Source organism: Massilia agri (assembly GCF_024753255.1).
Lineage (GTDB): Bacteria > Pseudomonadota > Gammaproteobacteria > Burkholderiales > Burkholderiaceae_D > Telluria > Telluria agri.
In genome coordinates this window covers 56,012-281,884 of record NZ_JANUHA010000006.1, presented here as the reverse complement: position 1 = coordinate 281,884, position 225,873 = coordinate 56,012, and the positions used below count along the sequence as shown (strand labels likewise).

Sequence of the window (225,873 nt, the reverse complement as noted above, 5' to 3'; positions counted from 1 at the left end):
CAGCGGGAGGTCGAGCGCGTCCCAGAACACCCCCGAGAACAGCGGCGAATACACGCTGCGCCCGTCGACCAGCACCAGCAGCTTGTTCGCCAGCTGCGAGGAGAATCCGCGCGCGCTGATCGCGTAGTCGCGTCCGCCGGCGAGCGCCACCTGCAGGTTGGGCGCCAGGCGCAGGGCTTCGGGGAGGGAGGTGGCGCCCGAACGGGCGATGTCGGCGCCGCTGATCACATAGAGCGCGGCCGGGGCGCTGGCCAGCCTGCCCGGCTGGCGCGACACCGAGGTGACCACGATGCTGGACAGCTGCTCCAGGGAATAGTCCGCCAGGGGCAATGCCTCCTGGGCGGCAGCCTGCCCGCTCGCCGCGTGCGACAGAACCAGGGCCGCACAAGCGCAGGCGAACAGGGAAGGTTTTAACATAGTTGCCATCCTAGAACATTTTCTATCTTGCACCAAGCGTGCGCAGGTGGAGCGCGTGCCCCGTCGCGCCGATGCGACGACCCGCTTGACAAATGAAACTTATCAATATTCCTGATGGCGGTCATTACAAATATAAATTGGACGAATTTACTGCGGTGCAGCATCATGCTTCCTGTCTCCTCTATTCTCCTCCAAGGAAATAGATTCAGCCCGCTTCTCCGGAAGCGGGCTTTTTTTTTGCCCCGGCGGCAAGCGGCGAGCCGCCCTCCCGCGCACGGGAGCGAAAAGGCAACACTGTGGCATTTGGTGTACGATGGCCGCCATGTTTTCGTTCCTACAACACTCCGCCCATGCCTGAGAACGTCCTGTCCCCGCGCGTCGCCGCCTCCTATGACTGGTCCACCAGCGTCCTGGGCGAGCCCGCGCGCTGGCCCGCCCCCTTGCGCGTGGCCGCCGATCTCTTGCTGAACTCTCCCCTGCCCGGCCTGCTGGTCTGGGGCCGTGAAACCGTGCTGGTCTTCAACGAAGCCTATTCCGCCCTGGCCGGCATCGGCTGCGGCCGCGTGCCCGGCGGCGCGGTGCCCTCGGTGCTGCCGCCTCCGCTCTCGAGCGCCGGCGCCGCCCTGCAGCAGGCCTGGTCCGGCCAGGCGGCCATGGTCGCCGGCGCCGCCCCGGCCTTCCGCCATGCGGACGGCATGCGCGAGCACCGCTGCGACATGTGGCTGACCCCGGTCCACGACGGCGCCCAGGTTGCCGGCGTCATGATCGTCCTGGCCCCGCCCGCCCCGGCGGCGAGCGCGCCCGAGTCGCCTCCGGAAGACGCCAGCCTGCGCATCCTGGTGGTCGAGGACAACCTCGATTCCCAGTACCTGGTGTGCGAGATGCTCAAGGCCTTCGGCCACGAGGCGGACGGCGTGGCGCATCCGAACGACGCCCTCGACCTGCTCGGCAGCCGGCGCTACGACGTGCTGTTCTCGGACGTCAGCCTGCCCGGCATGTCGGGGGTCGACCTGGCGCGCCAGGCCGTCGGCAACCAGCCGACGCTGAAGGTGATCTTCGCCTCGGGCTACGGCGACACCCTGCTGCGCCACCTCGACTTCCCCTACCTGTCGCTGCAGAAGCCCTACGAGCTGGACCAGCTCCAGGATGCCCTGGCCAAGGTCGCGCGCCTGCCGGCGCACGGCGGATAAGAGGCGCGGGCCCGGTCTTGCCTTTTGTGAATGCGCCCCAAGCCGGCCTGGCTGGGCTACAATGGCCCGGCCCGGATTCCCGTTTGCCGCCGCCGGCCCGGCGCGGCGCACCGCATTCCCAGCCCAGCCAGCGATGATGATCCCGACCGAAGCCATCGGCAGCATCCCCCGCCCGCCCGAACTGGTCGCCGCCGTGCGCGCCGGCCTCGACGCGCGCGCGCTTGCGCCGCTGCTCGACGAAGCGGTGCGCGCCACCGTGGCCGCCCTGGAAGCGACCGGTGCGCCGGTGGTCTGCGACGGCGAGCAGGGCAAGCTGGAGAACTTCTGGAGCTACCCGGTCCACGGCGCCCCGAATGCGGCGCCGGACGGCTTTCGCATCCCGGCGAAACTGTCCTCGGACGACGCCGCCCGCCACCGCATGCCGCGCCTCACAGCCGGGCCTTTCCGCTACCAGTGCTATGCGGACAGCTTCCTGGTCGCCGCACGCCGCCACGCCACCAGGCCGCTCAAGCAGGCCGTGATCTCCCCGTCGGCCCTGTCCCTGATGTATCCGCCCGACGGCATCCCCGGCTACCCGCGCGAGCAGTTCCTGGAAGACCTCGTGCGCGAGCACGAGACCGAGATCCGGCGCTGCCTGGCCGCCGGCGCGCACAAGGTGCAGGTCGATTTCGCCGAAGGTCCGCTGGCGATGCGGCTCGACCCCAGCGGTGCCCTGCTGGCCAGCTTCGTCCACCTGAACAACCTGGCCCTGCGGCGCTTTTCCGGCGCCGATCGGGCCCGGATCGGCCTGCACGTCTCGCCGCTGGGCATCCAGCCGCCCGGCGGCATCGATGACGCGCAGGAGGGCGAGGTCGACTACGCCGAACTGCTGCCGGCCCTGTTCGAGATCCGCGCCGGCAGCGTCTACATCGCCATGGCCGGCCAGCCCGACCCCGAGCGCGTGCTGCGCATCGCGCGCGACTACGCGCGGCCCGAGCAGCGGGTGTTCGTCGGCGTGACCAACCCGGCCGAGCCGCGGGTCGAAAGCGCGCGCCAGGTGGCCGACCGCCTGCTGCTGGCGGCCGAATACCTGGGCATCGGGCGCCTCGGCAGCACCGACGACAGCGGCTTCGCGCCCTTCTACGACGACACCCGCATCTCGCGCGACACCGCCTTCGCCAAGATCCGGGCGCGGGTCGAGGGCACGGTCCTCGCGCGCAGCATCCTGGAGCAGGCCGCATGAGCGACGAACACGAGCTCGAGATGATGCGCTCCGCCGCACTGCGCAATGCCCAGAGCGTGCTGGCCGCGCGCCAGCGCGCCGAGGAAGAGCTGATCGCCGCCCAGGACGCGCTGCGCCGCGCCAGCGAGCGCATGGAGAACATGCTCGAGAGCCTGTCCGACGGCTTCTGCGCGGTCGACCGCGACTGGCGCATCACCTATATCAACGGGCGCGCCCTGCAGATGATCGCCCCGCTCGACAAGAGCCGCGCGGGCCTGGTCGGGCGTAATCTGTGGGACGAGTTCGAGGACCTGCACGGCACCTCGGTGGCACAGGACTGCCTGCGTGCGATGCAGCAGCGCGAGACCGTGGTGCGCGACTTCTACTACCGGCGCCTCGGCTGCTGGCTGGAGATGCGCCTGCATCCCTCGCCCGACGGCCTGACCCTCTACTTCCAGGACATCACTCAGAGGAAGCTCGACCAGCAGGCCCTGGTCGAGAACAACAACCGCCTGCAGGTGGCGCTGGCGGCCGGGCGCCTGGGCGACTGGCGCTGGGACGCCGCCACCGACCGGGTGCTGCTGGGGCCGCGCGCGGCCGGCATCCTCGGCCTGCCGGCCGACACCCCGCTGCCCTGGCCGCAGCTGCGCGCCCGCCTGCACCCCGAGCACCGCCTGCAGGTACGCCGCGCCGTGTTGAAGGCCTTCAAGGCGCGGGCCGACCTGAACATCGAGTGCCGTCTCTCGCCCGATGCGCCCGGCCAGCAGGAAGCGCGCTGGGTGGCCCTGGTGGGCCGCCCCGACTATGCCGGCGCCCAGGATCTGCTGGCCGGCATGACCGGCGTGGTGCAGGACATCAGCGGGAGGAAAAGCGCCGAGGACACCCTGCGCCAGAGCGAGGAACTGCTGCGCGCCCTGGCCAATACCATCCCGCAGCTGGCCTGGATGGCGGGCGCCGACGGCGCCATCGTCTGGTTCAACGACCGCTGGTATGCCTATACGGGGCGCACGCCCGAGCAGAGCGTGGGCTGGGGTTGGCAGGACGCGGTGGCGCCCGACGCGCTGGCCCGGCTCGACCAGCGCTGGCGCGAGACCGTCCGGCGCGGCGAACCCTTCGAGATGGAATACCCCCTGCGCGGCGCCGACGGCCAGTACCGCTGGTACCTGACCCGGGTGAGCGCGGTGCGCGACCGCCATGGCCGGGTCCAGCGCTGGTTCGGCACCAATACCGACGTCGACGACGTCAAGCGCACCGAGCAGGCGCTGCGCGACGAATCCCACGTGCTCGAACTGCTCAACAGCACCGGCAGCATCCTGGCGTCGACCCGCGACCTGCGCTCGCTGCTGCGCGCCGCCACCGAGGCGGCCCTCGGCATCAGCGGGGCGCGCTTCGGGGCCTTCTACCACGTCGCCGAGGAAGGCGAAGGCACCCTGTTCTCGACCACGGCGCCCGGCGGCGAGGCCATGGCCCGGTTCACCCAACTGCCGCTGGCCGAGGCCCTCGCGCGCTTCGGCCCGGCCCTGCAGGCGCGGCGCACGCTGCGCGCGGCCGACCTTGCCCTGGCGCCGGCGCTGGCGGGACCCGGACTGCCCTTCTGGCCGGTCGCCAGTTTCATGGCGGTGCCCGTGCTGGCGCCGTCCGGCGAGCTGCTCGGCGCCATGCTCTTCGGCCACCCGGACGCGGACGTGTTCAGCGAACGCAGCGAGCGCATCGTCACCGGCATTGCGGCCCAGGCCGCGATCGCGGTCGACAATGCCCGCCTCTACGAGGCCACCGCGCGCGCCGCCGAGGAGCGCAAGGTGCTGCTCGAGAACGAGCGCGAGGCGCGCGCCGAGGCCGAGCGCAGCAGCCAGATGAAGGACGAGTTCCTGGCCACCCTCTCGCACGAGCTGCGCACCCCGCTCTCGGCCATCCTCGGCTGGTCGCAGGTGCTGCGGCGCGGCAGCCGCGACGGCGCCGACCTGCAGCGCGGCCTCTCGACCATCGAGCGCAATGCGCGCGCCCAGGCCCAGCTGATCGAGGACCTGCTCGACATGAGCCGCATCACCTCGGGCAAGGTGCTGCTCGACATGCAGACCATCAACCCCGCCGCCTTCATCGACGCCGCCATCGAGACGGTGCGGCCGGCGGCCGACGCCAAGCACATCGTGCTCGAGAAGCGCTACGACCCGCAGGCCGGCGGCCTGCTGGTGGCCGGCGACAGCGGCCGCCTCCAGCAGGTGATCTGGAACCTGCTGTCGAACGCGATCAAGTTCACGCCGCGCGAGGGGATGGTGGCGGTCGAGATCGCGCTGCGCGAGCTCGAGGGCGCCGACACGGTCGCGATCACGGTGCGCGACAACGGCGCCGGCATCCGGCCCGAATTCATCACCCACGTGTTCGAGCGCTTCCGCCAGGAAGACGCGTCCATGACGCGCCGCCATGGCGGCCTGGGCCTTGGCCTGTCGATCGTCAAGCACCTGGTCGAACAGCATGGCGGCACGGTCCATGCGGAGAGTCCGGGCGAGGGCCAGGGGTCGAGCTTCACGATCGAGCTGCCGCGCGCACGGGCGCCGGCGGGACGCGCCGAGCGTACCCTTCCCGCGCCCGCGCAGGCCGAGCCGGAGCCCCAGGAAGCGGCGCCGCACGACCTCGCCGGCCTCACGGTGCTGGTGGTCGACGATGCGCGCGACGGCCGCGAGCTGATTGCGCGTATCCTGACGGATTGTCACGCCCGGGTGCGGGTGGCGGCTAGCGCGCGCGAAGCCTTCGACGCCTTGCGCGCCCACCGGCCCGACGTATTGATCAGCGACCTGGGCATGCCGGAATTCGACGGATTCGAGCTGATCGGCTGGGTGCGGGCGCTGCCGCGCGAAGCCGGCGGCCAGCTGCCGGCCATCGCCCTGACGGCTTTTGCCCGCCCGGAAGACCGCCTCAAGGCGCTGGAAGCGGGTTTTTCGACCCATATTTCGAAGCCGGTCGAGCCGGGCGAACTGATTGCGGCGGTGGCGTCGGTGGCCGGGCCGACGGTGCGCCGGGCCGCCGGGAATACGCGCGCACACGGTCCTTGACGCTCCTACCCGGACACGCGGCGCTGTCCTACAAGAAATTTTGTAGGGTTTGCTAGACTATGAAGAGATGGGATGCGCCTATTCCGATGGGAAATGCGGCGATCCCCCCAGAGTAGAAGAGACGAGCATGCCGAGCAGACAAGACATTTTGAACGCGAAGATCCTGGTGGTGGACGACTCGCCCGACAATATCGAGCTGATGGAAGAGATATTGCGCGAGGAAGGCTACACCTGTGTCAGTTCGACGATGCTGCCGGAGCAGGTCTGTCCCTTGCACCGGGAGCACAACTACGACCTGATCCTGCTCGACCTGCAGATGCCCGGCCTGAACGGCTTCCAGGTCATGAAGGGCCTGAAGGAAATCGAACAGGGCGGCTACCTGCCGGTCCTGGCCCTGACCGCCCAGCCCAGCTTCAAGATCGCCGCCCTGGAAGCGGGCGCGCGCGACTTCATCAGCAAGCCCTTCGACCTGCTGGAGGTGCACAAGCGCATCCACAACATGCTGGAAGTGCGCCTGCTCTACAAGGAACTGGCCCAGTATTCCAAGGCCCAGCAGGAACTGGCCCTGCACGACGCCCTCACCGGCCTGCCCAACCGCCGCCTGCTGGAAGACCGCATCGAAACCGCCCTCCAGCACGCCAACCGCAGCCATGCCAAGGCCGCGGTGATGTACCTCGACCTGGACGGCTTCAAGGCGATCAACGACACCTATGGCCACGCCTACGGCGACGACATCCTCAAGATGGTGTCCCAGCGCCTGCTGTCGAGCTCGCGCAAGGAAGACACGGTGGCGCGCCTCGGCGGCGATGAATTCATGGTCGTGCTGGGCGACATCCACACCCTGGCCGACGCCCAGGGCCCGGCCGCCAAGCTGGTCGAAGCCCTGTCGGAACCGTATTTCATCAACGACCTGACCCTGCGCCTGTCGACCTCGATCGGCATCAGCATCTACCCGGACGACGCCGACACGGTGGACGCCCTGATCAATATCGCCGACTACGCCCTGTACGAGGCCAAGCGCGCCGGCAAGAACCGCTTCTGCTCGCCGGCGGCGAACCGCCAGGGCGCGTCCAAGATGCCGGCCGCCCAGGCCGCCACGCCGGCCGTGGAGATGGCGGCGCCGCACCGCTGAGCCATCCTGCCTGCCACGCCCTGCTGTTGCGGGGTGTCCGGCTTCACCCCTGAACATGTGTTGCCCGCGGCCTTGACGCCGCACGCTCTACGGAAAACGGGCCACCGGCAGCTTGCGCCACCGGTGGCCCGTTTTCTTGAAACCGGAAACCCGAGGCTCAGCGGTTGCCGCCTTCGCCCTTCTGCAGGTAGCCGGTACGAATCGCCGCCGTGCCCAGCGCCTCCTCGTTGTGCGCCTCGATGGCCTTGGCGTGCTGGTGGTCGGTGCTGGCGTCGACCTTGTCCGGCGCCACCTCGATGCGCGTGATGCCGGCGTCGACCGAGATCGGGTCGCTGGCCGGGAAGGTCATCTCGACGGCGTCGTCGAGCAGGCCCTCTTCCGCCTGCTGCTTCGAAGACATGCCTTCGCAGCCGGACAAGGCCTTGATGGCGATGGCATAGTTCACCACCTGCAGGTTGGCCAGATCGCCGACCGTGTGCACGCCGATGCCGGCGAAGGCCTGTGCCTGTTGTTCGTTGACACCGCACAGTGCGGTCAAGGGTGCATTGACCAGCTCGCTAAACGATTTGCCGTGGAATTGTTGATTTACGATAGAGTCGATATTCATAGGATGTCCTTTCATGTAGGCAGCCCCGTCCTTCGTGAATACGGTTGAACTGGACGATTCCACTATCGCACAAGCCCCGTGTGGCGTATGTGCGGCACCGTACATCGTCCCGTGCGCACGATTGAGTTTTTTGCTTAAGTGCACTGATTTGGGCGTGATATCATCCTTTGTTATTACGACCAATTTCTTAAACGAAACAATCTTTGCTCTGATATTCTTTGCTGAAGGCACGACCCTTTTGGCGAAAGCATCGCAACCATCGTGGCACACACCGATAAACCGAAGATCTTGGTCGTCAACGACGACGCCGCCAGCCTCCTTGCGCTGACCAGCCTGCTCGACCAGTGGGCCGACGAGAGCAATTACGCCGTCCATTCCGCCCGTTCCGGCCAGGAAGCCCTGCGCCAGGTGCTGCTGCACGATTTCGCCGTGATCCTGCTCGACGTGAACATGCCCGGCATGGACGGCTTCGAGACCGCCGAGGCGATCCACCAGCGCGCCCGCTCGGCCGACATCCCGATCATTTTCGTCACCGCCTTCCTGGCCGACGAGATCGATCGCCTGAAAGCCTACCAGCGCGGGGCCGCGGACTTCCTGTTTACCCCGGTGATCCCCCAGGTCCTGCACGCCAAGGTCTCGGTGTTCGTGGCCCTGGCCATGAAGAACGAGCAGCTCAAGCGGCAGGCCGAGAAGCTGTCCCAGCGCACCACCGAGCTGACCGCGACCAACCGCCGCCTGGTGCGCGAGATGGAAGAACGCCGCGATGCGGAACGCAAGAGCCACGCCAAGGACGAATTCCTGGCCATGCTCGGCCACGAATTGAGGAATCCCCTGTCGGCGATCAGCAGCGCATCGAGCCTCATCGGCCTGCCGGGCGCGAACAGCGAGACCGTCGGCCGCGCCAAGCAGATCATCCAGCGCCAGAGCCAGCACCTGTCGCGCATCGTCGACGACCTGCTCGACCTGTCGCGCGCGATGTCGGGCAAGATCCTCCTGGCGCGCAAACCCACCGACCTGGCCAACCTGGTCGCCGGCTGCATGGAAACCTTCCGCGCCACCGGCCGCACCGCCGGCTACCGCTTCAGCGTCGACCTCAGCCCCGGCTGGGTCGACGGCGACCCGACCCGCCTCGAGCAGATCACCTCGAACCTGCTCGACAATGCGCTCAAGTACACGCCGAGCGGCGGCAACATCGACATCCAGCTGGTCCAGGAAGGCGGGGACGTGGTCCTGAACGTGCGCGACAACGGCGTCGGCATCCCGGCCGAGCTGCTGCCCCAGGTCTTCGACGTCTTCGTGCAGGGCGCGATCTCGATCGACCGCTCCCAGGGCGGCCTGGGCATCGGCCTGTCCCTGGTGCGCCGCCTGGTGGAACTGCATGGCGGCAGCGTCAGCGCACACAGCGAAGGCAGCGGCCACGGCAGCACCTTCACGATCCGCCTGCCGCGCACCGAGCCGGCGCTCGCGACGCAGGCGCCGCAGACGACGCATGGCGACAACAGCGGCAAGCCCTCGGTCCTGCTCATCGAAGACAATGAAGACGGCCGCGAGATGATGGCGACCATGCTGGCCGCCCACGGCTTCCCGGTCGACCAGGCGGCCGACGGCCTGCAGGGCGTGGCCGCAGCAATGGCCAAGCTGCCGGCCGCGGCGCTGGTGGACATCGGCCTGCCCGGCATCGACGGCTATGAAGTGGCGCGCCGGCTGCGCATGGACCCGGCCACGCGCGGCATCCGCCTGATCGCCCTCACCGGCTACGGCCTGGCGGAAGACCAGCGGCGCGTGCTGGAAGCCGGCTTCGACCAGCACCTGGTGAAGCCGGTCAGCATGGAGCAGTTGCTGGAAGCATTGGCGCCGGCCAGCGTGCAGGCGCACGCGGCGTAAAAACCACCGCCGTACCGTAGGGTGGGCCTGGGCGGCCCCGCGAGTCCCCCGCCCACGCGTTCAAGCAGCCGGTGCACAGCCGCGCCGCGTCCCTTGAAACGGGAGTTGAACGCGCGGTCGGCAGAGCCGACCACCCTACGCAACTCCTTACTGCAGTTCAGCGGCGCGCGCCGCCATTTCTTCGCCCAGGGCCTTGAGGTCCAGCTTCAGTTCCTTCATCTTCGGGAACATTTCCTTCTCTTCTTCCTCGACGTGGTGGTCGACCAGCTCGCCCAGCACCTTCACCTTGGCGTCGTACAGGTCGTCGCCCGGGTCCATCTCCTGGATCTGGGCGATCAGGTCCTTGGCCGACGCGTGTTCGACCACGGCCTCGTCCACCATGTCCTCGGTTTCCTCGGTCGCCTCGCGCACGGCCGGATACAGGATTTCCTCTTCGATCGTGGTGTGCATGGTCAAGGCCTGGCAGATCTCGTCGGCCAGCTTCTTCTTGCTGACCTTGGCGCGGTCGGTCATGTTCTCGAACTTCTCGAACATCTCGTGCACTTCGCGGTGCTGCGCCGTGAGCAGCGTGATGGCATCCTGCGCTTTGTTTGCGGTCGTCATGGTAATACCCCCATTGTTGTTGAGTAGCGTGGCTGGCGTGCAACCAGCCCACGCCTCCAGCTTCGCCCGAAACTGCTGTGTACACCGTTCGGCAACGCACGCTGGTCCCGGCACATGGGAGATCCGCTTTGCGCGCCGCCCCATCGCCAACTGTTGTATTATTTTGGGAAACATTTAACCCGAGCCTACGATGACCGAACCGGCACATCCGCAGCCCGCACCTGGCGCGGACCGCACCGCTGACCTCGCCGAAATGCTGGGCTATCTCGCCGCCTGCTGGGACGAGGAACGCCGCCTGCTGGCGCGCCAGCTGCACGACAGCCTCGGCTCGTCGATGACGGCACTGACGATGCACCTGGCGCTCCTGACGCAGCACATCCCGGCCGATAACAAGGCGATGAGCGACCGCAGCGCGCAGATGAAGACGCTGCTTGCGAACATCATCGAGACCAACCGCAAGATGCAGCTCGAGCTGTGGAACGACAAGCTCGAGTTCCTCGGCCTCAAGGCCGCGCTGGCCGAGCTGGTGCCCGCCTGGGGCGCCGCCAACGGCGTCCAGGCCCGCGCCAGCCTGCCGGACGAGGACGGCAGCTATACGCGCACCCAGGGCGTGGTGCTGCTGCGCTGCGCCGAGGAAGGCCTGCGCAACGTGGCCGCCCACGCGCAGGCGACCGAGGTCGAGGTGGTGCTGGACGACGACGGAGACCAGGTCATGCTCACCGTGCGCGACAACGGCCGCGGCCTGCCGAAGCACGACAAGGCCCTCGAATCGAACAGCTGCCACGGCCTGCGCCTGCTGCGCGAGCGCGCCCGTTTCCTTGGTGGGACGCTCGAACTCGGCTCGGGCGAAAGCGGCGGCGCCGTGCTGCGCATGACGCTGCCGAAGACCGCCCCCGCCTGAGCCGGCCGGCCCAGGCAATCAGTGCAGCTTGACCAGCGGCGTCGCGCGCCGCACCAGGAAGCGCGCCAGCGCCAGCACGCCGGTACGCATCGTGCCCAGCACCGCGCGGTGGTGCATCAGGTGCAGGCTCGTGTACATCATGCGCGCCATCGTGCCCTGCACGAACCAGCTGGCGCCGCGCAGTGAGCCCATCAGGCTGCCCACGCTCGTGTCGCGGCCGACCGACACCAGCGAGCCGTAGTCGCGGTACTCGTAAGGCGCCGATTGCGGCGGCTCGCCCTTGGCCTTGCGCAGGAAAGTCGTGACCAGGTAGTCGGCCTGCTGGTGCGCGGCCTGGGCACGCGGCGGCACCGCATTGCCCTTGCCGTCCACGCAGGCGGCGCAGTCGCCCAGCGCATACACGTCCGGCACGCCCTTCACCGCCAGGTGGGCATCGACTTCGACCTGGCCGCCCTTGGCCGTCGGCAGGCCCAGGGTGGCCAGGAGGTCCGGCGCGCGGATCCCCGCCGCCCACACGCACAAGTTTGCCGGATAGACGTTGCCGTCCTTGTCGATCACGCGGTCCTTGTCGATCTGGGTCACGCGGCAATTGGCGACCACGCGGATGCCGCGCTTGGCGAGCAGCTCGGTCGCGGCGGCGGACACCTTTTCCGGCAACGGCGCCAGCACCCGCGGCGCGCCTTCCAGGATGGTGATGCGCACGTCGCGCCTGACGTCCAGCTGGTCGAAGCCATAGGTGACGTAGGCGCCCGAGGCTTCGCGCAGTTCGGCCGCCAGCTCCACGCCGGTGGCGCCGCCGCCGATGATGACGACGTCGAGGCCACTGCCCTTGCCTTCTTCATGATCCTGTTCGGCCGCCAGCATCAGGCGCAGCATGCGCAGGCGGAAACGCTCGGCGTCCTCGGTGGCATTGAGGGAGATCGTGTGTTCCTGCGCGCCGGGCACGCCGAAATAATTGGAGACGCTGCCGATGCCCAGCACCAGCGAGCCATACGTCAGGCGGCGCTCGGGCAGCACTTCGTCGTTCTCAAGAGCGGCGACGATGGCGCCCACGGTGATGCTGCGGTTTTGCGTGTCGAGCGCCGTCATCGGGCCGAACACGAAATTGAAGCCATTGTCGTGCGCCAGCATCTGGTAAGACAGGCCTTCCTGGTGGATGTCCAGGGTCCCGGCCGCCACCTCGTGCAGCGAAGGCTTCCAGATATGGTAGAGCCGGCTGTCCACCAGCGTCACTTTGGAAGGGCCGAGCTTGCGCCCCAGTTTGCAGGCAAGTTCCAGTCCCCCGGCCCCGCCTCCCACGATCACGATATCGCTACGCAAGCTTCACCTCCGTCATGGCGCCCGTCCGGCAATGCCAGCACATGGGCGATGTGGCAATTTTAATACGTAATCACAAGTCACGTTGCGCGGCAGCCTGTTTCGGCCTGCGCGCCGCCATTCCTCCCCGCGCGCTAGCATGCGCTGGACATGTTCAAGGAAGGAAAGGAATCCACGTGACACAGCGCTACCAACCGATCACGCGACTGGGGCTGGGCGGCACCGGTCTCGGCGACATGTACCACAAGACGAGCGAACAATCCGCGAAGGAGACGGTCGACGCGGCCTGGGAAGCGGGCATCCGCTACTTCGACACCGCGCCGCATTACGGCACGGGTCTTTCCGAGCACCGCTTCGGCCAGGCCCTGCGGCAGCGGCCGCGCAGTGAATACACCCTGTCGACCAAGGTCGGGCGCATCCTCATTCCCGACCTGGACGGCAATATCGAGCCGCCCTTCGTCTCCTCGATGCCCTACCGCCGCGTCTACGACTACAGCGCCGATGGCGCCCGCCGCTCGGTCGAGGACAGCCTGCAGCGCATGGGCCTGGGCGCCATCGACATCGTCTACGTGCACGATCTCTCGCCCGACCATTTCGGCGACCGGTTCGATCACTACTACCGGATCGCGGCCGGCCCGGGCGGCGCCTTCGAGGGCCTGGTACGGATGCGCGAGGAAGGCCTGATCAAGGCCTGGGGCCTGGGCGTGAACACGGTCGAACCCTGCCTGCGCGCCCTGCGCGATTCAAACCCGGACATCTTCCTGCTGGCGGGGCGCTACACCCTGATGGAGACCACGCCACTCGACGAACTCTTCCCCCTGGCCGAGAAAAGCGGCGCGCGCTTCGTGCTGGGCGGGCCCTTCAACTCGGGCTTCCTGGCGGGCGGCGACCACTATGACTACCAGCCGGCCAGGCCCGAACACCATGTGAGGCGCGAGCGCCTGCGCGCGGTGGCGGGACGCCACGGCGTCGACCTGGCGGCGGCCGCGCTGCAGTTCGGCGCCGCGCATCCGCTGGTCGCGGCGACGATCCCGGGTGCCAGCAGCACGCGGCACCTGGAGCGCAACGCGGCGCTGATGGATCTGCGGATACCGAAGGATTTCTGGGAGGAGCTGCGCGCCGAAGGGCTGCTGGATGCGCGCGCTCCCTTCCCGGCCTGACTACTGGCCGGGCGGCGGTTGCCAGAGCTCGACCTTGTTGCCTTCCGGGTCGAGCACCCAGCCGAACTTGCCGTATTCGGAATCCTGCACCTCGCCGACCACATTGCAGCCTTCTTCGCGCAAGACCTTGACCAGGCCCTCGACGTCGGCGACGCGGTAGTTGATCGTGAACGGTGCGCTGCTGGCCGGCGGCGGGTCTTCGCCGGGACCGGAGATGCTCCAGATCGTGGTGCCGCCGGTCGGCTTGCCCGCGTCGTCGGTCCAGCTGAAGGCGGCCCCGCCCCAGGGCTGGACATCGATGCCGAGGTGGGTCTTGTACCAGGCGCGCATGCGATCCGCGTCCTGGGCCTTGAAGAAGATGCCGCCGATACCTGTGACGCGTTTCATCCCTGCCCCCTTGTCTTGTTTTGGAGGGGCAAGTCTACACCCGGGCGCACCGGGTGTGTTGCCTTATCGACAGTCTCAGTCGTGGCCGCGGCCGTGGCCCCTGCCGTGGCCATTGCCGTGGCCGCGGTCATGGTCGCGGCCATGCCCACGGTCGTCGTGACGGTCGCGGCGGTCGTGGCGGTCATGACGGTCGTAGCCGCCATGGCGCTCGCGGTAGCGCGGCGCGTAGACGTCCGAATACCAGCGGTCCTGCACGAAGAGCACCGGCTGGCCGCAGGCGCCGTATTTGCGGCAATGCTTGCGCCAGTTCTTGCGGTGGCCCGGCGGCACGCGCAGGTAGACCGGCTGGGCGCGCGCATGGTAGTGGCGCTCGATGATGACCGGCTCGCGCACGTAGACCGGCGGCGGGCCGTAGTAGCCGTCGCCGATGTCGATGCGTCCGTAGAAGCCGGGCTGGCCGACGCTGATGCTGACATTGGTCTGGGCCAGGGCCGGAACCGATGCCGCGGCCAGGGCTGCGCAGAGGAAGAGTGCTTTCATGATGGGTCTCCGTGTGTCGTTGGCAGGACTTTACCACTGGAAACTGCCAGATTCGGTTCGCCAGGGCACACTCTTACACTCTGTGCATGGTTTCACATCTGCTTACATATTCTTGAACAAGGTCATGAAGGGCTGGCTGACCGCCAGGGTTTCCGGCCGGTTCTTCAGGCGCAGGGTGCCGCGCCCGCTCTCGTCGCGGGTCACCCCGGCGACGCAGCGCAGGTTGACGATCGTCGAGCGGTGGATCTGCTTGAACATGGCCGGGTCCAGCACCTCGAGCAGGTCGCGGATCGGCTTTCTCAGCAGCGCCTCGCCGTCCGCCGTCATCACCACCGTGTACTTGCTGTCGGACTGGAAGTAGGCCACGTCGTCGACCATGATCAGGCGCGTCTCCTGGCCGCGGCTGGCGGTCAGCCAGACCAGGGGCGGCGTCTTCGGCTGCGGCGCCGCCACGGACTGCAGCTGTTGCAGCAGGCTTTGCAGCTGGCGGATGTCCTGGCCGCCGCGCGCCAGGCGCTCGCGCAGCCGCCCCACCGTCCCCGCCAGGCGCTCGCGCGCCACGGGTTTCAGCAGGTAGTCCACGGCGCCGCGCTCGAAGGCGTCGATCGCGTACTGGTCGTAGGCGGTCACGAACACGACCTCGGTCTTCATTCCCGCGTCCAGCATGCTCGACGCCACTTCCAGGCCGGACAGGCCCGGCATGCGGATGTCGAGGAAGGCCACTTCAGGCTGGCAAGCCGCGATGGCCTCCAGCGCGCTGCCGCCGTCCTCGCAGGCGGCGACGATCTCGAGTTCCGGCCACACCTGGCCCAGCAGCTGGACCAGCGATTCGCGCAGCAGCGCTTCGTCTTCGGCGATCACACATTTAGGCATGATGGACTCCTGCTTGCACGGTGTTCGGGACGGTGATGGTGGCCGCCACCCCGCTCGGGAAGTTGGCCACGATCGAGAAGCTGGCCGCGCTGCCGTAGGCCAGGCGCAGGCGTTCGCGGACGTTGCGCAGGCCGACCCCGGTACCGCCGCCCTCGGCGGTGAAACCGCGGCCGTCGTCGGCCACCGTCACGGCCACCGCCGAATGTTCCAACTGAGCCACCTGGCGCGCCAGGATCCACACGGTGCCGCCGCCGGGTTTCGGTTCGAGGCCGTGCTTGATCGCGTTCTCGACCAGGGTCTGCAGCATCATGGTCGGGAACAGCACGCCGCGCAGGGCATCGGGAATGTCGACCTGCAGCTGCAGGCGCGGGCCCATGCGGATCTTGAGGATGTCGAGGTAGGCCTGGGCGCGCTCGAGTTCCTCGCCGATGGTCGAGGGGGCGTCCTCGGTGCGCGGCAGCGAATGGCGCAGGTACTGGATCAGGTTGCCCAGCATCTCGTCGGCGCGCGCCGGGTCGCTGCGGGTCAGCACCTGGGCGCTGGCCAGGGTGTTGTAGAGGAAGTGGGGCTCGACCTGGGCGTGCAGCAGGTTCAGCTTGGCCACCGTGAGTTCCTTCTCGGTGGCGGTCTGGCGTACCTTGGCCGCCTCGCCGCGGCGGCGCTCGGCCACGCGGCGGGTGATGGCGCGAGCGATGGCTTCGGCGTTCTCGAGGTTGGTGCCGTGGTCGACCAGGAACAGGTCGGTCCAGGCCGCGCCTTCGGGCTCGCAGATCAGGGTCACGCTGCCGGCGTCGTCGCCGTTGGGCGTGACGGTGGCCAGGATCTGGTTGCGGCGGGCACCAAAATGATCGAGCGCCCAGTGCGAGGACTGGCTGCGCCCGCCGTAGGGGTCGATGCGGGTGACCTTGGCGCGCACCTGCAGGCTGTCGCGGGCCGAGTCGACGATCTCGGCGCCCGGCAGTTCACGGATGGCGGCATCGATCAGGTCGAAGGCTTCGCCGGCCTCGAAGGGGATTTCGATCTGGCGGCGCTGGCGGTTCGACAGCGTGGTGCTGTTGAGGGCGCCGGCGATCAGGCGCACACGGCGGATGTGCGAGAACACGCCGGAGGCGATCCAGGTGCCGAGCAGCAGGGCCACGAAGGCGAAGTAGCCGCCGGGGTCACGATCGAGCGGCTCGAAAATGGTCTCGTTGATGAGGATGCACAGGAACAGGTAGCTCAGCAGCCATGCGGCGAGCAGCCGGATAAGGTGGAACAGGCTTGCAATCATGATCGTCTCTCAAGGGTCAGGGCAGCGCCAGATTAGTCCTGGTCTTCATTGCCGGGTGACATTATGCGACGGAGCCGGGATAGTGGCGACGAAACCGGGGGCAAGGAGGACAGAAAAACCGTTGCGCCCGCCCCTCACATTCGAGAGAGCCGCTCGCCCGGGGGAGCCGGCAGCCGCTACAATCGCAGGTTGACCGCAACCAGAAAAGGTTTTATCCAGCATGGCAAGCAAGCACATCGTATTCTCATTCGCCGCATTCGCAGCGTTCGCGGCAGCTTCCGCCGCCCAGGCCCAGGTCGGCGCCGCCGTCACCGCGGACATCGGCACCACCGGCCTCGGCCTGCACCTCGTGGTCCCGATGGAGACCACCCTGAACGGCCGCTTCGGCATCAACTACTTCAAGCACGACTTCGACAAGCGCTCGGGCCAGGTCGACTACAAGCTGGACGGCAAGCTGATGACCTTCGACGCCCTGTTCGACTGGTACCTGATTTCGAACAGCAACTTCCGCCTGACGGGCGGCCTGATGTACAACGGCAGCCGCTTCGACGCGCTCGGCAAGCCGGCCGCCGACGGCAAGTTCACCTTCAACGGCAAGACCTATACCGCGGCCGACGTCGGCACCCTGCGCGGCGAAGTGCGCTTCCGCCGCGCCGCGCCTTACCTGGGCATCGGCTGGGGCAATGCCCTGACGCCCAACAAGCGCTGGAACTTCCAGACCGACCTCGGCGTCTACCACCAGGGCAAGGCGCAGGTGAAACTCGGTTCCTGGGGCTGCACCACCTCCGCCACCGTGTGCAACGCCCTCGTGCGCGACCTCGACGTCGAGGAAGTGCGCCTCACCGACGAGGTCTCCGACTACAAGCTCTACCCGGTGCTGCGCGCCAGCGTCTCGTACAGCTTCTGATAGCGTTTTTATATGCATTCGGGCGCGCTACTGGCGTATGATGGAGGCTCATCTCGAGGAGCCATCATGCACCCGCGCCGCGCCCTGATTCCCATGCTCGTCCTTGCCGTGCTGGCACTCAGCGGCTGCAAGGACCAGCGCGAACCCGTCAAGCCGATCGTCGACCTGTCCATCGTTTTGGCGAACTGAAGATTCGCCATGCCGGCGTTGGCTGGTAAACTGCGGCCTGTTCATTTATCCGCCGCAGCTACTCCATGACCTTTGCCTCCCTGGGACTGATCGACCCGATCGTCCAGACCCTCGTTTCGCTCGACTACACCACCCCGACCGCCGTCCAGGAACAGGCGATCCCCGCCGTGCTCGCCGGCAAGGACGTGATGGCCGCCGCCCAGACCGGCACCGGCAAGACCGCCGGCTTTGCCCTGCCCCTCCTGCAACGCCTCGTCAAGAAGACCTCGAAGGTCAGCCCGAACTCGGCGCGCGCGCTGGTGCTGGTGCCGACCCGCGAGCTGGCCGAGCAGGTGCACGAGAGCTTCAAGGCCTACGGCGCCGGGCTGCTGCTCCGCACCATGGTGGCCTACGGCGGCGTCAGCATCAATCCGCAGATGATGAACCTGCGCAAAGGGGTGGACGTGCTGGTCGCCACGCCGGGACGCCTGCTCGACCTGCACCGCCAGAACGCGGTGACCTTCGGCGAGGTGCAGACCCTGGTGCTCGACGAGGCCGACCGCATGCTCGACCTCGGCTTCTCGAAGGAGCTCGACCAGGTCTTCGCGGCCCTGCCGAAGAAGCGCCAGACCCTGCTGTTCTCGGCCACCTTCTCCGACCAGATCCGCGCCATGGCGAATCGCCTGCTGCGCGAGCCGGTGCGCATCGAGGCGACGCCGCGCAACACCACGGCCACGGCGATCAAGCAGTGGCTGGTCCCGGTCGACAAGAAGCGCAAGTCCGAACTCTTCCTGTACCTGCTCAAGAAGCACGCCTGGCCCCAGGTGCTGGCCTTCGCCAAGACCCGCAAGGGTGTCGACGAGCTGGTCGGCCTGCTCGAGGCCAAGCGCATCAGCGCCGACGCCATCCACGGCGACAAGCCGCAGCCCGCGCGCCTGCGCGCGCTGGAGCGCTTCAAGGCGGGCGAAGTGAAGGTGCTGGTGGCAACCGACGTCGCCGCACGGGGCCTTGACATCAGCGACCTGCCGGTGGTGGTCAACGTCGACCTGCCGATCGTCGCCGAGGACTATGTGCACCGCAGCGGCCGCACCGGGCGCGCCGGCGCCTCGGGCGAAGCGGTATCGCTGGTGTGCGCGGATGAGGTCGAGCAACTGGCCGCCATCGAGGCCTTGACGCGCCAGACGCTCGAGCGCGTGGAAGAGCCGGGCTTCGAGCCGGACCACCGCGTGCCGGTGACGGAAGCGGGCGGGAAGATCGTCAAGAAGCCGAAGAAGCCCAAGAAGCCGAAGGGCGACGCGAAAGTGGTGCAGGAAGACGTGCGCTTCCGACGCTGAAATATTCTTTCATCCCGGCGCCTGTGGTGAAAGAATATTTCATCTGAGGACGAGGCGCATCTCGCGCATGCCCTCCTCGTCCTTCGTCCTCACCGTGAACCCGAGCTTCCTGACCATGCCGGTGATGCGCGAATTCTGCGGCAGCGCCTCGCCCACGATCTCGCGGGTGCCGCGCGAACGGCAGTAGTCGATCAGCTTTTGCATCATGATCTTCCCGAGTCCCATACCCTTCAGGTCCGAACGCACCGTCACCGCGAATTCGGCCGTGATGTTGTCCGGGTCCGCCACCACGCGGCCCACCGCCAGGGTCTCGGCCACGCCCGCGCTGTTCTTCCGGGTGGCGATGAAGGCCATCTCGCGGTCGTAGTCGATCTGGGTGAAGCGCGCCAGCTGCGAAGGCTGCAATTCACGAATGCGCACGAACATCCGGTAGCGCACGTCGTCGGGCGTGAGCGCATCGAAGAAGGCCAGGTGGGCCGGGCCGTCCTCGGGCCGGATCGGGCGCAGCAGCAAGGGCCCGCCGTTCCAGTCGATGGTCTCTTCCAGTTCGCGCGGATAGGGGCGGATGGCGAGGCGGTCCAGGGTGCTGCCCGAGCGGTCGGCCAGGGCCAGGCGCATGCGCGCGTCCAGCACCACCGCACCGCGGCTGTCGGCCAGCAGCGGGTTCAGGTCCAGTTCCACGATCTCCGGAATGTCCGAGACCATGCGCGAGACCTGCACCAGCGAGGCGAGCAGCGCGTCCATGTTCACCGCCGGCCGTCCGCGGTAGCCCGCCAGCAGCCTGGCGACCCGCGTGCGGTCCACCAGGTCGCGCGCCAGCACCAGGTTCAGCGGCGGCAGGCCGACCGAATGGTCGTCCGTGACTTCCACCGCCACCCCGCCCTGGCCGAACACGATCACCGGGCCGAACACGGGGTCGAGGGCGGCGCCGACGATTAGCTCGTGGGCGTGGGTGCTGCGCGCCATGGCCTGCACCGAATAGCCCTCGAACTTCGCCTGCGGGAACAGCTCCTCCAGGCGCCGGCGCATGCGCTGGGCCGCCGCGCGCACGGCCTCAGGACTGTCCAGGTCGAGGGTCACGCCGCCGAAGTCCGACTTGTGCATCACGTCGGGCGTAAGGATCTTGACCGCCACCGGGTAGCCGATGCGCTCGCTGGCCGCCACCGCCTCGTCGATGGTGGATGCGCTGCGCGTCTCGACCACCGCCAGCCCGTAGGTGCGCAGGATGGACTTGGTTTCGGGGTCCGAGAGCAGGTAGCGTTTGGCGGCGATCGCTTCGCGCACCAGGGCGCGCGCCGCCGCGCGGTCCGGCGCCACCGTGCCGGCCATCGAAGGCGGCACTTCCATCAGGAGGTTCTGGTTGCGGCGGTACTGCACCAGTTGCAGGAAGCCCGCCACCGCGTCTTCCGGCGTGCGGAAGGCCGGCAGGCGGGCACCCGATGCGATCGCCCGCGCCTCGCGCACCGCTTCCCCGCCCAGCCAGCACGAGAGCAGGGTCTTGGAGGCCGTCTTGACCAGCGGCGCGATGGCGTCGGCCACGTCGCGGCTGGCGACCGTGGCGGTGGGCGACTGGATCGCCAGCACCGCGTCGACGCCCGGATCCTGCAGCAGCAGCTCGAGGGTCTGACGGTACAGCTCGGGCGAGGCGGCGTTGCGCAGGTTCACCACGTTCCCGCGCCGCCAGCCAGGCGCCAGCAGCGCATCGAGCTTCTCGTTGGTGGCGGCGGAAAACGCGGCCTCGACCCCTTTGCCGTAGGCCAGCGCGTCGCGCGCCAGTACGCCCGGCCCCGCGCCATTGCTGACGATGGCCAGGCGCTCGCCGTGCAGCGGACGCGCATAGGCCAGGGTCTCGGCCGCCGAGAACAGCTGCTCGGTGGTGGTCACGCGCAGCATGCCGGCGCGCCGGATCGCGGCGTCGAACACGTCGTCGCTGCCGGCCAGGGCTCCGCTCTCGCTGGCGGCGGCGGGCGTTCCATCTTCCTCGCGTCCGGCCTTGAGCACCAGCACCGGTTTGCTGCGCGCCGCCGCCCGCGCCGCCGACATGAACTTGCGTGCATAGCGCAAGTCCTGCACATAGAGCAGGATGGCGGAGGTGCCGCCGTCGCTGGCCAGGTAGTCGAGCACGTCGCCCAGGTCCACGTCCGCCGAGTCGCCCAGCGCGATGAAGTGCGAGAAGCCGATGCCGCGCATGCGCGCCCAGTCCAGCACCCCGGACATCAGGGCGCCCGACTGCGACACGAAGGCGATCCGCCCCGGCAGCGCGCTGCTCGCCGCCACGCTCGCGTTCAGGCCGCGGCCGGGCGTGAGCAGGCCCGCGCTGTTCGGTCCCAGCAGGCGCAGGAGATAGGGGTGCGCCGCATCCAGCATCTGCTGGCGCAGGCTGCGGCCACGCCCGCTCCGCGCATCCACGCCGCTGCTGAGGACAACGGCCGCCCGGGTGCCGGCCTCGCCCAGCTGGCGCACGATGGCGGGGATGGTCGCGGGCGGCGTGCAGATCACGGCCAGGTCCGGCGCCCCGGGCAGCTCGGCCACGCCGGCGTAACAGGTCCTGCCCGCCAGGGTCTCGTACTTGGGATTCACCGGCCAGACCTGGCCCTGGTATCCGCCCGCCAGCAGGTTGTGCAGCAGGGTCGCCCCGAGGCTGCCCGGACGCTCCGACGCCCCGATCAGGGCCACCGACTTCGGCGCGAACAGGTGCTCGAGGTTGCGGACGCTCATGGTGGCCTTTCCTTGGGCTTGGGGGATGCAGGGAAGGATAGCGCCCCTTGGCAAGGCGGCGCGCACGCACCGCTCAGCAGGCGGCGTCCTCGCTATTGCGCCGGGTCGGCAGGGCACGCAGGGCGGGCGCGCGTTCGCGCAGGGCGCGCATCAGTTCGTCCACCATGCCGGGGACGTGGCGGTCGAGGGCGGCGTCGAAGCCGTGGCAGGCCACGGCATCCCGGAAGCGGCAGGCCGCGGGCAAGTCGCGCACCGCCACCTTCGCCTGGAAGATCGGCGAATCGATCGGCGGCACGGCATAGAACACGACGCGAAAGCGCCGGTCCAGCAGCATGCTGCCGTCCAGGAAACGGTCGACGCCGACGTCGTACAGCACCTGCACGACGACTTCGGCGGCGCGGCCGGCGACGTCGTCCTGGGTTTTCCTGCGCCGCGGCCCGAACAGGCGTAACAGAAGCGCCATCGTTATGCTCCTCACATGGACGAAGCATACTAACAGTCGGTCATCTCATTAGCAATTTAATAAGCATCGACCGTTGTAAAAAAGGCGCTGTCACCATCAAGTGTGGAAATTGAACTGTTGAGCTGAGCGGATGTCCAAGCTGGACCGTCAGGAGGGATCATGCGCTCGCCAGGCTTTGTCCGCTTGCTTCGGCAAGTGCCTATGCTCAACAGGCAGCAACGTTCACAGTTGCTGGCAGCGCTGCGGCCGGCCATCGGACTGGACAGCGTATGCGAGACGATCGAGCATGCGAGGCCGGCGCCGTTGTCTTGTCCGGGCTGTGGCGGCAGCCGCCACTACCGGCATGGCGCGAGTCGCGGCTTGCAGCGCTACCGCTGCCGGGCCTGCAACCGCACCTTCAACGCCTTGAGCGGCACCCCGCTGGCGCGCCTGCGTTTTCGGGAAAAGTGGCTCGACTTTTCTAAAGAGATGCTCGACTCGCGTAGCGTGCGCGCGGCCGCGAAAGCGGTGGAAATACACCGCAATACGAGCTTTCACTGGCGCCACCGCTTTCTCGGCGGCGTCCGGCATCTGCGACCGGTGCTCGACCCGAACGTGCTCCTGGTGACGGGCGGGCACCGGGCCTACCAGACTTTCGCCAGGCAAGCGCGGATAGCGCACGCCTTCGTCAACCTGCGCCTGGGCGAGCGTGTGCGCGGGGCGATCCACGTGCAAAACGTGAATGCCTACCACCAGCGTTTGCGCAGCTGGCTGGCGCGCTTTCACGGCGTGGCCTCGCGCTACCTGCCGAACTACCTCGGCTGGCGCTGGGCGCTGGACGGTGAAAGGATTGCGTCACCCGAGCGTCTCCTGAGAGCGGCGGTCGGGATTTTCCACACATGATGGTGACAGCGCCGTAAAAAAACTAGTCGGCCGCCTGCCATTTCCTCAGCAGCTCGATCAGCTCCTGCGGCGCCACCGGCTTGGTGAAATGCGCGTCGAAGCCGGCCGCCAGCGAGGCGGCGCGGTCTTCCTGCCGTCCCCTTCCCGTCACCGCCACCAGGCAGGGCTTCGGTGTACGCCGCGCCAGGACGGAAGCCACCTCGAGGCCGTCCATCTCGGGCATGCCCAGGTCCAGCACCACGATCTCGGCCGGGCGCTCGTTGAACAGCCTGAGCGCCGCCGCCCCGTCATGCGCCACCTCCACCGTCGCGCCCTCGGTGCACAGCAGCCAGGCCAGCGACTCGGCCGCGTCGACATTGTCGTCGGCCACCAGGATGCGCTTGCGCAGGCTCGCCACCGCGTCCGCCCCTGCGGCCGCCCCCGGCGCCGGCCGCGGCGCCGGGATGGCCGGCAGCCACACGGTGAACGCCGATCCGTGCCCCGGCCCGTCGCTGTGCGCCGCGATCCGGCCGCCATGCAGCTCCACCAGGCCCCTGGCCAGCGACAGGCCGATCCCCAGCCCTCCCTGGGCCAGGTGGCTCGCGCTGCTCACCTGCACGAAGGCGTCGAATACCCGGTCCACCATCTCCGGCTCGATGCCGATGCCGTTATCGCTGACGCGCACCAGCGCTTCGCCGCCCTCCTCCTTCAGGAGGATCGCGATACGCCCGCCGGGCGGCGTGTACTTCGCCGCGTTGTTGATCAGGTTGGCCAGCACCTGGGTCAGGCGCAGGGCGTCGGCCTCGACCCAGACCGGTTCGTCGCACAGATCGAGTTCGGTCGCGTGCCGCCCCGCTTCGATCAGGGGCATGCTGGCCTGCAGGGTGTCGCGCAGCAGGCGCCCGAGTTCGAGCGGCGCGCGGCGCAGCTCGATCTTGCCGCGGCTGATGCGGGTGACGTCGAGCAGGTCGTCCAGCAGGCGCGACATCTGCGCCACCTGGCGCCCGACCATGGCAGCGATCCACTCGATCCGCTCCTGGGCCAGGCCGCGCCCGCGCAGCAGGGAGGCGGCATTGGCGATCGGCGCCAGCGGGTTGCGCAGCTCGTGCGCCAGGGTGGCGATGTAGATGTCCTTGCGGCGGTCGGCTTCCTTGAGCTGCTCCATGGCCGCCTCGCGCTCGCTGACGTCGAGCACCAGCGAGAACACCCGGTCGATGGCGCCGGATTCGTCGTGCAGCACCGAGTTGTACCACTCGCAGCAGAGGGTGCGCCCGTCCCGGGTGCGGTTGCGGTTGGTCGACTTGACGTAGCGGGTTGCCGAATCGAGCAGGCGGCCGATGGCCCCTGCCACCTTGCCGGTATCCTCCTCGTGCACCACCGGCAGCGCGTCGATGCGCCGGCCCACGGCTTCCTCCGCGCTCCAGCCGAACAGCTCCTCGGCGCGCCGGTTCCACAGGCGGATGATGAAGTCGCGGTCCCACTCGATCACGGCCAGCGGCGTGTTCTCGATCAGGTAGCGGGTCTGGTCGAGGGCGCGCGCCAGCGCCGCGCTGGCCTCGGTGCGCTCGGTGATGTCGTCGAGGACGATCACGGCCGCCGCCAGCTCGGCCGCGCCGTCGCGCAGCGGCGCCCCGCTCACCGTGTAGACGCGCCGGCCATCATGCGCCACGCTCTCGAGCACTGCGTCGCGAAACGGCTTGCCCCCGATCGCGCGCGCGACCGGCTCCCTGAGCAGCGCCAGCATCGCCGCCGGGCCCGGCGTGCCGTCGAGCGCGGCATGTTCGAAGCGCGCCGCCATGTGCCCGGCCTGGTCGTTGGCCATCACGCAGCGGCCCTCGCGGTCGACGATCAGGACGCCGTCGGGCAGCTGGCGCAGCACCGAGCCGAGCAGGCTTTGCCACTGGGCGCGGGCGCGCGTCTCGATCATCTCCTCGAAGGTCTGGCGCAGGCGCGCATGCAGGGCGATGTTGTCGATCGCGACCGCGCCCAGCACCAGCAGCGAGGCCGCCAGGCCGTACAGGCGGCCGGCATAGAAGCCGAGGTCGTAGCGCCCGCTGTTGAGAAGGCAGGACAGCATCAGCTCGGCTACCCAGGCCGTCATTGCCACCATCAGCCAGACATCGAGCAAGGCGCGCGGGCGCTTGCAGGTGATGCGCCAGAGCGCGAACAGCGACAGGGCCAGCACGGCCAGCCCCAAAGCACGATAGGAAGGCAGGAAGCGATGCTGGTCGGCCAGCGCCGGCAGGTAGGGCGCGCCGGTAGTGCAGACCAGCACCAGCAGCGCAACGAACAGCGTGGTGAGCAGGGTGCCGGCCCGCAGGAAGTGGTCGGGCAAGGGCCGGCGGTAGCTGCGCGCATAGCCCAGCACGAAGAGCGGGAACAGCGCGTGCCAGACCATGAACAGCCAGGGCGTGGTCTGGCCGTTCCCGATCAGCACGCCATGGCTGGCGAACAGGCCCGGGAAGGTCAGCATGTGGGCCAGTGCGATCAGCGCGGTAAACAGGTAGCCCAGGGTGAGAATGCCGAGCGACCAGGAACGGTTGGTCCGCACATGGCCGAGCAGCAGGATCCCGGTCAGCAGGTTGCTGCCGATGAGGGCCGACTGGTGCATCGGCACGAACTCCGGCGCCGCCGGCAGCGCCATGCCGGCCAGCGGCGCCAGCAGGACGAACACGAGGCCCAGGACGGCGAGCACGATGAGCACATTGCGCATCTGATTGCTCGACGGCGGGTGGGTCGCCAGATCCGCCGGTTCCGCTAACACGCCATATCGCATCATGGATTCCATTGGATTGCCGACCGCCTGGTCGAGCCGCGCCCCGTACCGCCGGCACCGGGCCTGTGTTTTGTGTTTATTTAATGTCCACTAAAATATATCTCAAAAGTAGATATCGAGGAGTGCCGTTTGGTTCAAGGCGTTCTCAACGCCCCGCCGCGCCGGAATCCAGCACTGGATAGCCGGCCGCATCGATGGCTGCCGCGATGCTCGCCAGCTCGGCCTTGCTGTCCACGCTCACCTTGCGCGTGGGCAGGTCGATGGTGACCCTGGCCGCCTCGTCCACGCCTTGTACCGCCTTGGTCACGCGGCCCACGCAGTGTCCGCAGCTCATTCCGTCCACAAGTAGTTCGTACATCGTCTTTTCTCCAGGTTGATGGGGCGCCACGGCCCCGTTGATGTCGGTATCGATGTGCATTGATGCTTCCTGTGCCGGCTGCCAGCGCCGCAGCAGCAGCGCATTCGCCACCACGCTCACCGAGCTGAGCGCCATCGCCGCGCCGGCCAGCACCGGGCTGAGCAGCCCGAAGGCGGCCAGCGGAATGCCGACCACGTTGTAGACGAAGGCCCAGCCGAGGTTCTGGCGGATCTTCGCATAGGTGCGCTGCGAGACGGATACCGCATCCGCGACCAGGCCCGGGTCGCCCCGCATCAGGGTGATGCCGGCGGCCTGCATGGCGACGTCCGTGCCGCTGGCCATGGCGATGCCGACGTCGGCGGCGGCCAGGGCCGGCGCATCGTTGATGCCGTCGCCGACCATGGCGACGATCCGTCCCCCCTCCTTGAGTTCCGCCACCACGCCTGCCTTGTCGCCCGGCAGCACGCCGGCATGCCAGCGGGCGATCCCGAGCTGCTGCGCCACCAGGCGCGCCGCCCCTTCGTTGTCGCCGGTCAGCATCACGGTCTCGATGCCCAGCCGGCGCAGGCGCGCCACCGCCTGCGCCGCTCCCGGCTTGAGGGCGTCGCCGAAAGCCAGCAGGCCGAGCACCTCGGGCTTGTCTCCTTCGCGCCGCGCCAGCCAGGACACGGTGCGCCCGGCCGCCTCGTGCGCTGAAGCCGCGGCGGCGAAACGTCCGGTGTCAAGCTGCAGTTCCGCCATCAGGCGCGCATTGCCGAGCCAGACGGTGGCGCCGCCGACCTCGGCCTTCACCCCGCGTCCCGGCAGCGCTTCGGCCTCCCCGGCCGGCGCCAGCGCCAGGCCGCGGCTGCGCGCCGCGTCCAGCACGGCGCCCGCCAACGGATGGGCGCTGGTCCGCTGGACGGCGCCGGCCAGCAGCAGCACCCCGTCCGCATCGCCCTCCACGGCCGCCAGCACCGGCTTGCCCTCGGTCAGGGTGCCGGTCTTGTCGAAGACGACCACGTCCAGCGCATGCGCCGTTTCCAGCGCCTGGGCATCCTTGATCAGGATGCCGTGGCGGGCCGCCGCGCCGGTGCCGACCATGATCGCCGTCGGCGTCGCCAGGCCCAGCGCGCAGGGACAGGCGATCACCTGCACCGCCACCGCGTTCAGCAGCGCCGCTTCCCAGTCTCCGGTCGCCAGGCCCCAGCCCAGCAGGGTCGCCAGGGAAATCAGGAGCACCACCGGCACGAACACGCTGCTCACCCGGTCGACCAGGCGCTGGATCGGCGCCTTGGCCGCCTGCGCATCCTCGACCAGCCGGATGATCTGCGACAGTATGGTCTCGCTGCCGACCTTGGTCGCCCGCACCAGCAGGAGCCCCTCGGCATTAACCGCGCCGCCGGCCGCCCGGCTGCCGGGTCCCTTGGCCACCGGCAGGCTCTCGCCGGTGAGCAGGGATTCGTCCAGGTGGCTGCGGCCCTCTTCCACGACGCCGTCAGCCGGGACCCGCTCGCCGGGGCGCACCACCATCAGGTCGCCCACCCTCAGATCGTCGAGCCCGATGCGCACGTCCCCACCCTCGCGCCGCACCAGGGCATCGACGCTCTTCAAGGCTTCCAGCGCCCGGATCGCCGCCACGGTGCGGCCCTTGGCGCGCGCTTCCAACCATTTGCCGAGCAGGACCAGGGTGATCACGACGGCGGAGGATTCGAAATACAGGTGGGGCATGCCGTGTCCATGCTCCCGCAGCAGCAAATAGACCGACAGCCCGTAGGCGGCGCTGGTGCCGATCGCCACCAGCACGTCCATATTGCCGCTGCCGGCGCGCAGGGCCTTCCAGCCGGCCCGGTAGAAGCGCGCGCCCAGCCAGAACTGCACCGGGGTCGCGAGCAGCAGCTGCAGCCAGCCGGGCAGCATCCAGTCGGCGCCGAAAGGCTGGGCCAGCATCGGCGCCAGGAGGGGCAGGCTGAGGAGCGCGCTGGCGGCCACCGGCCACCAGCCGGGCAGCGCGCCGTTCCGCCCGGTGGCGTGCGGCGCGGGCGCCTGGTCCGCGGGCGCGCTCTCGTAGCCGGCCGCGCGCACCGCGGCCGCAAGCCGGTCCGGGTCGCCGCCGTGCACGGTCGCCTTTTCCGTCGCCAGGTTGACGCTGGCGTCGATCACGCCGGGCACCGCCCGCAGCGCCTTCTCGACCCGTCCCACGCACGAGGCGCAGGTCATGCCTTCGATGCGCAGCACCGTGGGCGTCGTTGTCATGTCCATTGGTCCTCCTGTTTCCATACCTGAAGGATATTCCTTCCCACGGTGGGAAGGTCAAGCGTCTCATTTTCGTGCGAATACGTCTTCGCTTGAGCCCATCGGTGGCGCGTGCCGGGAGGGCGAACTAAAAGAACAGTCCGGCCGTCGAATCCGGAACACTCAACCATTCACATCGAGGGAGCGTCCATGCACCTGCACCCGTCCATGCCCATGCATCTCGAGCTACGCCGCGCCGCCTGCCTGCTGTGCGCCTTCGCCCTTGCCCTCATCCTGTCCGCCTGCAGTGGGCGCGACAAGGACGAAGACGAGGACGGGCGCCAAGAGACCCAGGCCGAGCTGGCCAGGATCGGCGAGGTGCGCCAGGCGCCCGGCATCACGGTCTTCGTCTCCCATCTCAGCTTCAACCTCGCCAACTACGGCGACCTGGCCAGCGTCGCCTATACGGTCGTGCCCCGCCCCGGCACCGCCTCCGGCGCGCTCGCGGTCAGCTTCGAACGCAGCTGGCTCGACCGGCGCAGGGCCTGGGACCCCAACGGCCGGCGCCTCGAACTGCCGGTCTTCGGCCTGTATGCCGCGCACACCAACCTGGTCGACCTGACGGCGCGCTTTCGCGACGGCTCGAAGCACGCATGGCGGGTCGAGGTGCCGACCGGCGCCTATCGCGGGCCGGCCGACATCTATGCGCAGCCGGACATCAACGTGGCGCGCAGCGCCACGCGCGTGCCCGGCTTCGACTTCATCCTCGTCAAGAACGGCCGGACCGCGCCGGTCGTCCTCGACACCGACGGCAATATGCGCTGGACCGGGGCCGTACTGGCCGATTCCTTCTCCTCGATGTTCGGGCCGGACGCCTTCTATGTCGGCAGCCTGAACACCCCGACCCTGTACCGGATGGACGTCGGCGGCGCCTACAGCGGCGTCCAGCTCGGCCCCTCGCCCGGCGGGTCGACCTTGACCAACTTCCACCACGACCTGACGCCCGGCAAGGTCGGCATGCTGGCCGAGCTCGACGCCCTGCAGAACGGCGTCAGCATCCTGGAGTCCGTGCTGGCCGAGATCGATACCGAGGGCAAGGTGCTGCGCGAATGGGACCTCGGCCGCATCTTCCGCGACCACATGCGGGCCAAGGGCGACGATCCGTCCAACTTCGTGCGCGACGGCCAGGACTGGTTCCACATGAACTCCGCCATCTACAACGCGGCGGACAATTCCCTGCTGCTGTCCAGCCGCGAGAACTTCGTCGTCAAGATCGACTACGATACCGGTGCGATCCGCTGGCTGTTCGGCGACACCAGCAAGCACTGGTACAAGAACTACCCCTCGCTGCGCGCCCTTGCCCTGCGCCTGGTGGAAGGCAAGGCGCCGATCGGCCAGCACACGCTGTCGATCACGCCGAACGGCGAACTGCTGCTCTTCAACAATGGCCTGGGCAGCCTGAACCATCCACCCGGGACCTCGCCCGGCGCCACCCGCACCTTCAGCACGCCATCACGCTACGCCATCGACGAGAAGGCGGGCACCGCGCGCGAGGTCTGGACCTATGAAGGCGAACGCAAGCTCCTCTCGGACATCTGTTCCAGTGTCTACGAGGGCAGCCCGGGCAACTACCTGGTCGCCTATTCGGTACTGAATGCGCGCACCAAGGCGCGCCTGCTGGGGCTCGACAGCCAGGGCAAGGTGGCCTTCGACTTCGCCTACCCGACCGAGGCCTGCAGCACGGTCTTCATCGCCCAGCCGCTGGGCTGGACCGACCTGAAGCTGCGCTGAGGCCTGCAGGAAAGCCTGACTGCGCGCCGGCGCGCCTCAGCAGGGTTGCCTGGCCGAGCACACCCGGCCGCGGCCGGCCTTCTTGGCCTGGTACATGAAGTGGTCGGCCTCTTTCAGCAGTTCCTCGGCCTGGCGCGCGCCGCCCGGTGCGTCGAGCGCGATGCCGATGCTGGCACGTACCCGCACCGCGCGGCCCGGCAGCTCGACCGGTTCGGCGATGCTCCTGATGAGCTTTTCGGCCACCCTATGGGCGTCGTCGACGGTATCGGCCATGTCTTCCAGCAGCACGGTGAACTCGTCGCCGGCCAGGCGGTAGACGCTGTCGGTGCGGCGCACCCCGGCGCGCAGGCGCTCGGCGACCACGCCCAGCAGGATGTCGCCGGCCTCGTGACCCTGGGAATCGTTGACGGCCTTGAAGCCGTCCAGGTCGATGAAGAGCATGCCCACCGTCTTGCCATTGCGGCTGGCCCGCGCCTGCGCCAGCGGCAGCGCCTCCATCAGGGCGCGCCGGTTCAGCAGGCCGGTGAGTACATCGTGGCGGCTCTCGTACTCGCGCCGCGCCTGTTCCTGCTTGCGCTCGGTGATATCGTGCAGGAAGGCGCTGAACACCTTTCCGCCTTCGAGTTCGAGCAAGCGGATGCGCAGCTCGACCGTCAGGGTGGAGCCGTCGCGGCGCACCGCCGGCAGCTCGTGGCGCTGGTCGGGCAGGCCGCCCTGGCCCGCCTCCAGGTAGCGCCGCATCTCCTTGCGGTGGCGCTCGACGAGCTCGGGCGGAACGATCAGTTCCTCCAGCCTGCGTCCCAGCGCTTCCTCGCGCGGCCAGCCGAAGGTTTGCTCCGCCTGGCGGTTCCAGGCCGTGACGGCCCCGCCCTCGTCCAGGCTGATGTAGGCGTCGCTGGCGTTCTCGATCACGCTGGCCAGGCGCGCTTCGCTGGCGCCCAGGGCCGCGGTGCGCTCGGCGACGCGGCGTTCGAGTTCGGCATTCAGCTCGGCCACCTCCCGCTGCGCGCGCTTTTCCGCATCGATGTCCTTGATCACCGACACGTAATACTCGATCTCGCCCAGCCTGTTGCGCTTGGGCGCGACGTTCAGGTTGATCCAGACTTCGCGCCCGTCCTTGCGGATGTAGCGCTTCTCCAGCTGGTACTGGCTGCGCGTCCCGCGCTGCAGCTCCTCGAGCAGTCCCACGTCCAGCACGATGTCGTCCGGGTGGGTGATCTGCTGGAAGGTCAGGCCCCACAGCTCTTCCTCGCTGTAGCCGACGATCCCGCACAGCGCCCCGTTGACGCTGATCCAGCCCCCGTCCGGCGCCACCAGGGCGATGCCGACGCTGGCGACGTCGAAGATGGAGCGAAACCGCGCCTCGCTGGCGCCCAGCACGGCGCTGGACTGCTCCAGCTGCTCGCGCGCCAGCGCCAGGCGTTCGCGGTAATGCACCTCCTTGGTGAGGATGGTCGCCAGGTCGTTCAGCACCTCCGCCTCCTCGGGGCTCAGATCGCGCGGCTTCGTGTCGAGGGCGCACAGGGTGCCGATCGCCAGCCCGGCCGCGGTGCGGATCGGCACCCCGGCGTAGAAGCGGATGTTCGGCGGCCCGTTGACCAGCGGGTTGTCGCTGAAGCGCTGGTCCCGGGTCGCGTCGTTCACCACCAACGGCCGCGTCATGCCGATCGCATGCGCGCAGAAGGCGTATTCGCGCGGAGTCTGGTCCGTCTCCAGCCCGACGCGCGACTTGAACCACTGGCGGTCGGCGTCCACCAGCGAGAACAGGGCCATCGGCACGTTCAGCAGGCGGCTTGCCAGCCGGGTGATGCGGTCGAACACCGGTTCCGGCGGGGTGTCCATCAAGGCGAGCGCGTCGAGCAGCGACAGGCGGTCCAGTTCGTCGGGAGGCAGTGGGGCGGCGGGCATAGATCTCGTTCGGTCGGAAGGTACGGCATTGCCGGCAGGGTGCGCGGTCCAGACAGAACTGTAACAGATATACAATTACCTACACAAAATTACAGTGTCTGAATTACCAACAATGTTTCTCATCCGAGATAATATGTGACATTTCAGCGAGCGCTGCAATCCTATAATCGCTCCAGCACTTCACCAGGAACCACCATGCGCGCCACGACCATTCTTGCGCTTTGCCTCGTCTGCCTGGCACCTCCCGCCCTGGGCTCGCAGGCCGCACTCGAGCCGGCTGCGCGTTCGCAGGGAGGCGCAGCCCAGGGCCAGGCCGCGGCCGGCGTGCGCGAAGCGGAGCGCCTGCGCGCCCAGGCCCTGATCCAGCGCGACATCGATACGCTGCGCCGCCTCATCAGCGGTGACTACTACCACGTCGAAAGCAATGGCCGGGTGCGCACCAAGACCGAGTTCCTGCAGGCACTGGCGCGCGACGAATACCGCATCCGCAACTACGGCGTCGAGGAGATGGAGATCCGCCTCGTCGACGACGGCGGCACCGCCATCGTCACCGGCACCTACCGCAGCGTCCCGATGGACCAGCCGGCCACCACGCTGCGCGGCCGCTATGTGCGCATCTGGACCCGCTACCCGGAGGGCTGGCGCGTCGCCCTGCACCAGGGCACCCAGATCCGCCCGGTGGGCACGAACGCGCCCGAAGCGCGGACCCAGGCCATGCAGTAGGCCAGCGGCCCTGCGATGTGAAGAGGCCCAGGTGTGGCGCCCATGGCGGGCAGGAGCCGTCTTCCTGTCGCTAGCCGTTCTCCTTCGCGTGATTGAGCGAATAGCGCGGGATCTCGACGCTCAAGTCGGCCTCGGCGACGATCGCCTGGCATGACAGGCGCGAATGCCGTTCGACGCCCCAGGCACGGTCGAGCATGTCTTCTTCGGCGTCGCCTGCTTCATCCAGTGACCCGAAGCCTTCGCGGACGATGACGTGGCAGGTCGTGCAGGCGCCCACCTTGCCGCAGGCGTGCTCGATCTCCACCCCATGCTCGAGCAAGGCGTCACAGATACTGGTGCCGGGACTGGCTTCGATGAGCACCCCGGCAGGCGCGCACTCCGGATGCGGAAGGACGGTCAGCTTAGGCATTGGATGTTTCCTTTCGCTCCGCTTGGGCGCGCCGGTATCGGCAGAACAGGCATTGCCTGGCTGGCGCCCTCGTGTCGCCGGCCTGGCCGCTACCGGGGGAAGGCTGGCGTGCAGTCCCGGAGGGCTCGGTCAATCGCTTGCGTGCGTGCATGATGAAACTCCGAAAAAATTAACTCGACCTACTCTAAACCTTCCAATTGTGGAAAGGTCAAGCGTCGTCGATGGCGCGCTGGATTCGGCCATGCATGCGTGCTCGCACAATGACTTCGCCGAACCTTTTCCCCCTTTTCAGGCGAAAATGCCGTGCTATACTCCCCTCGCCCATGAACCTCACCGTCAAGACATTCCTCGTTTGGATACTGATGCTGATGCTGCCGCTCCATGCGGTCGCCGCCAGCGTCGGGATGTCTTGCGCGCCGGTCCGCCAGCACGCGTCGAGCGGCATCAGCATGCCGCATCACCAGCCGGCCGCGGATGCGGATGCGCACCATGGCGGCGATCACGCGGCGCACCACGCGGCCGCGGCAGCCGACGACGATGCGCCGGTACCGGACCTCACGAAAAAAGCGCACTCCTCGTGCAGCGCCTGTTCGGCACTGTGCGCCGGCGCCGTGGCGCCGCCATCGGTTTTCCTTCCCCTTCCCAGCTTCGACGGCTCCGACGCAGTCAATGCCTCGCCGTCCATCTTCAATTCCGGCTTCATCCCGGATGGTCCGCAGCGACCTCCCCGGCATCCATCCGCTTAATCGATTCGGAAGCTGATCCCGGCTGGTGCTGCCGCACCACCGCGCCTGCTTCGCAAGCGGCCGTGCGTCCAGCGCACGTTCCCTCACCGATTATGAGGATTCACGATGAAACCAATGCAATTGGCGACTGCCCTCGCCGTCCTGATGGCCGTGCTGCCCGCGCATGCCCAGCAATCTTCCAGCCTGCCCGACCCGCTCGACCCCGGCGTGGCGGTGCCGCAGCCCGTGTACGAGTCCGCGATCGTGGGCTATTCAAGCCTGCCGCAGGACAGCCACGCAACGCCGGATAAAAACTGGCGCCAGCTAAATGATGTCGTCGCAAACGGAGCGGGCCATGCGGCGCACGGCTCCCCACAGGCGCCGGCCTCCGCACACCAGCAGGCCCCGGCTCCCGCACCGTCGACGCCGGCGCCGGCGACAACCGGGCATCAACACCACTGAACCATCCGAGGCAAGACGATGACTATACAGACTTCGCCACCCCTGCTCCGCGCCATTACGGCCGGCGTGCTCGCGCTTGTATTGGGCGGCTGCGCCACCTTCTCCCGGGACGGTGGTCTCGATGCGGTATCGACCATGGCCTCGGCACGCAGCGGCCAGGACGTCCGCCTGCCGAAGGCAAGCGACGACGGCGACACGGCCCGGGCGGAACTCGACCGGCTCCTGCAGGCGCCCCTCACCGCAGACGGCGCCGTGCGCGTGGCCCTGCTCAACAACCGCGGCCTGCGCGCTTCGCTCGCCGGCCTCGGCGTGGCGGAAGCCGATCTCGTCCAGGCGGGACGCATGCGCAATCCGGCTTTCAGCTTCAGCCGCATGTCGGGCGGCGGCGAGACGGAGATCGAGCGCGGCGTCATGTTCGACCTGGTCGGCCTGCTCACCATGCCGATTCGCCGCGATATCGAAGCGCGCCGCTTCCGGGGCGCGCAGCTGGTCGCCGCGACGGACGCGGTGCGCCTCGCCGCCGACACGCGCAAGGCCTGGTTCAACGCCGTAGCCGCGGCCCAGTCGGCGCGCTATGCGGAGCAGGTGCGTGACGCCGCCCAGGCCAGCGCCGAACTGGCCCAGCGCATGGCCAGGGCCGGCAACCTGAGCGCCCTCGACCAGGCCAGGGAACAGGTGTTCTCGGCCGAAACCACCGCCCAGCTCGCGCGTGCGCGGCACAGGGCGACGGCCGCGCGCGAGCAGCTCGCCCGCCTGCTGGGGGTATGGGGTACGCAGACCGCGTTCACCCTCCCCGACAGGCTTCCCGATCTTCCGGCAGCGGCGCGCGAAGCGGGCAACGTGGAAGCGCAGGCGATGCGGCAGCGGCTCGACGTCCAGCTCGCGACACTGGATGCCGAATCCACTGCCCGCGCGCTCGGTCTCACCAGGGCGACCGGCGTGATCAACGTGCTCGACGCCGGTTATGCGAACACAAGCAAGTCGGGTGCGCCGCGCGAGAACGGCTACGAAATCGAGCTGGCCCTGCCGATCTTCGACTGGGGCGGCGCCCGCGTGGCGAAAGCCGAGGCGCTCTACATGCAGTCGGTGCACCGCGCCGCCCACACCGCCGTCACCGCACGCTCGCAGGTGCGCGAAGCGTACTCCGCCTACCGGACGACCTATGACGTCGCCAGGCATTACCGCGACGAAGTCGTGCCTCAGCAGAAGAGAATTTCTGAAGAAACCCTGCTTCGCTACAACGGGATGCTCATGAGCGTCTTCGAGCTGCTGGCCGATGCACGCGCCCAGATCACCGGGGTGAACACCGCGATCGAAGCGCAGCGCGATTTCTGGATCGCGGAAACCGAGCTGCAGGCCGCCATCAACGGCAGCGGCGGATCGACGGTGGCACTGACGGCCTCCGCGTCTGCGCAAGCACCCGAACACTGACAAGGAATAGAACATGTCTACTCGTCGAGATTTCTTTACCGGCGCCGCAGCGCTGGTCGGCGCCGGACTGGTCAGCCGCGCCGGCGCGGCCACCCTGCCCGAAGCGCCCATCATGAACAGCGCGGCGACCCAGCCGCCGCCACCGCCGCCGAATGGCCGCCCCTACCATCCGGTAGTCACCCTGAACGGCTGGTCCCTTCCCTGGCGCATGAACAATGGCGTCAAGGAGTTCCACCTGATCGCCGAACCGGTCGTGCGCGAGATCGCGCCCGGCATGAAGGCCAATCTGTGGGGCTACAACGGCCAGAGCCCGGGGCCGACCATCGAGGTGGTCGAGGGCGACCGCGTGCGCATCTTTGTGACGAACAAGCTGCCCGAGCACACCAGCATCCACTGGCACGGCCAGCGCCTGCCAAACGGGATGGACGGCGTGACGGGCCTGACCCAGCCGGGCATCCAGCCAGGCAAGACCTTCGTCTACGAGTTCGTCGCCCGGCGCCCGGGCACCTTCATGTACCACCCGCACGCGGACGAGATGGTCCAGATGGCGATGGGGATGATGGGTTTCTGGGTCACGCATCCGAAGAACCCGGCCCAGCACAGGGTCGACCGCGATTTCGTTTTCCTGCTGAACGCCTACGACATCGAGCCGGGCAGCTACACGCCACGCGTCAACGAAATGCTGGACTTTAATATCTGGACCTTCAACAGCCGTGCGTTCCCGGGTATCGACACGATGAACGTGCGCCAGAACGACCGTGTACGCATCCGCGTGGGCAACCTGACAATGACCAACCACCCGATCCACCTGCACGGACACGAGTTCGAGGTCACCGGCACGGACGGCGGCTGGACCCGGCCGGAGTCGCGCTGGCCGGAGGTCACGACCGATGTCGCCGTGGGCCAGATGCGCGCCATCGAGTTCGTGGCAAGCGAACCCGGCGACTGGGCCTTCCACTGCCACAAGTCGCACCACACCATGAACGCCATGGGCCACGACGTCCCGAACCTGATCGGCGTGGACCACCGCGGCGTCGCCGAGAAGATCACGAAACTGGTGCCGGACTACATGGTCATGGGCGAGAAAGGTGGCTCGATGGGCGACATGGAGATGCCGCTGCCGGACAACACCTTGCCGATGATGACGGGCCAGGGCCCCTTTGGTGGCGTGGAGATGGGCGGCATGTTCACCGTGCTGAAGGTGCGCAAGGACCAGAAAGCCGGCGACTACAGGGATCCCGGCTGGTACAAGCACCCGGCCGGTACCGTGGCATATGAATGGAAGGGCGAAGCGCCGGCGGCGGTGCGCCAGCAGGATGCAGGCGGACAATCCATGCCTGCGGCAAAAACGCCCGAGGTCGAAGTCACGGTGCGCAAACCCAGGGGCCACCAGGGCCATCATTGATTTTCAGGCATGACAACTGAAACAACCCGACAAGGAGACACCATGAACGCTTTCTCGAAACTGACCCTGGCTCTCGTAATGACTGCAGCAAGCGCCATCGCATGTGCACAAGACTCCCATGCAGGGCATGGCGCGGCAGCTGCGGGCCAGGAAGCGCCCGCAGCGGCAGATCTGACCGACGGCGAAGTGAAGAAGATCGACAAGGAAGCCGGCAAGATCACCCTGCGCCACGGAGAAATCAAAAACCTCAACATGGCCGGGATGACCATGGTCCTGCGCGTGAAGGATGCGGCGATGCTGGACCAGGTTCAGGTCGGCGACAGGATCCGCTTCGCGGCCGAACGGGTGAACGGTGCGGTGACCGTCGTGCAGTGGGAGAAGGCGCAGTAAGCGTCGATGGTGTCGACCGCTGGCCGCCGCCGGTCACGTGCATTCGCAGGGAACGCCCGCAGGCATTCCCAGTGTCTCGGCTGTCACGATCGTCATCGATACCGGCAGGCCGAACGAAAGCGGCACCAGCGACACCAGGTTCTGATACCCGACCGGATCACAATCATCGGCACTGGCGGTCTGGCACACGCGCACGCGCACCAGCCGTATGCAACCTTCGCTGTAGGGGTCGCCCAGGCAGTTCGCGAAGTTGGCTGCCGGGCTTGCCGGCAGGGATGCCGCCGGGATCGGCACCATCGTCATCGTGTCCCCTGCACGCCGTATCCACATGTAGTCGATGACGATGTGCGTGTCCGCGACCGGCTGTGCAAACAGCAGCACGCCTGGCGAGTCGCGGAAGATGGCGCGCTGGCGTACCTCCTGCATCGCTGCCGCATTGCTGAAATCGGTGTTCGTCGCAAGCGCGGCTGCGCGACGCGTTACCTCCTGCAGCGTATTGATGATGTACATCGCGCGCGACACTTCAACGATGCCGAAGAAGATCAGAAAGAAGACAATGGCCACGAACGAGAACTCCACAGCAGCGACGCCCTGCTGTTTCGTTCGGACCGTTCGCCTGTAGGCTTGGCAGAAAGGTGTTCTCATGGATAGAGCCTCACTCGGGTGCGAAGCGTCTGCTCTTCTGCCAGGCCGGCAAACTCGGCGTACAAATGGGTATCGTCGGCTTTCACGGTCATGAAGAATCTGCCGATTCCAAGCACGGTCGCGCTGTTTCCCGCAACCGGGCAAGACAGCAAGGGAATATTCAGCACCCGCCTGTCACGCACGCCGGTGTGGGTGGGTGTCCGACCATATGTCGTTCCGCCAGTCAGATAAGGCGACGAGGACGGATAACTGGATTTGGCGGTGGGCTCGCCCGGCGTGTACAGGTCTTTCCAGCTCGATGTGGCGAACGCGACATAGCCTCCTACTGGCGCCGGGTCGGCATATCGGACCGCCTTGGCATAGGTCCACAGCGGGCCGTACTGTTCGCCGCTGGTCCCGGGCGGTGACGGGTAGGGACCTGCAACGGTCCAGCGCTTCTGATTGGCGCTGTCTTGATAGACGACCGATGCCTGGGCCCCGGGCGCCGTCGTCATCCACGACACGCTGCCATCGTCGAACTTGTAGGGCTTGATGTTCCTGTCGGGGGGCGCGGTATCGGGTGTGCATGGCGCGGTATAGGAATCGAAGCGCGAGTTGAACTGTTCGTAGTAGTCACCGAGGGGGAATGGCGACACGACCGAGACCCTCCCTCCCGTGATCCGCGACATCCCCATCATCCCGGTACAGACGGAAGGCGCGACGGTATTGAAGTTGCTTGGCGCCGTCGAGGCGGCGCCTGGGCCGGCAAAAGGATGGATCAGGAAGGTCTGTCCCGCGCCCGTGGACTCGGAATTGAGCTGCATGAGGTCATAGCTCACGCCACGCCTGAACCCGTACTCCTCCAGCTCGCCACCACGGTTGCGCTTTTCGTCGTCGTCCATCGCACATATTCCGAATGGCATGACGCCAAGCGCAGTCGGGCCAGCCACGGCGCGCGCAGCTGTCGAGGTGAGTGCCCCTCCCGTGGAAACAACGGGCAGGAACACGGTCTGCACTTGTCCGTACGCCGGATCCAGCCCCCCGGTATCGATGCGGGCATACAGGAGACCATTGGGAACGCTTCTCGAAGCGGCCTCGCCACTCGACAGCCATGGGCCATCAGGTGAGGCGGCGAATCTGATGGCGTCATCCGACCAGTCCATCGATTCTGCAACGTATCCGTAACTGGGACCGCCGTACACCACAGGGATTGCAAACAGTGAGGCTGCCTTCTGCGCCGCCCTGGTGAGTCCGGCCCTCGTTCCGTCGAGCTCGATTGCGGCGCTCACTGCGGCGGCGTCCGCCACGCTCTGCAGTTCCATCTTCCGGTTATAAACACGAGAAAGGTCCAGCGCCAGGCTGCAGAACCCGCACAGGATAATAATGGCCCCGACGGCCATGATTCCGATGGCGCCGTGTTGACGATCCGGACGCCTGAATGCGACATGAATGTCATGCCGCATGCGGGGCGTGCCCCTGTTCATGCCCATGCTGCCTCCTTCGGAAACACCACGCCTTCCGAACACCTATCAGCAAGTCTAGTGAGCCCTTAGCTTCAATCAATTGACATCACGCAATCTGACTTGGATATCGCTCGGGCTCCGACACTGTTTCCCACATGGGAATGGCGGGAGACGTCGGGTCGGTCTTCTCGGGCCGACAGCGATCGATCTGCAAATGAGCTAAAGCAAGGGTGACGAACAAAATCTTGTCAATCTTTGTTGCTGGAAAGCCTTTGATCTTGAGGAGGACGCAGCATGAGAGAGCAACACGAACGGGATCTTCAGATATGCAATATTGGCTTCAGCGCCTTGGTGTGCATCTCCTTCGGCATGATTTTACTGATCGGCATCCTGTTCATTGCAGAGTCCAACCCTTTCTCTTCCCTCACATGCGCAGCAGTCGGCGCGACCGCCATCGTGCTGATGTACCGCCGGATTGCCGTCCACTGGCGAGTGGTTTCCGCTCACGAGCGCGCGATCCTGGTAGAGGTCATTGGAAAATCCGGCTATCCACCTCATTTGCGCGCTTCATTATTCCTGGCAGGTCTTGGCTACCTTGGCGCCATAGCCGCGGGAAGTGGATGGATCACGGTATTCATCCCGTATGTCCTGCTTACCTTCCTCTTCCCCTGGTCCCGCATTGCGCTCTGCCGGCGGAGCCTCGTCGCACCCGTATCGCTACTTTGCGCAGGAATGACTGTCGGGCTCGCGGTGACTGACCGGCTGCCGCATCCCCTCGTTCTAGGAGCCATTGTGTGGATGCTCTGGACATCAGCCGTATTCGCCTGGTTCCGGCTTGTTCTCCTCGATCGATACGAGCCCGGCCCTACCCAGGCCATCCGACGGCATGCGGCGGAGCAGAAAATCGGGAATGAAGCAGACATGCTGCACAACACGTAGGCTGTGGCGCCATTGAACGCAGCCAGGCGCGGGTGGCGATTAGCGGGGAGGCAGGCTCCAGTCCGCTCCCTGAAGCGTGGTTGAACTGCGCAAGATCAACTGACCGGTTGAATCGACGCCTAGACTGGGCAAGGGCGCGCTGATCAATAGACCTCATGCATCAAGGCGAGATCCATGAAGACACTTTTTTCTCGACGACACCGGCAGGCCGAGCGGGGCAGTGTTGCCATCGAGGCAGCGATCATCCTGCCGGTGTTGATCCTGTTCCTCGCCGTGCCGCTCTTCCTGGCCCGGATCTTCTGGTATTACAGCGTGGCCGAAAAAGCGGCGCATGATGGCGCCCGCTTTCTCTCCCAGGCTTCCAGGATGGAAATTCAAGGATCGACAGGCGGTTTGGAACCGGGCGTGGCGGCCATTGCTCGAGCTATCGCAAACGCCGAACTGGATGAAATCCGGCCCGGCTTGATAGGGGCCTCTCCTACTGCCCAGTGCGATGGAATTACCTGTAACGGCTTGAGCGTTCCGACGTATGTCCGCATGAACGTTCAGATACGTGTGCGCGATCAGATTTTCGGATTCATCACCGACCCGCTCTTTGGAGACGAGGGGCTGCTGCTCACTGCGGATGTGACGATGCGCTACGCAGGGCATTGACCAGCGCACCCGGTAAAACAGCGGCGCCGTGGCGCGACCTCAAGGAAAAAAGAAAAAGCCACCTTGCGGTGGCTTCTTCTTTAAAACTTGGCGGAGACGGTGGGATTCGAACCCACGATACGGGTATAAGCCGTATGCTTCCTTAGCAGGGAAGTGCCTTCGGCCACTCGGCCACGTCTCCAATCAGTACCGACTTGTTTGTCAGTCAGCGCTGAGTGCACGCATCTTAAGGGCTGGTGCACGTTGCGTCAAGGACGCACGCCCGAAAATTTTGAAAATTGTTAAGCTTGCTCGAGGTTAAAAGCCTTGTGCAGGGCACGGACGGCCAGTTCCATGTATTTCTCGTCGATGAGGACGGAAATCTTGATCTCCGAGGTCGAGATCATCATGATATTGATGCCCTCTTCCGACAGGGTGCGGAACATCTGCGAGGCCACGCCCACGTGGCTGCGCATGCCGACGCCGACGGCCGACACTTTCGACACCTTCGCATCGCCCAGCACCTTGGCGGCGCCCAGGGACTCGCGCTGGGCTTCCAGCACGCTCATCGCCTTGGCGTAGTCGTTGCGCGAGACGGTGAAGGTGAAATCGGTCTTGCCGTCCACCGACTGGTTCTGGATGATCATGTCGACTTCGACGTTCGCGTCGGCGATCGGGCCCAGGATGTGGAAGGCGACGCCCGGCTTGTCCGGTACGCCCAGGATGGTGATCTTGGCTTCATCGCGATGAAAGGCGATACCGGAGATGACGGCTTGTTCCATATTGCTTTCTTCCTCAAACGAAATCAGTGTGCCGGACTTCGCTTCCTCGTCCAGCGGCATCAGGGGATCGGTCAGCGACGACAGCACGCGCGTCGGGACCTGGTAGTTACCTGCGAATTCGACCGAGCGGGTCTGCAGCACCTTCGAACCCAGCGAGGCCAGCTCCAGCATTTCCTCGAAAGTGATCTTGGACAGGCGTCGCGCCTCGTGCACCACGCGCGGGTCGGTCGTGTAGACGCCGTCGACGTCGGTGTAGATCAGGCACTCGTCGGCCTTCAGCGCGGCGGCGATCGCCACGGCCGAGGTGTCCGAACCGCCGCGGCCCAGGGTCGAGATGTTGCCATCTTCGTCCATGCCCTGGAAGCCCGTGATGATCACGATCTTGCCCTGGTTCAGGTCATTGCGCACGCGGGTGTCGTCGATCGACTGGATGCGCGCCTTGGTGAACGAGGAGTCGGTGCGGATGCCCGCCTGCCAGCCGGTGTAGGAGACCGCGTCCTTGCCGATCGCCAGCAGCGCCATCGCCAAGAGGCCCACCGACACCTGCTCGCCGGTGGAGGCGATCATGTCCAGTTCGCGCGGGTCCGGTTGCGGCATGATTTCCTTGGCCAGGCCGATCAGGCGGTTGGTCTCGCCGGACATCGCCGACGGCACCACAACGATCTGGTGGCCGGCGTCATGCCACTTCGCCACTCGGGCCGCGACATTCTTGATACGGTCCGTCGAGCCCATCGACGTACCGCCATACTTGTGGACAATTAAAGCCATATCAGGAAGGGTTCCAGCTTGTTGAAAGATCAAAAGGGGATGCTTACTTTAGCATGCTGCAGCGCAGTATCACAAGGCTCGGGGGAGAAAAAGCTATACGAAAAGAAAATAAAGTAATACCTTTTTCGTATAGAAACTATGGGCCACTATTCCGCCTGCGGCGCCCAGCGCAGGGCGATGCGATCCCCCTGCCCCGCCCCCAGAAACTGGCAATCCATGCCGATCCCGGCGGCGAACAGCAGGGAACGATCGGTGCTCACGACCGGCGCCCGCTCGCGCTCCCAGCTCGGCACGCCCAGCGCCTGGTAATGCTGCTTGAGCGAGCGCGTCGGACGGTTGGCTGCCGGCTTCAGGCGCTCGCCGCCCTTGCGGAAGTCGATGATCAACTCCTGGTTACGCAACCAGGCAGGGTCGAATCCGGTGTCGGCGGCATGAAAATGCAGCACGCCGCCATAGGCCGGGAACGCGATGCTCGGCTCACCCTTCCAGCGGAAGGATTGACCGGGCTTATCCAGCACACCGGCGTCGTCCGGATCGCGCATGCCTGCGAGATCCGGCAGGCGCGGCGTAATGTAAAGCTTGCCGCGATGGCGGCGGATGTGGCAGGCAGGATGGGTGACCTTCAGCTGCGCGTCTTCGCGCGCCGAGAACAGCTGGGCCACCATCTCGCCCAGCCAGGCGGTCGACGGCATGGCCAGGCCGCGTTCGGCAAACAGGTGGCGCAGCAGATTGTCGGCGCGCTCGCGGCTGAGCAGCTGCAGGCGGGCCAGGTCGACCGCGTCGCCGTCGAGGCAGGCGGCGAGGTCCTGGGCGGCCAGCTCGTCCAGCAGGCACTGGCTCGAGGCGGCATGGACGGCGCTGCGGGCGATGCGCTGCTGGAAACCGGGAAAGCTGCTTGCGAGCGCCGGCATGACGGTGTGGCGCAGCGCATTGCGGGCATGGCGCGGATCCTGGTTCGACTCGTCCTCGACCCAGCCGATGCCCTGCTCCCGCGCATAGGCTTCCAGCTCCTGCCGCGCTACGCCGAGCAGGGGCCGCGCCATGACGAGGTCCGGGTCACCCAGCAGGCCGGGCGCGCGGTTGGCGGCGTCCATGCCGGACAGGCCGGCCGGCCCGGCGCCACGCAGCAGCTGCAACAGGACGGTTTCGGCCTGGTCGTCGAGATGGTGAGCCGTCAGCAGCAGGTTCGCGCCATGGGCGCGGCACATCTCGCCCAGCGCCGCATAGCGCAGCTTGCGGGCCGCCGCCTCGATGCCCGACTTGCCCTTTTTTACCGCCACGCGGCGATGGTCAAAGGCAATGCCGAGGGAAGCAGAGGCAGCGGCGCAATGCGCCAGCCAGGCATCCGCGTTCCCGCTCAGGCCGTGGTGGACGTGGAAGGCGTAAAGGGCGACGCCCTGCTCCGCCGCCCAGTCGCGGGCGAGGCGCAGCAGCGCCATCGAATCGAGACCGCCGCTGAGGGCGACGGCAATGGAGGTGGGGGAATACGCGGCGCGCAGGCCAAGCATGGCCTGCGCGAAAGTGGAAAGCTTCAAGCTGCGCGACTCACTCTTCGCGCGGCAGGGTTTCCTTGAACTTGCCATAGGCCATCAGCTTGGCGTGACGGGCGTCCAGCAGTTCCTTGGTCTTCATGCCCTGGAACTGGCGCAGGGTGTCGGCCAGTGCGCGCTTGAGGAGCTGGGCCATCTGCTTCGGATCGCGGTGGGCGCCGCCCAGCGGCTCGTTGACGATCTTGTCGATCAGGCCGATGGCTTTCAGGCGGTGGGCGGTCAGGCCCAGGGCGTCGGCCGCGTCGGCGGCGCGCTCGGAGGTCTTCCACAGGATCGAGGCGCAGCCTTCGGGCGAGATCACCGAGTAGGTCGCGTATTGCAGCATCAGCACCGCGTCGCCGACGGCGATGGCGAGTGCGCCGCCCGAGCCGCCTTCGCCGATGATGGTGGCGATCAGCGGCACTTTCAGCTCGGCCATGACGTAGAGGTTATGGCCGATCGCTTCGGACTGGCCGCGCTCCTCCGCGTCGATGCCCGGGAACGCTCCAGGGGTATCCACAAAAGTGAAGATCGGCAGGCCGAATTTTTCCGCCAGCTTCATCAGGCGCATGGCCTTGCGGTAGCCTTCGGGCTTGGGCATGCCGAAGTTGCGCATCGCGCGCTCTTTGGTGTCGCGGCCCTTCTGGTGGCCGATGACCATGCAAGGCTGACCGTTGAAACGGGCCAGGCCACCGATGATCGACTGGTCGTCGGCGAAGGTGCGGTCGCCATGGAGCTCGTGGAAGTCGGTGAAGATCGCGTTCACGTAGTCCATCGTGTAGGGACGCTGGGGGTGACGTGCGATCTGCGACACTTGCCACGGGGTCAGCTTGGCGTAGATGTCCTTGGTCAGTTGCTGGCTCTTCTTGGCCAGGCGGTCGATCTCTTCGGAGATGTCGACGGCGGAATCGTCCTGCACGAAGCGCAGCTCTTCAATCTTGGACTCGAGCTCGGCGACCGGCTGCTCAAAATTGAGGAAAGTTGTTTTAGTCATTGTACCTCCGGATTATTTCGTGGCCGCAACGTTCCGTTCGCGCGGCAGTGGACTGATTTTGGGGCGTATTCTACCGTACCCTTGGCGGGTCGGGACGCCGACATGGGGCTTATCTACTGGTTTATACTGGGTCGAGGCTGCGCCACAGGTACCAGGTTGCCACCGTACGCCAGGGTTCCCAGTTGGCCGCCACCTCGCGCGCATCGCTGCGGGAAACAGGTTCCCCCGAGAAATAATTCTGGCTGATGCCCTGGATCAGGCCGGGGTCGTCGAGCGGCAGCACGTTCGGCCGGAGCAGATTAAATATCAAAAACATCTCCGCTGTCCAGCGGCTGATGCCGCGGATCTGGACCAGTTCGGCGATGACGGCCTCGTCGTCCATCTGCGACCACAGGTCGGCATGGACACGTTTTGCCTTGAAATGGTCGGCGAGATCCAGGATGTATTCGGTCTTGCGCTTGGACAGGCCGCAACCGGCCAGCTCGCCTGCGCCGGCTTTCATCACTTGTGCGGGCGACAGCTTCGGGCAGATTGCCAGAAGCTTGGCCCAGGCCGCGTCGGCGGCCTTCGGGGTCACCTGCTGGCCCACGATCGAGCGCGCCAGGGTCGTGAAAGGATCAGGTTGGCCGCGCAGGTGCAGGTCGCCGATCTGCGGGATGAGCTTGTTCATGATGCGGTCGCGCTCCATCAGCGCGGCCTTCGCCTCCGCCCAGTAGGCGGGGACGGTCAGCTCCGGCACGGCGGCCGTGTCCCTGTCCTTGTGCGCGGCCATTATGCGCGGCGCCAGGTCGTCGTTCCGTCCGGCTTGTCTTCCAGGATGATCCCGGCGGCAGTCAGTTCGGCGCGGATGGCGTCCGCTTCGGCAAAGTTACGGGCCTTCTTGGCAGCGGCGCGGCGCGCGATGGCGTCGTCAATACTGGCGTCGCCGCCTTCGCTACCGCCCTGCAGATAGGCTTGCGGCGCGCGTTCGAGCAGGCCCAGCACGCCGGCCAGCGCTTTCAGCTGGCGGGCTGCATCGAGCGATTTGCTGCGATTCACCTCGCTAGCCAGGTCGAACAGCTCGGCCACGGCCAGCGGCGTATTGAAATCGTCGTCCATCGCTTCGCGGAAGCGCAGGGCGTGTTCCTCGTCCCAGTCGACCGCTGGCGTCTCGGCGTCGATGTCGACGGTCGCCAGCGCCGTGTACAGGCGGGTCAAAGCGCCCTTGGCGTCGTCGATGTGGGCGTCCGAATAATTCAGCGGGCTGCGGTAGTGGGCGCGCAGGATGAAGAAGCGGATGACTTCGGCGTCGTACTTCTTGAGCACGTCGCGGATGGTGAAGAAGTTGCCCAGGGACTTGGACATCTTCTCGTTGTCCACGCGCACGAAGCCGTTGTGGATCCAGTAGTTCACCATATTGCCGCCGAAGGCGCCTTCGGACTGGGCGATCTCGTTCTCGTGGTGCGGGAACTGGAGATCCGCACCCCCGCCGTGGATGTCGAAATGTTCGCCGAGGGTGGCGCAGGACATGGCCGAGCACTCGATGTGCCAGCCCGGACGGCCCTTGCCCCACTTCGAATCCCACTTCGCCTCGACCGGCTCGGACTCCTTGGCGGCCTTCCACAGCACGAAGTCGAGCGGATCGCGCTTGCCGCTGCTCACATCCACGCGCTCGCCGGCGCGCAGGTCGTCCAGCGACTTGCCGGAGAGCTTGCCGTAGCCTTCGAAGCCGCGCACGGCGTAGTTGACGTCACCATCCTCGCTCCTGTAGGCAAGGCCCTTCGACTCGAGCTGCTCGATGATCGACAGCATCTGCGGCACGTGCTCGGTCGCGCGCGGCTCCAGGGTCGGAGGCAGCATGTTCAGCGCGGCGATGTCTTCGTTCTGGTACTTGAGGTTGCGCTCCACCAGCTGGCCGATGGTCTCGCCGTTTTCCACGGCGCGGCGGATGATCTTGTCATCGATGTCAGTGATGTTGCGGACGTACTTCACCTCGTAGCCCGAGGCCATGAGCCAGCGATAGATGACGTCGAAGGCCATCATCATCCGCGCGTGCCCGACGTGCACGAAGTCGTAGACGGTCATGCCGCACACATACATGCCGACCTTGCCGGCTTCCATCGGGACAAATACCTGCTTATCACGCGCGAGCGTGTTATAGATCTTCAGTTGGCTCATGGGTAGGTTCTGGTGAGGGTGAGGACAGGGACGCGCCAGCGTCGGGATCGTCTGAACCCTCGGGTGTTGTTCTTCTTTGATAGAATGGGACGTTCTGCGCAAAGTATAGCATTGTTAAAATCCCGGCTGGCCGCATATGGTTCAGCTTTATTTTTCGGGAAAAGACTTGACACCGCCTTGACCGGGGTCCATCAGAGGAGAGCATCCAGAATGACCATTTCCTTCCGCCGTACACTGATCAAGGGCCTGACCCTGGGCGCAGGCGCCCTGCTGCTGTCCGGCGCCGCCCTGGCGCAGCAGGCCGAGCCGCAGGCCGCACCCACCCTTGACGCAGCCCCGGCCGCGCCCGTCGTCAAGGGTCCGCAGGTGTCGATGAAGACCACCATGGGCGAGATCGTCCTCCAGCTCGACGAGGAGCGCGCGCCCAGGACGGTTGCCAACTTCATGCAGTACGTCAAGCAGGGCTTTTACAAGGGCACGATTTTCCACCGCGTGATCGACGGCTTCATGATCCAGGCCGGCGGCATGAACGAGAAGTTCGAGGGCCGCAAGACCAACAAGCCGGTCAAGAACGAATCCAACAACGGCCTGTCGAACCAGCCATACACGATCTCGATGGCGCGCGAAGACCACCCGGACTCGGCCACCTCGCAATTCTTCATCAACGTGGCCGACAACTCGGGCATCGACTATCCGAACTACCAGGGTTCCGGCTACACCGTGTTCGGCAAGGTCGTGAAGGGCCAGGAAGTCGTGGACAAGATCAAGGGTGTGGTGGTGGACGACGTGCGCGGCATGCAGAACGTGCCGGTGGTGCCGATCTTCATTAAGTCCGTTACCGTGCTCAAGGGCGACAAGCTTGTAAAATAGCGGATGTGCAATCTTGCATCCTTCAATAACACCTTAGAACAGGACACCAGATGACCAGCGTACGCATGACCACCAATATGGGCAACATCACCGTCGAACTGGACGCCGACAAGGCGCCGAAGACCGTTGCCAACTTTATCGACTACGTCAACAAGGGTCACTTCAGCAACACCATCTTCCACCGCGTGATCAAGGACTTCATGATCCAGGGCGGCGGCTTCGAACCGGGCATGAAGCAAAAGCCGACCGACGCGACCGTCGAGAACGAAGCCAAGAACGGCCTGAAGAACGACAAGTACACCATCGCCATGGCCCGCACCTCGGCGCCGCACTCGGCGTCGGCACAGTTCTTCATCAACACCAAGGACAACGCCTTCCTGAACTATCCGGGCCAGGACGGCTGGGGCTATGCCGTGTTCGGCAAGGTCACCGAAGGCCAGGACATCGTCGACCAGATCAACGGCGTGAAGACCACCCGCAGCGGCATGCACTCGGACGTGCCGGTCGACCCGGTCGTCATCGAGAAGGTCGAAGTCATCTGATGAAGTCGGTGCGCGTGGGGCGGCTGTACCCTTCGATTCAATGAGCACGCCCGCGCGCACCTACGCGCTGTTCATCTCGGACCTGCACCTGCAGGCCTCGCATCCGCGTACGGCCGAAGCGTTCTTCCGCTTCCTGGCCGAGCATGCGGCCAAGGCCGAGCGGCTCTACCTGCTCGGTGACATCTTCGAATACTGGGCCGGCGACGACGATCTCGCCGAGCCTTTCCATCAGCAAGTGATAAACGCCATTCGCGCCGTCAGCGCTGCGGGTACGCGCGTGTACTGGCTGGCCGGCAACCGCGACTTTCTCGTGGGGCCGGGCTTTGCCGAAGCAGCAGGCTTGAGCCTGCTGGAAGAACCGCATCTCATCGAAACGGCCGGCCGCCGCATCGCCCTCGTGCACGGCGACGCCCAGTGCACGGCCGACCTCAAGTACATGGCCTTCCGCGCCCAGGTGCGCGATCGTGCCTGGCAGCAGCAGTTCCTCGGCATGTCCCTGGCGCAGCGCAAGGCCATCATTGCCGGGCTGCGCGAAGGCAGCCGCGAAGCGCAGGCGGGCAAATCCTACGAGATCATGGATGTGACGCCTGATGCGGTCGAGGCCGTGTTTGCGCAGACCGGGGCGGATGTCATCGTCCATGGACATACGCACCGGCCGGCGGTGCATGAGGTGGGCGGCAAGCTGCGTTATGTGTTGCCGGATTGGGAGCTGGACGCCGAGCCGCAACGCGGTGGATGGATCGAGCTGGCCAGCGATGGCACCCTGACCTGCCATTGTCTTACGTAGGGTGGTCGGCTCTGCCGACCGCGCGTTCAGCTCCCTTGTGAAATGACGCCACGGCTGTTCTTGAGCTGTTTGGACGCGCGGTCGGCGAAGCCGACCATCCTACCGAACCGCATCCAGTAGCTCCGGGTGTTTGCCCAGGAGCCGCAGAAGCTTGACCAGCGCCACCGGCGCATGCGCCTCCCCCGCCTCGTAACGCGCGAAATCCCCCGCCTCGTCCCCCAGCAATTCATCGGCCTTCTGCCGCGTCAGCCCCAATGCTTTCCGCATCGCCCGGATCGTCTTGAGCTCCTCCGCATCCACCTGCTTGCGGAAGGCCTTGATCAGCTCCCCGTAATGCTCGTCCTCGCCGCGGGCAAACATCACTTCCTTGCAGCCGGCGCAGTGCTCGACCACGACGTCGGCGATGGTCGTGCTCTGCCCCTTGTAGCTGTACTGCATTTCCCTGATCGCATGCGTCAGCGGCGAAACGCCGCAGTTCGGGCATGTCAGCATCGCGTCCTCCTCCTGGTTCGGCACCCATCCTAGCAAAACGCGCCTGGAGGCCGCGCCCGGGAAATTTGTTCAATATGTATATTGACACTCACCAAACCGCTGTTATACTTCACTACAACACCACTTCAACCAAGCACCAACACGGAGACGAATATGCAACACGAACCAATACCGCAGAGGAGGACTGGACATGACAGTCGGCTGGAATGACAACACCCCCATTTACCGCCAGCTCAAGGAGCGGGTGGTCGGCATGATGCTCGACGGCGTTCTCAAAGCCGGCGACGCCCTGCCCTCGGTCCGCCAGATCGCGGCCGAATATCAACTCAATCCGATCACCGTATCGAAGGCTTACCAGGAACTGGTCGACGAGAACTTAGTGGAAAAGCGAAGGGGAATTGGCATGTACGTTACCGAAGGAGCAAGCGAGAAACTGTTGACCACCGAGCGGGAACGCTTCATCCGCGAGGAATGGCCCGCCATGGTCGAACGCATCCGCCGCCTCGGCCTGAACGTCGAGCAGCTGCTCAAGGCCTCGGGCAACAACGCCCCGGGAGGTTCAGCATGAGTGCCGTCATCTCAGCGCGCGGCCTGAGCAAGCACTACGGCAAGCGTACCGCCGTCGACGGCATCGATTTCGACATCGCGCCAGGACGCATCGTCGGCCTGATCGGCCCCAACGGCTCGGGCAAGACCACCACGCTCAAGGCGGCCCTCGGCCTGATCCCTTTCGAAGGCCAGCTGTCGGTGCTCGGTTTCGACCCGCGCACCCAGCGCGACGATCTGATGAAGGAAGTCTGCTTCATCGCCGACGTCGCCATCCTGCCGCGCTGGCTGCGCGTGAAGGATGCGATCGACTTCGTGGAGGGCGTGCACCCGCGCTTCGACCGCAAGAAGGCGGAGCGCTACGTGGCCAACACCAAGCTCAAGCCCGAAATGAAGGTCAAGGAAATGTCGAAGGGCATGATCGTCCAGCTGCACCTGGCGCTGGTGATGGCCATCGACGCGAAACTGCTGGTGCTGGACGAGCCGACCCTGGGCCTCGACATCATCTACCGCAAGCAGTTCTACCAGAATCTGCTGGAAGACTATTTCGACGAGCAGAAGACCATCGTCATCACCACCCACCAGGTGGAAGAGGTCGAGCACATCCTGACCGACCTGATGTTCATCCGCGAAGGCAGGATCGTGCTGGCCGCCTCGATGGAGGAAATCGGCGAGCGCTATACCGAAGTGATGGTCCCGGCCGACAAGGTCGGCGCCGCCAACGCGCTGGCGCCGATCGACCAGCGCACCGTGTTCGGCAAGTCCGTGATGCTGTTCGATGGCGTGTGCCGCAAACAGCTCTCGCAGCTCGGCGAAACCCGCAATCCCAGCGTTGCCGACCTGTTCGTGGCAACCATGAAAGGAACCTACGCATGAAAACGATGAAATGGCTGCTCCGGCGCGAGCTGTGGGAACACAAGGGCGCCTTCTTCTGGGCGCCGCTGGTGATCGCCGCGGCCATGGTGATCCTGATGGGCGGCGGCTTCGCCTACAGCATGGCCTTTGGTGATGCCACGAACTTCCAGTGGCAAGGCCAGAACGTGGTGTCGATCCAGGGCTTCCCGCAAGACCTGCGCTACAAGATCGCCCACGTCGCCGCCACCGGCTACCTCGGCGTCGCCGCCCCGCTGTTCATGGTGCTGGCCGTCGTGGTGTTCTTCTACTGCCTGGCCGCCCTGCACGACGACCGGCGCGACCGCAGCATCCTGTTCTGGAAGTCGCTGCCGCTGTCGGACCGCGATACCGTGCTCTCGAAAGTGATCACCGCCCTGTGCGTGGCGCCCTTGATCACGATCGCGATCGGCGTGGCGACCTCGCTGGTGCTGCTCCTGATCGGCATGATCGCCGCCGCCGGCAAGGGCCTGAACCTGTTCGCGCCGGTGCTGATGGAACCGAGCCTGTATCTCAGCCCGCTGTACCTGCTGGCCTTCCTGCCGCTCTACATCCTGTGGGCGCTGCCGACCGTGGGCTGGCTGCTGCTGGTGTCGAGCTGGGCGAAATCCAAGGTCTTCCTGTGGGCAGTCGGCATTCCGCTGGTCTCGCTGCTGCTGCTGTTCTGGCTGAACTTCATGATCAGCCCGGTGGCGCCGATGCAGTTCGATATCGACTTCATCGGCGAGCAGATCGTCGCCCGCATGCTCGGCGGCCTGATGCCCGGCGTGTGGCTGAGCGAGGTCGACGGATCGAGTTTCTCGCACATGAAGAACGGACTGGACGCCATGCTGGTGCTCGGCGAATCCTACCGGACCCTGGCCAAGCCCGGCGTGTGGCTCGGCGCCCTGGCCGGCGCGGGCATGATCTACGCGGCGATGCGCCTGCGCCGCTGGCGCGACGAGGGCTGAGCGAATGCGCGCCCTCCCCGCCCTGCTGTTCGGGAGCGTGCTCTTCTACGGCGCCGGCACGGCCGGCGCCGCGGATGAGCCGGTCCGCGAACTCGATCCCGTGCATGTGAACGCCATGCGCAATCCCGAGGTCCGCAAGTACGAGCACATCCTCGCAGGCCTCGACGCCTTCGACAAGTACCACGCGCTGGCGCCCCAGGTCGACAGGCTGCGCTTCGTGGCCGAGCCCAAGGACCATCGGGCGCCGCCGGCCGTGCTCAAGGTGCGCCTGGTCGGCGACGATGACTTCACGCTGCCGATTGCGCTGGATGCCAACGGCCGCTTCGAGGTGCCGCGCAGCGAGGCGGCCGAGGATGCCGAGAGCGAGCTGGAACTGAACCAGAAGCGCGGCCTGTACCGCATCGGGGTCGAGGTCAGGACGCCCGGCCTGCCGGAGAACCGGCGCCGGCTCGGCGACCTGCGCCTCGAGTGCAAGGTGCAGATCGCGATCGCGAAGTCGGAGATCCCCTTCATCTGGGTAGGCGTGATCAACGGCCTGCTGCTGCGGACCGACTGGTGCAGCTTCTTCGGCGACGAGAAGTCGACCGCCTACAAGGGCGCCGCAAAGAACGCGCATTTCGGCTATCGCGCCGGAAAGCCGGTCAAGGAGGCGATCCTGGTCGAGGGCAATCGTTCCGCCCTCCTGCAGTCAAAAGGGAACTCCTACCAGGTACCGATCGGGAATTCGACCTGGAGCGACGAGGCGATGATCGAACTGACCTTCGCCGACGAGGCCCCGGTGATTGCGGCCGCTACTGGAACTGCTGGCGAAACGCCTCGAACTGCGCCTTGAGGCTTTCCAGTTCTCCGCGCAGGGCGGCGACTTCGGCCTCAAGCTGGCCGATGCGGCTGGCGCCGCCGCCACCCAGGCCGGCGCCGGCGCTCGGCGCCTCGTAGGTGGCGCTGATCTCGCCGCCCAGCAGGTGGCCGTAGCGCGGCTCCTTGGTGCCGGGGGCGCGCTCCAGGCGCGCCACCAGCGGCGGGTATTTATCGATCAGGAACTGCAGCACGGTCTCGACGTCCTGCACGCTCTTGAATTCGAACAGGCGGCCGGTGCGGGTGCGGATCTCGCCGGCGGTCTGCAGGCCGCGCAGCATCAGGATGCTGAGGACGGCCACCTTGTCCTGCTCCAGCGTCCATTTGATGCGCATGCGGTGCTCGTACTTCACCACGCGCGCGCCGGCCTGCGAAATGGCGTTCACCAGCTTCTTCTCGATCAGGCGCTGCAGGGTGTCCTGCGCCACCTCGTCGGTGAGCTGCATGATGGGGTCGCGGCTCGACACCTGGTTGCAGCCGTTGACGATCGCGTTCAGCGACATCGGGTAGTTATCGGGGGTCAGTGCCTCTTTTTCGGCGAGCACCGCGAGCACGCGGATTTCATGCGGATCAAGTACAGCAGCATTCGTGGCGGCGCCGTTCTCCGGCGCGCCCGTCACGTCATTCGTCATGCGATTCCTCAGTCGACCAGTCGGTTCAGTTGTTCGGAATCGAGTTTATCACCCTCGGTGAGCTTGGGACAGCACAGGCCGGCCTCCCGCATGGTGTTGGTGAGCCGTTCGATCTGCTCGTCCTGGCGCGCCACGTGGTCGATGAGACCGCGCAGGGCTTTCGAGAGCGGGTCGTCGCCGTTCGGCGTGACCCCGTAGGCCGCGAACAGCTGGGCGCTGCGCGACTGCTCTTCCTTGCGGATGATGTGGGCCGGATTGCCCACCGCCGTCGCGCCGCCCGGCACCGGCTTGATGACGACGGCGTTCGAGCCGATCTTGGCGTACTCGCCCACCGTGAAGGCGCCCAGCACCTGGGCGCCGGCGCCGACGATCACGCCGCGCTCGAGCGTCGGGTGGCGCTTGGTGCCGGCCACCAGGGTCGTGCCGCCGAGCGTCACGCCCTGGTAGATGGTGCAGTCGTCGCCGACCACGGCGGTCTCGCCGATGACCACGCCGAAGCCGTGGTCGATGAAGACCCGGCGGCCGATGGTGGCGCCCGGATGGATCTCGATGCCCGTCAGGACGCGGGCGAGATAGGAAATGAAGCGGCCGACCCACTTGAGCCCGAGCTTCCAGCAGGCGTGCGCCCAGCGGTGCATGATCACGGCATGCAGGCCGGGGTAGCACGTCAGGACTTCCCAGCCGTTGCGGGCGGCGGGGTCGCGCTGGATGATGCTATGGATATCGTCGCGTAAGTTAGAAAACATAATAAGCATGATCGCAAACCAACGATGATGGTAGCGTATGTTGCAGCGGTTTGCTTGGGAGGACTGCGGAGGATGCCCCGGGCGGGGCCGCGGGCTCCCGCTCGTTGCGGGAACCCGTGCTTCAGAAGGCTCAGCCTTCGCGCGCGATGCGCTGGCGGCGCGCTTCGTACAGGCAGACGCCCGAGGCGACCGAGACGTTCAGGCTCTCGACCGAACCGAACATGGGGATGCTGACCAGGAGGTCGCAGGTTTCGCGGGTCAGGCGGCGCATGCCCTCGCCTTCCGAGCCCATGACGATGGCGGCGGGGCCGCTGAAGTCGGCTTCGTACAGGCCCTTGTCGGCGTCGTCCGAGGTGCCGATCAGCCAGATGCCGCGGTCCTTCAGCTCGCGCATGGTGCGCGCCAGGTTGGTGACGGTGATGTAGGGAACGCTCTCGGCGGCGCCGCTGGCGACCTTGGCGGCGGTGGCGTTCAGGCCGACCGCGCGGTCCTTCGGCACGATCACCGCATGCGCGCCGGCGCCGTCGGCCACGCGCAGGCAGGCGCCGAGGTTGTGCGGGTCGGTGATGCCGTCCAGGATCAGCAGCAAGGGCGGACCCTCGATGGCGTCGAGCAGCTCGTCGAGGTTGCGCGCCAGCGCCAGCTGGCTGGCGAAGGCGATCACGCCCTGGTGGCGGCGGGTGCCGGTGATCTTGTCGAGACGCGCGGCCTCGACCGGCATGACGCGCACGCCGGCCTCTTTCGCGTTGGCGATCAGGGCCTTCATGCGGGCGTCATTGCGCTCGGCATCGACGAAGATCTCTTCCACCGATTGGGCCTCGTGGCGCAAGCGCGAGGTCACCGCGTGGAAACCGAAAAGCATTTTGTTTTTCATGTATTACTTCTTCTTCCTGCTGGTTTTGGCTGCGGGGGTCTTGGCCACCGCCTTGGTTTTCGGTGCGCTCGCGGTTTTCACCCCGGCCGCACTCTTGGCTGGCGTCTTGGACGCCGTGGTCTTGCGCGCGCGCGGCGCACGGGTCGGCGGAACGAAGACGACGTCTTCTTCGACCGGCTCCGGCTGCACTAGCTGGTCGGCCGGGCCACCCTTGGCCTTGCGCTTCTTCGGCGGCTTCGGCTCGAGCGCCTCGATGGCGGCCTGGCGCGCACGCTCGAGCGGCGCCGGAACGGCTTCCTGCGATTCGGCCAGCACCAGGTCGATCTTGCGCGACTCGAGGTCCACGCGCGCGACCTTGACGGCCACCTTGTCGGTCAGCTTGTAGACCTGGCCGCCGCGCTCGCCGCGCAGCTCGTGGCGCGCCTCGTCGTACTGGAAGTAGTCGGTGCCCAGGGCGCTGATGTGCACCAGGCCTTCCACGTACAGCTGGTCGAGGGTCACGAAAATGCCGAACGGCGTCACGCCGGACACGGTGCCGGTGAAGTCCTCGCCCAGCTTGTCCTGCATGAAGTAGCACTTCAGCCAGTTCTCGACGTCGCGCGAAGCCTCGTCGGCGCGGCGCTCATTGGCCGAGCAGTGCACGCCGAGCGCGTCCCAGATCGTCAGGTCCTTCTCGTTCTTTGCCGTGCCCGCGGCCTTGTCCTTGGCTTGCTGCTTGCGGGCCGAATTCGACAGCGTCGTGTTCAGCTTGCCCAGCTCGATGCCCTTCGGCTCGTACTTCTTCCCTTGCAGGATGGCCTTGATGGCGCGGTGGGTCAGCAGGTCCGGGTAGCGGCGGATCGGGCTGGTGAAGTGGGCGTATGCCTCATAGGCCAGGCCGAAGTGGCCGACGTTGTCCGGGCTGTAGACGGCCTGCTGCATCGAACGCAGCAGCATGGTCTGCAGCAGGGCCGCGTCCGGGCGCTCCTTGATCTTCTGCATCACTTCGGCGTAGTCGCGCGCGGTCGGCTTGGTGCCGCCGCCCAGGTTCAGGCCGACCAGCTTCAGGAAGGTACGCAGCTGGTTCAGCTTCTCTTCGGTCGGCACCGCGTGGATACGGAAGGTGCCCGGATGCTTGTGGCGGATCAGCAGGTCGGCCGCGCACACGTTGGCGGCCAGCATGCACTCCTCGATCAGGCGGTGCGCATCGTTGCGGGTGCGCGGGATGATCTTCTCGATCTTGCCGACGGCATTGCAGACGATGTAGGTCTCGGTGGTCTCGAAATCGATCGCCCCGCGTTCCTGGCGGGCCTTCAGGAGCGCGCGGAACACCTCGTTCAGGTTCAGCAGGTGCGGCACGATGCCCGGACGGCGCTGCGCTTCGGGACCGTTCGTGTTGCCGAGGATCTCGGCCACTTCGTTATAGGTCAGGCGCGCGGCCGAGTGCATCACGGCCGGGTAGAACTGGTAGGCCTTCACCTCGCCGTCCTGGCTCACGACCATGTCGCACACCAGGGTGCAACGGTCTACCGCCGGGTTCAGCGAACACAGGCCGTTGGACAGCTTCTCCGGCAGCATGGGGATCACACGGCGCGGGAAGTAGACCGAGGTGCTGCGCTCGATCGCATCGACGTCCAGCGCGTCGTTGGGCTTGACGTAGTGGCTGACGTCGGCGATTGCTACCAGCAGGCGGTAGCCCTTGGTGCGGCCGATCTTGACCGGCTCGCAATAGACCGCGTCGTCGAAGTCGCGTGCGTCCTCGCCGTCGATGGTTACCAGGGGCACGTCGCGCAGGTCGACGCGGTCCGCCAGGTCGGCATCGACCACTTCGTTCGGCAGGCGGTTGGCCTGCTTCAGGGCGGCGGGCGAGAACACGTGCGGCACGCCGAACTTGCGCACGGCGATCTCGATTTCCATGCCGGGGTCGTCCAGCTCGCCCAGCACTTCGGCGATGCGGCCGGTCGGCTGCTGGAAGCGCGAAGGCTGCTCGATCAGCTCGACGCTGACCACCTGGCCGGCCTTGGCCTTGCCCGGGCCGCCCGACACCAGCACGTCCTGGCTGATGCGGTTGTCTTCGGGCGAGACGATCCAGACGCCGCCCTCGTTCATCAGGCGGCCGATGATGTGGGTGTTGGCGCGCTCGACCACCTCGACGATGGTGCCCTCCAGTCGGCCCCGGCGGTCGGTGCCGGTGACTTTCGCGCGCACGCGGTCGCCGTTCAGCACCTTGTTCATTTCCTTGTCGTTCAGGAACAGGTCGTCGCCGCCCTCGTCCGGAATGACGAAGCCATAGCCGTCGCGGTGCGCGCTGACCTTGCCGGTGATGAAACCGGACTGGTCGGCCAGCACATAAGTGCCGCTGCGGTCGGCGCGGATCTGGCCGTCGCGCTCCATCGCGTTCAGGCGGCGGCCCAGCACTTCCTGTGCCGCGGGCTTGACCTTCAGTAGACGCGCCAGGTCGGCCGCTTCCAGCGGACCCTTGGCACTGCGGAAGACGGCGAGGATTTCCTCGCGGCTAGGAATGGTATGAGTAGGTTGCTTCAAATCGTTTTCTTATTTCTCTTAATAATGGGCGCCGCCAATGCGGCATTTGATTAACACCTTGGCAGGCGTAGTGTAAGGGATTGCCATCCGATTCGCCTAACATATGCGGCGAAGCGTGCTCGCGGAAACTGGTGCGCAAGAAGCGAAAGACCTCGCTGCGGGGTCTTTGACTTTTGAAATCCTTCCGCTATAATCTCGGTCTCTTCAGCAACGCTTGCAAGCCGAAGCGGGAGAGAAAGCAGTAGCAGGAAGAGCGTCTTACGCTGGAATCGAACGAAAGTTGATCTAGCGAAAAATGACAAAGCCTGATATTGTAGCAGAGTTAGCAGTTCAGTGCCCACGTGGCGGAATTGGTAGACGCGCATGGTTCAGGTCCATGTGCCGCGAGGTGTGGGGGTTCGAGTCCCTCCGTGGGCACCACTCTACCGGTAGTACACCGCAGCAGTATGCAGTATCGTAGGCCTGGCGGGTTTCCCGCCGGAGCGGAAGGCAGCACAGTAGTAGCAGCAATCGAAGTAAATATGCCCACGTGGCGGAATTGGTAGACGCGCATGGTTCAGGTCCATGTGCCGCGAGGTGTGGGGGTTCGAGTCCCTCCGTGGGCACCATCTACCGGATGACTATCCGCAAGTTGTAAAATGTTTTTGCTGTAGCAGTATCAGTGCCCACGTGGCGGAATTGGTAGACGCGCATGGTTCAGGTCCATGTGCCGCGAGGTGTGGGGGTTCGAGTCCCTCCGTGGGCACCAAACTCTACCTTGGATCGATCAAGATCCCGCAAAACGCCGTAAGCTTTGAAAAAGGCTTACGGCGTTTTGCGTTTATGCCCTTCGTTTGGACAGGCGCGGCAATTCCTCATAGACTGCGCCCCATGTCCCTCTTCGATTTCTTCCGCCGGCCGCCGACGCCAGCCAAATACGCCCAGCTGCTCATCAAGAAACTGGCCATCCACCAGCCGGGCGAGCCGGTCCGCTACGACGAAGCGGGCTTTCGCCTGCTGGTCGGCGCCAGCGGCGGCCACGTCATCAACCTGCACAACCTGTACAGCGAATATTGCGCTGCCAGCAAGGCCGATCGTGTGCTGCAGCTCGAACGGACGGTGGCCTCGATGCAGCCGTCCGGGATACCGGCCAGCTTCGCCGAGGCGCGCGCCCACCTGATGCCGGCCCTGCGCGGCCGCGGCATGATGGAATACCTGCGCCTGATGGAGCCTGGCCGCGATCCCGGCACGCCGTCCGGCTTCCTGGTCCTGCCGTTCAGCCGCGACGCGGCGCTGATGCTGGTCTACGATGGCGACGATGCGATGCAATCCTTCGGGCCGGACCAGCTGAAGCAGTGGGGCGTGAGCCTGGAGGAGGCGCTGGCCGCCGCGATGGACAATCTGCGCGACGCGACGGTCGACCGCTTCACCCGGGTCGCACCCGGCGTCTACGCCGGCGACTGGGGCGACGCCTACGATTCCTCGCGCCTGCTGCTGCCGGACCTGGCCCACCGCATCGCCGGCGCCAATCCGCTGGCGATGATCCCGAACCGCGGCACCTTGCTGCTCGCCTCGGGCAACGACGTCGAAGGCGTGCGCGCCATGGCCGCGCTGGCCCAGCGCATCGCCGACGAGGACACGCGGCCGGTGTCGGCCCTGCTCTACCGCTTTGTGGACGGCCGCCCGGTCGAGCACCTGCCCGAGGACGGGGAAGTCCGCGCGGCGCTGGCGCGCCTCGACCGCCAGTACCGCCATGGCGACTATGCGGCGCAGAAGGAGACGATGGACGAGCTCCACGAAAAGGACGGCAGCGACATCTTCGTGGCCACCTACAAGGTGATGCGCATCGAAGAGAGCGGCGAGGAATACAGCCTGGCCAGCTGGACCAAGGGGGTCGACACCCTGCTGCCGCGCACCGACCGGGTCGCGCTGTTCGTGCCGGCCGACGGCGACGAGCAGAAGGAACTGCTGGTTCTGCCGTGGGACGCGCTGTACGCCGGCTGCGGCCACCTGATGCAGCCCGTGCCGCACGCCTTCCCGGAACGTTACCGCGTCACGGCCTTCCCCGAGCTGGCGCCGCTGCGAGCGCTGGCCCTGAACCTGGGCTAGCTGGCCGCCAGGTCGTCGAGGATCGGGCAATCCGAGCGCGCATCGCCGTGGCAGGAGGCGGCCAACGATTCCAGCGTGCGGCGCATGGCCTGCATCTCGGCGATCTTGCGGTCCAGCTCCGTGATGTGGCTGCGCGCCAGGGCGCGCACGTCGGCGCTGGCGCGGCTCTTGTCCTGCCAGAGGCTCAGCAGGACCCCGATCTGCTCGAGCGAGAAGCCGAGCTCGCGGGCACGGTGCACGAAGCGCAGCACGTGCACGTCCTGGTCGGAATACAGGCGGTAGCCGCTGTCGGTACGCCGCGCCGCGTCGATCAGGCCGATCGATTCGTAGTGGCGGATCATCTTGGCGGACACGCCGGACGCCTTGGCGGCCTCGCCGATGGTCAGGGCGGCTTGCTGCATCGTCATCTCCTGTTGTTTTCCAGGGCAGCATACACCTTCCCACCGCGGGAAGGTCAAGCCCGCGCTTGACTTGGGGCGCCAGCGCGTTAAGCTCGGCAGGGTATGAAACGAATCGTCCTCCCTCTCCTCGCCCTCTTCCTCGCCGCCTCGGCCCTGGCCGGTCCGGCGCCCTGGTTCCAGTGGCGCAGCAAGCTCAACGGCGCCCTCACCTGCTCGCAGACACCGCTGGGGCCGGGCTGGGAAAAAACTGCTGGTCCGTATCGGGACGCGCGTTGCGAAAAACTCATTGTTGCTAAATAATGGGGAAGCAAGGCTCATCCGATCCCATATTAAGGAGACAAGCAATGTTCACGAGTCCGGAGCAGTTTGCCAACGCCACCAAGACCCTGTTCGACCTGCAGATGCAGACCTTCGAAGCCCTCGCCAACAAGACCGTCAAGGGCGTGGAACAGGTGGTGGCGCTGAACATGAACGCGGCCAAGAGCTCGATGGAAGGTTCGCTGGCCGCCGGCCAGGAAATGGCGCGTGCGGGTGACCCGAAGGCCGCGATCGCCGCACTGCATGCGCGCATGCAGCCGGGCGTGCAAGGGGCTGCCGAATACCGCGAGCAATTGAAGACCATCATCGACGAGATGCACAACGAATTCCGCCAGGCCGCCGACACCCACGTGGCCGAAGCCAAGAGCACCCTGTCGGCCCTGATCTACGACGTGACGCAGAACGTCAAGCCGGGCTCGGAGAATGCGGTCGAGATCATCAAGACCGCGATCGACAACGCCTTCAAGGGCTATGAACAGGTGACCCAGGCCACGCGCCAGGCGGTGCAGACGGTCGAGGCGCAGATCGCCAAGGCCAGCTCGATGGTGCAGCCGGCGCAGTAGGGTGGACGGGTTCCCCGTCCGCGCGTTCAAACCGAGCAAGCGCAGACGTAGCATCTGTTCCTGAGCTGGTTGAACGCGCGGACAGCGGAGCCGTCCACCCTACGAAATAAAATTTCATCTCGAACGCTTGGGTGAAATTTTCTTTCAACTCCCTTCCGCTTCCACTCCCAGCAATTCTTCCAGTTTCGCCAGCGAGGCATCGTCCTTGATCACCGAGCGCAGCCAGGCGTGCAGCGGCTGCTCGCCCCAGCGCGCCGCCCGTTCGGCCAGGTAGGCGACCGGGCTGTGCGGCTCGGTGCGGCGGAAGAACTTGGCGACGGCGCGCAGCTGGGCAATCGCCTGCTCGCGGCTTTGCAGCGGTCCCTCGGGCAGCATCACGCGTGGCGCCGCATGGGCGACCGTCGCCACCGCACCCGGCACCGCCACCACGGCATCGACCTTCGCCGGCACCATGGGCGCCGCCATGTCCTCGAAGTTCTCGAGGGCCGCCCGCGCCGCGCCGAAGCTCGGCCCGTCGACGCCCAGGCGCGCGTCGACCACTTTTTCCAGCTCGGCCAGCGCCGCCAGGCAGTCGTGCGCCGCTTCCGCCAGCGCCTGCCGTGCGCTTGGTGCGGCCCTGGCGCGCGCCGCCTCCAGCTCGGCCAGGGCCTCCGGCCCACGGGTACGCGCCGCTTCCCACGCGCCCATGGTGACCCCGTCGGCCAGCGGCAGCTCCTTGACCAGCGGGGCGATGCGCGCCGCGGCCCAGGACAGGTTGCCGATGCGGCGCTCGAAGCCGTCCTCGTCGGGCAGCGGGTGCAAGTCATCCCAGTAGCGCTGGCACAGGCCGCCGAGCAGGCGCAGGCTGCCGGCCATGCCCGCCATCCCGCCCGTCTTGGTGGCCGCTTCCAGCAGCCAGACCGCGAGCTGCAGGTGCTTGCTGCGCGTCTCCAGCAGTTCCGTGCAGCGTTTGGTGACGAACTTCCAGTCCGCCTCCTTCAGCGCCGTCACCCAGGCGCCCTGTTCGATCGAAGGATCGTCGGCCTGGCGCGCGCGGTTGATGGCGTCGACGTCGGGCGAGAACGCGAGGTCCTCGCCGCAGGGCCGGTCCATGCTGATCGGGACCAGCAACTTATCGAGATTCAGCATCGCCCGCTCCTCATTCGATCGCGTACTTGAACTTGCCGGCCTTGGTCGCGCCCACCTTCACCCGCGAGATGGCCCCTCCCTCGGCCATGCGCGCCAGCACGCTGTCCGCGATTTCGGGCAGCAGGGTGCCATTGAGGATGTTGTCGACGTTGCGCGCGCCGGAATCGACCTCGGTGCAGCGGCTCAGGACCGCCGACACCAGCGCGTCGTCGTACTCGAAGCGGGCGCGGTGGTTGTCCAGCACGCGCGCCTTGATGCGCTCCAGCTTCAGGCGGATGATGTTGCTCAGCACCTCGTCGCGGATCGGATAGAAAGGCACCACCGACAGGCGTCCCAGGAAAGCCGGCTTGAAGTGCTTCATGAGCTGGGGGCGGATCAGTTCCGCCAGCTGCTCCGGCGTGGGCAGCTCACTGGGCGGCTTGTTCAGGCAGGCCTGCATCATCTGGCTCGAGCCCACGTTCGAGGTCAGGATGATGACGGTGTTGCGGAAGTCGATCTGGCGTCCTTCCGCATCGTCCAGCACGCCCTTGTCGAAGACCTGGAAAATCAGCATCGCTACCTCCAAGATTGTTTCTAATCAGAATTGGGAGAACCAATCTTAGGAGTAATGCCGTGCGGCCTACAGACGAAAATCAAGCAGAGTCCATGCGCCCGAACCTGATCTCGCCCAAGCGTGCAAGGACGAGCGGCGAGGACAGCATCCTGGCCATGCTCGAGCGCGACCCGGCGCGCAAGCGCGGCGCGGGCGCAGGCATGTCGGGGCCGCGGCTGGCCTGGTATGGCGCAAGCGCCGTCGTGGCCGTCGCCCTGACCGGCACCCTGGTCTGGCTGGCCGCCGGCAACGATGGCCTGCGCCCGGACGTGGAGCGCAGCATGATGGCCGACGCGAACAGCGCCGCGCGGCCAGCCACGGCAGCCGAGCGCCCTGCGCCCGCCCTCGTCCAGGTCGCCCTCGCCGAGGCCGCGCCGGCCGCACGGTCCGGCAGCGCGGCGGTAATCGTCGACCAGAAGCCCCAGGACGACGTGCCGCCGCTGCGCCTGCTCAAGCCGGCGCCGGGAACGCCCGCGAAGGCGCCGGCGCCGCCGGTCGTGGCCCCCGCAAAGCCGACGCCAAAGGCCGTCGTGGCCGCGCCCCCTACGGCGACTGCGCCCTTGGCGCGCACGCCGGCGCCGGGCGCCGCAGCAGCCCCACGTCCGCGCCCGGCTTCGGTGGCCCGCAACGCCGCACGGCCGGCGCAAGCAAAGGCGCAGCGGCACGCCGCCCCCGTGCGGGTTGCGGAAGCGCCGGTCGATCCGGACGTCGCCCTGATCTCCGCCGTCATCGTCCATGCCAACGGCCATGCCCCGGAAGGATCCCAGATGACCGAACTGCTGTGTCCGAACGATTCCTGCCAGCCCCGCCCGAATCGCCAGTAACGTGGCGAAAAGCCACCATCGGCGCCGAAAAACGCCGATACGGCTGGGTTCTTGCCACGAAGTGGCGTTATACTGTACATAAGCACAGTACGACGTCACACCATGATCAGGGTTCTGGAAAACGAGTTTTATTATCTGGACAATTTCCAGCGCGTCCTTGATTGGATCGGCGAGCGGTATCGCGACCTGCTCGAGGAAGAGGAACTCGCCTTCCTCGCCGCCTTCCCCACCCTGCCGCAGAATGCCCGCGCCCTGTTCGTGCGCATGGTCATGCGCAAGGGCGAGCTGTTCCGCGCCAGCAAACTGGTGTATGCGGAGATCGGCTGCCCGATCGAGGCCGCCCAGCACCTGCTCGGCACCGGCTGGGTCGAGCGCGATCCCTGCGTCGATCTGGACGAACTGTTCGAACTGCTCCTGAAGGCCGAGATTGCCGCCGCCTTCGGCCCCCATCTGCCATCGAAAAGCGCGCGCAAGAGCGAGCAGCTGGAAGCGCTGCGCGCGCTGTTTCCCGACAGCCGCCCCTTCTCGGCCTGGCACGGCGACTGCGAGGACGTGGTCCTGCGCATCGTCATGAAACCGCTGTGCGATCGGCTGCGCCTGATCTTCTTCGGCAACCTGCACCAGGACTGGACCGAGTTCGTGCTGTCGGACCTCGGCATGTTCCGCTTCGAGCAGGTCGAGATCTCGCAGGCTTCGCGGGGATTCCGCTCGCGCGCCGACGTCGAGCACTACCTGCGCCTGCACGACTGCAAGCAGCGTTTCTACGCCGGCGAAGCCCTGGACGAGATCGTACGCGACCTGCCCGAGCACGACTTCGACAACGACTGGCTGGTGGGACGGCGCGAGAAGCTGCTGTTCCAGGTGGCCCAGGGTTTCGAGAAGCTCAAGGACTGGGACAATGCCTACGCCCTGTACGCGCGCTGCCGCTTTCCGGGCGCGCGCGGCCGCGCGATCCGCGTGCTGGAAAAGCACGAGCGCTTCGATGAAGCCTACGCCCTGCTCCAGCAGGCCCAGGCGGCCCCCGAGAACGAGGCGGAGCGCCAGCACCTGCTGCGCATCGCCCCGCGCCTGGCGCGCCGCCTGGGCCACGCCAAGCTGCCGGCGCGCCGCGCCGCCTCCCCGCACCGGATCGACCTGTGCCTGCCCATGCCCGCTGGCGACTGGTGGGTCGAAGGCGTGGTGCGCGAGCACCTGGCAAGTAGAGAAGCTCCCGTCTTCTATGTCGAGAACGCGCTTGCCAATTCCCTCTTCGGCCTGCTGTGCTGGCGCGCCGTGTACGCCGCCGTTCCCGGCGCTTTCTTCCACCCCTTCCAGCGCGGACCGGCCGACCTGCACAGCCCGGACTTCGCCCAGCGCCGCGCCTCCGACTTCGCAGCCTGCCTGGCCGGGCTCGAAGACGGCAGCTACCGCGACACCATCCGCCGCAATTATGCGGAGAAGGCCGGCATCGCCTCGCCCTTCGTCTACTGGGGCGCGCTGAGCGAGGAGCTGCTCGAGCTGGCCCTCGCCTGCATCCCGCCGGCCGACCTGCGCAAGTGGTGCGAACGCATCCTGCTCGACGTGAAGGAGAACCACACGGGCTTCCCGGACCTGATCCAGTTCTGGCCGAAAGAAGGCCGTTACACGATGATCGAGGTAAAAGGCCCGGGCGACCGCCTGCAGGACAACCAGCTGCGCTGGATCGACTATTGCGCCGCCCACGACATGCCGGTGTCGGTGTGCTACCTGCAGTGGGAGCAGGCTGCTTGACCGACGTTGACAAGTACAGCGTCGCGGTGCGGGCGCTATGCGAGTTCACCGCCAAGCAGGGCGACCTCGACATCCGCTTCACGCCCTCGCCCACCGCCCAGGAAGGCATTGCCGGCCATGCGGTGGTCACTAGCCGGCGCGGCCCCAACTACCGCACCGAAGTCTCCCTGTCAGGCGACTGGGGCATGCTCCACGTGCGCGGCCGCGCCGACGGCTACGACCCGGACCAGAACCTGATCGAAGAGATCAAGACCCACCGCGGCAAGTTCGCGAACATCCCCGACAACCACCGCCACCTGCACTGGGCCCAAGTGCGTGTCTACGGCCACCTGCTGTGCCGCCAGCTCGGCCTGGAGTCCGTCAACCTGGCCCTGGTCTACTATGACATCGGCACGGGGCTCGAGACCGTGCTGCGCGAGACCCGCGCGGCGCTGGAGCTGGCGGCGCTGTTCGAGGACCTGTGCGCGCGTTTCGCGTCCTGGGCAGCAAGCGAAGCCGCCCACCGCGGCAGCCGCGACGCCGCCCTTGCCACCCTCGCCTTCCCGCATGCGAATTTCCGCCCCGGACAGCGCGAACTCGCCGAAAACGTCTACCGGGCCAACGCCAGCGGACGCTGCCTGCTGGCCCAGGCGCCCACCGGCATCGGCAAGACCGTGGGCAGCCTCTTCCCGGTCCTGAAGGCGATGCCGCAGGAGAAGCTGGACAAGGTCTTCTTCCTGGCCGCGAAGACGCCGGGGCGGCGCCTGGCGCTCGACGCCGCCGCCAGCCTCGGCGCGGGGTCGGGCCTGCCGCTGCGCGTGCTCGAGCTGACGGCGCGCGACAAGGCCTGCGAGCACCCGGACAAGGCCTGCCAGGGCGACGCCTGCCCGCTCGCGAAAGGCTTCTATGACCGCCTGCCTGGAGCACGCGAGGCGGCGGCGGCAGTCTCGATCCTCGACCGCGAGGCCTTGCGCGAGGTCGCGCTCGCGCACGACATCTGCCCCTATTACCTGGGCAGCGAGATGGCGCGCTGGGCCGATATGGCGGTGGGCGACTACAACTATTATTTCGACGGCGGCGCCATGCTCTACGCCCTCGCCCAGAACAATGGCTGGCGCGCCAGCGTGCTGGTCGACGAGGCCCACAATATGGTGTCGCGCGCACGCTCGATGTACAGCGCGGAGCTGGACCGCACGAACCTGCGCGCGGCCCGCGCCAATGCGCCCGAGCTGGTGAAGAAGGCGCTCGAGCGTGTCGGACGCGCCTGGCTGGGGGTCGACAAGGAGGCCCCCGCGCCCTACCAGGTGCTCCCGGCCCTGCCCGACAAGCTGCTCGACGCCCTGCAGAACGCCACCAGCACCGTCAACGACTTCCTCGCTGAATTCCCGGGGCCACTCGACCCCGAACTGCAGCGCTTCCATTTCGATGCCCTGGGCTTCATCCGCCTGGCCGAATCCTTCGGCGAGCATTCGCTGTGCGACCTCACGCGCGCGGGCGTGCGCGATTCCGTGATCAGCATCCGCAACGTCGTGCCCGCGCCCTTTCTCGCGCCACGCTTCGCCCAGGCCCATTCGGCGACCCTGTTCTCGGCCACGCTCAGCCCCTGGCATTATTTCTGCGACCTGCTCGGCATGCCCCAGGACACGGCCTGGGCCGACGTCGCCTCGCCTTTCACGAGCAGCCAGCTCGAGGTCCGCATCGCCGCCGACATCTCCACCCGCTACCAGCACCGCGCAGCCTCGCTCGGCCCGATCGCCGACCTGATCGCGCGCCAGTATCTTGCGCAGCCCGGCAACTACCTGGCTTTCTTCAGCAGCTTCGACTACCTGGAGCAGGTCCTCGAGCGCCTGGCCCAGGAACATCCCGAGGTGCCGGCCTGGCGCCAGGAGCGCCGCATGAGCGAGCCGGAACGCGCGGCCTTCCTCGAGCGCTTCACGTTGGAGAGCCGCGGGGTCGGCTTCGCGGTGCTGGGCGGGTCTTTCGGCGAAGGCATCGACCTGCCGGGCGAGCGGCTGATCGGCGCCTTCGTCGCCACCCTCGGCCTGCCCCAGGTGAATCCGGTCAACGAGCAGCTGCGCGAACGGATGCAGGCCATGTTCGGCGCCGGCTACGACTACACCTACCTGTATCCCGGCATGCAGAAGGTGGTGCAGGCGGCCGGCCGCGTGATCCGCACCGAGCAGGACCGCGGCGTGGTGTGGCTGATCGACGACCGCTTCGGCCGTCCCGAGGTGCGCGCGCTGCTGCCCGCCTGGTGGAGCGTGGATCAGCGCATCAGCTCGCGCACCCGCGCATAGCCGCTGCGGCTGATCGGCAGCTTGACGCCATCCTTCAGCACGGCGCAGTAGTTGTCCTTGCTGGCCGGTTCGATGCGCGCGATCGCACCGAGGTTGACGATGTAGGAGCGGTGGATGCGCACGAAGACCTGCGGATCGAGCTGGGTTTCCAGCTCGGACAGGCGCTGGTGCTTGAGCCAGCCCTTGCCCGCCGCGTTCACCTGCACGTAGTCGTCCTGCGCCTCGATATAGTCGACCGTGGCGGCCTGGACCACGTGCACGCGAACACCATCCTTGATCAGGATGCGTTCCAGGTGGCCGTGGCGGCGGACAGCCTCCTGCACGACGGCATCGAGCGCCTGGGCCTGTCCGGCTTGCGGCTGGCGGCTGCGCGCGTGCGCCAAGGCCTGGGCGAGCCGTTCGCGGCTGAATGGCTTGAGCAGGTAGTCGATGGCATGCACCTCGAAGGCGCGCAGCGCGAACTGGTCGTAGGCCGTCGCGAAGACATAATGCGGCTTGCTTCCCGCCAGTTCCACCACCTCGAAGCCGTCCAGTTTCGGCATCTGGATATCGAGGAAGACCAGTTCCGGGTCCAGCTCGCCGATGGCCTTGACGGCCTCGAAGCCGTTGGCGCACTCGCCCACGATCTCGACATCGGGATGGTCCGCCAGGTATTCGCGCAGCAGCACGCGCGCCAGGTGTTCGTCGTCGACGATCAGCACTCGCATGTCTATTCCCCTCCAGTTTCCGCGGGCAGCATCATGTCCACCCTGAATGTATTCTTATCGCGCGTCCAGTGCACGCTGGCCTCGACCCCATAGGCCGCGGCCAGGCGCTGGCGCACGTTTTCCAGCCCGATCCCGCTGCCGCTCCGGGGCCTGCCGTCGGGGTCGATGTCGTTCTCGACGCGGATGCGCAGCAGCGACGCGGCGCGCTCCGCCACGAGCACGACGGCGCCTCCCTCCAGGCGCTGTCCGATTCCGTGCTTCACCGCGTTCTCGACCAGCGGCTGCAGGATCATCGGCGGCAGCAGGCAATCCTCCGTCCCCTCCCCCAGCTTCTGTTCGAAAGCCAGGCGCGGACCGAAACGCACCTGCTCGATCGCGACGAAGCGCGCCAGCAGCGCTACTTCCTCGCGAAGCGCCACCTTGCGGTTCGCCTCCAGTCCCAGCGTCTGGCGGAAGAAGCCGGCCAGCTGCAGCGTCATGTCGCGCGCCCGGCCCGCATCGATGCTGGTGAGCGCACTGATCGAATTCAGGCTGTTGAACAGGAAATGCGGATCGATCTGGGTGCGCAGCATGCGCAGCTCGGCGTCCTGGGCCAGCAGGCGCGCTCCCAGCGCCTGGGTCTCGGCGCGCCGCGCCCGGTCGAATTCCAGCGCCAGGTAGTGCGCCACCGCCGTCATCCAGTACAGCAGCACCCCGATCGCGAACATCAGCGCGGCAAAGGGACGCGTCACTTCCACCACCGCCTCGCCGGGCAGCAGCCAGGCGCACAGGGCCGCCCAGGCGCTGCCCAGCGCGCACCACAGCAGGGCCGCGCTCGATGCACTGAACAGGAACACCGACAGTACCGCGCGCAGCCTCTGCTCCGCCAGCGGATAGGCGCGGCACAGGTAGTAGGCGGAGAAGCCGCAGGCGCAGGCATAGCACAGCATCAGGGGCACGGCGAACAGCAGGCTGGGACCGAGGCCGGCGTCCAGCGTCGCCACCAGGAGGCCGGCGATCAGGAGGCCCAGCATCAGCCAGGCCAGCAGGTAGAGCGCGACGCTGCGCCGCGCCCAGAAGCTCCCGCTCATCGCGCCACCGGTGCCATCAGTTGCGCACCTCGACGCCGCCCATGATCGCGTAGCCCTGCACGATCAGGCGCTTGCTGTTGTCGGGCGGGCGCGCCGTCTTTTCCTCGAAGCCGCCCATGATCGGCGTGCCGTTCAGGACGACGGTCCAGTCGGGCGGCACCTTCATCGTCACGCCGCCCCAGAAAGCGAACACGTTTACCACCGCCTCGCCCTCGATCGAGGAATTGCGCAGGTCGAGGGCGCAGCCGCCCATGATGGCGGTGATCTCGCCCCCGCGGAAAGCCGGTGTATAGACGCGCCGCTCGAAGCCGCCCAGCACCGCCATGATGTCCACCACGCCCTCGCCTTTCAGGTCCTGCTCGCCCTTGACGCCGTCGATCTGGATCAGGCGCCGCCCTGTCCTGGCCCGGTAGATCGTGTAGATGCCGAAGCCGATGAAGAACAGCGGCCACATGGTGCGCACGTTGAAGTCGATGATGTCCATCCGATCCAGGATGATCAGGACGCCGAGGCCCACCAGGCAGGCGCCCAGCAGCTGTCCGCCGCGGCTCTGGGTGTCGTAGAGCTTGACCACGCCGGCGATGATGAAGACCATCGGCCAGAACGAGATCGCGCGGTGCATGTCGAGGATGTCGAGGTTATCGAGCAGGAACAGCAGGCCCATCACGATGACGAGCACGCCGAGCACGATCTGGCTCTTCACGCCCCTGGACTGGATATCACTTTTCATGACGCTTCTCCGGATTGTCGATAAAGCCCTGCTGCTGCGACTGCGCCTGCTGGAAGCGGCGCGCCACCAGCGGCTGGAACACCAGCTTCACGCCCCAGGCCAGGATGAACAGCGGCCAGCTGTTGCGGAAGGTAAGGCCGAACAGGTGTTCGAAGCAGGCGAACAGCCACAGGCCGATGAAGATGGTCCACACGCCGTTGCCGAATTCGCGCGGGCTCGGGTAGCCGATGGTCTGGTTGATCCCGACCACCACCAGCAGCAGCGGCCAGTAGTGCCAGTAGTCGCCGGCGTCGATATAGTACATGCGGTCGAGCAGGACGATGACGCCGATGGCGATCATCAAGAGACCCAGGACCACCTGTTTGCGCCAGCGGTACGCGTCTTCGCTATCCATGATGCGTGACTCCTCGTATGTGATTGGTATGGACACACGATACCAAGGGGGCACGGCCGGGCGAAAGGGCATTTCGGCGAACGGCGGCGGCAAGGCGGTGAATGGCGAAGTTTTCGGCGGGCGGCGGGTGGCAGCCGGAAACGGCGGCGAACGGCGGCGGATCGGAGGCGGAAATAAAAAAAGCCCGCCGGTGGCGGGCCAGATGGGCAATGCTGAGGGCCTCAGGCCGTGGCGCTTGCCTGCTCCTGCGGGCGGCCCTTGACCTGGTTGCGGTACTTGGCGCGGGCCTCGGCCATCTTGACGGCCTCGCGGGCGATGTTCGTGCGGCGGATCTCCTGGCGTTCCTTCTTGCCGCGGTGCTGTGCTTCGTGTTTGCTGCCGATCTTGCGGGTCATGGCTGTCTCCTTGGATGGGACGCCGCGCCAATGGGCGCGGCCGGGATCAGGAGCGGTTCGTGCCCATCTTGAGGTCGGAGGGCATCAGCATGCCCCAACCGAGCTGGCGCCGGATTTCCTCCGGCGTCGGCGGCGGCGCCGTGTCGCGCGCGCGGCGCTCGAGGTATTCACGGACCACGTGCTTGGGTGGATGCTTGATCTCGGACATTGGCAACCTCCGCTCCCGTTGTGGGGCCGTCGTTCGTCTTGGCGGACGCCGGCCCGGATCTGGTGCCGGTCCTCGAGGCGACCGGCTAACCTGTTGAGCTGTTGGCACCCTCTGCATCGATTGCAGCGCAGCGCCTCACTCACACGGCTCCATCATATCGATGCCCCCAAGGGGCGACCGTTAGCTGCCGCACATTTTTCGATAGGCCGCCTCCTACAAGGTCGCGGGCGCAAGCGGAAAGCCCCCCCGTCCAAATAAAAAAAGGGGAGCCGAAGCTCCCCCCATACGGACCTGCAAGGCGATCAGAACTTGTACTTCAGGTTCACGTAGTACTGGCGGCCGCTGACGTCCAGCTTCTGCTGCTCTTCCTCGCTGTAGCGATAGTAGGCGCGCTTGGCGTTGGTCAGGTTGGTCGCATCGAGCGACAGGATCAGGTTCGGCGTCAGGTTGTAGCTCGCATTGAAGGCCAGCGTGGTCACCGGCGCGGCGTAGGTCGGCGCCACCGGCATCGTGACGCCGTTGATGACGGCCTTGCCCTGGCTGGCCGCGTTCGGCGCCGGCGCGGTGCTGGAGTTCACGTACTCGCTGCGGTAGTTCGCCACCAGGCGCGCCGAGATCTTGTCGTTCTCGAAGTAGCCGCCCAGGTTGCCCGCCCATTCCGAAGCGCCGACCATCGGCAGGCCGTCATCGACCTTCGTCTTGGCGCGGCTGACGTTCGAGGTGAAGCCGAAGCCGGTATTGCCGATCGGCTGCTCGTAGGAGATCTCGATGCCGCGGATGCGGGCGCCCTGCTGCGACGAGGTCAGGACGAAGAAGTCCTTCAGCTGGCTGTCGCGCGGGTCGACGAACTGGATCGTGGCGGCGCCGGCCACGCCGGTCTTCGGATAACCCTTGATGCGCGAGTTGTACACGTTCACGCCGACCTGGGCGCGCGGCGCGAAGTACCAGTTCCAGGCGAGGTCCAGGTTGTTGGAGGTCTGTGGCGACAGGTTCGGGTTCGGACCGATGATGGTGCAACCGGCTTCGCCGCAGGTCGGACCGCTGTAGCCCACCGCGAACAGGTTGTAGTTCTGGCGGCCCAGGGTCTTGCTGGCGCCGAAGCGCAGCAGCATGTCCTTGTCCAGCTCATAGCGCAGGTTCAGGCTCGGCAGCACGTTGGTGTAGACGTGCTTGTTGGCCTTCTTGTAGAAGAAGTTGCCGGCCTTCGGATTGAAGTTCGCGTCCTGGAAGGAGCCGCTGCCTTCGTGGTACCAGGTGATGGCATCCGGATAGCCCGGGCACGGGACGATCGGCTCGCCCGGACGGGAACGGGTGCACAGGCCCGCCGGGACCAGGTTCGGGATCATCGAGTCGACCTGGGTGCGCACATAGCGCACGCCGACGTTACCGGACAGGCGGTCCGCTTCGAAGTTCGCCATCATGTAGGCGGCGCTCTGGCGTTCGCGCATATCGATCTCGAGGCCGGCGCGGCGTTCCCAGTCGTCGCTGGTGACGGTGCGGTTGGCTTCGAAATAGGCTTTCAGCGCTTCCGGCGACATGGTCCAGCTCACGTTGTCCCAGCCGCCCGGGCCGTCTAGGCCGTCGCCGAAGTCCGAGGGCCAGGGCTTGAAGCCGCTGGTCGGCGCGTTCGGCGCCAGGGCCGCATAGCGCAGCTGCGGCCAGCGGCGCACCAGGTCGCGCTTGTGCTGCGAGTAGCGCACGCCGGTCTCCATCGACTTCAGCCAGCCGCGGTCGAGCTTGTACTCGGCGTCGAGGTTCAGGCTATGCTCCTTGTCGACGGTCTTGGCGCCCGAGGCGTTGCGGCCGGTGAGGACGAAGCCGGTGCCGTCCGCGCCCTGCGGCTTGTAGCTGTTCGGGCCGCTGCCGTGGTACTGGACGTAGGGGGCGTCGTACAGGCTGCCCAGCGCATAGGACACGCCGGTACCGAAACGGGTATAGGTCAGGCCCTGGTCGAGCTCGGTCTGACCGACGCCGCGGGTCACCGACAGCAGGCCCTTGACCGTCAGGTCCTGGTTGACGCGGTACTTGGCGTCCAGGTCGAGGAAGGAGCTGGTCGCCTTGGCGCCATCGCGATACGCCCCTTCGGTTTCGCCGATGTACTGGGGCGGCGTACCGTCCGCATAGACGATGTCGGCGCTCTTGAGCACTTTCAGTTCGTGGCCGAACACGGTCTTTTCGGTGACGATGACCGGGTTCCTGATCTGGGCGAAGACCTGCTGTCCATTCACCGAGGTCGCCGCACCGCCATACGGGCCCTGGCCGCTCTGGCGGCCCAGCAGCATGCTCATGATGGCGCCGGCGTTCAGGCGGCCGTAGTTCGGCGCCTTCAGTTGGGAATGGAAGCCCGTCAAGTTCACGTCGAGGTCCTGGTTCGGCTTGAACTGGACCGCGAACATGCCGCCCTTGCGGTCGCGCTCGCCCTCGACGAATTCCATGCTCATCGAACCCGGGATGCGCACGCCGTTCAGGTCGGCGGCCTTGTAGCCGGTGCCGGCCAGCGACTCGTCGGTGATGCCCTTCATGGTCGTGGTGTTGATCACGTCCCAGCCGCTGTTCGGCGGATAGGCGAAGCGCGAGACGGAGTCGCGGCGGATCATGCGCTTCTGGGCGAAGCCCTGCACGATGAAGCCGAAGGTGCCGGCCTCGTTCTTCCAGTTCATCGAGGCATCGATGTCGTGGGTGGTCTTGCCCGGCAGGTCGGCATACACCGCGCCCACGTTGACCACGCCCGACAGGCGTTCCTTCTGGGCGAGCGGCTTGCGGGTGGTGACGTTGATGGTGCCGGCCAGGCCGCCGTCGACCAGGTTGGCCTGCGAGGTCTTGTAGACCTGGGCCTGGTTCAGCACCGAGGACGGCATCAGCGACAGGCTGGTCGAGCGGCTGCTCGAGAGCTGGTCGGAGATGTACCAGTCGCCGCCGGAGACGGCGTGGCCGTTGAAGATGATCAGGGTGTGGTCCGGATTGGTGCCGCGCATGGCGACCTTCTCCGCTTCGTCGTAGTCGGTACGCACTGCCACGCCCGACAGGCGCTGCAACGAGTCCGCCAGGTTCCGGTCCGGCATCTTGCCCACGTCTTCGGCGGTGATCACCTCGACGTTCGCCGTCGCGTCGCGCTTGACGGCCAGGGACTTGGCCATGGAGGCGCGGATACCGGTCACTTCGACGGTCTGCATCGGGACGGCGGGTGCGTCCTGGGCCAGCGCCGGCAGGGCTGCCAGGCTCCATACCGCCATCGATACGGCCGCGGCGAGCGGCTTCTGCTTGAACATTGTGTATCTCCTATTGTTTTCGCTATTGGTCTGCACGGCAGGCGCCACCGCCGCCATTTTCGGAGTATTGATGAAGGGTGCCCTTGCTGAATAATCACTTGTTTTATAGTCTATATAACCCGGAGGAATGTACATATTCAAGCCCCTCTGTTTGGACAAATCTTTGCCGCATGCCGGGTTATGGCGTGTGCATGAAAATTCATTTTCCAGCGCCCGCGCAGGCGATTAGCGTGGCGATATCACAACACTTTGACCGATCCGATCATGCGCCTCGCCTGCCTGCTGCTTGCCGGCGCCGCCCTCGCCGGCTGCGCCTCCGCTCCGCCCAAGCTCCCCGCCACGCCGCCCCCGGACACGCCCCTGGGCGAGGTCCTGCAAAAGCAGCTTTACCAGATGACGCCGCGCGAGGCGGGCCGCTACATCGCCCACATGCAGGCATCGGAACCCGACCTGCGCAAGCGCATCGCCGCGATCGGACGCAAGAACCTGGGCCAGCCCTATTCCCTGCACCTGCTGGGCGAGTTCCCCTACGAGATCCATGACGAGCTGCCGCTCTTCAGCCTGAAGGAGAGCGACTGCGTGGTGTTCGCCGAGCACACTTATGCGATGGCGCTGTCGCAGTCCTGGGAAGAATTCTTCTGGATGCTGCAGCGGATCCGCTACCGCGACGGCGTGATCGGCGTGGCCACCCGCAACCACTACACGGAGATGGACTGGAACGTGGCCAACCGCTGGCTGGTGCGCGACGTCAGCGCTGAACTGGCCGGCCCTGCGGGACCGACGTACCGGATGACGGTGGACCGCGCGGCGTTCCTGCGCACCCGCCACCACACCGTGGCCGACATCCCGGTCGAGAGCAGCAGCCAGGCCTATGTCCCGAAAGACCAGGTGGCGGCCATCGCTTCGCAGCTGCGCGAGGGGGACTTCGTCAACGTGATCTCGACCCGCGACGGCGACTACTGGGCCTCGCACGTCGGCCTGGTGGTGCTGGGACCGAAGGGCGAGCGCCACTTCCTGCATTCCCAGGCCCCGAAGGTGCGCGAAGAGACCTTCGACGCCTTCATCGCGCGCGCCCTCGAGCGCGAGGCGAAGAATGCGCGCGAGGGCAAGCGCGGCCAGGTGCTGGCCGGCTTCAAGTTCCTGCGCCTGAACGAGGAAATCGTTGTGCCGCCGATGGCGCCGCAGCCACGCCCCGGCCGCCCGGCCGGCGCCTGAACCGGAAGGCGGCCGCCCGGCCGCCTCTTTCACTGCCCGCGTCACGGCGCGGGTTTCCACATCCCACGTCGTACTGGCCCGTTGGCCGGCCGTGCCGCTCATGGTGGCCCTCCATCCCCCACATCGTTCCGCGCCCGCGCAATCGTGCCCCGGCCTTCGCACACCGCGTAGGCCATCTTTCTTCGCAGGCGCTTTCCCGGCCTTGCTCCTCAATCGGTGCAATGCTCATCAATTAAGTTATCTATGGAAATGAATTAGGCGATTTATTTCCTAATTTCATTTCCCCACCTAAATTCCAGGCACTTTCGTTTTAATTCACTTTCCGCCGTTGAGTCAGGTCAAACACCCCTCGTTGTGGTCGCAAGATAATAAATTTACAAAACATATGACCCTCAAATGAGCTTATCCCCAAGCATTAAATACTAAGCTATTTTTCATTAAAGCCCCTATTCCGCATACCAGGCCAGCGCCATATTTCTTCTTCTCTAACCAGCAGCGGATCGCCATGTCGAAATTCAGTTCCGATCTTATCAGCCAGCTTCGCGCACGGATGGTGTCGATGAATCGCACCAGCAAAATCGCCCTGATGGTCGTGGCGGACCTGCTGGCCCTCCCGGTCTGTTTTTTGATCGCCATGATATTGCGCGGGGGCGATTTACAACTCGCAAAAAATTACGGACCCGCCTCCTATGTATTAGTGGCCGTGGTCACGATCGCCGCATTTTCCATGTCCGACCTGTACCGGGCGGTGATCCGCTTTATCGACCAGCGGCTCCTGAGTTTCACCGGCGCCGCATTGGCGTTCGCCATATTATGCGTGTACGTCGTATTAATCATCATGAATGAACCGCGCTTTCCGCGCAGCGCATTGGCGATTTACTGGTTTGTCGTATTTTCCTACGTGGTTATTTCCCGCATTGGCTTGCGAAACCTTTTGCGCGGCCATGGCGGCCAGCGGACCGGCAGTCCCGACGCGGTTGCCGTCTATGGCGCCGGCGAGGCCGGGGCGCGCCTGGTGCAGGCCATGCGCCACAGCGACGAGTACCGTCCGGTCTGCATCTTCGACGACAAGCGCGCCATGGGCGACCGCACCATCGCCGGCCTGCGGGTCTTCAACACCGCGCGCCTGGCCGAACTGGTGGCAAGCCAGGGCATCCGCACCATCGTCATCGCCCTGCCATCGGCGCCGCCGGAACGCTTGCGCGACATCATGCAGCGCCTCGGCCAGGCCGGCGTCCCGGTCAAGATCCTGAGTCGCCTCGTCGACCTGGCCGACGACCGTCCGCCGGCGCGCGGCTCGATCCGTGAACTGAAATTCGAAGACCTGCTGGGGCGCCCGCCGGTGCCGCCGCGGCTCGACCTGTTCGCCCGCTGCGTGCGCGGCAAGAGCGTGCTGGTAACGGGCGCCGGCGGCTCCATCGGCAGCGAACTGTGCCGCCAGATCGTCACCCTGACCCCGAGCGAGCTGCACCTGCTCGACCACTCCGAATATGCGCTCTACACGGTGCGCCAGGAGCTCAGCACGCGCTTTCCCTCCCTGAGCATCCATGCCCACCTGGGCTCGGTCTGCAACAACGACCTGGTCGAGCGTATCCTGCGCGAGGGCAAGGTCGCCACCATCTACCACGCCGCCGCCTACAAGCACGTGCCGCTGGTGGAAGCCAACATCGTCGAAGGCCTGCGCAACAACGTGGTCGGGGCCCAGGTGGTGGCCAGCGCCGCGGCCAGGCACAAGGTCGAGACCTGCGTGCTGATCTCGAGCGACAAGGCGGTGCGCCCGACCAACATCATGGGGGCCAGCAAGCGCATCGCGGAGCTGATCTTCCAGGCCGCGGCCGTGCGCCACGGCGCCCACACCACCTTCTGCATGGTCCGCTTCGGCAATGTGCTCGGCTCCTCCGGCTCGGTGATTCCCCTGTTCCAGCGCCAGATCGCGCGCGGCGGCCCGGTCACCATCACCCACCCGGACGTGTCGCGCTATTTCATGCTGATCCCCGAGGCGGCGCAACTGGTCATCCAGGCCGGCGCCATGGCCAAGGGCGGCGACGTGTTCGTGCTCGACATGGGCGAGCCGGTGAAGATCGTCGACCTGGCGCGCACCATGATCGCCATGTCGGGCCTCACCGAACGCACTCCGCAGAACCCGCGCGGCGACATCGAGATCCAGTTCGTCGGCCTGTTCCCGGGCGAAAAACTGCACGAGGAGCTGCTCACCGACGGCACCGTCTTCCCCAGCGAGCACCCACGCATCATGCGCATGAAGGAAAGCGCCCTGCGTCCGAGCGTGCTGGAGACCTGCATCACCTGCCTGATGATGGCTTGCGAGACCCACGAACGCGGCACGATCGAATCGATGGTCAAGGCCATCGTCGCCGAATACGTGCCGCACGCGCCTTCGAGCGCGCCGCCGCTGGTGGCCGACGCCCCGCGTCCGAGCCTGATCAAGCGCTTCGTACCCTTCCGTATCTAGTCCTGCCCCATCGCCCCCACCGCACACCACCGACGAGGAAACACATGCGCGACGAGAATACCTCCCCTCACCTGGAGCAGCTGCTCGACAAGCTGCAGAACCGCAGCGCCGTCATCGGCATTGTCGGCCTCGGCTACAGCGTATTCAGGTAGCCTTTGAAGTCGACGCTCGGCTCTTCGGCCAGCGGCTCGCTCGGCCGCGGATCGAAGGGCACCGACAGGACGGGAGGGGTGCTGAGTACATGGCTCAGCGAATGGGGATGGGGATCGTGGGGCGTGGTCATCGACTCTTCTCCTGCGCTCTTGCTCAGGGCCTGGTGGTAACGCCGACGGCCTGGGTCAGGGCGCCCGGGAACAGCAGGCTCAGGTGGCGGTTCCAGTTCGCCAGCGGCGAGGCGGCAACGTACACGACGTCCTTCGGCCGCAGCTCGAAGGTTTCGGCCATGGCCAGCGCCCCGCTGGCGCGCGCGTCGAGGCGGAACACGCGTGTGCGCTCCGGCGTCTTGCGCACCACGTAGACCTGGCGCGCATCGCCGCTCAGGGGGCTGATGCCGCCGGTCTCGCCCAGCGCTTCATTGAGCGTGAGGCGGCCGTTGTGCATGGTCAGGGCCCTGGGGGTGATCACCTCGCCAGAGACGAAGACCTTGCTTTCCTCGCGCGAGTGGACGCGCACCACGTCGCCGTGCGCCAGCAGGATGGTGCCGGGATTGACGCCCTTCTGGATCAGCTCGCGCAGGTTCACGGTATAGCGCGCGTCGCCGCGCTCGACGACGATGCGGCTCTGGTCGGCGCCCTGCGTCATGCCGCCTGCCCGGTTGAGCGCTTCGACGAGGGTCATGGGAATGTCGTCGATGGCCTGCAGGCCCGGCGTGCGCACCTCGCCGTCGACGTAGACGCGCCGGCTGCGGTAAGACTGGACCCGCAGCGTGACGTTGGGATGGGCGATGTAGCGGGCGAGCTTCCTGGTGAGCAGTTCGCGCGCCTGCTCGGCCGTCTGGCCCTCCAGGGTGAGCAGGCCGATCAGCGGGAACTGGATGCGCCCCATGTGGTCGACGGCGAAGCCGGGTGCGGCCGTGTTGGGTGGCGCGCCGCTGTCGGCCAGGGCCGTGGCGGAGTTCATGCCCCCTGCGGCCAGCTCGGGATGGTCCCAGACCACGATGGAGAGGATGTCGCCGCGGCCGATGGTGTAGGGCGGCGGCGAGGCCACGAACAGCGGGCTGAGGTCTTGTTGCGCGGCGCTGTCGGACGCCAGGCGCTCGGCGGCGATCAGCTTGTCGGTGATGAGTTCGGTGGCTGGGGCCGCGCCGCCGTCCGCTGCGCCCGCAGAGGAGTCGAAGCCAAGGCCGGTGGCGCAGCCCCCGAGCGCCAGGCCCAGCGCCGCCGCCGCACAGCAACTCTTTATTGCACCTGAACAAAACAAGGCCATGATTGTTGCCTATCAAAAAGTACACGGCTTCGGTGAGCCGTTCAGCTCAGCGTACGGTGTCCATCAGGCCAGGCTTTGCACCGGATCAAAGGTCGAGCCGGGGAACGGAAGGGGTGCGGGAAATGAAGGGACTCAGCGCAGCTCTTCGAGGAGCTTGAGGCCTTCGGCAAAGGCCCAGACCCGGCGGATCTCGATGACATCGAAGCGCGCCGCCACGTTCGGCGGGAAGGCCGCGTAGCGCGCGTTCAGGTGCACGAAGCGGCGCACCGCTTCGTCCATGTCGGGCCGGCCGCTCGAGCGCACGATGGTCACGTCGTCGATGCTGCCGTCGCTGCGCAGCGAGACACTGACCAGCGGATCGGCGCGGACCTCGCCGCGTCCGAAACGCGCCCCGCCGAGGATGGCGTTGCGCTCGAGCTTCTGGCGCACGCTGTCCACGTAGAGGCGCAGCGGCGCATCGCGTTCGGCGCCATCGGCCAGCGCCCGGCGCGAACGCGGCTGCATGAAGGCCGGGCGGGCCGGCGGCGGGTCCACGTTCGGGATGTTCAGGCCACGCAGCATCTCGCGTGCGCGCGAGGCCATTGCGCTGCCGGGCACGCCGCCCGCCGTCCCGGCGCCCGCGCCTGGTCGTGCGCCCGCGCCCGCTTCGGCGTCGCCGCCCATGCCTGGCGTTGTCGCGCCGCCATCCGCGGGCAGCGCCTGGGCCTGCAGGCGCTCGGCGGCGGCGCGACGGGCAGCCTCGTCCGCCTGCCGCCGGGCCAGGCGCTCGGCCTGGGCGCGTTCTTCCGCCAGGCGGCGCGCCTGTTCTTCCTGCGCCTGGCGCTGCGCCGCCTCTTCGAGGCGCCGGCGGTCCGCCTCCTGCGCGAGGCGGCGCTCGGCGTCGCGGGCGGCCAGCTGCTGCGCGGCGATCCGCTGCTCTTCCTCGCGCACCAGCGCCTCCTCGCGCTCGCGCAGCTGCGCGAGGCGCTGCTGTTCGGCCATGGCTTCGGCTTCGCGACGGCGGCGCTCTTCGAACGCCTGCCGGGCCAGGCGGTCCCGCTCGGCTTCCTGCTGTTCGGCCTGCTGGCGCGCGAGCTCGGCGGCCTGCTGCTCAATGCGGCGGCGCTCGTCTTCCTGCCGGGCCGCGAGCTGCGTGCGTTCGGCTTCCTGCTCTGCCTCCTGCCGCGCCAGTTCCTGCTCCCGCAGCGCGGCCGCATCGCGCTCGGCCGCCAGGCGCAGCGCTTCCTCGCGCTCGCGGCGCAGGCGCTGCGCTTCTTCTTCCTGGCGCCGGCTCTCCTCGGCCGCGGCCAGGCGCGCGGCTTCTTCGTCGCGCAGGCGCTGCTCGTCGCGCTCAGCGGCCATGGCCTCGTCCGGCGCGGCTTCCTTTTCCTCCACCGGCGGTTCCAGCGCCGGGCCCGGCTCGAAGTCCGGCAGGCTGGGCGCCACCGTGAAAGGATTGTCGGCCGCGGTCGATGCAATCAAGGGCGGCGCCACCGACGGCCGGCGCTTGGCCAGCTTCGGGCGGGCAGGCTTGCGCGCGACAAGCTTCGGCGGCGGCGCAGGAACGGGCTCGACAGGCTTGGGCAGCGGATCCACCGCGCGCAAGCCCTGAACCGGCGCAGGCGGCAAGGCAGCCGGGGGCAGCGGCGGCTCGGGAAGCGCGGTGGCGGGCGGTGCGGGCGGCAAGGCAGGCTGTTCGGGCAGCGCGGCCGGCGGCGGCGCCAGCGTCACACGGATCGGTCCGCCGGAGCCGGCATCGAGACCCGGAATGCCGAACTGCAGGGACAGCAGCAGGCCATGCAGCAGCACCGAGACGGCGATCCCCGTGACGAGCCGCCGGTCGCTCTGGACCGCGAAGACGTGGGAACTGCCGTGCTGCGTTCGATGCATGCCGTGGCCCGGAGGAGAAACGCGATATTGTCAGGCTGGCATCTTAGCGTTTACTCGGCAGTATGGCGAGGCGCGCACGATTGAATCCGGGCGGCAACGGCCCTGCCCGCCTGCCGTGGTCAGCGCTGCACGCGGCGGAAGGCGTAGGTCTCGCCGTGGGCCAGGTAAACCACGTCGCGCTCCAGCCCGGCCGCCTTGACTTCGCGCGCGAAGTCCTCGAGCGGGGACTTGAAGACGTCATAGTCGTTGTAGTGGATCGGCACGGTTTTCTTCGGACGAATGACCTGCATCATGCGCACGCCATCCTTGCCGTCCATGGTGACCTTGAGCACGCCGAGGATGCGGGTGCCGCCCAGGTGCAGCAGGGCCAGGTCGATGTTGGGGAAACGTTGCGGAATGGCGTGGATGTCGTCGTACACCAGGGTGTCGCCGCTGATGTACATGCGGTAGTCGGGCACGTCCGGATTGGCACCGAAGTCGAGCACCGAGCCCATGGTCTTGGGCAGCAGCACGGCGACACCGGCCGGGCCGTGCCGGCCGGGGGTGGCGGTGACGCGCATGCGCGCGCCGCCCTTGCTGACTTCGAGGCGGTCCCAGGTGGAGAGGCCGAAGGTGCGGGTGAAACCCAGGCGCTTGAGGCGCTCGCCCGCCTCCTTGGTGCTGACGATGGGCGTGGCGCGATTGAGCTTTTCCTGCACCAGTTTGTCGAAGTGGTCGTCATGGAAGTGCGACAGCACCACCAGGTCGATCGGCGGCAGGTCTTCGAAATTGATGGCGGGATTGGTCTTGCGCTCGGAAGTCAGGCCATAGCCCAGGTGCACGTGGCCGCCCTTGTGCAGGAAGTTCGGATCAGTGAGGATGGTGAAGCCCTGGTAGCGGATGATGACGGTGGCCGTGCCGATGAACTGCACCGTGCCGGACTCGGCGCCCACGGCCGCGCCCGTCGCCGCAAGCTGCAGGCTGAAGGTCTCGCCCTGGGCCGGCGTTGCGGTGGCATCGGCCTGGGCAAGGCCGGCAGCACCACACATGGCGGCGAACAGCAGGCAGGTCTGTAGCAGTCGTGCGAAGCGCATGGCAAGTCTCCGGGCCTGGCGCACCCAGGGCGGATACGCGCTGCTGGAACGTTAACACGGCAGCGTCGAAAGCGCCGTTCGCTTGCCTGTACGACCGTGCTTCGAATCGCTAGCGGAGCGTGGTCAGCTGCTGGCGCGCCTTCAGCCATGCGCTGCCGGCCAGCGCGGCCGTACACTGCTCGCACGCTTCGAAAGGATTGCAGTCGTGCTCCAAAGCGATGTAGTTCGCGCCGACCACGGTCTTGCCCTGGTAGCTGTCCACCCTGCCGCCTTTCGCGTCGGCGGGCGCTTCGCCATCCTTGCCCGTCCATTTGGCGAAGGCGGCCGGCGAGACGCCGTCGGGCACGTACCAACGGCGTTTGGTCGGATTCCAGCGGGCGCCGAGCGCCTTGGCTTCGTCCTTTTCGGCGTAGGGAACTGTCAGGAAGAGCATGTTTGGACAAGATCTGGTCTTGGAAATGGCCTGCCCAGCTGGGTTCGAACCAGCGACCCTCAGCTTAGAAGGCTGATGCTCTATCCAACTGAGCTATGGGCAGATGATGGCGCCGCGTGCGGAGCCGCAAATGAAACGGGCTGTCGATCGACAGCCCGCGGAGGAAGCCTTGGTCGGAGTACAAGGATTCGAACCTTGGACCCCCTGGTCCCAAACCAGGTGCGCTACCGGGCTGCGCTACACTCCGATGTAAGGCCGATGATACTCGCTGGGGAATGGCGCGTCAAATCAGGCGGCAAGCTTGTCGGCGATGCGGCGGGCCATGCTTTCCGCCTGCGCCGCTTCCTTCGCCTCGACCATGACGCGGATCAGGGGTTCGGTGCCGGAGGCGCGGATCAGCACGCGGCCATTGTCGCCCAGCTCGCGCTCGACGGCTTCCTTCTCGGCCACCATGGCCTTGTCCTGGGTCCAGTCGAAGCCCGGCGTGACCTTCTTGTTGATCAGGGTCTGGGGATACAGCTTCAGTTCGCTGCAGCACTCTGCCAGCGACTTGTTGCTGCGGCGCAGGGCCGACAGCACCTGCAGGGCCGAGACGATGCCGTCGCCGGTGGTGTGCTTGTCCAGGGCCAGCAGGTGGCCCGAGCTTTCGCCGCCGAACAGCCAGCCGCGCTCCTGCATCACTTCCAGCACGTAGCGGTCGCCGACCTTGGCGCGCGCGAAGCCCACGCCCATTTCCTTGAAGGCGACCTCGAGCGCCATATTCGTCATGAGGGTGCCGACGGCGCCCGCCACCGGGCCGGTCGACATGCGGTCGCGCACCATCAGGTAGAGCAGTTCGTCGCCGTTGTAGACGCGGCCGGTGGCGTCGACCATGATCAGGCGGTCGGCATCGCCGTCCAGTGCGATGCCGAGGTCGGCCCTGTTGGCCACCACGGCTTCCGACAGCGCTTTCGGCGCAGTCGCGCCGACGCCGGCATTGATGTTGAAGCCGTCCGGCGAGGCGCCGATCGAGACGACCTCGGCGCCGAGTTCATGGAAGACATGCGGAGCGATGTTGTAGGCGGCGCCGTGGGCGCTGTCGACCACGATCTTCAGGCCGCGCAGGTCCAGTTCGTTCGGGAAGGTGCTCTTGCAGAATTCGATGTAGCGGCCCTGGGCATCGCGCAGGCGTGTCGCGCGGCCCAGCTTGTCCGAGGGGACGCAGCCCATTGGCTCATCCAGGGCTTCCTCGATTTCCAGTTCGACCGCGTCCGGCAGCTTGGTGCCATGTTGCGAGAAGAACTTGATGCCATTGTCCTGGAAAGGATTGTGCGAAGCGGAGATGACGACGCCGGCCTGCAGGCGCAGCGCGCGGGTGAGGTAGGCGATCGCCGGGGTCGGCATCGGGCCGGCCAGCATGGAGTCGACGCCGGCGGCGGAAAAGCCCGCTTCCAGTGCGGCTTCGAGCATATAACCCGAGATGCGGGTGTCCTTGCCGATCAGGACCACCGGGCGCCCGCTGCTCGACTTGGCGCCGCGCGCCAGCACCTTGCCGGCCGCGTAGCCGAGGCGCATCACGAAATCAGGCGTAATCGGCGCCTCGCCTACCAGACCACGAACACCATCCGTACCGAAATATTTGCGTGCCATTTTCTTCTCTTTCTTTCCGTGATTAAACGCCTTGCGTATTTTATCTGTAGTAATTATTTCACGTCGTCACGATTCATTCGTGCGCGGCATGCCATACCTTCAGCGCGTCGACGGTCTCTGCGACATCGTGCACCCGTACAATTTTAGCGCCATGCGCTACCGCAGCCAATGCTCCGCCCACGCTGCCGGCGACGCGCTGCTCGACCGGACGCCCCGTGATGGCGCCGATCATGGATTTGCGCGACAGGCCGGCCAGCACCGGCAGGCCGACTTCATCGCGAATGCGCTTCAATTCGCGCAGCAAGGCGTAGTTGTGCTCGACCGTCTTGCCGAAGCCGAAGCCGGGGTCGATGCAGATGCGTTCGCGCGCGATGCCCTCCCCCACCATCACCGCGACGCGCGCCTTCAGGAAGTCGATCACTTCCTGCACCACGTCCGTATAGCTGGGCTCCTGCTGCATGGTTTGCGGCGTGGCTTGCATGTGCATCAGGCACAGGCCGCAATCGCTGTCGCGCACCGCATCGATGGCGCCCGGCGCACGAAAGCCATTGATGTCGTTGATCATGTCGGCGCCGGCGATGATGGCTTCCCGCATGACCTCGGGCTTGCAGGTGTCGACCGAGAGCGCGACGTCCAGCGTGCGCAGCGCGTACAGGGTCGGCATGACGCGCGCCAGCTCCTCGGCCACCGGGACGCTGGGCGAACCCGGGCGGGTCGACTCGCCGCCGATGTCGATCATGGTGGCGCCGTCGCGCATCATCTCCTCGGCGTGGGACAAGGCGAACTCGAGGCCCTGGTAGCGGCCGCCGTCGGAGAAGGAATCGGGGGTGACGTTCAGGATGCCCATCACGACAGGATGGGCGGAGGACGGGCCGTCCAGCGCGAAGCTGTACTGGCCGCATTGCAATTGCTTGGGCATAGGGATAGTGAAAAGCGTTAACGAACAAAAGGCATCCTGGTGGATGCCTTTTGCTTTACTGGATCAGGCGATCAGGCCGGCGCCGTTGCGTTCGGAGCCACACCGCCGCCGCTGTCGCCCGGCGGGTTACGCTTGGTGAGCAGGCCGGTCTTCGGCTGGCGCGGCTCGCGGCCGGCCATGATGTCGTTGATCTGCTCGGCGTCGATGGTTTCCCAGTCGAGCAGCGCCTTGGTCATCATTTCGACCTTGTCGCGGTTCTCTTCCAGCAGGCGGCGCGCCAGCGCGTACTGCGTGTCGAGGATGGCGCGGATCTCGGCGTCGACCTTCTGCTGCGTCGCTTCCGAGATGGTCTTGGTGGCGCCGCCGAAGAAGCCTTCGTTCTCGCTGTCTTCGTACACCATCACGCCCATGCTCTCGGACATGCCGAAGCGGGTCACCATCGAACGGGCCAGCTTGGTAGCGCGGGCGAAATCGTTCGAGGCGCCGGTCGACATCTGGCCGACAAAAATTTCCTCAGCGATGCGGCCGCCGAACAGGATCGAGATCTCTTCCAGCATCTTGTCCTTGTAGCCCGACAGGTTGTCGTGCTCGGGCAGCTGCCAGGTCAGGCCGAGGGCATAGCCGCGCGGCATGATCGTGACCTTGTGGACCGGGTCGGCTTTCGGCAGCAGCTTGGCGACCACCGCGTGGCCCGACTCGTGGTAGGCCGTGTTGCGGCGCTCTTCCTCGCGCATGACCATGGACTTGCGCTCGGGACCCATGTAGATCTTGTCCTTGGCGTCTTCGAAGTCGATCATCTCGACCAGGCGCTTGCTGCGGCGCGCGGCGAACAGCGCGGCCTCGTTGACCAGGTTGGCCAGGTCGGCGCCCGAGAAGCCCGGGGTGCCGCGCGCCAGGATGTCGGCCTTGACGTCGGTACCGATCGGCACCTTGCGCATATGCACGTTCAGGATCTGCTCGCGGCCGCGGATGTCCGGCAGGCCGACCATCACCTGGCGGTCGAAACGGCCCGGACGCAGCAGCGCCTTGTCCAGCACGTCGGCGCGGTTGGTCGCGGCGATGACGATGACGCCCGAGGAGGCTTCGAAGCCGTCCATCTCGACCAGCAGCTGGTTCAGGGTCTGTTCGCGTTCGTCGTTGCCGCCGCCCATGCCGGCGCCACGATGGCGGCCGACGGCGTCGATCTCGTCGATGAAGATGATGCAGGGCGAGTGCTTCTTGGCGTTCTCGAACATGTCGCGGACACGGCTTGCACCGACACCGACGAACATCTCGACGAAGTCGGAACCCGAGATCGAGAAGAACGGCACCTTCGCCTCGCCGGCGATGGCGCGCGCCAGCAGGGTCTTGCCGGTACCCGGCGGGCCCACCATCAGCACGCCACGCGGGATACGGCCGCCCAGCTTCTGGAACTTGGTCGGATCTTTCAGGAAGTCGACGATCTCTGAGACTTCCTCTTTCGCCTCGTCGCAGCCTGCGACGTCGGCGAAAGTGACGGTATTGTTGGTTTCATCGAGCATGCGCGCCTTCGACTTGCCGAAAGAGAAAGCGCCGCCCTTGCCGCCACCCTGCATCTGGCGCATGAAGAAGACCCACACGCCGATGAGCAGGAGCATCGGGAACCAGGAAATGAAGACCTGCTGCAGGAAGCCGGGTTCTTCCGGCGGACGCACGTCGAAGCGCACACCGTTGTCGCGCAGGTCGCCGATCAGGCCACGGTCGAGGATGGTCGCGGTGGCGCGGACCTTGGTGTCGTCGGTCCTGGTCGCGGTAATGTTCTGGCCTTCGATCAGGACATCCTTGATGCGACGTGCCTTCACCTCATCGAGCAGCTCGGAATAAGCGATGGTCTTGCTGCCGCCGGCGACGCTGTGGTTGTCGAACTGCTTGAACAGCATGAACAACAGCAGCGCAACGACCACCCAGATGGCGGATTTGGAAAACATATTATTCACGAAAACTCCTCCGATGCGGATTGCATCTCTACCGATTTCAGTATGACGATTTTAACCGCAATAAGCCGACGCTGCCACGCAACGTACGGCAATAGTGCCGAAAAGCCATTTTTACACGCTGGACGGGCAAGGCAACCGTTTGCGCTGCCAGCCTTACGCGGCTGATGTGCGGTTGCAACGCCGAATATCAAGGGCGGGCAAGACCGAAACACCGAAAAAGCAAGGAATTCAGGCCGCCGGATTCTTCAGACCGCGTCCGAGCAGGAAAATTTCCGACGATTTGTCCCGGCTCGCCTTGGGTTTGACCTGTTTGACGGTTTTGAATTCGTCGCGGAATTTTTCCAGGATTTGGGTGAAGCCCATGTCCTTGAAACACTTCACTAGCAATGCCCCACTTGGCTTCATATGGTTTTGCGAAAACTCAATAGCCAGGTCGATCAGGTGTTCCATCCGCGCTGCATCGGCGGTCGGGATGCCGGACAGGTTGGGCGCCATATCGGACAGCACGAGATCGGCCTTGCGCCCCTGGAGCAGCTCGTCGAGCTGGCCGAGCACCTCTTCCTCGCGGAAGTCGCCCTGGATGTATTGGACGTCGGCAATCGGCTCCATCGGCAGCATGTCGAGCCCGATGATGGTGCCGTGGATGCCGCCACCGTCGGCGCCGGCCAGCTTGCGGCGGGTGTACTGGGCCCAGCTGCCCGGGGTGCAGCCGAGGTCGACGATCACCTGGCCCGGCTTGATCAGCTTCTCGCTTTCGTCGATTTCCTTGAGCTTGTAGGCGGCGCGGGCGCGGAAGCCCTCTTTCTGGGCCAGTTTGACGTAAGGGTCGTTAATATGGTCGTGCAACCAGTTTTTGTTTAATTTGTTCTTGGCCATTCGCGTAGAATACTGCTTTTAAAGGTACATCCCAAAAATTATTATGCTTAAACTCACTCCGGCCGAGCGCAGCGCACTGCGTGCCGAAGCCCACGGACTCAACCCGGTCGTCATGATCGGCGAATCGGGCCTGACCGAATCGGTCATGAAGGAAATCGCTTCCAGCCTCGACGCCCATGGCCTGATCAAGGTCCGCGTGTTCGGCGACGACCGCGAAGCCCGCATCGCCATGTACGAACAGATCTGCGCCGAACTCGACGCGGCTCCGGTCCAGCACATCGGCAAGCTCCTGGTGCTCTACCGTCCGAAAAAGGAAGCCGTCAAGGAACGCAGCAGCAAGGCCGGCAAGGGCATGCGCGAAGTCACCATTGTCAAGGCCAGCGCCAGCGGCACCAAGAAGCCGAGCGTCACCAAGGTCATGCTGAAGGGGAACGAACGCGTTACCGCGGGCGGCAACATCAAGCGCGCCAAGCCGCGCCAGGCTTCGACCAAGAAGAATGCACTGAATAAGTGATGAAAACCGGGGTCACCCGGTTTTTTTTCGCTGTCGTTGTACGTAGGGTGGGCGATCCCTCGCCCACGCGTTCAAGCGGCCGGTGCGTACTCGGGCAATCGTTTCGTCCGTGCTCGCCGGAGTTGAACGCGTGGGCGGAGGACCGCCCACCCTACCAATCAGCGGCTCTTGAGCACCAGGATGGCCGCCAGCACGCTCTCGATCACGTGGAAGAGCTGCGACACGCCATGCATGACGGCGAACTGCGTCCAGTATGGCGACGCCCTCACCCCGTTCGGGCCGGCCAGCTCGCGCATCTGCGCCATGGCCGGCTGCAATCCCGCCCACATCACCAGCGCGCAGGCCAGCATGGCCAGCACCAGCAGGTTCAGGAAGCGTTGTCGTCCCGGCGCCAGGTCCGGCGAGACGCGCACCAGCACCAGCATCAGCGCCGCGCAGGCGATCGACACCCAGCCCAGGCGCGTCAGGAGCTGCGCCACGACGTCTCCCGCGACAAGGCTGGGCATCGCCGCAAAGACCGCCGGCGCCGCGATATAGCCGAGCGCCCACAGGGCGCCCGCCCACAGCACCGCCACCAGCAGGCGCGCGCCGGCGATGCGGGAAGCGGAAGGCGGGAGCGCCTGGCCCATCAGACGTAGCGGACTTCGAGGATTTCGTATTCGCGCGGGCCCGACGGGGCCTGCACTTCGACCACGTCGCCGGCGTACTTGCCGATCAGGGCGCGGGCGATCGGCGAGGTGACCGAGACCTTGTTCAGCTTGATGTCGGCTTCGTCGATGCCGACGATCTGGTAGCTGACCTTCTGGCCGCTTTCCAGGTCTTCCAGGTCCACGGTCGAGGCGAACACGACGCGGCCTTCCGCATCCAGCGTGGCCGGGTCGATGATCTGGGCGGCGCTCAGCTTGCCCTCGAGTTCCGCGATGCGGCCTTCGATGAAGGCCTGGCGCTCTTTCGCCGCATCGTACTCGGCATTTTCGGACAGGTCGCCGTGCGAACGCGCTTCGGCGATCGCATCGATCACATTACGGCGCTCCTTGGTCTTGAGCTGGTGCAGCTCTTCCTTCAGGAGTTCGGCGCCGTATTTGGTCAGTGGTACGGTAGTGTTCATGTCGCTCTATGCTGTTCGTGATTGGACGTACCAAGTGAAAACCACAGAGGGCGCGCGACGCTTATGCCGCGCGAGCTCTGTGGTTCTTGGTACTACGTGCTGCTTAGTTTAAGGTTTTATGCAGACCTTGTAAATCGTAGACGCGCAGTTCGTCCAGGTGGCGCATGCCCTCGATCGCGGCTTCCGCGCCGGCGATGGTCGTGTAGGTGACCACGCGCGACTGCAGGGCCGAGGTACGGATGGTGCGCGAGTCGTTGATCGCCGAACGCTTCTCTTCCACGGTGTTGATCACCATGACGATCTCGCGGTTCTTGATCATGTCGACCACGTGCGGACGGCCTTCGAGCACCTTGTTCACCTGGCGCACCGGCAGGCCGGCCGCTTCGATGACGGCCGCGGTGCCCTTGGTGGCCACCAGCGAGAAGCCCAGCGACACGAGTTCGCGCGCCACGTTGACCGCGCGCGGCTTGTCCGTGCCCTTCACCGACAGGAAGACGGTGCCCTTGGCCGGCAGGTTGATGCCCGCGGCCAGCTGCGACTTGACGAAGGCTTCGCCGAAGGTCTCGCCCACGCCCATGACTTCGCCGGTCGACTTCATCTCCGGTCCGAGGATGGTGTCGACGCCCGGGAACTTCACGAAGGGGAACACGACTTCCTTGACGCTGTAGAACGGCGGCGTCACTTCCCTGGTGACGCCCTGCTGCGCCAGGGTCTGGCCGACCATGCAGCGCGCCGCTATTTTTGCAAGCTGCAGCCCCGTCGCCTTCGACACGAACGGCACGGTACGCGAAGCACGCGGGTTCACTTCCAGTACGAACACGGTGTCGACCGTCTTGCCGTCGACTTCCGACTGCTGGATGGCGAACTGCACGTTCATCAGGCCGACCACGTTCAGGGCCTTGGCCATCAGGGACGTCTGGTGCTTGAGTTCAGCGATGGTCTCTTCCGACAGCGAGTACGGCGGCAGCGAGCAGGCCGAGTCGCCCGAGTGCACGCCGGCCTGTTCAATGTGTTCCATCACGCCGCCGATGAAGGTGGCTTCGCCGTCCGAGATGCAGTCGACGTCGACTTCGATGGCGTCGTTCAGGAAGCGGTCCAGCAGCACCGGCGAATCGTTCGAGACCTTGACCGCTTCGCGCATGTAGCGCTCGAGGTCGCGCTGCTCGTGGACGATTTCCATCGCGCGGCCGCCCAGCACGTAGGACGGACGCACCACCAGCGGGTAACCGATTTCGTCGGCCAGCGCCAGGGCGTCGGCTTCGGTGCGCGCGGTGCGGTTCGGCGGCTGGCGCAGGCCGAGCTTCTGCAGCAGCTGCTGGAAGCGTTCGCGGTCTTCGGCCGCGTCGATCATGTCCGGCGAGGTGCCGATGATGGGCACGCCGTTGGCTTCGAGGTCGAGGGCCAGCTTCAGCGGCGTCTGGCCGCCGTACTGAACGATCACGCCCACAGGCTTTTCCAGGTCGACGATTTCCAGCACGTCTTCCAGGGTCAGCGATTCGAAGTACAGGCGGTCCGAGGTGTCGTAGTCGGTGGAGACGGTCTCCGGGTTGCAGTTGACCATGATGGTTTCAAAGCCGTCTTCGCGCATGGCGAGGGCCGCGTGGACGCAGCAGTAGTCGAACTCGATGCCCTGGCCGATGCGGTTCGGGCCACCGCCCAGCACCATGATCTTCTTCTTGTCGGTCGGGTTGGACTCGCACTCCTCGTCATAGGTCGAGTACATGTAGGCGGTGTTGGTCGAGAACTCGGCCGCGCAGGTGTCGACGCGCTTGTACACCGGGCGGATGCCCATGGCGTGGCGGCGTTCGCGCACGGCCTGCGGGGTGGTCTGCATCAGGAAGGCCAGGCGGCGGTCCGAGAAGCCCTTCTGCTTGAGCTTGTACAGGGTCGGCTTGTCCAGGCTGTCGAGCTTCTGGTGGTCGAGCCACAGCTCGATGTCGACGATTTCCTTGATCTGGATGAGGAACCACGGATCGATCTTGGTGAGGTTGTGCACCTCTTCCAGGGTGAAGCCCTGGGCAAAGGCGTCACCCACGTACCAGATGCGGTCCGGGCCCGGCTCGCCCAGCTCTTCCTCGATCTTCTCGCGGTCGCGGGTCTTCTCGTTCAGGCCGTCGACGCCGACTTCCAGGCCGCGTAGCGCCTTCTGGAAGGATTCCTGGAAGGTGCGGCCCATGGCCATGACTTCACCCACCGATTTCATCTGGGTGGTCAGGTGCTTGTCCGCGGCCGGGAATTTTTCGAAGGTGAAGCGCGGGATCTTGGTGACGACGTAGTCGATCGACGGTTCGAAGGACGCCGGGGTGGCGCCGCCGGTGATCTCGTTGCGCAGCTCGTCGAGCGTGAAGCCGACGGCCAGCTTGGCCGCGACTTTCGCGATCGGGAAGCCGGTCGCCTTCGAGGCCAGCGCCGAGGAACGCGAGACGCGCGGGTTCATCTCGATGACGATCATGCGGCCGTCCTTCGGATTGATCGCGAACTGCACGTTCGAGCCGCCGGTGTCGACGCCGATCTCGCGCAGCACGTTGATCGACGCGTTGCGCATGATCTGGTATTCCTTGTCCGTCAGGGTCTGCGCCGGCGCGACGGTGATCGAGTCGCCGGTGTGCACGCCCATCGGGTCGAGGTTTTCGATCGAGCAGATGATGATGCAGTTGTCCTTCTTGTCGCGGACAACTTCCATCTCGTACTCTTTCCAGCCGAGCAGCGATTCTTCGATCAGCAGCTCGTTGGTCGGCGAGGCTTCCAGGCCGCGCTTGCAGATCTGTTCGAACTCTTCCTCGTTGTAGGCGATGCCGCCGCCGCTGCCGCCCATGGTGAAGGACGGACGGATGATGGTCGGGAAGCCCAGCTCGCGCTGCACCGCCCACGACTCTTCCATTGAGTGCGCCACGCCCGAGCGCGCCGAACCGAGGCCGATCTTGGTCATCGCGTCCTTGAACTTGGCGCGGTCTTCGGCCTTGTCGATCGCTTCCGGGGTCGCGCCGATCAGCTCGACCTTGTATTTGTCCAGCACGCCGTTGCGGTGCAGGTCGAGCGCGCAGTTCAGCGCGGTCTGGCCGCCCATGGTCGGCAGGATCGCGTCAGGACGTTCCTTGTCGATGATGCGCTCGACGACCTTCCAGGTGATCGGCTCGATGTAGGTGACGTCCGCGGTTTCCGGGTCGGTCATGATGGTCGCCGGGTTCGAATTGACCAGGATGACCTTGTAGCCTTCTTCACGCAGAGCCTTGCAGGCCTGGGCGCCCGAGTAATCGAATTCGACCGCCTGGCCGATGACGATCGGACCGGCGCCGATGATCAGGATGCTTTTGATATCACTACGTTTTGGCATATTAGTTCTTCTCCGCGGCTTGCATCAGGCTGATGAAGCGGTCAAACAGGTAGGCGACGTCGGTCGGGCCGGGCGAGGCTTCCGGGTGGCCCTGGAAGCAGAAAGCGGGTTTGTCGGTGCGCTCGAAGCCCTGCAGCGAGCCATCGAACAGCGAGACGTGGGTGACGCGGCAGTTGGCCGGCAGGGTTTCCGGGTCGACCGCGAAACCGTGGTTCTGCGAGGTGATCAGGACTTTCTTCGAATCGAGGTCCTGCACCGGATGGTTGGCGCCGTGGTGGCCGAACTTCATCTTCATGGTCTTGGCCCCGGATGCCAGCGCCATGATCTGGTGGCCCAGGCAGATGCCGAAGGTCGGGATGCCCTTCTCGATCAGCTCGCGGCTGGCCTTGATGGCGTAGTCGCAGGGCTCCGGGTCGCCGGGACCGTTGGCCAGGAAGATACCGTCCGGGTTGAGCTTGAGCGCGTCTTCCGCGGTGGCTTCCGCCGGCAGCACGGTGACCTTGCAGCCGCGCTCGGCCAGCATGCGCAGGATGTTGCGCTTGACGCCGTAGTCGAAGGCGACCACGTGGTACTGGGGATTTTCCTGCTTTCCGAAGCCCTGGCCGAGCTTCCACTCGGTCTCGGTGAAGACATACGGCTCTTTCACCGACACGACCTTGGCCAGGTCCATGCCTGCCAGGCCCGGGAAGGAACGGGCCAGCTCCAGTGCCTGGGCTTCTTGAGGCTCCTTGCCCTGCACGCCGGTGACGATGGCGCCGGCCTGGGCGCCCTTCTCGCGCAGGATGCGGGTGAGTTTGCGGGTGTCGATGCCGGCGATGGCCACCACATTTTCTTGCTTCAGGTAGTCCGACAGCGATTGCGTGGAACGGAAATTCGATGCCAGCAGCGGCAGGTCACGGATGATCAGGCCGGCGGCGTGGACCTTGGAGGCCTCGACGTCGGCCGGGTTGACGCCGTAGTTGCCGATGTGCGGGTACGTCAGGGTGACGATCTGACGCGAGTAGCTGGGGTCGGTGAGGATTTCCTGGTAGCCGGTAATCGCGGTGTTGAACACCACTTCACCGGTCGTGTGACCGGCGGCGCCAATGGAATATCCTTTGAAAATCGTTCCGTCTGCGAGGGCCAGGATGGCCGGGACGGCTGGGCCAGAAAAAAATGGCGGCAAGGGTAACTCCCAATAAAGTTACCGTAGCTGCGCCACGTCAGACCGACATCCAAAATGCCCGGGCGGTATGCTGCCTGCCGGGAGATGGACATCTAGTTGAATGAGGGATGGTGGGTAGGCGCTACGGCTGATGTGTGAATGGTTAAACTTCCAAATTATAGCGTGGATTGGCCCTATTCGGCAATGCAGCAATTTTAAAAAATCGGCGCAATTTCTGCCTTTTCACACCGGAAACGTGTGCGCTTCGCCCTTTATTGCTGATTTCGCGAAAAACAAAAAAGGCGCCCGCAGGCGCCTTCCGTGACAGGCCGCTTACGCGTTCAGCCCTGGATCAGGGCCGCGATGCCGGCCTTGGCGATCTGCGCATCCTCGTTCGACTTCACGCCCGACACGCCGACGGCGCCGATCACGTGGCCGTCGACGATCACCGGCACGCCGCCCTCCAGCATGCCCTCGATTTCCGGCGCGGACAGGAAGGACACGCGGCCGTTGTTGATCACGTCCTCGTACACCTTCGATTCGCGGCGGCCGAGCGCGGCGGTCTTGGCCTTGGCCGGTGCGATATAGGACGAGGTCGGCGCAGCGCCATCCAGGCGCTGGAACCACAGCAGGTGGCCGCCGTCGTCGACGATGGCGAAGGACACCGCCCAGTGATTGCGCAGCGCTTCGGCTTCCGCGCCGGCGGCGATCTTCTTGATGTCTTCGAGGGTGAGGTAAGGTTTCGATTGCATATTGGGTCCTGTTATTGGGGTTGCTGCTTGGCCTTGAGCTTGGCCTTGATCTGCGGCATGGCCTGCGCGGCCGCCTGCTCGCCGGCGAGGATGGCCAGGTTACGGTTGGTGAAGTCGGCGCTGCCCATATTGCCGAGGGCCGGGGTGATGACGATGTCGGCTTCCTTCAGCTCGAAATGGTTCAGGCGCTGGCCCATGATGCTGAAGGTCTGCATCAGGACGTCGAGCGAGCTGGCGGTGGCTGCGCCTTCGGTTGCGCTCGAAATATTCACCGCGATAATGAAGTCCGCACCCATGTCCTTGGTGAACTTGACCGGCACCGGAGCCACCAGGCCGCCGTCGACATAGGTGTTCGCGCCAATCTTCACCGGCTGGAACACGCTCGGCACCGACGAGGAGGCACGCACGGCCATGCCGGTGTTACCCCTATTAAAAAGAATGGGCTTGCCGGTCTTGAGGTCGGTGGCGACGGCGCCGAAGCGGATCTTCAGGCGCTCCATCGGCACGTTGTTCACAGCCTTGTTCACGTAGTTCTGCAGCGCCTCCCCTTTCAGCACGCCGGTCGACTTGCCGAACAGCGGCAGCGCCCAGTCCGAGATCGTCGCCTCGTCCATGCCCATGGCCGTCTTCTGCAAGGTAAAGCCGTTCATGCCCGAAGCGTAGAGGGCGCCGACCACCGAGCCGGCGCTGGTGCCGACCACGATCTCGGGCACGATGCCCTGGGCTTCGAGGGCCTTGATGACGCCGATGTGGGCGAAGCCACGCGCGGCGCCGCCGCCCAGCGCCAGGCCGATACGGACTTTGCGCGGGGGAGCGGGGGGAGTGACTTGCTGGGCGACCGGGGAGGCCGGGGGTGGAGTCGGGGTGCTGCCGCAGGCAGTCAGGAGCAGCGCGGCGCAGGCGATCAGGGAGCTACGGCGAAAGAACATATGCGGAGGAAATGAGAACGAGGCACGATTGTACCTCGACTCTCTACCCCAACGCTCAGGACGCCTGGCCCGGGCCGACGCACTTCGAAAAGCCGAACCGTATGTGCTCCCCACCGGCCTTGGCGGCCGCTTTTTTTGCACTGTGTTCGCTCACGTTGGTTAGTTACAAATTGCGAGAACTCATTAGGGTCAGAGTCGAATTACCGGGCAAGGTTTTCAAGTTGCCGGCAATTCGACTCCGACCCTAATTGTCGAGGAGTAACGGTACCGAAACGCAATGAGGGTCAGAGTTCAATTATTCGGAAATTTAACAATCTTTCCCAATAATTTGACTCTGACCCTCATTATGCTCTGACCCTCATTATGGATGTGGACGGGCTTCAGCCCGGCAAGGAGGTATTCGGCAACGACGCGGTAAAGGTACTCCCCTGCCCCGGCACCGAACTGATGCTCAAGCGCCCGCCATGCCGGATCAGCACGTGCTTGACGATCGCCAGCCCCAGCCCGGTACCCTGCGTCTCGCGCGAGCGACTCTTGTCGACCCGGTAGAAGCGCTCGGTGAGCCTGGAAATGTGGATCGGTTCGATCCCGATCCCGCAATCCGTCACCGAGAACCGCAGATCGTTCGCCCCACGCGTCCACTTCAGGCGGATCGTGCCGCCGTTCGGCGAATAGCGCACCGCATTCGAGGCCAGGTTGGCGAAGGCGCTGCGCAGCTCTTCCAGGCTGCCCATCACGTCGGGGCCGTCGACATCGACCGCGATCTCGTGGCGCCCGCCGGACAGCGCGCGCGCTTCCGCCGCGACCGAATCGACCATCGCGCGCATATCGACCCGCTCGCGCTTGAGCGGGAACTCGTCCGACTCCAGGCGCGACAGGGTCAGCATGTCGCCGATCAGGCGCTGCATGCGGTGTGCCTGTTCCGTCATCAGTTCCAGGTGGGCGGTGCGGGTGGCCACGTCCAGGCCGGGATCCGACATCGCGATCTCGAGGAAGCCGACGATCACGGTCAGCGGCGTGCGCAGCTCGTGCGAGGCGTTGGCGATGAAGTCGCGGCGCATGGCTTCGATGCGCTCGGTATCGGTGGCGTCGTGCGTCACCAGGATCTGGCGCCGGTTCTCGAATGGGATGATGCGGCATTCGAGCTTGCGGCCACGGAAGGACAGCGTCAGCGGCTGCTCGTAGCGCCCCAGGATCACGTAGTCGATGAATTCAGGATGGCGCACCAGGTTGGTCACGCGCAGGCCCTTGTCACGCGCCATGGTCAGGCCGAGATGGCGCTCGGCCGCCTCGTTGCACCATTCCAGGAACAGGACGTCGTCCATGATGGCCACGCCTTCCGGCAGCAGCTGCATCGCCTCGCGGAAGCGCGCCAGCCATTCGGCCATCTCGGCCTGGTGGCGCTCGTCCTCGCGCCGCAGCCTGTACAGGCGCGCGAACACGTCGGTCCATGCGCCCCAGCCGTCCGGCAGGCGGCTCGAGTGCGGGTCGACCAGCCACTCGCCCAGCTCGTGCAGGTAGCGCAGCTGGACGAACAGGGCCACGACGACCGCGCCCAGTGCGAACACCAGTCCCGCCACCAGTCCGCCCATCCACCAGACGACGCCCGCCGCCACGAACAGCAGCGCCAGGCGCAGGACGGCCGGCACCCAGAACAGTACCTTCGAACTCATCGATCTCATCGTGGCGCGCGCACTCGTCTATTTTTCGGACAGCATGTAGCCGACGCTGCGTACGGTGCGGATCAGGCCATCTGCGCTCTTCAGGGCCTTGCGCAGGCGCAGCACGTGCACGTCCACCGTGCGCTCCTCGATCACGGCGTGGTCGCCCCATACCTTGTCGAGCAGCTGGGCGCGCGAGAACACGCGCTCGCGGTGCGCCATCAGGAACTTGAGCAGCTTGTACTCGGCATTGCCGATGTCGATCTGCTGGTTCTCGACGCTGACGGTGCAGCTATTCGGGTCCAGCACCACGCTTCCCGCGCGCAGCGGCGCCTCGGCCAGGTGCGGGCTTTTGCGGCGCAGCAGCGCGCGCGAGCGTGCCAGCAGCTCGCGCGGCGAGAAGGGCTTGGTGACGTAGTCGTCGGCGCCCGTGTTCAGGCCCGCGATCTTGTCTTCTTCCATGCTCTTCGCGGTCAGCATGATGACCGGGATGTCCTGGAAATCGCGGTCGCCGCGCAGGCGCGAGAGCAGGCGCAGGCCGCTCTGGTCCGGGAGCATCCAGTCAAGCAGGACCAGGTCGGGCTTGCCATGGGTGATGCTGTCCCAGGCGCCGGCGACGGTATCGGCGGTGCGGATGTCCCAGCCGGCCTCGCGCAGCGAGTACTTCACCAGTTCGACGATGGCGGGTTCGTCTTCGACGACCAGAACGCGTGTGCTGTCGACCATCGTCAGACTGCCGGCTCGCTGGCCACAGGTTTGCTGTGGCGGATGTCGCGGCCTTCGACCACGTAGATCACATACTCGGCGATGTTCTTCGCATGGTCGCCGATACGCTCGATGGCCTTGGCCACCCACAGGGTGTCCAGCGCCGAGGAGATCGTGCGCGGGTCTTCCATCATGAAGGTGATCAGGTTGCGCAGGATGGTGCGGAACTCGTGGTCGATGACTTCGTCGGCCGCGATCAGCTCCAGCGCCTGCTTGCCGTCCAGGCGGGCAAAAGCGTCCAGGGCGTTGTGCAGCAGGTCGCAAGTGCCCTTGGCGATGGTGCGCACCATGTCGTAGTGGGCGAAGGACACGCCGCCGCGCTCGTGCAGGCTCTTGGCGGTGCGGGCGATCTTCGAGGCCTCGTCGCCGATGCGTTCCAGGTCGGTGATGACCTTGATGGTCGCCATCACGGTGCGCAGGTCGTTCGCGGTCGGCTGGCGGCGCACGATCAGGTGGCTGCAGGCGTCGTCGAGCTGCACTTCCAGCTGGTTGACGGCCTGGTCGTCAAGGATCACGCGCTCGGCGCGCGCGGCGTCGCCAACGCGGAAAGCTTCGAGCGCCTCGTCGAATGCGGTTTCCACCATGCCGCCCATGAGCAGCACCTTCGAGCGGATCGCTTCCAGCTCGTGGTCGTACTGTTTGGATGAATGCTCGCCCGTCATATTCTTCTCCGTGTTCTTGTGTCGCTATTTTACCGATTACCGATCAGCCGAAGCGGCCGGTGATGTAGTCCTGCGTCTCTTTACGCGCCGGGTTCATGAAGATCTGGTCGGTCTCGCCGAACTCGACGAGTTCGCCCAGGTACATATACGCGGTGTAGTCGGAACAGCGGGCTGCCTGCTGCATATTGTGGGTCACGATGGTGATCGTGTAGTCCTGTTTTAGCTCGCTGATCAGCTCTTCGATCTTGGCCGTCGAGATCGGGTCGAGCGCGGAAGTCGGTTCATCGAGCAGCAGGACGTCCGGCTTCACCGCCACGCCGCGTGCGATGCACAGGCGCTGCTGCTGGCCGCCCGACAGCGACAGGCCGCTTTTATTCAGCTTGTCCTTGGCCTCTTCCCACAGGGCCGCCTTCTTCAGCGCCCACTCCACGCGCTCGTCCATCTCGCCCTTCGACAGGTTCTCGTAGAGGCGCACGCCGAAGGCGATGTTGTCGTAGATGGACATCGGGAACGGGGTCGGCTTCTGGAACACCATGCCGACCTTCGCACGCAGCATGTTCACGTCCACGCCCGGCTCCAGGATGTTACGGCCCCGGTACATGATCGACCCTTCCGCGCGCTGGCCCGGGTACAGGTCATACATGCGGTTCAGGGTGCGCAGCAGGGTCGACTTGCCGCAGCCCGAGGGGCCGATGAAGGCCGTCACCTGCTTGTCGTGGATGTCGAGCGAGACGTTCTTCAGGCTCTGGGTCTTCCCGTAGAAGAAATTCAGGCCCTCGATCTCGATCGTCTTGGCTTTGGCAGCGGTCGGCGCCGGTGCGGGTTTGGCTTGGGTCATCACGTTGTTTATTCCAATGAGGTCGTTATCGATCAGCGCGGGGTCTTCTGCGTGAACAGGGTGCGCGACAGGATGTTCAGGGCCAGCACGGTGAAGGTCACCAGCAGTGCGCCGCCCCAGGCCAGCGAACGCCAGTCGTCGTAGGGGCTCATTGCGTAGGTGTAGATCACCACCGGCAGGTTGGCCATCGGCGCATTCATGTCGGTGCTGAAGAACTGGTTGTTCAGGGCGGTGAACAGCAGCGGCGCGGTTTCACCCGAGACTCTAGCCACGGCCAGCAGCACACCGGTGATCACGCCGGCCTTGACTGCCCGCAGGCGCACCGTCATCGCCACCTTCCAGTGCGGGGCGCCAAGGGCGTAGGCCGCTTCCAGCAGGCTGTTCGGCACCAGGCGCAGCATATTGTCGGTGGTGCGCACCACGACCGGGATCGAGATCAGGGACAGCGCGATCGAGCCCGCATAGCCGGCGAAGTTGCCGACCTTCGAGACGTAGAGGGCGTAGACGAAGACGCCGATCACGATCGAAGGGGCCGACAGCATGATGTCGGTGACAAATCGCGTCACCTGGGCGAACTTGTTGTTCTCGCCGTATTCGGCCAGGTAAATGCCGGCCAGGATGCCGATCGGGGTGCTCACCAGGGTCGACAGGCCGACCATCATCAGGCTGCCGACGATGGCGTTGCGCAGGCCGCCCGGGCTGCCGGGGGCCGGCGTGTCCATGGTGAACAGGGTCATCGACAGGCCGCTGAAGCCTTCCTTCACCAGGGTCGCCAGGATCCACAACAGGACCGCGAGGCCGACGCCCATGGCGCAGACAGAGAGGAAGATGCCGACGCGGTGCGCCAGCAGGCGCTTGCGGTAGACGGGGTTTTTCGCTGCTGCGTGCATTATTTCGTTCCTTCTTTGCGGGACATGCCGATCAACATCAGCTTGGCGGCCGACAGCACGATAAAGGTGATGGCGAACAGGATCAGGCCCAGTGCGTACAGCGAGGACAGGTGCATCGCCGACGTCGCTTCGTTGAATTCATTGGCCAGGGTCGAGGAAATCGAGTTACCCGCCGAGAACAGCGACCAGGACAGGTCGTGGGCGTTGCCGATGACGAAGGTGACGGCCATGGTCTCGCCCAGCGCGCGGCCCAGGCCCAGCATCACGCCGCCGACCACGCCGTTGCGGGTGTAAGGCAGCACCACCTTGCGCACCACTTCCCACTTGGTGCAGCCAAGGCCATACGCGGATTCCTTGAGGACGGTCGGGACGATCTCGAACACGTCGCGCATCACCGAGGCGATGAAGGGGATGATCATGATCGCCAGGATCAGGCCGGCGGTCAGGATGCCGATGCCCATGACCGGGCCCTGGAACAGCTGGCCGATCACCGGCAGCTGGCCGATGGTGTTCTTCAGCAGCGGCTGCACGTGGTCGGCGAACAGCGGCGCGAACACGAAGAAGCCCCACATGCCGTAGATGATCGAGGGCACGCCCGCGAGCAGCTCGACCGCGGTGCCCAGCGGGCGGCGCAGCCAGGCCGGGCAGATCTCGGTCAGGAACAGGGCGATGCCGAAGCTGATCGGGAAGGCCACGGCGAGCGCGATGATCGAGGTGGCGAGCGTGCCCCAGATCGCGATCATGGCGCCGAACTGGTCGCCCACCGGGTCCCACTCCACGCGGGTGATGAAGGCGGCGCCGAATTCCTTCAGGGCCGGCGCCGCGCCGAGCGCGAGGGACACGATGATCCCGACCAGCACCAGCAGCACCGAGGCCGCGAACAGCAGCGTGAGCTTGTGGAAGAAGAAGTCCTGGATGCGCTGCTTGCGCATGGTGTTGCGCAGGGCCGCGGCCTGGCGGGCTTCGGATTCGGACGCGGCCTGGCCGGTCAGGTCGTCCAGCGCGACGGAGGGTTGTACGCTCATGGCTTTTTTGTCAATCTTCTAGGCAAACGGAAGGGCCGCAAGGTGTCACCCGGCAGCCCTGTTCAAGTTGAATTACCAGACCGCCTTGCCCGAAGCGTCTTTCACATTGGCGCGCCAGGCGTCCTGCACCAGCTTGGTCACGCTGTCCGGCATCGGCACGTAGTCCAGCTCGACCGCGGCGGCATCGCCGTTCTTGTAGGCCCAGTCGAAGAACTTCAGGACTTCCTTGCCGCGGTTGCCGTCAGCCTGGCTCTTGTGCACCAGGATGTAGGACACGCCGGTGATCGGCCAGCTGGCCTTGCCAGGCTGGTTGGTCAGCACCACGGCGTAGCCCGGGGTGCCGGTCCAGTTGGCGCCGGCGGCTGCCGCCTTGAAGGCCTCGTCGTCCGGCTGCAGGAAGGCGCCGTCCCTGTTCTGCAGCTGGGTGTGCTGCATCTTGTTGCGCTTGGCGTAGGCCCACTCGACGTAGCCGATCGAGCCCTTGATGCGCTGCACGTTGGCGGCCACGCCCTCGTTGCCCTTGCCGCCCACGCCGACCGCCCACTTGACGGTGGTGCCGGCGCCGATCCTGCTCTTGAACTCGGGGCTGACTTGCGACAGGTAGTCGGTCCACAGGAAGGAGGTACCCGAGCTGTCGGCGCGGCGCACCACGGTGATGTCGTCCGCCGGGAGCTTGACGCCCGGGTTCAGGGCGGCGATCTGCGGCGCGTTCCACTTGGTGATCTTGCCCAGGTAGATGTCGGCCAGGACGGCGCCGGTGAGCTTCAGCTGGCCCGCGGCGAGACCGGGCACGTTCACGACCGGCACCACGCCGCCCATGATGGCCGGGAACTGGAACAGGCCCGATGCGTTCAGCTCGGCCGCCGGCAGCGGCATGTCCGAGGCGCCGAAGTCGACGGTCCTGGCCTTGATCTGCTTGATGCCGGCGCCGGAACCCACCGATTGGTAGTTCAGGCCGTTGCCCGAGCTTTTCTTGTACATCTCCGCCCACTTGGCGTAGATCGGATAGGGGAAGGTTGCGCCGGCGCCGGTGATGTCGGCGGCCTGGGCGCCGGCTGCGATGGCGGCGATGGCGAGGGAGGCGAACAGGTGCTTCATGCGCATGATGGATCCTTTCGGAGGCTGGGACGGGTCCCGGTTCATTGACGCTGCGAAGTCTACTGGCCGAATATGACAAGTTGATGACAGATGTAATAATTCGGCGGAGCGCCGCCATCATGCGCCGCTTTCCCGGGCGGACGCACACGGTTGTATCACGCCCGCGGAGCCCGGCGGTGGCGGGCTCGGGTGATGCAAAAATATTCACGGAACGGCCTTCCGGCGGCCTTGTAAATACGCCGCGCTCTGCTAAGCTGAAAGCGTGTTCTTCATAGGGAGGGGATGCTGAAAGGCGTTGATGTTTATGTTCGATATTGCAGTGTTTGGCATACTTGCAGGCCTGGCCGGGCTGGTTGCTTACGAGATCTACCAAGAGACTCGCAGCGGCTCGGAAACCTGGCACGATCACTATCACGAATAGTGCCGGCCCGCTTGTCCGGGCCATGTCATAAAGCGACAAAGCGGCGAGGCCCAGAGGGCGCTCGCCGCTTTGCTTTTGTAACAGCGCACGCGCGGAGCGCGCGGATGGTGACTCCTCAGCGCAGGTAGCGCGCGATCGCCGTCATCGCATTCAGTTCCAGGTTCAGGAACTGGAATCCCACCTTGAATTCGCCACCGCTGAAGATGCAGTACAGGGCCTTGGCGCGGGCGCTGATGGGGACCGCCTTGCCGTCGACCAGCAGTTCGAAGGCGACGACGCCGGCCTGGCCGACCAGCAGGGGGTCCGGCAGGTTGATGCTGACGCCGTTGGCGCCGATGTCGCTGGTGCGCCCGGTGACGGGGGCCTCGCCTTCCATGGCGACTTTCGCCCGCGTGCGCAATACCTTGCGTTCGGTTTTCCTTTGTTCTGTAAACACGTTAAGCTTGACGAGTGAAAATGGATCGAGGCTGCATTATAAAAGCTCAGTCGAGTTCGCGCAGCTTGGTGAAGGCCTGGTCGATGCGCTCCACCGAGATAATGGTCATGCCCTCGATTTTCTGTTTCGGCGCATTCCCCTTCGGGATCACGGCGATCGAGAAGCCGAGCTTGGCCGCCTCGCGCAGGCGCTCCTGGCCCCGCGGCGCCGGACGGATCTCGCCCGCCAGCCCGACTTCGCCGAACACCACAAGTCCCCGCGGCAGCGGCTTGTTGCGCATCGAGGAGTTGATCGCCAGCAGGACGGCAAGGTCGGCCGCCGGCTCGGTGATCTTGACCCCGCCCACCGCGTTGATGAACACGTCCTGGTCGAAAGCGGCGATGCCGGCGTGGCGGTGCAGGACCGCCAGCAGCATGGCCAGGCGGTTCTGTTCCAGGCCGACAGACAGGCGGCGCGCGTTCGGCAGGTGGCTGGCGTCGACCAGGGCCTGGATCTCGACCAGCAGCGGGCGCGTGCCCTCCTGCGTCACCATCACGCAGGAACCCGGCACCTGGCTGTCGTGTTGGGACAGGAACAGGGCCGAGGGATTCGACACGCCCTTCAGGCCCTTCTCCGTCATGGCGAACACGCCCAGTTCGTTGACGGCGCCGAAGCGGTTCTTGATCGCCCGCACCAGGCGGAAGCTCGACTGCGTATCGCCTTCGAAATACAGCACGGTGTCGACGATGTGCTCGAGCACGCGCGGGCCGGCCAGGGCGCCCTCTTTCGTGACGTGGCCGACCAGGATGATGGTGACGCCGGTCTGCTTCGCCACGCGGGTGAGCTGGGCCGCGCATTCGCGCACCTGGGCCACCGAGCCCGGGGCCGAGGTCAGCGCGTCCGAATACAGGGTCTGGATCGAGTCGATCACCGCCACTTCGGGTTTCAGGTCCGCCAGCGTGCCGAGGATTTTCTCGAGCTGGATCTCGGCCTGGAGTTTCAGCTCGGCCGAGTCGACCGACAGGCGGCGCGCGCGCAGCGCGATCTGGGCGCCGGATTCCTCGCCGCTGACATACAGGGTGTTGCGGGTGGCGGCCAGGTTGCTGAGTGCCTGCAGCAGCAGGGTCGACTTGCCGATGCCGGGGTCGCCGCCGATCAGCACCACGCCGCCCGCGACCAGGCCGCCGCCCAGCACGCGGTCGAATTCCTCGATGCCGGTGCCGAAGCGCGGCACGTCGAGCGCCTCGATGTCCTTCAGGGACAGCACCGGCGCGGTCTGCGCCAGCGCCTTGTGCGCCGTCTGCGACATGCGGTTCACGCCCTGCGGCTCGACGACGGTTTCCACCATCGTATTCCAGGCCTTGCAGTCCGGGCACTGGCCGGACCAGCGCGCGGAGGTCGCGCCGCACTCGCTGCAGGTATAGGCGGTTCTTGATTTAGCCATCTGTTCCCATTCTTCCTTCGGTAACGCGCACCCGCCCGGCGAGTGCGCACATCAATTCGTAGCCGATCGTGCCGGCGCTGGAGGCCACCTCGTCGATCGGCAGGCCGTCGCCCCACAGCAGCACCTTGCTGCCGATGCGCGGATTGCGGACCGGCGTCAGGTCGACCGTCATCATGTCCATCGAGACCCGGCCCACGAGCGTCGTGCGCACGCCGTCGACGATCACTGGCGTGCCGTGCGGCGCGTGGCGCGGGTAGCCGTCGGCATAGCCGCAGGCCACCACGCCCACCGTCATGGGACCGTCCGCCACGAAGCGGCTGCCGTAGCCGACGGTGTCGCCCGCCTGCAGTTCCTGGATGCCGATGACCTCCGAGCGCAGCGTCATGGTCGGGCGCAGGCCGTAGTCCGCCGCCGCGCGTCCGCCCGGCGTGCCGCCGTAGAGCATGATGCCGGGGCGGACCCAGTCGTTCGACAGCGCATCGCCCAGGTCCGGCTGGTGCAGCACCCCGCCGGAGTTCGACAGGCTGCGCTCGCCCGGCAGCTCGCCGGCGCCGAAGCGGAAGCGCCGCACCTGCTCGGCGATGGTCAGGCGCGGGTGCTCCAGTTCGTCCGCATTGGCGAAGTGGGTCATGTGGGTGATATTGCGCACGCCCGGGATCGCGCGCAGGCGTTTGTACGCCGCCGCATACTCGTCCGGACGAAAGCCGAGGCGGTTCATCCCGGTATTCATTTTCAGGTGCACGTCGATCGGACGGTAGAGCTGGGTATATTCCAGCATCTTGACCTGCTCGATATTGTGGACCGCGCTATTGATATTGTGTTCGGCCAGCAGGGGGATGTCGGAGGCATCGAAGAAGCCCTCCAGCAGCAGGATCGGCTTGATCCAGCCGCTGGTGCGCAGCTGCAGGGCGCCTTCGGTCTCGACCAGGGCCAGGCCGTCGGCCGTCGCGAAGCCGCGCATGGCCCGCTCCAGGCCATGGCCGTAGGCATTGGCCTTGACCACGGCCCAGACCCTGGACATCGGCGCGTAGCTGCGCGCCTGGGCCAGGTTGTACTGCATGGAGTCGAGGTGGATGGTGGCGAAAATCGGGCGGGGCATCGTCGAAACCGGCCGTTTTGGGGCGGCCCGGATGGTTGACTGGGAAGCCCTCCATTCTACCGGAGAGGCGAAGAGCCTGCTGCTGACAAGACTCCTTTTCTTTTTGCGCGGGGACCATTCATGGTATAAAGCAACTCGGACCAGTTTTTACTCTTTTCGAATGAACCGTGGTTTTTATACCATCATGGCGGCGCAGTTCTTCTCGTCGCTGGCAGACAATGCGCTCCTGTTTGTTGCGATCAGTCTGCTGACGTCGATGAACGCCCCGGCTTCGCTGACACCCCTGCTGAAGCTGTCATTCGTGCTCTTCTATGTGCTGCTGGCCGCCTTCGTCGGCGCCTTCGCGGACTCGCTGCCCAAGGGCCGCGTGATGTTCATCGCGAACCTGATCAAGATTTCCGGCTGCGCGCTGATGTTCCTGACCGTGCATCCGCTGCTGGCCTATGCCGTCGTGGGTTTTGGCGCGGCCGTGTATTCGCCCGCCAAGTACGGCATCCTGACCGAACTCCTCCCGCCCGAAAAACTCGTTCCCGCCAATGGCTGGATCGAGGGCCTGACCGTCATGTCGATCATCCTCGGCACCGTCGCCGGCGGCACCTTGGTAAGCGAGCGCGGATCCAGTTTCCTCCTCGGCCTGGGCATGCCCGGCATCGAGACCGGCGCGGAAGCCGCGATGGCGGTGGTGGTCGGCGTCTACATCCTGGCCGCCCTCTTCAACCTGCGCATCCCCGACACCGGCGCGCGCTACGAGCACCAGGAGCGCAACCCGGCCAAGCTGATCGCCGATTTCGCCAACTGCTCGGCCACCCTGTGGCGCGACAAGCTGGGCCAGATCTCGCTGGCCGTCACCACCCTGTTCTGGGGCGCCGGCGCAACCTTGCAGTTCATCGTGCTGAAGTGGGCCGAGCGCTCGCTGCACATGCCGCTCGACAAGGCGACCAACCTGATCGGCGTGGTCGCCATCGGCGTGGCGCTGGGCGCGGCCATGGCGGCGCGCATGATCCCGCTGCGCAAGTCGCTGACCGTGATCCCGCTCGGGATCATCATGGGCCTCGTGGTCTGCAGCATGGTCTTCGTGACCTCGGTGAACCTGGCCTACCCGCTGCTGGCCCTGATCGGCTTCCTGTCGGGCTTCTTCGTGGTGCCGATGAATGCGCTGCTGCAGCACCGCGGCCACGTCCTGATGAGCGCCGGCCACTCGATCGCGGTGCAGAACTTCAACGAGAACCTGTCGATCCTGACCATGCTGGCGCTGTACGCCATCATGATCACCCTGAACCTGGACCTGGACATCATCATCGTCCTGTTCGGCATGTCGGTGGCGGGCATCATGTTCTTCATCGGCCGCCGCCACGCCGCCAACCAGCGCGAGCACGACTCGCTGGCGCTGATTGGCGAGCACAAGCATTGATACGTTTTACGTATCACAGGACCGGAAATTTAATATTTTCTATATCGTAGGGTGGTCGGCTTCGCCGACCGCGCGTTCAAATCACGCCCGCATCTACGCATCGGCATTTTGAACGCGCGGGCGGGAAACCCGCCCACCCTACGAAACCGCCTTCACCATCCTTCTTGCCGCGGCGCGTTCGCGCCAGTCGTTCGGCACGATGAAGCCGCGCTCGATCTCCTCGATCTTCCCGGGCTGGTAGCGCACGCTCGACACCAGCACCGGCGTCGACGAAGTCTCGAATTGCGCGGACAATTCCGCATGCAGCTGGGCGCGGCTCATCATCCAGGTCGCCGACTGCGCCTTGAAGGGCGCGAGCCACTGCAGGCGCGGCAGCATCAGGAATTCATCCCCGGCCAGCGTGTCGATCTCGTCGAGCGCGCACCAGAAGCCGCGGCAATGGCCGGCGGCGATGCCGCGCATCCCGGGCCAGCTGCCCGATGGGTAGAACAGCCAGCCTTTCACCAGCGCCTTCGCCTTCGAGACGGGGCGCGGCAGGAGGGCCTGGGCGGCCGGATGCCCGCCCAGCGAGAGCTGGCGCTCGAAGACCTTGCGCATCTTGATGCCGAGGCTGTCGGCCAGGTTCGGGCCGACCAGTGCATCGAACTGCTGCCCGCCCTCCCCGTCCAGCAGATAGAACTTGGTCGCGAACTCGACGTGCTCGACCGCATCCGGCCCATCCTCCAGCAGGAAGTCGAATTCGCCGACGGTGTCGTTGGGGCTGGCGCGCACTTGCAGGCCATGGGCCACCAGGCGGCCCTGCTGCGCGAAATAGAAGGCCATCAGCTTTTCGGCATACAGGCCGAGGCGCGTGTGGACCTTGGCGCCGAGCGCTTCGTCGAGCGGCGCGGGATCGGCGTCGAGGCGATTCAGCCATGCTGCCGTTTCCGGCGTCACCGGTCCCAGGGTGGCGATGCGCCCGGCCCAGACGGGATCGCTCGCGTCCAGCAGGTCCGGCGCATCGAGCAGCCAGGCCAGCGCCCGTACCCGGGCGCGCCGCAGGTGGCCCCAGCGGCGGTGGAAGCGTTGCTGGTAGCTCTCAGCCGGCGCTTCCATCGGCTGTCTTTGCCCGGCACAGGTCGGCCCATGCCAGCGCCTTGTCGCCGGGGCGGCGCAGCAGCTCGCCCGGATGCAGGGTGGCGACCATCGGCACCTCGTTCAAGGCATGCACGGCCCCGCGCGAACCGGCGAGCGGCTCGGACAACGGCTTGCCGAGCAGGCCGTTGGCGGCCACCTGGCCCAGGGTCAGCACCAGGCCGGCGCCAGTGAGCTCGCGTTCGCGTTCCAGGAAGGGACGGCAGGCCGCCGCTTCTTCCGGGGTGGGCGCGCGGTCGCCGCCGCTCGCGTTCGCGGGACGGCATTTCACCAGGCTGGTCACGTACACATCGCGCTCGCGCGAGAGGCCGACCGCGGCCAGCATATTGTCGAGCAGCTTGCCGGGATCGCCCGTCATCGGCTGACCGGCCTTCTCATCGATCGCGCTGGCGGTGCCGGCGGCGACCAGCCAGCGGGCCTGGCGCGCGCCGGCGCCGAGCACCGGCTTGCGGCCCGCGCTGCAGGCGCTGCAATGCCGGCAAGCGGCGACGGCCTGGCGCAGGCCGGCCCAGTCCAGGGTCGAGACGTCGACCCGCTCCGGTTCGGCCTCCACGCCCCAGGCGCTGTCCTCCTGCACGGGAGGCGTCCAGGCGGGCTTCGCGGCCGGCTCGGCCACCTGGCGCGGCATCGGCGGCGGCGCCAAGGAAGGCGCGGGCGCTGCCGGCTCGGCCGGCACAACCGGCTCCTCTACCACCTCGGGTTCGGCCTGCGGCGCCGCACGCAGCTGCCACAGGGGCCCGATTCCCATCTCGGCCAGGAAGGCCGCGTCGCGGTCGCTCAGGCGGTTCACAGATCGATCCTCATCACGATGGCATCCTCGCGCTGCCCGGCGTGCGCCGGATAATAACCCTTGCGGCGGCCGATTTCCCGGTAGCCGTAGCGGCGGTAGACCGCCAGCGCGCGTTCGTTCGAGGGGCGCACTTCCAGCAGCACCGACAGCATGCCCTGCCCGCGGGCGCGCGCGCCGATGCAGTCGAGCAGATGGCGTCCCAGGCCCTGGCGCTGGCGGGCGGCGCACACCGCCACGTCCAGCAGGTGCGCCTCGTCCACCGCGTACATCAGGAGATAGTAGCCGGCCAAGGCGCCGTCGGCATCGCGCACGGTCCAGGCGTCGTAGCCGCTGGCCAGCGATTCCGTGAAGTTCGCGCGGCTCCAGGGGTGGGGAAACACGCTGCACTCGAGCGCATACACCTCGTCCACGTCGGACGCCTGCATGGGCGCGAAGCGCAGCCCTGTCGCCGACTCCAGCACCGTCATGTCCCGGCCTTCGCAGCGTTGATCGCCTGGCGCTCGGCGCTGGTGTAGGCCACCTTGTTGCGCAGGTAGAGCGGCTGGGCCTGGGCCGCGGGTACGGCCTTCCCCAGCGCGAAGGCGGGAGCGGCCAGCACCGCCATCTCGCGCGCATGCGGCAGGATGTCGTCCAGCGCCCCCTGAGCGAAGTCCTTGCCCGCGAAGGCCTCGGGATAGGCGGAGAAGCCGTTGCCGCAGGCCGCCAGGCCCTCGCGCGCCACCGGCGCCACGGCGTCGGGCGCGGCCAGGGTCGGGGCGACGACCTCGCTCCAGGCGCCGGCGGCCGCGTCATAGCGGTACTGCGCCCAGTAGACCTCGTTCATGCGCGCGTCCAGCACCGTCACTACCTCCACGGCGCCGGTGCGGGCGCGGCAACTTTCCGCCATCGCCGCCAGGGTCACCAGCGGCAGCACCGGCAGTTTGGCGCCGAAGGCCAGGCCCTGGGCCACGCCGCAGGCCGTGCGCACGCCGGTGAAGGAACCGGGGCCGGCGCCGAAGGCGATCGCGTCGCAGTCGGAAAGTAGCATGCCGGCCTCGCCCAGCAGTTCCTGCACCATCGGCAGGATCGATTGCGAATGGGTGCGCACGCCGGATGTGGAACGCTGGAAGACGGTGTCCCCGGCCAGCAGCGCGCAGGAGGCGAGCTCGGACGAGGTTTCAATGGCAAGAATCTTAGGCATGCGACTATTTTACCCGCTCGGCCAGCGGGCGGCCACGGCGGCGCGGTGCCGCACACGGGCCCAACACGCGGTAGAATTCGCCTCATGCAAAGCCTGACCCTGGATTCCAGCACCCGCGAAGCCATTTTGGCCGCCATTTCCGGCGACGCCCTGACGGTGGCCTGCCTGTGCGCCGCCTGGTGCGGCACCTGCTCGTCCTACCGCGCCACCTTCGAGGAACTGGCCACGCGCCACCCGGACAAGACCTTCGTGTGGATCGACATCGAAGACCAGGCCGACCTGGTCGGCGACCTCGACGTCGAGAATTTCCCCACCTTGCTGGTCCAGCGCGGCGACACGGTCGCCTTCTTCGGCACCATGGTGCCGGACGGCGGCGTGGCCGACCGCCTGGTGCAGGCCCAGGCCGAGCAGTCGCCCGAGGAACTGGCGCGCCTGGCCGCGTCCAGCGAGGAGCGACGCGGCTGGCAGCGCGACTGCAACCTGCGCGAATTACTGGCTGCTTGAGCTCAGCCGCAGTGGCAGGCTGCGCAGCCGCTGCCCGGTGAGTCTGAACACCGCCGCCGCCACCGCCGGCGCGACCGGCGGCACGGCCGGTTCGCCCACGCCTTCCGGATGTGCGCTGCTCGGCATGATGATAGTCTCGACTTCGGGTGCCTCGCTCATGCGCAGCACCGAATAGTCGCCGAAGTTCGACTGCTCGACCTTCCCGTCCTTGAGCGTGATTTCGCCATGCAGCGCGGCCGACAAGCCATAGACCACGCCCGACTCCACCTGCTGGGCCACGATGTTCGGGTTCACCACCAGGCCGCAATCGATCGCACACACCACGCGGTGCACGCGAATGGTCCCCTCCCGCACCGAGACCTCGGCCACCTGGGCCACCGTGGTCCCGAAGGAGCGGTGCAGCGCCACGCCATGCGCGCGCCCCTCTTCCGGCTGGCCGGCGCGCGCCACCGCCGCGTCCAGCACGGCCAGCGCGCGTGGATGCTCCTGCAGCAGGGAGCGCCGGAATTCGACGCTGTCGCGCCCGGCCGCATGGGCCAGCTCTTCCACGAAGGTCTCCTTGAAGAAGGCATTGTGCGAATGCCCGACCGAGCGCCAGTAGCCGAGCGGCACCGGGCTGTCCACGATCACGTGGGCGATGCACTGGTTCGCGATCCCGTACTGCATGTCGTAGGCGCCTTCGGCCGTGGTCTTGTCCGGCCCCAGGCCCGGCAGGCCGAGGTTGCGCGGGAAGTACTGGTGGCCGATGGCGCCGCCGGCCGAGCGCGCGTCCCAGGCCAGGATATTCCCCTTCGCATCGAGATGGGCCTTGTAGCGCGCCAGCGCGGCGGGTCGGTAGACGTCGTGGGTGGTGTCGTCTTCGCGGCTCCAGATCAGCTGCACCGGCTTGCCCTGCAGGCTTATTGCGACCGTGACGGCCTGCGCCACCATGTCCGCCTCCAGGCGCCGGCCGAAGCCGCCGCCCAGCAGCATCACCTCGATGGCCACGTCCTCGCGCGCCACGCCCGCCACGCGCGCGGCCACGTCCACCGCCACGCTCGGCACCTGGGTCGAGACCCACAGGCGCACCTTGCCGTCCACGACCTGGGCGGTGCAGTTGATCGGCTCCATGGCCGCGTGCGCGAGATAGGGCGCACGGTACTCGGCCGACACGGTCACCGCGGCGCCAGTCACATCCTGGCTGCCGGCCTCATGGTAGGCAAAGCCGCCCTCCTCGTCGAGCGCCCGCGCGAACGACTCGAACAGGGTTTCGGTGGACAGGCGCGCATGTGCGCCCTCGTTCCACGTGACGGGCAAGGCATTCGCCGCCTGGCGCGCCTGCCACCAGCTGCCGGCCACGACCGCCACGCCGGCGCCCGCGCCGGTGAGGTCCCCGGGCGTGCCCGGCACCGGCACCACCGCCTGCACGCCCGCCATCCGGCGCACCGCGCTCGCATCGAAAGCAGCCAGCGTGGCGCCCACCATCGGCGCCATCTTGACCGCCGCATAGACCATGCCGGGAGGACGCGCATCGATGCCGAAACGCGCGGCGCCAGTGGACTTGACGTGGCTGTCCACGCGTCGCAGCGGCTTGCCGATCAGGCGGAAGTCGCGCGGCTCCTTCAGGCGCACATCCGTGCCGTCGATTCCCTCGCCCACCCGTGCGGCGTCAAGCGCCAGCGCGCCATAGCCGAGCCGGCGGCCGTCCGGATGCAGCACGAAGCCGTCCTCGGTGCGCAGCTTCGCCACCGGCGCCTTCCACTGTTCGGCCGCGGCCTTGAGCAGCATGGCGCGCGCGACCGCGCCCGCTTCGCGCATCGGCGTCCAGGCATCCTTGACGCTGGTCGAGCCGCCCGTGAACATGATGCCCAGTTCCCGTCCCAGCTTGGCCATCATCCACTGCGCGCCCTGGCGCAGCTGTCCGGTGTCGTCGGGGTGGAACGGCAGGTTCTCGCGCAGCACGGTCAGGTTGGCGAAGATCGGGTCGATCGGCGCCTGCGCCACGCGCACGGACTCGAGGGCCACGTCGAGTTCCTCGGCCACCAGGGTCAGGAGGGCCGTGTGCACGCCCTGCCCCATTTCGCTGCGCGGCACGACCACCGAGACGGTGCCGTCCTGCTTGACGGCGACCCAGCCGTTCAGCGCGACCGTGCCCTTCGCGACCGGCAGCGGTTCGCCCGTGTGCAGGCGCTGGCGCGGCGGCTGCACGCCCCAGCCGACCAGCAGGGCGGCGCCGCCCAGCAGGCCGCCTACCAGGTACTTGCGGCGCGTGCGTCCCTTGAGGCCGAGGCCTTCCTCAGGCTTCGCTTGCTGCGTCTCGTTCGGTGCTGCACGCTTCATCCGCTTCTCGTCTCCATCGTGTCAGTATGTCGTCCGGCCCCACGGGGCGGCTGTACAGGTAGCCCTGGGCGTGCCGGCAGCCGTGGCGCAGCAGGAAGGCGGCCTGCTCCTCGTTCTCGACGCCTTCCGCGATCACCGACAGGTTCAGGCTCTTGCCGAGCTGGATGATCGCCACCGCGATCGCTTCGTCGTTCGCATCGGTCGAGATGTCCTTGATGAAGCTGCGGTCGATCTTGAGGGTCTGCACCGGCAGCTGCTTCAGGTAGGCCAGCGACGAGTAACCCGTGCCGAAGTCGTCGATCGCCAGGCCCACGCCGATGGCATCGAGGTCGTTCACCAGCTGCAGGGCGTCGCCGGCATGCATGATGACCGACTCGGTCACTTCCAGCTGCAGCCTGCCCGGCCCCAGTCCGGCCTCGCGCAGGACGCCGGATACCTGTTCCGCGATGCTGCCGCGCTCGAACTGGCGCACCGAGAGGTTCACCGCGATCTTGGGCACGGCGAGCCCGGCCTTGTCCCAGCTTACCATCTGGCGGCAGGCCTCGGCCAGCACCCATTGGCCCAGCGGCTTGATGAAGCCCATGTCCTCGGCCACGGGAATGAAGCGGCTCGGGGCCACCAGGCCCAGTTCCGGATTCTGCCAGCGCACCAGGGCTTCGACGCCGACCAGGCGGCCGGTATCGATCTCCACCTGCGGCTGATAATGGAGAAAGATCTCCTGCTTCTCGACCGCGCGCCGCAGGAGGGCTTCCAGGCGCAGGCGCTCCAGCCCCTCGCCGCTCATCGAGGGAGAATAGAACTGGTAGCCGTTGCGGCCGCGCGCCTTGGCCTGGTACATCGCCACGTCGGCGTTACGCACCACCATGTGCACGTCCTCGGCGTCCTGCGGGAACAGGCTGATGCCGACGCTGGCGGTGACGAACAGCTCGTAGCCCGAGACGGTGAAAGGTTGTTCGAACAGGTTCACCAGCTTGCCGGCGACGTGGCCCGCGCCAAAGGCGCCGTCGACGTCTTCCAGCAGCACGATGAATTCGTCGCCGCCCAGGCGCGCCAGGGTGTCGCCCTCGCGCAGGCAGCCGCCCAATGCGCCCGCCACCTGCTTGAGCAGTTCGTCGCCGACATGGTGGCCGAGGGTGTCGTTGACGTTCTTGAAGCGGTCCAGGTCGATGAAGAGCACGGCCAGCTGTTCCTGCTCGCGCGCCGCGCGCACCATGGCGTGCTGCAGGCGGTCGTGGAACAGCAGGCGGTTGGGCAGCGCGGTGAGCGGGTCGTGGTGGGCCAGGTGGTCGAGCTTGTCCTGCGATTCCTTGACCTTGGTGATGTCGCTGAACACGCAGACATAGTGGGTGACCTGGTCCTCGTCGTCGCGCACCGTCGAGACGGTGAGCCATTCGAGATACACCTCGCCGTTCTTGCGGGTGTTGCGGATCTCGCCGCGCCAGAAGCCGGTGTCGGCAAGATCCGTCCACAGCTGCTGGTAGAACAGGTCGTCGTGGTGCCGCGCGCCGCCCGTTACGCGCGTCAGGCTGGAATGCCGGCCCAGCGCCTCGTTCTCGGTATAGCCGGTGATCTGGGTGAAGGCCGGGTTGGTCGCGATGATGCGCCCGTAGGCGTCCAGCACCATGACGCCGTCCGCGATGTGTTCCAGCACCGTGGCCGCCAGGCGCAGCTTTTCCTCGGCCTGCTTGCGCTCGGTGATGTCGGCGAACACCCAGATGCTGCCCTCGTTCGGCCTGGCAGGGTCGAGCGCGCAGCCGCTCACCAGCAGCCAGAAGATGGAACCGTCACGGCGCCGGAACTGCAGTTCCTCGCCGGTGTCCGGGCCGTGCGCGATGCGCGGGTATTTTTCCAGCCACAGGCGCTCGAATTCGGCGCGGCCCGGGAACAGGATCTCGGTCGACTTGCCGACCATCTCGCCCTCCCCGTAACCGAACAGGGCCTCGCCGCGGCGGTTCGCCGAGACGATGCGGCGCTGGCGCACGAACAGCACGCCGAACATCACGTTGTCCAGGATCGCGCCCTGCTCGGTGAGCAGGGCCTCGATGCGCATCTCGTCGTGCTTGCGCTCGCTGATGTCGTAGATGATGCCGTCGATGCGGAAGTTGTCCTCGCCCCACAGGCCCTGCGGCTGACCGCTCTCGAGCACCCAGCGCTCGATGCCGCCGGCGTCGACGATGCGGTATTCGACCTCGTAGGGACTGCCGGCCATCAGGGCCTCGCGCGTGACGCGGCGCTGCATGCGCCGGTCTTCCGGGTGGATGATGTTGGCCCAGTCGTCGGTGGTGGCCAGCATGAAGCGTTCGGCCGGATAGCCGGAGATGCCCTCGATGGCGTCGCTGACGAAGTCGATCGGTCCCCCGGGGCGGGCCCGGAACACGGCGCCCGGCACCTGGGTGACGATGGTGCGGAACTGTTCCTCGCGCCGCCCGATGTCGGCGAACAGCTGGCCGATCGCCATGCGCATGCGCTCCATCTGGCCGCCAAGGCGCCCCAGCTCATCGCCGCCGGCGAGGTGCAAGGGGGTGTCGAAGTCGCCGCGCGCCAGGCGGTCGGAAAAGCCGGTGAGCGTCAGCAGCGGCGACAGCAGGCGGCGCTTGAGCAGCAGCGCGATCAGCAGCAGCGAGACCGCCAGCTGGATCGCCAGCACCAGGGCGTAGTTGCGGCGTTTCGTTGCCAGCTCCTGCTGGGCAAGGTGGTCGGCCATCTCGATGGCCACGCGGCCGATCCTCTGGCCGCGCATGAGGACGTCACGCTCGGCGCGGTAGACCCTGGCGCCCAGCGGAACGGCCACACGCTGCTTGATCAGCTCGGCATTCTCCAGGCCGCGCACCTCGACGTGCACGATGGCCGGGTCGCGGACAAACGACTCGACCAGGGAACGGGCGGCCTCCGGATTCATGTCCCATAATGGCTGCTGCATGCCGAGCGCGAGGATGTCGGCATTGCGGCGCAGCGCATCGTGCAGGGCGCGCTCCGTCGCCTCGCGTTCCTGGACTCCGATCAGGAAGAAGCCGCCGAGCAAGGCAGGCGCCGCCAATCCGCCGAACACGACCAGCAGCAAGGCGCCATAAATCGAGCGCCCGTACAGCTTGCGCAGTCTGGACGGGAATCCGCGAAAGTGGGAACGTGACAGCGACATCGGCAATCGGTTGCGCCCCTCGTCGGGGCAAGCGCCTTCATTTATTTATAGCAAGGAATTTGTCCGATTATGCATGTTAGATTGCCACGCGTCATCAAATTGAACGCCGCACTGCGTATGCACGCCTGAGAGTGTCGGCGGCACGCGACAAGACTTGCTATGATTTAATTTATTTTTGAGGAGACACGATGAGCCTGTCCATGTATTCCGCCTCGGTGCCGGTGTTCCGCCAGATGCTGGGCGCACTCGCCGACGTGCTGGAAAAAGCCGAAGCCCACGCCCAGGCCAGCAAGTACGATGCTGGCGCCCTGCTGCAGGCGCGCCTGTTCCCGGACATGTTCCCCTTGATTAAACAGGTGCAGATCGCCACCGACTTCGCCAAGGGCGCCAGCGCCCGCCTGGCCGCCGTCGAGGTGCCGCGCTATGAGGACAACGAGCAGACCTTTGCCGAACTCCAGCAGCGCATCAGCAAGACCCTAGGCTTCATCGAGTCGCTGCCGCAGGACGTGTTCGAGGGCGCGCAAGAGCGCGCGATCACCCACGGCGCCGGCGAACGGGCGCGCCGTTTCGACAGCGGCGAGCCCTACCTCACCGGCTTCGTGCTGCCGAATTTCTTCTTCCACGTGACGACCGCATACGCGATCCTGCGCCATAACGGCGTGCCGATTGGCAAGCGGGACTTCCTGGGCCTTTGAGTTTCGTAGGGTGGACGGCTTCGCCGTCCGCGCGTTCAACTATATGGTGAATTGACGCACATCGTCCATTCTCAAGCTGGTTGAACGCGCGGACGTTCGTAATTCCGTGCATTGCCCGGAATTACCCCGTCCACCCTACCAAACCCGAGGCGCGACGTCAGGTATTCCGGCGCGGATAGCCCTGCGCCAGAATCCGCACCCACACCTTCTCTTTTTCCTCGGCGCTCATTGCCACCCAGTTGGCCACCTCGACATAGGTGCGCCCGCAGCCGCGGCAGACCTCGTCGAAGGTGGTCGAGCAGACGGCGACACAGGGCGTGTCGGGGCGCTGCGGGAGCGCCTCGTCAGGGCGCTCCACCGGCGCGCCGGCCTGGTCAGCGTGCGGGGCCGACATCGAGCTTGTCCCAGCCTTCATGGCCGAGCTTTTCCATGGTGTCGATATTCTTCTCGAAGATCTCTTCCGCTTCCGGGAAGGCCTCGACCGCGCGGTCGATGCTGTCCTCGCGCAGCAGGTGCAGGATCGGATACGGCGCGCGGTTGGTGTAGTTCGAGATGTCGTTCGGGTCGGTATCGGCGAACTGGTAGTCCGGGTGGAAACTCGCCACCTGCAGTTCGCCGTCCAGCTGCATGTCCTCGACCGCCGCGTCGGCGACGTCGAGGAACTCGTTGTAGTCTTCGAAATCCTGCAGCACGAAGGGGTGGATCAGCAGGGTCGTGTCGGTCTGTTCGGCCGGGGTGTCCGACAGGTGCTGCAGCTCGTCCATGAGCTGCTCGAGCAGGGCTTCGGGCGTCGTCGCGGACGACACGACATAGCGCACCTGCTCCTTCACGTAGACCGATTTGGCAAAGGGGCAGAGGTTCAGGCCGATGACGACCTTTTCCAGCCAGCGGCGGGTCGCGGCGACGATGGCCTCGTCGTCGGCGTTCGGGTTTGCGGTGCGCATGTTGAAACCTACAGAAGCAAGAAAGACAGGAGCCGGATTGTACGCACACTTTGCGTCGCCTCATAGATTTACAGCCAGCCGGGACTAGTTTACGCATGAGACCGAGCTGTCGGGCGCCAGGGTTTCCACTGCCGAGCCTGAGCAATATCTTCACCGATCTTGCAGCCATCTGGCGTCATCTCGTGTTTTCATGATGTCAATTTACGCAAATGAAGCTCGACAGGAAATTTGTAACGTTGGGGACATATTTCTTGACTGACTCAAGCATGTCTACGTACACTGGGCCCCTTGACCAGTACGTTCGTTCCTGAACGCAACAACGGAAAGCGATGCACGACATGATCCGAAGCACCCTCGCGACTGCCGCGCTGGCCCTCCTGGCCACCTCCCCCCTGGCGCAAGCCATGGACAATCCGGCCTCCCTCGCCGCCGCACCGATCACCCGTTCCGCCCTGCCCCTGGCGGCGAACGCGATCAAGGTGGACGAGTACAAGGAAACCGATGTGTGGGGTCGTATCCGCAGCGGCTACGCTATTCCGGACGTCAACAACAATCTGGTCAGCCGTCATACCCAGGCCTACAGCGCCCGTCCCGACAGCCTGAAGCGCATCTCGGGCCGCGCCTCGCCCTACCTCTTCCACATCGTGCAGGAACTGGAAAAGCGCGGCATGCCGACCGAACTGGCCCTGCTGCCGGTGATCGAATCGGCCTTCAACCCGCAAGCCCTGTCCACCGCCAACGCGGCCGGCCTCTGGCAGTTCGTGCCGGGCACCGGCAAGGACTACGACCTCAAGCAGAACATGTTCAAGGACGAGCGCCGCGGCGTGCTGGCCTCGACCGATGCGGCCCTGTCCTACCTGCAGCGCCTGTACACGATGTTCGGCGACTGGCAGCTGGCCCTGGCGGCGTACAACTGGGGTGAAGGCAATGTCCAGCGCATCATCAAGAAGAACCAGGCGCTGGGCAAGGGCACCGATTTCGAGAGCCTGGCCGAGCTGATGCCTGCCGAGACCCGCAACTACGTGCCGAAGCTGCAGGCCGTCAAGAACATCGTCGCCAACCCGCAGCAGTACAACGTGATCCTGCCGGCGATCGACAACCAGCCCTACTTCACCGCGATCGACAAGACCAGCGACATCGACGTCGCCGTCGCCGCCCAGCTGGCCGAGATGCCGCTCGACGAATTCAAGGCCCTGAACCCGCAGTTCAAGAAGCCGGTCATCACCGGCGGCGGGAAGACCAAGATCCTGCTGCCGAAGGAAAACGCCGAGAAGTTCCACCTGAACCTGGCCCAGTGGGGCCGCGAACTGTCGACCTGGACCACCCACAAGATCACCGGCGCGCGCGTCTCGATCGCGGCCCTGGCCTCGAAGTTCGGCACCACCCCGGAAGTGATTCGCCAGGCCAACAACATCCCGGCCAAGTCGACCGTCAAGGCCGGTTCGACCATCCTGGTGCCGAAGGTCTCCGCCTCGAACGCCGGCGACATCGCCGAAAACATCATCGAGAACGCGGTGGTGGCGTTCGAAGCCGAACGCAGCGCCAAGAAGGTCAAGGCCTCCAGCGGTTCGCGCTACAAGGCCAAGGCCCGCACCGGCGCCAAAAACCGCATCGCGCGCAATACTTCCTCCAAGCGCAAGCAGCGTTAATCTTCCCGCAAGCCGCCTCAGTTTCACCTTACGCCCGGCTTAAGCACCTTACTGACGCGTCCGCACGCCCGTGCAGACGCGTGCAGACTTTTCTGAACTGATGTATGATGTCGTTTGTGCGCTGCAAAAGAGCGTCCAAACAGACCGGACGCAGCAGTTCAACAGGTAGTACCGAGCAGTACAACAGCAGCATCGCAAGCCTTGGCGACAATCGATCGCCCTTCATTAAAAAGCCCTCCCGCCCTGCGTGTCAGCATCAAGACACCGTCCCGGCGCAAAGCTTTTGTGCCGAAATTTCTTTCATTACTGAGTCATTTCGTAGTCGTTGGTTCGCGTTGCTATTCTGCGCCCGTCATGTGACGACGCGCGATCATGATTTATTCCGAAAGTAAAAGTACACATGAGTTTTGAAGCACTAGGTTTACACGCGTCGCTCGTCAAGGCAGTCGCCACCGCCGGCTACACCAAGCCGACCCCGGTGCAGGAGCAGGCCATCCCTGCCGGCATCGCTGGCCGCGACCTGCTGGTGTCGTCGCAGACCGGTTCGGGCAAGACCGCGGCATTCATGCTGCCGGCCCTGCACAAGCTGGCCAATATGGAGCCAAGCCCGCAAGCCGCCCGTACGCCCGCACAGCAGGCGCAGTCGGCGCGCGCCCGTGGCGAACGCGTCCGCTTTACCCCGGCCCAGCCGAAGATGCTGGTCCTGACCCCGACCCGCGAGCTGGCCCTGCAGGTCACCACCGCGACCGAACAATACACTTCTGACATGCGCCGCATCCGCGCCGTGTCGATCCTGGGCGGCATGCCCTATCCGAAGCAGATGCAGCTGCTGTCGAAGAATCCGGAAATCCTGGTGGCGACCCCGGGCCGCCTGATCGACCACATGGAGTCGGGCAAGATCAATTTCTCGCAGCTCGAGATCCTGGTGCTGGACGAAGCCGACCGCATGCTCGACATGGGTTTCATCGAAGACATCGAGAAGATCGTCGAAGCGACCCCGGACACCCGCCAGACTATGCTGTTCTCGGCAACGCTCGACGGCGTGGTCGGCAATATGGCGCGCCGCATCACCAAGGATCCGATGGTGATCCAGATCGCCAGCGCCACCAACCGCCACGAGAATATCGTGCAGAAGGTGCACTTTGTCGACGACCTGTCGCACAAGAACCGCCTGCTCGACCACCTGCTGCGTGACGAGAGCCTCGACCAGGCCGTGGTGTTCACCGCGACCAAGCGCGACGCCGACATGATCGCCGACCGCCTGAACATCGCCGGCTTCGCGGCCGCCGCCCTGCACGGCGACATGCACCAGGGCGCGCGCAACCGCACCCTGGACAGCCTGCGCCGCGGCCAGGTGCGCGTGCTGGTGGCGACCGACGTCGCCGCCCGCGGCATCGACGTGCCGAACATCACCCACGTGGTGAACTACGACCTGCCGAAGTTCCCGGAGGACTACGTGCACCGTATCGGCCGTACCGGCCGCGCCGGCCGCAACGGCATCGCGATCTCGCTGGTGAACCACGCCGAGAACATGAACGTGCGCCGCATCGAACGCTTCACCAAACAGTCGATCCCGGTCGGCGTGGTGGAAGGTTTCGAGCCGAAGCGCGCCGCCCCGGCCCGCTCGGCCTCGCGTCCGGGCTGGAAGCCGGGCGACGGCCGCAGTGCCGGCAAGCCAGGTCAGCGCAGCTTCGCCAAGCCGTCCTACGGCGATCGTGCCCCGCGTGAAGGCGGCTATGCGCGTCCGCAAAGCGAAAGCCGTTACGCCGACCGTGGTCCGGATAGCCGGACCTCGCGCGAAGGCAGCAGCTTCGGCGATCGCCCGCAGCGCGAAGGTGGCTTCCGCCGGGACGCCGGACCGCGTGAAGGTGGCTATGGCGACCGTCCGCAGCGCGAAGGCGGCTACCGCCGTGACGCTGCGCCGCAAGGCGCGCCGGGCAGCGCTCCGCGTGAAGGCGGCTACCGCGGCAATCGCCCAGAAGGCGCCCGCCGTGAAGGTGGCTACAGCAAGCCGGCGCACCCGCGCTCGGCGGATAGTACCCGCCGCAGCTTTGGCGATTTCTGATCGCTGAGCGCTGAATGAAGAATGGCTGCCTCTGGCAGCCATTTTTGTTTGCGCTCGACGCGACCGCCCATCAGTCGCCGTCGCAGCCGTCCAGGCCGGGGTCATCGCCTACGCCGTCTGTCTCGCGGCGCGGCCAGAGCCGCCAGGGCCGCGGCCCGCCCAATTCGTCGTATGCGAGATCCACGCACTCGCGCTCGCGTTTTCGCCAATGGACGAGGCCCAGTCCCAGGGTCATGAGGGCGGCCGCGCACACCCCAAGGAGCAAGTCGCGTAGGCTATAGGCCAGCATTCCCGACACCACGCCGGCCGCGAACAGGAGCAGTCCCAGGCAGTCCCTCAGCGTCATCGTCACTTCTCCGTGTTTTTTTAAGGAATGACGATATCACGACCCGGCATATAATTGTGGTCCACGTTGACCCAGGTTCCAAGAGTGCGCAGGCGTATCCTCATCATCAGCCCCGCCGCTGCGCGGGATAATAACGGCAACTGGCAGACCGCGAGCCGTTGGGCGCGCTTCCTGCGCGGGCACTGCCAGGTCGAGGTCGCACGCGATTGGTCCGAGCAAGACCCTGCGCCCGACCTGCTGGTCGCCCTGCATGCGCGGCGCTCGGCCGCGGCACTGGCTGCCTTCACGGCGCGTCATCCGGATCGCCCGTCCGTGCTGGTGCTGACCGGGACCGACCTGTATCGCGACATCGCGATTGACGCGAACGCCCGGGCCTCCCTGCATCGCGCCCACGCCCTCGTGCTGCTGCAGCCTGCCGGCCTGGCCCTGCTGCCGAACGATCTGCGGTCCAGGGCGCACGTGATCTACCAGTCCGCGCCCAGCCTGCGTCCTCACGCACGCAGCCCAAATGCACGCCATCGCGACATCTGCATGGTCGGCCACCTGCGCGAGGAAAAAGATCCGCTGACCTTCATCCGCGCAGCCGGTCTGGTGACGGCGCCCGGCGCACGCCTCCTGCACATCGGCGGCGCGCTCGACCCGGCCCTGGGCGAGGCGGCGGCGCAGGCCGAAAGTCCGCGCTACCACTGGCTCGGCGCCCTGCCCCACGCGGCCGCGCGCCAGCGCCTGAAGCGCTGCCATGCGATGGCGATCACCTCGAAAATGGAAGGCGGCGCCAACGTCATCATCGAGGCGGTGACCAGCGGCGTGCCGGTGCTCGCATCCGATATCGACGGCAACCGCGGCATGCTGGGCGAGGACTACGCCGGCTACTTCCCTGCAGGCGACGCGGCCGCGCTGGCGCGCCTGATCGACCGCAGCATCACGGACCCGCATTTCGACACCCTCCTGCGCGGCCAGTGCGCGGCCCGCGCACTTCTCTTCGCCCCAGCCGCGGAGCAAGCGGCGGTATGCAAGTTGGTGGATAATCTCCTCTTTGCCGCGCCCGGCGCGCCCAACCAATACGATAGATCGCTAGGAGCACCATGAGCACCCTGCCAGACCAACCCATCAAACTGACCTCCTTCTCGCACGGCGGCGGCTGCGGCTGCAAGATCGCGCCGGGCGTGCTGGCCGAGATCCTCAATAAATCGACCGGCTTCCCGGTGCCGAAGGAGCTCATGGTCGGCATCGAGACCGCCGACGACGCCGCCGTCTACAAGCTCAACGACGAGCAGGCCCTGATCGCCACCACCGACTTCTTCATGCCGATCGTCGACGATCCCTTCGACTTCGGCCGCATCGCCGCGACCAATGCGATCTCGGACGTGTACGCGATGGGCGGCACGCCGATCATGGCGCTGGCCCTGGTCGGCATGCCGGTGAATAAGCTGCCGCTGGAGACCATCGGCCAGATCATCCGTGGCGGCGAATCGGTCTGCGCCGAAGCCGGCATCCCGATCGCCGGCGGCCACACCATCGACTCGGTCGAGCCGATCTACGGCCTGGTGGTGATGGGCCTGGTGCATCCGTCCAAGGTCAAGCGCAATGCGGACGCAAAGGCGGGCGACGTGCTGGTGCTGGGCAAACCGCTGGGCGTCGGCGTGCTGTCGGCGGCGCTGAAGAAGGATGCGCTCGGCCCCGAGGGCTACGCGGCGATGATCGCCAATACCACGAAGCTCAACAAGCCGGGCCGCCTGCTGGCCGACATGCCGGGCGTGCATGCGCTGACCGACGTGACCGGCTTCGGCCTGCTCGGCCACCTGCTGGAACTGGCGCGCGGCGCGCGACTGTCGGCGCAGCTCGACATGGACATGGTCCCGCTGCTGCCCGGCGTGCTGCAACTGGCGCAGGATGGCTTCTTCACCGGCGCATCAAGCCGCAACTGGGACGCCTACGGCAAGGACGTGGAACTGGGTGACGCCATCACCCCGGCCCAGCGCGCCCTGCTGACCGACCCGCAGACCTCGGGCGGCCTGCTGGTCTCCTGCGATCCGGCCAGCGTCGACGAGGTGCTGGCCCTGTTCGCGCGCGAAGGTTTCCTTGATGCCGCCGTCATCGGCCGTATGGCTGACGGCGCGCCGCGCGTCAGCGTCGCCTGACCATCTCTTCGAAGCGGTCCGCCAGCGCCTCGGCCCGGCGCGCCGCGTCGAAGCCGGCATGGCGCCGCGCAAAGGCGCCTGCCGCGTCGCGGTAGCCGGGCGCCTGCAGAAGATCGCGCACGAAGCCATCCCAATCCTGCGGCCCCGATGCATTGATCCCCGCCCCAATCTCCGCCACCCGGCGCGCCATCAGGTAGCTCTCCGCCGACACCGGCAGCATCAGCAAGGGCCGTCCCGCCAGCAGGGCCTGCGCCGTGGTCGCCTCGCCGGCATGGCAGACCACCAGCTCGCACGTGGCCAGGGCCGCCGGCATCGAGACAGGCGCCCGCGCGAAGCGCAGCAGCGGATTCGTGATCGGCGCTTGCGCCCCGCTGGCGACTTCCGGCATGTAGCACAGCACCCGGCAACCCCGGCGCAGCAGCGCCGCCAATGCCTCGCGCGAACCCGCTTGCGAAGCGCGCAGATAGGCGAACACGCGGGGACCGCTACCGTCGGGCCACGCCACCTCGCCGCCTGCTGGCGGCGCCGGGTTGGGGCCGAGTCAGGGTCCGCCATCTTCGCGGCCGTAGTGGTCGAGCTCCGGCCAGGTGCACAGCAGCGCTTCGTCGCCGCGCAGCAGTTCGCAGGCATGCGCCAGCGGCGGCGCGCCATGCATGGCCAGCACCCGGTTGGCGCTCTCCAGCACGCGCGCTTCGGTCGTGCGCAGGCGTGAGGCGGACGGCGGCTCCACTTCACCCAGCAACAGGGGCGGCAGCGGCTGTGCGGGCGGCGGCAGCTGGAAGCCCGTACCGACGGCGGCGCTCCGCACACCCAGGCTGCGCGCCGCGAGCAGCGCGGTAGGTGCATAGTCGGCGATCACGAGGTCGGGCCGGCCCTGCCGGAACAGCCCGCGCCAGCCCTCGCACAGCCCGGCCAGCGCATCGGCATCGAGATAGCCGACCGCGAGCAGGATCTCGGCCAGGCTGGCCTGGACCTGCGGCAGCCCTGCGGTCCGGTGCAGCCAGACCGGCGCCTGCAGCATGTCGCCGCCGCACCCTTGCAGCAAGCGGCGCGGCTGCACCAGGTCGCGCAGGACGAAGCTGACGCGGTGCCCACGCGCCCGCAGGGGCAGCGCGATCGACTTCAGGCGGGCGGCATGACCGAAGCCCGCGCCGAGTTCCCAGCAAAGGTAGAAATGAGCCATGCCCGGCAGTGTAGCCGAAGCCCCGGCTCCGCCCCCCAATCGGCTAGTCGTCGCCCTCCCCCACTTCCTTCGGTGTCAGGTCTGACATTTAGACACGAGCTCTGCTGTTATGACCACGTACAGACGAGGTCGTGTCCGAATGTCAGACCTGACACCGAGGTGTATGGGTTCCGGCTAGGAGCGGGGGCGCGTCCGTTCCGCGGAATCCCGCCGGACCGGCGCGCGCAACGGCGCGGGTGTGCGCAGCGACAGCGCCACCGCCGCGAGCGCAAACAGCACCACCAGGAACACGGCCAGCGCGATGGCGACCGGCAGGGGCAGGAAGAAGGCGAGCGTCTGGCTCATGGCATCTCCTTGAATGATGGATATGCGCACACTTTTAATCTGGCGCAAGTCGCTACTCTGCCACTCCTAGATTTGGGGAAATTGACCAAGCGCAATGCTCAGGTCGGCGGCCCGGTCCGCAAAGGCGCCGGGGCCGTGTCTTCCTGGCCCTGGCCCACCCGTTCGTACTCGGCGATCACCTGGGCGCCGAGCAGCAGCAAGGTGGCGGCGATTTCCAGGCTGAACATGACGACGATGGCGGTGGTCATCGAGCCGTACACGACGTTCACCTGCGACAGGGTCGAGAAGTACCAGACCAGCACGTGGCGCGCGATCTCCCACAGCAGCGCCGCCGTCACCCCGCCGATCGTGGCGTGCCACAAGGAGAGCCGGCCGACCGGCATCACGAGATAGATCGAGGTCAGCACCAGGATTTCGCCGAGCAGGCCGAGCAGGTAGAGCAGCACGCCCGACACGCCATTCAGCGACCACTGGTAGCCGAACAGCCAGACGCTCTCCTCGCCCATTACTTCCAGCGTGCCCGCCACCAGGGTCACGATCATGACGCCGAAGCCCAGCGCCAGGATGTAGCAGTAAGGGAGCACGGCCGACACGAGGAAATGGCGGCGCCGGATCTCGACGCGGTGCTTGAAGATCACGCTCATCGCGTTCTCCAGCACGGTGAAGGCGAAGGAACTGAAGAACAGCATGGTCACGCCCAGCACCCAGGTGATCAGTTCGCGGTTCTCGAGGAAGTGGGCGACCTCGGCGACGATGGGCCGCGACTGGCCCGGCACCAGCAGGCCCAGGTAGCGCTCCAGGGTTTCGAGCAGCTCGGCCTGGTCGAGGAAATGCGACAGCGCCACCACGACCAGCATCAGGAAGGGCACGATCGAGAGCAGCGCGTAGTAGGCGACGGCGCCGGCCAGCAGCAGGCCCTGGTTGGCGCGGAAGCCCTTCACCACGCGCAGCAGGAAGGCCAGCGGGTGCGAGAGGATCCAGACGTTGGCGCGCTGATCCATGAGTCGTTCGCGCCAGCTGCGGCGCCGGTTCATCGCGCCAGCCTGATCCCGGTGAACTGCCAGCGCGCCCCGGCCGGGAAGAAGTTGCGATAACTGGCGCGCGCATGGCCTTCGGGCGTGGCGCAGGAGGAGCCGCGCAGCACGTACTGGTTGACCATGAACTTGCCGTTGTATTCGCCGATCGCCCCGGCGGCCGGCGCATAGCCGGGGTACGGCGCATAGGAGCTGGAAGTCCACTGCCAGCAGGCGCCGAACATCTGCTGCAGGCCCTCGCCGCTGGCCGCTTCGGGGTGCAGGGCGCCATTGGAGAGCAGCGACTGCCGTGCGGCGAACTCCCACTCCGCCTCGGTCGGCAGGCGCGCGCCGCGCCAGCGCGCATAGGCGTCGGCTTCGTACAGCGAAAGATGGGTCACGGGCCGGGCCGGGTCGAGCGCCTGCAGGCCGTGCAGCGTGAATTCCCGCCAGCCCTCGTCGCCTCCATCGACCCAGTACAGCGGGTGCGCGATCTCGCCGGCGCAGACCTTGTCCCAGCCCTCGGCCAGCCACAGCGACGGGTCGCGGTAGCCCCCGGCCTCGATGAAGTCGCGGTACTCGCCGTTGGTGACGAGGCGCGAGGCCAGCGCAAATGGCGCGACATAGGTGCGGTGGCGCGGCAGCTCATTGTCGAAGCAGAAGCCGCGGCCGCCATGGCCGATCTCGGCCAGCCCGCCGTCGAAATCGATCCAGTCGATCGGGCCGGGCGGCGCACCAATCGGCATCGCCTGCGGCGCATAGGCCGGATACAGGGGATTCTGCGCCAGCAGGTGCTTGAGGTCGGTGAGCATCAGCTCCTGGTGCTGCTGCTCGTGCTGCAGGCCCAGCTCGACCACTGCGGCGACGCCAGGGTCCTTGGGACTGGAGAGCAGCCGCGCCATGCGGCGGTCGACATCCAGGCGGTAGGCCCGCACTTCGGCGAGCGAGGGCCGCGTGAGCAGGCCGCGCTGCGGACGCGGATGCTTGGCGCCCACGCCGTTGTAGTAGGAGTTGAACAGCACCCGGAAGGCCGGATGGAAGGGCGCGAAGCCCTCTTCGTGCGGCTCCAGGATGAAGGTCTCGAAGAACCAGGTCGTGTGCGCCAGGTGCCACTTGACGGGGCTGGCGTCCGGCATCGACTGCGCCAGGCAGTCCTCGGGCGACAGCGGCTCGGCGATCGCGAGCGACCGCGCGCGCACCCTCTGGTAGGCGTGGATGAGGTCTTCGCGCTGCCCGACGCCCATCATGCAATCGCTTGAGCGTGGATCACCGCGAACCAGCGTTGCGGATCGGTCCACACGCGGGTCGCCTCGAAGCCGGAACGCTCCAGCAGCGCGATCGCGTCGGCCTGCTGGTACTTGTAGCTGTTCTCGGTATGGATGCAGTCGCCCGCTTCGAACACGCGCGCGCCGCCCTTCCAGCGGACTTCCTGCCGGCGCACCGCCTCGAGGTGCATCTCGACCCGGCCGCGCGCGGCATGATAGAAGCCGTGGTGGCGCCAGGCGCGGATGTCGAAGTCGGCGCCGACCAGGTGGTTCACATGGCGCAGCACGTTGAGGTTGAAGGCGGCGGTGACGCCGAGGGCGTCGTCATAGGCGGCGTCGAGCGTGGCCTTGTCCTTGGCGAGATCGATGCCGATCAGGACGCCGCCGTCCGGCCCGCATTGCAGGCGAAGGCGGCGCAGGAAACCCTGGGCTTCCTCGGGCGTGAAGTTGCCGATCGAGGAACCCGGATAGAAGAACAGGCGGCGTTCGGCGCGTACCTGCGGCGGCAGCTCGAAGCGGTTCGAGAAATCCATCCCCAGCCCTTCCATCGCGATGTTCGGGAAGCGCTGGCGCAGGCGCACCAGGGCGTCGCACAGGAACTCTGCCGAGATATCGACCGCCACGTACTGGGCGGGCTGGAGCAGCGGGAACAGCGAGGCGGCCTTGGCGCAGTTGCCGGCGCCGAGGTCGACCAGGGTGGTCCCAAGCCCGGCCGACCGGGCGATCTCGGCGCCATGGCGCGCGAAGATGGCCGCCTCGGTGCGGGTCGGATAGTACTCAGGCAGTTCGCAGATGGCTTCGAAGAGTTTCGAACCGAGCGCATCGTAGAGGAACTTGGGCGAGATCCAGGCCTCGGGGGCCGCCAGGCCCGCGTGCAGCTCGTCCGCCACGTGGGCATTGGCGGCGCGGGGGCGTTCTTGCGTGCAGGAGATGTCCATAAGCGTTATCATTCGTGCCGCCATGCCGCACCATGCGCCATGGCATAAGGTTAGTCGAAAATCGAAGTTGCAGTTTTTGCCATGATAGCGGATTCGCTGCCGCGCTGTTCCCTGCTGCCGTGCGCACGTGACGATGCCGGTTCAACCTATTTCCAGCACCCAATAAGAAAGCAATAACAATGACCTTCTTCTCGCCTTCGCGTGTCCTGAAATCCCTGTTTGCCGCGACCGCCACGGCCGGCCTGATGTTCGCCGCCGGCGGCGCCCATGCCCAGAACACCCCGGGCGTATTGCGCGTCTCCGCCATCCCCGACGAAGCACCGACCGAGCTTCAGCGCAAGTTCAAGCCGCTGGGCGACTACCTGGCCAAGGCCACCGGCCTGAAGGTCGAGTTCACTCCGGTCACCGATTACGCGGCCTCGGTCGAAGGCCTGATCAACCGCAAGATCGACATGGTCTGGTTCGGCGGCTTCACCTTCGTGCAGGCGAACGTGCGCAGCAAGGGCATGGTGACCCCGCTGGTGCAGCGTCTTGAGGACGAGAAATTCCGCTCGGTGTTCGTGACCACCAACCCGGCCATTAATAAACTGGAAGATCTCAAAGGGAAAACCCTGTCCTTCGGCTCGGAATCGTCGACCTCGGGCCACCTGATGCCGCGCTCCTTCCTGCTGGGCGCGAAGATCAACCCGGACACCGACCTCAAGCGCGTCGCCTTCTCGGGCGCGCACGACGCCACCGTCGCGGCCGTCGCGGGCGGCAAGGTCGATGCGGGCGCGCTCAACATCTCGGTGTGGGAAAAGCTGGTCGAAGCCAGGAAGGTCGATCCGAAGGTCGTGCGCGTGTTCTACACCACCCCGGGCTACTACGACTACAACTGGACCGTGCGCAGCGACATGAATCCGGCCCTGCAAAAGAAGATCACCGACGCCTTCCTGGCCCTGAACGACGCGACGCCTGAAGGCAAGCTGATCCTCGACCTGCAGCGCGCCAGCAAGTTCGTCCCGACCAAAACGGCGAACTATGCGGCGATCGAAGCCGCCGCGCGCAACGCGGGCCTGCTGAAGTAATTGCGGCGTAGCGGCAAGCGATGACCTTCCACCTCGAGAACCTGACGGTCCGCCATCTGGCGGCGAAGCGCGATGCCGCGCCTGCCCTGCATGGACTCGACCTGGTCGTCGCCCCCGGCGAGCAGCTGGCCCTGATCGGCCCTTCGGGCGCCGGCAAGACCACCCTGCTCGCCACCCTCGCCTGCGCCCACCGCCCGGACACGGGCAGCTTCACCGTCTTCGGGCAGGACCCCTGGTCGCTGTCGCAGGCCGCGCGCCACCGCCTGCGCGCACGCCTCTTCCTGGCGCCCCAGGCCCCGCCGCTGCCGCCGCGCCAGCGCGTGGTCACCAGCGTGCTGGCGGCGCGCCTGCCGCACATGAACCTGTGGCAGGCCTTCGCTTCCCTGGTCAAGCCGGGCGATCCCGACGCCGCCCACGCGGCGCTGTCTCGCTTCGGCCTGGGCGACAAGCTGTATGCGCGGGTCGACCGCCTCTCTGGCGGCGAGCGCCAGCGCTGCGCCCTGGCGCGCCTGCTGCTCTCCACCAGCGAAGCCTTCCTGGTCGACGAGCCGATCTCCGCCCTCGATCCGGCCCTGGCCCGGCACACCCTGGGTACCCTGCAGCAGGAGGCCGCGAGCCGCAACGCATCGCTCGTCTGCAGCCTGCACCAGGTCGAGATGGCGCGCGCCCACTTCCCGCGCCTGGTCGGCCTGCGCGCGGGCCGCATCATGTTCGACGCGCCGCGCGAACAGGTCACGGACGCCATGATCGCCGCGCTCTACGAGAACGAGAACGTCCAGCCGCATCCCGGCCACCCGCACGAATCGCCCGACCGGATCGCGGTCGGCGCCTGCTTCTGATGACGGCGGTGCGGCACCCGGACCCGGCCTGGCGCGGCCGGGTGAGCGCTACCATCGTCTGCCTGCTCCTGCTGTGGCCGATGCTGGCCGCCAGCGAATTCAAGCCCTGGCTGCTGTTCGACCCGCAAAGCCTGGCGGCCGCGGGCGGTTTCTTGAGCGACTTCCTGCGTCCGGCGCACGGCGCCGAGTTCCTGGCCATGGTCCTGCGGGACACCTGGCAGACCGTGGCCATCGCCACCGCCGGCCTCACCCTGGCGCTGCTGGGCGCCATCCCCGCCACCCTCGTCATCACCGAACGCCTGTCGCTGTCGATGCTCGGCACGGGCCGCATGCGCCCCGTCGCGCGCGGCGTGCGCCAGCTGCTGCGCTGGGTGCTGGTGCTGCTGCGCAGCGTGCCGGAACTCGTGTGGGCCCTGCTCTTCGTGCGCATCGTCGGCCTGGGCCCGACCGCCGGCGTGCTGGCCATCGCCCTGGCGTATTCCGGCATGCTGGCCAAGGTGTATGCCGAGATCCTCGAATCGGGCGACGCCCATGCCCTCGACAGCCTGCTGGCCAACGGCAGCGGACGCCTGCCGGCGCTGCTGTATGGCGCCCTGCCCGAATCGAGCGCCGAACTGGTGTCCTATACCGTCTACCGCTGGGAGTGCGCGATCCGCGGCTCGGCGGTGATGGGCTTCGTCGGCGCGGGGGGGCTCGGCCAGCGCATGGACGAGAGCACCAGGATGATGGCGGGCGGTGAAGTCTCGGCCATGCTGATCGTGTTCGTGCTGCTGGTGGCCCTGGCCGACCTGGTCTCGAAACTGCTGCGCCGGAGGCTCGGATGAAGCCCGGCATGCCGCCTCCGCCACCACGCTCGATCGGCACGCCGCTGCTGCTGCTCGCCCTGCTGCTGCTCGTCGTCGCCAGCTTTGCTTCCCTCCCCCTGCAGTGGGCCGCCTTCTTCACGCCGGAAGCCATCACCTCGGCCGGCGAATTCCTGGCCGGCTTCTCGCCGCCGGAGATGGCGCCGGCCTTCCTGATGAAGACCCTGGTCGCGCTATGGGAGACGCTCGCGATGTCCCTGGTCGGCACCCTGCTGGCCGTGATCGGCGGCCTGCTGCTCGCCCTGCCGGGCAGCGGGCGCCTTGGCGCGCCCCTGCGCGTTCCGGTGCGCGTGCTGCTCAACGTCCTGCGCTCGATTCCCGAACTGGTGTGGGCCGCCCTGCTGCTGGTGGCGGCCGGGCTCGGGCCGCTTGCCGGCACCCTGGCCCTGGCCGCGCACACGAGCGGCGTGCTGGGGCGCCTGTTCGCGGACGCGCTTGAGAACACCGAGCCGCAGCCCGAGGCCGCACTGCGCAACAACGGCGCCGCGCCGCTCGCCGCCTTCCTCTACGCGACCCTGCCGCAGGCGCTGCCGCAGATGCTGTCGTATAGCCTCTACCGCTGGGAGAACAATATCCGCGCCGCCGCGGTGCTGGGCGTGGTCGGCGCCGGCGGCCTGGGACAGATGCTCAAGTACCACCTGTCGCTGTTCCAGATGCAGAGCGCGGCGACCGTGGTGATCGCGATGCTGCTGCTGGTGGCGGCCGTGGATGCTGCGAGCTTCGCGCTGCGGCGCGCGCTGACGCGCTGAGCTCGGGGATAATGGCCGCCATGCTCGTCCTCGACCAACTGACCAAATCCTACGGCGGCCGCACCGTGCTGGCCCGGCTCTCGCATACCTTCAAGGCCGGCGAATTCGTCGCCATCATGGGCGAATCGGGCGTCGGAAAGTCGACCCTGCTGAACCTGATCGCGGGCCTGGACACGCCGGACAGCGGCCAGGTCATCGTCGACGGCGCGCCGATGGCGGCGCTCGACGACGATGCCGCCACCCTGCTGCGCCGCACCCGCATGGGCTTCATCTTCCAGGCCTTCCACGTGCTGCCCCACCTTACCCTGCGCCAGAACGTCGCCCTGCCGCTGCTCCTGAACCGCCGGGACGCGGGGCGCGCCGACGAGATGCTGGCCGCCGTCGGCCTGGGCGGCCGCGGCGCCGACTTCCCGCGACAGCTCTCGGGCGGAGAGCTGCAGCGCGTGGCGATCGCGCGCGCCCTGGTGCACCGCCCCGCCCTGCTGCTGGCCGACGAGCCGACCGGCAACCTCGACCCCGAGACCGCCGAAGGCATCCTCCATCTGCTGCGCCAGGAAACCCGCGAGAGCGGCGCCGGCGCCATCATGGTCACCCACTCGCATGCCGCGGCCGCCATGGCCGACCAGGTGCTGCTCCTGACGCGCTCCGGACTGAAATTAGCGTAAATTCCACGGAGAAAGACGCAAATGGAAACAATTTTGCGTCTGAATCGTGAATCGTGCGTGACGCAGCCGTAGTAATATCACAACGACCCGCCACCGATCCGTTAGCACAAGAAAGAGGCTGGGCTCTTCCAGAACAGTCGATCTGTCCCGAACCCATGTTTTCATATTGGAGAACCAACATGAGCGTACGACAGAAAAAACAGGAAATGCTCGCCGCAATGCACCGGGCTCGCGCCCTCGAACCATCCAGCTTCGTGCCCAACAAACTGCTCGACACCCTGATCGAGCGCATGCAACTGAAGAACGATGCCGAGCTGTGCCGCGTCCTCGAAGTGCAGCCCCCGATCATCAGCAAGATCCGCCACCGCAAGCTCAATGTGGGCGCGACGATACTCCTGCGCATGCACGAAAAATCGAATATCCCGATCCGCGAACTGAAGGAACTGACCAGCGCTTCGATCCATTAGGTTTGGTTTTTGTAGGGTGGTCGGCTTCGCCGACCGCGCGTCCAGCCAGCGCATGCTCAGCCTCTGCGCATCCGAGAGTTGAACGCGCGGTCGGCACAGCCGACCACCCTACGCTGCAGGCGGACGGCCGGTCTTGAGCTGGGGGAGCGCGGCCAGCACGGCCTTGAGGGTGGCGATGTCGACCTGGCCCAGCAGGGCCACACCGATGCGCAGCAGCTCGCTCTTCTTGACGTCGATGCCGGCGCGCAGGCAGGCGCCCTTGACCTCGGCAAGCACCGCATATTCCTGCTCGGGCATGGTGAAGCTGTCGCGCACCAGCACCGGACGCGCGGCGTCGCGCGGCGCGGGCGTCGTGGCGGCGGGCTGCGCGGCCTTGCGCGTGCGCTTCGCCGCGGGCGCGGCAAGGGCGCCGGCTGCAGCCTTCACGGCGGTTTTTATGGACGTCCGGGTTTTTGCTGCGGGCTTGTTTGCGGGCTTGGCCGCGGATTTGACTGCTGCTTTCGCAGCCGGCCTGGCTGCGGCCCCGACCGGCGCCTTGGCGCGCTCGGTCCTGGTTGCCGCCGGGATGGCGGCCGACTTCCTGGGCATTACTGACTCCATTGTTCAACAAGCTAAACAATATAGTCGATTTGCCCCCGCAGTGCCAAGGCGCACGATTGATCGCGCGCAGACAATCCCTTCGCTCAGGCGCCTGATCCGCCCTCTCCTTCTTCCGTGTCGCGGTACTCCTGCGCGATGCGCGCGAACTCCTCCTCGATCGCGAAGAAGGCGTCCAGCACGTCCGGGTCGAAGTGCGTGCCGCGGCCCTGGCGCATGATCTCCAGCGACTGCTCGTGGCTGAAGGGCGGCTTGTAGACGCGGCGCGAGATCAGCGCATCGTAGACGTCGGCCACCGCCATCAGGCGCGCCGAGACCGGGATCTCTTCGCCGCTCAGGCTTTCCGGATAGCCGCTGCCATCCCATTTCTCCTGGTGCGAGTAGGAGATCTCGCGCGCGAACATCAGGAAGCTGTTCGAGCCGCCCAGGTGCTTCTCGGCCAGCATGATGGTGTCGCGTCCGTAGGCCGCGTGCAGCTTCATGATCTCGAACTCTTCCGGATCGAGCTTGCCGCGCTTTTGCAGGATGTGGTCGGGTAGCCCGACCTTGCCGATGTCGCACAGCGGCGCCGACTTGTACAGCAGGTCGATGTTCTCGTCGGTGAGATGGGCGGCGAAGCGCGGATGGTTGCGCAGCTTGAGGGCCAGCGCGCGCATGTAGTGCTGGGTGCGGCGCAGGTGGTTGCCCCCGTTGTTCTCGTGAACCTTGCCGTCGCGCGTCTCGACCATCGAGGCCATCGCCAGGATCAGCGCTTCCTGCATCAGGAGCAGCTGGGCGGTGCGCTGCTGCACGATGCGCTCGAGGTTCTGGTTGTGCTCCTGCAGGAGTTTCCTCGCACTGCGCAAGGTCAGGTGGGTGTTCACGCGCGCGAACAGGATCGGCGGGCTGATGGGTTTGCCCAGGTAGTCGACCGCGCCCACCGACAGGCCCATGGCCTCGTCCTCGATCTGGTTCTTCGCGGTGAGGAAGATCACCGGGATGTCGCTGGTGGCCGGATTGCTCTTCAACTGGCGGCAGGTCTCGTACCCGTCCATGCCCGGCATCATGACGTCGAGCAGGATCAGGTCGAGGTCGGGCGTGGCGCTTGCTACCTGCAGGGCTGTCGTGCCGTTGTTGGCCACCTTGGTGTGGTACTTGTCCTTCAGGAGGCGCGACAGCAGCATGATGTTGTCGGGCGTGTCGTCGACGATCAGGATCGTCGGTTTGTCAGGTTTCGGCTGCGAGGCTGCGTTCATATGTGTTCCGCAATGGATGACGCGCCGCCGTGCGACTGGGCCAGCACGAGGCGCGCTTCTTCGAATTCGTAACGCGACAGGTGGGCCTCGAGGCGCGCCAATGCGCCCGGGCCGAGCAGGCGCCCGAGGGGCCCGCGCACCGTGTCGAAAAAGTCGGTGGCTTCGCCGGAGAACTCGGCGAGCAAGGCTTCCAGCTGGGCCACGGCCTTGGCCGCGTCCAGCGCCGAGCTGCCCGCCGGCGGCGCGATCGCCTCCTTCGGCGCCGCCTTGGCGAAATAGGTATCGAGTGCGTCCATCAGGCCGTCCAGGCTGCCGCGCAGGGCGGTGCAGCTGGACGCCAGGCGCGCCAGGTCCGGGTTCGCGCGCCCGGCTTCTTCCTCGATCTCCTGGGCCAGGGCCTGCAGCTCGCGCGCGCCGACGTTGCCGGCCACGCCGCGCAGCGTATGGGCGCGCACCGCCACTTCACGCAGGCGCGCCGCATCGAGGTCGCTCTGGATGCTGCAGCCGGCGTCGCGCTGCGAGCCGCGGAAGCGGTCCAGCAACTCCACGTAGAGGCGTCCGTTGCCGCCCACGTTGCGCAGGCCGAAGCTGGCGTCGATCCCGGTCACGCTCGACAGCTGCAGCTCGCCCGCGGTGGTCGGTCCGGTCTCGCTCGATGCCAGCGCGGTGCGCGTGGGCAGGGCCTTGCCGAGCCAGCGCGACAGCGTGGCGTAGAGCTTCTCCGGTTCGACCGGCTTGGTGATGTAGTCCTGCATGCCCTCGGACAGGCAGCGCTCGCGGATCTCGGCCAGCGCATGCGCCGTCATGGCGATGACGGGCAGCTCGTCGAAGCGCGCATCCTTGCGCAGTTGCACCGTGGCCGCATGGCCGTCGAGCTGGGGCATCTCGAGGTCCATCAGCACCAGGCGATAGCCGTCCGGGCCGGCCTCCATCAGCTTGTCGAGGGCCTGCTGGCCGTTGGATGCCACGTCCACGTCGATGCCCTGCGATTCGAGCAGCTCGCGCGCGATCTGCTGGTTGACCAGGTTGTCCTCGACCAGCAGCACGCGCGCCGCATGCTGCGAAGGGCGCACCACGCCGGCGCCAAAAGCGTCGCGCGGGGCTTGCGCGAACAGGCCGGCGAGCGTATTTGACAGCGATGAGCCGACGAAAGGCTTGAACAGGAAGCCGTTCACGCCCGCCTCTTCGGCGCGGGCCTGCACGTCGTCGCGTCCGAACGGCGTCACCAGCACGGTGAGCGGCGGGCGGCACAGGTCGGTGTTGTCACGGATGCGGCGCACCAGATCGATGCCGTCCATGCGCGGCATGGTGCAGTCGGTCAGCACCAGCTGGTAAGGGGCGCCCGCGGCGTCGGCCGCGTAGATCGCGCCTTCGGCGTGGCGCGCATCGGACGCGCACTCGACCCGCAGCGGCAGGGCCGCCAGCGCTTCGCGCAGCACGGCGCGCGCCAGCACGCTGTCGTCGACCACCAGCACCCGCGCCCCATTGAGTTCCGGCGGCGCCACCAGGGTCGATTCGGGCTGGCCGGACAGGGCGAAATCGAGGTCGAAGTGGAAGGTCGAGCCGGCGCCCGGTTCGCTGTCCACCGCAATGCGACCGCCCATCAGGCCTACCAGCTGCTGCGAGATCGACAGGCCAAGACCCGTGCCGCCGTACTCGCGCGTGGTCGAGCCGTTGGCCTGGCTGAAGGCGCGGAACAGCTTGGCCTGCTGCTCTTCGCCGATGCCGATGCCGGTGTCGCTGACGGCGAAGCGCAGGCGCACGTGGCCAGGATCCGCCCCGCGCAGCGGGATGCAGGACAGCTGCAGCTCGCCGCTGGGCGTGAACTTCACCGCATTGTTGACCAGGTTGATCAGCACCTGGCCCAGGCGCAGCGGGTCGCCCACCAGCTGGCGCGGCACCGAGTGCGGCACGTGGAACAGATATTCGAGGCGCTTGTCGGCGGCGCGCTGGCTGGTCACGCTGGCGACGTTGCACAGCACCTCGTCGAGGTCGAAGGCGACCTGCTCGACTTCCAGCTTGCCGGCCTCGATCTTGGAAAAGTCGAGGATGTCGTTGATGATCCCCAACAGGGACAGCGCGGCGCGGTGGATCTTGCCGACGTAGTCCTGCTGCTTTGGATTGAGGTCGGTGCGCAGCGCCAGGTAGGCCATGCCGATGATGGCGCTCATCGGGGTGCGGATCTCATGGCTCATGTTGGCGAGGAACTCGGACTTGGCCACGTTCGCCGCTTCCGCGCGCAGGTTCGACTGGGTCAGTTCCTCGGTGCGGGCGGCGATCTTCTGTTCCAGGTCTTCGTTCAGCTCGCGCAGCTGCTGCTCGATGCGGCTCTTCTCGCGCAGCAGGCCATTGGTCACCTGCTCGGCCTGGCGCAGGCGGTTCAGGGTGTCGCGGAAGCTGCGCACCGCCGAGGACAGGCGCCCGACCTGGTCGCGCCGGCCGATGCCGGACAGGCGGATGTCGGTCTCGCCGCGCGCGAGCTTCTCCAGCGCGTCCTGGATGTCGGCGAAGGGCTGCGACATGCGCCGCCCCACCACGAACACGCAGCCGACGATGGCGAGCGTGAGCAGGATGTTGGCGGTGGCCGTGTGCACGATCTGGCGCCGCAGGTCCTGGTCGATCTGGGCGCGCGAGAAGGCCAGCTCGATCGCCCCCACCGAATAGGCGCGGGTGCCGTCGTTGTAGCTGATGCGGCGCCGCACCCGCAGCGCCGGCTCGCCGTCATGTTCGCCGGTATTGCCGAGCGCCGCCAGCAGGGTCCCGTCGGGGGCCAGCACCTGCAGGGTCTGGACTTCCGGGGTGGCGCCGAGCGCGTCGACCACCGAGGACACGGCGGCGCTGTTGATGTCGAACAGCGGGCGCGCCAGCGCGTGCGACAGCACATTGGCCTGGCGCTCGACCCGCTCCTGCAGGCGCGCGTCGGCCTCCATGCGCAGGGTATGCAGGGTATACGTCGTGTAGACGCCGGTGGACAGCGCGACCGCCAGCACGATGCCGGCGCCGAGCCGGAACACGATGTTCTGGCGCCAGTTCTCGACCAGGCGACGCGGCAGCAGGCGCACGCGCGGACGGCGGCGGCTAATGGCTGCCTCCGCCCTTGGCCTGCGCGGCGAGGCCGGTATCGACCCGCTTGCGGCGCGCGGCCGCGGCATAGTCGCGTTCGCGCTGGCGGTAGCCGGGGCTGGTGCGCACCTGCTCGATCGCGTCCCACAGGGTCGCGGCCAGCTGGGGCTTGCGCGTGACCCAGGAGTTCGACAGCACCAGGTAGTAGGGTTTTTCGACCAGCGGCACCGGCAGCACCTCGAGCTTGCTGCCCAGCGGTCCGCGCAGCATGCGGATGGCGTCGCCTCCGCCCATCGCGGCGCCGGCCAGGCGTCCGGCGATCAGCTTCTCGGCCAGTTCGTCAGGGCGCTGGCTGCCCTCGTCCAGCGCCACGCCCTGCAGGCGCAGGAAGTCGCCCACCGAGTAGCCGAGCTGGAAGCCGATCCGCCCGTCGAGATTGCGGAAGGTCTTGCCGTCCCAGTCGAGCGCGCTGCCTCGGCGGCGCACCAGCACATAGGTGTCGGTATGCATGCGCTTGTTCGGGTCGGCCTGCGGGTCGGCAACCGCCGCACCCGTATTCGGCACGACGCCGGGATAGGCGCCCAGGCCAATGCGATCACGGGTGAAGCTGACGGCAAAGGCCCCGTCGACCTGGTTCGAGCGCAGCTGTTCGAGGCAGCGCTTCCAGGGCATGCTCTGGTAGTCGAAGGTGATGCCGGTGCGCCGCGCGACCTCGTTCAGGAGCTCGAAATTCAGTCCGCCGCCATCCAGGGTGCGCCAGGGCCGCACGTCCTGGCGCTCGAAGCACAGGGTGATGCTGTCCTGTTTGGCGGCCTGGGCCGTGGCCGAAACCAGGAGGCAGGCGGCCAGCAGGAAACGGGGTGAGCGGCGCATGTAGTTCTGAAAAGCAAGCGTGGTTGATTGAACAACACAAGTATGCCATCAGACGTTTCCAAACAACAGCAAAATCAGGGGCTTGGCGCAAAAGCCACACGCCGGTATCACCTCAATCCAATTGGCGGCGATAGTGCCTGGGACCCTCAAGTTGCTTTGACGGCAACAGCCCAGTACACTTGGCTGTGTTGACCTGGCGTTGTCGACCAGGAGCGGACCTTGCTGAAATTCCACATTTGGGACTGGGAGCGCATATATGGACCTTCAACCGGGCCAAGAAGTCGCTAAAACGGGAACGTTCTTGTATGACGGGGAAGTCACCTGCGACATACGGATTATGCGCAGTCCAGTCTGCTATGGATCTGGAGACTATGAAGATCCGCCGGAGCTCGCGGATGATCATGAGCGAGTAACCTTCTATGTTGAACATGGAAGTACCACTCTACGCGGCCACTACAATGCGGGAGGAGGTGGTTACCCGACACTTTCCGAGGCAATGAATGCAGCAGAGGTCGCTCTCGGAATCGGCAGTTCGGTCCGCTGGCGTGATTGATCGGCGACTGTAGCCAGACAGAAGCTGACGTCTGCAATGGGTCCAAAAGTGGACCTTTGATTTGGGCGCTGAACACGAGGAACGCCTTATCCCATTTTGCACCGTCCACTGGGCCAGCAAGGTTTTTTGGAACGACAACTGGATGTCATGGATACAGAAAGCAAACGCGTTGAGACAGGCAAGCAGCGGATCCTGATCGGTGGACTTGTAGAGCTTGACCTGGGCGAAGGGAATTTTGCGTACGGGCGCATTGTCAGCAAGTCGGAACTTGCGTTTTACGACGGACTCGTGAACGGCCCGGCTTCTTCGTACGAGGCGATCTATACGCAACCGATCGCGTTTATCGTCTCCGTCATGAACTCCGCCGTTCGCAGTAGACGCTGGAAGATTGTAGATCAAAGACTCCTTAAGCCGGAACTCGCGCGAGAGCGCCAATATTTCATGCAAGATATATTGACTGGTCAATATTCAATCTATTACAGCGTGACAGGCGAAATTCACCCGTCTTGCAAAGAGATGTGCATGAATCTCGAACGAGCGGCGGTCTGGGACGCTCAGCACATGGAAGCTCGCCTGCGAAAGCATTTTGCTACCCATCGGTGACGGCCCGGGGCAGCAGGGAAAGCCGACAACCCTCGTGCAACGCCGCATGCGCTCTGGATTGATTCTTGTTGTTCACGACAGTCTCCGATCTTCCTGCCTTCGGAGCCTGCTATGTTGAGCTCAACGGCCGAGATCGGCCAAAAGCGGTCCTTTAATGAGGTCATTGCAACGTTAGGAGCTGGTATGGCAAAGACGGAAAACGTGAAACGCGGAAGTGAAGGTCCTGTGCAGTCCTACCGCCTACTGCCGATATCCATCGCGATCGGATGTAGCATCGGTCTTGTGTCCGGTAGTTTGGCCCTTGGGGTTGGCATTAGTGTCGCCATCGGAGTAGCGCTCGAGGGACTTGTCCGCACCCGCACACCCAGAAAAGCCAATGCGGAGCTGGACAAGATAGTCAAAGAATGAGCGCCAACGACCACGCAGGGGCTAATAGCGGCCGTCGGGTGCAGTTATTCTGCGCAAGAGCCGTTGAGACGTGCCATTGATGATCAAAGGGGACGCCGTAGATGCTTACGAAACGCGGTCAGTACTGGTATGGCGATGGTCGTGCCGACATTCACAGTGAAATCAAAAGATATAGCAAGCGCAACGGCTATTTGGCTCAACATTTTGCAGATGCTGTATGCAGCTGTGGTAGTGGAATTTTCCGACTCTGGTTAGACGAGAACGAAGGCGCTGCTGTTCGTCAATGCTCTGAATGTGATGTCCAGCATCCGATCGGTGACAGCGAAGAGTATCTTGAGGACGCTGAACTCGAAGAATGTGGATGTCCATGCGGAAGCGACGATTTAGAGGTTTCGATCGGCGTTGCTTTGTACGATAACTCAGAAGACGTCCGGTGGTTGTATGTGGCATGTAGGTGCCCTCGATGTAACCTGACGGCGGTCTATGGCGACTGGCAAAACGAGTTTGCAGGTTACGTTTCGCTTCTACAGAACGTCTAACGATAGGTCTACCGGGTAGCACTGGCCAGAAGCCTCTCCTTCGCCGGCCCCGACTGGAATGAAATGCACTGCCGATGAACCAAGGAGTGTTTTCCCATAAAAAGTCGGATCTGTGGAACTGCCCTTGTGGATGTAGGGGAAGCTTTCAGCGGGAAACCGGGATGCTCCACCATTCGGAGACAAGTGAGGCCGTGTTCCGGGTACATCTCCTGGAGAAGACCAAGGGCGATCCCCACCTTTGACGCTTGTTGGGAACAGGATCATGGCTCCCCGAAGAGTCAAGAAGGAGCTGGATAACGATGCTTTCGGTGAGCGCCTGCTGCGGCGCGATGAGGTGTTTGGCCAACCTGGCGGTCCGGAATGGGTATTCAAGTGTCACGACTTGATCGTTGACCATCATCCGGCCGTAATGTGATTTCTCGACTTGTAGTCTGGTTTCCTGCACTCGGCGAGGTCAACTAGGGGTTGCGAGCAGACATACATCATGCCTTCCTTTCGCCTTCCTGCCCTTCATCTGCTGACGGTATGTCGAACGGTCTTGTCAGGCGCTCTCAGGCCGGGCGGTGGTGTGAGCGTCGCGGTACGCCGATGCAGCTCCCAGATCGCCCCGACGCGCAGTCCGGCCTGCGCCGCCAGGACCGTCTCGATACCGTATTCCTCCATCAGCGCGAGCAGCAGGGCCAGTCCCCCTGCAAGGTGCGGCGCACGCGCGGCGGCCGACCAGGCCAGGCGAATTCGCGCCACATGGCCCGCTTCAAGGAAACGCCCGCGCAGCGCCAGCAGGCAGTCGCGGTCGAGCGGCCCGTCGGACAGGCCATCCTCTTGCGCGATCTCGGCCAGCGCCCGCACGGTGCCACAGGCGCCCCACGCCTGATTCGGGCAGCGCCGGGCCAGCGCCGTCTCGGCGAAGCGGCTGCGCCCCGAGCGCACGGCCGCGTCGAAGCCTGCGGCATCGATGGACCCGCCCGGGAAGAAGCTGAGGCTCTGGCGCAGCGCGCCGACCGGAAAGGATTCGATGCGCTCGATGACGTCGCCCTGCCCCAGCACCAGCTCGGTCGTGGCGCTGCCGATGTCGAGCACCAGTCGCGGCGCATCGCTGTGCGGCAAGGTGGAGGCCACGCCCATGCAAACCAGGCGTCCGGCCTCGTCGCCGGCGATCAGCTCGATCGGGCGGCGCAGCGCACCTTCCGCCGCGGGGAGGAAAACGGACGCGTTGCGCGCCATGCGCAGCGCCACGGTGGCGACCACCCGAACCGCCTGTGGACGCCAGAGATCGAGGATGCGCGCGAATTCGCGCAGGCAGGCCACCGCGCGCCGCATCGCGACCTCGCACAGGCTGCCGTCGTCCTCGAAGGAGGCGGCCAGCGCCACCCGCTCGGCGAGCGAGGCTTCCAGGTGAATCTCGCCGCCCTCGACGCGGGCGACGTGGAGGCGAAAACTGTCGGAGCCGAGTTCGACGGCGGCGTAACGAGGGGAATCGGGAAAGTGCATCGTGATGGCGCTCTTGCTGCGTGAAGCCGCAGCATACGAGCGCCATGTGACAGCACGGTGACGCGCCGCGGCGCGCCCGGGCTCAAGCCTCGACCGGCGCGACGACGGCCTGGCTGACCCGGTTGCGGCCGGCGCGCTTGGAGGCCTGCAGGGCATCGTCGGCGCGCTGGAACAGGGTCACGGTGCTGTCTTCCGGGCGGATCACGGTGACGCCGAAGCTGGCTGTCATCGAAATCAATGCGCGCTCGCTCTTCACCGGCGAGCTGGCGATGGCGGCGCGGATGCGTTCCGCGACCAGCGCCGCCTCGTCGGCATTGGTGCGCGGCAGCAGGATCGCGAACTCGACCCCGACCAGGCGGCCGACCAGGTCGGAATCGCGCAGCTGGCGCCGGCACAGGTCCACCACGTGGCGCAGCACGGTGTCGCCGGCCGGGTGACCGTAGCCGTCGTTGACGCGCTTGAAGTCGTCCAGGTCGAGCACCACCAGCGCGGTCGGCAGCCCCGGGCGGCGCGCCAGCGCCATCCAGGGCGCCAGGGCGTTGAAGAAGCCGCGGCGATTCGGCACATCAAGGAGCGGGTCAACCACTTCCAGGCGCGCCAGCTCGCGGCTTGCGGCTTCGCGGCCGAGCAGCAGCATGCCGAAGCCATTGGCCAGCATCAGGAGGTAGAGGGCGATGCTGGAGAGCTGGCGCAGCAGTTCGCTCGAGAGCCAGCGCCAGCCGCCCGGCAGCAGCAGCACCGACAGGCCGCGCGCGGCCACCACCAGGGCCAGCACCGCCGTGACGATGGCCAGGAAGCGCTGCAGCAGGGAGGCATTGCGCCAGCCGGTGGCCAGCGCCGCGGCGCCGGCCAGGTAGAAGCCGCCCAGCAGGAGCGAGGCGGCGACGCTGCGCAGCCCCTGCTCGTCGATCCAGTAGCAGACGAGGAAGCCCAGGATGGCGAGCGCGCCGGCCACCAGGGTCGGACGGCGCCAGCCGTGGCGCCCGCCCTGCTCGAAGGCAGCGCCGGCTTCCACGGCGACGCCGGCGAACAGCAGGGCGTAGCCGCCCGGCAGCGCCAGCGCCTCGGGCACCACGCCCGCCCCGCCGATGGCCAGCAGGGTCCAGGCGCCGGCCTGCACCTGCTTGGACAGGGCCCAGGCGGAGAGCGCCGGCGGGCGCACGGGGCCGTGGTCGAAGAAGGTCAGCAGCGCGCACAGCGCCAGGTTGCCGAGGGCCAGCACCAGCACCATCGTGGTCGCGTCCAGGTTCGTCATGAAGGCTCGGTCTCCCGCTGTTAAAACTCGTGTTCGACCAGGCTGCTGCCGTCGCCGACCTTGCTGGCCCAGGCCCGCAGGAAGTAGTCCTGTTCTTCGCTCGTGGGCGGCGCATGCCAGAACACGATCAGGGTGCCCTTGTGGTCATGCAACTGGCAGCTTCTCGACGAACTCGGCATTGCCGGCGCTGTCGGCCAGGGCCATCGCGTAGCCGTACACGCGCTGCAGGCGCTCGATCCGGTCCGGCTCGGTCTGGGCGTTGGTGGCGGTGATGGAAGGATGGTCCAGGAACATGGAAGAAGTCCGCGTGGTTGGGTACTTGGGGGGCTTGTTCGAATGATCAGCTTATCAGAAAGGGATGCCCGACAACAAGCTGCGCCGCCCTCCCCCGTCCTTCCCTATACTGCGGCCATGCCCGCCCAGCACCCACTTCCCAAGCAGGAACGCGCCCCGATCGTGCGCACCGAGGGCGACCGCCGCACGCTCGAGTTCACGCCGGGCGACATCCAGAGCGAGATGCGGCTGTCGCGCCCGACGGCCCTGGTGCTGGCCTACACCCGCGCGATGATGTGCTTCGTGCTCCTGGCGCCACGCCCGCGCCACATCGTGATGGTCGGCCTGGGTGGCGGCTCCCTGGTGAAATTCTGCCACCGGCACTTCCCTGACACCCGCATCACGGTGCTGGAGCAGCGCCTGGACGTGATCGCGCTGCGCGGGCAGTTCGCGGTGCCGCCGGCCGACGGGCGGCTAGCGGTGCTGCACTGCGATGGGGCGGCCTGGCTGGCCCTCGCCGCACCCGGCAGCATCGACGTCGTGCTGGTGGACGGCTTCGATAGCGAGGGCCTGTGTCCGAGCCTGTCGAGCGCGGCTTTCTACGCCGACTGCCACAAGGCGCTGGCGCCCGGCGGCGTGCTGGTGGCAAATATCTTCACTTATGATCCTGGCTATGTGACTGCGGTGCAACGCCTGCGGCGGGCCTTCGGGGGCGCCCTGTGCTGGCTATCCGGCATCGCCGGCAACAACGCCATCCTGTTTGCCCAGCGTCCGGCCGGGACAGACGGGGAGCCCAGTCCCGCCATGCGCCTGCTGCGCGACACTCTGCGCAACCGGGGCCTCGGCGCCGGCTGGTCCAACCGCCTGCTCGCACGCCTGTTGCTTTCCTGGCTGGCCCGGCGCGGCGGATGAAGCGGGCGCCGCCCACACGAGGCGGGAAGAAATGAGACATTTCGTTTGCCGAACATGGCCGCCTTGTGACACACTTTGCGTATTCATGCCTACTGGCAAGCCTTCTTTGCGGAACTATTTGCGCTCGATGTTACGTCGCCTGCCCCTGTCGCTCACTCTCACGGCGGCCCTCACGCTCGGAGGTGGCCTGGCCGCGTCCGGCGCCCTGTTCCTGGGCGTGAGCCACCTCGAGTACGACAATATGGCGCTGGCTTTTGGACAGCGTTCGGACGAGCGCGTGGCCGCCGTGCGCCAGGGCATCGAGCAGGCGGTCGAGGTACTGACCGTGACCAACCAGCTGTTCGCGCGCGGCGAACCGGTCAGCCGCGAGCAGTTCCGCGACTTCACCGCCGCCTTGCTGCAACGCCACGGCTATATCCAGGCCTTCAATTTCCACCGCTCGGTGCCGGGCGAGGCGCGCGCGGCCGTCGAAGCGGAACTCGGCCGGGTACGCCCGGGCACCGTGTTCACCGAATTGCGCCCCGATGGCGGCGGCCTGGCCGTTGCCCCGCAGCGCGAGCGTTACCACATCGTCGACTATATCGAGCCGATGGCCGGCAACGAGCGCGCCTTTGGCCTGAACATCACGGAAAACGTGCAGGTGATGAGTGCGCTCGAAGTGGCGCGCGGCGAAGGCCGGGCGGCCGCGACCAGCCTGTTCCAGCTGGCCCAGGACGCCCAGCCGCAGCCGGCTTTCGAACTGATCATGCCGGTGCTGGACCGCCACGGCATGCTGGCCGGCGACACCGCCGTCGTCATCCGCGGCCCCGAACTGGTGCGCGCCTCGCTCGACAACGCGGGCCTGCTGGACGCGCGCGACGCGTCGCGCGACATCGCGGTGTCGGTCTACGCGGGTGAATATGCCGACGGCAAAACCCTGCTGTTCTCCACCGGCGACACCAGGGCGGCCGCGCGCAGCTGGCTCGACAGCCTGCTGGCGCCGGCCCACAGCAGCCACAGCGCCGACATCCTGCGCGTGGCCGGCAAGGCCTGGCGCATCGAGGTGGCCGGCGCCCCGCGCCCCTTCCTCGCCGACCACATGGCCTCGACCTCGCTGCTGGTCGGCGGCATCCTGATGACCCTGCTGGGTACGGCTTTCGTGCAGGCGTCCGGCCAGCGCGCGCGCAAGGTCCAGCAGCTGGTGCGCCAGCGCACCGCCGACCTGCGCCGCACCAACCGCCGCCTGGTCGAAGACATGGCCGCGCGCGAGCGCGCCGAGCGCGCCCTCCAGCAGAGCGAGCAGCGCTTCCGCCAGCTGGTGTCGATGTCCTCCGACTGGTACTGGGAGCAGGACCGCGATCTGCGCTTCACCATGGTCACCGGCGGCTTCACCGAAAAGGCCGGGGTCTCGGTCGAGACCGTGCTCGGCAAGACCCGCTGGGAATACGTGCCCTCCCTGCTCGAGACCGAGGACGGACGCGCCCACATCGCCCAGGTCAAGGCCCATGAACCCTTCGCCAACCTCGAATACCGCACCGTCGACGAACACGGCGACACCCGCTGGTTCCTGGTCAACGGCCAGCCGGTCTTCGACGACCAGGGACAGCTGCTCGGCTACCGCGGCACCGGCAGCGACATCACCGAACGCAAGCTGACCGAGCAGCGCGTGCACCACGTGGCCCAGCACGACGTGCTGACCGGCCTGCCGAACCGCTCGCTGCTGCAGGACCGCCTGGGCCAGGCGATCGCCTACGCCAACCGCAACGGCCGCCCGATCTGGGTCATGCTGATCGACCTCGACCGCTTCAAGTTCGTCAACGATTCCATGGGCCACAAGGCCGGCGACGTGCTCCTGATGACGGTGGCGGCGCGCCTGACCTCCTCGCTGCGCGACACCGACACCGTGGCGCGCCTGTCGGGCGACGAATTCGTGGTGATCCTGTCGGAAGACCACGACGATCTGCTCACCCCCGACATCGTGCAGCGCGTGATGGATTCGGTGGCCCAGCCGGTCATGCTCGGCACCAAGGAATTCTTCGTCACCTGCTCGATCGGCGTGGCGGTCTACCCGAGCGAAGGCACGCCGGCCGACAGCCTGATCGAACACGCCGACATCGCGATGTACAGCGCCAAGAAGATGGGGCGCAACAACTTCCAGTTCTACACCCCGGCCATGAACGAGGAGTCGCTGGAACGCGTGCGCATCGAGGGCGCGCTGCGCAACGCCCTGGAACGCAATGAATTCGTGCTGCACTACCAGCCCCAGGTGGACCTCAAGACCGGCCAGATCGTCGGCATGGAAGCCCTGATCCGCTGGAAGCACCCGGAACTGGGCATGGTGCCGCCGAACCGCTTCATCGGCATCGCCGAGGAGACCGGCCTGATCGTGCAGATCGGCGCCTGGGTGCTGCGCACCGCCTGCGCCCAGAACAAGGCCTGGCAGGATGCGGGCCTGGGCCGCCTGCGGGTGGCGGTGAACCTGTCGGCGCGCCAGTTCGGCGCCGCCGACCTGATCGCCGGCCTGGAATCGGTCCTGCGGGACACCGCGCTGGACCCGGACTGCCTGGAGATCGAACTGACGGAAAGCCTGTTCATGAGCGACGTGACGCCGGCGGTGGAGTTGCTGCACCGCATGAAGTCACTGGGCGTGAACCTGTCGATCGACGACTTCGGCACCGGCTACTCGAGCCTCTCTTACCTGTCGCGCTTCCCGATCGACGTCCTGAAGATCGACCGCTCCTTTGTCGCCGACATTACCCACGACGCCAACGACGCAGCCATCGTCACCTCGATCATCGCCCTGGCCCATAACCTGAAACTGGCCGTGATCGCCGAAGGGGTGGAGACGCTCGAGCAGCTCGACTACCTGCGCAGCCATGGCTGCGACGAAATGCAGGGCTATTTCTTCAGCAAACCGCTGGCCGCCGAGGATTTCGAGACCTTGCTGCGCCAGCGCCGCGCCCTGCCCGCGCCGGCCCATTGCGAGGCTGAGCCGGAGCCGCTGCCCGCCTGAGTTTCCTGCTGCTCGTAGGGTGCACGGCTCCGCCGTGCGCGCGTTCAAACCGTGCATGATTTGCATGCGCTGCATCCTCCACGCGGGAGTTGAACGCGCGGACGGGGAACCCGTCCACCCTACGCAACCCAAAAATCCCAATTAACTCGAAATTTCTCTAGCAAAACTACTAGGAAGCCATTTATTTATGGCCATTTCAATATTGTTAGCTTTAAAATAGCCGTGTCTCTTTTGCAATCTTGGACATACGGATATTTATGATGATGAATGAAATGGGTGAGCTGGCTCCTGCGGCCGACAAGGTGCGCCACAAGCGCCTCGACACCCGCACCCGCGACCTGATCAACCAGGCGGTGGCCTCCGTGCCGACCCTGGGCCTGCAGCGCGCAGCCGAATTCCTTGCGACGATGAACGTGCCGGCCGAAGTGGCCGTGCGGGTGCTGGTTTACCCGAACCGCCGCCGGGCAAACTGAAGAAGCGAAGCCGGACGCGCGGTCCGGCTTGCATTCGGGGACGCCTAGCGGCGTTCCCGTTCGTTGCGCTGGATGTCTTCCAGCGACTCGCGGCCCTTCTCGGTGAGGGCATGGCCGCCGCCTTCCACGGGCACGATGTGCGATTTGATGCTCAGGAAGCGGCCCACGTCGGCGTCGACCGGCGCCATCGGGTCGGCTGCCAGGGCCTTCATGGTCTGCACGCAGCGGCGCAGGAACAGCAGCTGCTGCCCCTTCTCCGTCAGCACGATGCGTCCGTCGCGCATCACCTGCATCATCTTCAGACCCGACAGTTTCTTGAGGTTGCGCCCGACGCAGGCGCCTGGATTGTCGCGCTTTACGCCGCGGCGGACCAGTTCGAGGGCGTCGTATTCGTCCGTCGTCAGTTCTTCGTTCTTCATTCCTGCTTTCACATCGACCAAGGCGCGCCATGTTACCGGGCGCGCGAGGCCAGGTCAACGCAAGGCCAGCCAGGCAAGCCCGCCGGCCGCCAGAGCGCAGGCCAGCGCCAGGCGGGCTCGGCGACGCGAGCCGCGCCCCAGGCGAATGGTGTTGTACAGGGTATGGCCCATGGTGCGCTCCGTGCGTGAAGGGGAATCCGACCATTCTAGGCCGCGCCCATGTCGGCGCCATGACGCGCATCGACTCCAGCCTTGCTCCAGGGCAGGCGCGCGCCGGATGCGGGGTAGCCCTGCTAGGATCGGGGGACATCGACAACCCACCGGAGCACAGCAATGAATGACCCGACTCGCAAAGTCGATCCCGCGGCGCACGGCCGCCCCCTGTACGACGAAGCCGACATCGGCAGCGGCGAAAAGTCGCCGGGCCAGCACGAAACCGAGGAAATGATACGCCAGATCCCGCCGCTGCCCGACAAGAACCAGCAGAAGGACACGACGCAAGACCGCCAGGGCGCCTGACGCGCCCGGGCAAAACACAAGGCCCCGGTCGCAGCAATGCGGCCGGGGCCTCGATCTTTCGGGAGATTCAGTCAGCCCGGATCGGCGGCTCGTTGAAGCCGGGCTCCTCGACCGGCGCATTGACCGGATCGGGAACGTCGTCGGGGACCGGGGGTTTCGGATCAGGCGGCTGGCGGTCCGGCGATTCCGGATCCGGCGTGCTGTGCAGCCGCTGGTATGCTGGCGTGATCGTCATGGCCGGCCTCTTCAGCGGCGCGCCTTCTGCTTGGCGCCGCCACCCGCCCCCTCGCCCTTGCCCGCCTTCTGGCGCGACATGTGGTCGTGGCTGCTCTTCTCGGTCTTGCCGGCGCGCTGCTTGGCCAGGTCTTCTTCCGACATATTGTCCGACTGCTTGTTGGTCTGGCTGCCGCCCGATTTCGATTGGCTCATCGTCATTCCTCCTGTGCGAACATGGTTGGTATCAGCCTAGCATGGATGCCAGCGGCCGGCTTTCAATCGTGCGCGGCATGTGTTCTCGGGCGGCCCAAGCTCGGCTATAGTGCGATTTCCACTTTTTTCTTGCCCATCATGAATCTGCGCCGCCTCCTGCCGGTCTTCCTGCTCGCCACCGGCATGCAGGCCGCCCTTGCCGCCAACCCGATGACACTCGACGACTATCTCGCCCTGACCGGCCCCGCTCCGACCGCCCACCTCGCCTACGGTCCCGCTCCCTCGCAGTACGCCGAGCTCTTCCTGCCGCAGGGCAGCAGCCCCTTCCCGGTCGCGGTACTGGTGCACGGCGGCTGCTGGACCAGCAAGTTCGGCGGCATCACCCAGCTGCGCAATATGGCGGGCGCCCTGGCGGCGCGTGGCATCGCCGTGTGGAACGTCGAGTACCGCCGCAGCGACGAGGCGGGCGGCGGCTATCCCGGCACCTACCAGGACATGCACGCGGCCCTCGAGCTGCTCGCCGGCCAGGCACCGGCGCGCAAGCTCGACCTGAATCGCATGGTCGCGGTCGGCCACTCGGCCGGCGGCCAGCTGGTGCAGTGGATGGCCGGCCGCGCGAAGATTCCCGCCAGCAGCCCGCTCTACCGGGCGAATCCGCTGCCGGTGGCCAATGTGGTCAGCCTCGGCGGCCTGGCCGACCTGCGCAACGAGGCGGCCCTGATCAAGTCCAGCTGCGGGCGCGATACCGTCGAGCTGGCCGGCACGCCGAGCCGCGAACGGCCCGACGTTTTTGTGGACACCAACGCGGCAGAGCTGGCGCCGAACGGCAGCCGTACCTGGCTGGTCACCGGCGAACTGGATACGATCTCGCCGCCGCGCGTGGCCCACGACTACGCGGCCCGGGTGCGCAAGCTGGGCGACGTGGCCGAGGTGGTGATCCTGCCGGGCGCGAGCCACTACGACGAGGTGGCGGCCAGCTCGCCCGCCTGGCCCCAGGTCCTGGGCGTGATCGAACGGGCCCTGGGATTGACGCCAGCCAGGTAGGCGATGACGGTCCGCTTCCTTCCCTATTGCTTGTATAGGAACTTGAAGGACTACAGGCAACGCGGAACTCTGCGTACGACTTAGGGTCTTGTCTTGGGCGTGTTGGAATACAGCCGACATACCGAGCTGACTCAGCTACGCCGCGAAAACCAGGCGGCAAAGTCAAGATAACCAGTGTGCGCAACATGCTGAAAAGTAAGAAGCTGCCAATGTAAAAATGGTTCGCCACCAACGCTCTCGCAGCGACAACGGCGCTACCCGTGGCGAGTCTGACGGCAACGTCAGACACTGCCGCTGGCATATCGCCGACGGCAGGCGGGAAAGTTACGCCTGTCAGGTACGAGCACGGTCAGCAGGACGGCTCGGGGCAGGAAGAGGACGCTGAGCAACCTGCACACGTCTTCGATAGCAGGCGTATTCGACATCAGCACTGTAGTCCACTTCGCCAGAGCAGAGGTGAGTGAACGGTAGGAGATAGATGCCCACTTTGTGCCGGTACTGTCCCGCACCTATATAGCAGGTAGGCAACACGTTTCATTTGCAACCACCGGGCACGAGCACCGCAACCGCTTCCTCAGCGGCCATGGGCGCTTCGTGCCCATTTCATTTGACCCTGGGGGCCTGGACGCCGGCCTGCACTGCGCGGCATCCCCTTGGGCCAGTTACGTACAGCCGACAACTTCCTGCGCACTGGATTTTCGCTGGCGCGTGAAATGCATGCCACGAATCGAAGCGTGGCCGGCTTCGCGGACGAAGTGCTGTTCGAGCCCCTCGGCATCACCAGCGTGAAATGGCAGCTGCAGCCGCGACCTGCTCAAGCTCGGCCAGCTCTACCTGAACGGCGGCAAGTGGGAAGGCAGGCAGGTGATCTCGCGCGACTGGATCAAGCGCTCGATCGCGCCGCATGCGAATGCGCGCGAGGACATCGACTACGGCTACCTGTGGTGGCTGCAGCCCTTCAAGCTGGGCGAACGCAAGGTGCCGACCTTCGGCATGTCCGGCATGGGCGGGAACAAGGTTTTCGTGCTGCCGGAGCAGGATGCGGTCGTGGTGATTACCACCACCAACTTCCAGATGCGCGGCGCCCACCCCAACAGCGACAAGCTGCTCACCACCCACGTCCTGCCGGTACTGATGCAGGAAACGCCTAGGTGAACTCGATCCGGCGCGCCAGCGGCGCCTCGATCTCGAGGTCGCCGCGCGCCACCGCCACGCAAGGCAGGATGTAGCCCTCGGCTTTCTCGTCGAAGGACAGGCCCGGCCACGCGATCAGGTGGGCGGCCGCCCCGCTCTTCACGCGGCAGATGCAGGTGCGGCAGGTGCCGTTGCGGCAGGAACTCGGCAGCTCGATGCCGGCGCTTTCCGCCGCGATGAGGAGCGCGGTGTCGCTGTCCACGGTGAAGCTCAGGCCGCTCGGGTGCAGCACGATGGTGTGCAGGTTCATGTCCGCGATTGTAGCGCCGCCGGGCTCGATTGCTTGAGTTCGTTCACGCACAGACCCCGCCACCCCGGGCTACTACGCTGAGGTTTCCAAGAGTAAGTTTGCAGGAAACCAAAATGAAGACACTCCGCACCGCCCCGATTTTCCTCGCCGCCCTGCTGGGCGCCCTTCCCCTTGCCCAGGCGCAGCAAGTCGCTCCCGCACAGCCGCCGCAGGCCGCGCCGCCGGTCGACCCGGCTGCCGCCAAGCAGGCCGAATTCGAACGCCTGCTGCACGCCCAGGTGCTGCTCGACCGCGCCCGCTTCTCGCCGGGCGAGATCGACGGCGCCTACGGTTCGAACATGCGCCAGGCCTTGAACAGCTTCCAGGCCGCGCGCAAGCTGCCGGTCACCGGCAAGCTCGACGAGGCCACCTGGAATGCCCTGCTGCAGGACAACACGCCGCCGCTGGCCAACTACACCCTGCTGGATACCGACGTGGCCGGCCCCTTCCGCCCGATCCCGGAAGACATGATGGAAAAGGCCAAGCTGCCTGCCCTCGGCTATGCCAGCGTGCTGGAAGGCCTGGGCGAGCGCTTCCACGCCAGCCCGGCCCTGATCGAGCGCCTCAACCCCGGCAAGAATTTCAACCGCGCGGGCGAGCAGATCGTGGTGCCGAACGTGGGCGGCCTGGCGCCGCTACCGCGCGCGGCCAAGGTCGTGGTCAAGGACGAGGCCAAGGTGCTGCAACTGTACGACGCCGGCGGCGCCCTGCTGGCCCAGTATCCGGCCTCGACCGGCAGCTCGAACGACCCGCTCCCGGTCGGCACCTGGAAGATCAACGGCGTGCACGCCAACCCGGTCTACCACTACAACCCCAAGCTGTTCTGGGATGCGGAACCGGGCGACAAGAAGGCCAAGGTCCAGCCAGGCCCGAACAATCCGGTCGGCGTGGTCTGGATCGACCTGTCCAAGGAGCACTACGGCATCCACGGCACCCCGGTACCGGGCCACGTGGGCAAGACCGAGTCGCACGGTTGCATCCGCCTGACCAACTGGAGCGCGGCGGAAGTCGCGGCGGCGGTCGCGGCCGGCGTCGAAGTCGTGCTGCAGAATTGAAGCGAGCTGTACCACCTGAGAACCCGAGCCTGAGCTGACGGAGGATGCGATGCGATCGATCATGACCTTCCTGCTCGGCGTGCTGTTCGGCGCCGGCGCCCTGTTCCTCTTGTTGCGCGCGGTGCCCGACGAGCCCGCCCCAAGCGTGGCGGCGGCGCCGCCGCCGGCCGGGTCCCCGGGCGTGCCGGCCGCCCAGATCGAAGGGAAATTGCCGGACGCGCCGCTGGTCGAGGCCGATCTCTCCACCCTCGACCTGCCGCTGCGTCCCTCGCAAGACCTGCCGGCGGCCGATGCGCCGCCGGCCCCGGCCGACATCGCCGCAGCCGCAGCCGCAGCCGGCACGGGCAAGCTGCTGGTGCCGGTACAGGGCATCAAAACGGCGAACCTGACCGACACCTACGACCAGCCGCGCGGCAAGCAGCGCCAGCACGAAGCCCTCGACATCATGGCGGCGAAAGGCACGCCGGTGCTGGCGGTGGCCGACGGCAAGGTGGAGAAGCTATTCGATAGCAAACCAGGCGGCACCACCCTCTACCAGTTCGACCCCAGCGGCCGCTACGCCTACTATTACGCCCACCTGGACCGCTACGCCGAGGGCATCAAGGAAGGCATGGACCTCAAGCGCGGCCAGGTGCTCGGCTATGTCGGCGTAACCGGCAACTCCGACCCGAACGCACCCCACCTGCACTTCGCCATGTTCGAGCTCACGCCCGAGAAAAAATGGTGGAAGGGAACGCCGGTCAATCCCTTCCCGATGATGGCGGACACGGTCCCCCAATGACCAGTTTTCTTCGGTGTCAGGTCTGACATTCAGACACGAGCTCAGCACTAAACAGCCTTCATGCTTGAGCTCGTGTCCGTTTGTCAGACCTGACACCCGGGGTTAGGTGGTGAGGCTAGTTGTCTTCGCGGGACGGCTCGTCGACGTCCGCGCCGACGTTGATGGCTGCGTAGGCGCGCTGGACGGCGATCGATTCGCGGCTGTCCTTGCCGTACAGTTCTTCCGCCGCCAGGATCATCTTGGCGCGTGCGTCCGCGTAGTTCGTGCTGGAGGTGAACTTGGTGGTGTTGGCGCGGAACCAGATGCGGTAGGCCTTGTCGACGCCGATGCCGGTCATGGCCTGCGGCTGCTTCACCAGGTATTTGCTGTAGTAGTCGCCCGCGGCGTCGGCGCGCGATCCCTTGGCCAGGAAGTAGAACATGCGGTTGTTCGGCCCGCTGCTGTAGTGCACGTCGAGCCGGCGCAGCGAGCTGCTCCAGGCATCGGGGCTGTTGCCGTCCTTGCTCGGCCTGACCATCCAGCGCAGGGGCGTGGCGTTGCGGCTGATCTCGGTGCCCAGTTGCCAGTCGTTGCCCTCTTCCGGGAAGGTCTCGCCCTTGCCGCCGGCGCGGGCATAGGCCTCCACGATCTCGCCGTTGATGTCCGATGCCGATTCGTTCAGGCCGCCGGATTCGCCGGAGTAGACGAGGTCCGAGGTGGCCGCCGTGACGCCGTGCCCCATCTCGTGGCCGATCACGTCGATCGCGCCGAGGCTGGTGAAATAGGTGCCGTCGCCGATGAACATGCAGCGGCAGGTGTCGCTGTAATAAGCGTTGTCGTAGCCGCGGCCGACGTGGGCGGCGATGTAGGTGGAGGTGTCGCGTCCGTCGAGCGAGAGCCAGCCGAACACGTTCTTCAGCGCGTCGTAGGTGTTTTTCAATCCCCACATGGCGTTTACGGCCGCCGTCTGGCCGTTCGGTCCCGTCGTGCTGCCGCCCTCGACGTACTGCTTGCCGTCGCCCCAGATATTGGTGGCATTGGTGTAGACCTTGCCCGCACTGCTGCCATGATTGGCATTGGTGATGGCCATGGCGCCGAAGGTGCCGCCCTTGCCGCGCTCCGGGTCGAGCAGGAGGTACTGGCCGTCCCTCAGGGTGGTGCTGAGCGGCACTTCGCCGTTGTACTGGCTCTTCCCGACCCCGATCACGGTCTGCAGCATGCTCCAGCGCTCCAGTACCGCGGCATCAACGGCGCTGACGATCGTGTCGTGGTAGATGGGCTGCTCGCCCTGGCGCATGCGGGTGCGGACCAGGTAGGCCAGTTCGTAGCGCTCGACCACGTCCTCCACGTCCAGCGCATTCAGTTCTTCTTCCGCCTTGGCGCCGGCGCCGACCACGCGCTGCATGCGCATCACCGGCCAGATCAGGAGTTCGGCCTTGGGCTTGACCACATGCGTGGCGCCCGCGGGCAGGGTCGCCAGCGAGGCGGCAATGGCCGCCCTGGCATTGATCTGCGGCTGGACGCTGAAACTGGCGGTGAGTGCCCCCAGGCGGTTGGCATTGCCCGTGCCGATGTGCTGGCGGCGTTCCGATGCCGTCTCGGACAACACCTTGGCCTGGGCGTCGAGCACGATGACGGAGTCGGAGCCGAAGATGCGCAGCCCCTTCCAGGTATGGGCGGCGCGCAGCACCTGGGTGCCGTCGACGCCGGGATGCTGGGACGTGATGCGGTAGTAGTGGTCGGCATCCAGGCCCTTGGCCTGGCGCTGCGCCGCCAACTGGGCGAGGACGGAGGACTTCGCCTTGGCGCTCAGCGTCGTCGGCGGGCTCATCATGGGCGCCGCCTGGGTGGCCAGGGGCGCGAGCAGCAGGGCTGCAAGCAGTGCTGCCGGGAAGGTGGTGTGCGGGCTCATCTCGTCTCCGTCCGTGAAAGCGCGGCCCTGGAATGGACCGCGCATCGGACAGTGTGGACGAGCTCAGCAGAAACGATTTGCTCCGGCGCAATTGCTCGCACCGGAGAGGTGGACGCAGCCCTGCCCCGCCTTACAGGCTGCGCGTCCAGCTGAGCGCAAAGGTGCGCCCGCGGCCGGCATAGGTGGCGGTCGGGTCGACGGCGGACGCGGACTGCGAGTAGTAGCCGACGTACTGCTTGTCGAACAGGTTCTCGATGCTCAGGCCGAAGCGTCCGTAGGCGCTGTCCCAGGTGAGCGCGGCGTCCGCCAGCGTGTAGCCCTTGAAATGCTCTTCCAGATTGCTGGTGCCGACGCGGCGGCCGATATTGATGTCGCGGTCGCGCAGGTGGCTGGCCTGCAGGCGCAGCTGGGCCTGGGGACGCAGGCGCCAGTTGGCGCCCAGCACCGCCTTGTCCGGACCCTGCGAGCGGGCGCCCAGGTCCAGGTCCATCGGCGCGCCCTGGGTGGCGGCGGTCTTGCCGTCGGTGGTGGCCCAGGTGCCGAACACGCTCCAGTCACGCATCAAGCGCCACTCGGCGTTCGCTTCCCAGCCCTTGACCGTGGTCGGCACGCGCTCGACCAGGCCGATGCCCGCCGACGTGATGCGGATCACGCTGCCGAGCTTGGAGCGCGAATCGTAGCGCGACAGGCCGAACTGCCCCTTGGCGCCGCGCCAGTTGACGCCGACCTCATTATTGCGGGTGACGATGGGCTGCAGGCTGATGAGGCTCGAGACCGACTGGTTCGGCACGTTCACGCCGCGCAGCACGAGTCCCGCGTCCGGCAGGCCGAAGCCTTCGGAGCTGGCGGCGAAGGCCGACCAGCCGGGCAGGAAGCGCCAGACGGCGCCGATGTTCTTCACCGATTTCGAGAACTCGGCCGAGCCGCCTTCCACGCGGCGGCTGCCGTAGGCGGCCAGGGTGGTGTAGGTGTCGACGTCGAGGGTGGCGTTCTCATGGCGCACGCCGCCGCGCACGGTCACCGGGCCGATCTCGTACTCGAGCTGCAGGAAGGGGGCGAGCGAGCGGAACTTCAGCTCCGGCACCCAGGTGCGGTTGGTACCGGCCAGGCGCTGCTGGGTGTGGTCCTTCAGCCAGTCGACGCCGGCGGTCAGCTCCAGGCCCTGCGCCAAGAAGTCCGGGCGCACCCAGGTGATGCGGCTGCCCAGCTTGTCGGCCACCACCTCGGACTGGTCGTAGAGGGTGCCGACCGGCGCGATGCTGCGGTCCTGGAAGGTCGAGGTGTTGGTGGCGCCGTAGAGCGACTCGAAATCGTGGGTGAAGACCTGGGCCGTCAGCGCGCCGCCGAACAGCGCCGCGTGGCGGTAGTCGATGCTGCCGCTCCTCACGCGGTTGCGCGGCGTCATGCCGACCGGGGTGCCCGGCTCCGAGCTGGTCGGCACGCCCTGGGCCACCACGCCGGGGGCGTTGCGGTAGTCGCCGTCGCCGCTGAGGTCGAAGCGGTTCAGGCTCACCTGCAGGCGCTGGTCGCCGAAGCTCTTGCCGATTTTCACGAAGAGGTCGTTGCCGTGCGAATCGAGGGTGTCGCCCTGCACGTTGTCGATGCCCAGGCGCCGGCCGCTGCCGTCGTAGCCCATGCCGCGGCGCTGCACGCTGGCGTAGGCCAGCATGTCGAAGGCCTCGGACTTGTGGCTGACCGTCAGGCCGGTCTTCCAGTCCAGGCTGTCGGACTCGAACTGGCTGGCCAGGCGCGCATTCACCGTATAGCTGGTGCCCGGGGTGCGCGGGGTCTTGGTGATGTAGTTGATGATGCCGCCGGTGGCGCCCATGCCCTGCATGGCCGAGGCGCCGTTGATGACTTCGATGCGTTCGATGATGGCGCTGTCGGCAAAATAGCCTTCGCGCATGCCGGCGCGCAGCGGGTTCGATTGCGGGATGCCGTCGAAGAGGATCAGCGGCTGGCGGCCGCGCAGCGATTCGCCGGTCGAGGTCATCTTCTGGCGGCTCGGCGCATAGCCCGGCACATAGGTGGCCAGGGCCTGCGAGGGGTCGTCGGCGATCAGGTACTGCGTCGCCAGCTCCTGCTGGGTGATGACGGACACCGCGCCCGGGATCTTGTCGACGGCCTTGGCGGTGCGGGTGGCGGTCACGACCACCGAGTTCATTTCCGCCTCTTCTTTTTGCTCCGGCTCCTGCCATGCAAGGGCCGGCAGGCTGATACAGGCCAGTGCGACCGCGGCCGCGAGGGGTTTCATCGACATCGACTTGCGCATCATCGGGAAAAGCACTTTCTGGATTGTAAGATACGAAATGATAACGATTCTCATGTCATTACGCAATGGGAATAGTTCTCATTTCGGGTTATCATGCCGCCCATGAAACCGCTCATCCGCACCATCCACCTCTGGGCCGGCCTCGTCTTCGGCACCATTCTCGTCCTGCAGGGCCTGACGGGCACCGTCATCGGCTGGCGCCACGAGCTCGACGCCTGGCTCAATCCGGGCCTGCTGTCGGTGGCCCCGCCGCCCGGCATGGTTGCTGGCGAAGCGGCAAGGCCGGCGCCGTCGGAGGTGTCCGCCGTCGCGGCGCGCCTGGCGAAGGATCCGGCCTACGGGCGCCCCGATACCCTCTTCCTGCCGGAAGTGCACGGCGACGTCTACGTGGCCTGGTACCGGCCCGCGAAGCCGGCCTCGAACTGGGAACAGGGCGTGACGCGCCAGGTCATGGTAGACCCGGCCAACCTGGCCGTGCTGGGCGAGCGCAACTGGGGCGAAGCGGGCCTGTCGCGGCCCCTCCTGATGCCGACGCTGTTCCACCTGCACCGCTACCTGATGGCGGGCGATGCGGGCAAGGTGATCATCGCGGTGCAGGGCGTGGCGCTGGCGCTGCTGGCGCTGACGGGCATCGTGGTGTGGTGGCCGAAGATGACCTTGTCAGCCTTTTGGCATGCGATCACGATCAGGCGCGGCGGCAACTGGGCAAAATTCAGCTTCCAGCTGCACCGCGCGGCCGGCTTCTATACGGCGCCGGTGCTGCTGGTGCTGGCCTTTTCTGGGGTGTATTTCAATATGCCGGACTGGGTCAAGCCCGCCATCGGGGCGGTCGCGCCCTTGAGCAAGAACGAGAAAGCGGTGAACGCGGACAGCGAATCGGCTGCGCGCATCGATGCCGGCCAGGCGATGGCCGCGGCGCAGGCGCGCTATCCGGCTGGGCGGGTCTCGCGCATCGGCATTCCGGGCAAGCCGGAACAGCCTTATGAAGTGCGGGTGCGCCAGCCGGGCGAACTGCGCCACGGCCCGGGCGCCACCCGCGTCAGCGTCGACGCCGGCAATGGCGCCGTGCTGCGCACCGTCGACCCCTTGGCCGCACGCGGCGGCGACTGGTTCGTGAGCACCTTGTACCCGCTGCACACCGGCGAAGCCTTCGGCCTGGCGGGCCGCATCCTGATCAGCATCGTGGGGCTCACGCCGCTGGCCTTCTTCATCACCGGCATCGTCGTGTGGCTCAAGTTCCGGCGTAAACCGGCCAAGCGTGCGCCAGCGGGCAAGGCCGTGGCGCAGCGCGCGCCGGCGCCGGCCGCCCCGGCCCTGCAGCGGACCGCTCAGCGGTAATAACGGTCCTCGTCCCTGCGCTTGAGCAGGTACCAGGCCGCGCCCACCACCGCCGTGGTGATCAGGGCCTTCTTGGCCAGCCCCGCCGGGTTGTGCTTGAGCTCGGCCTTGATGCCCATCTCGCCCAGGATGTTGGGAATGTGGCCGTGCGCCAGGTCGTCGGCGATGCCTTCGACCACGTTGACGCGGTCGGCCAGCAGCAGGAGCAGCCAGTGGCGGAGGTCGTTCTCGGTGGACTTGAAAGCCAGGCGCCGGATCATGCCCGACAGCCCGGATGGCGGCTGCGCGGTGCCGAACAGCTGGGTGATGCCCGGGCGCTCGGGGGACACCAGCACTTCCACTCTTTCGGGCTGCTGCGGGAGCTCGCCTTCCGGCTGGTGAATGAAGCGCGGCGGAGTGCGCTCCATCGGCACGGCGGGGCGGTCCTTGCGGTCGAGGTCGGCGCCCCAGCCGTTGATGTGCTGTAGCTCCTGGCGCGTCGGTCGGTGCGGCGCGAGCTGGCCCTGGCCGGGGTGTTGCTGGATGTGGTCGTGGCCGTGGTGGTGGTGCTTGTGTTCAGTGACGTCGGTACGTGCTTCCATGTTCGCTCCTCAATGCAGTGCGCTGGCCGAGACCGCTTTCACCTGGTTCGCGTTGGGCGGAATCAGGATGGTCTTGATGCAGTTGTCGAGTTTGCCCGAGAAGATGTGATAGGCATCCGACACCTCTTCCAGCGGGACGCGGTGGGTGATGATTTCCTTGGGATTCAGGCGTCCTGCGCGGATGTGCTCGATCAGGCGCGGCAGGTGGCGCTTGACGCTGGCCTGGTTCATGCGCAGGGTCAGGCCCTTGTTCAGGGCGTTGCCGATCGGGACCGCGTTGAAGGTCGGGCCATACACGCCGACGATCGAGACGTTGCCACCCTTGCGCACCGAGTTGATGCACCAGTGCAGCACGGTGGCGGCGCCGGCCTGCATCATGGTCCAGCGGCCGGTGATCGTCTGCATGGCGCTGCCCGAGGCTTCGCAGCCGACCGCGTCGATGCAGACGTCGGCGCCCAGCCAGTCGGTCATCTTCTTGATGTGCAGGGCCATGTCCTGCACTTCCTTGAAGTTGACCACCTCGCATTGGGCGTAGCGCTTGACGAACTCGAGGCGGTATTCGACGTGGTCGACCACGATCACGCGCCCCGCCCCCATCAGCCAGGCCGATTTGGCGGCGAAGATGCCCACCGGGCCGGCGCCGAACACGACCACCGTGTCGCCCTCCTTGATGTCCCCCATCTCGGCCGCCTGGTAGCCGGTCGGCACCGCATCGGTGAGCAGCACGGCGTCGTCGTCATGGATGTCGTCGGGGATCACCATCGGGCCGACGTCGGCCATCGGCACGCGCACGAGTTCGGCCTGGCCGCCGTCGTAGCCGCCCGCCGTGTGCGAGTAGCCGTAGATGCCGCCCACGGCGGTGGCCTGCGGATTCGTGTTGTGGCAATTTCCGTACAGCTCGCGGTCGCAGAAGAAGCAGGATCCGCAGAACAGGTTGAACGGCACCAGCACCTTCTGGCCGACCTTCAGGTGCTGGACTCCGGAGCCGACCTCTTCCACCACGCCGATGAACTCGTGGCCGAAGGTGTGGCCGACGCGGGTGTCGGGCACCAGGCCATGGTACAGGTGCAGGTCCGATCCGCAGATGCAGGAACGGGTGACGCGCACGATGGCGTCGCCCGGGTGCTCGATGACGGGGTCGGGCTTGTGTTCGGCACGGACACGGTATGGCCCGCGGTAGTTCATTGCCAGCATAGCTCCTCCTCGGTTTCACAACGTTATACAAAGGGCGCCCGCCATGAAAGGCGGGCTGACGTGGAAACGTTATGTCAAAAAACCATGGAAGGCGATACGCGCACGGAAACGTACGGGGCCTTTTTACCGGGTTTTCCCCGATGTGGAGCCCCTGCGGCGCCCAGTCCTACAACAGCGCCTACAGTTGGCGCGCCTCGAAGGTATTGCACTGCTCGACCTGGCCGCTCTCCAGGCCGCGGGTGAACCAGCGCACCCGCTGGGCCGAGCTGCCGTGGGTGAAGGAGTCCGGCACCACCGTGCCCTGGGACTGGCGCTGCAGGGCGTCGTCGCCGATCGCGGTCGCCGCGGCCAGCGCGGTTTCCACGTCGCCCGCTTCCAGGATCTGCTCGCGCTGGTTGGTGCGGTTGGCCCAGACGCCGGCGAAGCAGTCGGCCTGCAGTTCCAGGCGCACCGACAGGGCATTGCCTTCGCGCTCGGAGGTGCGCTGCCGGGCGTTGTGCACCTGGTCGGACACGCCGAGCAGGTTCTGCACGTGGTGGCCGACTTCGTGGGCGATGACGTAGGCCTGGGCGAATTCGCCGGCGACGTTGAAGCGCTGCTGCATCAGGCGGAAGAAGCCCAGGTCGATGTAGACGGTGCTGTCGGCCGGGCAATAGAAGGGACCGGTGGCGCTGCGGCCCGTGCCGCAACCGGTATTGGTGGCGTTCTCGAACAGCACCAGGCGCGCCGGCCGGTATTGCGCGCCCTGGCTGGCGAAGATCTGCGACCAGGCGTCCTCGGTATAGGCCAGTGTGGTGCGCACGAACTGGGTTTCGCGGTCGTTCGCGGGTGCGCGTTGGGAGCCACCACCGGGCGCCTGTTGCACCGGAACCGGCCCGCCGCCTCCGCCCAGCAGGGCCAGGATGGTGCCGGGATCGACGCCGAAGATGGCGCCGCCGACCAGGGCGATGACCAGGGTGCCGATGCCGACCGTGCGTCCACCGAATCCTCCGAAGCCGCCGCCACCGCCGCGGCGGTCTTCCACGTTGTCGCTCTGTCGATCGCCTTCCCATTTCATGGCCTGCCCTCCTCCTTCGTGCTCCTCAGCGTCCGGGCGGACGCTTCAGCGTCGTGATGTCCATGCGCTCGCGCGCATCCTTGGTGCGGAATTCGTCCTGCGCGTCCAGGTGGGCGCGCGCCTCGTCGTGCAATGCGCGCTCCTGCCGTTCGCGCTCGAGTTCGCGGGCGATGCGCCCAGATGCGCCATTCCCGCCGTCCGTGTTCGACATGGTGCTCTCCCCCCTTGTTTTATATGGACTGCTGTCGAAGCCAGTATGGTCGTGCCCCGGTCTTCGGTATGTTCGAATATTCACATAGCGCCGGAAATTTCCAGCTACCAAGCTGCACATCCATGGTTCGCTGGCGCACAGTGAGCGGGGGCGCTGCGTGCGACCCTAGCAGCATGACGACTTCCCACGCCACCGCCCTGCTCGCGCTCGGCCATTATCTACGCGAACACGGTTACCGCTGCATGACGGTGACCCCATCGACCCATCGCCGCATCAACCGCCGGCCGGGAAACGAGCGCGCCGCCGACCTGCGCGGCATCTTCGGCTGGAGCCGGCCCTTCGCGGAAAGCGACGTGGCGCCGGAGCTGCTGGACCTGATGCGTGAAGCCCGCATCCTGGAGCGCGACGGCCAGCTGTGGCGCTCTGCGCTGCGCGCCTCGACCCTGCCCGTCTATCACGATGAACTGCTGGTGTTCCACTCGGCCTACCCCACGGACGACGATGACTCGGTGTTCTTCGGCCCCGACACCTACCGCTTCGTGGGCACCATGGCGCGCGCCTTTCCCTGGCTGGGCTCGGGCCCCTCGCGGGCGATCGACATCGGCTGCGGCGGGGGCGCGGGTGCGCTCGCCATCGCGAAGGCTTTCCCGCACGCCGAGGTGGTGGGGGCCGACATCAATACCCGCGCCCTGGCCCTGAGCATCGTGAACGCGCGCCTGGCGGGCCTGGACAACTTCACGGCCGCCCGCAGCGACCTGTTCGACGGCGTGGAAGGCGACTTCGACCTGGTGGTCTCGAACCCGCCCTATGTGCTCGATCCAAGCGAACTGCCCTACCGCCACGGCGGCGGCATGCACGGCGCCGAGCTGTCGGTGCGCATCGTCGAGGAAAGCCTGGCGCGCCTGCGCCGCGGCGGCAGCCTGATGCTGTACACGGGCGTGGCGATCACCGGCGCCCATGACCAGTTCCTCGACGCGATCAAGCCGAAGCTGGACGCCCTGTGCGACCAGTGGAGCTACGACGAGCTCGATCCGGACATCTTCGGCGGCCAGCTGGGCGAGCCTGGCTACGAGGACGTGGAGCGGATCGCGGCGGTATGGCTGCATGCGATCCGGCGCTAGAATGCGGGCATGACACGCGCATCCCTCGCCTTCCTGCTGTTCTCCCTGTGCGGCGGCGCCCTCGCCGCGCCCTCCTACGAAGCCCAGTGCCAGGCATTGGGCAAGACGGTCTATCCGGCTGCCGAACCGGGCGGGCTGGCCGGCTGCTCCGCAGTCAAGCTGTACTACGGGATCGGCATGCCCGTCGATCATGCGCTCGCCAGGCAGTGCGCCCTCGCTGCTTCGGGCAACGACCAGCCTTTCCGCGAGGACCGCGGCGTCCTGATGATGCTCTATGCGAACGGCCAGGGCGTGGCGCGCGACTTCACCCTCGCACGCAAGGCGGCCTGCGAAGCGGGCGGCGCGCCGGCGGAAGTCGCGGGCCGGCTGGAACACCTGGCCGAGATGGAAGCGGGCAGGAGCAAAGGGCCGATCGACGTCTGCGACGACGCCACCAGCGGCTATATGGGCGGCTGGTGCGCCTCGGTCGCGAACCAGCTCAAGGAGCAGAAACGCGGCGCCGGTTTCGCGAACTTGACTTCGCCCTGGAGCGCCCGGGAAAAGCAGGCCTTCTCCAGCCTGGAGAACCGCGCGAGCGCTTTCTTCGACCTGCGCAGCGTGGAAGAGGTCGACCTGAGCGGCACGGCGCGCGCCGCCTTCACGATCGAGGAAGAGGCCCGCCAGCGCGAGGACTTCCGGCTTGCGGTCGCCGCCTTCGAGAAGGGAGCACTACCGCGCGACAGTGATGCCGAGTTCGCCCGTCTGGACGCGCGGCTCAATGCCGTCTACCGGCAACTGAAGGCCCTGCCGGAGCCGCGCTTCGGCACCATTCGCTTCGAGGGCATCCAGCGGACCCAGCGCGCCTGGCTGGCCTACCGCGACGCCTGGATCGCCTTCGGCAAGGTCAAGTACCCACAGGTGGCGCCGAACGCCTGGCGCGCGTGGTCCACGCGCAAGCGCATCGCGATGCTCGAGGGCTTGCACGAACAACTGCGCTAGCGGGAACACGGCGCCCGGGGCGCTGTCCAAACGGGCAATCGATGGTCTTCCTTCGCTGCCCTCTTCCTGGACAAGCCCGTGCTGCGCCAAGCCTTCGCGCCGGTGTCGGCGGCGCTCCTGCTCCTGCTGGCGCTGTTCCAGCCCCTGCCTGCGCGCGGCGCGCCCGCCGTCGGCCTGCTTACCATCGACGGCGCCCTCGGCCCGGCCACCGCCGACCACGTGGTGCGCAGCATCGCCGCCTCCACCGCGCGCGGCGACCAGCTCCTGATCCTGCGGATGGACACGCCGGGCGGCCTCGACACCTCGATGCGCGCCGTGATCAAGGCCATCCTGGCGTCAAGAATTCCCGTCGTGGCCTGGGTCGCGCCCAGCGGGGCGCGCGCCGCCAGCGCCGGCACCTACCTGCTCTACGCGAGCCACGTCGCCGCCATGGCGCCGGGCACGAATGTGGGCGCGGCCACGCCGGTCGAGATCGGCCTGTCCCCGCCCCAGGAGGCCGGCAGGAAGGCGCCCGGCGGCGACGGCCAGGACAGCGCGTCCGCCATGCGCAGCAAGGCGCTCAACGACGCCGCCGCCTACCTGCGCAGCCTGGCCCAGCTGCGCGGCCGCAACGCCGACTGGGCCGAGCGGGCCGTGCGCGAGTCGCTCAGCATCAGCGCCGACGAAGCGCTGCGCCTGCGGGTAGCCGACCTCGTCGCGCCGGACGTGGCGAGCCTGCTCGAACAGCTGGACGGCCGCAAGGTGGCGGTGCTGGGGCAGGAACGCATTCTGGCGACCCGGGGCGCGCATGTCGTCGAATTCGTCCCCGACTGGCGCACCGACGCTTTGGCCGCGCTCACCAATCCCAGCGTGGCCCTGCTCCTGATGACCATCGGGATCTATGGCTTGGTGTTCGAGTTCATGAACCCGGGCGCCGTGGCCCCGGGCGTGATCGGCGGGATCTGCCTGCTGCTGGGACTCTACGCCCTGCAGCTGCTGCCTGTGAACTACGCGGGCCTGGCCCTGATCGCCCTCGGCCTCGTGTTCATGGGGATGGAAGCCTTCCTGCCCAGCTTCGGCATCCTCGGCCTGGGCGGCATCGCGGCCTTCATCGCCGGCGCCCTCATGCTGATCGATACCGAACTGCCCGGCTACGGCATTCCGCTGGGCCTGCTCGTCCCGCTCGCCGTCGCCAGCGCCCTGCTGCTGTTCGCCACCGCCCGCCTCGCGCTGCGGACGCGCCGCCGTCCCGTGACCAGCGGCGCGGCCGGCCTGGTCGGGCTTCTTGCCACCGTGGAGCGCGTCGGCCAGCTGCGCGGGCACGAAGCCTGGGTGCGGGTCGAGGGAGAACTATGGCGCGCCGTCAGCAGCGCCGTGCTGCGCCCCGAACAGACGGTGCGGGTGGTCGGGCGCAGCGGCCTGACCCTGGAAGTGGTGCCCGCGAATGGAAAGGACAGCCCATGATTCCCGGACTCGGCCTCGGTTTGGGGGCCCTGCTCTTCCTGCTGCTGGCCCTGCTCGTATCGGCGATCCGCATCCTGCGCGAATACGAGCGCGGCGTGGTGTTCCAGCTGGGGCGCTTCTGGGGCGTGAAGGGGCCGGGCCTGGTGATCATCATCCCGGTGCTGCAGCAGATGGTGCGGGTCGACCTGCGCACCGTGGTGCTCGACGTGCCGACCCAGGACGTGATCTCGCGGGACAACGTGTCGGTGAAGGTCAATGCCGTGATCTACTTCCGCGTGGTCGACCCGGAGCGCGCCATCATCCAGGTGGCGAACTTCCTGGAAGCGACCAGCCAGCTGGCCCAGACCACCCTGCGTTCCGTGCTCGGCAAGCACGAACTGGACGAGATGCTGGCCGAGCGCGAGCGCCTCAACCTCGACATCCAGCAGGTCCTGGACGCCCAGACCGACGCCTGGGGCATCAAGGTGGCGAACGTCGAGATCAAGCACGTCGACCTCGACGAATCCATGATCCGCGCGATCGCCCGGCAGGCCGAGGCCGAACGCGAGCGCCGCGCCAAGGTGATCCACGCGGAGGGCGAGCTGCAGGCTTCCGAAAAGCTGCAGCAGGCCGCTTTCGTGCTGGCCCGGCAGCCCGGCGCCATGCAGCTGCGCACCCTGCAGACCCTCGGCAGCATCGCCGGCGACAAGTCCTCGACCATCGTGTTCCCGCTGCCGATGGACGTGCTGGCGGGCCTCACGCTCCCGCCGCGCAAGGATGGGGCCTGATCAGGGGACCGTGAGCACGGTGTCCCACAGGCGGCCGGCGAGGACGTCGACCAGGTCGGCGGTGTAGTCCACGGGGGGCGACTGGATCGCCATCACCCGCCAGACCTGCCCGTCCATCAGCACCAGGCGGACCTGGATGCGGGTTGCGTCGTCGCGGCGCTTGCCGGACGCGGTCCAGGACGGCATGCCGCGGAATGTGCCGAAGCTCCCGGCCGGCACCTTGAAGCTGTCCGAGACCGTATCGGTCCAGGCGCGCGCATATTCCGGCAGGCTCATGTCGCCCGCATCCTCGCTCGAGAGGATCACCACCGCATGCTCGCTGTACTGCGTGAACTGGTGCAGCACCGTGCCGTCGTCCGCCTCGGTCTGCTGGTAGCCCCACTGCGGTGCGACGCTGACGGTGCGCCCGGTTCCCGGGTTAGTCCACTGGAAGGAAGGCCCGGCGTTGCGGGCGGCGGTCTTGCGCGTATCCTCGCGGTCCCAGTGCTCGAGGGCGACCATCGCGGCGAACAGCACGAGGAAGGCGGCGAAGAAGCCCGCCCGCCTGATCCAGCCGATCGGCCGCGCCCGCACCCGGAAGCTGTCCTCGTCATAGCTGGCCTGCTCGCCCTCCCTGAGCTTGCGGTACTGGCGCGCCATGGTGAGCAGGTTGATCAGGGGCAGGCCGAGACCGAAGCCGGCGACCCACACGCCCAGGTTGCGCCTGCATAGCTGGAAGAAGCCCGGCGTGCGGCCGTCGACCAGACCGACCCGCATCCCGAGCAGGGCCTTGCCGGGCGTGTTGCCCAGCGCTGCCATCAGGCCGGCATCGAACAGCAGGGCCAGCGGCACGCAAGCCAGGCCGAACAGCTTTCCACCGATGGGCGACTCCAGCCAGCGCAGGAGGTCGGCGGACACCTGGCCGAACACGAAGCCGCCGAGGAAGCCGATCAGCACGACCTCCCACCACAGGTCGAACAGGCGGGCAAACCAGCGCCGCCACGGCCCGGCGAGCGGCAGGGCCGGCGCTTCATCGCCGGACGCCGGCGCGGTCTTCTCCAGGACGATCGCGTCCTCGTGCTGCAACTGCTGTTCCATACCTTCTCCTGATGCGCACCTGCGCCATGCATACGTGGCGCTCGTGCTCAGCAGTATATCGGGTGGTTACTGGCCGATTCTCACGAATGGTCACAGGCACGGCACGATCAGAGGTACTTGAGCCAGGCAAGATCGCGCCGCCGCGCCTTGAGCGTGGCGAAGGCCTGCACCGCAGGGAACAGGGCGGCGCTCAAGAGCAGCGCCAGCGCCCAGACCGGCCATACCGCCTCGAAGCGCGCCATGCCGGTTGCCGACATGGCGGCGTGGAGCAGCTGCAGCGCGTAGAGGTGCAGGATGTAGAAGAACATCGGCGCCGAACCGAGCACCGACAGTTTCCCGGCAAGCAGGCCGTGGCGGCGCTCCAGCAGCGCCAGCAGGAGCAGGCCGATTGCGAGCGTCAGGGCCGTGAACAGCAGCGAAGGCGGGTATTTCGTCACGTTGAAGAAGCTCATCACGGTCTCCTGCGCGGTCGCGCCGGCCACCCAGGGACGGTCGCCGTAGACGTTCAGGCCGCGCAGCATGGCGAAGCCGCCGAGCAGGCCGGCCGCCCAGGCCAGCAGGCGGCGCCGGCGCGCGGCCGCAGGGAAGCCGGCGCCGAACCAGGGGCCGCAGGCATAGCCCAGGCAGATGATGCCGATCCAGGGCAGCACCGGGTAGGAGGTGCGCACGCGCAGGGAATCCGTGATGTCCAGCCAGCCGCGGTCGTGCAGCACCGCCCAGAGGCCGTGCAGCGGATGGCCGGGGGCGAAGTGCAGCCCATCGAAGAGGTTGTGGCCGGCCACGATCGCCAGCCCGATCGCCACCAGGGCCGCGCGCGGCAGGCGCACCAGGCAGGCCAGGGCCAGCATTGACAGGCCGATCGCCCAGATCACCTGCAGGTAGATGAGCTGCGGCGGAAAGGCGCCGGTCCAGGCGAAGTTGATCACGGTGAGTTCCAGCGCAACCAGGAAGAGGCCGCGTTTGGCGAGGAAGGACGCGGCGCCGCCCTGTCCCTGGCGTGCGGCGTAGAGGAAGGCCGACAGGCCGGTCAGGAAGACGAAGACCGGCGCGCACAGGTGGGCCAGGAGACGCGAGGCGAACAGCGCGGGCGGGGTGGTGGCGACATCCATCGGGTCGCCGACCTGCAGGTGCAGCAGGAAGGTTTCGCGTACATGGTCGACCAGCATGAAGACCATGACGAGGCCGCGCAGGGCGTCGATGCCGGGGATGCGCTGGCGCGCGGGAAGAAGCGATGGTGCGTGCATGCGTGAGGCGAAAGAAGCAAAAGCCGAAGCATACCTCTTTCGGCATTAATTGAGAACAACTTATCATTATCGTTGTCATCTAAATGATAATGCCATATCATTAATGCACAGCCGGCCCCTGCCGCCCTTGCACCAACAAATAAGGTTCTCCAAGAAATGAAACGCAAGCTCCTCCCCGCCCTCCTCGCCACCCTCCTGCCGGCACAGGCCGCCTGGGCCGACGATCCGGTGATCGTCATGGGCGAGGTGCGCGTCAGCGCCCAGCGTGCCGGCGGGCCGCTGGCGAGCAATCGCGTGCTGACCTCGGTCGACGTGCTGGGCGCGGACAAGGTCGAGGACGAGAACGTGATGAACAGCTGGGAGCTGATCGGCCAGCTGCCCGGCATCCAGCTGACCGAGACCCGCATGGGCGCCGAGTCCGGCAAGGCGACCTTCCGCGCCTTCAACGGCGAAGGCTATATCAACGGCATCAAGGTGCTGATCGACGGCGTGCCGAGCAACGTCAACAGCGGCAACCAGCGCTTCATCGACATGATCTTCCCGCTCGAAGTCGACTACATCGAGGTCGTGCGCGGCACGAACGACCCGCGCTATGGCCTGCACAATATCGGCGGCAACATCAACTTCGGCACCCGCCAGGGCGGCAACTACACCGACGCCCGTTTCACCCTGGGCAGCTTCGACACCCGCGAAGTGCAGCTGGCGCTGGGGCGCGAATCGAAGGGCTTCGCCCAGAACTACTTCCTCGCGAAACAGGACTCCGACGAGTACCGCGGCAGCGGCTCGGATAAATATTCGCTGGGCGGCAAGTGGTTCCTGAGTTCCGCGGACAACAAGCTGCGTGGCGGCCTGGTGCTGCGCACCTACCGGCACGACGCCGGCGAGCCGGGCTTCCTGACCGCAAGCGAGCTGCGCGCCGACCGCCGCCAGTCGCCCCTGAAAAACGCCAACGACCGCAGCGAGCGCGAGATGCACCACGCCGGCGCCCACCTCGACTGGCAGATCACCCCGGATGCTTTCTGGAGCAACAAGCTCTACTTCAACAGCTACGAGGACGACCGCCGCGTCACCTTCACCAGCAACCCGGCCGGCACCGCCCCGCGCCAGCGCCGCATCTGGGACGAGGAGCAGACGGGTTTCATCTCTACCCTCACCTGGCGCCTGAACGACCGCATCACGCTGGATGGCGGCGCCAGCACCGAACGCCAGCGCAACGGCTACCAGCGCTACCGCTTCACCTATGCCCTGCCGACCGATTATTCGACGCCGGCCCAGACCCAGAACGACGAGCGCTACAGTTTCAACAACGTCGGCGCCTACCTGCAGGCCATTGTCCGCCTGGGCGACAAGTTCAAGCTGGTGCCGGGCCTGCGCGTGGACCGCTTCTCGGGCGAGAACCTGTTCCGCGCGACCGGCCAGCGCGCCCCGCTGCAGGACTACGGCACGATCCGCCAGCCCAAGCTGAGCATGGTGTACACGCCGATGGAGAACCTGAACGTCTACGCCAACTGGGGCCGAACGTTCCAGATGCTCACCGGCTCCGGCGCCCCCGCCTACCTGACGCCAGGCCAGGCCCGTTTCGCGCCGTCCATCAACACCGGCAAGGAATTGGGCGTGAAGTTCAAGCCGGCGCAAAAGACCGACCTGCGCCTGGCGGTGTGGCGCCAGGATGCGACGGATGAAGTGGCGAACATGCCGGCCACCGGCACCACCGTGGGCCTGGGCGAAACCCGGCGCGAGGGCGTGGACTTCCAGCTGTCGGGCCACATCGGCGACAACCTCGAGCTGTGGGTCTCGCATTCGCTGCAGAAGGCCGAGGTCACGCGCGCCTTCGCCGCCGACGGGGCTTCGCTCGCCGGCAAGGAAGTGTTCTCGACCCCGCGCCACATCAGCAATGCCGGACTCGAATACCGCGCGGGCGATGCCTGGCGCTTCGGCCTCCAGGGCCGGGCCCAGGGCGACTACTACATCGACAGCCCGAACACGGCCGGCAAGTACGGCGGCTTCGTCCTGTTCGACGCGAATGTGCGCTACCAGCTGTCGAAGCGCACCAGCATCGATTTCCAGCTCAAGAATCTCGCCGACCGCCAATACGAGTACGCCTGGTACGACAACTTCTTCTGGCCGGCGGGACAAGCCCAGCCCAGCTTCTCGTCGGGACCGGGCCGCGCCGCCTATCTCTCGCTCAACCTCAAGCTCTGATCCGGTCCCGGCGGGAGTGAACCTGCGGCGCGCGCCGCCAGAACCCGACGCATGTGATCAGGTCAAACACATGGCTGGCGCCACATGCACGGAGGATGCCATGATCAAGACCATCGTCGTCCACATCGACGGCAGCGCACGCCAGGACAGCCGGCTGTGCGCGGCCGCCCGCCTGGCCTGCGAGCACGAGGCCCACCTGGTCGGCAGCGCCTCCACCGGCATCTCCTGGGTGGACGTGGCCCTGCTGGCCGGTTCGGTGGAGCCGCCGGTGCCGGTGGTCGATGTCGACGCCCTGCGCGCGACCGCGCGCCAGCGCCTGGAGGCCTTCACCACCCAGGCGGCGCGCCTCGGCGTGGCCTCGATCGAGGCGCGCCTGGCCGAAGAGGATGCCGCCTTCGGCCTGCTGCTGCAGTCGCGCTACGCCGACCTGCTGGTGCTGAGCCAGGATCCGGCCCAAGCCGGCAAGGGCGAGTCGACGCCGCGCGGCCTGCCCGCCCACCTGGCCCTGCACGGCGTGCGGCCGGTGCTGGTGGTGCCCGAGACCTACGGCGACGCGCCCATCGCCGGCACCGTCGTGGCCGGCTGGGACGGCAGCAGCCAGGCCCTGCGCGCCATCGACGCCGCCCTGCCCCTGCTGTGCCGCGCCGGCAGCGTCAAGCTGGTGCTGGTCAACCCGGACACCGCGACCGGCCTGCACGGCGAGGAGCCCGGCGCCGACCTGGCCCTCTATCTGGCGCGCCATGGCGTGCCGGTCGAGGTGATCGTGGAGCGCACCTCGGCTACGGTCGGCGCCACCCTGGTCCAGGTGGCGCGGGACAGCGGCGCCGGCCTGATCGTCGCCGGGGCCTACGGTCACAGCCGCTACCGCGAATGGGTGCTGGGCGGCGCCACCCGCGAGCTGCTGGAGCGCGCGCCGGTGCCGCTGCTGCTCGCCCACTGAAATGCCACGATGAACGTACGCAACGACGTCCCGCCCAGCGAGCAGCGGCGCGAAGCCAGCGCCTGGCAGGGCGGCATGCGCCCGCGCTACCCGGAGAGCCACGTCGAGCACGCCCACGTCGACCTGGCCCTGAACGCCTGGCTCGGGCGCCTGACCGCCAATATCTCGCCCGCCGCCCTGGCCGTCGCCTGGCAGGACTGGGCCGCCCACCTGATGCTGTCGCCGGCCAAGCAGATGGAGCTCGGCATCCAGGCCGCCGGCGACTGGGCCGAATGGTGGCGCTACTGCGCCGGCGCCATGCTCGGCAACGCCGGCGAAGCGGTGCATCCGCTGGCCCAGGACAAGCGCTTCGACGATCCCGCCTGGCACGCCTGGCCGTGGAACGGCGTCAGCCAGGGCTTCCTGCTGGCCCAGAAATGGTGGCACCGCGCGACCAGCGGCGTGCGCGGGGTCTCGCCCCACCATTCCGACGTTGTCACCTTCGTCGCGCGCCAGCTGCTCGACGGCATGGCGCCATCGAACTTCATGGCCAGCAATCCGGTGGCCCAGGGCGTCACGCTGGCCCGTGGCGGCGAAAACCTGCTGCACGGGAGCTTGCGCGCCCTCGCCGACCTGCGCCGCGGCCTGGCCGGCACGGGCGCGCCCGTCGCCTACCGGCCCGGACGCGATGTCGCCGTCACGCCGGGCACGGTGGTGATGAAGAACCGCCTCGTCGAACTGATCCGCTACGCGCCGCGAACCGCCCAGGTGCACGCGGCGCCGCTCTTGGTGGTGCCGGCCTGGATCATGAAGTACTACATCCTCGACCTCTCGCCACACAATTCCCTGGTGCGCTACCTGGTCGAGCGCGGCCACACGGTCTACATGATCTCCTGGAAGAACCCGGACGCCGAAGACCGCGATCTCTCGCTCGAGGACTACCGGGGCCTGGGCGTGATGGCCGCCCTCGACACCATCGCGGCGCAGACCGGCGCGCGGAAAATCAACGTCTGCGGCTATTGCCTCGGCGGCACCTTGCTGGCGATCGCCGCCGCCACCATGGCACGTGAGGGCGACACCCGCCTGGCCAGCCTGACCCTGCTGGCGGCCCAGGTCGACTTCACCGAGCCGGGCGAATTGTCCCTCTTCATCGACGACAGCCAGGTCGCCTTCCTGGAAGCCGTGATGTGGCAGCAGGGCTACCTCGACACGCGCCAGATGGCCGGCGCCTTCCAGCTGCTGCGCTCGAACGACCTGGTGTGGTCGCGGCGCCTGCGCCACTACCTGCTCGACATTCCCGACAAGGACAACGACCTGGCTTCCTGGAATGCGGACGCCACCCGCATGCCCTGCCGCATGCACTCGGAGTACCTGCACACCCTGTTCCTGAAAAACCGCTTGGCCAGCATGCGCTACATCGTCGAGGGCCGGCCGGTGGCGCTGACCGACATTCACGTGCCCGTCTTCGCGGTCGGCGCCATGACCGACCACGTGGCGCCCTGGCGTTCGGTGTACAAGATCATCCCGCTGTCGGACACCGAGGTCACCTTCCTCCTGACCTCGGGCGGCCACAATGCGGGCGTGGTGTCGCCGCCCGGCATGCCGAAGCGCAGCTATCAGGTCTCGCTGCATCCGCAGGACGGGCCCTACCAGGGGCCGGACGCCTGGCAGGCTGCGGCCGCCCTGCACGAGGGAAGCTGGTGGCCGGCCTGGGAAGCCTGGCTGGCGCGCCAGGCCGGTGCCCTGGTGGCGCCGCCGGCGCCAACGGCGGGCCCCGCGGCGCCCGGCGACTACGTGCTGCAAGCCTGAGCGTCCCAGTTTGCCAACGGAGTCAACGGAGTCAACGCCATGTTCCTCGAACGCGTCTGCATCGCCACCGATGGTTCCGACCTGGCGGTTCGGGCCGCCCAGATGGGCGCGCTGCTGGCGCGCTCGGGGGCCGGCCGTATCGTCGCCGTCTCGGTTGCGCAGCCCTCCTTTTCCCTGCCCGACGATGGCGCGGTGCCCGCGCTTGATGCGGTGCAGCGCGAATTCGAGCGCGCACACCGGGCGGCGCTCGCCCACGTCGCCACCATCGAGCGCATCGCCCATGCCGGCGGCGTCAGCTGCGACAGCGCGACGCCGCTGGCGTCCAGTCCGGGGCCCGAGATCGTCCGGCTGGCGCAGGCGCATGGCTGCGACCTGATCGTGATGGGCACGCACGGGCCCAACGATGCCAATCGCCTGTTCGCCGGCAGCGTCGCGCAATACGTGCTGGCCAACTCGCCCATCCCGGTCCTGCTGCTGCGCGATCCGCGCGAAGCCGCGCCGCCGGACTTCGCCGAGGACACGGCCGCCTGAGCGCAGTCCGGCTTGCTGCTCAACGGGCCATCAGCACCGGCACCGTGGCGTCCCGCAGGACCTTGCGGGTGACCCCGCCCAGGAACAGTTCGCGGAACTGCGAGTGGCCATAACAGCCGATCACCAGCAAGTCATAGGCCTCGCGCCGGGCCAGTTCGAGCAGCGCCCGGCCACCGTCGATCGGGTGCGCGAGGACGAGCAGATCGGCCTGCACGTCGTGGCGCGCCAGGAAGGCGGCCAGGTCGGCCTGGTGTTGCGGATCGTCCAGTTCAAGGTCGCCATGCGGCCGGAACGAGACCACCGTGACGCGTACCGCGTGCCGCATCATGGGCAGCGCGGCCAGCAGCGCGCTGGACGCTTCCTGGCTGCCGTTCCAGCCCACCAGCACGTGGCGGCCCATGCCGTGGGCGAGCGGCGCGTTCGGCGTGACCAGTACCGGCCGGGCGCAGGTGAAGGCCACGTATTCGGGTATGCGCCCGATGGTGTCCTTCAATGCCTCGTCCGGGTCGTCCTGGCCGGCCACCACCAGGTCGGCGAAGCGCCCCATGCGCGCCAGTGCCTCGCTGGCCAGGTCGCAGACCAGCCGCTTCTCGAAGGACACCCCGGCCTCGGCCGCAAGCAGGCCGAAGCCCTCGAGGGCGCGCGCCGCGCTCGCATGCAGGGGCTCGAAGTAGCTGGCCTCCAGGCTGCCGGGCACGGCATGGTAACCGTGCGGGAAGACCTCGCGCGAGACGCCGGTGACGGCCAGGCCTACCAGGTGGGCCTCGTGTTCGCCGGCCAGGCGCGCGGCCAGGCGGATGCGCTGCGGGGCATGGCGCGATTCGTCCACGTGCACGACGATGGTCCTGTAGCTCATGGTGTCCTCCGTATCGACAGGGCGATGCCACGCTAGGCATGGTGCTGCTTGTGCGCCGGCCGCCGCGCATGCGCCCGCCCGCCGAGCGGGCCCGGCGCCCGGCCGCGGCGCAGCGCCAGCACCGTGCGGCGCGCCGTCGCCAGCACCCGGAGGCCGCAGAAGCGGTGCAGCGACAGCAGCTCCGGCAGGACGGCAAGCACCTCGCGCCCGATCTCGAGCTCGCCCGCCTCGATCCGTGGCACGGCATGGTGCAGCGCGTTCAGCAGCAGCGCATTGTCGCGGCGCTGCTCGCGCACGCCTGGAAAGCCGATCGCCTCCATCAGGGTCTCTTCCTTGCGGAAGGCCGCTTCGATGGCGGCGACCAGGTGGACGAAGGCGCTGGCGAAGCCGGCTTCCGGCACGCGCGCGGCGGCGCGGACCTGGACCAGCAGGGTAGTGCGCGCATGCGCCATCGCCCGCACGACGGTGTGCGGGCCCTGGATGCTGAGGGGCGACGAAACCATGTGAACACCTCTTCGGAAATGGCGGGCGGGACCGGGCCGGCGCGCTACCGCTGCCCGGGTTCGTGTGTTTGACTCAGGTCAAATCGCCAGGTTCGTCCTGCGCGGGCGTGCCGCCAGCCGCTTGCGCAGCTCGAGGCCGCACAGGGCCAGCAGGGCCACGGCAATGCTGCCGGCCAGGGCCGCGGGCGCGGGCGGCGCCAGCAGCAGGACCTCCGCCGCGGCCGGCACATGGATGGCCACAGCCAGGAGGGCGATGGCGGCGCCGGCGATCGTCCAGAACACGGGGTTGGCGGCGCGCAGCGTGCGCATGAGGCCGTGGCGCTGGCGATTCGACAGCAGCAGCGACAGGCTGCACAGCACCAGCGCCGCGAAGGCGGCGGCGCGCGCCTGCGGTTCGGGCAGCCAGGACAAGCCCCAGCCGTACAGGGCCACGACCAGGGCCAGCACCCAGCCGCCCTGCAGTAGCGCATCGAGCGCCGCCGCGCGGCCGAACAGCGCCTCTCCCGGCGCGCGCGGGCCCCGCCGCATCAGGTCCGGCTCGGGCGGCTCGTTCTCGAAGGCCAGCGAGCAGGCGGGGTCGATCACCAGTTCCAGGAACACGATGTGCAGGGGGTACAGCATCACCGGCCAGCCCAGTAGCACGGGGAGCAGCGCCATGCCGGCGATCGGCACGTGCATCGCCATCACGAAGCACATCGACTTGCGCATATTGGCGAAGATCCGGCGCCCCGCCGCGATCGCCTCGACCAGCGAGGCGAAGCGGTCGTCGAGCAGGGTCAACTCGGCGGCCTCGCGCGCCACGTCGGTCCCGCGCAGGCCCATGGCGACCCCGACGTCGGCGGCCCGCAGGGCCGGGGCGTCGTTGACGCCGTCGCCCGTCATCGCCACCACGGCGCCGTCGCGCTGGAGCGCCTGGACGATGCGCAGCTTTTGCTGGGGCGCGATGCGCGCGCATATCGCCGCGTGGGCGAGCCGTCCCGCCAATGCGTCATCGTCGAGGGTGGCGATCTCGGCCCCGCCCAGCACCCCGCCCTGGCCGTCTTCGGCGCCGGCCAGCCCGGCCTGGCGCCCGATGGCGCGCGCGGTGCCGGGGTGGTCGCCGGTGATCATCACGATGCGCAACCCGGCCGCCCGGCAGGCCGCCACCGCATCGGGAATGTCCGCGCGCAGCGGATCGGCGAGAGCGACCAGGCCAAGCAGCTCAGGAGCGAAGCCGGCCGGGTCCGCCGGCCACGGTGCGGCAAGGCTTGATACGCGGGCGCGTGCCACCGCCAGCACACGCAGGCCGTCAGCCGCCATCCCGGCCGCCGCTTCCAGCGCCTCCCCGCGTGGCCCTGCATGACACATCGCCGCGACCGTCTCGGGCGCACCTTTCACTGCGACCAGCACGCTGCCGTCGCCGCAATCCCAGAGCTGCACCAGGGCCGGACGCTGCGGGGTCAGGCCATATTCGCGCAGCAGCCGCCAGCCCGCCGGCACGGCGCCGCCGTCCGCCAGGGCAACGCCCGCCAGGCGCCAGATCGCCGCCTCCATCGGATCGCTCCCGGGCGGGCGGCTGGCGCGCAGGGCGCAGGCCAGCAGCTCGCCCTGCTGCGCCGCCTCGTGCACTGCGCCGTCGCGCCACAGGCGCGCCACCGCCATGCGGTTCTCGGTCAGGGTGCCGGTCTTGTCGACGCACAGCACCGAGGTCGAGCCCAGGATCTCGATGGCCGCCAGGCGGCGCGTGAGCACCTGGCTTCGCGCCAGCCGCCAGGCGCCGAGCGCCGGGAACACCGTCAGAATGACGGGAAACTCTTCCGGCAGCATCGACATCGACAGGGCGATACCCGCGAGCAGCGCCTGCAGCGGCGCACTGCCTCGCGCGACCAGCAAGGCCACCAGCAGCACGCTGACGATGCCGCCGAGGATGGCGAAGCGCCGCGCCAGCGCCGCCGTTTCGCGCTGCAGGCGCCCGCGCGGCGGCGCGATCCGCCCGAGCGCCGCGCCGATGCGTCCGATCTCGCTGCGCGCGCCGGTGGCGCTCACGCGCGCCATGCCGTGTCCCTGCACCACCAGGGTCCCCGCATATACCCAGGGCAGATCTGGTCCGCCCGGTGCGCTCGGTGGCGCGCCCTGCGGCGCTTCCTGTTTCCCGACCGGCAGCGATTCGCCGGTCAGGAGCGATTCGTCCACCAGCATGCCGGCCGCCGCCAGCAGCAGGCCGTCGGCCGGGACCCGGTCTCCTTCGCCCAGTTCGACCAGGTCGCCTTCGACCAGCACGCTGGCCGGCAGGCGCTGCCTGCGTCCGTCGCGCCACACCAGCGCGGTGGGCGCCCCGAGTACGCGCAGGGCCTGCAACGCGCGCTCGGTGCGCCCTTCCTGGTACAGGGTCAAGCACAGCATCAGGACCACCATGCCGAACAGGAAGGCGCCCTCGAGCGGTTCGCCCAGCACGAGGTAGACCGCCGCGGCGCCGACCAGCAGCAGGTACATGGGTTCGCGTGCGGCATCGAGCGCGATGCGACGCCAGCGCCGCCCGCCGGCGTCAGGCAGGCTGTTGGGACCGTCGTTTGCCAGGCGCCGCGCCGCTTCGGCGCTGTCCAGGCCTTCGGGTGGCGGCGCGGCGTGATCTGCGCGCAACTCACCGTGCGGCGCGCCGGGAACCATCATTCACCTGCCGGGTGGGGCGCCAGCGCGACCCGGTCGCGCCCCCCGGCCTTGGCCCGGTACAGTGCGGCGTCGGCGGCGGCCAGCAGCGCGCCGAAGTCCGCATGCGCCGGGTCGAGTGCGGCCACCCCGAGGCTGATCGTGCAGGCTACCGCGCCGCCCGGTGTATCGAGCCGGATGGCGGCCACCGCCTGGCGCATGCGCTCGGCGCAGGCCAGCGCCTCCTCTTCCCCGGTCTCGGGCATCACGCAGACGAATTCCTCCCCGCCCACGCGGCCGAAGTAGTCGCTGGCGCGCAGCTGGGTGGAACAGGCGCGGCTCACCGCGCACAGCAGCGCGTCGCCCACCGCATGTCCCCAGCGGTCGTTGACGCGCTTGAAATAGTCGATGTCGAGCATGGCGATGGCGAGCGGCCGCCCGTATCTGCGGGCCAGCGCGAGGTCGTGCCCGGCCAGTTCGACGAGGTAGCCGCGCGCCAGCACGCCGCTCAGGCTGTCGTGGCGGGCGGTCCAGGCCAGCGCGCGCTCGGCAAGGAAATCGGCGCGCAGCAGGCGTCCCTGGAACAGCGCCACGGCGGCCACCAGGACCAGGACCAGGGCATACACCAGAGCGCAGCTGGCGAACACCGGCGGCGGCAGCACCTTGGCCCCCAGCAGCAGGAAGAGCAGCGCAGGCGGCAGCACGAGCCCGGCCAGGCGCCGCAGGCGCGGCTCGACCAGGGCCAGCGGAAACATCGCGCCCGTGATCGCCGGCATCGCCAGCACCAGGCCGCCCGGCAGCAGCGCGGAACTGCAGACCATGGCGCCGGCATGGGTGATATAGACCAGGGCGCAGCGCCAGGCGACCGGGAAGCGCCCGCCCCAGGCGAAGTAGCCGGGCGCGCCCAGCAGCACCAGCGACAGCCGCACCAGCACGGTGGTCGTGGCCAGCTCGTGAGCGATCCAGTAGTCCCAGGCGCCGAACAGCAGGACCCCGATCCCGAACACGATGCCGAGGGCGGGCAGCGCATCGGACAGGGTGCGGTCCAGCGCCAGGCCGAATTCGCGCTCGGCATCCGGGTCGAGCCTGCCGGCGAGCCGGTCGGCAAGCGCCCCGGGCCGCCAGCCGGCGCCGAAGGCACTGCCTTGCGGACGGTCCTGCCGCGCCGCCATGCGCAGGGTCGCGGCTCCCTTCCCGAAGCGCACCTGGCCGCCCGTTCAGGCCGGAGCCGTGGAATGGCGGCCCGCCCCGCCCTCTTCCAGCGGCGGCCGCAGCACCATCACGGGGGCCGGGGCATAGGCCAGCACGGCCTGGGTCACGCTGCCGGCCAGCAGGCGGCTCAGGCCGCGCCGGCCGTGCGAGCCCATGACGATCAGGTCGCAGCCATGCTCGCGCGCCGCCTCGCAGATGGCTTCGGCCGGGTCGAGCGCGCAACTTGCGACCGTGGTGCACGGGACAGCGGCCTGGCGGGCACGTCCGGCGACCGCCTTGGCGAATGCCTCCGCCTGCTGCGTCGCCAGGTCCATCTGCAGCCCCGGGTCCCAGGCGACGGCGCCTTCGAGCGACTGGAAGGCTGGCTGGGGAACGGCCACGGACAGGGCGACGATCTCGCTGCCGCAGGCGCGCGCGAACTCGATGGCGGCGTCGACGGCCCGTTCGGAGACGGGGGAACCGTCGGTCGGGACCAGGATGCGCCGGTACATGGCTGCTATCCGGTTAACGGTGCACCAGCACCGGAATCGCGCTGTGGACCAGCACCTTCTGGGTCTCGCTGCCCAGCAACAAACCCTTGATCCCGCGACGTCCATGCGAAGCCATCACGATCAGGTCGCACAGCTTGTCGCGCGCGGTGGCGATGATGGCCTCATAGGGCTCGTCCGACACGACCTGCACGACCGTGCAGGGAACGCCGGCGTCGCGCGCCACCGCGGCGGCCTGGTCCAGCAGGCGCTGGCCGGAGGCCCGGCTGGCGGCGAGGTATTCGTCGCGGGTCTGTTCCAGCATCTCGGCATTGGCAGTGAGGGCGTGGAATTCCGGCGTGGCCGTCATTGCGACCACTTCGGCCCCGATGCTGCGGGCGAAATCGACGCCGGATTGGATGGCGCGCTGGGACGCCACCGAGCCGTCGGTCGGCAGCAGGATGCGCTTGTACATGGCAAACCTCCAGGAGAGAAAACCGGCCGTGCCGGCAGATGGAATGGTGCGGATGCCTGGTTGGTGGGAGATTCGATTGCTTGCCCCCCAGTCTGTTCGGGTGGCCACACAATTTCTTTGATCGAGATCAAAAACGCCAGGAACGCGGGGCGCGTTCACGCGCTGCGCTCGCCCAGGCAGATGCCGAGCTCGCGCGCGGTGCGCACGGTGTCGCCGTCAACCGGCACGCGCCGGTTGCGCCCCGCCACCTCGGCGAGCGGCACGGTGGCGATGTCCTGGCCGCACAGCGCCACCATCACGCCCGACTCCTCGCGCGCCAGCGCCCGCACGGCGGCCGCGCCGAAACGCGAGGCGGCGACGCGGTCGAAGGCCGAGGGACTGCCGCCGCGCAGCAGGTGGCCCAGCACCACGCTGCGGCATTCCTTGTCGAGGCGCTCGGCCAGCCGGGCCTCGACCCAGGCGCCGATCCCGCCCAGGCGTTCGGCGTGGCCGGCGCCGGCCGCCGCCCGCACTTCCGGACGGCCGCCGAGGGGCTGCGCACCTTCGGCCGCCACCACGATGGCATGGCCGCGCCCCGCCGCCTGGCGCCGCGCGATGGCCTCGGCCACGGCGCCGATGTCGAAGGGGATCTCGGGCAGCAGGATCGCATGGGCGCCGCCGGCCAGGCCCGCATGCAGCGCGATCCAGCCGGCGTAGCGCCCCATCACCTCGACCACCATCACGCGGTGCTGGCTGTCGGCGGTACTGTGCAGGCGGTCGATGCAGGCGGTCGCGAAGCCGACCGCGGTGTCGAAGCCGAAGGTCTGGCTGGTGCGGTCGAGGTCGTTGTCGATGGTCTTGGGCACCCCGACCACGCGCAAGCCCTTGCCCTGCAGGCAGGCGGCGATCTCCATCGAGCTGTCGCCGCCGACCATCACCAGGGCATCGATACCGCTGGCGCGGAACAGGGCGAGCAGCTCGTCGCTGCGGTCGCGCGTCGCGGCGCCGCCTGGCTCCGGATAGCGCAGCGGATTGCCGCGGCTGGTGCTGCCGAGGATGGTGCCGCCCAGGTGGGCGATGCCGTGCACGGCCTCGGGCAGCAGGCGCAGCACCGGCTCGCCCAGGCAGCCTTCGGGCGCCAGCAGGCCGTTGAAGCCGTCACGGATGCCGCAGCACTCCCAGCCCAGGCGGCTCGACGCGAGCACGACCGCGCGGATGACGGCATTCAGGCCGGGCGCGTCGCCGCCGCCGGTCACGATGGCGATGCGCCGGATGGGCGTGTCCACGGCCGTTTATCGCGCCGGCGCCACGGCCTTACTGGACCGTGATCTGCTTCCTGGCGCCGCCCGGCTTCTTTGGCAAGGTCAGGTGCAGGACGCCGTCCAGGTACTTTGCCTCGGTCTTGTCGTCGTCGACTTCCTGCGGCAGGCTGAAGCTGCGGTACTGCGAACCGCTGTAGCGCTCGCTGTACACGGTGTCGCCGACGGCCTGTTCGTCCTGTCCCTGGATAGTTGCGCTGATCGACACGACGCTGCCCTCGACGGCGATCTTGATGTCTTCCTTTTTGAAACCCGGCATGTCCGCTTTCACCAGGTAAGCCTGGTCGGTCTCCTGCACGTCGATGCGGATCTGGCGCTCGGTATCGATGCCGCGCAGGGACTGGGCCATCGGGAAGTCGCGCATGAATTCCTCGATGCTGCGCAGGGGCGAGAGGCGCAGGGCCTCGCGGAAGGGGTCGAAGGGGGTCAGATTGTTGGCCATGATGTCCTCCTTGTCGGTTCTGGATAGCGACACGGACGGGAGGCGGCCGACAGCCATTCCGCCGTGCCTTTTCCATACTAGAAGCCGTTATTGGGGGCTGTATGAGCTAGATCAATGTGTGCAGACGGAACTTGACGTCGGTTTCAGGGTCGGTATGTACCGGTGTCGGCAAAAACAAAAAGGGCCCCGGTTGGGGCCCATTTCATTTTCTTGGCGGAGAGGGTGGGATTCGAACCCACGGTACGGTCACCCGTACGCCTGATTTCGAGTCAGGTACATTCGACCACTCTGCCACCTCTCCTAAATCGGTGCTGCGGTCGCTTGTCTGCGAGAGGCCGCATTATAGCGGCTGTAGGGCGTTTCGGGAAGGGAGAATTGGGGTGAAATAATATTTCATATGAGCATCTCGTTTGAAAGGATGTTTCAAGGTCGAAGTCAAAGTCAAAAGCAAAGGCAGGCTTTGCGGCTGCTCACGGGTGGGATTCGCCCACGTTCCGCGGGCCGCCCGTGCGCAAGTATGCGCACGGCTTCGAATCCCACGCGCAAGGCCCGAAGGGGCCTTGCTCCTCTCCGCCAAGAAAATGAAAAGGGCCCCGATTGGGGCCCTTTTCATTTTCTTGGCGGAGAGGGTGGGATTCGAACCCACGGTACGGTCACCCGTACGCCTGATTTCGAGTCAGGTACATTCGACCACTCTGCCACCTCTCCTGAATCGGTGCTGCGGTCGCTCGTATGCGAGAGACAAGATTATAGCGTCGCTCTTGTAAAAACGGAAGAGCAATTTAATCCCGTGTGGAAAAACTTGCTCTACCCAGCATCAGGCGGCGTTCAGGCGCTCCAGGCCGCCCATGTACGGGCGCAGCACTTCCGGAATCACGACCGAGCCGTCAGCCTGCTGGTAGTTCTCCAGCACGGCCACCAGCGTGCGGCCGACCGCCAGCCCCGAACCGTTCAGCGTATGCAGCAGTTCCGGCTTGCCGGCCGCATTGCGGAAACGCGCCTGCATGCGGCGCGCCTGGAAGGCTTCGCAGTTCGACAGCGAGGAGATCTCGCGGTAGGTGTTCTGCGCGGGCAGCCAGACCTCGAGGTCGTAGGTCTTGGCGGCCGAGAAGCCCATGTCGCCGGTGCACAGCTGCATGACGCGGTAAGGCAGGCCCAGCGAGGTCAGGATGAACTCGGCCTGGCCGACCATCTCTTCCAGCGCCGCGTAGGACTGCTCCGGATGCACGACCTGCACGAGCTCGACCTTGTCGAACTGGTGCTGGCGGATCATGCCGCGGGTGTCGCGGCCGTAGCTGCCGGCTTCCGAACGGAAGCACGGGGTGTGGGCGGTCATGCGGATCGGCAGTTCGTCCAGCGCCACGATCTCGTCGCGCACGACGTTGGTCAGCGACACTTCCGAGGTCGGGATCAGGTAGAAGTTCTCGCCCTCGCCTTCCGCGCCGCCCTTCTTCACCGAGAACAGGTCGGCTTCGAACTTCGGCAGCTGGCCGGTGCCGCGCAGCGAGTCGGCGTTGACCATGTAGGGGGTGTAGCACTCGGTGTAGCCGTGCTTGCCGGTGTGCGTGTCGAGCATGTACTGGGCGAGTGCGCGGTGCAGGCGCGCCATGCCGCCCTTCATCATCGAGAAGCGCGAACCGGTCAGCTTGGTCGCGGTGTCGAAGTCCAGGCCCAGCTTTTCGCCGATGTCGACGTGGTCCCTGACCTCGAAGTCGAAGCTCGGCGGGGTGCCCACCTTGCGCACTTCGACGTTGCCCGATTCGTCCGTGCCCTGCGGGGTGCTTTCGTGCGGCAGGTTCGGCACGGCTTCCATGAAGCGCGCCATCCTGGCCTGCACATCTGCCAGCAGCCCTTCGTTGGCCTTCAGTTCGTCGCCCAGGCCGGCCACTTCCGCCATCACGGCCGTGGTGTCCTCGCCCTTGCCCTTCATCATGCCGATCTGCTTGGACAGCGAGTTGCGCTTGCCCTGCAGTTCCTCGGTGCGCGTCTGGATCGCTTTGCGTTCGGCTTCGAGGGCGTTGAAGCCGGCCACGTCGAGCTGGAACTTGCGGGTCGCCAGGCGCGCGGCGACGTTGTCGATGTCTTTGCGGAGAAGTTGGATGTCAATCATGTCGGGGACGCTTGCGTATGTCGAAAACACAATTGTACCAAGCCGACAGACAATCCTAGCGAGATTCGGCAATGGGATTGCCCGGGTTCTTCGCCGGCCCGCTGTTGCCCTACTCCTGCATTACTTCAGGCCGGCCTTTTCCGCGACGCTCAGGCGCGGCGCCTTGACGACGACGACGTGCACGGTCGAGTCGATCAGGACGGCGGCTTCCTTCTGTGCGACTTCAACCGGACGCGAGGCGGCGGTGGCGTAGCTGGCGACCAGGCCCAGGGCGGCGGCGCTCAGGAAGATGGCTTCGAAGTTTTTGCGGATGTTCATGGTGTGCTCCTTTGGGTTCGTCAGGTGATTCGGTATGGTTGAACTTTACCGATCGCCCCGATCCATCGCCATCGACATGCGATGAAGCGCCAAAAACAGGGAGCAGAATGCGCAAAGCGCGGACCGGCCGCAGTCCGGATGCAAAACCCGGCGCGAACCGCGCATGATGCGTGCAGATGCCGGAAAAACGGCTCAGCCGCCCTTGTCGCCGGCCCCGGATTCGCCGCGTGCGTCCTCGTCGAGGCCGCGCAGGAAGGCCAGTTTCTCGGCCACCTTCGACTCGACGCCGCGCGGCACCGGCTGGTACCAGCCGGGCTCCGGCATCCCGTCGGGAAGGTAGGTTTCGCCGGCCGCATAGGCATGCGGCTCGTCGTGGGCGTAGCGGTAGGCGTGGCCGTAGCCGAGCTCCTTCATGAGCTTCGTCGGCGCATTGCGCAGGTGGACCGGCACCTCGCGCGACTTGTCCTTCTTGACAAAAGCCATGGCCGCGTTGAAGGCGTTGTAGCCGGCATTGCTCTTGGCCGCGATCGCCAGGTAGATGACGGCCTGGCCGAGGGCCAGCTCGCCTTCCGGGGAGCCGAGGCGCTCGTAGGTCGTGGCCGCGTCGTTGGCGATCTGGAGCGCCCGCGGGTCGGCCAGGCCGATGTCTTCCCAGGCCATGCGCACGATGCGGCGCGACAGGTACTTGGCGTCGGCGCCGCCATCGAGCATGCGGCACAGCCAGTACAGGGCCGCGTCCGGATGCGAGCCGCGCACCGATTTATGCAGGGCGGATATCTGGTCGTAGAAGTTGTCGCCGCCCTTGTCGAAGCGGCGCGCGTTCAGGGTCAGGGCGTTCTCGACGAAGTCCTTGGTGATACGGGTGACGCCCGAGGTATCGGCCGAGGTCTTGGTCTGCTCGAGCAGGTTCAGGAAGCGCCGCGCGTCGCCATCGGCGTAGCCGATCAGGGTGTCGACCGCGATCTCGTCGAAAGCCAGGTGCTGCAGCACCCGCTCCTGGGCGCGTTTCAACAACTGGCGCATCTCCTCGTCGCTCAAGGCCTTGAGCACATAGACCTGGGAGCGCGACAGCAGCGCCGAGTTGACTTCGAAAGAAGGGTTCTCGGTGGTCGCGCCGATCAGGGTCACGAGTCCGGACTCGACGAAAGGCAGCAGCGCATCCTGCTGCGATTTATTAAAGCGGTGGATCTCGTCGATGAACAGGATGGTGTGCTTGCCGCGCGCGAGGTACTGCTCCGCCTGTTCGACGGCGGCGCGGATGTCCTTCACGCCCGAGAGCACGGCCGACAGCGCGATGAACTCGCAGTCGAAGGCATGGGCGGTCAGGCGCGCCAGCGTGGTCTTGCCGACGCCCGGCGGGCCCCACAGGATCATGGAATGCGGCTTGCCCGACTTGAACACCAGGTTCAGGGGCTTGCCCGGGCCGAGCAGGTGGCTCTGGCCGATCACCTCGTCGATGGTGCGCGGGCGCAGGGCCTCCGCCAGCGGCGGGGCGGGTTCGGTCTTGAACAGGTCATCCATGACGCGCTCCCGGGAGGGTCGAGGTGCAGGCGGAATCGAACAAATGGTTGTGCATGCCGCTAGTGTAAACGATCGGAGCGGCGAAGAAGCCTGGCTGCTCGCGGACTACGCGGCACCCGTACGCGCCTTGTCGCACATTGCGGCTACGATGGCCGTTCGACAAAGAAGTTTTGCACAAATCTTTCTTGGGAGGTCATATGGCTGGCTATGCGCGTTTTGGGTGGATGATTCTTTGCTCGACGGTGGTCATGTTCGGCCTGATGTACCTGAACACCTATGAACTGGCCCATGTCCGCTTCAGCCAGACGCGGGCCTGGATGGCGCTCGTGATGGGCGCGGCGATGGCGGTAGTGATGCTTGCATTCATGCTGGGCATGTACCAGGACAAGCGGCGCAACGCCGCGATCTTCACGGGTGCGGTGTTTGTGTTCGGCCTGTCGCTGTGGCTCGTGCGCAGCCAGAGCACGGTCGACGACGCCGCCTATATGCGCGCCATGATTCCCCACCACTCGATCGCCATCATGACCAGCGAACGGGCCCGCATCCGCGATCCGAGGGTGCGCAAGCTGGCCGATACCATCATCGCTACCCAGCGCAAGGAGATCGCGGAAATGGAGGCGCTGATCGCCGACATCGAGCGCAGCGACACCAGGCGCTGACGGCGCCTGCGCCTACTGGCTGACCACGTCGGCGCCCTTCGGCACCGAGAAGGTGAACTGCTGGGCGCCCAGCGCCGGGTTGCGCTGGAAGTTGGTGAACTTCAGGACCGAGACTGCGCCGAACTGGTCCTTCAGTTCCATCGCGACCGGCACGCCGCCCTTCAGGCCGATGCCGATCTGTTCGAAGGTGGTGTCCTTGGTCTTGGGAACGGCGGTCAGCCATTCGGCGCCGTCACGCTCGCCCGCATCAAGAAGGGTGAAGTTCTTTTCCAGGTCGTTGGAGCCGAACAGGATGGCGGCCGGGGAAGAACCCAGGGCGTTGCCGAGTTTACGGGTGGTGACCTGGTTCAGGTCCTTGTCGTAGATGTAGAGGGTTTCGCCGTCGGCCTGCAAGAGCTGCTCGTAGGGCTTCTGGTAGGTCCAGATGAACTTGCCGGGGCGGGCGAAGACGAAGGTGCCGCTCGAGACCGGGGCGGCCTTGCCGGACTTGGACTTGCCGAGCTGTTGCTGGGTGAAGTCGCCCTTGGCGGATTTGGTGCTGGCGACAAAAGACTTGAACTGGTCGAGGGCGCTGGCGTGGGCGGCGCCGGAAAACGCAAGGGTGCTCGTTGCGATGAATGCTGCGATGACTTGGGGGGTGAATTTCATCTGTCTATTCCTCTTGTTGTGGTCCCCATCCGCTGCTTGAACGCGCGGACGGGAGACCCGTCCACCCTACAAAAGCGGACGCGGGTTATTCGGCGGCGGAGGTCGCGGGAACCAGGATGTCGCGGTTGCCGTTCGACTGCATCGGCGACACCAGGCCACTCTGCTCCATCTGCTCGATCAGGCGGGCGGCGCGGTTGTAGCCGATGCGCAGGTGGCGCTGGACCAGGGAGATCGAGGCCTTGCGGTTCTTGAGCACCACGGCCACGGCCTGGTCGTAGAGCGCGTCGGATTCGCCGCCGCCCTCGCCCGCCGGGATGCCGTCGGCATTGCCCTCTTCCAGCGTCCCGCCCTCCAGAATGCCTTCAATATAGTTCGGTTCACCGAGCGACTGGAGATGTTTTACAACTCGATGCACTTCGTCGTCCGACACGAAGGCCCCGTGCACGCGGATCGGCAGGCCGGTCCCCGGCGGCATGTAGAGCATGTCACCCATGCCCAGCAGGGTTTCCGCGCCCATCTGGTCGAGAATCGTGCGCGAGTCGATCTTTGAACTCACCTGGAAGGCGATGCGGGTCGGGATGTTCGCCTTGATCAGGCCCGTGATCACGTCCACCGACGGACGCTGGGTCGCCAGGATCAGGTGGATGCCGGCCGCACGCGCCTTCTGGGCGATACGGGCGATCAGCTCTTCCACCTTCTTGCCCACCACCATCATCAGGTCGGCCAGTTCGTCGATGATGATGACGATGGTCGGCAGTTTTTCCAGCGGCTCGGGCGAATCCGGGGTGATCGAGAACGGATTCGGGATGTGTTCTTCCCGTTTTGCCGCGTCAAGGATCTTGCCGTTGTAGCCGGCCAGGTTACGCACGCCGAGCTTCGACATCAGCTTGTAGCGGCGCTCCATCTCGTTGACCGCCCAGTTCAGCGCATGGCCGGCCTGGCGCATATCGGTCACGACCGGCGCCAGCAGGTGCGGAATGCCCTCGTACACCGACATCTCCAGCATCTTCGGGTCGATCAGGATCAGGCGCACGTCCGCAGGGTCGGCTTTATACAGCAGTGACAGGATGGTCGCGTTGATGCCGACCGACTTGCCGGAACCGGTGGTACCCGCCACCAGCAGGTGCGGCATCTTGGCCAGGTCCGCCACCACCGGCTTGCCGGCGATGTCCTTGCCCAGGGCGACCGTGAGGCTGGAGGCGCTGTCGCCGTAGACCTTGGAACCGAGGATCTCGGTCAGGCGCACGATCTGGCGCTTCGGATTCGGCAGCTCGAGCGCCATGTAGTTCTTGCCCGGGATGGTCTCGACCACGCGGATCGAGGTCAGGGACAGCGAACGCGCCAGGTCGCGCGCCAAGTTGACGATCTGGCTGCCCTTGACGCCGGTGGCCGGCTCGATCTCGTAGCGGGTGACGACCGGGCCCGGATAGGCGGCGACGACCTTGGCCTCGACGCCGAAGTCGGACAGCTTCTTCTCGATCAGGCGGCTGGTGAATTCCAGGGTCTCGATGGACACGGCTTCCTGGGCCGGCGGCGCCTCGTCGAGCAGGGCCAGCGGCGGCAGGCCGCCCTCGCCCGCCAGCTCGTGGAACAGCGGCGTCTGCATCTCTTTCTGGGCGCGCTCGGACTTCGGCACGCTGGTCATCTGCGGCTCGATCTTGAACGAGGGCGCGCTTGCCGCCACCGGCGAGGGCGTCGCAGCCGGCGCAATCACCGGTTCCATCATCGGCTCGCTCTTCGGTTCCGGGCGCGGCGTGCGCGGCGCCTCCAGCATCGGCTCGGCCTTGACGATCTGGGTCGGTTCGGGATGCTTCTCGGCGAATTTCTGGCGCTCGTGCACGACCAGCTCGTCGCGGGCCACCGCGGCCGCCTCGCCGCGCTTGCGGTCCTCATGGTCTTCCATGCGCAGGCGGAACCAGTCAAGGGTAGCTTCTACCGACTCGCCGATGCGCTCGGCCACGGCCAGCCAGGACACCTGGAAGAACAGCGAGAAGCCCAGGCCGAAGAGCAGCAGGAGCAGCAGGGTCGCGCCGGTGAAGCCGAAGGCGACGTGGGCCGAATGGCCGATCACCTGGCCCAGCACGCCGCCGGCCGCGCGCGGCAGCTCGACGTTCCAGGACCACATGCGCAGGTATTCCAGGCCCAGGCTGCCGGCAAACATGATGGCGAATCCGGTCCAGCGTACATACATCTCGCCCGTATGGCCCGGCTCCTCGGCGGGGGCCAGGCGGCCGGTCAGGCGGCGCCAGCCCTGCCAGACGCCGCGCAGGAAGATCACGCCCCACCACCAGGCGGAGAAGCCGAAGATGAAGAGCAGCAGGTCGGACAGCCAGGCGCCCGCCTTGCCGCCCAGGTTGGCGATCTTGGGGACGGCGTTGGCGTGGGACCAGCCCGGGTCGCCCTTGTTATAACTGATCAGGATCAGCACGAAATACAGGAAGGCGACGGCCATGGCGATCCAGCGCGCTTCCATGAGGAGGCGCGACAGCCGGCCCGGCAGGGGCTGGCGGGAGCGTACCGTCTGGGCGGTGCGGGTATATCCTGAGGTGCTTGCTTGGCTATTCTTGCTCATGCTGGGTGCTGCTTGAAGTAATCGCTAACGGCAATCCGCCCATTCTAAGCCATATACAGCTGGGCTGGCCTACGATTCATGCTCATCTGCATCATCGTCTATAATCTTGTGTTGCTCGCCTGTTGCATTCCAGGTCTTGATTCGGCGCAGGCCGCCCCCAGTTTCCGCTTGTTCATCCAATTACGATAGCCTCCCATGACGACTACCAAACACGCCAAAGTCCTGATTCTCGGTTCCGGTCCCGCCGGCTACAGCGCCGCCGTCTACGCCGCGCGCGCCAACCTGCAGCCGATGCTGGTGACCGGCGTCGAGCAAGGCGGCCAGCTGATGACCACGACCGACGTCGAGAACTGGCCGGGTGACCCGATGGGCGTGCAAGGTCCGGAACTGATGCAGCGCCTGCTGCAGCATGCGGAACGTTTCAATACCGACATCGTGTTCGACCACATCCACACGACCTACTTGAACGAAAAGCCGATCCGCCTGGTGGGCGATTCCGCCCAATACACCTGCGACGCCCTGATCATCGCCACCGGCGCCTCGGCCCAGTACCTCGGCCTGCCTTCGGAACAGGCGTTCATGGGTAAAGGTGTGTCCGCCTGTGCGACCTGCGACGGTTTCTTCTACCGCAACCAGGAAGTGGCGGTCATCGGCGGCGGCAATACCGCGGTCGAGGAAGCCCTGTATCTGGCCGGCATCGCCTCGAAGGTCACCCTGATCCACCGCCGCGACAAGTTCCGCGCCGAGCCGATCCTGGTCGACCGCCTGATGCACAAGGTCAGTGAAGGCAAGATCGTGCTGGAGCTGAACCACACGCTGGACGAAGTCCTGGGCGACGACAGCGGCGTGACCGGCCTGCGCATCAAGTCGACCGATACCGGCGCATCCAAGGACCTGACCGTGCACGGCCTGTTCGTGGCGATCGGCCACAAGCCGAACACCGGCATCTTCGAAGGCCAGCTCGAGATGCACAACGGCTACATCAAGACCCGTTCGGGCCTTGAGGGCATGGCGACCGCCACCAGCGTGCCGGGTGTGTTCGCGGCCGGCGACGTGCAGGACCACGTCTACCGCCAGGCCATCACCAGCTCGGGCACCGGCTGCATGGCCGCGCTCGACGCGCAGCGCTACCTGGAAGCGCTGGAAGACGATCCGAAGTAAAGGAGTAGCGGTACGATGGCGGGCATGAAGGACTTTTCCGAGCTGAAGGGCTTGCGCGACAAGCTCAAGGAAGACGAGCGCCTGCGCGCCATCGAACAGGCCGAACGCGAAAAGCGCGAGCGGATTGCGAAGGAACGCGCCGTGGAATTCCGCGGCGCGATGGAAGGCGTGCACAAGCTGCCCGAGTCGGACCGCTACGTCTACCGCCCGGTCTACGTGGCCTCCGAGCGCAGCTTCCAGGACCGCAAACCCCTCACCGAGGAAGAGGAAACCGAAGCGGTGCTGCGCGAGTCGCTGTCCGACCTCTTCGACGTCGACGGCCTGCTCGACGAAGATCCATCGCTGAGCTACGCCCAGCCGGGCGTCGGCCCCGACGTGGTGCGCAAGATGCGCAAGCGCCACTGGCCAGTCCAGGACGAACTGGACCTGCACGGCATGAACCGCGACGAGGCGCGCGACGCCGTCACCGATTTCCTGGCCCGCGCGAATCGCCGCGGCGTGCGCTGCGTGCGCATCGTCCATGGCATCGGCTACGGCTCGCCGAAGGGCCAGCCGGTGCTCCGTGGAATCGTGCACAGCTGGCTGGTGCAGAAGAGTGAGGTGGTGGCCTTCTGCGTGGCCGGCAAGAAGGATGGCGGCCACGGCGCCCTGATCGTCCTGCTGCGCCCCGCCCTCGTCGATTGAATGCTTCGAGCGCAAACGTAAATGTTGCGTCGGGCAACAGGCATTCCATGTAAAATATGCAGCGCCGGTATTTGCCGGAATTGACGAGAAAGGGCGGCGCGTGAAGGGTACCACCGTGATTCCAATGGAGCACGGCCGCCAGGTCGACTTGCTGAACTGTGCGGACGAGCCCATCCACATCCCCGGTTCGATCCAACCCCACGGCGCCCTCCTGTTCTTCAACGATGCCGGCCTGCTCGAAGGCTGGAGCGCGAATGCCGCCTCCATGCTCGGCCTCGAGCTCACCCTCGGCCTCCCCTACGCCTCCCTCGCCCTGCCGCCCGCGGCGCTGGAACTCCTGATCGACTACATCGGCCCGGGCGAGCGCGAAGTGACGCCCTCGATGGTGCCGGTTTCCCTGGGCGGCGCCGACTACGACTGCATCGTGCATGCCGGCCTTGGCCGCGTGGTCGCCGAATTCGAGCAGCGCGAAGTCGGCGCCGACGAGGTGACCCATTTCGCGCTCAAGGCCCATGCCTCGATCGACCGCCTGCGCCGCCAGAAGACCATCGAGGGCCTGCTTGCCAGCGCGGTCGACCAGATCCGCGACTTCACCGGCTTCGACCGGGTGATGGCCTACCGCTTCCGTCCCGACGACAGCGGCGACGTGGTGGCGGAAAGCCGGCGCGATAGTCTCGTGCCCTACCTCGGCCAGCGCTACCCGGCCTCAGACATCCCGGCCCAGGCGCGCCGCCTGTACATCCTGAACACCCTGCGCTCGATCATCGACGTGCAGTACGAGGCCGTGCCCCTGCTCGGCGCGCCGGAGGCGCTGCCGCTCGACATGAGCCACGCGGTGCTGCGCAGCGTCTCGCCGGTCCACATCGAATACCTGAAGAACATGGGCGTGGGCGCCTCGATGAGCGTCTCGATCGTCATCAACGGCCGCCTGTGGGGCCTGGTCGCCTGCCATCACATGTCGCGCAAGCTGGTCCCCTACTCGATCCGCATGGCGGCCGACGTGCTGGCCCAGGTGATGGCCTCGACCATCCACAGCATCGAATCGCGCCTCGAAACGGCGATGATCGAGCGCTCGGCCTCGACCCGCACCAAGCTGATCGAAGACCTGCTGCTGGAAGACGATCCGCTGGAAACCTTCGGCCGCTTCTCGGAGGCCATGCTGGCCGCGACGCAGGCCCAGGCCCAGGTCACCAGCTACTACGGCAAGCTGCGCGTGCACGGCGCCGACCTGCCGCCCGGCCTGGCCGAGGCCATCGTCGCCTCGCTCCCCGAGAACGGCCACGAACTGGTGGTGCGCGAGAAGCAGGGCGACTGGCCGGAGCCGGTGCGCGGCCAGCTGGGCAAGTGGGTAGGCCTGCTGGCCCTGCCCTTCGACCCGCCCGCGCACGGCTGGAACGTACTGCTGCGCCTCGAGCAGATCGAGCAGGTCGCCTGGGGCGGCCGTCCTGAAAAGACCACGGCCTTCGGCCCGCTGGGCGAGCGACTGACGCCGCGCGGCTCTTTTGACGCCTGGTACGAGACGGTGCGCGGCCATGCGCATCCCTGGGAATCGACCATTCTCTCCAACGCGCGCCTGACGCTGGCCGAACTGGTGCGCGTGATGACTTCGCGCCGCACCCAGACCGAGGCGACCCGCGCCCAGCTGCTGGCCATGCTGGGGCACGACCTGCGCGACCCGCTCCACTCGATCAATATGGCCGGCATGGTGCTGGAAAAAGGCAGCGCCCAGCCGACGCTGGGGAAGCGCATCCAGTCCTCCACCAGCCGCATGCAGCGCATGATCACCCAGGTGCTGGACATGAGCCGTATCGACGGCGGCCTGGGCCTGGGCGTGACGCTCGAACCCGTGAACCTGACGGAACTGGTGGAAGACCTGATCGACGAGGCGCGCATGGCCTACCCGGCCATTCCCTTCCAGCTGACCTGCGACGAACCGGCCATGGTGAACGCCGACAGCGGCCGCCTGGCGCAGGTGCTGTCCAACCTGCTGAGCAACGCGCGCCACCACGGCGAAGCCGGCAAGCCGGTGCGGGTGTGCGTGACCGTGCAGGGCAAGGAGGCGGTCGTCGACGTCAGCAACGCCGGCGCCCCGATTCCGCCGGAAGTCGCGGCCACGCTGTTCAATCCTTTCAAGCGCGCCTCCCTGAACAACCCGCGCAACCGCACGGGCATGGGGCTGGGCCTCTACATCGCGCAGCAGATCGTGCGCGAGCACCATGGCGAGATCGCGTATCGCCATGATGGCAGCGAGGTCATCTTCTCGGTACGACTCCCGCTCCTGTAGGGTGGTCGGCTTCGCCGACCGCGCGTTCAACCGGCCCATGCGGTTCGAAACGCGTCCTCACACCGCCACCGAAATTTGAACGCGTGGGCGGCGAAGCCGCCCACCCTACATGCGGATTGGCATGGTAGTCTAGCAACATCACGGGCTCCTCCTTACCGCATGACCCTCATCAAGTTCATCGAAATCATGGCGATCCTGGTCGGCGCCTTCTCGGGCTTCATCGAAGCCAGGCGCAAGCGCATGGACCTGGTCGGTGTCTTCACGGTGGCCTTCATCGCCGCATTCGGCGGCGGCACCCTGCGCGACATCCTGCTCGACCGCCGCCCCCTGTTCTGGGTCATCCACCAGGAATACGCGATCCTGATCTTCGTGCTGGCGCTGGTCGCCTCCCCGTTAATCCGCACCCTGCGCCAGATCGTCTCCGAACGCCTGATCGTGATCGCCGACGCCGTCGGCCTGGGCCTGTTCTCGATCGCCGGCACCTCGGCGGCCCTGGACGCCAACATGCCGATCTTCATCGCCTCGATGATGGGTGTGATCACCGGGATCTTCGGCGGCGTCCTGCGCGACATCGTCTGCAACGAGGTGCCGATGGTCTTCCGCGACGGGAAGCCCTACGCCATCTGCGCCTTCCTGGGCAACTGGATGTTCCTCCTGATGGGCAAGTACGGCGTCGAGCACGACTTCGCGCTGTGGTCGAGCGCCCTGTTCATCAGCGGCCTGCGCCTGCTGACGTGGAAGTTCGACCTGCGCATGGGACGCTAGTTCAGGCCGCTCACGCTGCCTTCCTTCGGGTAGGCGATCTCGTAGTCCATATCGAAGCGCGCCGTCTCGTTCGGCTTCAAGACGCGCTCCCATCCCATCAGGCCGCGGCGCTGCTGCCAGTCCTTCACCGTCGCCGCGGGGCTGAGCGCCACCTTCACCTGCACCTGGTCAGACTGGCTCACCGGCGTCGGCTCCAGCACCAGCACATCGATCGGCTGGCGGTGCAGGTTCGTGACTACGTAGCTGTCGGCGATACGGCGCTCGTTGTCGCGCTTGAACAGCCCCTTCTGGCCGGACTTCTCGTTGCGGTTCTCGACCGTCACGCGCACCAGCGGATCGCGTCCGAAGGCCATGGCGAAGCGCTCCTCCTCCTGCGGATTCCAGTGCAGGGAGCCGACATAGGCGCCATCACGGCGCAGCTGCACCTGGCCGGGCAGCCAGACGCCCTCGGGGCGCGGCGCATCGATCGTCAGGACCGCCAGGTCACGGTAGTAGCGCGGCGCGATGCGCACGCTCTGCCTGACCGGCATCGACTGGCGCGACAGCGCGACCGAGATCTCGCGGCCGTCCGAGGCCAGGTCGACCCGGGCCGGCACCTCGAATTCGGTGGTGAAGTTCCCTTGCGTCTCCAGCACCGGCGCGACGTAGTCGTCCGCCACCCTCGATCCGCTCACCGCCACCCGCTGCCTTGCCGAGGGCGCGGGCGGAGGTGGCGGCGCCGGCGCGGCCAGGTAGGATTGCGCGAGCTCCAGCTGTACCGGCGGCTGCCAGGTCAGCAGCCAGGGCGACGGATCGGGCGCATTGACCGACAGGCTCGGCTGGCCGGTCGACAGGCGCAGCTTCACGCGGCTCCAGTCCTCGCCGGTCTTCTGCGAAATCGTCGCCATCCGTTCAATGTCGAGCGTGGAAGCGTTCGAATCCAGCGAAGCGCGGTAGGCCGGCTTCCAGCCGGCGCGGTTGACCTGGTACGAAAGCACGATGCGGCCCGCCTGCTTCGCCGAGACGGCCACCGTCATCACGCGGCTCTCGCGGGTGCTGGCCTGGACCTTGGCCAGGTCGCGCTTGAAGACCTCGAGCTGCTTGGTTAAAGCGCGCTTTTTGACCTCGCCATCGTGCACGCGCTGCAGGGCGTCGCTCGCGCCCTTGCGGATCGCGTCCAGGGTGCCTGCCAGGGCCTTCGGATCGACGGGCGCGGGGCGGCCGGCCGCGTTGTCGGCGCCGCCCAGGCGTTCGAGGTAGCCCTGCACCACCTGCGCCGCCTTGGCTTCCGCGTCGATCACGGCGACCTGGTCTTCCAGCGCCTGGATCTTCGCTTCCAGCTCGGCCGCGCGCGGGCTCGGGTTATCGAGATTCCCCTGGTCGCGCGTCACCACCTGGCCGACCTGGATGCCCGGGTCGGCCTGCAGGCGCACCGTGTCGGTGTTGAAGTTGGCCAGCAGGCCGGTGATCTCGACCAGGGACGCGCCCGGAGCCACCTGCACCACGCGCTCCACCGTGGCGCTGCCGGGATAGAGCGTGACGCTCTGGATGGGCGCCTCGACGGCGTGGGACGGGAATGCGCCGAGCGCGAGGATGATGGGCCAGTGCTTGTTGAATGCCATTCGGTTCTCTGCGGTGAAAAGACGGATAGCCGCGAGATTAGCAGATGGCGGGCGTGGCAAAAGCCACCGAATGTCACTGGCCGGTCAGCAGACGCCCCAAGGCCTTGCGCAACTCTTCCTGCGTGTAGGGCTTGGCCAGGACGCTGATCGACAGCCCCTGCAGGCGCTCGGGCGCCACCACGTAGCCGCTGGCAAGCAGGATCGGCATGCCTGGGCGCAGCTCGCGCACCCGGCGCGCCAGGCCGATGCCGTCCATCGCGCCGGGCATGACCACATCCGAGAACAGCAGGTCGAAGGCGTCCAGGGGCTGCCGCAGCGCCTCTTGCGCGTCGCATGCGAGCGTGGTTCTGCAACCCAGGTTCTCGAGCAGGGTCAGGGTGGCGTCCGCGACTTCGGGGTCGTCCTCGACCAGCAGCACGCGCCTGCCCGCGACCGCGAGCGGCGCCACGTCGCTACTGCCTTCCTTGTCCGGCGCCACCGCAGCCTGGCTGCGCGGCAGCACGATCGACACCCTGGTGCCCTCGGGCGAGGTATCGATCCATGCAGTCCCGCCCGACTGCCTGGCGAAGCCATACACCTGGCTCAGGCCGAGCCCGGTGCCGGCGCCGACCGGCTTCGTCGTGAAGAAGGGATCGAAGGCCTGCGCTTCGACCTCGGGCGCCATGCCGGGACCGTTGTCGGCGACGGTGAGCCAGACGAATTCGCCGCGCAGCTCGGTCTCGCCGGCCTTCGGCGACGGCAGCGTGAGGTTGCAGGCGCCGATGGTCACGCTGCCGCCGCGCGGCAAGGCATCCTTGGCGTTCACGACCAGGTTCAAGAGCGCCACTTCGAGCTGGGTGGAATCGGCATCGGCCAGCCACAGGCCTGGCTCGATATCCAGGCTGAGCGGAATCTGCTCGCGCAGCGATTGCTGCAGCAGGTCGCGCATCTCTTCCAGCTGCCTGGCGATGTCGAGCGCGCCGCCGCTGAGCGCCTGGCGCCGGCCGAAAGCGAGCAGCTGGTGGGTCAACTTGGCGCCGCGCGAGGCGGCGCGCTGGATCGCGTGCAGGGCGCGCTGGAAGCGCTCGCCGCCCGGCTCCACCAGGGGCAACAGGGTGGTCGAACCCTGGATCACCTGCAGCAGGTTGTTGAAGTCGTGGGCCACGCCGCCCGTCAGGCGGCCGATCGCTTCCAGCTTGCGCGATTCGTTCAGGGCGCTTTCCACGCGCTTGCGGGTTTCCACTTCCGCATACAGTTCGGCGGTGCGCTCGAGCACGCGCTGCTCGAGCAGGCCGGCGGCGGCAGCCAGGGTCTGCATCTGCTCGCGCACCGTGAATTGCCAGGCGCGCGCGCGGCAGGCGGCGTCGAAGGCCGCGCGCAGCACGTTGGCGGGGCTGGGGCGCGCGAGCACCGTCAGGTTGGCGAACTGGCGCAGGAAAGCCCATTGCTGCTGCGAGCCGCCGCTATTGGCCTGGGCGCTGAAGACGATGATCGGGAGGTCGGACCAGGCCGGCTGCTCGCGCAGCGCAGCGGCCAGCTCGGCCGCATGGGTCTCGAGTGCATCGTCCGTCGCCAGCAGGAGCGTCAGCGAAGGGTCGAGAACGGCTGCTTTGAGGGCCTCGCCGTCCGGGCAGAGACGCGGGCGCGCCCCCCACTCTTCCAGCTGCGCAGCCAGTGCAAGGCCGTCCTGGCCGAAGGGCGCGCAGATGGCCGCGACAAGGTCCCAGCCTGGCTTGCGCGGATCCGTCATGGCCCGGACGCGATGCGCGGCACGCCGGTCAGCACGCCCTGGAAGTCCTCGAGCCGCTCGCCGACCGACATTCCCTGGCTGGTCAGCGAAAACTCGCGGATGCTGGTCTCGTGGCGTCCGGGACGCTTCTTGACCACCGAGATCGCCTTGCGCACCGAACCCTCCGCCTCGAAGTAGCGCAGCAGGATCACCGTGTCGCTGATGAAGCCGACGTCCAGGGTGTCGCGCACGTCCTGCAGCACGCCGGACTGGTTGACGATCAGGAGCGAGAGCACGCCCTGGTTCGCCAGGTAGCTCAGCAGCTCGTGCATCTGCAGCATCAGCGCCATCTCCTCGTGCATGGTCTCGAGGTAGGAATTCAGGCTGTCGATGACAACCACCGCGGCATCGTGGTCTTCCACCTGGCGCCGCACCTTCCAGATGAATTCGCCCGGCGTGATGCGGGTCGGGTTGATCCGCTCCCAGAAGATATTCCCGGAATCGATCGCGCCGCCGGCCCGCATCGACAGGCCATTGGCACGGTCGAGCAAGGTGTCCTTGGTCTCGTCGAAAGCGAAATACGCCACGTGCTCGCCGCGCTCGGCCGCCACGTTGGCGTATTGCAGGGCCAGCGAGGATTTGCCGACCCCGGTCGGCCCCAGGATCATGGCCGAGGTGCCGCGCACCAGGCCGCCGCACAGCATCGCATCGAGTTCCGCGACCTCGCTGGTCACCGCCTCGCGCGTGCGCTGGCCCTGGTGCTCTTCGGCGATCAGGCTGGGGAAGACATAGATTTCGCTGGAGGTGATGGCGAAGTCATGCCAGCCGCTCTGGAACTCGGCGCCGCGCATCTTGACCACCCGCAGGCGCCGGCGCGCCGCGCCGAATTCGCGCTCGCGCTGGTCGAGCGTGATCACCCCGTGCACCGTGCCCTGCAGGTCGAACTGGCGCGGCTCGTCGGTGAGGTCGTCCATCAGGAGCGTGGTGCAGTCCTGCTGCAGGAGAAAGCGCTTGAGCGCGACGATCTGGCGACGGTAACGCATCGGATCGTTGGCGACCATGCGCAGTTCCGACATCGAGTCGATCACGATACGCACCGGCTGGCGCTCCTGGATGGTGTCCGTGATGGCCCCGATGGTCTGGCTCAGTTCCGCCTCGGAGGGAAACAGCACGCTCTGCTGGCGCTCCAGCTGGGATTCGGCAGGCACCACCTCTCTCACGTCGATACCGTCGAGCGACCAGCCATGGCTGCGCGCGGTCGCCTGCAACTCCTCCACGGTCTCGGACAGCGATATGTACAGGCAGCGCTCGCCCTTTTCGGCGCCGTCGATCAGGAAGCGCAGGCCGATGGTGGTCTTGCCGGTCCCAGGCCGTCCCTCGATCAGGTGGATGCGCTGCCTGGGCAGCCCGCCCCGCAGCACCTGGTCGAGTTCGGGAATACCGGTATGAATCTTCTCAATGTCGCTCATGAGGTCTATGCATGGGTTGAGGAGCGATGACAAGGGTAATTGTCAAATAGATAATCTTTCAACTATCTTAACGCATCTTTCCGCCGTACGATTGACCACGCTTCGCTTGCGTGCGCAAGAAAAGGCCTACAAAAGCTGAATTCCGAATGCCGCTTAAACGGCGTCCGCCCCGGTCTCGCTGGTACGGATACGGATCACCTGCTCCACGTTCTGCACGAAGATCTTGCCGTCGCCGATCTTGCCGGTGCGGGCCGCCTTGATGATGGCGTCGACCACTCCTTCCGCCATGCTATCTTCCACCACGACTTCGATCTTCACCTTCGGCAGGAAGTCGACCACGTACTCGGCGCCGCGATACAGCTCGGTGTGGCCCTTCTGGCGGCCGAAGCCTTTCACTTCGGTGACGGTCAGGCCGGTGACGTTCACGTCCGCCAGCGCCTCGCGCACTTCGTCGAGCTTGAAGGGTTTGATCACGCAGGTAATCTGTTTCATGTTCTCGTCTCTCTCTTAGTCAGGAATATTGTTCAGGTCGTCCAGCCACACGGTGGCTTCGGAATCCGACGGTGCGCGCCAGTCGCCGCGCGGCGACAGCGAGCCGCCGTTGCCCACCTTCGGCCCGTTCGGCACGCAGGTGCGCTTGAACTGGCTGGTCTTGAAGAAGCGCCACAGGAAGATGCCGAGGTTCTTCTTGATCGGCCCCAAGCCGTACTCGTTGCGCGTGCCCGCCACATTCGGCCACCTGCCCTGTTCGCGGTCGTGCCAGGCGCTCCAGGAAAGGAAGGCGACCTTGCTCGGCTTGAAGCCGTAGCGGATCGTGTAGTACAGATTGAAGTCCTGCAGCTCGTAAGGGCCGATGGTGTTCTCGGTGATCTGGGCCGGTTTGCCGTCCTTGTCACCGCCCGGCACCAGCTCTGGGCTGATCTCGGTGTCGAGGATACGCAGCAGCACGTCCGCGCCGTCCTGCACGACTGCGCCGGTCTCGGCCACCCAGCGCACCAGGTAGGAGATCAGGGTCTTCGGCACGCTGGCGTTGACGTTGTAGTGCGACATGTGGTCGCCCACGCCGTAGGTGCACCAGCCCAGCGCCAGCTCGGACAGGTCGCCGGTGCCGATCACGATCGCGTTGTGGAAGTTCGCGAGGCGGAACAGGTGGTTGGTGCGCTCGCCCGCCTGCACGTTCTCGAACGTGATGTCGTACTCCGCCTTGCCCTCGCTGTAGGGGTGGCCGAGGTCCTTGAGCATCTGGATGCAGCTCGGACGGATGTCGATCAGCTGGGCGCTGCAGCCGACCACGCGCATCAGCTCATTGGCCTGGTGCAGGGTGCGCTCGCTGGTGGCGAAGCCCGGCATGGTGTAGGCGAGGATGTTCGTGCGCGGCAGGCCGAGCCGGTCCATGGCCTTGGCGCAGACCAGCAGCGCGTGGGTGGAGTCGAGACCGCCCGAGACGCCGATCACCACCTTCTTGATACCGGTGCTGGACAAGCGCTGGATCAATGCCTGCACCTGGATGTTGTAGACCTCCGTGCAGCGCTCGTCACGGCGCGCCTGGTCGGCCGGCACGTAGGGGAAGCGCTCCACGGTACGGGCCAGCGGCATGTCCCGGTCCAGGGGCAGTTCGAGCTGGAACTGCACGAGGCGGAATTTCGACACCTCGTCCGCATGGCGGCGCACCGACTGGGCAAAGGTGGTCGCGTGCATGCGCTCGTTCGACAGGCGGTCGAGGTCGACGTCGGCATAGATCACGTGCGAATCGTCGCTGAAGCGTTCCGACTCCGCCAGCAGTTCGCCCTTCTCGTAGATCAGCGACTGGCCGTCCCAGGCCATGTCGTTGGTCGATTCGCCGCGGCCGGCCGAGGTGTACAGATAGGCCGCCAGGCAGCGCGCCGACTGCTGGCTGACCAGCTGGTGGCGGTAGCCGCTCTTGCCTACCACGACGTTCGAGGCCGACAGGTTCACCAGCACCGTGGCGCCGGCCATGGCGGCGAAGGAGGACGGCGGGATCGGCACCCAGACGTCCTCGCAGATCTCGACATGGAATCGGAACAGGGGCAGGTTCTCGACCTCGAACAGCAGATTGGGGCCGAAGGGCACGGTCGCGCCGAACAGGTCGATCTGGTCGACCGCCGCGCAATCCGCCGCACTGAACTGCCGGGATTCGTAGAATTCGCCATAATTAGGCAGGAAACTCTTGGGCACCACGCCCAGCACCCGGCCATTGGCGACCACGGCGGCGCAGTTGAAGAGCTGGTGATTGACCTTCAGGGGCAGGCCGACGACCAGCGCCAGCGGCAGCGTGATCGAGGCCTCGATGATCCGGGCCAGGCCGGCCAGGCAGCCGTCGAGCAGCGCGCGCTGGTGGAACAGGTCGTCGCAGCTGTAGGCGGACAGGCCGAGTTCGGGGAAGGCGACCAGCACGGCGCCCTGATCCGCAGCCTGGCGGGCCAGGCCCAGCGTCTGCTCGACGTTGAAGGTCGGGTCGGCGATGCGTACGCGCGGGATGGCCACGGCGACGCGGGCGAAGTGGTGCGTATAGAGGTTGAAGAATCGGTTTGTCATTGGTGAGTCTTTCGGACGTCCGAACAAAGTCGGCTCTCATCAATACCTTAGGGATGTCATTTTGAATTATCGCACGCATATCGCTTCTTCCTTGCTTGATATCGGCCAGCGGCAGTGGGACGCGCTGGTCGCCGCACAGGAAGAATCCAATCCCTTCCTGTCTTTCGCTTTTCTCCACGCCCTGCACGCATCCGGCAGCGCGGCGCCGGAGACCGGCTGGCAGCCGCAGTACATCGTCCTCTACGATGGCGAGGAGCTGGCCGCCGCCCTGCCCCTCTATGTCAAGGGCCACTCCTACGGGGAGTACGTGTTCGACTGGGCCTGGGCCGACGCCTATCAACGCCACGGACTCGCGTACTACCCGAAGCTGCTCTCGGCGATTCCTTTCACGCCGGTGGCGGGCCCGCGCCTGATGGCGGTCGATGCCGAGGCCAGGGCCGCACTGATCGACGTGCTGGCAGCCACGCAGGCAGCGACCGAGGTCTCGTCCACCCACGTGCTGTTCCCGCCCGAGGAACACGCGCGCCAGCTGCGGGAGGCGGGCTTCATGCTGCGCAGCGGCGTGCAGTTTCACTGGCTGAACCAGGGCTACAAGAGCTTCGACGAGTTCCTGGCGACGCTGGAGCAGAAGAAGCGCAAGAACATCCGGGCCGAGCGCAGGAAGGTAGCAGAGGCCGGCGTCACGTTACGCCGGGTGCGGGGACGTGACGTGACGGATTCGGAATGGGTGCTGTTCAACCGCTGCTACCGGCGCACCTACCAGGCGCATTACTCGACGCCTTATCTCAACCTCGACTTCTTCCGCCGCATCGGCGAGACCATGCCGGACAACATCCTGCTCGTGATCGCGTCGCGCGAAGGACGCGACATCGCGGCTTCCCTCGTCATCCACAACGAGACCACGCTGTTCGGGCGCTACTGGGGCGAGCTGGAACACGTGCCCTGCCTGCACTTCGAGGCGGCCTATTACCAGCCGCTGGAGTTCTGCATCGAACAGGGCATCGGGGCCTTCGAGGGCGGCGCACAGGGCGAGCACAAGATGGCGCGCGGCTTCCTGCCGACCCGTACCTGGTCGGCGCACTGGCTGGCCCACCCATCGTTTGCCGATGCGATCGAACGCTTCCTGGAGCGCGAGAAAGGCGGGATCGACGACTACATGGATGAGCTGAACGAACGCAATCCCTTCAAGCGTTGATATGATGGGGCGATGAGCCGCCCTCCCCTGAACCCCTGCCAGGCCGCCGCGATCGACTTCGTGCGCGGACAGAGTGCGGGCGGCCCGCTGGATCCCGGCTTGCGCATCACGCTCAACTTCCACCCTGACCGGCTCCATGGCGGCATGCCCATCCTGCGGCGCATGGCCGGGGAAGGCGTCTACCGCTCGCAGTTCGAGACCGGCACCAGCAATGGCGGCCTCACGGCGCATGCGGGCGGCGCGCGCTGGGACTGGGAAAGCCGGATGTTCGGCGGCGCCTACGACGTGGCGCTACCCGGCGAGCGGCCGAAGTACGGCGCCCTGAACCATCTGGGACGCGCCGCCGGGGGCTCGCCGCGCTTCGGGTCCGCTCACTTCCGCCTGCGTCCCGAGGTGCTGGCGCGCTGCACTTTCTGTTATCCGGACAGCGTCTTCGATCCGCAGCACTTCGGCGTGCGCGAATGCTGCGACCTGGTCGCGCGCGCCGTCGGCGACGACAAGGATCGCCTCGACGATTACGTGGAAGCCCATGTCCACGGGCCGCTACGCCTGCAGGCGGATGTGGAGGCGCTGGTACTGGATCCCTGCTACCGGGGGACGGAGATCGAAGCGCAGGCAAGGCGCCTGCCCTGCGCGCTCGAATGGCACCCGGGTTTTCGCCTGCCGCTGGCCGCCTTGCAGCACCATGCAGCCTATCGGGGCCGCGACATCGTGGATCTCGCCGCCGCGATCGCCCATGCGGGCTGGCTCGATCCGGCGCTGCTGGGACAGGCGGCAAGGAGCGGCCGCCACGATGCGCAGCAGTTGAAGAAGGTCTGGCACGTCCTCGCCAGGTTCGGGGACCTGTCGGCTGCCTGAATCAGCGCACCGGCCGGTTCGACAGCCAGTCCAGCGCCGCCTGCAAACGTTCGGCCGGCAGCACGTAGTGGCCATAGGAGACGCCGTCGATCGGATCGAGGTCGCGGTCGCGCGTGAAGCCGAGGGTGGTGTAGAGCCGCAAGGCGGTCTCCATCATGGGGCTGGTGTGCAGGCCGATCGCGGGCGCGCCGTCGCGGATCGCATGACGCAGGCAGGCGGCCATCAACTGGCGGCCGATGCCCCGGCCGCGCTGTTCTGGGTCGACGACCAGCATGCGGATGAGCGCCCACTCGTCGGGGAAGATCGCGCTGCGCGGCTTGCCGGGCGCGACGTGCAGGACCGCGCCCAGGATGTCGCCCGCGTCGTCCGCGACGAGGAGCTCGGCCTGGCTCGCGAGCGCCGAGGTGCGGGCGATGCGCGCGCTGAAGCCCGGCCAGTCGGGGTAGGCATGCGCGTATTGCGAGAAGGCGGCCAGCGCCACGCGGTCGACCGCCTCGCGGTCAGCCGGTCGATAAGGTCGTATGAAGCAGTCCATCCGATTCTCGTCTCTCCTTGTGCGAACCTGACGAGTATATCGGCCTTGCCGCGCCGGATTTTCACGCATTCCCACCCTCCGCAGCCAGGGTATGATGCGCGCATGAGAATGCAAGGAAAATGGATCGCCGCGGCTGCGGCATTGCTGCTGTCCGGATGCTCGGACAGCGTCCCGCCGTGGGAACAGGCCCCCTGGCCTGTCGAAGGCTACGAGGTGGTCTACCTGGGAAGATCGGCCTGCTACGGCGAATGTCCCGTGTACGAAGTCGAGGTGTTCGAAGAAGGGCGGGTGCGCTATACCGGCGAGGCATTCGTGAAGACGACCGGCGTGCGCGAAACCCGCATCGACCGGCGCGCGGTGGACCAGCTGGCGAAAGCGATTCAGGCCTCGCGCTTCGATACGCTGCGCAGAAGCTACCAGGACGAAGCCGACGGATGCGAGAACGTCATCACCGACGCTCCCTCGCTGACCCTTGCGGTCAGGCGGGACGGACGGACCCGGAGCGTGAACTATTACTTCGGCTGCGAGGGCCGGGACATTCCTTCCGCGCGCATCGTTTCGCTGGCCGACAGGATCGACCAGTTGGCGGGCACGCGAGCGCTCGTCGAAAAATAGCGCCCCGCGTCGACCAACAAAGAAGAAGGGCCGGATTCGCTGCGCGAAGCCGGCCCTTCCCGTTTCGCCCATCGACATGGGCGGGGTCTTCTTGTCGCTCAGTTCCAGCCGCCGGCGTTCGAGCGGAACTCGACGTGGAAAGGCTTGGACAGTTCGGCCTGCTTGCGCAGCACGTTCAGGGCGCGGCCATTGGCGGCTGCGAGCAGCACGCGGGCGACGTTGTTGAACAGGTTTTTCATGCACGACTCCTTCTGGTGCAGGACCCATTCGGAGCGGCCCTGCGAAACGGTTCGATCGCAAACGCGATCCAGTACTACCGTTATAGAGGCGAGTCGGTGGAATTTCCAATTCTGATTTGCAATACCAGATATCGATCTGGTGAATGTTATTCGAGCTGCTTCCCCAGCCAGGAGCGTATCCCGTCCAGCGAGCGGAATTCCGTGACAGAACGACAGGCAATGTGAGGGTGGCGCGCCTGCAACATGCGGGACAGCGCGGCGCCGGGGCCGAGTTCGAGCGCAACCGTGACGCCCGTCTCGACGCAGGCATCCATGCAGTCCATCCAGCGGATCGGTTCCGCGATTTGGCGCGAGAGCACGCGCGTGGCCAGCCTGGCATCCTCCACCTGCTCGGCCGAGATGCCGGACAGGACGGGAAACGCCGGCGCCGACCAGGCCTGGCGCGCCAGCAGCTCGGCGAATGGCATCACCGCTCCCTGCAGCAGCGGGGTGTGCGACGCCACCTCGACCGGCAACGCGGTCGCGCGGCCACCCGCGGCAAGGACGGCTTCAGCCAGCGCTTCGCGCGCCGCAGCAGGGCCGCCTGCGACCACGGCATCCTCCCCGGTCAAGATCGCCGGATGGAAGCCGAAACGTGCCAGCAATGCTTCGATGGCGCCATGCGGCATGCCGGACAGGGCCACCATGCCCTGCGCCGCACGCTCGTCGACGCAGGCGTCCATGAGCCGCGCACGCTCGGCCGCGATCCGCACCAGGTCCAGGGAAGCGAGCGCGCCGGCAACGCCGTAGGCGGCCAGTTCGCCGATGCTGTAGCCGGCCACCAATGACGGTGCGGGAATCGTGTCACGCAGCGCCGTCCACATGGCCAGCGTCGCCGCCACGATCGCCGGCTGGGCGAGCTGGTTGGCGAAGAGCGAGGCGCCGCCCGAGAGGGGCGCCAGCGCCGGGTCGGCAAGCCAGTCCTCCAGCTCCCTGGAGGCGGCCGGGTCGCTGCGCGCCATGTCGAACATGGCCGGATGCTGCGCACCCTGGCCGGGACAGAGGACGAGGAGCCGGCCCGCCATTTCAGCCCTCGCCGCCGCAGGCGGCATGCACGAAGCACACGGCGCCCAGCAGGTCGGCCGCCCCGCCCGGCGACAGGCGCGCCGCGACGAAATCGCGGTGGCGGGCCAGCGCGCGCGCTTCCCAGTCCGGCGCCGCGCTGCCGCCGCGTGCGACGAAGGCGCGCGCCTGGCTGCGCACCGTCAGCGCGCCGTTGATGCCGCCGCGGTGGTAGACATTGGTGTCGCTGATGTGCGCCATCAGCGAGAACAGCGCGTCGATGCGCGCCCGGCGCATGCCGCGCCCCTGGCCCAGCGTGCGCCGCAGGGCCGGCAGGCCGACCTCGAACACCGAGGGGAAGCCGCGTGCGCCCTCCTCGCGCGCGCCGGTCGCGGCGTAGCGCCGGAGCGCTTTCGCGCCGTGGGATTGCGTGCCGGCGTCGACGCTGTGGGCGCCAAGCTCAGTTCCCCAGTGTTCAATCAAGGCATTCCGAATCGCGCCTGGAGACAGGCACGCCCCGGCTGCCCGGCAGCGTCCGATCGCCGCGGACAGGAGGCCCAGGCAGAAGATCGCGCCGCGGTGGGTGTTGGTGCCGAGCGTGGCGCGCAGCATACGCTCCTCGGCGGCAAGCCCTAAGCGCTTCAGTTCGGCGAAAGGCGCCCCCGCCATGCCCGCCTCGGCGATGTCCAGGAAATAGCGGCGCAGTGCGAACATGCTGCGCAAGAAGGTCTCGGCCGTCATGTCTTCGTGGCTGCCGTTGTCGACCAGCGAGATCAGGCCGGGCTTCGGATACAGGGCCAGTTCGGCATACAGGCTGCGCACCGCCAGGCGCGCGATGCGCCGGCAGAACTTGCGGTCGCCGACCGGCGCCGCCACCGTGGCCGGCGTTCTCACCGTCCTGGGGGCCAGGAGTGCGCTCAGTTCAGCCATTTCACGTCTTCCAGTGTTGCAATCAGTTCTTCCGGCTTGACCAGCGCCACCCGCTCGAGCGCCTTGGCCAGCACCCGCGTGCCGGCCGCGCTGTCGAAGGCCGCGCGCAGCTCCTTCCAGGCCACGGCGCGTCCGTCGGGGAAGACGACTTCGCCATCGAGCGGCAGCGCCTGCGCGTGGGCGGCCAGCAGCGCGAGGCCGGTCATCAGCTGCGCCCGGCTCAGGGGCCGCAGCAGCAGGTCGATATCGGATTCCGGGCGCACATAATGCTGTCCGGTCAGCGCCTCCAGCGCCACCGAGCCGTAGACCGCCAGCCCAAGCCCGGCGCCGGCGGCTTCCTGCTCGAGGCGGGCGAGTCCTTCGCGCCATTCGACCGGCACCGCATCGAGCGCGCCGACCAGGGGCAGCGCCCGGGTACGGCGCTTGACGTCGGACAGCTCCACCCGGCAGGCGACGCGCAGCTTGTTCCCGTCGACCGCACGCGGAGGCATGGCGAAGCCGATCGCCACCTCGCTGGCGGCGAGGTCCATCTCGGCGCGACGCACCACGGCGGGCCAGCCGGCCTCGCGCCAGGTGTCGAGGTGAACGAGCGCATCCTGCGGCGCGCCGGCGCGCACGCGGTCCCAGCCGCGGTGGGTCAGCCAGACCAGGTCATGCCGGGCGAACATGGCTGCCCGTCCTCACGCTTTCCGCGACCGTCTGTGCCAGCATCCGCCCGCCACGCTCGCGGCCCAGGGCCATGCGCACGTCCTCGACCGGGCTGCCGGCCAGTGCCCGCGCCAGCTCGCCCGCGAGGTCCGCATCCTGGCCAACCCGCCAGATGCCGTGCAGGCCACCCATGCGCAGGTAGTTCTCGGGGCCCGGTGCGAAGACCGGATTGTCCTTGGCGAGTTCGGTCAGGCGTTCTTCCGGCACCTTGGTGATGCGCGCCATGGCCGGCAGGCCCATCACGCGGATGGTCGCCTGCGGCAGCGCGTAGCAGCTGCTCGCGATCAGGCCGCTGGTGATGAAACCGCCGGAGAGGGCCTGGTCGTACACGAGGCCGACCACGGTGTGGCCCTTGCGGCGCGCCAGGTCGACGCACTTGCCGAGGTGGGCCATGTAGCTGTTGATGCCCAACATCTCGTCGCGGTGGCGCAGGCGCTGGCCAACGGTGTCGATCAGGATCAGGATCGGGCGTCCGGGATGCTCCTGCACGGTGCGCAGGACGGCGCGGGCCTGGCTCAATGCGATCTCGATGCCGATCGGGACGTGGCCGGTGGTGCCGATCACGTCGATCGCCTTGCCTTCCACCTGGGCGGTGCCGGACAGGAAGTGATCGTGTTCGAGGATATCGTGGCCCTCGGGGAAGAGCTGCCTTGCCAATGTGTGCCAGTCCATGATTACTCTCCCTTTCCCGCCTGTACGCGGTGGCGGCTCGCCAGCGCCAGGAAGGCGTCGGCATCCAGCATCGGCACGCTGGCCGGCTCGGCGATGCCGAGGCGCTGCCAGATTTCCATGGGCTCGTGCAGGCCCTCGGCCAGCTCGATGCGGCGCCCGAGCATGTCCTGTTCGCGCAGCAGGTCTTCCAGTGTCAGCTGGCTCCCTGCGGCCTTGACGTCGGCGATCGCCTGGATGGCGGCTTGCCGGAAGGCCGACGTATCGTCGGGCACCAGCACCTGGCAGTCGCCCAGCAGGTAGCGGTGCTTGCCGCCGGTGGTGCGCCAGACCAGGGCGCGGTCGCGCGAATCGAATTCCTCGACGCCGCCCGCGGTCTCGATCACCTCGGGGCCGGACATCGCCAGCCGCCCTTCTTCCGACATGATGACGGTGTTGGCGCAGCGCGCCGAGATGCCCATGCCGCCGAAACAGCCGTTCGAGCCGCCTACCAGCGCCACCACCGGGATGCCGGCGTCGCGCGCGTCCAGCATGGCACGCATGACTTCCGAGACCGCGATCAGGCCGGCATTCGCCTCGTGCAGGCGCACCCCGCCCGACTCCAGCAGCAGGAGCACGGCATCGGCCCTGTCGTCGATGGCCCGGCGCAGCATGCCGACCAGTTTGGCGCCATGTACCTCGCCGACCGCGCCGCCCATGAAGCCGCCCTCCTGCGCGGCGCCGTAGACGCGCAGGCCATCGAGCAGACCGCGCCCGACCACCACGCCGTCATCAAACGAGACCGGCGCATCCAGCTGGGCCAGGTGCGGGCTGGCCACACGTGCGCTAGGCGGCAGGAATTCCTCGAAGCTCCCCGCGTCGAAGATGGCGGGAATGCGCTGGCGCGCCGTCAGTTCCAGGTAGCTGCTCATGGCGTGCCTCCCGTCAGCGATTCGACGGCCTGGTCGAGGCGCAGGCCGACCACGGCGGGCGTGGCGCCCATGTCGTTGATGCTGATGCGGGCGTCGGCGAGCTGCCAGCGCGCGTGGAAGTCGGCCATCACGGCCTCCCAGGTGGCGCCGAAGCCGACCGCGGCGGTGCGCACCTCGATCTCGCAGGCGCCACCCAGCTGCGCGGGTTCGATCAGCACCTCGAGGTTGCCCGAGCCGACCACCCCGACCAGCTGGGGTGTGCCGGCCAGGGGGCGGCTCCCGCTTTCAAAGCGGAATTGCAGGGTTTCCATTCAGACTCCTTGTTACCAGTTCCTGAAGCGCTTCGGCGGCTCGTACAGGCCGCCGGATGCGCGCACCAGGCCTTTCATGTTCTTGGCGGCGAGCAGGTCGCGGGTCGCCATGCGCTTGTCGATGCCGAGGTCTTCGGGGCGGCGGATCACGCCGCGGTCGCGCAGGTTCTCGACCATGCGCCTGTCGCGCCCCATGCCCACCGGCGTGTAGCCCGCCACGCCGCGGATCGCCTGCTCGCGCTCTTCCTCGCCGCGGCAGAGCAGCAGGTTGGCGATGCCCTCTTCCGTCAGGATGTGGGTGACGTCGTCGCCATAGATCATCACGGGCGGGATCGCCATGCCGGCCTGTTCCGCCAGCTGCCAGGCATCGAGCCTGTCGACGAAGGCCGGCGCCATGTGCTCGCGGAAGGTCTCGACCATCTGCACCACCAGCTTCTGGCCGCGCGGGATGGTGTTGCGGCCCTCGCGCGCCTGCCGCCCGGCCTTGAGCCAGGCGCTGCTGGGGTGGCGCCGGCCGCGTGCGTCGGCGCCCATGTTCGGGGCGCCGCCGAAACCGGCGATGCGGCCCAGGGTCGCGGTCGAGGAATTGCCCTGCAAATCGATCTGCAGGGTCGAGCCGATGAACATATCGCAGGCATAGTGCCCGGCCGCCTGGGAAAAGGCGCGGTTGCTGCGCATCGAGCCGTCCGGGCCGACGAAGAAGACGTCGGGACGGGCGCGGATATAGTTTTCCATGCCGAGCTCGGAGCCGAAGGAATGCACCGACTCGACAAAACCCGCCTCGATCGCGGGAATCAGGGCGGGATGCGGGTTCAGGGCCCAGTGACGCGCGATCTTGCCCTTGAGGCCCAGTTCGGCCGCATAGGTCGGCAGCAGCAGCTCGATGGCGGCGGTGTCGAAACCGATGCCGTGGTTCAGGCGCTCGACCTCGTACTCGGCATAGATGCCCTTGATCGCCATCATCGCCATCAGGACCTGGATCTCGGAGATCATGGCCGGGTCGCGCGTGAACAGCGGCTCGATGTAATACGGGTTTGGGGACTGCACCACGTACTCGACCCAGCCGGCGGGGATGTCGACGCGCGGCAGCTTGTCGACGACCTGGTTGACCTGGGCGATCACGATGCCGCTCTTGAAGGCCGTGGCCTCGACGATGGCCGGGGTGTCCTCGGTGTTCGGGCCGGTGTAGAGGTTGCCTTCGCGGTCCGCCATCTCGGCCGCCACCAGGGCCACGCGCGGGGTCAGGTCGACGAAATAGCGCGCGAACAATTCCAGGTAGGTGTGGATGGCGCCGATGTTCAGCTTGCCGGCCTGGGCCAGCTTGGCCAGGCGCCCCGCCTGCGGCCCCGAGAAGGAAAAGTCCAGCTTCGATGCAATGCCCCTGTCGAACACGTCGAGGTGCTCCGGCAGGGACAGCACCGAGAGCAGCATGTGCAGGCCGCCCACGCGCGCAGGATCGAGGCGCGTCAGGGCCTTGCCGAGGAAATCGGCCTGCTTCTGGTTGTTGCCCTCCAGGCAGACGCGGTCGCCCGGTTCGAGCACCTGGTGCAGCAGCTCGACGATATGGGTGGACTGGACGACCTTGCCGTCCAGTGCGGCGCCGAGCGCTGCCCGGGCGCGCGCCAGGCGCTCGCCGCGGTTGCGTTGCTGGGTGTTCCAGCGGCCTTCGACTGCATTCATACGATTTCCCTTTACAAAGTGCTTAAAGCACCACGAACAGCAGCCACACCACGACCGGCGCGACCAGGGTGACGATACCGCCATAGATCATCAGCTGGCGCAGGAACACGTCGCGGTCGATGTGCTGGGCGCTGGCCAGGACCAGGGCGCCATTGGTCGAGAAGGGGCTGACGTCGACGATGGTGGACGCGACCGCCATCGCCGCGATGAAGCCGATCGGGTCGACCCCGGTGCCCGAGGCCAGGAAAGGCACGGCCAGCGGAATCAGGGAACCCAGCACCGCGGTCGACGAGGCGAAGGCCGACACGATGGCGCCGACGAACAGCAGCAGCAAGGCGACCATCAGCGGCGAAGTCAGGCTGGCGACGCTGTCGCCCACCCAGGTGATGGTGCCCATCTTCTGCATCACGCCGACATAAGTACTCACGCCCACGATCAGCATGATCTCGGGCCAGGACACCTGGCCGATGGCGCGCTTCTGCACCTGCGGCGACAGGATCGAGATAAGCAGGCCGATCGAGATCGCAACGAAACCAATGTCGAGCTTGTACATCAGGGTCAGGACCGCCAGGGCGACCAGGCCGACCACGGTAATGACCTGGTGCAGGTCCGGGCCCTTGTCGAGTGCCTCGCGCGGGGCGCCCGCCACGCCGCCCGTCCCCATCGTGCCGCCCACTCCGGCAGCGGCGCTGGCCGAACGTTGTGCCGTGAGGCGCTCTTCGCTGGCCGCTTCGTTCTCGGCGTCGCCATAGATCTGCGGCCCCTGCGCCGCCACCGCCACCGGCGGACCGAAGGGCGAGATGCCGATGCCCGCGCCGCCCGCGGCGGCTTTCGGCGCCGTCTGGCGCATCAGCTTCAGGCCGCCGAAGGCGAAGAACAGCACGGCGGAGACGGCGAGGTTGACGCCGAGGCTGGTCAGCGCGGTGGTCATCTCGGAGATCGGCAGGCCGGCTTCCTGCACCACCTTGTTGGTGATGCCGCCGTAGATGCTGATCGGCGAGAAGCCGCCGCCCTGGGCGCCGTGCACCACCATCATGCCCATCATGAGCGGGTTGATGTTGTACTTGGCGGCGAAGCCGAGGGCGATCGGGGCGATGATGGCGACCGCTGCCGGGCTGACCGCGCCGACCGAGGTCAGCACCGCGGTGATCGCGAACATCACCCAGGGAATGGCGGCGATGCGTCCGCCCACGGCGCGCACGGCGAGCCGCACCAGCCAGTCGATGGTGCCGTTGTTCTGGGCCTGGGCGAAGAGGAAGGTGATCCCGACCAGGGTCAGGAAGAGTTCGGCGGGAAAGCCCGCCATGATGGCCTTGGCCTGCATGCCGGCCACGACCGAGCCGACCAGGAAGGCGCCGACAAAGGCGATGACGCCCATATTGATGGGCAGCGCGGTGGCGAGGACGAACATCAGCGCCAGTACGCAGATTGCGATCATGTGCGAAGACATGGCTTGCTCCTTCAAGGCGCGGCGCCAAGCGTGCTCGTGCCGCTGGTGATACGTCTCCAATGCATGTCCGGTCCCATGGGCCGGGCGTGCTCTTTTGTTATGCTATTTTGTGACGTAAAGGTAGCCTCGAATCGGGAAGCGATCAATTACGCTCGCCGCGCGACGTTTACTTTCAGCGGAACTATCGACGCTAAAGGTAATCGCGCGCCTACTTTGCACCGTGCTTGAGCATGCGGCACACGGCCGCCAGCGCCAGCAGGTTCGGGTCGCGCTCGCGCACCCGCAGGAAGGACAGGCCGATGGTCTGGCGCATGTGGAAATCGGCTTTCAGGGGGATCAGCTGGACCCGGTCCCCGAAGGCATCGCGCACCCGCCCCGGCAGCAGCGTGTAGCCGATGCCGGCCCCGACCAGGTTCATCAGCGAGAAGATGTCGCCCACGCGGGTAACGATGGTGGGCGCGAAGCCGGCAATGCGGAAGGCTTCCTGGAAGCCGTTGAAGGTGACGAAGCCGTCGCGCAGGCACACGAACTTCTCGCCCGCGCACTCGCGCAGGTCGACTTCCTTCATGCCCGCATACGGCGAGCCGCCTGGCGCCGCGAAGAAGACCTCGTCCTCGAACAGGGGGATCGATTCGACGTCGGGGTCCGGATCGGGCTGGGCCATCAGGGCGGCGTCGATCGCGTTCTGCTTGAGCTTGTGCAGCAGGTCGGCGTTCGAGCCCAGCACCAGTTCGGTCTCGAGCTCCTGCTTGCGCAGCTTGATGCCGATGATGACCTCGGGGATGATCCCGGTGGTGAGCGAATACAGCGAACCGATTCTCAGGTGGTCGGCCGAATAGCCGGCCGCCGAGCGCGTCGCGGCGATCCCGTCGGCCATCAGCTTGAGCACGTCGCGGCTGACCTCGGCCAGCACCTGGGCCGCCTCGTTCGGGATCAGGTTGCGTCCCTGCAGGCTGAACAGCTGGCAGCTCATCGCCTCTTCCAGCGAATGCAGGGCGCGGTGCACGCTCACCGTGCTGATGTCGAGCATGCGCGCGGCGGCGTTCAGGTTGCCGCCCTCCATGTAGGCGAGCAGGACTTCGAGTTTGCGGAAGGTGATGTCGTCGCTGATGCGGCTGCGCATTGAGATCCTTTCGTAGGGGCAGTCGAGTCCAGTGGACTGGACTGCGCGATGCCGACCGCGCGTTCAAACCGTGGTTGAAATCACGCTGCTTCTATTCTGGCACTGTTTGAACGCGCGTACGGCGGAGCCGGCTAGGCGCCCCCGTCCACCCTACATCAATCGGCGACGAACAGATCCGGATGGCTCTCCGCACACTCGCGCAGCAGGTTCCACACCACCTTCACCCGCCGCAGCCGGTACAGGTCGGTCGGCGCCGCCAGCCAGAAGGAACGCTCGGCCTGGAAACCGGGAAGCACCCGCACCAGCCTGCCGTCGTTCGGCACCGCATAGGGCGGCGCCATCATCAGCCCCATGCCGAGCGAAGCCGCCTCGAGCTGCCCCGTCATGCCAGAACAGCAGATGCGGCGGCGCGGCGTGAAACCGAGTTCGTTCAGGTAGGAGAGTTCGCGGCTGGCCAGCCGGTCCTGCACGTAGTCGACGAAATCGTGGCGCGCCAGGTCGGCCTGGGTGCGGATCGGCGGGTGCCGGGCCAGGTAGCCCGGCGAGGCGTACAGGTAGAAGTGGAAGGAGGCCAGGCGCGTGACCATGTAGCGGCCGGTGGTCGGCGGGTCCAGCATTACGCCGAGGTCGGCTTCGCGGTTGGCCAGGTTGGCGAAGCGCGGCAGGTTCAGCAGGTCGATCGACAGGTCCGGGTGCTGTTCGAGCAGGGTCGCGAGCAGCGGCGCCACCACGCGCACGCCGAACACCTCGGGCACGCCCAGGCGCACCACGCCGTGGGCCGCCACTTCCGCCCCGCCGATCTGCTCGGCGGCCGCCAGCGCCGCCCCTTCCATCGCCTCGGCATGCGGCAGCAGGGCCTGGCCGACCTCGGTCAGCTCATAGCCTTCGCGCGAGCGGTCGAACAGGGTCGAGCCCAGTTGCGCCTCCAGCCGGTCGATGCGGCGCGCCACGGTCGTGTGCTCGACTTCCAGCCGGCGCGAGGCCCCGGACAGGGTGCCGGCGCGCGCCAGCTCGAGGAAGAAACGCAGGTCGGTCCACTCGGGCAGCGTATTCATGGGCTCGCTTGTTCGATATCAAGATGACATATTGTGCACCAGTGCACATTCCCTCTGCAATCGCCTGAGGCTTTTTCCATATTGCAGCGCACAAACGGTGCGCCTCCGGAATCTTCCCTCGTCAAGACACGCACAGCCACGGTGCAGCGGGCTGTGCATTTTTGCACAAAGGGGTGGGCGAATGTTGACTATCGAACCAGACCGAGCCGAGGCAAACTGCCGACCATGCGACAACCTGAACGCATGCCGCTATCAAAAAATTAGGAGACATCAATGCGTCTGACCAAGAAGAAAATGCAGCTGCTGAACCCTGCCATCCAGTCCGCGGTGGCCCTCCTCGTCCTCTCGGCGGGGAACGCCGCGTACGCCCAGGAGGCGACCGGCGCCCCGCCTGTGGCGACCAGTGAAGACGGCGTGAACAAGGTCGTCGTCACCGCCCGCCGCCGCGAGGAAACCCTGCAGGACGTGCCGGTATCCGTCACCGCCTTCAGCGCCGACCAGCTGTCCAAGCAGGCCGTTCCGGACGTCACCGCCCTCGCGCTGGCCCTGCCGAACACCACCATGAAGGCCTCGCGCGCCACCAACTCGACCCTGACCGCCTTCATCCGCGGCGTCGGCCAGGCCGACCCGCTGGCCGGCTTCGAGTCGGGCGTCGGCATCTACATCGACGACATCTACTTGGCCCGCCCACAGGCGGCCGTGGCCGACATCTACGACGTCGAGCGCATCGAAGTGCTGCGCGGACCGCAGGGCACGCTGTACGGACGCAACACCATCGGCGGCGCCGTCAAGTACGTCACCCGCAAGCTGGCGCCGCAAACCGACGCCCGCCTGCGCGCCACCGTCGGCCAGTACGGCCAGAAGGAAATCGTCGCCACCGTCAGCACCCCGGTCAGCGAGACCGCCCGCATCGGCGGCACCTTCGCCCGCTTCAAGCGCGACGGCTTCGGCAAGAACCTGACCACCGGCGGCGAGAACTACGACAAGGATGTCACCGCGGCCCGCCTGTCGGCCGAGTTCACGCCGACGCCGGACCTGTTCATCCGCATCGCCGGCGACGCCACCAGGGACGATTCCAGCCCGAAGAACGGCCACCGCCTGATCGTCGGCCGCACCAGCGGCGCCCCGATCCTGAGCAATGTCTACGACACCCGCGCCAGCCTGATGACGGCGCTCGGACACGAGCAGGAAGTCAAGGCCCACGGCGTCTCGGCCACCATCGAGTACACCCTGAACAACGAGTGGACCTTCAAGTCGATCACGGCGTCGCGTAAAGACAAATCCTACGCGCCGATCGACTTCGACTCGCTGGCGGTGGTCGACATGGAAGTGCCGGCCATCTACACCAACGAGCAGCGCAGCCAGGAATTCAACCTCACCTACACGGGCGACCGCCTGCAGGGCGTGGCCGGCATCTACTACATCGACGCCAACGCCTTCAACAAGTTCGACACCATCCTGGGCGGCGCGATCCGCACGGCCGCCGTGACCAGCGGCGACATCGACACCAAGGCCTGGGCCATCTATGCCGACGGCAGCTACAGCGTCACCGACGCCTTCAGCGTCTCGCTCGGCGGCCGCTACACCGTCGACGAGCGCGAAGCCGAGATCCTGCGCAAGACCTATATCGGCAACGGCTCGCCCGAGATGGGCACGCCGGGCGGCATCCTGTTCCGCGTCGATACCGACCTGCGCAATGGCGTCCTCAAGCGCAAGGACAAGAAATTCACCCCGCGCGTCGCCTTGAACTACAAGATGAACAGCGCCCACAATGTGTACGCCTCCTACTCCGAAGGCTTCAAGGGCGGCGGCTTCGAGCCGCGCCTGAACGTCGCCGCCTTCAACCTGCCGCTGTCGGTGGCCAAGGCCGGCTATGCACCGGAAACCATCGAGACCTATGAACTGGGCCTGAAGTCTTCGTTCAACGGCGGCCGCATTACCACCAACGCCGCCGTGTTCTACAGCGACTACAAGGACGTGCAGATCCCGGGCTCGGTGGCGATCGACAGCAATGGCGACGGCCGCGACGACACCTTCGCCGGCGTGACCACCAATGCGGGCAAGGCCGAGATCAAGGGCGCCGAGCTGGAAGCCATCGCCAATTTCACCCCGAATTTCATGGTCGCGGGCATGTACAGCTACATCGACGCCGAGTACAAGGAATACATTGCGAACGGCGTGAACGTGGCGGGCCAGCGCGTATTCCAGAACACCCCGAAGAACTCGGCCAACCTGCGTTTCAACTACGATATCCCGCTGCCGCTGGCGGGCTACAACGGCAAGCTCTCGCTGATCGGCAGCGCCTCCTACAAGGGCGCGACCGCCCAGTTCGAGACCCCGTCCCTGCTGGACCAGGAATCCTACAAGCTGTATGACGCGAGCATCGTCTGGACCCGCGCCGACGGCAAGGTCCGGGCCGGCATCCACGGCAAGAACCTGAGCGACAAGCGCTACAAGACCGGCGGCTACCTGTTCCCGACCCTCGGCCTCGAAGGCACGCTGACCGCCTTCTACGGCAATCCGCGCCAGGTCTCGGCGACGCTCGAGTACCGGTTCTAAGTTTCCCGTATTACCGCATCCCCGCTGGCCGGCGCCTTCCCGGCGCCGGCCGGGAAGGATGCGGCCTTTTGAAACGGCATTGCGCCAGACAAGAAACGAAACACAGGATCAGCCAGCGTGTCCACCTTCACTCCAATCAGCTACACCAGCAGCGACGGGCTGGCGCTGTATGCGCGCGACTATCCCGCGGCACCCTCGGCCGAGGGCGCGCCGGCCCGCCTGCCGGTCATCTGCATCCACGGCCTGACACGCAATTCCGCCGACTTCGACGAACTGGCCCCGATACTCGCCGCCATGGGGCGCCGCGTGATCGCGGTCGACGTGCGCGGCCGCGGCCATTCGGCCCACGACCCGAAACCGGACAACTACAACCCGGTGGTCTACGCCGCCGACGTCATCAGGCTGATGGACGAACTGGGCCTGTCCCGCGCGGTGTTCGTCGGCACCTCGATGGGCGGCCTGATCACCATGACCCTCGCGGCGCGCCGCCTGGACCTGATCGCCGCCGCCGTCCTGAACGACATCGGCCCGGTGATGTCGGTTCGCGGCCTGCAGCGCATCGCCGGTTATGCGGGCCGCTGCAACGCCGTCGCCTCCTGGGTTGATGCCGCCGCCTACCTGCGCGACATCAACGCCTGCGCCTTCCCCGCCAATTCGGACGCCGAATGGGACAAGTGGGCGCGCCGCGCCTTTGAACAGAAGGATGACGGACAGCTGGCGCTGCGTTACGATCCGAATATCGCCACCGCGATCCAGACCGGCAAACTGCGTCCGACTTCGCTGGCGGCGCGCATGGCCTTCCGCCGCCTGGCGCGGCGCCGCCCTACCCTGCTGGTGCGCGGCGCGCTGTCCGACCTGGTCGAGCAAAGCCAAGCCAACTGGATGCGCAAGGCGGCGCCGGAACTGCAGTACGCCGAAGTACCCGATGTCGGCCACGCCCCCATGCTCACCGAGCCGGCGGCGCTCGACGCGATCCGCGCCTTCCTGGCCCGGGTACCCTGAGAACATGCAAGAGAGATAAAGGAGACTCCATGATGCACCTGATCAAACCCCTTTCCGTCGCCATCGTGGCCGCCTTCGCCGCCACCGCCGCGCCGGCCGTCTTCGCCCAGGGCAAGGACATCAAGGTCGCCCTCATCGCCGGCAAGACCGGCCCGCTGGAAGCCTATGCCAAGGAAACCGAGACGGGCTTCATGATGGGCCTCGAATACCTCACGGGCGGCACCATGGCCATCAATGGCCGCAAGATCAAGGTGATCGTCAAGGACGATCAATCCAAGCCGGACCTGGGCCGCACCCTGCTGGCCGAAGCCTATGGCGACGACAAGGTCGACATCGCGGTCGGCACCACCTCCTCCGGCTCGGCGATCGCCATGCTGCCGGTGGCCAAGGAATACAAGAAGGTACTGATCGTCGAGCCGGCCGTGGCCGATGCGATCACCCAGGAAAAGTGGAACAAGTACATCTTCCGCACCGCGCGCAGCTCGATGCAGGACGCCCTGGCCGCAGCCAGCACCCTCAAGAGCGGCAGCATCGGCTTCCTGGCCCAGGACAACGCCTTCGGGCGCGACGCCATCGAGGCCGGCAAGGACGCATTGCGGACCGCCGGCAGCAAGGCCGTGACCATCCACGAGGAATACGCCCCGGCCGCGACGGCCGACTTCACCGCCCCGACCCAGCGCCTGTTCAACGCCCTGAAGGACAAGCCGCAGCCGCGCGTGCTGGCCATCGTCTGGGCCGGCCCGAACCCGCTGAACAAGATCGCCGACATGAAGCCGGAACGCTACGGCATCGCCCTGGCCCCGGGCGGCAACATCCTGCCGGTGATGAAGACCTGGAAGAGCTATGCCGGCACCGAAGGCACGATCTACTACTACCATGGCTTCCCGAAGAACAAGATGAACGACTGGTTCGTCGCCGAACACACCAAGCGCTACAAGATGCCGCCCGATATGTTCACCGCCGGCGGCATGGCTGCGGCCAGCGCCGTGGTCTCGGCCCTGAAGAAAGCGCCGAACGCGAAGAACGGCGACGAGATGGTGGCGGCGATGGAAGGCATGAGCTTCGAGACGCCGAAGGGCCAGATGACCTTCCGCAAGGAAGACCACCAGGCGATCCAGCCGATGTACCACTTCCGCATCAAGAAGGACCAGAAGAACGAGTGGGACCTGCTGGAACTGGTGCGCGAGATCCCCGCCACCGAGATGCCGCTGCCGGTGAAGAACAAGCGCTGACATGACGCATTCGCACGCTCAGCCCTCCCTGTCCACCCGCGACCTGACCATCCGTTTCGGCGGCCACGTCGCGGTGAACGGGGTGACGGCGGACTTTTATCCGGGCACGCTCACCGTCATCGTCGGCCCCAACGGCGCCGGCAAGACCACCTACTTCAATCTGGTCTCGGGCCAGCTGCCGGCGACTTCCGGCAGCGTCTTCGTGCACGGCCAGGACGTGACCCGGGCCGGGGCGGCGCGCCGCACCCGCCTCGGCATCGGGCGCGCCTTCCAGCTCACCAACCTGTTCCCCAACCTGACGGTGATCGAAAACGTGCGCCTCGCGGTGCAGAGCCGGGCCGGCATGGGCCTGAATTTCTTCTCCATCTGGTCGAGCCACCGGGAACTGATCGCGCGCGCCGAGCATTACCTGGAACGGGTGGCCCTGGCCGCCCGCCGCGACGCCTTCGTTTCCACCCTGTCGCACGGCGACCAGCGCAAGCTGGAAGTGGCGATCCTGCTGGCGCTGGAGCCGGACGTCATGATGTTCGACGAACCGACCGCCGGCATGAGCGTGGACGAGGTGCCGGTGGTGCTGGACCTGATCCAGGCCGTGAAGGCGGAACGCAACAAGACCGTGCTGCTGGTCGAGCACAAGATGGACGTGGTGCGCGCCCTGGCCGACCGCATCATCGTGCTGCACAACGGCACCCTGGTGGCGGACGGCAAGCCGCTCGAGGTCATGCAATCGAAGATCGTACAGGAAGCCTATCTTGGAACACCCGAACCCGAACACGCGTGAACCCCTGCTCACCTTAAGCGGGGTCCACACCCACATCGGCCAGTACCACATCCTGCAAGGGGTCGACCTGGTCGTGCTGCGCGGAGGCATGTCCATCCTGCTGGGCCGCAACGGCGCCGGCAAGACCACCACGCTGCGCACCATCATGGGCCTGTGGAAGGCCAGCGCCGGCTCGATCATGTTCGACGGCCGCGACATCACGAAGATGGCCACGCCGGATATCGCCCGTCTCGGCATCGCCTACGTCCCGGAGAGCATGGCCGTGTTCTCGGACCTGACGGTGCGCGAGAACCTGTACCTGGCCGCGCGCAATGGTGCGCTGGATGAAGCACGCGTGGACTGGATCTGTGGCTTCTTCCCGGCCCTGAAGAAATTCTGGAACTACCCGGCGGGCAACCTCTCGGGCGGCCAGAAGCAGATGGTGGCGATCGCCCGCGCGATCGTCGAGCCGAGGAAGCTCCTGCTGGTCGACGAGCCCACCAAGGGCCTGGCCCCCGCCATCGTCCAGAGCCTGATGGCCGCCTTCCGCGAGCTGAAGGACACGAACACGACCATCCTGCTGGTCGAGCAGAACTTCAACTTCGTGCGCACGCTCGGCGACACCGTGGGCGTGATGGACGACGGCCGCGTCGTGCACGCCGGTTCGATGCCCGCCTTGGCGAATGACGAGGAGCTGCAGCAGCGCCTGCTCGGCCTCTCGCTCGATTCCCACCAATAGGAAAACGATATGAGCGCAACTCTCCCCCTTGCCGCCCAGGACACGCCCTTGCCGAAGGCGCCGCGCGACATCGCGCCGCTGCTGCTGGTGCCGGTCCTGATGCTGGCCATGCTGCCCCTGGTCGGCAGCTTCCCGACCTGGGTCACCCTCACCGTCGCCGGCCTGGCGATGGGCATGATGATCTTCATCATGGCGAGCGGCCTGACCCTCGTGTTCGGCCTGATGAGCGTGCTGAACTTCGGCCACGGCGCCTTCGTGTCGGTCGGGGCGTTTGCCGCCACCACCGTCCTGATCCCGATGCGCGGCTGGCTCGAAGTCGATTCCCTGCTTGTCAACCTCGGCGTGCTGCTTCTCGCCGTCACGGTCGCCATGCTGGTGACCGCCGTGATCGGCTGGGCCTTCGAGCGCGTGATCATCATGCCGGTCTATGGCCAGCACCTGAAGCAGATCCTGATCACCATGGGCGGCATGATCGTCGCCGAACAGCTGATCCACGTGATCTGGGGCGCCGAGACCATCGCCCTGCCGCTGCCGACGGCCCTGCGCGGCGCCATCTTCCTGGGCGACGCGGCGATCGAGAAGTACCGGCTGGTGGCCGTGGTGGTGGGCTTGCTGGTCTTCATCGGCATGTTCCTGCTACTTAACCGCACCAAGATCGGCCTCCTCATCCGCGCCGGCGTCGAGAATGGCGAGATGGTCGAAGCCCTGGGCTACCGCATCAAGCGACTGTTCGTGACCGTGTTTGCCGCCGGCTCGGCGCTGGCCGGCCTGGGCGGCGTGCTGTGGGGCCTGTACAAGGAAACCCTGACCGCGGCGATGGGCGGCGAGATCATGGTGATGATCTTCATCGTCATCATCATCGGCGGCCTCGGCTCGGTGGGCGGCTGCTTCATCGGCGCCCTGCTCATGGCCCTGGTGACCAACTATGCCGGCTTCCTGGCGCCGAAAGTGGCGCTGGTCTCGAACATCATCCTGATGATCGCGATCCTGCTGTGGCGCCCCGCCGGCCTGTATTCGAAGATGCGAGGTTGAACCCGATGCTGCACCGACTCCTTTCCGGCGACCTGCCGCGCAGCCGCGCCCTGACCCTGGTGCTGCTCCTGATCCTGTTCGGACTGGCCTTCGCGCCTTTCCTGACCACCGGGGCGCGTCCGCTCAATACCGCCGCCACCATCTGCGTCTACATCGTGCTTGTCGCCTCCTACGACCTGCTGCTGGGCTATACGGGCATCGTCTCCTTCGCCCACACCATGTTCTACGGCATCGGCGCCTATGGCATCGGGCTCGGCCTGTCGCGGGTCGACGAGCCGACCTGGGGAGCCGCCCTGGGCGGCCTCGGCATCGCGCTGCTGGTGGCGCTGCTTCTCGCCCTGGTGGTCGGCCTGTTCGCCCTGCGCGTGCGCGCCATCTTCTACGCGATGATCACGCTGGCGGTCGCCTCGTCGTTCGCCGTGCTGGCCTCCCAGCTATCCGACTTCACCGGCGGCGAGGACGGCATCACCTTCAGCGTGCCGGAAGTGCTCACCCCCGGCTTCACGCTGATGGAGAACGAGGTCTTCGGCCGTTCGATCGACGGCAGGCTGCTCACCTATTACCTGGTGTTCTTCGGCTGCCTGCTGTTGTTCGTGTTCCTGCTGCGCCTTGTGAATTCGCCGTTCGGCCGGGTGCTGCAGGCGGTGCGCGAAAACGAATTCCGCGCCGAGGCGCTGGGCTACCGCACCATGGTCTACCGGATCTGGGCCAACTGCCTGGCCGCCCTGGTGGCGACCCTGGCCGGCGCCCTGATGGCGCTCTGGCTGCGCTACGTGGGGCCCAAGACCTCGCTGGGCTTCGAGGTGATGACCGACATCCTCCTGATCGTCGTCATCGGCGGCATGGGCACGATGTACGGCGCGGTGGTCGGTGCGGCGCTCTTCATCATTGCCCAGAATTACCTGAAGGAACTGATGGGCGTCGGCTCGAGCGCGCTGGAAGGCGTGCCCCTGCTGGCGGCGGCCCTGCACCCGGACCGCTGGATGCTGTGGCTGGGCGTGCTCTTCATTCTGTCGATCTATTTCTTCCCGATTGGGATCGTCGGCAAGCTCAGGCTGCGCAGCTGGATGGCGCGGCAAAAATAGACCGCCGCTCGCACGCTCTT

210 protein-coding genes, 8 tRNA genes and 1 pseudogene (1 of these 219 running past the window's edge) are annotated in these 225,873 nt (G+C 66.8%); 87 read left to right on the top strand and 132 right to left on the bottom strand.

The annotated features are described in order from the left end of the window. Positions 1-417, bottom strand: partial view of a TOL_0244 family TonB-dependent receptor gene (locus NX780_RS11645; RefSeq protein WP_258828021.1) — the 5' portion only. It extends 1,497 nt beyond the left edge of the window; the window shows 417 of its 1,914 coding nt (coding positions 1-417); the start codon lies at positions 415-417; its stop codon lies off the left edge, out of view. A 350-nt stretch (positions 418-767) separates the two neighbouring features. On the opposite strand from NX780_RS11645, the gene NX780_RS11640 reads away from it, so the two are divergent. The 4 genes from NX780_RS11640 to NX780_RS11625 all read left to right on the top strand — a co-directional run bounded on the left by NX780_RS11640 (position 768) and on the right by NX780_RS11625 (position 6,990). Next, positions 768-1,607 (top strand): response regulator, encoded by an 840-nt coding sequence (locus NX780_RS11640; protein WP_258828020.1) that lies wholly within the window; start codon positions 768-770, stop codon positions 1,605-1,607. A gap of 133 nt (positions 1,608-1,740) precedes the next feature. Then, the gene (locus tag NX780_RS11635; protein ID WP_258828019.1) at positions 1,741-2,829 is read left to right on the top strand and encodes a uroporphyrinogen decarboxylase/cobalamine-independent methonine synthase family protein; all 1,089 of its coding nucleotides are present in this window, start codon (positions 1,741-1,743) and stop codon (positions 2,827-2,829) included. Further along, positions 2,826-5,858 carry a hybrid sensor histidine kinase/response regulator gene (locus NX780_RS11630; protein WP_258828018.1) on the top strand — a complete coding sequence of 1,011 codons (3,033 nt, stop codon included), beginning with the start codon at positions 2,826-2,828 and terminating at the stop codon, positions 5,856-5,858. Before NX780_RS11635 ends, NX780_RS11630 begins: the two co-directional genes overlap by 4 nt. Before the next feature lie 127 nt (positions 5,859-5,985). After that, positions 5,986-6,990 (top strand): GGDEF domain-containing response regulator, encoded by a 1,005-nt coding sequence (locus tag NX780_RS11625; RefSeq protein WP_258828017.1) that lies wholly within the window; start codon positions 5,986-5,988, stop codon positions 6,988-6,990. A 157-nt stretch (positions 6,991-7,147) separates the two neighbouring features. On the opposite strand, the gene NX780_RS11620 is transcribed toward NX780_RS11625, so the two are convergent. Further along, positions 7,148-7,597 carry a hypothetical protein gene (locus tag NX780_RS11620; RefSeq protein WP_258828016.1) on the bottom strand — a complete coding sequence of 150 codons (450 nt, stop codon included), beginning with the start codon at positions 7,595-7,597 and terminating at the stop codon, positions 7,148-7,150. 261 nt (positions 7,598-7,858) lie between these two features. Here NX780_RS11620 and NX780_RS11615 point away from each other — a divergent pair, with 261 nt between their 5' ends. Beyond that, positions 7,859-9,481, top strand: coding sequence for an ATP-binding response regulator (locus NX780_RS11615; RefSeq protein ID WP_258828015.1), 1,623 nt, complete (start codon positions 7,859-7,861; stop codon positions 9,479-9,481). Positions 9,482-9,628: 147 nt separating this feature from the next. Here NX780_RS11615 and NX780_RS11610 read toward each other — a convergent pair whose 3' ends face one another. After that, positions 9,629-10,084 carry a hemerythrin domain-containing protein gene (locus tag NX780_RS11610; protein ID WP_258828014.1) on the bottom strand — a complete coding sequence of 152 codons (456 nt, stop codon included), beginning with the start codon at positions 10,082-10,084 and terminating at the stop codon, positions 9,629-9,631. A gap of 190 nt (positions 10,085-10,274) precedes the next feature. Between NX780_RS11610 and NX780_RS11605 the strand changes: the two genes are divergently transcribed. Next, complete coding sequence (locus NX780_RS11605; RefSeq protein ID WP_258828013.1) at positions 10,275-10,985, top strand: sensor histidine kinase; 711 nt, start codon at positions 10,275-10,277, stop codon at positions 10,983-10,985. 18 nt (positions 10,986-11,003) lie between these two features. Here the strand turns inward: NX780_RS11605 and NX780_RS11600 are convergent, their stop codons facing one another. Then, positions 11,004-12,305, bottom strand: a complete 1,302-nt coding sequence (locus NX780_RS11600) for an NAD(P)/FAD-dependent oxidoreductase (protein WP_258828012.1) — start codon at positions 12,303-12,305, stop codon at positions 11,004-11,006. 173 nt (positions 12,306-12,478) lie between these two features. On the opposite strand from NX780_RS11600, the gene NX780_RS11595 reads away from it, so the two are divergent. Next, a complete protein-coding gene (locus NX780_RS11595) occupies positions 12,479-13,462 on the top strand; it encodes an aldo/keto reductase (protein ID WP_258828011.1) in 984 nt (327 codons plus the stop codon). On the opposite strand, the gene NX780_RS11590 is transcribed toward NX780_RS11595, so the two are convergent. The 4 genes from NX780_RS11590 to NX780_RS11575 all read right to left on the bottom strand — a co-directional run bounded on the left by NX780_RS11590 (position 13,463) and on the right by NX780_RS11575 (position 16,532). Beyond that, the gene (locus tag NX780_RS11590) at positions 13,463-13,849 is read right to left on the bottom strand and encodes a VOC family protein (RefSeq protein ID WP_258828010.1); all 387 of its coding nucleotides are present in this window, start codon (positions 13,847-13,849) and stop codon (positions 13,463-13,465) included. 75 nt (positions 13,850-13,924) lie between these two features. Then, entirely contained in the window at positions 13,925-14,389 is a 465-nt protein-coding gene (locus NX780_RS11585; RefSeq protein WP_258828009.1) for a hypothetical protein, read from the bottom strand. A 102-nt stretch (positions 14,390-14,491) separates the two neighbouring features. Continuing rightward, a complete protein-coding gene (locus NX780_RS11580; protein WP_258828008.1) occupies positions 14,492-15,262 on the bottom strand; it encodes a LytR/AlgR family response regulator transcription factor in 771 nt (256 codons plus the stop codon). Further along, positions 15,255-16,532 (bottom strand): sensor histidine kinase, encoded by a 1,278-nt coding sequence (locus NX780_RS11575; RefSeq protein WP_258828007.1) that lies wholly within the window; start codon positions 16,530-16,532, stop codon positions 15,255-15,257. The genes NX780_RS11580 and NX780_RS11575 overlap by 8 nt, the downstream gene beginning before the upstream one ends. 220 nt (positions 16,533-16,752) lie before the next feature. On the opposite strand from NX780_RS11575, the gene NX780_RS11570 reads away from it, so the two are divergent. From NX780_RS11570 to NX780_RS11560, 3 genes are all read left to right on the top strand, one after another. Continuing rightward, on the top strand, positions 16,753-17,439 hold the full coding sequence (locus NX780_RS11570; protein WP_258828006.1) for a hypothetical protein: 687 nt from the start codon (positions 16,753-16,755) through the stop codon (positions 17,437-17,439). A 66-nt stretch (positions 17,440-17,505) separates the two neighbouring features. Beyond that, on the top strand, positions 17,506-17,628 hold the full coding sequence (locus tag NX780_RS11565; protein WP_258828005.1) for a hypothetical protein: 123 nt from the start codon (positions 17,506-17,508) through the stop codon (positions 17,626-17,628). 65 nt (positions 17,629-17,693) lie between these two features. Continuing rightward, on the top strand, positions 17,694-18,941 hold the full coding sequence (locus NX780_RS11560) for a DEAD/DEAH box helicase (RefSeq protein WP_258828004.1): 1,248 nt from the start codon (positions 17,694-17,696) through the stop codon (positions 18,939-18,941). Positions 18,942-18,980: 39 nt separating this feature from the next. Here the strand turns inward: NX780_RS11560 and NX780_RS11555 are convergent, their stop codons facing one another. Further along, complete coding sequence (locus tag NX780_RS11555) at positions 18,981-21,659, bottom strand: bifunctional acetate--CoA ligase family protein/GNAT family N-acetyltransferase (RefSeq protein WP_258828003.1); 2,679 nt, start codon at positions 21,657-21,659, stop codon at positions 18,981-18,983. A gap of 73 nt (positions 21,660-21,732) precedes the next feature. Beyond that, positions 21,733-22,122 (bottom strand): hypothetical protein, encoded by a 390-nt coding sequence (locus NX780_RS11550; RefSeq protein WP_258828002.1) that lies wholly within the window; start codon positions 22,120-22,122, stop codon positions 21,733-21,735. A gap of 159 nt (positions 22,123-22,281) precedes the next feature. Here NX780_RS11550 and NX780_RS11545 point away from each other — a divergent pair, with 159 nt between their 5' ends. Next, positions 22,282-23,004 (top strand): IS1/IS1595 family N-terminal zinc-binding domain-containing protein, encoded by a 723-nt coding sequence (locus NX780_RS11545; protein WP_441294995.1) that lies wholly within the window; start codon positions 22,282-22,284, stop codon positions 23,002-23,004. A 22-nt stretch (positions 23,005-23,026) separates the two neighbouring features. Here the strand turns inward: NX780_RS11545 and NX780_RS11540 are convergent, their stop codons facing one another. Then, the gene (locus NX780_RS11540; RefSeq protein ID WP_258828001.1) at positions 23,027-25,696 is read right to left on the bottom strand and encodes an ATP-binding protein; all 2,670 of its coding nucleotides are present in this window, start codon (positions 25,694-25,696) and stop codon (positions 23,027-23,029) included. Between the two features lie 208 nt (positions 25,697-25,904). Then, positions 25,905-28,358 (bottom strand): heavy metal translocating P-type ATPase, encoded by a 2,454-nt coding sequence (locus NX780_RS11535; RefSeq protein ID WP_258828000.1) that lies wholly within the window; start codon positions 28,356-28,358, stop codon positions 25,905-25,907. 183 nt (positions 28,359-28,541) lie between these two features. Between NX780_RS11535 and NX780_RS11530 the strand changes: the two genes are divergently transcribed. Beyond that, positions 28,542-30,122 carry an aryl-sulfate sulfotransferase gene (locus tag NX780_RS11530; protein WP_258827999.1) on the top strand — a complete coding sequence of 527 codons (1,581 nt, stop codon included), beginning with the start codon at positions 28,542-28,544 and terminating at the stop codon, positions 30,120-30,122. 36 nt (positions 30,123-30,158) lie between these two features. On the opposite strand, the gene NX780_RS11525 is transcribed toward NX780_RS11530, so the two are convergent. Continuing rightward, positions 30,159-32,030: a PAS domain S-box protein gene (locus NX780_RS11525; RefSeq protein ID WP_258827998.1), complete on the bottom strand. Its 1,872-nt coding sequence runs from the start codon at positions 32,028-32,030 to the stop codon at positions 30,159-30,161. A 195-nt stretch (positions 32,031-32,225) separates the two neighbouring features. On the opposite strand from NX780_RS11525, the gene NX780_RS11520 reads away from it, so the two are divergent. Next, complete coding sequence (locus tag NX780_RS11520) at positions 32,226-32,753, top strand: nuclear transport factor 2 family protein (RefSeq protein WP_258827997.1); 528 nt, start codon at positions 32,226-32,228, stop codon at positions 32,751-32,753. A 70-nt stretch (positions 32,754-32,823) separates the two neighbouring features. Here NX780_RS11520 and fdx read toward each other — a convergent pair whose 3' ends face one another. Then, on the bottom strand, positions 32,824-33,162 hold the full coding sequence (gene fdx / locus NX780_RS11515) for an ISC system 2Fe-2S type ferredoxin (RefSeq protein WP_258827996.1): 339 nt from the start codon (positions 33,160-33,162) through the stop codon (positions 32,824-32,826). Between the two features lie 323 nt (positions 33,163-33,485). Here fdx and NX780_RS11510 point away from each other — a divergent pair, with 323 nt between their 5' ends. From NX780_RS11510 to NX780_RS11490, 5 genes are all read left to right on the top strand, one after another. Beyond that, a complete protein-coding gene (locus tag NX780_RS11510; protein WP_258827995.1) occupies positions 33,486-33,908 on the top strand; it encodes a hypothetical protein in 423 nt (140 codons plus the stop codon). Between the two features lie 105 nt (positions 33,909-34,013). Continuing rightward, complete coding sequence (locus tag NX780_RS11505; RefSeq protein ID WP_258827994.1) at positions 34,014-34,349, top strand: hypothetical protein; 336 nt, start codon at positions 34,014-34,016, stop codon at positions 34,347-34,349. A gap of 18 nt (positions 34,350-34,367) precedes the next feature. Then, positions 34,368-35,780, top strand: coding sequence for a TolC family protein (locus NX780_RS11500; protein ID WP_258827993.1), 1,413 nt, complete (start codon positions 34,368-34,370; stop codon positions 35,778-35,780). Positions 35,781-35,793: 13 nt separating this feature from the next. Further along, complete coding sequence (locus NX780_RS11495) at positions 35,794-37,185, top strand: multicopper oxidase family protein (protein ID WP_258827992.1); 1,392 nt, start codon at positions 35,794-35,796, stop codon at positions 37,183-37,185. 42 nt (positions 37,186-37,227) lie between these two features. After that, positions 37,228-37,575 (top strand): copper-binding protein, encoded by a 348-nt coding sequence (locus NX780_RS11490; RefSeq protein ID WP_258827991.1) that lies wholly within the window; start codon positions 37,228-37,230, stop codon positions 37,573-37,575. Between the two features lie 33 nt (positions 37,576-37,608). Here the strand turns inward: NX780_RS11490 and NX780_RS11485 are convergent, their stop codons facing one another. Then, positions 37,609-38,220 carry a TadE/TadG family type IV pilus assembly protein gene (locus NX780_RS11485; RefSeq protein ID WP_258827990.1) on the bottom strand — a complete coding sequence of 204 codons (612 nt, stop codon included), beginning with the start codon at positions 38,218-38,220 and terminating at the stop codon, positions 37,609-37,611. Beyond that, positions 38,217-39,689 (bottom strand): pilus assembly protein TadG-related protein, encoded by a 1,473-nt coding sequence (locus NX780_RS11480; RefSeq protein ID WP_258827989.1) that lies wholly within the window; start codon positions 39,687-39,689, stop codon positions 38,217-38,219. Before NX780_RS11480 ends, NX780_RS11485 begins: the two co-directional genes overlap by 4 nt. Before the next feature lie 267 nt (positions 39,690-39,956). Here NX780_RS11480 and NX780_RS11475 point away from each other — a divergent pair, with 267 nt between their 5' ends. Both NX780_RS11475 and NX780_RS11470 read left to right on the top strand, forming a co-directional pair. Next, positions 39,957-40,601 (top strand): hypothetical protein, encoded by a 645-nt coding sequence (locus tag NX780_RS11475; protein WP_258827988.1) that lies wholly within the window; start codon positions 39,957-39,959, stop codon positions 40,599-40,601. A 174-nt stretch (positions 40,602-40,775) separates the two neighbouring features. Continuing rightward, positions 40,776-41,255, top strand: a complete 480-nt coding sequence (locus NX780_RS11470; RefSeq protein WP_258827987.1) for a TadE/TadG family type IV pilus assembly protein — start codon at positions 40,776-40,778, stop codon at positions 41,253-41,255. Positions 41,256-41,343: 88 nt separating this feature from the next. Here the strand turns inward: NX780_RS11470 and NX780_RS11465 are convergent. The 6 genes from NX780_RS11465 to cysS all read right to left on the bottom strand — a co-directional run bounded on the left by NX780_RS11465 (position 41,344) and on the right by cysS (position 47,464). Then, positions 41,344-41,436 (bottom strand) — tRNA-Ser (locus NX780_RS11465). A gap of 100 nt (positions 41,437-41,536) precedes the next feature. Continuing rightward, a complete protein-coding gene (locus tag NX780_RS11460) occupies positions 41,537-42,784 on the bottom strand; it encodes an aspartate kinase (RefSeq protein WP_258827986.1) in 1,248 nt (415 codons plus the stop codon). Between the two features lie 146 nt (positions 42,785-42,930). Next, positions 42,931-44,292 (bottom strand): tRNA lysidine(34) synthetase TilS, encoded by a 1,362-nt coding sequence (gene tilS / locus NX780_RS11455; protein ID WP_258828035.1) that lies wholly within the window; start codon positions 44,290-44,292, stop codon positions 42,931-42,933. Between the two features lie 37 nt (positions 44,293-44,329). Continuing rightward, the gene (locus NX780_RS11450; RefSeq protein ID WP_258827985.1) at positions 44,330-45,307 is read right to left on the bottom strand and encodes an acetyl-CoA carboxylase carboxyltransferase subunit alpha; all 978 of its coding nucleotides are present in this window, start codon (positions 45,305-45,307) and stop codon (positions 44,330-44,332) included. A 121-nt stretch (positions 45,308-45,428) separates the two neighbouring features. Continuing rightward, positions 45,429-46,079, bottom strand: coding sequence for a DNA-3-methyladenine glycosylase family protein (locus NX780_RS11445; protein ID WP_258827984.1), 651 nt, complete (start codon positions 46,077-46,079; stop codon positions 45,429-45,431). Next, the gene (gene cysS, locus NX780_RS11440; RefSeq protein ID WP_258827983.1) at positions 46,079-47,464 is read right to left on the bottom strand and encodes a cysteine--tRNA ligase; all 1,386 of its coding nucleotides are present in this window, start codon (positions 47,462-47,464) and stop codon (positions 46,079-46,081) included. The genes NX780_RS11445 and cysS overlap by 1 nt, the downstream gene beginning before the upstream one ends. Before the next feature lie 210 nt (positions 47,465-47,674). On the opposite strand from cysS, the gene NX780_RS11435 reads away from it, so the two are divergent. From NX780_RS11435 to NX780_RS11425, 3 genes are read left to right on the top strand one after another with little or no spacing between them, the layout of a single operon-like run. Then, positions 47,675-48,334: a peptidylprolyl isomerase gene (locus NX780_RS11435; protein ID WP_258827982.1), complete on the top strand. Its 660-nt coding sequence runs from the start codon at positions 47,675-47,677 to the stop codon at positions 48,332-48,334. Between the two features lie 50 nt (positions 48,335-48,384). Then, a complete protein-coding gene (locus NX780_RS11430) occupies positions 48,385-48,876 on the top strand; it encodes a peptidylprolyl isomerase (protein ID WP_036207674.1) in 492 nt (163 codons plus the stop codon). A 40-nt stretch (positions 48,877-48,916) separates the two neighbouring features. Further along, a complete protein-coding gene (locus NX780_RS11425) occupies positions 48,917-49,663 on the top strand; it encodes a UDP-2,3-diacylglucosamine diphosphatase (RefSeq protein WP_258827981.1) in 747 nt (248 codons plus the stop codon). Between the two features lie 99 nt (positions 49,664-49,762). Here NX780_RS11425 and NX780_RS11420 read toward each other — a convergent pair whose 3' ends face one another. Further along, positions 49,763-50,179, bottom strand: coding sequence for a type II TA system antitoxin MqsA family protein (locus tag NX780_RS11420; RefSeq protein WP_258827980.1), 417 nt, complete (start codon positions 50,177-50,179; stop codon positions 49,763-49,765). Positions 50,180-50,345: 166 nt separating this feature from the next. Between NX780_RS11420 and NX780_RS11415 the strand changes: the two genes are divergently transcribed. Genes NX780_RS11415 through NX780_RS11400 form a run of 4 tightly spaced genes read left to right on the top strand, consistent with a single transcriptional unit; the run spans position 50,346 to position 53,374 of the window. Beyond that, entirely contained in the window at positions 50,346-50,723 is a 378-nt protein-coding gene (locus tag NX780_RS11415) for a GntR family transcriptional regulator (protein WP_258827979.1), read from the top strand. Further along, complete coding sequence (locus NX780_RS11410; RefSeq protein ID WP_258827978.1) at positions 50,720-51,577, top strand: ABC transporter ATP-binding protein; 858 nt, start codon at positions 50,720-50,722, stop codon at positions 51,575-51,577. Before NX780_RS11415 ends, NX780_RS11410 begins: the two co-directional genes overlap by 4 nt. Continuing rightward, complete coding sequence (locus NX780_RS11405) at positions 51,574-52,542, top strand: hypothetical protein (protein ID WP_258827977.1); 969 nt, start codon at positions 51,574-51,576, stop codon at positions 52,540-52,542. Before NX780_RS11410 ends, NX780_RS11405 begins: the two co-directional genes overlap by 4 nt. 4 nt (positions 52,543-52,546) lie before the next feature. After that, on the top strand, positions 52,547-53,374 hold the full coding sequence (locus NX780_RS11400) for a hypothetical protein (RefSeq protein WP_258827976.1): 828 nt from the start codon (positions 52,547-52,549) through the stop codon (positions 53,372-53,374). Here NX780_RS11400 and NX780_RS11395 read toward each other — a convergent pair. The 4 genes from NX780_RS11395 to rnr form a co-directional block, all read right to left on the bottom strand. Next, the gene (locus NX780_RS11395; protein WP_258827975.1) at positions 53,334-54,029 is read right to left on the bottom strand and encodes a YceH family protein; all 696 of its coding nucleotides are present in this window, start codon (positions 54,027-54,029) and stop codon (positions 53,334-53,336) included. The two genes, NX780_RS11400 and NX780_RS11395, sit on opposite strands and share 41 nt — an antisense overlap. Positions 54,030-54,037: 8 nt before the next feature. Further along, positions 54,038-54,775: a serine O-acetyltransferase gene (gene cysE / locus NX780_RS11390; RefSeq protein WP_258827974.1), complete on the bottom strand. Its 738-nt coding sequence runs from the start codon at positions 54,773-54,775 to the stop codon at positions 54,038-54,040. A gap of 130 nt (positions 54,776-54,905) precedes the next feature. Then, positions 54,906-55,649, bottom strand: coding sequence for a 23S rRNA (guanosine(2251)-2'-O)-methyltransferase RlmB (gene rlmB / locus NX780_RS11385; protein WP_258827973.1), 744 nt, complete (start codon positions 55,647-55,649; stop codon positions 54,906-54,908). Between the two features lie 3 nt (positions 55,650-55,652). Then, positions 55,653-58,172, bottom strand: coding sequence for a ribonuclease R (gene rnr, locus NX780_RS11380; RefSeq protein ID WP_258827972.1), 2,520 nt, complete (start codon positions 58,170-58,172; stop codon positions 55,653-55,655). 335 nt (positions 58,173-58,507) lie between these two features. Between rnr and NX780_RS11375 the strand changes: the two genes are divergently transcribed. The 4 genes from NX780_RS11375 (at position 58,508) to NX780_RS11360 (ending at position 60,260) form a co-directional block, all read left to right on the top strand. Then, positions 58,508-58,592, top strand: a tRNA-Leu gene (locus tag NX780_RS11375). Positions 58,593-58,695: 103 nt separating this feature from the next. After that, a tRNA-Leu gene (locus NX780_RS11370) sits at positions 58,696-58,780 on the top strand. A gap of 55 nt (positions 58,781-58,835) precedes the next feature. Then, a tRNA-Leu gene (locus tag NX780_RS11365) sits at positions 58,836-58,920 on the top strand. Positions 58,921-59,042: 122 nt separating this feature from the next. Then, positions 59,043-60,260: a DUF1444 domain-containing protein gene (locus NX780_RS11360; protein WP_258827971.1), complete on the top strand. Its 1,218-nt coding sequence runs from the start codon at positions 59,043-59,045 to the stop codon at positions 60,258-60,260. Here the strand turns inward: NX780_RS11360 and cueR are convergent. Continuing rightward, positions 60,257-60,646, bottom strand: a complete 390-nt coding sequence (gene cueR / locus NX780_RS11355) for a Cu(I)-responsive transcriptional regulator (RefSeq protein WP_258828034.1) — start codon at positions 60,644-60,646, stop codon at positions 60,257-60,259. The two genes, NX780_RS11360 and cueR, sit on opposite strands and share 4 nt — an antisense overlap. Before the next feature lie 117 nt (positions 60,647-60,763). Between cueR and NX780_RS11350 the strand changes: the two genes are divergently transcribed. Further along, positions 60,764-60,961 (top strand): hypothetical protein, encoded by a 198-nt coding sequence (locus NX780_RS11350; RefSeq protein ID WP_258827970.1) that lies wholly within the window; start codon positions 60,764-60,766, stop codon positions 60,959-60,961. A gap of 44 nt (positions 60,962-61,005) precedes the next feature. Next, entirely contained in the window at positions 61,006-61,542 is a 537-nt protein-coding gene (locus NX780_RS11345; RefSeq protein ID WP_258827969.1) for a phasin family protein, read from the top strand. A 144-nt stretch (positions 61,543-61,686) separates the two neighbouring features. Here the strand turns inward: NX780_RS11345 and tssA are convergent, their stop codons facing one another. Together tssA and NX780_RS11335 are read right to left on the bottom strand one after the other, a co-directional pair. Beyond that, complete coding sequence (gene tssA, locus NX780_RS11340) at positions 61,687-62,670, bottom strand: type VI secretion system protein TssA (RefSeq protein WP_258827968.1); 984 nt, start codon at positions 62,668-62,670, stop codon at positions 61,687-61,689. A gap of 10 nt (positions 62,671-62,680) precedes the next feature. Next, a pseudogene (locus NX780_RS11335) lies at positions 62,681-63,232 on the bottom strand (AAA family ATPase); the annotation flags it as partial. 83 nt (positions 63,233-63,315) lie between these two features. On the opposite strand from NX780_RS11335, the gene NX780_RS11330 reads away from it, so the two are divergent. The 3 genes from NX780_RS11330 (at position 63,316) to NX780_RS11320 (ending at position 68,111) form a co-directional block, all read left to right on the top strand. Next, positions 63,316-64,086: a hypothetical protein gene (locus tag NX780_RS11330; protein ID WP_258827967.1), complete on the top strand. Its 771-nt coding sequence runs from the start codon at positions 63,316-63,318 to the stop codon at positions 64,084-64,086. 102 nt (positions 64,087-64,188) lie between these two features. Next, entirely contained in the window at positions 64,189-65,835 is a 1,647-nt protein-coding gene (locus NX780_RS11325) for a VRR-NUC domain-containing protein (RefSeq protein ID WP_258827966.1), read from the top strand. Next, a complete protein-coding gene (locus tag NX780_RS11320) occupies positions 65,832-68,111 on the top strand; it encodes an ATP-dependent DNA helicase (protein WP_258827965.1) in 2,280 nt (759 codons plus the stop codon). The genes NX780_RS11325 and NX780_RS11320 overlap by 4 nt, the downstream gene beginning before the upstream one ends. Here NX780_RS11320 and NX780_RS11315 read toward each other — a convergent pair. From NX780_RS11315 to NX780_RS11285, 7 genes are all read right to left on the bottom strand, one after another. After that, positions 68,081-68,818, bottom strand: coding sequence for a LytR/AlgR family response regulator transcription factor (locus tag NX780_RS11315; RefSeq protein ID WP_258827964.1), 738 nt, complete (start codon positions 68,816-68,818; stop codon positions 68,081-68,083). The two genes, NX780_RS11320 and NX780_RS11315, sit on opposite strands and share 31 nt — an antisense overlap. A 2-nt stretch (positions 68,819-68,820) precedes the next feature. Continuing rightward, positions 68,821-69,888 carry a sensor histidine kinase gene (locus NX780_RS11310; protein WP_258827963.1) on the bottom strand — a complete coding sequence of 356 codons (1,068 nt, stop codon included), beginning with the start codon at positions 69,886-69,888 and terminating at the stop codon, positions 68,821-68,823. A 16-nt stretch (positions 69,889-69,904) separates the two neighbouring features. Further along, positions 69,905-70,618: a LiaI-LiaF-like domain-containing protein gene (locus NX780_RS11305; protein ID WP_258827962.1), complete on the bottom strand. Its 714-nt coding sequence runs from the start codon at positions 70,616-70,618 to the stop codon at positions 69,905-69,907. Continuing rightward, on the bottom strand, positions 70,608-71,012 hold the full coding sequence (locus tag NX780_RS11300) for a LiaF transmembrane domain-containing protein (protein WP_258827961.1): 405 nt from the start codon (positions 71,010-71,012) through the stop codon (positions 70,608-70,610). Before NX780_RS11300 ends, NX780_RS11305 begins: the two co-directional genes overlap by 11 nt. 221 nt (positions 71,013-71,233) lie before the next feature. Further along, positions 71,234-71,407: a hypothetical protein gene (locus NX780_RS11295; RefSeq protein WP_258827960.1), complete on the bottom strand. Its 174-nt coding sequence runs from the start codon at positions 71,405-71,407 to the stop codon at positions 71,234-71,236. 46 nt (positions 71,408-71,453) lie between these two features. Continuing rightward, positions 71,454-71,615 carry a hypothetical protein gene (locus tag NX780_RS11290; RefSeq protein WP_258827959.1) on the bottom strand — a complete coding sequence of 54 codons (162 nt, stop codon included), beginning with the start codon at positions 71,613-71,615 and terminating at the stop codon, positions 71,454-71,456. A gap of 302 nt (positions 71,616-71,917) precedes the next feature. Then, positions 71,918-74,884: a TonB-dependent receptor gene (locus tag NX780_RS11285; RefSeq protein ID WP_258827958.1), complete on the bottom strand. Its 2,967-nt coding sequence runs from the start codon at positions 74,882-74,884 to the stop codon at positions 71,918-71,920. 264 nt (positions 74,885-75,148) lie between these two features. On the opposite strand from NX780_RS11285, the gene NX780_RS11280 reads away from it, so the two are divergent. Then, the gene (locus NX780_RS11280; protein ID WP_258827957.1) at positions 75,149-76,099 is read left to right on the top strand and encodes an N-acetylmuramoyl-L-alanine amidase-like domain-containing protein; all 951 of its coding nucleotides are present in this window, start codon (positions 75,149-75,151) and stop codon (positions 76,097-76,099) included. Positions 76,100-76,501: 402 nt separating this feature from the next. Here NX780_RS11280 and NX780_RS11275 read toward each other — a convergent pair whose 3' ends face one another. Next, on the bottom strand, positions 76,502-76,735 hold the full coding sequence (locus NX780_RS11275) for a hypothetical protein (RefSeq protein WP_258828036.1): 234 nt from the start codon (positions 76,733-76,735) through the stop codon (positions 76,502-76,504). On the opposite strand from NX780_RS11275, the gene NX780_RS11270 reads away from it, so the two are divergent. Continuing rightward, positions 76,650-78,569: a polysaccharide biosynthesis protein gene (locus tag NX780_RS11270; RefSeq protein WP_258827956.1), complete on the top strand. Its 1,920-nt coding sequence runs from the start codon at positions 76,650-76,652 to the stop codon at positions 78,567-78,569. The genes NX780_RS11275 and NX780_RS11270 overlap by 86 nt on opposite strands. Before the next feature lie 133 nt (positions 78,570-78,702). On the opposite strand, the gene NX780_RS11265 is transcribed toward NX780_RS11270, so the two are convergent. From NX780_RS11265 to NX780_RS11215, 11 genes are all read right to left on the bottom strand, one after another. Further along, a complete protein-coding gene (locus NX780_RS11265) occupies positions 78,703-78,852 on the bottom strand; it encodes a hypothetical protein (RefSeq protein WP_258827955.1) in 150 nt (49 codons plus the stop codon). Between the two features lie 23 nt (positions 78,853-78,875). Continuing rightward, on the bottom strand, positions 78,876-79,994 hold the full coding sequence (locus NX780_RS11260) for a polysaccharide biosynthesis/export family protein (RefSeq protein WP_258827954.1): 1,119 nt from the start codon (positions 79,992-79,994) through the stop codon (positions 78,876-78,878). Positions 79,995-80,126: 132 nt separating this feature from the next. Beyond that, on the bottom strand, positions 80,127-81,863 hold the full coding sequence (locus tag NX780_RS25220) for an energy transducer TonB (RefSeq protein ID WP_307732767.1): 1,737 nt from the start codon (positions 81,861-81,863) through the stop codon (positions 80,127-80,129). A 119-nt stretch (positions 81,864-81,982) separates the two neighbouring features. Continuing rightward, positions 81,983-82,936: an MBL fold metallo-hydrolase gene (locus NX780_RS11250; protein WP_258827953.1), complete on the bottom strand. Its 954-nt coding sequence runs from the start codon at positions 82,934-82,936 to the stop codon at positions 81,983-81,985. A gap of 109 nt (positions 82,937-83,045) precedes the next feature. Further along, entirely contained in the window at positions 83,046-83,369 is a 324-nt protein-coding gene (locus NX780_RS11245) for a DUF5710 domain-containing protein (protein ID WP_258827952.1), read from the bottom strand. Positions 83,370-83,395: 26 nt separating this feature from the next. After that, a tRNA-Arg gene (locus NX780_RS11240) sits at positions 83,396-83,472 on the bottom strand. Between the two features lie 67 nt (positions 83,473-83,539). Next, a tRNA-Pro gene (locus NX780_RS11235) sits at positions 83,540-83,616 on the bottom strand. 41 nt (positions 83,617-83,657) lie between these two features. Further along, positions 83,658-84,998, bottom strand: coding sequence for a phosphoglucosamine mutase (gene glmM, locus NX780_RS11230; RefSeq protein ID WP_258827951.1), 1,341 nt, complete (start codon positions 84,996-84,998; stop codon positions 83,658-83,660). A gap of 73 nt (positions 84,999-85,071) precedes the next feature. Further along, positions 85,072-85,917, bottom strand: a complete 846-nt coding sequence (gene folP, locus NX780_RS11225) for a dihydropteroate synthase (protein ID WP_258827950.1) — start codon at positions 85,915-85,917, stop codon at positions 85,072-85,074. 71 nt (positions 85,918-85,988) lie between these two features. Beyond that, positions 85,989-87,872 carry an ATP-dependent zinc metalloprotease FtsH gene (gene ftsH, locus NX780_RS11220; RefSeq protein ID WP_258827949.1) on the bottom strand — a complete coding sequence of 628 codons (1,884 nt, stop codon included), beginning with the start codon at positions 87,870-87,872 and terminating at the stop codon, positions 85,989-85,991. Between the two features lie 228 nt (positions 87,873-88,100). Continuing rightward, positions 88,101-88,748 (bottom strand): RlmE family RNA methyltransferase, encoded by a 648-nt coding sequence (locus NX780_RS11215; protein ID WP_258827948.1) that lies wholly within the window; start codon positions 88,746-88,748, stop codon positions 88,101-88,103. A 43-nt stretch (positions 88,749-88,791) separates the two neighbouring features. On the opposite strand from NX780_RS11215, the gene yhbY reads away from it, so the two are divergent. After that, complete coding sequence (gene yhbY / locus NX780_RS11210) at positions 88,792-89,262, top strand: ribosome assembly RNA-binding protein YhbY (RefSeq protein ID WP_258827947.1); 471 nt, start codon at positions 88,792-88,794, stop codon at positions 89,260-89,262. A gap of 158 nt (positions 89,263-89,420) precedes the next feature. On the opposite strand, the gene NX780_RS11205 is transcribed toward yhbY, so the two are convergent. From NX780_RS11205 to alr, 16 genes are all read right to left on the bottom strand, one after another. Continuing rightward, on the bottom strand, positions 89,421-89,891 hold the full coding sequence (locus tag NX780_RS11205; RefSeq protein WP_258827946.1) for a DUF4149 domain-containing protein: 471 nt from the start codon (positions 89,889-89,891) through the stop codon (positions 89,421-89,423). Further along, complete coding sequence (gene greA / locus NX780_RS11200) at positions 89,891-90,370, bottom strand: transcription elongation factor GreA (RefSeq protein WP_258827945.1); 480 nt, start codon at positions 90,368-90,370, stop codon at positions 89,891-89,893. The genes NX780_RS11205 and greA overlap by 1 nt, the downstream gene beginning before the upstream one ends. A 103-nt stretch (positions 90,371-90,473) precedes the next feature. Continuing rightward, positions 90,474-93,704 (bottom strand): carbamoyl-phosphate synthase large subunit, encoded by a 3,231-nt coding sequence (gene carB, locus NX780_RS11195; protein WP_258827944.1) that lies wholly within the window; start codon positions 93,702-93,704, stop codon positions 90,474-90,476. 1 nt (position 93,705) lies between these two features. Continuing rightward, entirely contained in the window at positions 93,706-94,869 is a 1,164-nt protein-coding gene (carA, locus tag NX780_RS11190) for a glutamine-hydrolyzing carbamoyl-phosphate synthase small subunit (protein WP_258827943.1), read from the bottom strand. Positions 94,870-95,189: 320 nt separating this feature from the next. Beyond that, on the bottom strand, positions 95,190-95,600 hold the full coding sequence (locus tag NX780_RS11185; protein WP_258827942.1) for a GlcG/HbpS family heme-binding protein: 411 nt from the start codon (positions 95,598-95,600) through the stop codon (positions 95,190-95,192). A gap of 11 nt (positions 95,601-95,611) precedes the next feature. Next, positions 95,612-96,529, bottom strand: coding sequence for a patatin-like phospholipase family protein (locus NX780_RS11180; RefSeq protein ID WP_258827941.1), 918 nt, complete (start codon positions 96,527-96,529; stop codon positions 95,612-95,614). Positions 96,530-96,909: 380 nt separating this feature from the next. Next, positions 96,910-98,202: a phosphate regulon sensor histidine kinase PhoR gene (gene phoR, locus NX780_RS11175; protein WP_258827940.1), complete on the bottom strand. Its 1,293-nt coding sequence runs from the start codon at positions 98,200-98,202 to the stop codon at positions 96,910-96,912. A gap of 27 nt (positions 98,203-98,229) precedes the next feature. Next, positions 98,230-98,916, bottom strand: a complete 687-nt coding sequence (locus tag NX780_RS11170; RefSeq protein WP_258827939.1) for a response regulator — start codon at positions 98,914-98,916, stop codon at positions 98,230-98,232. 2 nt (positions 98,917-98,918) lie between these two features. Beyond that, on the bottom strand, positions 98,919-99,617 hold the full coding sequence (gene phoU / locus NX780_RS11165) for a phosphate signaling complex protein PhoU (protein WP_258827938.1): 699 nt from the start codon (positions 99,615-99,617) through the stop codon (positions 98,919-98,921). Between the two features lie 43 nt (positions 99,618-99,660). Then, positions 99,661-100,455 carry a phosphate ABC transporter ATP-binding protein PstB gene (pstB, locus tag NX780_RS11160; RefSeq protein WP_258828032.1) on the bottom strand — a complete coding sequence of 265 codons (795 nt, stop codon included), beginning with the start codon at positions 100,453-100,455 and terminating at the stop codon, positions 99,661-99,663. A gap of 32 nt (positions 100,456-100,487) precedes the next feature. Further along, positions 100,488-101,345 carry a phosphate ABC transporter permease PstA gene (gene pstA, locus NX780_RS11155; RefSeq protein ID WP_258827937.1) on the bottom strand — a complete coding sequence of 286 codons (858 nt, stop codon included), beginning with the start codon at positions 101,343-101,345 and terminating at the stop codon, positions 100,488-100,490. After that, complete coding sequence (gene pstC, locus NX780_RS11150; RefSeq protein WP_258827936.1) at positions 101,345-102,370, bottom strand: phosphate ABC transporter permease subunit PstC; 1,026 nt, start codon at positions 102,368-102,370, stop codon at positions 101,345-101,347. The genes pstA and pstC overlap by 1 nt, the downstream gene beginning before the upstream one ends. A gap of 72 nt (positions 102,371-102,442) precedes the next feature. Then, positions 102,443-103,474: a phosphate ABC transporter substrate-binding protein PstS gene (gene pstS / locus NX780_RS11145; RefSeq protein ID WP_258827935.1), complete on the bottom strand. Its 1,032-nt coding sequence runs from the start codon at positions 103,472-103,474 to the stop codon at positions 102,443-102,445. A 530-nt stretch (positions 103,475-104,004) separates the two neighbouring features. Beyond that, the gene (locus tag NX780_RS11140; RefSeq protein ID WP_258827934.1) at positions 104,005-104,325 is read right to left on the bottom strand and encodes a PilZ domain-containing protein; all 321 of its coding nucleotides are present in this window, start codon (positions 104,323-104,325) and stop codon (positions 104,005-104,007) included. Between the two features lie 46 nt (positions 104,326-104,371). Next, positions 104,372-105,748: a DNA repair protein RadA gene (gene radA / locus NX780_RS11135; RefSeq protein WP_258827933.1), complete on the bottom strand. Its 1,377-nt coding sequence runs from the start codon at positions 105,746-105,748 to the stop codon at positions 104,372-104,374. After that, positions 105,741-106,847 carry an alanine racemase gene (gene alr / locus NX780_RS11130; RefSeq protein ID WP_258827932.1) on the bottom strand — a complete coding sequence of 369 codons (1,107 nt, stop codon included), beginning with the start codon at positions 106,845-106,847 and terminating at the stop codon, positions 105,741-105,743. Before alr ends, radA begins: the two co-directional genes overlap by 8 nt. Before the next feature lie 160 nt (positions 106,848-107,007). Here alr and lplT point away from each other — a divergent pair, with 160 nt between their 5' ends. Further along, a complete protein-coding gene (gene lplT, locus NX780_RS11125; RefSeq protein ID WP_258827931.1) occupies positions 107,008-108,258 on the top strand; it encodes a lysophospholipid transporter LplT in 1,251 nt (416 codons plus the stop codon). A 138-nt stretch (positions 108,259-108,396) separates the two neighbouring features. Here the strand turns inward: lplT and NX780_RS11120 are convergent, their stop codons facing one another. From NX780_RS11120 to tsaB, 4 genes are read right to left on the bottom strand one after another with little or no spacing between them, the layout of a single operon-like run. Next, the gene (locus NX780_RS11120) at positions 108,397-109,353 is read right to left on the bottom strand and encodes a DUF1853 family protein (protein WP_258827930.1); all 957 of its coding nucleotides are present in this window, start codon (positions 109,351-109,353) and stop codon (positions 108,397-108,399) included. Further along, complete coding sequence (locus NX780_RS11115; protein WP_258827929.1) at positions 109,337-110,182, bottom strand: uracil-DNA glycosylase; 846 nt, start codon at positions 110,180-110,182, stop codon at positions 109,337-109,339. Before NX780_RS11115 ends, NX780_RS11120 begins: the two co-directional genes overlap by 17 nt. Next, positions 110,179-110,649, bottom strand: a complete 471-nt coding sequence (gene rimI, locus NX780_RS11110; RefSeq protein ID WP_258827928.1) for a ribosomal protein S18-alanine N-acetyltransferase — start codon at positions 110,647-110,649, stop codon at positions 110,179-110,181. The genes NX780_RS11115 and rimI overlap by 4 nt, the downstream gene beginning before the upstream one ends. Then, on the bottom strand, positions 110,646-111,362 hold the full coding sequence (tsaB, locus tag NX780_RS11105; RefSeq protein WP_258827927.1) for a tRNA (adenosine(37)-N6)-threonylcarbamoyltransferase complex dimerization subunit type 1 TsaB: 717 nt from the start codon (positions 111,360-111,362) through the stop codon (positions 110,646-110,648). The genes rimI and tsaB overlap by 4 nt, the downstream gene beginning before the upstream one ends. An 84-nt stretch (positions 111,363-111,446) precedes the next feature. Between tsaB and NX780_RS11100 the strand changes: the two genes are divergently transcribed. Beyond that, complete coding sequence (locus tag NX780_RS11100; RefSeq protein ID WP_258827926.1) at positions 111,447-111,866, top strand: thioredoxin family protein; 420 nt, start codon at positions 111,447-111,449, stop codon at positions 111,864-111,866. On the opposite strand, the gene NX780_RS11095 is transcribed toward NX780_RS11100, so the two are convergent. Further along, a complete protein-coding gene (locus NX780_RS11095) occupies positions 111,852-114,185 on the bottom strand; it encodes a xanthine dehydrogenase family protein molybdopterin-binding subunit (protein WP_258827925.1) in 2,334 nt (777 codons plus the stop codon). The two genes, NX780_RS11100 and NX780_RS11095, sit on opposite strands and share 15 nt — an antisense overlap. After that, positions 114,142-117,324 (bottom strand): bifunctional diguanylate cyclase/phosphodiesterase, encoded by a 3,183-nt coding sequence (locus NX780_RS11090; protein WP_258827924.1) that lies wholly within the window; start codon positions 117,322-117,324, stop codon positions 114,142-114,144. Before NX780_RS11090 ends, NX780_RS11095 begins: the two co-directional genes overlap by 44 nt. A 188-nt stretch (positions 117,325-117,512) precedes the next feature. On the opposite strand from NX780_RS11090, the gene NX780_RS11085 reads away from it, so the two are divergent. Further along, entirely contained in the window at positions 117,513-118,019 is a 507-nt protein-coding gene (locus tag NX780_RS11085; RefSeq protein ID WP_258827923.1) for a DUF1993 domain-containing protein, read from the top strand. Positions 118,020-118,176: 157 nt separating this feature from the next. On the opposite strand, the gene NX780_RS11080 is transcribed toward NX780_RS11085, so the two are convergent. Together NX780_RS11080 and NX780_RS11075 are read right to left on the bottom strand one after the other, a co-directional pair. Continuing rightward, positions 118,177-118,413: a DUF1289 domain-containing protein gene (locus tag NX780_RS11080; protein ID WP_258827922.1), complete on the bottom strand. Its 237-nt coding sequence runs from the start codon at positions 118,411-118,413 to the stop codon at positions 118,177-118,179. Then, entirely contained in the window at positions 118,394-118,963 is a 570-nt protein-coding gene (locus tag NX780_RS11075) for a DUF1415 domain-containing protein (RefSeq protein ID WP_258827921.1), read from the bottom strand. Before NX780_RS11075 ends, NX780_RS11080 begins: the two co-directional genes overlap by 20 nt. A gap of 329 nt (positions 118,964-119,292) precedes the next feature. On the opposite strand from NX780_RS11075, the gene NX780_RS11070 reads away from it, so the two are divergent. After that, positions 119,293-120,612, top strand: a complete 1,320-nt coding sequence (locus tag NX780_RS11070) for a transglycosylase SLT domain-containing protein (RefSeq protein WP_370663598.1) — start codon at positions 119,293-119,295, stop codon at positions 120,610-120,612. 400 nt (positions 120,613-121,012) lie between these two features. Next, the gene (locus NX780_RS11065; protein ID WP_258827920.1) at positions 121,013-122,677 is read left to right on the top strand and encodes a DEAD/DEAH box helicase; all 1,665 of its coding nucleotides are present in this window, start codon (positions 121,013-121,015) and stop codon (positions 122,675-122,677) included. Between the two features lie 70 nt (positions 122,678-122,747). Here the strand turns inward: NX780_RS11065 and NX780_RS11060 are convergent, their stop codons facing one another. Beyond that, positions 122,748-123,023 carry a hypothetical protein gene (locus NX780_RS11060; RefSeq protein WP_258827919.1) on the bottom strand — a complete coding sequence of 92 codons (276 nt, stop codon included), beginning with the start codon at positions 123,021-123,023 and terminating at the stop codon, positions 122,748-122,750. Between the two features lie 84 nt (positions 123,024-123,107). On the opposite strand from NX780_RS11060, the gene senB reads away from it, so the two are divergent. Both senB and selD read left to right on the top strand, forming a co-directional pair. Then, positions 123,108-124,112 carry a selenoneine biosynthesis selenosugar synthase SenB gene (gene senB, locus NX780_RS11055; protein ID WP_258827918.1) on the top strand — a complete coding sequence of 335 codons (1,005 nt, stop codon included), beginning with the start codon at positions 123,108-123,110 and terminating at the stop codon, positions 124,110-124,112. After that, complete coding sequence (gene selD / locus NX780_RS11050; RefSeq protein WP_258827917.1) at positions 124,109-125,164, top strand: selenide, water dikinase SelD; 1,056 nt, start codon at positions 124,109-124,111, stop codon at positions 125,162-125,164. The genes senB and selD overlap by 4 nt, the downstream gene beginning before the upstream one ends. On the opposite strand, the gene NX780_RS25315 is transcribed toward selD, so the two are convergent. The 6 genes from NX780_RS25315 to egtD all read right to left on the bottom strand — a co-directional run bounded on the left by NX780_RS25315 (position 125,151) and on the right by egtD (position 129,908). Next, entirely contained in the window at positions 125,151-125,669 is a 519-nt protein-coding gene (locus NX780_RS25315) for a glycosyltransferase (RefSeq protein ID WP_258827916.1), read from the bottom strand. The genes selD and NX780_RS25315 overlap by 14 nt on opposite strands. Positions 125,670-125,705: 36 nt before the next feature. Continuing rightward, positions 125,706-126,347 carry a glycosyltransferase family protein gene (locus NX780_RS11040; RefSeq protein WP_258827915.1) on the bottom strand — a complete coding sequence of 214 codons (642 nt, stop codon included), beginning with the start codon at positions 126,345-126,347 and terminating at the stop codon, positions 125,706-125,708. A 174-nt stretch (positions 126,348-126,521) separates the two neighbouring features. Beyond that, positions 126,522-126,692, bottom strand: a complete 171-nt coding sequence (locus NX780_RS11035) for a hypothetical protein (protein WP_258827914.1) — start codon at positions 126,690-126,692, stop codon at positions 126,522-126,524. A 98-nt stretch (positions 126,693-126,790) separates the two neighbouring features. Continuing rightward, a complete protein-coding gene (locus NX780_RS11030; RefSeq protein WP_307732765.1) occupies positions 126,791-127,693 on the bottom strand; it encodes a YihY/virulence factor BrkB family protein in 903 nt (300 codons plus the stop codon). Between the two features lie 29 nt (positions 127,694-127,722). After that, positions 127,723-128,949: an ergothioneine biosynthesis protein EgtB gene (gene egtB / locus NX780_RS11025; protein WP_258828030.1), complete on the bottom strand. Its 1,227-nt coding sequence runs from the start codon at positions 128,947-128,949 to the stop codon at positions 127,723-127,725. After that, entirely contained in the window at positions 128,949-129,908 is a 960-nt protein-coding gene (gene egtD, locus NX780_RS11020) for an L-histidine N(alpha)-methyltransferase (RefSeq protein WP_258827912.1), read from the bottom strand. Before egtD ends, egtB begins: the two co-directional genes overlap by 1 nt. A gap of 179 nt (positions 129,909-130,087) precedes the next feature. Between egtD and NX780_RS11015 the strand changes: the two genes are divergently transcribed. The 6 genes from NX780_RS11015 to NX780_RS10990 all read left to right on the top strand — a co-directional run bounded on the left by NX780_RS11015 (position 130,088) and on the right by NX780_RS10990 (position 134,558). Then, entirely contained in the window at positions 130,088-130,975 is an 888-nt protein-coding gene (locus NX780_RS11015) for a putative selenate ABC transporter substrate-binding protein (RefSeq protein WP_258827911.1), read from the top strand. 20 nt (positions 130,976-130,995) lie between these two features. Beyond that, positions 130,996-131,814, top strand: coding sequence for a phosphonate ABC transporter ATP-binding protein (locus tag NX780_RS11010; RefSeq protein ID WP_258827910.1), 819 nt, complete (start codon positions 130,996-130,998; stop codon positions 131,812-131,814). Next, positions 131,814-132,638: a PhnE/PtxC family ABC transporter permease gene (locus tag NX780_RS11005; protein ID WP_258827909.1), complete on the top strand. Its 825-nt coding sequence runs from the start codon at positions 131,814-131,816 to the stop codon at positions 132,636-132,638. Before NX780_RS11010 ends, NX780_RS11005 begins: the two co-directional genes overlap by 1 nt. Continuing rightward, positions 132,635-133,426, top strand: a complete 792-nt coding sequence (gene phnE, locus NX780_RS11000) for a phosphonate ABC transporter, permease protein PhnE (protein WP_258827908.1) — start codon at positions 132,635-132,637, stop codon at positions 133,424-133,426. Before NX780_RS11005 ends, phnE begins: the two co-directional genes overlap by 4 nt. Positions 133,427-133,446: 20 nt before the next feature. Continuing rightward, a complete protein-coding gene (locus tag NX780_RS10995; protein ID WP_258827907.1) occupies positions 133,447-134,091 on the top strand; it encodes an ABC transporter ATP-binding protein in 645 nt (214 codons plus the stop codon). Positions 134,092-134,270: 179 nt separating this feature from the next. Continuing rightward, positions 134,271-134,558 (top strand): hypothetical protein, encoded by a 288-nt coding sequence (locus tag NX780_RS10990; RefSeq protein ID WP_036211798.1) that lies wholly within the window; start codon positions 134,271-134,273, stop codon positions 134,556-134,558. Between the two features lie 108 nt (positions 134,559-134,666). Here the strand turns inward: NX780_RS10990 and NX780_RS25210 are convergent, their stop codons facing one another. From NX780_RS25210 to NX780_RS10970, 4 genes are all read right to left on the bottom strand, one after another. After that, a complete protein-coding gene (locus tag NX780_RS25210; RefSeq protein ID WP_307732764.1) occupies positions 134,667-135,146 on the bottom strand; it encodes a hypothetical protein in 480 nt (159 codons plus the stop codon). A gap of 95 nt (positions 135,147-135,241) precedes the next feature. After that, the gene (locus tag NX780_RS10980; protein ID WP_258827906.1) at positions 135,242-136,390 is read right to left on the bottom strand and encodes a response regulator; all 1,149 of its coding nucleotides are present in this window, start codon (positions 136,388-136,390) and stop codon (positions 135,242-135,244) included. Further along, entirely contained in the window at positions 136,387-139,452 is a 3,066-nt protein-coding gene (locus tag NX780_RS10975) for a response regulator (RefSeq protein ID WP_258827905.1), read from the bottom strand. The genes NX780_RS10980 and NX780_RS10975 overlap by 4 nt, the downstream gene beginning before the upstream one ends. 16 nt (positions 139,453-139,468) lie before the next feature. Next, positions 139,469-140,326 (bottom strand): substrate-binding periplasmic protein, encoded by an 858-nt coding sequence (locus tag NX780_RS10970; protein ID WP_258827904.1) that lies wholly within the window; start codon positions 140,324-140,326, stop codon positions 139,469-139,471. A gap of 679 nt (positions 140,327-141,005) precedes the next feature. On the opposite strand from NX780_RS10970, the gene NX780_RS10965 reads away from it, so the two are divergent. The 3 genes from NX780_RS10965 to NX780_RS10955 all read left to right on the top strand — a co-directional run bounded on the left by NX780_RS10965 (position 141,006) and on the right by NX780_RS10955 (position 142,429). Further along, the gene (locus NX780_RS10965) at positions 141,006-141,482 is read left to right on the top strand and encodes an Imm26 family immunity protein (RefSeq protein ID WP_258827903.1); all 477 of its coding nucleotides are present in this window, start codon (positions 141,006-141,008) and stop codon (positions 141,480-141,482) included. A gap of 183 nt (positions 141,483-141,665) precedes the next feature. Continuing rightward, entirely contained in the window at positions 141,666-141,890 is a 225-nt protein-coding gene (locus tag NX780_RS10960) for a hypothetical protein (protein ID WP_258827902.1), read from the top strand. 101 nt (positions 141,891-141,991) lie between these two features. After that, positions 141,992-142,429, top strand: a complete 438-nt coding sequence (locus NX780_RS10955; protein ID WP_258827901.1) for a hypothetical protein — start codon at positions 141,992-141,994, stop codon at positions 142,427-142,429. 510 nt (positions 142,430-142,939) lie between these two features. On the opposite strand, the gene NX780_RS10950 is transcribed toward NX780_RS10955, so the two are convergent. The 4 genes from NX780_RS10950 to NX780_RS10935 all read right to left on the bottom strand — a co-directional run bounded on the left by NX780_RS10950 (position 142,940) and on the right by NX780_RS10935 (position 145,469). Then, positions 142,940-143,920 carry a Ppx/GppA phosphatase family protein gene (locus NX780_RS10950; protein WP_258827900.1) on the bottom strand — a complete coding sequence of 327 codons (981 nt, stop codon included), beginning with the start codon at positions 143,918-143,920 and terminating at the stop codon, positions 142,940-142,942. 82 nt (positions 143,921-144,002) lie between these two features. After that, on the bottom strand, positions 144,003-145,175 hold the full coding sequence (locus NX780_RS10945) for a GGDEF domain-containing protein (protein WP_258827899.1): 1,173 nt from the start codon (positions 145,173-145,175) through the stop codon (positions 144,003-144,005). Positions 145,176-145,195: 20 nt separating this feature from the next. Further along, entirely contained in the window at positions 145,196-145,327 is a 132-nt protein-coding gene (locus NX780_RS10940) for a hypothetical protein (RefSeq protein WP_258827898.1), read from the bottom strand. Further along, positions 145,320-145,469: a hypothetical protein gene (locus NX780_RS10935; RefSeq protein ID WP_258827897.1), complete on the bottom strand. Its 150-nt coding sequence runs from the start codon at positions 145,467-145,469 to the stop codon at positions 145,320-145,322. Before NX780_RS10935 ends, NX780_RS10940 begins: the two co-directional genes overlap by 8 nt. Positions 145,470-145,586: 117 nt before the next feature. Between NX780_RS10935 and NX780_RS10930 the strand changes: the two genes are divergently transcribed. From NX780_RS10930 to NX780_RS10920, 3 genes are all read left to right on the top strand, one after another. Continuing rightward, entirely contained in the window at positions 145,587-146,360 is a 774-nt protein-coding gene (locus NX780_RS10930; protein WP_258827896.1) for a spermine/spermidine synthase domain-containing protein, read from the top strand. Positions 146,361-146,487: 127 nt separating this feature from the next. Beyond that, a complete protein-coding gene (locus NX780_RS10925; RefSeq protein ID WP_258827895.1) occupies positions 146,488-149,352 on the top strand; it encodes a bifunctional diguanylate cyclase/phosphodiesterase in 2,865 nt (954 codons plus the stop codon). 257 nt (positions 149,353-149,609) lie between these two features. Beyond that, complete coding sequence (locus tag NX780_RS10920) at positions 149,610-149,825, top strand: hypothetical protein (protein ID WP_258827894.1); 216 nt, start codon at positions 149,610-149,612, stop codon at positions 149,823-149,825. 44 nt (positions 149,826-149,869) lie between these two features. Here the strand turns inward: NX780_RS10920 and NX780_RS10915 are convergent, their stop codons facing one another. After that, on the bottom strand, positions 149,870-150,244 hold the full coding sequence (locus NX780_RS10915) for a hypothetical protein (protein ID WP_258827893.1): 375 nt from the start codon (positions 150,242-150,244) through the stop codon (positions 149,870-149,872). 333 nt (positions 150,245-150,577) lie between these two features. Here NX780_RS10915 and NX780_RS10910 point away from each other — a divergent pair, with 333 nt between their 5' ends. Further along, on the top strand, positions 150,578-150,763 hold the full coding sequence (locus tag NX780_RS10910) for a hypothetical protein (RefSeq protein ID WP_258827892.1): 186 nt from the start codon (positions 150,578-150,580) through the stop codon (positions 150,761-150,763). A 67-nt stretch (positions 150,764-150,830) separates the two neighbouring features. On the opposite strand, the gene NX780_RS10905 is transcribed toward NX780_RS10910, so the two are convergent. Both NX780_RS10905 and NX780_RS10900 read right to left on the bottom strand, forming a co-directional pair. Continuing rightward, entirely contained in the window at positions 150,831-150,998 is a 168-nt protein-coding gene (locus NX780_RS10905) for a hypothetical protein (protein WP_258827891.1), read from the bottom strand. Positions 150,999-151,009: 11 nt separating this feature from the next. Then, positions 151,010-151,192, bottom strand: coding sequence for a hypothetical protein (locus NX780_RS10900; protein ID WP_258827890.1), 183 nt, complete (start codon positions 151,190-151,192; stop codon positions 151,010-151,012). Between the two features lie 138 nt (positions 151,193-151,330). Between NX780_RS10900 and NX780_RS10895 the strand changes: the two genes are divergently transcribed. Further along, a complete protein-coding gene (locus tag NX780_RS10895; RefSeq protein WP_258828029.1) occupies positions 151,331-152,236 on the top strand; it encodes an alpha/beta hydrolase in 906 nt (301 codons plus the stop codon). An 810-nt stretch (positions 152,237-153,046) separates the two neighbouring features. Continuing rightward, positions 153,047-153,391, top strand: coding sequence for a serine hydrolase family protein (locus NX780_RS10890; RefSeq protein ID WP_307732781.1), 345 nt, complete (start codon positions 153,047-153,049; stop codon positions 153,389-153,391). Here NX780_RS10890 and NX780_RS10885 read toward each other — a convergent pair. Continuing rightward, positions 153,384-153,680, bottom strand: a complete 297-nt coding sequence (locus NX780_RS10885) for a 2Fe-2S iron-sulfur cluster-binding protein (RefSeq protein WP_258827889.1) — start codon at positions 153,678-153,680, stop codon at positions 153,384-153,386. The two genes, NX780_RS10890 and NX780_RS10885, sit on opposite strands and share 8 nt — an antisense overlap. A gap of 113 nt (positions 153,681-153,793) precedes the next feature. Between NX780_RS10885 and NX780_RS10880 the strand changes: the two genes are divergently transcribed. Together NX780_RS10880 and NX780_RS10875 are read left to right on the top strand one after the other, a co-directional pair. Then, positions 153,794-154,774 (top strand): L,D-transpeptidase family protein, encoded by a 981-nt coding sequence (locus tag NX780_RS10880; RefSeq protein WP_258827888.1) that lies wholly within the window; start codon positions 153,794-153,796, stop codon positions 154,772-154,774. 49 nt (positions 154,775-154,823) lie between these two features. Continuing rightward, complete coding sequence (locus tag NX780_RS10875; protein ID WP_258827887.1) at positions 154,824-155,555, top strand: M23 family metallopeptidase; 732 nt, start codon at positions 154,824-154,826, stop codon at positions 155,553-155,555. Positions 155,556-155,670: 115 nt separating this feature from the next. On the opposite strand, the gene NX780_RS10870 is transcribed toward NX780_RS10875, so the two are convergent. Then, a complete protein-coding gene (locus NX780_RS10870) occupies positions 155,671-157,446 on the bottom strand; it encodes a M4 family metallopeptidase (protein ID WP_258827886.1) in 1,776 nt (591 codons plus the stop codon). A gap of 130 nt (positions 157,447-157,576) precedes the next feature. After that, positions 157,577-159,706, bottom strand: a complete 2,130-nt coding sequence (locus NX780_RS10865; RefSeq protein WP_258827885.1) for a TonB-dependent receptor — start codon at positions 159,704-159,706, stop codon at positions 157,577-157,579. A gap of 114 nt (positions 159,707-159,820) precedes the next feature. Between NX780_RS10865 and NX780_RS10860 the strand changes: the two genes are divergently transcribed. Then, positions 159,821-161,056, top strand: a complete 1,236-nt coding sequence (locus NX780_RS10860; RefSeq protein ID WP_258827884.1) for a PepSY-associated TM helix domain-containing protein — start codon at positions 159,821-159,823, stop codon at positions 161,054-161,056. Here NX780_RS10860 and NX780_RS10855 read toward each other — a convergent pair. From NX780_RS10855 to NX780_RS10840, 4 genes are all read right to left on the bottom strand, one after another. Next, positions 161,047-161,637 (bottom strand): hypothetical protein, encoded by a 591-nt coding sequence (locus NX780_RS10855; RefSeq protein ID WP_258827883.1) that lies wholly within the window; start codon positions 161,635-161,637, stop codon positions 161,047-161,049. The genes NX780_RS10860 and NX780_RS10855 overlap by 10 nt on opposite strands. A gap of 9 nt (positions 161,638-161,646) precedes the next feature. Next, the gene (locus NX780_RS10850) at positions 161,647-162,831 is read right to left on the bottom strand and encodes a zinc-dependent alcohol dehydrogenase (protein ID WP_258827882.1); all 1,185 of its coding nucleotides are present in this window, start codon (positions 162,829-162,831) and stop codon (positions 161,647-161,649) included. A 178-nt stretch (positions 162,832-163,009) separates the two neighbouring features. Continuing rightward, positions 163,010-163,888, bottom strand: a complete 879-nt coding sequence (ypfJ, locus tag NX780_RS10845; RefSeq protein ID WP_258827881.1) for a KPN_02809 family neutral zinc metallopeptidase — start codon at positions 163,886-163,888, stop codon at positions 163,010-163,012. A 25-nt stretch (positions 163,889-163,913) separates the two neighbouring features. After that, a complete protein-coding gene (locus NX780_RS10840; protein WP_258827880.1) occupies positions 163,914-164,099 on the bottom strand; it encodes a hypothetical protein in 186 nt (61 codons plus the stop codon). Positions 164,100-164,272: 173 nt separating this feature from the next. Between NX780_RS10840 and NX780_RS10835 the strand changes: the two genes are divergently transcribed. The 4 genes from NX780_RS10835 to NX780_RS10820 all read left to right on the top strand — a co-directional run bounded on the left by NX780_RS10835 (position 164,273) and on the right by NX780_RS10820 (position 168,408). After that, the gene (locus NX780_RS10835; RefSeq protein ID WP_258827879.1) at positions 164,273-165,220 is read left to right on the top strand and encodes a N5-glutamine methyltransferase family protein; all 948 of its coding nucleotides are present in this window, start codon (positions 164,273-164,275) and stop codon (positions 165,218-165,220) included. A gap of 9 nt (positions 165,221-165,229) precedes the next feature. After that, the gene (locus tag NX780_RS10830) at positions 165,230-166,198 is read left to right on the top strand and encodes a lysozyme inhibitor LprI family protein (protein ID WP_258827878.1); all 969 of its coding nucleotides are present in this window, start codon (positions 165,230-165,232) and stop codon (positions 166,196-166,198) included. Positions 166,199-166,276: 78 nt separating this feature from the next. Beyond that, complete coding sequence (locus NX780_RS10825) at positions 166,277-167,641, top strand: NfeD family protein (RefSeq protein ID WP_258827877.1); 1,365 nt, start codon at positions 166,277-166,279, stop codon at positions 167,639-167,641. Beyond that, complete coding sequence (locus NX780_RS10820; protein ID WP_258827876.1) at positions 167,638-168,408, top strand: slipin family protein; 771 nt, start codon at positions 167,638-167,640, stop codon at positions 168,406-168,408. Before NX780_RS10825 ends, NX780_RS10820 begins: the two co-directional genes overlap by 4 nt. Here NX780_RS10820 and NX780_RS10815 read toward each other — a convergent pair whose 3' ends face one another. Together NX780_RS10815 and NX780_RS10810 are read right to left on the bottom strand one after the other, a co-directional pair. Beyond that, positions 168,409-169,485, bottom strand: a complete 1,077-nt coding sequence (locus NX780_RS10815) for an RDD family protein (protein WP_258827875.1) — start codon at positions 169,483-169,485, stop codon at positions 168,409-168,411. A gap of 107 nt (positions 169,486-169,592) precedes the next feature. Beyond that, complete coding sequence (locus NX780_RS10810) at positions 169,593-170,729, bottom strand: acetyltransferase domain-containing protein (protein WP_258827874.1); 1,137 nt, start codon at positions 170,727-170,729, stop codon at positions 169,593-169,595. A 156-nt stretch (positions 170,730-170,885) separates the two neighbouring features. On the opposite strand from NX780_RS10810, the gene NX780_RS10805 reads away from it, so the two are divergent. From NX780_RS10805 to NX780_RS10785, 4 genes are all read left to right on the top strand, one after another. Then, positions 170,886-172,931 carry a TonB-dependent receptor gene (locus tag NX780_RS10805; protein ID WP_258827873.1) on the top strand — a complete coding sequence of 682 codons (2,046 nt, stop codon included), beginning with the start codon at positions 170,886-170,888 and terminating at the stop codon, positions 172,929-172,931. Positions 172,932-173,031: 100 nt separating this feature from the next. Next, the gene (locus tag NX780_RS10800; RefSeq protein WP_258827872.1) at positions 173,032-173,871 is read left to right on the top strand and encodes a universal stress protein; all 840 of its coding nucleotides are present in this window, start codon (positions 173,032-173,034) and stop codon (positions 173,869-173,871) included. A 9-nt stretch (positions 173,872-173,880) separates the two neighbouring features. Beyond that, positions 173,881-175,659, top strand: coding sequence for a PHA/PHB synthase family protein (locus tag NX780_RS10795; protein ID WP_307732763.1), 1,779 nt, complete (start codon positions 173,881-173,883; stop codon positions 175,657-175,659). 39 nt (positions 175,660-175,698) lie between these two features. After that, the gene (locus NX780_RS10785; RefSeq protein WP_258827871.1) at positions 175,699-176,190 is read left to right on the top strand and encodes a universal stress protein; all 492 of its coding nucleotides are present in this window, start codon (positions 175,699-175,701) and stop codon (positions 176,188-176,190) included. Positions 176,191-176,209: 19 nt separating this feature from the next. Here NX780_RS10785 and NX780_RS10780 read toward each other — a convergent pair whose 3' ends face one another. The 13 genes from NX780_RS10780 to NX780_RS10720 form a co-directional block, all read right to left on the bottom strand. Then, positions 176,210-177,046: a universal stress protein gene (locus tag NX780_RS10780; protein WP_258827870.1), complete on the bottom strand. Its 837-nt coding sequence runs from the start codon at positions 177,044-177,046 to the stop codon at positions 176,210-176,212. A 32-nt stretch (positions 177,047-177,078) separates the two neighbouring features. Next, complete coding sequence (locus tag NX780_RS10775) at positions 177,079-177,549, bottom strand: hemerythrin domain-containing protein (RefSeq protein WP_258827869.1); 471 nt, start codon at positions 177,547-177,549, stop codon at positions 177,079-177,081. A gap of 78 nt (positions 177,550-177,627) precedes the next feature. Further along, positions 177,628-180,198 (bottom strand): cation-translocating P-type ATPase, encoded by a 2,571-nt coding sequence (locus NX780_RS10770; protein WP_258827868.1) that lies wholly within the window; start codon positions 180,196-180,198, stop codon positions 177,628-177,630. After that, entirely contained in the window at positions 180,195-181,379 is a 1,185-nt protein-coding gene (locus NX780_RS10765; RefSeq protein ID WP_258827867.1) for a sensor domain-containing diguanylate cyclase, read from the bottom strand. The genes NX780_RS10770 and NX780_RS10765 overlap by 4 nt, the downstream gene beginning before the upstream one ends. 12 nt (positions 181,380-181,391) lie before the next feature. Further along, positions 181,392-181,877, bottom strand: a complete 486-nt coding sequence (locus tag NX780_RS10760) for a universal stress protein (RefSeq protein ID WP_258827866.1) — start codon at positions 181,875-181,877, stop codon at positions 181,392-181,394. 13 nt (positions 181,878-181,890) lie between these two features. Continuing rightward, on the bottom strand, positions 181,891-182,328 hold the full coding sequence (locus NX780_RS10755) for a universal stress protein (protein WP_258827865.1): 438 nt from the start codon (positions 182,326-182,328) through the stop codon (positions 181,891-181,893). A 155-nt stretch (positions 182,329-182,483) separates the two neighbouring features. Continuing rightward, positions 182,484-183,593: a 6-phosphofructokinase gene (locus NX780_RS10750; RefSeq protein ID WP_258827864.1), complete on the bottom strand. Its 1,110-nt coding sequence runs from the start codon at positions 183,591-183,593 to the stop codon at positions 182,484-182,486. A 28-nt stretch (positions 183,594-183,621) separates the two neighbouring features. Further along, a complete protein-coding gene (locus NX780_RS10745; protein ID WP_258827863.1) occupies positions 183,622-184,068 on the bottom strand; it encodes an Hsp20/alpha crystallin family protein in 447 nt (148 codons plus the stop codon). 211 nt (positions 184,069-184,279) lie between these two features. After that, positions 184,280-184,369 (bottom strand) — tRNA-Ser (locus NX780_RS10740). Positions 184,370-184,686: 317 nt separating this feature from the next. Further along, positions 184,687-184,776, bottom strand: a tRNA-Ser gene (locus tag NX780_RS10735). A gap of 109 nt (positions 184,777-184,885) precedes the next feature. After that, entirely contained in the window at positions 184,886-186,178 is a 1,293-nt protein-coding gene (gene serS, locus NX780_RS10730) for a serine--tRNA ligase (protein WP_258827862.1), read from the bottom strand. A 120-nt stretch (positions 186,179-186,298) separates the two neighbouring features. Beyond that, positions 186,299-186,496: a hypothetical protein gene (locus NX780_RS10725; protein WP_258827861.1), complete on the bottom strand. Its 198-nt coding sequence runs from the start codon at positions 186,494-186,496 to the stop codon at positions 186,299-186,301. 192 nt (positions 186,497-186,688) lie between these two features. Further along, positions 186,689-188,017, bottom strand: coding sequence for a replication-associated recombination protein A (locus NX780_RS10720; RefSeq protein ID WP_258827860.1), 1,329 nt, complete (start codon positions 188,015-188,017; stop codon positions 186,689-186,691). A gap of 248 nt (positions 188,018-188,265) precedes the next feature. On the opposite strand from NX780_RS10720, the gene NX780_RS10715 reads away from it, so the two are divergent. Beyond that, positions 188,266-188,676 (top strand): DUF305 domain-containing protein, encoded by a 411-nt coding sequence (locus tag NX780_RS10715; protein ID WP_258827859.1) that lies wholly within the window; start codon positions 188,266-188,268, stop codon positions 188,674-188,676. Positions 188,677-188,688: 12 nt separating this feature from the next. Here the strand turns inward: NX780_RS10715 and lolA are convergent, their stop codons facing one another. Both lolA and NX780_RS10705 read right to left on the bottom strand, forming a co-directional pair. Further along, positions 188,689-189,324 carry an outer membrane lipoprotein chaperone LolA gene (gene lolA, locus NX780_RS10710; RefSeq protein ID WP_258827858.1) on the bottom strand — a complete coding sequence of 212 codons (636 nt, stop codon included), beginning with the start codon at positions 189,322-189,324 and terminating at the stop codon, positions 188,689-188,691. A gap of 85 nt (positions 189,325-189,409) precedes the next feature. Continuing rightward, positions 189,410-191,896, bottom strand: coding sequence for a DNA translocase FtsK (locus tag NX780_RS10705; RefSeq protein WP_258827857.1), 2,487 nt, complete (start codon positions 191,894-191,896; stop codon positions 189,410-189,412). Between the two features lie 195 nt (positions 191,897-192,091). On the opposite strand from NX780_RS10705, the gene trxB reads away from it, so the two are divergent. From trxB to NX780_RS10685, 4 genes are all read left to right on the top strand, one after another. Further along, positions 192,092-193,057: a thioredoxin-disulfide reductase gene (gene trxB, locus NX780_RS10700; RefSeq protein WP_258827856.1), complete on the top strand. Its 966-nt coding sequence runs from the start codon at positions 192,092-192,094 to the stop codon at positions 193,055-193,057. Positions 193,058-193,072: 15 nt separating this feature from the next. After that, positions 193,073-193,741, top strand: coding sequence for a Smr/MutS family protein (locus NX780_RS10695; RefSeq protein WP_258827855.1), 669 nt, complete (start codon positions 193,073-193,075; stop codon positions 193,739-193,741). A 100-nt stretch (positions 193,742-193,841) separates the two neighbouring features. Beyond that, positions 193,842-196,025, top strand: a complete 2,184-nt coding sequence (locus NX780_RS10690) for an ATP-binding protein (RefSeq protein WP_258827854.1) — start codon at positions 193,842-193,844, stop codon at positions 196,023-196,025. A 159-nt stretch (positions 196,026-196,184) separates the two neighbouring features. Continuing rightward, positions 196,185-196,790 carry a trimeric intracellular cation channel family protein gene (locus tag NX780_RS10685; RefSeq protein ID WP_258827853.1) on the top strand — a complete coding sequence of 202 codons (606 nt, stop codon included), beginning with the start codon at positions 196,185-196,187 and terminating at the stop codon, positions 196,788-196,790. On the opposite strand, the gene NX780_RS10680 is transcribed toward NX780_RS10685, so the two are convergent. The 5 genes from NX780_RS10680 to NX780_RS10660 all read right to left on the bottom strand — a co-directional run bounded on the left by NX780_RS10680 (position 196,787) and on the right by NX780_RS10660 (position 204,124). Then, positions 196,787-198,391 carry a DUF4139 domain-containing protein gene (locus tag NX780_RS10680; protein WP_258827852.1) on the bottom strand — a complete coding sequence of 535 codons (1,605 nt, stop codon included), beginning with the start codon at positions 198,389-198,391 and terminating at the stop codon, positions 196,787-196,789. The genes NX780_RS10685 and NX780_RS10680 overlap by 4 nt on opposite strands. A 73-nt stretch (positions 198,392-198,464) precedes the next feature. Continuing rightward, positions 198,465-200,120 carry an ATP-binding protein gene (locus NX780_RS10675; protein ID WP_258827851.1) on the bottom strand — a complete coding sequence of 552 codons (1,656 nt, stop codon included), beginning with the start codon at positions 200,118-200,120 and terminating at the stop codon, positions 198,465-198,467. Continuing rightward, positions 200,117-201,568: an ATPase domain-containing protein gene (locus NX780_RS10670; RefSeq protein ID WP_258827850.1), complete on the bottom strand. Its 1,452-nt coding sequence runs from the start codon at positions 201,566-201,568 to the stop codon at positions 200,117-200,119. Before NX780_RS10670 ends, NX780_RS10675 begins: the two co-directional genes overlap by 4 nt. Positions 201,569-201,721: 153 nt before the next feature. Beyond that, positions 201,722-202,060, bottom strand: a complete 339-nt coding sequence (locus NX780_RS10665; protein ID WP_258827849.1) for a P-II family nitrogen regulator — start codon at positions 202,058-202,060, stop codon at positions 201,722-201,724. A gap of 15 nt (positions 202,061-202,075) precedes the next feature. Beyond that, a complete protein-coding gene (locus NX780_RS10660; RefSeq protein ID WP_258827848.1) occupies positions 202,076-204,124 on the bottom strand; it encodes an NAD(+) synthase in 2,049 nt (682 codons plus the stop codon). 61 nt (positions 204,125-204,185) lie between these two features. Here NX780_RS10660 and NX780_RS10655 point away from each other — a divergent pair, with 61 nt between their 5' ends. Both NX780_RS10655 and NX780_RS10650 read left to right on the top strand, forming a co-directional pair. Further along, on the top strand, positions 204,186-205,319 hold the full coding sequence (locus NX780_RS10655; protein ID WP_258827847.1) for a GNAT family N-acetyltransferase: 1,134 nt from the start codon (positions 204,186-204,188) through the stop codon (positions 205,317-205,319). Positions 205,320-205,331: 12 nt separating this feature from the next. Beyond that, positions 205,332-206,177: a DUF3626 domain-containing protein gene (locus NX780_RS10650; RefSeq protein WP_258827846.1), complete on the top strand. Its 846-nt coding sequence runs from the start codon at positions 205,332-205,334 to the stop codon at positions 206,175-206,177. Between the two features lies 1 nt (position 206,178). Here NX780_RS10650 and NX780_RS10645 read toward each other — a convergent pair whose 3' ends face one another. Beyond that, positions 206,179-206,712, bottom strand: coding sequence for a GNAT family N-acetyltransferase (locus NX780_RS10645; protein WP_258827845.1), 534 nt, complete (start codon positions 206,710-206,712; stop codon positions 206,179-206,181). A gap of 102 nt (positions 206,713-206,814) precedes the next feature. Between NX780_RS10645 and NX780_RS10640 the strand changes: the two genes are divergently transcribed. Then, the gene (locus NX780_RS10640) at positions 206,815-207,327 is read left to right on the top strand and encodes a DUF6438 domain-containing protein (RefSeq protein WP_258827844.1); all 513 of its coding nucleotides are present in this window, start codon (positions 206,815-206,817) and stop codon (positions 207,325-207,327) included. Between the two features lie 98 nt (positions 207,328-207,425). Here the strand turns inward: NX780_RS10640 and NX780_RS10635 are convergent, their stop codons facing one another. From NX780_RS10635 to NX780_RS10585, 11 genes are all read right to left on the bottom strand, one after another. Next, entirely contained in the window at positions 207,426-207,566 is a 141-nt protein-coding gene (locus NX780_RS10635; protein ID WP_258827843.1) for a hypothetical protein, read from the bottom strand. 146 nt (positions 207,567-207,712) lie between these two features. Then, positions 207,713-208,630 (bottom strand): acyltransferase domain-containing protein, encoded by a 918-nt coding sequence (locus NX780_RS10630; RefSeq protein ID WP_258827842.1) that lies wholly within the window; start codon positions 208,628-208,630, stop codon positions 207,713-207,715. Between the two features lies 1 nt (position 208,631). Next, on the bottom strand, positions 208,632-209,537 hold the full coding sequence (mdcB, locus tag NX780_RS10625; RefSeq protein ID WP_258827841.1) for a triphosphoribosyl-dephospho-CoA synthase MdcB: 906 nt from the start codon (positions 209,535-209,537) through the stop codon (positions 208,632-208,634). After that, positions 209,525-210,205 (bottom strand): malonate decarboxylase holo-[acyl-carrier-protein] synthase, encoded by a 681-nt coding sequence (gene mdcG / locus NX780_RS10620; protein WP_258827840.1) that lies wholly within the window; start codon positions 210,203-210,205, stop codon positions 209,525-209,527. Before mdcG ends, mdcB begins: the two co-directional genes overlap by 13 nt. Then, positions 210,189-210,917: a biotin-independent malonate decarboxylase subunit gamma gene (locus tag NX780_RS10615; protein ID WP_258827839.1), complete on the bottom strand. Its 729-nt coding sequence runs from the start codon at positions 210,915-210,917 to the stop codon at positions 210,189-210,191. Before NX780_RS10615 ends, mdcG begins: the two co-directional genes overlap by 17 nt. 2 nt (positions 210,918-210,919) lie before the next feature. Next, on the bottom strand, positions 210,920-211,825 hold the full coding sequence (locus tag NX780_RS10610; protein WP_258827838.1) for a biotin-independent malonate decarboxylase subunit beta: 906 nt from the start codon (positions 211,823-211,825) through the stop codon (positions 210,920-210,922). Beyond that, positions 211,822-212,136 (bottom strand): malonate decarboxylase acyl carrier protein, encoded by a 315-nt coding sequence (gene mdcC / locus NX780_RS10605; protein ID WP_258827837.1) that lies wholly within the window; start codon positions 212,134-212,136, stop codon positions 211,822-211,824. Before mdcC ends, NX780_RS10610 begins: the two co-directional genes overlap by 4 nt. Positions 212,137-212,148: 12 nt before the next feature. Then, entirely contained in the window at positions 212,149-213,816 is a 1,668-nt protein-coding gene (mdcA, locus tag NX780_RS10600) for a malonate decarboxylase subunit alpha (RefSeq protein WP_258827836.1), read from the bottom strand. Positions 213,817-213,838: 22 nt separating this feature from the next. Beyond that, the gene (locus tag NX780_RS10595; RefSeq protein ID WP_258827835.1) at positions 213,839-215,266 is read right to left on the bottom strand and encodes an SLC13 family permease; all 1,428 of its coding nucleotides are present in this window, start codon (positions 215,264-215,266) and stop codon (positions 213,839-213,841) included. Between the two features lie 208 nt (positions 215,267-215,474). Continuing rightward, a complete protein-coding gene (locus NX780_RS10590; RefSeq protein WP_258827834.1) occupies positions 215,475-216,389 on the bottom strand; it encodes a LysR family transcriptional regulator in 915 nt (304 codons plus the stop codon). Positions 216,390-216,544: 155 nt separating this feature from the next. Then, entirely contained in the window at positions 216,545-217,444 is a 900-nt protein-coding gene (locus NX780_RS10585) for a LysR family transcriptional regulator (RefSeq protein WP_258827833.1), read from the bottom strand. A gap of 273 nt (positions 217,445-217,717) precedes the next feature. On the opposite strand from NX780_RS10585, the gene NX780_RS10580 reads away from it, so the two are divergent. The 7 genes from NX780_RS10580 to NX780_RS10550 all read left to right on the top strand — a co-directional run bounded on the left by NX780_RS10580 (position 217,718) and on the right by NX780_RS10550 (position 225,853). Further along, a complete protein-coding gene (locus NX780_RS10580) occupies positions 217,718-220,003 on the top strand; it encodes a TonB-dependent receptor (protein WP_258827832.1) in 2,286 nt (761 codons plus the stop codon). Between the two features lie 117 nt (positions 220,004-220,120). Next, on the top strand, positions 220,121-221,005 hold the full coding sequence (locus NX780_RS10575) for an alpha/beta fold hydrolase (protein WP_258827831.1): 885 nt from the start codon (positions 220,121-220,123) through the stop codon (positions 221,003-221,005). A gap of 29 nt (positions 221,006-221,034) precedes the next feature. Continuing rightward, positions 221,035-222,237, top strand: a complete 1,203-nt coding sequence (locus tag NX780_RS10570; protein ID WP_258827830.1) for a substrate-binding domain-containing protein — start codon at positions 221,035-221,037, stop codon at positions 222,235-222,237. A gap of 1 nt (position 222,238) precedes the next feature. Continuing rightward, positions 222,239-223,018 (top strand): ABC transporter ATP-binding protein, encoded by a 780-nt coding sequence (locus NX780_RS10565; RefSeq protein ID WP_258827829.1) that lies wholly within the window; start codon positions 222,239-222,241, stop codon positions 223,016-223,018. Then, a complete protein-coding gene (locus NX780_RS10560; RefSeq protein ID WP_258827828.1) occupies positions 222,990-223,736 on the top strand; it encodes an ABC transporter ATP-binding protein in 747 nt (248 codons plus the stop codon). The genes NX780_RS10565 and NX780_RS10560 overlap by 29 nt, the downstream gene beginning before the upstream one ends. Before the next feature lie 9 nt (positions 223,737-223,745). Continuing rightward, the gene (locus tag NX780_RS10555; protein WP_258827827.1) at positions 223,746-224,768 is read left to right on the top strand and encodes a branched-chain amino acid ABC transporter permease; all 1,023 of its coding nucleotides are present in this window, start codon (positions 223,746-223,748) and stop codon (positions 224,766-224,768) included. A 5-nt stretch (positions 224,769-224,773) separates the two neighbouring features. Then, positions 224,774-225,853 (top strand): branched-chain amino acid ABC transporter permease, encoded by a 1,080-nt coding sequence (locus NX780_RS10550; RefSeq protein ID WP_258827826.1) that lies wholly within the window; start codon positions 224,774-224,776, stop codon positions 225,851-225,853. Positions 225,854-225,873: the final 20 nt, after the last annotated feature.

Bases quoted from the DNA above. Each gene is read 5' to 3' on its own strand.
- NX780_RS11640 (WP_258828020.1), top strand. From the start codon at position 768: ATGCCTGAGAACGTCCTGTCCCCGCGCGTCGCCGCCTCCTATGACTGG.
- NX780_RS11635 (WP_258828019.1), top strand. From the start codon at position 1,741: ATGATGATCCCGACCGAAGCCATCGGCAGCATCCCCCGCCCGCCCGAA.
- NX780_RS11630 (WP_258828018.1), top strand. From the start codon at position 2,826: ATGAGCGACGAACACGAGCTCGAGATGATGCGCTCCGCCGCACTGCGC.
- NX780_RS11625 (WP_258828017.1), top strand. From the start codon at position 5,986: ATGCCGAGCAGACAAGACATTTTGAACGCGAAGATCCTGGTGGTGGAC.
- NX780_RS11620 (WP_258828016.1), bottom strand. From the start codon at position 7,597: ATGAATATCGACTCTATCGTAAATCAACAATTCCACGGCAAATCGTTT.
- NX780_RS11610 (WP_258828014.1), bottom strand. From the start codon at position 10,084: ATGACGACCGCAAACAAAGCGCAGGATGCCATCACGCTGCTCACGGCG.
- NX780_RS11605 (WP_258828013.1), top strand. From the start codon at position 10,275: ATGACCGAACCGGCACATCCGCAGCCCGCACCTGGCGCGGACCGCACC.
- NX780_RS11590 (WP_258828010.1), bottom strand. From the start codon at position 13,849: ATGAAACGCGTCACAGGTATCGGCGGCATCTTCTTCAAGGCCCAGGAC.
- NX780_RS11585 (WP_258828009.1), bottom strand. From the start codon at position 14,389: ATGAAAGCACTCTTCCTCTGCGCAGCCCTGGCCGCGGCATCGGTTCCG.
- NX780_RS11580 (WP_258828008.1), bottom strand. From the start codon at position 15,262: ATGCCTAAATGTGTGATCGCCGAAGACGAAGCGCTGCTGCGCGAATCG.
- NX780_RS11575 (WP_258828007.1), bottom strand. From the start codon at position 16,532: ATGATTGCAAGCCTGTTCCACCTTATCCGGCTGCTCGCCGCATGGCTG.
- NX780_RS11570 (WP_258828006.1), top strand. From the start codon at position 16,753: ATGGCAAGCAAGCACATCGTATTCTCATTCGCCGCATTCGCAGCGTTC.
- NX780_RS11565 (WP_258828005.1), top strand. From the start codon at position 17,506: ATGCACCCGCGCCGCGCCCTGATTCCCATGCTCGTCCTTGCCGTGCTG.
- NX780_RS11560 (WP_258828004.1), top strand. From the start codon at position 17,694: ATGACCTTTGCCTCCCTGGGACTGATCGACCCGATCGTCCAGACCCTC.
- NX780_RS11555 (WP_258828003.1), bottom strand. From the start codon at position 21,659: ATGAGCGTCCGCAACCTCGAGCACCTGTTCGCGCCGAAGTCGGTGGCC.
- NX780_RS11550 (WP_258828002.1), bottom strand. From the start codon at position 22,122: ATGGCGCTTCTGTTACGCCTGTTCGGGCCGCGGCGCAGGAAAACCCAG.
- NX780_RS11545 (WP_441294995.1), top strand. From the start codon at position 22,282: ATGCGCTCGCCAGGCTTTGTCCGCTTGCTTCGGCAAGTGCCTATGCTC.
- NX780_RS11540 (WP_258828001.1), bottom strand. From the start codon at position 25,696: ATGCGCAATGTGCTCATCGTGCTCGCCGTCCTGGGCCTCGTGTTCGTC.
- NX780_RS11535 (WP_258828000.1), bottom strand. From the start codon at position 28,358: ATGGACATGACAACGACGCCCACGGTGCTGCGCATCGAAGGCATGACC.
- NX780_RS11530 (WP_258827999.1), top strand. From the start codon at position 28,542: ATGCACCTGCACCCGTCCATGCCCATGCATCTCGAGCTACGCCGCGCC.
- NX780_RS11525 (WP_258827998.1), bottom strand. From the start codon at position 32,030: ATGCCCGCCGCCCCACTGCCTCCCGACGAACTGGACCGCCTGTCGCTG.
- NX780_RS11520 (WP_258827997.1), top strand. From the start codon at position 32,226: ATGCGCGCCACGACCATTCTTGCGCTTTGCCTCGTCTGCCTGGCACCT.
- fdx (WP_258827996.1), bottom strand. From the start codon at position 33,162: ATGCCTAAGCTGACCGTCCTTCCGCATCCGGAGTGCGCGCCTGCCGGG.
- NX780_RS11510 (WP_258827995.1), top strand. From the start codon at position 33,486: ATGAACCTCACCGTCAAGACATTCCTCGTTTGGATACTGATGCTGATG.
- NX780_RS11505 (WP_258827994.1), top strand. From the start codon at position 34,014: ATGAAACCAATGCAATTGGCGACTGCCCTCGCCGTCCTGATGGCCGTG.
- NX780_RS11500 (WP_258827993.1), top strand. From the start codon at position 34,368: ATGACTATACAGACTTCGCCACCCCTGCTCCGCGCCATTACGGCCGGC.
- NX780_RS11495 (WP_258827992.1), top strand. From the start codon at position 35,794: ATGTCTACTCGTCGAGATTTCTTTACCGGCGCCGCAGCGCTGGTCGGC.
- NX780_RS11490 (WP_258827991.1), top strand. From the start codon at position 37,228: ATGAACGCTTTCTCGAAACTGACCCTGGCTCTCGTAATGACTGCAGCA.
- NX780_RS11485 (WP_258827990.1), bottom strand. From the start codon at position 38,220: ATGAGAACACCTTTCTGCCAAGCCTACAGGCGAACGGTCCGAACGAAA.
- NX780_RS11480 (WP_258827989.1), bottom strand. From the start codon at position 39,689: ATGGGCATGAACAGGGGCACGCCCCGCATGCGGCATGACATTCATGTC.
- NX780_RS11475 (WP_258827988.1), top strand. From the start codon at position 39,957: ATGAGAGAGCAACACGAACGGGATCTTCAGATATGCAATATTGGCTTC.
- NX780_RS11470 (WP_258827987.1), top strand. From the start codon at position 40,776: ATGAAGACACTTTTTTCTCGACGACACCGGCAGGCCGAGCGGGGCAGT.
- NX780_RS11460 (WP_258827986.1), bottom strand. From the start codon at position 42,784: ATGGCTTTAATTGTCCACAAGTATGGCGGTACGTCGATGGGCTCGACG.
- tilS (WP_258828035.1), bottom strand. From the start codon at position 44,292: ATGCTTGGCCTGCGCGCCGCGTATTCCCCCACCTCCATTGCCGTCGCC.
- NX780_RS11450 (WP_258827985.1), bottom strand. From the start codon at position 45,307: ATGACTAAAACAACTTTCCTCAATTTTGAGCAGCCGGTCGCCGAGCTC.
- NX780_RS11445 (WP_258827984.1), bottom strand. From the start codon at position 46,079: ATGGCCGCGCACAAGGACAGGGACACGGCCGCCGTGCCGGAGCTGACC.
- cysS (WP_258827983.1), bottom strand. From the start codon at position 47,464: ATGAGCCAACTGAAGATCTATAACACGCTCGCGCGTGATAAGCAGGTA.
- NX780_RS11435 (WP_258827982.1), top strand. From the start codon at position 47,675: ATGACCATTTCCTTCCGCCGTACACTGATCAAGGGCCTGACCCTGGGC.
- NX780_RS11430 (WP_036207674.1), top strand. From the start codon at position 48,385: ATGACCAGCGTACGCATGACCACCAATATGGGCAACATCACCGTCGAA.
- NX780_RS11425 (WP_258827981.1), top strand. From the start codon at position 48,917: ATGAGCACGCCCGCGCGCACCTACGCGCTGTTCATCTCGGACCTGCAC.
- NX780_RS11415 (WP_258827979.1), top strand. From the start codon at position 50,346: ATGACAGTCGGCTGGAATGACAACACCCCCATTTACCGCCAGCTCAAG.
- NX780_RS11410 (WP_258827978.1), top strand. From the start codon at position 50,720: ATGAGTGCCGTCATCTCAGCGCGCGGCCTGAGCAAGCACTACGGCAAG.
- NX780_RS11405 (WP_258827977.1), top strand. From the start codon at position 51,574: ATGAAAACGATGAAATGGCTGCTCCGGCGCGAGCTGTGGGAACACAAG.
- NX780_RS11400 (WP_258827976.1), top strand. From the start codon at position 52,547: ATGCGCGCCCTCCCCGCCCTGCTGTTCGGGAGCGTGCTCTTCTACGGC.
- NX780_RS11395 (WP_258827975.1), bottom strand. From the start codon at position 54,029: ATGACGAATGACGTGACGGGCGCGCCGGAGAACGGCGCCGCCACGAAT.
- cysE (WP_258827974.1), bottom strand. From the start codon at position 54,775: ATGTTTTCTAACTTACGCGACGATATCCATAGCATCATCCAGCGCGAC.
- rlmB (WP_258827973.1), bottom strand. From the start codon at position 55,649: ATGAAAAACAAAATGCTTTTCGGTTTCCACGCGGTGACCTCGCGCTTG.
- NX780_RS11360 (WP_258827971.1), top strand. From the start codon at position 59,043: ATGTCCCTCTTCGATTTCTTCCGCCGGCCGCCGACGCCAGCCAAATAC.
- NX780_RS11350 (WP_258827970.1), top strand. From the start codon at position 60,764: ATGAAACGAATCGTCCTCCCTCTCCTCGCCCTCTTCCTCGCCGCCTCG.
- NX780_RS11345 (WP_258827969.1), top strand. From the start codon at position 61,006: ATGTTCACGAGTCCGGAGCAGTTTGCCAACGCCACCAAGACCCTGTTC.
- tssA (WP_258827968.1), bottom strand. From the start codon at position 62,670: ATGCTGAATCTCGATAAGTTGCTGGTCCCGATCAGCATGGACCGGCCC.
- NX780_RS11330 (WP_258827967.1), top strand. From the start codon at position 63,316: ATGCGCCCGAACCTGATCTCGCCCAAGCGTGCAAGGACGAGCGGCGAG.
- NX780_RS11325 (WP_258827966.1), top strand. From the start codon at position 64,189: ATGATCAGGGTTCTGGAAAACGAGTTTTATTATCTGGACAATTTCCAG.
- NX780_RS11315 (WP_258827964.1), bottom strand. From the start codon at position 68,818: ATGCGAGTGCTGATCGTCGACGACGAACACCTGGCGCGCGTGCTGCTG.
- NX780_RS11310 (WP_258827963.1), bottom strand. From the start codon at position 69,888: ATGAGCGGGAGCTTCTGGGCGCGGCGCAGCGTCGCGCTCTACCTGCTG.
- NX780_RS11305 (WP_258827962.1), bottom strand. From the start codon at position 70,618: ATGAAAAGTGATATCCAGTCCAGGGGCGTGAAGAGCCAGATCGTGCTC.
- NX780_RS11300 (WP_258827961.1), bottom strand. From the start codon at position 71,012: ATGGATAGCGAAGACGCGTACCGCTGGCGCAAACAGGTGGTCCTGGGT.
- NX780_RS11295 (WP_258827960.1), bottom strand. From the start codon at position 71,407: ATGACCCGCAAGATCGGCAGCAAACACGAAGCACAGCACCGCGGCAAG.
- NX780_RS11290 (WP_258827959.1), bottom strand. From the start codon at position 71,615: ATGTCCGAGATCAAGCATCCACCCAAGCACGTGGTCCGTGAATACCTC.
- NX780_RS11285 (WP_258827958.1), bottom strand. From the start codon at position 74,884: ATGTTCAAGCAGAAGCCGCTCGCCGCGGCCGTATCGATGGCGGTATGG.
- NX780_RS11280 (WP_258827957.1), top strand. From the start codon at position 75,149: ATGCGCCTCGCCTGCCTGCTGCTTGCCGGCGCCGCCCTCGCCGGCTGC.
- NX780_RS11270 (WP_258827956.1), top strand. From the start codon at position 76,650: ATGGTGTCGATGAATCGCACCAGCAAAATCGCCCTGATGGTCGTGGCG.
- NX780_RS11275 (WP_258828036.1), bottom strand. From the start codon at position 76,735: ATGGCGATCAAAAAACAGACCGGGAGGGCCAGCAGGTCCGCCACGACC.
- NX780_RS11265 (WP_258827955.1), bottom strand. From the start codon at position 78,852: ATGACCACGCCCCACGATCCCCATCCCCATTCGCTGAGCCATGTACTC.
- NX780_RS11260 (WP_258827954.1), bottom strand. From the start codon at position 79,994: ATGGCCTTGTTTTGTTCAGGTGCAATAAAGAGTTGCTGTGCGGCGGCG.
- NX780_RS25220 (WP_307732767.1), bottom strand. From the start codon at position 81,863: ATGCATCGAACGCAGCACGGCAGTTCCCACGTCTTCGCGGTCCAGAGC.
- NX780_RS11250 (WP_258827953.1), bottom strand. From the start codon at position 82,936: ATGCGCTTCGCACGACTGCTACAGACCTGCCTGCTGTTCGCCGCCATG.
- NX780_RS11245 (WP_258827952.1), bottom strand. From the start codon at position 83,369: ATGCTCTTCCTGACAGTTCCCTACGCCGAAAAGGACGAAGCCAAGGCG.
- glmM (WP_258827951.1), bottom strand. From the start codon at position 84,998: ATGGCACGCAAATATTTCGGTACGGATGGTGTTCGTGGTCTGGTAGGC.
- folP (WP_258827950.1), bottom strand. From the start codon at position 85,917: ATGCCCAAGCAATTGCAATGCGGCCAGTACAGCTTCGCGCTGGACGGC.
- NX780_RS11215 (WP_258827948.1), bottom strand. From the start codon at position 88,748: ATGGCCAAGAACAAATTAAACAAAAACTGGTTGCACGACCATATTAAC.
- yhbY (WP_258827947.1), top strand. From the start codon at position 88,792: ATGCTTAAACTCACTCCGGCCGAGCGCAGCGCACTGCGTGCCGAAGCC.
- NX780_RS11205 (WP_258827946.1), bottom strand. From the start codon at position 89,891: ATGGGCCAGGCGCTCCCGCCTTCCGCTTCCCGCATCGCCGGCGCGCGC.
- greA (WP_258827945.1), bottom strand. From the start codon at position 90,370: ATGAACACTACCGTACCACTGACCAAATACGGCGCCGAACTCCTGAAG.
- carB (WP_258827944.1), bottom strand. From the start codon at position 93,704: ATGCCAAAACGTAGTGATATCAAAAGCATCCTGATCATCGGCGCCGGT.
- NX780_RS11185 (WP_258827942.1), bottom strand. From the start codon at position 95,600: ATGCAATCGAAACCTTACCTCACCCTCGAAGACATCAAGAAGATCGCC.
- NX780_RS11180 (WP_258827941.1), bottom strand. From the start codon at position 96,529: ATGTTCTTTCGCCGTAGCTCCCTGATCGCCTGCGCCGCGCTGCTCCTG.
- phoR (WP_258827940.1), bottom strand. From the start codon at position 98,202: ATGAGTTCGAAGGTACTGTTCTGGGTGCCGGCCGTCCTGCGCCTGGCG.
- NX780_RS11170 (WP_258827939.1), bottom strand. From the start codon at position 98,916: ATGGTCGACAGCACACGCGTTCTGGTCGTCGAAGACGAACCCGCCATC.
- phoU (WP_258827938.1), bottom strand. From the start codon at position 99,617: ATGACGGGCGAGCATTCATCCAAACAGTACGACCACGAGCTGGAAGCG.
- pstB (WP_258828032.1), bottom strand. From the start codon at position 100,455: ATGACCCAAGCCAAACCCGCACCGGCGCCGACCGCTGCCAAAGCCAAG.
- pstA (WP_258827937.1), bottom strand. From the start codon at position 101,345: ATGCACGCAGCAGCGAAAAACCCCGTCTACCGCAAGCGCCTGCTGGCG.
- pstC (WP_258827936.1), bottom strand. From the start codon at position 102,370: ATGAGCGTACAACCCTCCGTCGCGCTGGACGACCTGACCGGCCAGGCC.
- pstS (WP_258827935.1), bottom strand. From the start codon at position 103,474: ATGCGCATGAAGCACCTGTTCGCCTCCCTCGCCATCGCCGCCATCGCA.
- radA (WP_258827933.1), bottom strand. From the start codon at position 105,748: ATGGCTAAATCAAGAACCGCCTATACCTGCAGCGAGTGCGGCGCGACC.
- alr (WP_258827932.1), bottom strand. From the start codon at position 106,847: ATGCCCCGCCCGATTTTCGCCACCATCCACCTCGACTCCATGCAGTAC.
- lplT (WP_258827931.1), top strand. From the start codon at position 107,008: ATGAACCGTGGTTTTTATACCATCATGGCGGCGCAGTTCTTCTCGTCG.
- NX780_RS11120 (WP_258827930.1), bottom strand. From the start codon at position 109,353: ATGGAAGCGCCGGCTGAGAGCTACCAGCAACGCTTCCACCGCCGCTGG.
- rimI (WP_258827928.1), bottom strand. From the start codon at position 110,649: ATGACGGTGCTGGAGTCGGCGACAGGGCTGCGCTTCGCGCCCATGCAG.
- tsaB (WP_258827927.1), bottom strand. From the start codon at position 111,362: ATGCCTAAGATTCTTGCCATTGAAACCTCGTCCGAGCTCGCCTCCTGC.
- NX780_RS11100 (WP_258827926.1), top strand. From the start codon at position 111,447: ATGCAAAGCCTGACCCTGGATTCCAGCACCCGCGAAGCCATTTTGGCC.
- NX780_RS11095 (WP_258827925.1), bottom strand. From the start codon at position 114,185: ATGAAGCGTGCAGCACCGAACGAGACGCAGCAAGCGAAGCCTGAGGAA.
- NX780_RS11090 (WP_258827924.1), bottom strand. From the start codon at position 117,324: ATGTCGCTGTCACGTTCCCACTTTCGCGGATTCCCGTCCAGACTGCGC.
- NX780_RS11085 (WP_258827923.1), top strand. From the start codon at position 117,513: ATGAGCCTGTCCATGTATTCCGCCTCGGTGCCGGTGTTCCGCCAGATG.
- NX780_RS11080 (WP_258827922.1), bottom strand. From the start codon at position 118,413: ATGTCGGCCCCGCACGCTGACCAGGCCGGCGCGCCGGTGGAGCGCCCT.
- NX780_RS11075 (WP_258827921.1), bottom strand. From the start codon at position 118,963: ATGCGCACCGCAAACCCGAACGCCGACGACGAGGCCATCGTCGCCGCG.
- NX780_RS11070 (WP_370663598.1), top strand. From the start codon at position 119,293: ATGCACGACATGATCCGAAGCACCCTCGCGACTGCCGCGCTGGCCCTC.
- NX780_RS11065 (WP_258827920.1), top strand. From the start codon at position 121,013: ATGAGTTTTGAAGCACTAGGTTTACACGCGTCGCTCGTCAAGGCAGTC.
- NX780_RS11060 (WP_258827919.1), bottom strand. From the start codon at position 123,023: ATGACGCTGAGGGACTGCCTGGGACTGCTCCTGTTCGCGGCCGGCGTG.
- selD (WP_258827917.1), top strand. From the start codon at position 124,109: ATGAGCACCCTGCCAGACCAACCCATCAAACTGACCTCCTTCTCGCAC.
- NX780_RS11040 (WP_258827915.1), bottom strand. From the start codon at position 126,347: ATGGCTCATTTCTACCTTTGCTGGGAACTCGGCGCGGGCTTCGGTCAT.
- NX780_RS11035 (WP_258827914.1), bottom strand. From the start codon at position 126,692: ATGAGCCAGACGCTCGCCTTCTTCCTGCCCCTGCCGGTCGCCATCGCG.
- NX780_RS11030 (WP_307732765.1), bottom strand. From the start codon at position 127,693: ATGGATCAGCGCGCCAACGTCTGGATCCTCTCGCACCCGCTGGCCTTC.
- egtB (WP_258828030.1), bottom strand. From the start codon at position 128,949: ATGGGCGTCGGGCAGCGCGAAGACCTCATCCACGCCTACCAGAGGGTG.
- egtD (WP_258827912.1), bottom strand. From the start codon at position 129,908: ATGGACATCTCCTGCACGCAAGAACGCCCCCGCGCCGCCAATGCCCAC.
- NX780_RS11015 (WP_258827911.1), top strand. From the start codon at position 130,088: ATGACCTTCTTCTCGCCTTCGCGTGTCCTGAAATCCCTGTTTGCCGCG.
- NX780_RS11010 (WP_258827910.1), top strand. From the start codon at position 130,996: ATGACCTTCCACCTCGAGAACCTGACGGTCCGCCATCTGGCGGCGAAG.
- NX780_RS11005 (WP_258827909.1), top strand. From the start codon at position 131,814: ATGACGGCGGTGCGGCACCCGGACCCGGCCTGGCGCGGCCGGGTGAGC.
- phnE (WP_258827908.1), top strand. From the start codon at position 132,635: ATGAAGCCCGGCATGCCGCCTCCGCCACCACGCTCGATCGGCACGCCG.
- NX780_RS10995 (WP_258827907.1), top strand. From the start codon at position 133,447: ATGCTCGTCCTCGACCAACTGACCAAATCCTACGGCGGCCGCACCGTG.
- NX780_RS10990 (WP_036211798.1), top strand. From the start codon at position 134,271: ATGAGCGTACGACAGAAAAAACAGGAAATGCTCGCCGCAATGCACCGG.
- NX780_RS25210 (WP_307732764.1), bottom strand. From the start codon at position 135,146: ATGCCCAGGAAGTCGGCCGCCATCCCGGCGGCAACCAGGACCGAGCGC.
- NX780_RS10980 (WP_258827906.1), bottom strand. From the start codon at position 136,390: ATGAACGCAGCCTCGCAGCCGAAACCTGACAAACCGACGATCCTGATC.
- NX780_RS10970 (WP_258827904.1), bottom strand. From the start codon at position 140,326: ATGCGCCGCTCACCCCGTTTCCTGCTGGCCGCCTGCCTCCTGGTTTCG.
- NX780_RS10960 (WP_258827902.1), top strand. From the start codon at position 141,666: ATGGCAAAGACGGAAAACGTGAAACGCGGAAGTGAAGGTCCTGTGCAG.
- NX780_RS10955 (WP_258827901.1), top strand. From the start codon at position 141,992: ATGCTTACGAAACGCGGTCAGTACTGGTATGGCGATGGTCGTGCCGAC.
- NX780_RS10950 (WP_258827900.1), bottom strand. From the start codon at position 143,920: ATGCACTTTCCCGATTCCCCTCGTTACGCCGCCGTCGAACTCGGCTCC.
- NX780_RS10945 (WP_258827899.1), bottom strand. From the start codon at position 145,175: ATGACGAACCTGGACGCGACCACGATGGTGCTGGTGCTGGCCCTCGGC.
- NX780_RS10935 (WP_258827897.1), bottom strand. From the start codon at position 145,469: ATGTTCCTGGACCATCCTTCCATCACCGCCACCAACGCCCAGACCGAG.
- NX780_RS10930 (WP_258827896.1), top strand. From the start codon at position 145,587: ATGCCCGCCCAGCACCCACTTCCCAAGCAGGAACGCGCCCCGATCGTG.
- NX780_RS10925 (WP_258827895.1), top strand. From the start codon at position 146,488: ATGTTACGTCGCCTGCCCCTGTCGCTCACTCTCACGGCGGCCCTCACG.
- NX780_RS10920 (WP_258827894.1), top strand. From the start codon at position 149,610: ATGATGATGAATGAAATGGGTGAGCTGGCTCCTGCGGCCGACAAGGTG.
- NX780_RS10915 (WP_258827893.1), bottom strand. From the start codon at position 150,244: ATGAAGAACGAAGAACTGACGACGGACGAATACGACGCCCTCGAACTG.
- NX780_RS10910 (WP_258827892.1), top strand. From the start codon at position 150,578: ATGAATGACCCGACTCGCAAAGTCGATCCCGCGGCGCACGGCCGCCCC.
- NX780_RS10905 (WP_258827891.1), bottom strand. From the start codon at position 150,998: ATGACGATCACGCCAGCATACCAGCGGCTGCACAGCACGCCGGATCCG.
- NX780_RS10900 (WP_258827890.1), bottom strand. From the start codon at position 151,192: ATGAGCCAATCGAAATCGGGCGGCAGCCAGACCAACAAGCAGTCGGAC.
- NX780_RS10895 (WP_258828029.1), top strand. From the start codon at position 151,331: ATGAATCTGCGCCGCCTCCTGCCGGTCTTCCTGCTCGCCACCGGCATG.
- NX780_RS10885 (WP_258827889.1), bottom strand. From the start codon at position 153,680: ATGAACCTGCACACCATCGTGCTGCACCCGAGCGGCCTGAGCTTCACC.
- NX780_RS10880 (WP_258827888.1), top strand. From the start codon at position 153,794: ATGAAGACACTCCGCACCGCCCCGATTTTCCTCGCCGCCCTGCTGGGC.
- NX780_RS10875 (WP_258827887.1), top strand. From the start codon at position 154,824: ATGCGATCGATCATGACCTTCCTGCTCGGCGTGCTGTTCGGCGCCGGC.
- NX780_RS10870 (WP_258827886.1), bottom strand. From the start codon at position 157,446: ATGAGCCCGCACACCACCTTCCCGGCAGCACTGCTTGCAGCCCTGCTG.
- NX780_RS10865 (WP_258827885.1), bottom strand. From the start codon at position 159,706: ATGTCGATGAAACCCCTCGCGGCCGCGGTCGCACTGGCCTGTATCAGC.
- NX780_RS10860 (WP_258827884.1), top strand. From the start codon at position 159,821: ATGAAACCGCTCATCCGCACCATCCACCTCTGGGCCGGCCTCGTCTTC.
- NX780_RS10855 (WP_258827883.1), bottom strand. From the start codon at position 161,637: ATGGAAGCACGTACCGACGTCACTGAACACAAGCACCACCACCACGGC.
- NX780_RS10850 (WP_258827882.1), bottom strand. From the start codon at position 162,831: ATGCTGGCAATGAACTACCGCGGGCCATACCGTGTCCGTGCCGAACAC.
- ypfJ (WP_258827881.1), bottom strand. From the start codon at position 163,888: ATGAAATGGGAAGGCGATCGACAGAGCGACAACGTGGAAGACCGCCGC.
- NX780_RS10840 (WP_258827880.1), bottom strand. From the start codon at position 164,099: ATGTCGAACACGGACGGCGGGAATGGCGCATCTGGGCGCATCGCCCGC.
- NX780_RS10835 (WP_258827879.1), top strand. From the start codon at position 164,273: ATGACGACTTCCCACGCCACCGCCCTGCTCGCGCTCGGCCATTATCTA.
- NX780_RS10830 (WP_258827878.1), top strand. From the start codon at position 165,230: ATGACACGCGCATCCCTCGCCTTCCTGCTGTTCTCCCTGTGCGGCGGC.
- NX780_RS10820 (WP_258827876.1), top strand. From the start codon at position 167,638: ATGATTCCCGGACTCGGCCTCGGTTTGGGGGCCCTGCTCTTCCTGCTG.
- NX780_RS10815 (WP_258827875.1), bottom strand. From the start codon at position 169,485: ATGGAACAGCAGTTGCAGCACGAGGACGCGATCGTCCTGGAGAAGACC.
- NX780_RS10810 (WP_258827874.1), bottom strand. From the start codon at position 170,729: ATGCACGCACCATCGCTTCTTCCCGCGCGCCAGCGCATCCCCGGCATC.
- NX780_RS10805 (WP_258827873.1), top strand. From the start codon at position 170,886: ATGAAACGCAAGCTCCTCCCCGCCCTCCTCGCCACCCTCCTGCCGGCA.
- NX780_RS10800 (WP_258827872.1), top strand. From the start codon at position 173,032: ATGATCAAGACCATCGTCGTCCACATCGACGGCAGCGCACGCCAGGAC.
- NX780_RS10795 (WP_307732763.1), top strand. From the start codon at position 173,881: ATGAACGTACGCAACGACGTCCCGCCCAGCGAGCAGCGGCGCGAAGCC.
- NX780_RS10785 (WP_258827871.1), top strand. From the start codon at position 175,699: ATGTTCCTCGAACGCGTCTGCATCGCCACCGATGGTTCCGACCTGGCG.
- NX780_RS10780 (WP_258827870.1), bottom strand. From the start codon at position 177,046: ATGAGCTACAGGACCATCGTCGTGCACGTGGACGAATCGCGCCATGCC.
- NX780_RS10775 (WP_258827869.1), bottom strand. From the start codon at position 177,549: ATGGTTTCGTCGCCCCTCAGCATCCAGGGCCCGCACACCGTCGTGCGG.
- NX780_RS10770 (WP_258827868.1), bottom strand. From the start codon at position 180,198: ATGATGGTTCCCGGCGCGCCGCACGGTGAGTTGCGCGCAGATCACGCC.
- NX780_RS10760 (WP_258827866.1), bottom strand. From the start codon at position 181,877: ATGTACCGGCGCATCCTGGTCCCGACCGACGGTTCCCCCGTCTCCGAA.
- NX780_RS10755 (WP_258827865.1), bottom strand. From the start codon at position 182,328: ATGTACAAGCGCATCCTGCTGCCGACCGACGGCTCGGTGGCGTCCCAG.
- NX780_RS10745 (WP_258827863.1), bottom strand. From the start codon at position 184,068: ATGGCCAACAATCTGACCCCCTTCGACCCCTTCCGCGAGGCCCTGCGC.
- serS (WP_258827862.1), bottom strand. From the start codon at position 186,178: ATGATTGACATCCAACTTCTCCGCAAAGACATCGACAACGTCGCCGCG.
- NX780_RS10725 (WP_258827861.1), bottom strand. From the start codon at position 186,496: ATGAACATCCGCAAAAACTTCGAAGCCATCTTCCTGAGCGCCGCCGCC.
- NX780_RS10720 (WP_258827860.1), bottom strand. From the start codon at position 188,017: ATGGATGACCTGTTCAAGACCGAACCCGCCCCGCCGCTGGCGGAGGCC.
- NX780_RS10715 (WP_258827859.1), top strand. From the start codon at position 188,266: ATGTTCGGCCTGATGTACCTGAACACCTATGAACTGGCCCATGTCCGC.
- lolA (WP_258827858.1), bottom strand. From the start codon at position 189,324: ATGAAATTCACCCCCCAAGTCATCGCAGCATTCATCGCAACGAGCACC.
- NX780_RS10705 (WP_258827857.1), bottom strand. From the start codon at position 191,896: ATGAGCAAGAATAGCCAAGCAAGCACCTCAGGATATACCCGCACCGCC.
- trxB (WP_258827856.1), top strand. From the start codon at position 192,092: ATGACGACTACCAAACACGCCAAAGTCCTGATTCTCGGTTCCGGTCCC.
- NX780_RS10695 (WP_258827855.1), top strand. From the start codon at position 193,073: ATGGCGGGCATGAAGGACTTTTCCGAGCTGAAGGGCTTGCGCGACAAG.
- NX780_RS10685 (WP_258827853.1), top strand. From the start codon at position 196,185: ATGACCCTCATCAAGTTCATCGAAATCATGGCGATCCTGGTCGGCGCC.
- NX780_RS10680 (WP_258827852.1), bottom strand. From the start codon at position 198,391: ATGGCATTCAACAAGCACTGGCCCATCATCCTCGCGCTCGGCGCATTC.
- NX780_RS10675 (WP_258827851.1), bottom strand. From the start codon at position 200,120: ATGACGGATCCGCGCAAGCCAGGCTGGGACCTTGTCGCGGCCATCTGC.
- NX780_RS10670 (WP_258827850.1), bottom strand. From the start codon at position 201,568: ATGAGCGACATTGAGAAGATTCATACCGGTATTCCCGAACTCGACCAG.
- NX780_RS10665 (WP_258827849.1), bottom strand. From the start codon at position 202,060: ATGAAACAGATTACCTGCGTGATCAAACCCTTCAAGCTCGACGAAGTG.
- NX780_RS10660 (WP_258827848.1), bottom strand. From the start codon at position 204,124: ATGACAAACCGATTCTTCAACCTCTATACGCACCACTTCGCCCGCGTC.
- NX780_RS10650 (WP_258827846.1), top strand. From the start codon at position 205,332: ATGAGCCGCCCTCCCCTGAACCCCTGCCAGGCCGCCGCGATCGACTTC.
- NX780_RS10645 (WP_258827845.1), bottom strand. From the start codon at position 206,712: ATGGACTGCTTCATACGACCTTATCGACCGGCTGACCGCGAGGCGGTC.
- NX780_RS10640 (WP_258827844.1), top strand. From the start codon at position 206,815: ATGAGAATGCAAGGAAAATGGATCGCCGCGGCTGCGGCATTGCTGCTG.
- NX780_RS10635 (WP_258827843.1), bottom strand. From the start codon at position 207,566: ATGAAAAACCTGTTCAACAACGTCGCCCGCGTGCTGCTCGCAGCCGCC.
- NX780_RS10630 (WP_258827842.1), bottom strand. From the start codon at position 208,630: ATGGCGGGCCGGCTCCTCGTCCTCTGTCCCGGCCAGGGTGCGCAGCAT.
- mdcB (WP_258827841.1), bottom strand. From the start codon at position 209,537: ATGGCTGAACTGAGCGCACTCCTGGCCCCCAGGACGGTGAGAACGCCG.
- mdcG (WP_258827840.1), bottom strand. From the start codon at position 210,205: ATGTTCGCCCGGCATGACCTGGTCTGGCTGACCCACCGCGGCTGGGAC.
- NX780_RS10615 (WP_258827839.1), bottom strand. From the start codon at position 210,917: ATGGACTGGCACACATTGGCAAGGCAGCTCTTCCCCGAGGGCCACGAT.
- NX780_RS10610 (WP_258827838.1), bottom strand. From the start codon at position 211,825: ATGAGCAGCTACCTGGAACTGACGGCGCGCCAGCGCATTCCCGCCATC.
- mdcC (WP_258827837.1), bottom strand. From the start codon at position 212,136: ATGGAAACCCTGCAATTCCGCTTTGAAAGCGGGAGCCGCCCCCTGGCC.
- mdcA (WP_258827836.1), bottom strand. From the start codon at position 213,816: ATGAATGCAGTCGAAGGCCGCTGGAACACCCAGCAACGCAACCGCGGC.
- NX780_RS10595 (WP_258827835.1), bottom strand. From the start codon at position 215,266: ATGTCTTCGCACATGATCGCAATCTGCGTACTGGCGCTGATGTTCGTC.
- NX780_RS10590 (WP_258827834.1), bottom strand. From the start codon at position 216,389: ATGCGCAGCCGCATCAGCGACGACATCACCTTCCGCAAACTCGAAGTC.
- NX780_RS10585 (WP_258827833.1), bottom strand. From the start codon at position 217,444: ATGAATACGCTGCCCGAGTGGACCGACCTGCGTTTCTTCCTCGAGCTG.
- NX780_RS10580 (WP_258827832.1), top strand. From the start codon at position 217,718: ATGCGTCTGACCAAGAAGAAAATGCAGCTGCTGAACCCTGCCATCCAG.
- NX780_RS10570 (WP_258827830.1), top strand. From the start codon at position 221,035: ATGATGCACCTGATCAAACCCCTTTCCGTCGCCATCGTGGCCGCCTTC.
- NX780_RS10565 (WP_258827829.1), top strand. From the start codon at position 222,239: ATGACGCATTCGCACGCTCAGCCCTCCCTGTCCACCCGCGACCTGACC.
- NX780_RS10555 (WP_258827827.1), top strand. From the start codon at position 223,746: ATGAGCGCAACTCTCCCCCTTGCCGCCCAGGACACGCCCTTGCCGAAG.
- NX780_RS10550 (WP_258827826.1), top strand. From the start codon at position 224,774: ATGCTGCACCGACTCCTTTCCGGCGACCTGCCGCGCAGCCGCGCCCTG.